This is a genomic window from Burkholderia sp. AU33803, assembly GCF_002223095.1.
Taxonomy (GTDB): Bacteria; Pseudomonadota; Gammaproteobacteria; order Burkholderiales; family Burkholderiaceae; genus Burkholderia.
The window spans coordinates 225,761-451,007 of sequence record NZ_NKFJ01000005.1 but is presented as its reverse complement, the minus strand read 5'-3'; the positions used below and the strand labels follow the sequence as shown (position 1 = coordinate 451,007).

The window sequence follows — 225,247 nt, the reverse complement described above, 5'->3', positions numbered from 1 at the left end:
GATGTCGTAATGAAGCACGGCGCCCAGGCGCCGCGTTCGGGTTGCCAGAATGGAGAACGGCGGCGCGCCGGCAATCCGGCTGCGCCGCCTGGGCGATCGGCGGGCCTGCATCAGCCTGCAGGCCCGGCCGCCGGGGCTCAGTGGCCCTTGACGACCTCGCCGTCACGCAGCTTGTAGCGCGTGCCGCAGTACGGGCAGCGTGCCTCGCCGTGCGAGACGTCGATGAAGACGCGCGGGTGGGCGCTCCAGCGCGCCATGGCCGGGTTCGGGCAGTACGCGGGAAGATCCTTGGCCGTCAGCTCGACCAGCGGCATTTCCTTGATTTCACTCATGAGACTTTCTCTTATCACTCTTTTGTGGGGCGGTCGGTGGCGCAGCGCGCTCAGACCTTCGTCAGCCAGTTCGCGTACTTCGCGTTCTTGCCCGACACGATATCGAAAAACGCCGACTGGAGCTTTTCCGTGACGGGGCCGCGCGCGCCGCTGCCGATCGTGCGGTTGTCGAGCTCGCGGATCGGCGTGACTTCAGCGGCCGTGCCGGTGAAGAACGCCTCGTCGGCCGTGTAGACCTCGTCGCGCGTGATGCGCTTCTCGATCACCTCGATGCCGGCGTCCTTCGCGAGCGTGATGACGGTATCGCGCGTGATGCCGTCGAGGCACGACGACAGGTCGGGCGTGTACAGCTTGCCGTTGTTCACCAGGAAGAAGTTCTCGCCGGAGCCTTCCGACACGTAGCCGTCGACGTCGAGCAGCAGCGCTTCGTCGTAGCCGTCGGCGGTGGCTTCCTGGTTCGCGAGGATCGAGTTCACGTACCAGCCCGACGCCTTCGCGCGCACCATCGACACGTTCACGTGGTGGCGCGTGAACGACGACGTCTTCACGCGGATGCCCTTCGCGAGGCCTTCCTCGCCGAGGTAGGCGCCCCACGGCCATGCCGCGATCGCGACGTGGATCGTGTTGCCCTTCGCGGCCACGCCGAGCTTTTCCGAGCCGACCCAGATGATCGGGCGCAGGTAGCACGACTCGAGCTTGTTCTCGCGCACGACTTCGAGCTGCGCGGCTTCGAGCGTTTCCCGGTCGAACGGCACGTCCATCTGGAAGATCTTCGCCGAATTCAGCAGACGTTTCGTGTGCTCGTACAGGCGGAAGATCGCGGTGCTGCCGTCGGCCGACTTGTACGCGCGCACGCCCTCGAAGACGCCCATGCCGTAGTGCAGCGTGTGGGTCAGGACGTGGATCTTGGCGTCGCGCCAGTCGATCAGCTTGCCGTCCATCCAGATCTTGCCGTCGCGGTCGGCCATTGACATAGATTTCTCCTGGGATGCGGTTGTATGCAGCGTTGAGCCGGAAAGACGCTTATTTTAGCGTCATTTGAAGGCGATCCGGTCGGTCGGCGCGGGGCCGGCGCTATAATCGCCCGGTACCGATTCCAATAACGACGGGTCGACCCGGCAGGAGGCGCCGGCGCCCCGACGAACCGCCCGCTGCGGCCCGCTTCCCATGCTCGCTCGATTGTCCGCCACCGACCGCTTCGCGCTGATCCAGGGCGCGCGCGACTATTCCCCGACGCTGATGGCGATTTTCTCGTGGGGGCTCGTCACCGGCATCGCGATGAGCAAGTCGGTCATGACGCTCTGGCAGGCGAGCGCGATGTCGCTGCTGGTCTACGCGGGCTCGTCGCAGCTCGCGGTACTGCCGCTCCTCGCGGCGAAGCTGCCGATCTGGACCATCCTGCTCACGGCCGCGATGGTCAATACGCGCTTCGTGATCTTCAGCGCCGGGCTTGCGCCCCATTTTTCCTACCTGCCGCTGTGGCGGCGCCTCGCGATCGGCTATTTCAACGGTGACGTGATCTACCTGCTGTTCCAGAAACAGGGCTTCGCGTACGGCCACGTGCCCGGCAAGGAAGCGTATTTCTGGGGGATGGCGCTCGCGAGCTGGCTGTCGTGGCAGGTGTCGTCGCTCGCCGGCATCCTGCTCGCGAGCTTCTTTCCCGCGAGCTGGGGGCTGGAACTGGCCGGCACGCTCGCGCTGATCCCCATCATGGTGTCGGCGGTCGCGAACCGCTCGACGCTCGCGGCCGTCGCGGTCGCAGGCATCGTGTCGCTCATCGCGTTCGACCTGCCGTACCGGCTCGCGCTGCCGCTCGCGGTGCTCGCCGCGCTCGCGGCCGGCTGCACGGCCGATTTCTTCGTCGAGCGGGCCGACTGGCGGCGCATCCGCACCGAAACCGTGCACGAAAAGGAAATCGATTGACGTCCTCCGCCGCCTAAAGGGGGCGGATTCCCACAGCTGGCGATGCACGTCCGCATCGGAGAATGTTCAAAGCAGCGTTGGTATCTCGATCATGCACGACACCACAGCCATCGCAGGCCCACTCTCTTACTCGCAATCCCGCGATACCTTTCGGCCGCGTCGTGCTGTCTTTCGACCCGCACGCCGAACAGGACTGGGTGGAACCGCTTTCGTCGACTTCCTCGAACGTGGCCCCGTGCGCGATCGCCTTGTAACGGAGCTTGTTTCGGAAGGACGACCAGAATGCGTCGTAGGCGCTCTTCGCCATCCTGGTTCTGGGGAGCTTCGCGGCCGACACGTCGCCGACCGCGATGTAATCGAAGCGCCGCACCAAATCGAGCGCCAACCTGTGCTGGAAATCAGCACGCGCATTCGCCACCTTGGCGTGCAATTTCGCGATATGTCGCTTGTGCTTTCGCGCTCGCTGGGCCTTTGCCAGCTTATCGGCCGCTCGCTGGCCGAACCGGTCGTTCGGCAGCTTCTCGCCCGTCGAAAGTGTGGCGAAGTCTTTCAGGCCGAGATCGATGCCGACGCCGGAACGGATCGGGCGGGCCTGAACATCTGGCATCTCGATCACGATGTTCAAGAACCAATTGCCGCGCGCATCCTGCGCAAAGTTGGTTCCGTCCTTGATCTTGCCTTCGGGAAGCGGTCGGCTGTTGAACACGCGAAAGGTGCTGCCGGCAAAGCGAAATGCGTCGCCTTCGCGCTTCAGGTCACGCCCCTTCAACGGCACCCAGCCAAGAGATTTCTTGCCGCGATAGCGCAAGTAAGGCCGACGGCGCTGATTGCGCGACTTCGCGTATTGCTCGCACGTTGCGTCGACCGTGCCGGAGTGGATGCCGAGTATCTTGCTGCAGCCCGTCGTCAGTACGTTCAGATCGAAACCCGTCGGCCACCTCTTGTTCCACTTGAGGACGTGTTTCTGCGTGTCGTTGCAGAAGTTCCAGACATAGTTCATCGCACGGCTCTGCTGGTTCAGGAGGCCGTTGAGCGACTTCACCCGGTAGCGATAGACAAGAATCATGCCGGTGATCCTAGTCGATGGAAGAAGCTGCCTGTCAAGGGTATGTATTTCTTGCCCGCCATCGATGGCAACATTTCAAGGAGTAGTTGATGAGCGCGACGGAAATCTGGATCGTCATCATCGGGATGACGATCGTCACGGCCGTCACGCGCGCGCTGTTCCTGATCGGCGGCGAACGCACCGTGCTGCCCGAACGCGCGCAGCGCGCCATGCGCTATGCACCGGCGGCGGCACTGGTCGCCGTCGTGCTGCCCGACGTGCTCGAAACGCCGGCCGGGCTGTCGTTCGCGCTGTCCAACCACCCGTTCTACGCGGCGCTCGCCGGCCTCGGCTGGTTTTTGTGGCGGCGCAGCATGCTTGGCACGATCGTCGTCGGGATGCTCGTCTTCACCGCGCTGCGCCTGGTCTTCTGATGGGCCGTCGTTCAGGCCCGCCGGGTACCGGCCGCTTGTGCGGGTGCATTGCTGCGTTGCGGCAATGGGTCCGTTCCCGCGCGCGATCCCAAATAGGCGGAATTCGCCGCCCGCGGGTCAGTCTGCCGGGTGGATCGGCTAGAATGCCCGTTCGAGATTTTTTACCCGTGCGCGTCATGCGAACCGCCAGCCACGGCCGCATCCGGCGCCCTTTCGCGGCAGCCCGCGCACGTCGAGCGTGAACCCCCTTTCCCCATCCACTACTTCAATTTGTTCAACATGAGCCAAGTCAAGCGTCTTACCGACCTGATCGCCGCCGGCCAGCTCGCCGGCAAGCGGGTATTCATCCGTGCCGACCTGAACGTCCCGCAGGACGACCAGGGCAACATCACCGAAGACACGCGCGTGCGCGCGTCCGTGCCGGCCATCCAGGCCGCGCTCGACGCCGGCGCGGCCGTGATGGTCACGTCGCACCTCGGCCGTCCGACCGAAGGCGAGTTCAAGCCGGAAGATTCGCTCGCGCCGGTCGCGAAGCGCCTCGCCGAGCTGCTCGGCCGTGACGTGCCGCTCGTATCGAACTGGGTCGAGAACGGCGTGAACGTCGCGCCGGGCCAGGTCGTGCTGCTCGAGAACTGCCGCGTGAACAAGGGCGAGAAGAAGAATTCGGACGAGCTCGCGCAGAAGATGGCGAAGCTCTGCGACGTGTACGTAAACGACGCATTCGGCACCGCGCACCGCGCGGAAGCGACCACCCACGGGATCGCGAAGTACGCGCCGGTCGCGTGCGCGGGCCCGCTGCTGGCCGCGGAACTCGACGCGCTCGGCAAGGCGCTCGGCAACCCGGCCCGCCCGCTGGTGGCGATCGTCGCCGGCTCGAAGGTGTCGACCAAGCTCACGATCCTGAAGTCGCTCGCCGGCAAGGTCGACCAGCTGATCGTCGGCGGCGGCATCGCGAACACGTTCATGCTCGCGGCCGGCCTGTCGATCGGCAAGTCGCTCGCGGAAGCCGACCTCGTCAACGAGGCGAAGGCGATCATCGACGAAGCGCGCGAGCGCGGCGCGTCGGTGCCGATCCCGACCGACGTCGTGACGGCCAAGGAATTCTCGCCGACGGCCGCGGCCACGGTAAAGCAGGTCGCCGACATCGAAGCGGACGACATGATCCTCGACATCGGCCCGGATACCGCCAAGGCGCTCGCGAGCCAGCTCGAGAAGGCCGGCACGATCGTGTGGAACGGCCCGGTCGGCGTGTTCGAGTTCGACCAGTTCGGCAACGGCACCAAGACGCTCGCGGAAGCGATCGCCAAATCGTCCGCGTTCTCGATCGCGGGCGGCGGCGACACGCTCGCGGCCATCGCGAAGTACGGCATCCATGACCAGGTCAGCTACATCTCGACGGGCGGCGGCGCCTTCCTCGAGTTCCTCGAGGGGAAGAAGCTGCCGGCGGTGGAAGTGCTGGAAACGCGGGCGGCCTGAGCGTGGCGGCGCGCGCAGGGGTGACGAAGGCCGCGCGCTCCGCGAAAGCGGAGCCGACGGCCGGCGCGGGCAAGCGCAAACGCGCGCCCGCGCGGGCGAACACCGCCCCGCGCGCACCGGCGGCCGCCGGCGACGCGGCCGAGCAGCACCACGAGATTCAGAACAAAGCGATGCCGGGCGCAAGCACCGGCACGCCCCCCGGAGCGGCGGCCGCTGGGCCTGCCGCTTCCGGCTCTCGCAGCGTTTCACCCAGCGCATCCACCTTGATCCAGATGAGGAGTTTCATGCAGCGCGCCACCAAGATAGTCGCCACGATCGGCCCGGCTTCCAGTTCGCCGGAGATTCTGCTGCAGATGATGCAGGCGGGCCTCGACGTCGTGCGGCTCAATTTTTCGCACGGCACGGCCGACGATCACCGCCAGCGCGCCGAGATGGTGCGCGAGGCCGCCCGCAAGGTCGGCCGCGAGATCGCGATCATGGCCGACCTCCAGGGCCCGAAGATTCGCGTCGGCAAGTTCGAGAACGGCAAGACGACGCTCGAGCCGGGCCAGGCCTTCATCCTCGACGCGGGCTGCGAGCTGGGCAACGACGAGCGCGTCGGGCTCGACTACAAGGAGCTGCCGCGTGACCTGCGCACGGGCGATTTGCTGCTGCTGAACGACGGCCTGATTGTGCTGACCGTCGAGCGCGTGCTCGGCGACGAGATCCACACGATCGTCAAGGTAGGCGGCGAGCTGTCGAACAACAAGGGCATCAACCGCCAGGGCGGCGGCCTGTCGGCGCCCGCGCTGACCGCGAAGGACATGGAAGACATCCGTACCGCGATGTCGCTCGGCGCGGACCTGGTGGCGGTGTCGTTCCCGAAGAACGCGACCGACATGGAAATGGCGCGCCAGCTCGCGAACATCGCGGGCGCGCCGTACGGCATCAAGCCGAAGATGATCGCGAAGATCGAGCGCGCGGAAGCGATTCCGGCGCTGCAAAGCATTCTCGACGCGTCCGACGGCATCATGGTCGCGCGCGGCGACCTCGCGGTGGAAGTGGGCAACGCGGCCGTGCCGGCGCTGCAGAAGCGGATGATCCGGATGGCGCGCGAGTCGAACAAGCTCGTGATCACCGCGACGCAGATGATGGAATCGATGATCCACGCGCCGGTGCCGACCCGCGCGGAAGTGTCGGACGTCGCGAACGCGGTGCTCGACGGCACCGACGCGGTGATGCTGTCGGCCGAGACGGCCGCCGGCAAGTACCCGGTCGTCACGATCGAGACGATGGCGGCCGTGTGCGTCGAGGCGGAGAAGTCGGAAGAAGTCGAGCTGGACAAGGATTTCCTCGACCGCACGTTCACGCGGATCGACCAGTCGATCGCGATGGGCGCGCTGTTCACCGCGTATCACCTGGGTGCGAAGGCGATCATCGCGCTGACCGAATCGGGCGCGACCGCGCTGTGGATGTCGCGTCACTACACGCACGTGCCGATCTTCGCGCTGACGCCGCGCGTCGGCAGCGAGCGCACGATGGCGCTGTACCGCAACGTGACGCCGCTGCACGTCGACTTCAACAGCGACCGCGACTCGGCGCTGCAGGCAGCGCTCGAGATCGTCGTCAAGCAGGGCTACGTGCAGCACGGCGACATGGTCGTCCTGACCGTCGGCGAGCCGATGGGGCAGGCGGGCGGCACCAACACGCTGAAGATCGTGCGGGTCGGCGAGCACTATTGAGCGCCCGCTGAATCTCGGGCCGGCCGCCCGGATCGGCTCAAGAATCGATCCGGCACCGTTTTTCGCGCAAAAGCCGCGTGGGGTCGAAGCCCCGCGCGGCTTTTTTTCTCATTTTTGCCCGCATTGTGCCGTGCGAACGTAACAAATTGCGAGTCGGCGCCACCGGGCGGTCGGAATCGGAGGCGCTTCGCGATAAAATGCGGCTATTCGACGCTCAGCCGCGCCGCGCCACCCCGGGTTCGACCGGGAGCGAGCGCCGCGCCGGCGTCAGGGCGCACCGGTTTTCATTCCATGGAGTTCCACAATGCCTCTCGTATCAATGCGTCAATTGCTGGACCACGCGGCAGAGCACGGTTACGGCCTGCCGGCCTTCAACGTGAACAACCTGGAGCAGGTCCAGGCGATCATGGCGGCGGCGGACCAGGTCGGCGCGCCCGTGATCATGCAGGCATCGGCCGGCGCGCGTAAGTACGCGGGCGAGCCGTTCCTGCGCCACCTGATCGAAGCAGCTGTCGAGTCGTACCCGCACATCCCGGTCGTGATGCACCAGGATCACGGCCAGTCGCCGGCAGTCTGCATGGCCGCGATCCGCAGCGGCTTCACCAGCGTGATGATGGACGGTTCGCTGGAAGCCGACGGCAAGACGGTCGCATCGTACGAGTACAACGTCGACGTGTCGCGCAAGGTCGTCGAGATGGCGCACTCGATCGGCGTGACGGTCGAAGCCGAACTCGGCGTGCTCGGCTCGCTCGAGACGATGAAGGGCGACAAGGAAGACGGCCACGGCGCTGAAGGCACGATGACCCGCGAGCAGCTGCTGACCGATCCGGAGCAGGCTGCCGACTTCGTGAAGCTCACGCAGTGCGATGCACTCGCGATCGCGATCGGCACGTCGCACGGCGCGTACAAGTTCTCGAAGAAGCCGACGGGCGACATCCTGTCGATCCAGCGCATCAAGGAAATCCACGCGCGCATCCCGAACACCCACCTGGTGATGCACGGTTCGTCGTCGGTGCCGCAGGAACTGCTGGCCGAGATCCGCGAATTCGGCGGCGACATGAAGGAAACCTACGGCGTGCCGGTCGAGGAAATCCAGGAAGGCATCAAGCACGGCGTGCGCAAGATCAACATCGACACCGACCTGCGTCTGGCGATCACCGGCGCGATCCGCCGCTACCTGTTCGAGAACCCGGGCAAGTTCGATCCGCGCGATTACCTGAAGCCCGCGCGCGAAGCGGCGAAGCAGGTCTGCGTTGACCGCTACCTCGCGTTCGGTTGCGAAGGCCAGGCCGGCAAGATCAAGCCGGTGGCGCTCGACAAGATCGCCGAGCAGTACAAGTCCGGCGCGCTCGCACAGGTCGTGCGCTGAGACTGTAGTACGATTGCCGCGCCCGATGTGGGCAACGGCAAGGCTGTCCGGCCGGATCTGATCCGGCCCCGCAGCCGCTCCGTCCGGCCGAACGAGGGCCGGCCGGCAACCGCCCGGGCGCCGTCGTCCGGCCGGTTCGCCGACGTATTGCAAGACCGCCGTTCCCGCCTGCCGCGGGGAACGGCGTTTCCCTTTTTGTTTGGCTCCTTATCTGCGAAAAGACGATGTCTACCCTCTACGAATCCACGCTCCGCTCGCTGCCGCTCCTCGGTCGCGGCAAGGTCCGCGATAACTACGCGGTCGGCAACGACAAGCTCCTGATCGTCACGACCGATCGTCTGTCGGCATTCGACGTGGTGATGGGCGAGCCGATTCCGAACAAGGGTCGCGTGCTGAACCAGATGGCGAACTTCTGGTTCGACAAGCTCGCGCACATCGTGCCGAACCACCTGACGGGCGACGCACCGGAAGCGGTTGTCGCGGCCGACGAGGTCGAGCAGGTGAAGGGCCGCGGCGTGGTCGTCAAGCGCCTCGAGCCGATCATGATCGAAGCAGTCGTGCGCGGCTACCTGGCCGGCAGCGGCTGGAAGGAATACCAGGCGTCGGGCGCCGTGTGCGGCGTGCAGTTGCCGGAAGGCCTGCAGAACGCGCAGAAGCTGCCCGAGCCGATCTTCACGCCGGCCGCGAAGGCCGAGATGGGCGAGCACGACGAGAACATCACGTTCGAGGAAACCGAGCGCCGCATCGGCACCGAGCTGGCCGCGACGATCCGCGACATCTCGATCAAGCTGTACAAGGAAGCGGCCGACTACGCGGCCACGCGCGGCATCATCATCGCCGACACGAAGTTCGAATTCGGCCTCGACAACCACGGCAAGCTGTACCTGATGGACGAAGTGCTGACCGCCGATTCGTCGCGCTTCTGGCCGGCCGACCAGTACGAAGTCGGCACGAACCCGCCGTCGTTCGACAAGCAGTTCGTGCGCGACTGGCTCGAGGCGCAGCCGTGGGGCAAGACGGCGCCGGCGCCGGCGCTGCCGGCCGACGTCGTCGAGAAGACGGCCGCGAAGTACCAGGAAGCGCTCGAGCGCATCACGGGCCAGTCGCTCGCCTGACCAGAGGGAACGCACGAAATGAGTGAAGTCCAGACCGCCCACACGCACAGCGCACCGCTCGTCGGCGTGCTGATGGGTTCGAGTTCCGACTGGGACGTGATGAAGCACGCGGTCGCCATCCTGCAGGAATTCGGCGTGCCGTACGAAGCGAAGGTCGTATCCGCGCACCGGATGCCCGACGAGATGTTCGACTATGCGGAGAAGGCGCGCGAGCGCGGGCTGCGCGCGATCATCGCGGGCGCCGGCGGCGCCGCGCACCTGCCCGGCATGCTGGCCGCGAAAACCACGGTGCCGGTGCTCGGCGTGCCGGTCGCGAGCAAGTACCTGAAGGGTGTCGATTCGCTGCACTCGATCGTGCAGATGCCGAAGGGCGTGCCCGTCGCGACGTTCGCGATCGGCGAGGCCGGCGCGGCGAACGCCGCGCTGTTCGCGGTGTCGATCCTGTCCGGTAACTCGGTCGACTATGCGAACCGGCTCGCCGCGTTCCGCGTGCGCCAGAACGAAGCCGCGCACGCAATGGTGCTGCCGCCGCTGGAATGACGGCGCACCGGCGGCCGCCCTGCCATTCGAGCGGCTGCCTGACCTCCCCACTTGCGGCGGGCAGCGCCCGCCGCGACCGACCACTGACATGACCGCAACTCCTGATTCCGTTTCCCCGATCCTGCCCGGCGCGTGGCTTGGCATGGTTGGCGGTGGCCAGCTCGGCCGCATGTTCTGCTTTGCCGCCCAGTCGATGGGCTATCGCGTCGCCGTGCTCGATCCCGATCCGACGAGCCCCGCCGGCGCGGTCGCCGACCGCCACCTGCGCGCGGCCTATGACGACGAAGCCGCGCTCGCCGAACTGGCCGACCTGTGCGACGCGGTGTCGACGGAGTTCGAGAACGTGCCGGCCGCGAGCCTCGATTTCCTCGCGCGCACGACGTTCGTCGCACCGGCCGGCCGCTGCGTCGCGGTCGCGCAGGACCGGATCGCGGAGAAGCGCTTCATCGAAGCGTCGGGCGTGCCCGTCGCGCCGCACGTCGTGATCGAATCGTCGGCGGCGCTCGCCGCGCTCGACGATGCCGCGCTCGACGCGGTGCTGCCGGGCATCCTGAAGACGGCGCGCCTCGGCTACGACGGCAAGGGCCAGGTGCGGGTGAGCACCGCGCAGGAAGTGCGCGACGCGCATGCGGCGCTGAACGGCGTGCCGTGCGTGCTCGAAAAGCGCCTGCCGCTGAAATACGAAGTGTCGGCGCTGATCGCGCGCGGCGCGGACGGCCGCTCGGCCGCGTTCCCGCTCGCGCAGAATGTGCACCACAACGGCATCCTCGCGCTGACCGTCGTGCCCGCGCCGGCCGCCGATGCCGCGCGTGTCGAAGAGGCGCAGCAGGCGGCCGTGCGGATTGCCGATACGCTCGGCTACGTCGGCGTGCTGTGCGTCGAATTCTTCGTGCTGGAAGACGGTTCGTTCGTCGCGAACGAGATGGCGCCGCGCCCGCACAACTCCGGCCATTACACGGTCGATGCGTGCGCTACGAGCCAGTTCGAGCAGCAGGTGCGTGCGATGACGCGAATGCCGCTCGGCAACCCGCGCCAGCATTCGCCGGCCGCGATGCTGAACATCCTCGGCGACGTGTGGTTCCCGAACGGTGCGGCCGGCGTAGGTGCGGCGGCCGATGCCGTCACGCCGCCGTGGGACACGGTCGCGGCGATGCCGACCGCGCACCTGCACCTGTACGGCAAGGAAGAGGCGCGCATCGGCCGCAAGATGGGCCACGTGAACTTCACGGCCGAAACGCGCGACGAAGCCGTCGCCGCGGCCACCGCGTGCGCGCAGCTGCTGCGCGTGCCGCTCGACTGAGACGCCAGCCGATGTCCATCGATCTCCCGAACGCCGTGACGGCTGCTCAGATCGACGCGGCCGCCGCGTTGCTCGACGCGGGCCAGCTCGTCGCCTTTCCGACCGAAACCGTCTACGGGCTCGGCGGCGATGCGGCGAATCCCGAGGCCGTCGCGCGCATCTACGCGGCGAAGGGGCGGCCCGCGAATCATCCGGTGATCGTGCACCTGCCGCCGGGCGGCGATCCCGGCTACTGGGCCGACGATCTGCCGGCCGACGCGCAGGCGTTGATCGATGCGTTCTGGCCGGGCCCGCTGACGCTGATCCTGAAGCGCCACGGGCGCATCCCGGACGCCGTGAGCGGCGGCCAGGATTCGGTCGGGCTGCGCTGCCCGTCGCATCCGGTCGCACAGGCGCTGCTGGCCGCGTTCAGCGCGCGGCGCGGCGGGCATGGCGGCGTGGCTGCGCCGTCCGCGAACCGGTTCGGCCATGTAAGCCCGACCACCGCGCAGCATGTGCGCGACGAATTCGGCGACACCGTGCACGTGCTCGACGGCGGCGCATCGGAAGTCGGTATCGAATCGACGATTCTCGACCTGTCGCGCGGCTTCCCGGCGCTGCTGCGCCCGGGGCACGTGACGCCGCAGCAGATCGCCGCCGTGCTCGGTCGCGCGCCGCAACTGCCGGACGGCAGCGACGCGACCGCGCCGCGCGCGTCGGGCACGCTGAAGGCGCATTACGCGCCGCGCACGCCGCTCGCGCTGCTGCCGTTCGACGCGCTCGAGCCGTTGCTCGCGGCCGCGCAAACCGATGGCGAACGCGTCGCGCTGGTCGCCCGCGCGTCGCGCGCGGGGCAGTGGGCACAGGCCGACGGCGTGCATTTCGTCGCGGCGCCGGAAGATCCGTCCGCGTATGCGCGCGAGCTGTACGGAATGCTGCGTGCGCTCGACCGCGCGCAGGTCGCGCGCATCCTCGTCGAAAAGTTGCCGGAGACGGTCGAATGGATCGCGGTCAACGATCGGCTCGGCCGCGCCGCCGCAGCGTTCGAAGCGGCCGAATGACGAAGGCGCGCGGCTGACGCGACCGTCGCCGCGCCGGTTTCCCGCACATGAAAAAACGCCCGACCGGCAAACCGGTCGGGCGTTTTCGTTTGGGCGCGTGGCCGGCGGCTTACTTGCCGACGCCGGACTTCGCGATCTGCTGTTCGACGAACTGCGCGAACAGCGCATGCAGGCGCGTCGTCGGGTGGACCGTGTCGGCGAACATGTAGGTTTGATCCGCGTTCGCGACCGTGTAGGTCTGCGGCGAGCAGAACAGCGACGAGCCGAATGCGGTTGCGTTCGCGACGCCGTACTGCGTGGCGGCCTGGACCATCGCCTTCAGGTTGCAGGCGGTGTCGGTGTTCGACACGGCGAAGCCGTTCGCCTTGTAGTTCGCGAGGATGCCGTCCTGCCACGTGAACGTGTCGAGCAGCACGTACTTGGTCGTGTCGACCTTGAGTGCCTGCAGCGTCGCGGCGAGCGTGCCGTTGAACAGCATCGACAGTTGCGTGAGGGTCGTCTGCGAGCCGCCCTGGAGCGCGAGCGGCGTGCCGCCGATATCCGGCACGTTCGACACGAACACGTGCGTCGCGCCGGCGGCGACGATCTGCTGCACGATGCCCGCGAGCTGTTGCGCGGCGGCGCCGATGTTCTGCTGCAGCTGCGTCGGCGTGATCGCGCCGGCCTGCAGTGCCGCGACCTGGTAGAAGATGTCGTTCGCGCCGCCGTTCAGCAGCACGATCTGGCCGGCGTTGAAGCTGCCGTGCTGCGACACGTACTGCTTGACCTGGTCGGCGATCGGCGTCGTGGTCGCTTGCGCGTAATCGGGGTTCGGCACGCTGGCGTCCGCGTGGCCGATGCCCGGCTGCTGCGTCACGCGCGAGCCGCCCTGAGCGTAGCCGAGGCCGCCGGTGGCCTGCAGCGGAATGCCGAAGCCGCCCTGGTTCGCGGGCTGCAGCGTGTCGCCGTAGTACTGCGCGACGTTCTGCGTCCACACCTGGCCCGGGTTGGTCGTGAAGCGGCCGCCGCCGAAGCCGAGCTTGATCTGCGAGTAGGTGCCCGCGTCGGACAGGCTGTCGCCGAACGACACGACCTGCATTTTCACGCCCGACGGCGGCGTGTTCGATGCGCTGTTGTTGTTGTCGTCACCGCCGCCGCCGCACGCGGCGAGCAGCGCGAGCGCGGCGCCGGCGATCGCGAGCTGCGCGGTGCGCAGCATGCGCTGACGGGTGCGGGCGGGTGCGTGTTGTTGTGTCTGCATCGTTCGATCTCCTCGTAGATATGGCCTGATGTGTTTCTCATCTGCCGCGTGCCTGCTCGGTTCCGGGCTGCGCGGCGGCCGTTGGCTGAAACGGTTCATTGGTCTCGCGCGGCCACGAGCGGCACGGTGCGCGGATCGGGGTTCGCGGCCTCGGCAATCTGCGCATGATAAGCGCTCGCCCATTCGGGCGGGCCGAAAATCGCGCGCAGCTTGTTGCGCCAGCCGTCGACGCGCAACGCGTCGCCGGCCATCGACACCCACTCGTGGAACGTCGCGACGAGCGGGTTGTTCGAGCCGAGCCGCTCGACGATTCCGTACTGCGGCGGATCGTCGGGCGTTTCCTCGACATAGCTGCCGAACAGGCGATCCCAGATCACCAGGACGCCTGCGTAATTGCGGTCGATGTAGCGCGGGTTGCGCGCATGGTGCGCGCGGTGGATCGACGGCGTGTTCAGCACGTATTCGAGCCAGCCGAGCTTGCCGATCGCCTGCGTATGCACGAAGAACTGGAACGCGAGGTTGATCAGCACGATGCCGACGACCTGTTGCGGCGGAAAACCGGCGAACGCGAGCGGCAGCCAGAACACCCACATCCCCGCGACCGGGTACATCAGGCTCTGGCGGAACGCGGTCGAGAAATTCATCCGCTCGGACGAGTGGTGCACGACGTGCGCGGCCCACAGCCAGCGCACGCGATGGCTCGCGCGATGAAACACGTAGTAGAGGAAATCCTGCGCGACGAACAGCACCGCGAACGACAGCCAGCCGTCCTGCCACGTGAACACGCGATAGTGCTGGTAGCAGTACGCATAGACGGGGATCACGAACAGCCACGCGAGCTTGTCGGCGCCCTGGTGCATCAGCGCGAGCGCCGCGTTGCACAGTGTGTCGCGCCACGCATAGACAGCGTCCTGCGCACGGGTGCGGGCGAGGTGCCAGGCCTCCCACGCGATGCAGAGCAGGAAGACGGGCGCCAGCGCGAGCAGAAGCAATTCGACGTCGAATCGCATGGGCGTGTCTCCTTCTTTCCCCTGCAAGCCTTGAGGCCGGGCGTATGGCCCGTTGTAGATATCGGTCAGGCCAACAGCCTACGCAATCGCCAAGCGCTAGGCGAGGGGGCAGCGTAGAGGGTTCCCTCTGAGGACAGGGTTTTTACGGAAGCCGCGCGGCACGGGGGCGGGCGGTGCGGCCCTGTTTTGCGGGCGTGGGTGGCGCGCGGTGTGTCGCGCGCCGGTGGCGGCCGGCGTTTCAAACCGGGGAGGGCGGGATTCGGTGTGCGCAGGGGCCGGCAGGCGGCCCCTGCGGCGCGTCAGGGCGACACGTTGCGCGGCGGCGCCCGATGCCGAGGCGGGCCGACGCGCGCCGGCAGCAGGCCGCCGGCGTGCCTTATGTCACGGCGCGCGGCAACGTCAGTGCGCGCCGGCGTAGATCCACTCGAGCAGCGAGTCGTGCGCGGCGCGCGCGGCTTCCGCGTGATCGTTGTTGATGAAGCTCACGACGATGTAGCTCTGGCCGTCCGCACCGGCGACGTAGCCGGCGATCGCGCGCACGTCGCGCAGCGTGCCGGTCTTGATGTGCGCGTTGCCGAGCACGCCGGCGTTGGTGAGGCGGTTCTTCATCGTGCCGTCGATGCCGGCGATCGGCAGCGAATCGACGAACGCCTGCGCGACCGGGCTCGCGTTCGCGGCCTGCAGCAGCGCGGCGAGCGACAGCGCGCTCACATGTTCTTCGCGCGACAGGCCCGAGCCGTTCTCGAGCACGAGGTCGGGCATCGCGATGCCGTTCTTCTGCAGGAACGCCTGGATCACGCGGCTCGACTGCTCCGGCGTCGCGGGCGGCTTGCCGCTGACCGCCCCGATCGTCAGGAACAGGTTGCGCGCCATCACGTTGTTGCTGAACTTGTTGATGTCGTAGACGATGCTGCCGAGCACCGGGCTGTGATGCACGGCGAGGGGCCGCGCGGCGGTCGGCACCTTGCCCTCGCTCACCGGCCCGGCGATCGTGCCGCCGTCCTGCTGCCACAGCGCGAGGAAGCCGCGCGCGAAGAACGTCGTGTGATCGAGGATCGCGAGGTTGGTCGTGTGCGCGCCGCAGCGCAGCGGGTAGTCGCCCGCGAACGAGGCGGTCATGATCCCGCCGCCGGCCGTCAGCGTCGGGCGCGCGGCCGCGGCGGCCGCGCTGCACGAGCCCGAGCCTTCGACCAGCTGGTTGTCGATCGACAGGTCCGCGAGCGGCGGCAGCACGTCGACGGCCACCTTGCCGTCGTCGCCCGGCGTGACCGTGAACGACACGGCCTTGAATGCGTACAGCAGCGGATCGGGGCCGACGTTGTACGGCGCGCTCGCGTCGTCGTCGAACGACGGGAGATCGCGCGTCGAGGTCGCGAAGTAGCTCTTGTCGAGCACGAGGCCGCCGGCCACGCGCTTGACGCCGGCCTTGCGGAGCTTGTCGACGAGATCGATCAGCTCTTCCGGCACGAGCTTCGGATCGCCGGTGCCCTTGATGTACAGGTTGCCCTGCAGCGTGCCGTCCGGGTCGACGGTGCCGTCCGTGTAGGCGGTGGTGCGCCAGCGGTAGTCGGGGCCGAGGATCGACAGGCCCGAGAAGGTCGTCACGAGCTTCATCGTCGAGGCGGGCATCATCGGCCGGCTCGCATTCCACGCGATCAGCGGTTCGGGATCGCCGACGCGCTCGACGACGACGCTCATCGCCGACGCCGGCACCTTCGCGCGCTGCAGCGCGACGAGCACCGACGCCGGCAGGCCGGCCGCGCGTGCGGCCGGCGACACGACGGCCGTCTTGCGTGCTTCCTTGTGGGATTTCTTGCGGGCCTGCGCGGGCGGCGCGAAGGCGAGGGCCGTGCAGGTGGCGACGATGGCGGCCGCCTTCAGGCAGACGCGGGCACGGGGGGCGAACCGGGTGGAAAGATCGGAAATCGGCATGAGCGAATACGGGGGAAGCACGACGTTCGGGCAGGGCGCGCGCGGCGCCAAAGCGCACATTGTAGAGACAAGTCCGGACAGCCCCCTTGCAATCCGCCTTTCTGTTGCATTGCACGGTGCCGCGCGCCCGGTTCGCGGCGCTACAATGGTCGGCGTGTTTGACTCGCCCCATGGATGCCTGTCCCGATGCGGATTCTGCTTGTCGAAGATGATCGAATGATTGCCGAAGGCGTGCGCAAGGCGCTGCGCTCGGACGGCTTCGCAGTCGACTGGGTGCAGGACGGCGACGCCGCGCTGACGGCGCTCGGCGGCGAGACGTACGACCTGCTGCTGCTTGATCTCGGCCTGCCGAAGCGCGACGGCATCGACGTGCTGCGCACGCTGCGCGCACGCGGGCTGGCGCTGCCGGTGCTGATCGTCACCGCGCGCGACGCGGTGGCCGACCGCGTGAAGGGGCTCGACGCGGGCGCCGACGACTACCTCGTCAAGCCGTTCGACCTCGACGAACTGGGCGCGCGGATGCGCGCGCTGATCCGCCGCCAGGCCGGGCGCAGCGAATCGCTGATCCGCCACGGCGCGCTGACGCTCGATCCCGCTTCGCACCAGGTGACGCTCGACGGCGCGCCCGTCGCGCTGTCCGCGCGCGAATTCGCGCTGCTCGAGGCGCTGCTCGCGCGGCCCGGCGCGGTGCTGTCGAAGAGCCAGCTCGAGGAGAAGATGTACGGCTGGGGCGAGGAGATCGGCAGCAACACGGTCGAGGTCTACATCCACGCGTTGCGCAAGAAGCTCGGCTCGGACCTGATCCGCAACGTGCGCGGGCTCGGCTACATGGTCGTCAAGGAAAGCTGACGCGTGAGGTCGATTCGTCATCAATTGCTGATCTGGCTGCTCGCGATCGTCGTCGCGGGCGTGGGCCTCGCGGGCTGGCTCATCTACCGGCAGGCGCTCGCCGAAGCGAACGAACTGTTCGACTACCAGTTGCAGGAAATCGCCGCGGCGTTGCCGTCCGAGCCGTTCTCGCAGGTGTTCGGCTCGCGCACCAACGGCGACGAAGGCATCGTGATCCAGATCTGGAACCGCAACGGCGTGCTGATGTACTTCTCGCATCCGCGTGCGCCGATCGCGCCGCGCGCGGAGCTCGGGTTCTCGACCGAACGCACCGATCGCGGCGAATGGCGCGTGTACGGCGCGATCGTCGGCGACAACGTCGTGCAGCTCGCGCAGCCGCTGTCGGTGCGCAACCGGCTCGCGGCGAACGTCGCGCTGCGCACGCTGTGGCCGCTGATCGTGCTGTTGCCGTTCCTCGGCGCGGCCGTGTGGGTGATCGTCGGTCGCGGGCTCGCGCCGCTCGGCCGCGTGACGCGCGCGGTCGAGGCGCGCCGGCCGGAAGCGCTCGATGCGCTGCCCGATGGGCGCCTGCCGCTCGAGGTGCAGCCGCTCGTGCGCGCGCTGAACGGGCTGCTCGCGCGGCTGGCGGCCGCCCTCGACACGCAGAAGGCCTTCGTGGCCGATGCCGCGCACGAACTGCGTACACCGCTCGCGGCCGTGCAGATCCAGGCGCAGCTCGTCGCCCGGGCGAAGGACGACGCGTCGCGCCGCGAGGCGATCGCCGATCTCCAGGATGGCGTGTCGCGTGCGACGCGCCTCACCGAGCAACTGCTCGCGCTCGCCCGCGCCGAACCGGATGGCGCGACGATGCGCGAGCCGGTCGACCTGCAGGCGCTGCTCGCCGAATGCGTGGCCGCGCTTGCGCCGCTCGCGCAACGGCGCGACATCGATCTCGGCTTCGAGGAGACGCGCGCGGCGAGCGTCGTCGCGGACGTCGGCGCGCTGCGCGTGATGTTCGGCAACCTGCTCGACAACGCGGTGAAGTACACGCCGGACGGCGGCCGCATCGACGTATCGCTGACCCGCGACGCGGCCGGCCGCGCGTGCGTGCAGATCGGCGACAGCGGGCCCGGCATTCCGGCCGACGAGCGCGAACGCGTGTTCGACCGCTTCTACCGCGACAGCTCCGCGCGGGCGCGCACCGACGTGTCGGGCAGCGGGCTCGGTCTCGCGATCGTCAAGCGCGTGGCCGCGCAGCAGGGCGCGACGGTGTCGCTCGGCGACGCGGCCGCGGGTGGCCTGCTCGTCAGCGTCGTGTTTCGCGATGCCGAGATGCCGGCCGAGGCGCCGCAGCCGTCCGAATCCGTGTGAAGCACGACCCTGCGCGGGCGCCGGTAGCCGCTTAAGCCCCGCTTAAGGCTGATTAAGCCTCCTTTAAGTCAGGGTCGTTACGCTGCGTCCTAACAAAGAGGAGGTCCTACGATGAACACCCGATTCCTTGCGCGCGGCGCCGTCGCGGTCGCCGTGGCGGCCGCCCTGTCCGCCGGTTATGTCGCCGGCACCCACCGCGCCGATCCGCAGATCATCACGCCCGCGCAGGCCGCCGCATTGATGCCGGCCGAAGCGGCCGCGAAGACCGGCATCCCCGATTTCTCCGGGCTCGTCGAGACCTACGGCCCGGCGGTCGTGAACATCAGCGCGAAGCACGTCGTGAAGCAGGTGTCGCGGCGCGTGCCGCAGCCGCAACTGCCGATCGATCCGAGCGACCCGTTCTACCAGTTCTTCAAGCACTTCTACGGCCAGGTGCCGGGCATGGGCGGCGACGCGCAGCCGGACGACCAGCCGAGCGCGAGCCTCGGTTCCGGGTTCGTCATCAGCTCCGACGGGTACATCCTCACCAATGCGCACGTGATCGACGGCGCAAACGTCGTCACGGTCAAGCTGACCGACAAGCGCGAATACAAGGCGAAGGTCGTCGGCTCCGACAAGCAGTCCGATGTCGCGGTGCTGAAGATCGACGCGAGCGGCCTGCCGACCGTGAAGATCGGCGATCCGGCGCAGAGCAAGGTCGGCCAGTGGGTCGTCGCGATCGGTTCGCCGTACGGCTTCGACAACACGGTCACGTCGGGCATCATCAGCGCGAAGTCGCGCGCGCTGCCGGACGAGAACTACACGCCGTTCATCCAGACCGACGTGCCGGTGAACCCCGGCAACTCGGGCGGCCCGCTGTTCAACCTGCAGGGCGAGGTGATCGGCATCAACTCGATGATCTACTCGCAGACGGGCGGCTTCCAGGGCCTGTCGTTCGCGATCCCGATCAACGAGGCGATCAAGGTGAAGGACGAACTCGTGAAGACGGGCCACGTGAGCCGCGGCCGCCTCGGCGTCGCCGTGCAGGGGCTGAACCAGACGCTCGCGAGCTCGTTCGGGCTGCAGAAGCCGGACGGCGCGCTCGTCAGCTCGGTCGATGCCAACGGCCCGGCCGCGAAGGCCGGCCTGCAGCCGGGTGACGTGATCCTGTCGGTCAACGGCTCGCCGGTCGCCGATTCGACGTCGCTGCCCGCGCAGATCGCGAACCTGAAGCCGGGCTCGAAGGCCGACCTGCAGATCTGGCGCGACAAGTCGAAGAAGTCGATCAGCGTGACGCTCGGCGCGATGGCCGACGCGAAGCTCGCGTCGAACGATGGCGGGCCGGTCGAGCAGGGGCGCCTGGGCGTCGCGGTGCGTCCGCTGTCACCGCAGGAGCGCAGTGCCGCCAACCTGTCGCATGGCCTGATCGTGCAGCAGGCCGGCGGGCCGGCCGCCAACGCGGGTATCCAGCCCGGCGACGTGATCCTCGCGGTCAACGGCCGTCCGGTCACGAGCCCCGAGCAGTTGCGCGACGCGGTCAAGGGGGCGGGCAACAGTCTTGCTCTGCTGATCCAGCGCGATAATGCACAGATCTTCGTGCCGGTCGACCTGAGCTGACCGGCGACGGCCGACGGCCGGCCAGGCCGGCCGCGGCGGGCGCCGCCGCCGTACTGAAGGTGTGGCGCGGCGCCCTGTATGTGTTCCGACCCCAAGGAGAGAGCCATGCAATATCTACGCAACGTGTCCCGATTTGCCGTCGCCGCGGCGCTGGCCGCCGGCCTCGCAGCCGGAGCGACCGGCGCGTACGCGCAGTCGGACGGCTTGCCCGCCGCGCGCCAGCAGGGCGACGTCACCTTCGTGTCCGGCGGCGTCGGGCTGGACGAATCGACGGCGTTCCAGCGCAACGAGCCGAGTTGGCCGCTGGCGCTGCGGTTCACCGGCAAGGGCGGTGAGTTCCTGGCCGACGTCCACGTGCGGATCGTCGACAGCAAGGGTGCCGAAGTGCTGAAGACCGACGCGCGCGGGCCGTACATGCTCGTGAAGGTGCCGCCGGGCCGCTATACGGTGCAGGCGTCGTACCAGGGCAACGAGGAATCCCACGCCGTCACGGTCAGCGCGAAGGGCGGCGCGAAAACCGCCTTCCAGTGGAGCGCGCAGTAGCCCGCCGAGCGCGGCCCCGGCCGGGGTTGCGCATTCGGCTGCGGTTTCGCCCATAATGAAAGCCACGGCACTCGTGCCGTGGCTTTTTCGTTTCCTGAGTCCGGCCTGGCCGGGCCGCCCCAAGGAAAAACGATGTCCGACGCAGCCGACCCTCGTCTCGAAATCGTGCCGAACCGCCATCGCGTGCGCGTGATCCATCGCGGCATCACGTACGCCGATTCGCACGGCGCGTTGACCGTGCGCGAAACGGGCCTGCCGGACACCCACTACCTGCCGCGCAGCGACGTCAACATGCGCCGGCTCGTGAAGTCGGGCGTCACGTCGGCCTGCCCGTTCAGGGGCGAGGCCGTGCACTTCGACTTGCAGACCGAAGACGGCGTGATCGAGAACGCCGCATGGAGTTACGAGGCACCGAAGGCGGCCGCGTTGGCACTCGCGCACTACGTTGCCTTCGACGCCGCACGGATCGACAGTCTCGTCGAGACGTCCTGATGCGGCGCGTGTTCATCGGGGAGGCGTCATGGAACTGAACGACACGTTACGCATACCGCTCGCCCCGCCCGTCGTGCGGGAGGCATTCGAGGATCTCGCGTTGCTGCGCGCGAGCTTCGACCATTGCGAATCCTTCGTGAAGCTTGCGCATGGCGAGTTTGCGCTGACGATCACGGTGCCGCTCGGCCCGCTGCGCGCCCGCTACGACGTGCGCGCGCATGCGGCCGCGGAGCAGGGCGACGCGGAAGGGCAGCCGCGCCGCGTGCTCAACTTCAAGGCGCGGGCCGACGGGCTCGGCGCGCTGCGCGGCCAGGTCGAACTCGTGTTGATGCCGGATGACGATGCCAACGCCACGCGCATCGAGTATGTGGTCTGGGCGACGGCGAGCGGCCCGCTCACCGAGCTGCCGGGGCGGCAGATCGAAAATACGCTGCGCGAATGGACCGACGATTTCTTCCGTGAATTCTGCACGGTCGTGCAGGCGAAGCACGGTCTTGCACCGAATCGTGCACGCTCGGCCGTGCCACGGCGCCAGCACGTGTTCCTGCGGCCGGCGTCGCTGGTGGCCGCGACGAAGCGTGCGCTGCCGCCGCACCTTGGCGGTGCGCTGAGCGGGCGTGCCGCCAGCGCGCTCCCGCATCGCGGCGCCGGCACCGTGCCCGTGTGGGCGTGGGCCGCGATGATCGTCTTCGTCGCGCTGCTGCTGTACGCGGCGCGCTGGATCAACGGCGGCTGAGCGGCCGGACGGCTCCGCCGCGAGGCCTGCTCGCCGCGCGCGTTACCGCACGACCTCGGCGCCGGCTCCGGCGCCGCGAAATTCCCTTCGATACGCCGACGGCGACGTGCCGAGCGCGCCCGCGAAATGCTGGCGCAGCGACACGCTCGACCCGTAGCCGGCCGCCTGCGCGATCGCATCGATCGATTGCCCGGTGGTTTCCAGCAGATGCTGCGCGCGCGCGAGCCGCTCGGCCTGCAGCCATGCGGTGACGGTCGTGCCGGTCGCCTGACGGAAGTGGCGCGTGAACGTGCGCCGGCTCATCAGCACGCGTTCGGCGAGCGAATCGACGCTGTGTGCGGCGTCGAGGTGGGCGCGCACCCAGTCGAGCAGGTCCGCGAGCCGCGCATCGCGCGGGTGCGCGGCCACCGGCTGCGGCACGTACTGCGCCTGCCCGCCCTGCCGGTGCGGCGGGATCACGAGGCGGCGCGCGATCTGGTTCGCGGCGTCCGAGCCGAAGCGCAGCCGGACGACGTGCAGGCAGCAGTCGAGCCCGGCGGCCGTGCCGGCCGACGTCATCAGGTTGCCGTCGTCCACGTACAGCACGTCCGGATCGAGCTTCACGCGCGGAAAGCGTTGTGCGAAGTCGTCGGCCCACGCCCAGTGCGTGGTGGCCGGGCGGCCGTCGAGCAGGCCGGCCGCGGCGAGCACGTAGGCGCCGAGGCACAGCCCGACGAGCTGCGCGCCACGTGCGGCGGCCGTGCGGACGGCGTCGAGCAGCACGTCGGGCGGCGCTTCGTCCGGGTCGCGCCAAGCCGGCACGATGACGATGTCCGCGTCGTCGAGCCCATCGAGCCCGTACGGCGCGGTGATCGTGAAGCCGCCCGTCGTCGATAGCGGACCACGTTCGGCCGAGCAGACGCGGAACTCGAACGCGGGCGAGGCGGCCGCGTCGCGTTCCTTGCCGAATACGACCGACGGCACCGAGAGATGGAACGGGCTGATGCCGTCATACGCGATCACGGCAACGACGGTCGGAGCAGGCTGGGCGGTCCGGGTGGGCGAGGCGGCGGCGGTCATGGCGGGCTTCGGAGTGGCGATGGCCCGATTCTATCGAAGAATGGCTATCGGGCCACTGTCCCCGTGAGCGATGCGCGCCGACAATGCATCGCATCGCGCCGCTGGCCGTCCCGTTCCGGGGCGGGGCCGCGCCACCGCACCAGGAGCCCGTCATGTCGAACGCCGTCCCGCCTTCCGCTTCCCAAGCCGTTCCCCGTCGCGCACTGATCGTGATCGACGTCCAGAACGAATACGTGACGGGCAACCTGCCGATCGACTATCCGCCGCTCGACGTGTCGCTCGCGAACATCGGCCGCGCGATCGATGCCGCGCATGCGGCCGGCGTGCCGGTGATCGTGGTCCAGCACGTCGCACCGGCCGGCGCGCCGATCTTCGCGCCCGGCTCCGACGGCGTCGCGCTGCACGCGGTCGTTGCCGGCCGGCCGTATGCGCACCTGATCGAGAAGAAGCAAGCAAGCTCGTTCGCCGGAACCGACCTCGCCGCGTGGCTCGACGCGCACGGGATCGACACGCTCACGGTGGCCGGCTACATGACGCACAACTGCAACGCGTCGACGGTTTATCACGCGGCGCATGCGGGGCTGAATGTCGAGTACCTGAACGACGCGACGGGTGCGCTGCCGTACGAGAACGAAGCAGGCGCGGTAAGCGCCGAGGAGATTCACCGCACGTACGCGGTCGTGTTCCAGTCGAATTTCGCGGCCGTGATGTCGACCGACGCGTGGATCGCGGGACTGGCCGGTGCGCCGATGCCGACGCGCGATTCGGTCGTCGCGTCGAACCGGCGGGCCCGCGCGCAGCGCACGACGGCGGCCTGAAACGGAAGGGAGAGGGGGAGGGCGCGGGCAGCGCGTTGGCGCGGCCCGGCGCGCCGCCCGATGAAGCAAACCACCCCGCAAGCGCGCGCTCGTTGCGCGGTCAGTCGCCGTCCTTCAGCATCGCCGGGCTGAAGCGCAGCATGTCGAAGCAGCCGTCGACGAGCTTTTCCGCATGCTGCTCGGCGTCGATTTCGTCGGGCAGCATCAGCATGTCGCGCACGAAACCGCTGACGAGCGTGTGCAGCATCAGCGTCGCGCGCCACGTATCGAGCCGCTCGGGCAGCAGCTTGAGCCGCACGGCCCCCGCGAGATCGGCATCGATCGCGTGCAGCGCCTCGCTCATGCCCGCACGGTTGCGCTGGAGCAGCGGCTCCAGATCCGCGACGTACTCGCACTTCATGAACAGGATGCTGAACACGCGGCGCAACTGCGCGTCGCGCTGCACGCCGAGCAGGCACCAGATCAGGATCTGCCGGATCTTCTCGAGCGGATTGCCGCCCGGCGCGTCGAGCGGCATCCGCTTCAGCTCGTCGATCGGCAGAAACACGCGGTCGAACATCGCGTCGAACAGTTCGCTCTTGTTCGCGAAATGCCAGTAGATCGCACCGCGCGTCACGCCGGCGTGCTGGGCGATGTCCGCGAGCGACGTGTGCGACACGCCCTTCTCGAAGAACACGTGTTCGGCGGCGTCGAGAATGCGGTTACGCGTCTCGAGCGCCTCCTCCTTGGTACGTCTGACCATGTGCAGGCCTGATTGGAATGATCGTAGGTGAATATAGGGTCTGCAACCCTCTGCGCAGTCATATAGACTGGCTATGCTTGCGGCTGGTAACAATCTGTAAGACTGGACAGCGGGCGGGGCACAAACGGGCTTTTTACATACATTCATGAATGTATATACAATACCACCCTACGATCGAATGACCCAAGTGGCAATCAGTTAATATCCCACTCTGCTGATTCCCGCCCAAGTTCCAGTCCGCAGTGCGGGGCAACCTGTCGGCACGGAGGTTTCGTGCCGCTTGCTGTATCTGGCAGTCCAGTATTTCAGGTGTTCGATCTGCGCCGTGAGGCGCATCCGTGTCGCGCTCCCTCCGGTGGGGTGCGGCACTTATTCCATTGGTTATACACAGAGGTCGCTCCATGCGCGTCGAACGGGTTCCATACCGCTTAATCACTGTCGCGACGGCCGCCGTTTTCCTGGCCGCGTGCGGGAAAAAAGAATCGGCACCGCCGCCGCAAACGCCGGAAGTCGGCGTCGTCACCGTCCAACCGCAAGCCGTACCGGTCTTCAGCGAACTGCCGGGCCGCACCAGCGCATTCCTCGTCGCGCAGGTGCGCGCACGAGTCGACGGCATCGTGCTGCGTCGTGAATTCACCGAAGGCACCGACGTCAAGGCCGGCCAGCGCCTGTACAAGATCGATCCGGCGCCGTACATCGCCGCACTGAACAGCGCGAAGGCAACGCTCGCGAAGGCGCAGGCGAACCTCGTCACGCAGAACGCACTGGTCGCGCGCTACAAGGTGCTGGTGGCCGCGAACGCGGTCAGCAAGCAGGACTACGACAACGCGGTGGCCACGCAGGGCCAGGCCGCGGCGGACGTCGCGGCCGGCAAGGCGGCGGTCGATACCGCGCAGATCAACCTGGGCTATACCGACGTCGTGTCGCCGATCACCGGCCGTGTCGGCATTTCGCAAGTGACGCCGGGCGCCTACGTGCAGGCGAGCCAGGCGACGCTGATGTCGACGGTGCAGCAGCTCGATCCGGTGTACGTCGACCTCACGCAGTCGAGCCTCGAAGGCCTGAAGCTGCGCCAGGACGTGCAGAGCGGCCGCCTGAAGACGAGCGGCCCGGGCGCCGCGAAGGTGTCGCTGATCCTGGAAGACGGCAAGACCTACTCGGAAGCCGGCAAGCTGCAGTTCTCGGACGTGACGGTCGACCAGGCCACCGGCTCGGTGACGATCCGCGCGGTGTTCCCGAACCCGGGCCGCGTGCTGCTGCCGGGCATGTTCGTGCGCGCACGGATCGAGGAAGGCGTGAACGAGAACGCGTTCCTGGTGCCGCAGATCGGCGTCACGCATGACCAGAAGGGCCAGGCGATCGCGATGGTGGTGAACGCCAGCAACAAGGTCGAGCCGCGTCCGCTGAAGACCACCGGCATGCAGGGTCCGAACTGGATCGTCGAAGGCGGTCTGCAAGCGGGCGACCACGTGATCGTGCAGGGCGGCGAGAAGGTGCGTCCGGGTGCGACCGTGAAGTCGGTACCGGCACAGCTCGCACCGGCGGCCGCAGCCGCATCGGGCGCCGCCGCCACCGCCGCGCCGGCTGCCGCCGGTTCCGGCGCCGCTGCCGCTTCCGGTGCTGCCGCATCGGGCGCCGCGCCGGCGAGTGCTGCCGCTGCTTCGAGCGCGCAATAACAGGGAGCCTGTTTCATGGCAAAGTTTTTTATCGATCGCCCGATCTTCGCGTGGGTGATCGCCATCATCCTGATGCTGGCCGGGGTTGCGGCGATCTTCACGCTGCCGATCTCGCAGTATCCGACGATCGCGCCGCCCTCGATCCAGATCACCGCGAACTACCCGGGCGCTTCCGCGAAGACGGTGGAAGACACGGTGACGCAGGTGATCGAGCAGCAGATGAGCGGTCTCGACAACTTCCTGTACATGTCGTCGACCAGTGACGACTCGGGCAACGCGACGATCACGCTGACCTTCGCGCCGGGTACGAACGCCGACATCGCACAGGTCCAGGTGCAGAACAAGCTGTCGCTCGCGACGCCGATTCTGCCGCAGGTCGTGCAGCAGCTCGGTCTCTCGGTGACGAAGTCGAGCAGCAGCTTCCTGCTGGTGCTCGCCTTCAACTCCGAAGACGGCAGCATGAACAAGTACGACCTCGCGAACTTCGTGGCGTCGCACGTGAAGGACCCGATCAGCCGGTTGAACGGCGTCGGTACCGTCACGCTGTTCGGCTCGCAGTACGCGATGCGGGTCTGGCTCGATGCGACGCGCCTGACGAACTACGGCCTCACGCCGGTCGACGTGTCGACCGCGATCTCCGCACAGAACGTGCAGATCGCTGGCGGCCAGATCGGCGGCACGCCGTCCACGCCGGGCACGATGCTGCAGGCGACGATCACCGAATCGACGCTGCTGCAGACGCCCGAGCAGTTCGGCAACATCCTGCTGAAGGTCAACCAGGACGGCTCGCAGGTTCGCCTGAAGGATGTCGCGAAGCTCGAGCTTGGCGGTGAAAACTACAACTTCGACACCAAGTACAACGGTCAGCCGACCGCGGCACTCGGTATCCAGCTCGCGACCAACGCGAACGCGCTGGCGACCGCGAAGGCCGTGCGCGCGAAGATCGACGAACTGGCGCCGTTCTTCCCGCACGGCCTCGTCGTGAAGTACCCGTACGACACGACGCCGTTCGTGAAGCTGTCGATCGAGGAAGTGGTCAAGACGCTGCTCGAAGGTATCGTGCTGGTGTTCCTCGTGATGTATCTGTTCCTGCAGAACCTGCGGGCGACGATCATCCCGACGATCGCGGTGCCGGTCGTGTTGCTCGGCACGTTCGCGATCATGTCGATGGTGGGCTTCTCGATCAACACGCTGTCGATGTTCGGCCTCGTGCTCGCGATCGGCCTGCTGGTGGACGATGCGATCGTGGTGGTCGAGAACGTCGAGCGGGTGATGGCGGAAGAGGGCCTGTCACCGAAGGAGGCGACCCGCAAGGCGATGGGCCAGATCACCGGCGCACTCGTCGGCGTGGCGCTCGTGCTGTCGGCGGTGTTCGTGCCGGTGGCGTTCTCGGGTGGCTCGGTCGGCGCGATCTATCGTCAGTTCTCGCTGACGATCGTGTCGGCGATGGTGCTGTCGGTGCTCGTCGCGTTGATTCTGACGCCGGCCCTGTGCGCGACGATCCTCAAGCCGATCCCGCAAGGGCATCACGAAGAGAAGAAGGGCTTCTTCGGCTGGTTCAACCGCACGTTCAACAACAGCCGCGACAAGTATCACGTCGGCGTGCACCACGTGATCAAGCGCTCGGGCCGCTGGCTCATCATCTACCTCGTCGTGATCGTCGCGGTCGGCCTGCTGTTCGTGCGCCTGCCGAAGTCGTTCCTGCCGGATGAAGACCAGGGCCTGATGTTCGTGATCGTGCAGACGCCGTCGGGCTCGACGCAGGAAACGACCGCGAAGACGCTCGCGAACATTTCCGACTACCTGCTGAAGGACGAGAAGGAAATCGTCGAATCGGCGTTCACGGTCAACGGCTTCAGCTTTGCCGGCCGCGGCCAGAACTCCGGTCTCGTGTTCGTTCGCCTGAAGGACTACTCGCAGCGTCAGCATGCGAACCAGAAGGTGCAGGCGCTGATCGGCCGGATGTTCGGGCGCTACGCGGGCTACAAGGACGCGATCGTGATCCCGTTCAACCCGCCGTCGATTCCTGAACTCGGCACCGCTGCCGGCTTCGACTTCGAGCTGACGGACAACGCGGGTCTCGGCCACGATGCGCTGATGGCCGCACGTAACCAGCTGCTCGGGATGGCCTCGAAGGATCCGACGCTGCAGGGTGTGCGTCCGAACGGCCTGAACGATACGCCGCAGTACAAGGTCGACATCGATCGCGAGAAGGCGAACGCGCTCGGCGTGACGGCGGATGCGATCGACCAGACGTTCTCGATCGCCTGGGCGTCGAAGTACGTGAACAACTTCCTGGATACCGACGGCCGGATCAAGAAGGTCTACGTGCAGGCAGACGCACCGTTCCGGATGACGCCGGAAGACCTGAACATCTGGTACGTGCGCAACGGGTCGGGCGGGATGGTGCCGTTCAGTTCGTTCGCGACCGGTCACTGGACGTACGGTTCGCCGAAGCTCGAGCGCTACAACGGTGTGTCGGCGATGGAAATCCAGGGTCAGGCCGCACCGGGCAAGTCGACCGGTCAGGCGATGGCTGCGATGGAACAGATCGCGAAGAAGCTGCCGGTCGGTATCGGCTACTCGTGGACGGGCCTGTCGTTCCAGGAAATCCAGTCCGGTTCGCAGGCGCCGATCCTGTACGCGATCTCGATCCTCGTCGTGTTCCTGTGTCTCGCGGCGCTGTATGAAAGCTGGTCGATCCCGTTCTCGGTGATCATGGTGGTGCCGCTCGGCGTGATCGGTGCACTGCTTGCGGCAACGATGCGCGGCCTCGAGAACGACGTGTTCTTCCAGGTCGGCCTGCTGACGACCGTGGGCTTGTCCGCGAAGAACGCGATTCTGATCGTGGAGTTCGCGCGCGAACTGCAGATGACGGAGAAGATGGGGCCGATCGAGGCCGCGCTGGAAGCGGCGCGCCTGCGGTTGCGTCCGATCCTGATGACGTCGCTCGCGTTCATTCTCGGCGTGATGCCGCTCGCGATCAGCAACGGCGCGGGTTCGGCCAGCCAGCACGCAATCGGTACGGGCGTGATCGGCGGGATGATCACGGCGACGTTCCTCGCGATCTTCATGATCCCGATGTTCTTCGTGAAGATCCGCGCGATCTTCAGCGGCGAGAAGGAAGACGTCGACGAGGCGCTGCGCCTGGCTCAGGAGCACTCGCACCACGAAGAGAAGCCGGGCAACGGCGACGAAGGCAACAAGGGACAGTGATGATGCAAAAACACGCTTTGACTGCAATCGCGGTCGCGCTCTTTGCCACGGGCTGCACGATGGCGCCGCATTACAAGCGGCCCGACGCGCCCGTCGCGCAGGCGTACCCGGCCGGCGGCGTCTACGCGACGCAGCCGGGTGCGGCCGGCGCGCGCAGCGCGAACGGGCAAGCCGCAACCGCCATCGGCTGGCGCGAGTTCTTCGTCGATCCGCGCCTGCAGCGGCTGATCGAGATCGCGCTGAAAAACAACCGCGACCTGCGCGTGTCGGTGCTGAACATCGAGGCGGCGCGTGCGCAGTACCAGATCACGCGCGCCGGGTTGTTCCCGACGCTCGACGGTACGGGCACGGGCAATATCCAGCGCGTGCCGCAGGGTCTTTCGCAGACCGGCGCGCCGTACATCTCGCGCGCCTACAACGTCGGGCTGTCGGCGTCGTGGGAGCTCGACCTGTTCGGCCGCGTGCAGAGCCTGAAGGATCAGGCGCTCGCGCAGTACCTGTCGACGTCGTACGCGCGGCAGGCGTCGGAGATCTCGCTGGTGTCGCAGGTGGCGGATCAATACCTGACGCTGCTGTCGACCGACGATCTGTTGAAGGTCACGGAGAACACGCTGAAGACGGCGCAGGACTCGTACAACCTGACGAAGCTGCAGTTCGACAACGGCACGGGCTCCGAGCTCGAGCTGCGTCAGGCGCAGACGGTGGTCGAGCAGGCGCTGTCGAACCAGCAGGCGCAAGCACGGGCACGCGCGCAGGCGTTGAACGCGCTGGTGCTGCTGATCGGCGAGCCGCTGCCGGACGATCTGCCGGCGGGCATGCCGCTCGACGCGCAGAACCTGCTGACGGACGTGCCGGCCGGGTTGCCGTCGGATCTGCTCACGCGTCGTCCTGACGTGATGCAGGCCGAGCAGACGCTGCTGGCCGCGAACGCGAACATCGGCGCGGCGCGCGCGGCGTTCTTCCCGAAGATCTCGCTGACGGGCGCGTTCGGCACCGGCAGCCCGACGCTCGGCGGCCTGTTCAAGGCCGGCACGGCGGCATGGTCGTTCGCGCCGCAGATCGCGTTGCCGATCTTCGAAGGCGGCTCGAACATCGCGAACCTCGATCTTGCGCACGTGCAGAAGCGCATCGAGATCGCGAACTACGAGAAGGCGATCCAGACGGCGTTCCGCGAAGTGTCGGATGGCCTCGCCGCACGCGGCACGTACGACCAGCAGATCGCGGCGCTCGAGCGCAACGAGCACGCGCAGCAGCGACGCTTCGACCTGTCGGACCTGCGTTACAAGAACGGTGTCGACAGCTACCTGTCGGTGCTGACCGCGCAGACGGATCTGTATTCGGCGCAGCAGACGCTGATCAGCGCACGTCTGGCACGCTGGACGAACCTGGTGACCCTCTATCGAGCACTGGGCGGCGGCTGGATTCAGCGCGCCGGCGAAACGCCGCGCGCGCCGGATGCACCGGTCGACTACGACAAGGCGGCCGCTCCGGCGCCTGCGTCGGCAACGGCGACGAACGGGTAAGCGCAAGGAGGGGCCGGCGTGGTTTCGATCGCGCTTGTCCTTCGAACCGGCTGGTTGCAGAATCGAAAACGCCACGGACGAAAGTCCGTGGCGTTTTCTTTTGCGTAGTCGATTCGTGCGGCGCGAAGACGGTTGGGGTGACGATGCGCGTATCGGATTCCGGTGCCGCTTATTGCGCCGGACCAGCCATCCTGCTTGGCCAACCGGCATCATCGCGCCGCGCCCGCGGGCGACCCGCTTTCACGCGCCATAACCGGCTGTTCCGCCGTTCTACCATCCAGTTGTCCGCCTGTCCGAACGCCCGGCTGTCCGACCGATCATCGCGCAGCTTCCCGCTCCCGCAAAACAAAACGCCACGGCATGCCGTGGCGTTTTTCGTTACCGCTTACCGCTTCTCCGCGCCGTCGTCCGGCGCGAGGCGATCAGTGATGCACGTCGGCGGGGCGGCCATCGAAGTCGTGTCCGGCGCGGCGGATGTCGCAGCGCGCGTCCTTCTCGCCTTTCACGCCGTTGAACACGATGTTCAGGATCACGGCCGTCGCCGATGCCAGCAGGATGCCGCTGTGCAGGATCGGCGCGAGCGCGGGCGGCAGCTTCGAGAAGAAGTGCGGCGACACGACCGGCACGAGCCCCATGCCGACGCTCACGGCGACGATGAACAGGTTGTGCGTGTTGTTCACGAAGTCGACCTTCGACAGCACCTTGATGCCGTTCGCCGCCACCATCCCGAACATCACGATGCCCGCACCGCCGAGCACGAACGGCGGCACCGAGGCGACGACCTGCGCCATCTTCGGGAACAGGCCGAGCAGCACGAGGATCACGCCGCCGGTGGCGCACACGAAACGGCTCTTCACGCCCGTCACGCCGATCAGGCCGACGTTCTGCGAGAACGACGTATGCGGGAACGAGTTGAAGATGCCGCCGATCAGCGTGCCGAGGCCGTCGACGCGCAGGCCGCGCACGAGGCGCTCCTGGTTGACCGGACGATCGACCATGTCGCCGACCGCGAGGAACATGCCGGTCGATTCGATGAACGTGACGAACATCACCGTGACCATCGTCACGATCGACAGCGGGTCGAAGTGCGGCAGGCCGAAGTGGAACGGCATCACGAAGCCGACCCACGGTGCGTGCGCGACGCCGTCGGTATTCACGCGGCCGATCGCGAAGGCGATCGCGAAGCCGGCGACGATGCCGAGCAGCACCGAGATGTTCGCGATGAAGCCGCGGCCGTACTTGTTGATCAGCAGGATCAGCGTGAGCACGAGCAGCGACAGGCCGAGATAGACGGGGCTGCCGTATTCGGGGTTGCCGACGCCGCCGGCCGCCCAGTTGATGCCCACTTCCATCAGCGACAGCCCGATCACCGCGATCACGGTGCCGACGACGACGGGCGGGAAGAACCGCAACAGCTTGCCGATCGTCGGCGCGAGCACGATGCCGATGATGCCGGCCGCGATGGTCGAGCCGAAGATGTCGAGGATGCCGAGGCCGGGGTTGGTGCCGATCGCGATCATCGGGCCGACTGCCGCGAACGTGCAGCCCATGATGACGGGCAGGCGGATCCCGAAGATCCACAGGCCGAGCGTCTGGATCAGCGTGGCGATGCCGCACGAAAACAGATCGGCGCTGATCAGGAACGCGATCTGGTCTTTCGGCAGCTTGAGCGCGGCGCCGACGATAAGCGGCACGGCGACAGCGCCGGCGTACATGACGAGGACGTGCTGCAGGCCAAGCGTTACCAGCTTGCCGGTCGGCAGCACCTCATCGCACGGATGGACCGTGTTCGATTGCATCTGTCTCACTCCATGATCTTGTTTTCGGGGTGATACGAAATTATTCGGAATGAATCCATGCAACAAGAGTGCTGGGTTCTATTCCGTTCTTTGCTGGTTCGATATGCCATTTCGGCATGGAACAGGGTGTCGATCATCGGGAAACAGCCGCAGGAGTGAGGTTCCCCGGTTTTATAGCCCTTCAAAATAGCGCTGGCCCCCGTGTCAAATATAGGCCGCTTTATGGTGTGTATCGGGCGGCCGGCATAGTGGCAAAAAGTGCCTGGGAAAAATCGTGCCGGGTTAACCCGCGAACGGCTGCTTTTGCCCGCAAGGTGCAGCCGGGTGGAACCCGGCCGGCGGCCGCGTTTTCGGCCTGCCGCGGTAGCGGCAAAAAACGGGGCGCGCATCACGATCCCGTTATCATCGACATCCGTTCATTCGAATTCGCCCTCACGTCATGCGCCTGCTCGGAATCGACCTCGGCACCGGCTCCGTCAAACTCGTCACGCTCGATGCCGACGGCGTCGAGCGGGCGGTCGCGAGCGAACCTTATGCGCTGTCGTCGCCGCAGCCCGGCTGGGCGGAGATCGCGCCCGATACGTGGTGGCAGGCGCTCGTGCGCGCGGCCGCGCGGCTGCCGGCCGACGAGCGCGCGCAGGTGGCGGCGATCGGATTCTCGGGGCAGATGCACGGTGTCGTGCTGATCGACGCGGCCGGGCAGCCGGTGCTGCCCGCGCTGCTGTGGCCCGACACACGCGCGGTGCGCGAAGCGGAGGCGGGCGATTGGCACACGGACGGCTTGGCCGTCGCACCCAACCCCGTTGCACCGGGCATGGCCGGCCCGCTGTTGCGCTGGCTGGCCACGCATGAGCCCGAAGCGCTCCGCACCGCGCGCTGGGCCGTGCAGCCGAAGGACTGGTTGCGCATCGCGCTGGGCGGCGACGTCGCCGCCGACCCGAGCGATGCGTGCGCGACCGCGCTCGCGACGCCCGACGGTGAGTGGGATCTCGCGATGATCGACGCGCTCGGCTTGCCGGCCGACCGGTTCGCACCGGTGCTTCCATCGACGGCGCGCTGCGGCGCGCTCGGCGCGCAGGCGGCCGCAGCGCTTGGCCTGCCGGCCGGCGTGCCGCTGGCGACGGGCGCGGCCGACACCGCATGCGCGGCGCTCGGCAGCGGGCTCGCCGCCGCCGGCGACGCGCTGCTGACGACCGGCAGCGGCGGCCAGATCGTCGTGCTCGCGGATGCGCTGCCGCCCGCGCGACGCGGGCTGCATCGCTATCGTGCGGCGGCCGGAGGCGGCTATTACACGATGGCCGCGATGCAGAACGTCGGGCTCGCGCTCGAAGCCGTGCGCGGCTGGCTCGGCTACGCGCAGTGGGCCGATGCGTATGACGACGCGTTCGCCCATGCGGCATCGGAACGCCTGTGCTTCCTGCCGTACCTGACGGGCGAGCGTTCGCCGTGGATGAACCCCGACGCGCGCGGCGGCTGGCTCGGCCTCGGGCTCGGCGACACGCGCGGCGCGATGATGCGCGCCGCGTTCGAAGGTGTCGCGTTCGCGTTGCGCGCCGGGCTCGATGCGATCCGAGATGCCGAGCGCGGCGATCCGGTCGCGGTGCTGCGTCTCGCGGGCGGCGGCTCGGTCGATCCGCGCTGGCGCCAGCTGCTGGCCGATGCGCTCGGCGCGTCGCTCCACGCGATCGACTGCCCGAACGCCGCGACGCGCGGCGCCGCGCTGCTCGCGGGCGTCGCGATCGGGCACTGGCGGGAGGATGCGCTGCACGCGCTGGCGCCGGCCGCGTCGCCGGTTGCCGCGCCGCGCGACGATCGCGCGCTGGCCGCGCGCCACGCACGCTTCGTCGATCTGTATGCGCGAACGGATGCATGGTTCACGACGGGCGTTTAAACTCGAACACTTGTTCTTTTGCGCCAGCGATGACGCATCGTGGCAAGCCGGCGACCGTTTCCCGCACGCGATGCGCGGCGGGACCGGCCATCATGGCGAGCACGAGATTCTTTCGCCGTGCCGTGCGCGATGCCGCGCGGCACGGCTTCGACCGCTTTGCCTGGAACCCGGTGAAGCATGGAACCGGCGTCGGTGCTCGTGCACCCGCGCCGGCCGACATGAGCGCTGACGCGCCGACCCGGGCCGACCTCACACACAGACAGGAGTCACACGATGAAGACGAAAGCAGCGATTGCATGGAAGGCGGGCGCGCCGCTGACGATCGAGGAAGTCGATCTGGAAGGGCCGCGCGCCGGCGAAGTGCTGATCGAGGTGAAGGCGACGGGCATCTGTCACACCGACTACTACACCCTGTCGGGCGCCGATCCGGAAGGGATCTTCCCGGCGATCCTCGGCCATGAAGGTGCGGGCGTCGTGGTCGACGTCGGCCCCGGCGTCGGCACCCTGCGCAAGGGCGACCACGTGATTCCGCTCTACACGCCGGAATGCCGCGAGTGCAAGTTCTGCCTGTCGCGCAAGACCAACCTGTGCCAGAAGATCCGCGCGACGCAGGGCAAGGGGCTGATGCCCGACGCGACGTCGCGCTTCTCGCTCGACGGCAAGCCGCTGTTCCACTACATGGGCACGTCCACGTTCTCGAACTACATCGTCGTGCCGGAAATCGCGGTGGCGAAGGTGCGCGAGGACGCGCCGTTCGACAAGATCTGCTACATCGGCTGCGGCGTGACGACGGGCGTCGGCGCGGTCGTGTACTCGGCGAAGGTCGAGGCGGGCGCGAACGTCGTCGTGTTCGGCCTCGGCGGCATCGGCCTGAACGTGATCCAGGGCGCGAAGATGGTCGGCGCGGACAAGATCATCGGCGTCGACATCAACCCGAAGCGCGTCGAGCTCGCGAAGAAGTTCGGGATGACGCACTTCATCAACCCGAACGAAGTCGAGAACGTGGTCGACCACATCGTGCAGCTGACCGATGGCGGCGCCGACTACTCGTTCGAGTGCGTGGGCAACGTGAAGCTGATGCGCCAGGCGCTGGAGTGCACGCACAAGGGCTGGGGCCAGTCGTTCATCATCGGCGTGGCGGCAGCGGGCGAGGAAATCAGCACGCGTCCGTTCCAGCTCGTGACGGGCCGCGAGTGGAAGGGTTCGGCGTTCGGCGGCGCGCGCGGCCGCACCGACGTGCCGAAGATCGTCGACTGGTACATGGAAGGCAAGATCAACATCGACGACCTGATCACGCACACGCTGCCGCTCGAGCGGATCAACGAGGGCTTCGACCTGATGAAGGCCGGCGAGTCGATCCGCTCGGTCGTGCTGTACTGACCGGGAGCGCACCGCGATGCTCGAACTCGTTTCCTCGCATGCGTGCCACGGCGGCGAGCAGCGTTTCTACCGTCACGATTCGGCGGCCATCGGCCTGCCGATGAAGTTCTCGGTGTACCTGCCGCCGCAGGCCGCGCACGGCCGCGTGCCGGCGCTGTTCTATCTCGCGGGGCTCACGTGCACCGACGAGACGTTCGCGATCAAGGCCGGCGCGCAGCAATACGCGGCGCAGCACGGCCTCGCGCTCGTGATGCCCGATACGAGCCCGCGCGGCGCGGGCGTGCCGGGCGAGACCGATGCGTGGGACTTCGGCGTCGGCGCGGGCTTCTACGTCGATGCGACCGAGGCGCCGTGGTCCGCGCACTACCGGATGGAGTCGTACGTGACCGGCGAGCTGCGCGAGCTCGTCGCGGCCGAGCTGCCGATCGACGGCGCGCGGTTGGGGATCTTCGGCCACTCGATGGGCGGGCACGGTGCGCTGACGCTCGCGTTGCGCCATCCGGGCCTGTTCCGGTCGGTGTCGGCATTCGCGCCGATCGCCGCGCCGACGCGCTGCCCGTGGGGCGAGAAGGCGTTCTCGGGTTATCTGGGCGCCGATCGTGAAGCGTGGAAGGCGCACGACGCGAGCGAACTCGTCGCGCGCGCCGATGCGCCGAAGTTCGCGGACGGCATCCTCGTCGATCAGGGCCTTGCCGACCAGTTCCTCGCGAACCAGCTGAACCCCGACGTGTTCGAAGCCGCGTGCGCGAAGGCCGGCCAGCCGCTGACGCTGCGCCGCCATCCGGGCTACGACCACGGGTACTACTTCATCTCGACGTTCATCGCCGATCACATCGCGCATCACGCGCGCGTGCTCGCGCGATGAGCGGGAGCGGAAGCCGCTAGCGCACACGGCGGCACACGCCGCACCGCGCGATCGCGGGCGCATAAAAAAACGCCGGCGCTGCCCTCGGGCACGCCGGCGTTTTTTATTACCTACCTCGAGATGGTGATCTGCCGCGGGCCGCTCAGTGGCGCCGCAACAGGCTCGCGCCGTACACGAGCGCCGACAGCGCGGTGATCCAGAAGCTCGTCGGCCAGTCGGTGTGATACGCGAGCACGATGCCGAGCCACGCTTCGAACAACGCGAACAGCGCGGCGAGCAGCACGCCGGTCGACAGCCGCGTCGTCACGTTCTGCGCGGCGGCGGCCGGCCCGACCAGCAGCGTGAACACCAGCAGCACGCCGACGATCTGCGTCGCCGCGGCCACCGCGAGCGCGCACACCGCGAGGAACAGCATCGACACCGTGCGCAGCGACACGCCCTTGGCTTCGGCCAGTTCAGGCTGCAGCGACGCGAACAGCAGCGGCCGTGCGATCAGCGCGAGCGCGAGCAGGCTCACCGCGCCGATGCCGGCGAGCACCGCGAGCGTGTCGTGGCTCACCGCGAGCACGTTGCCGAACAGCAGTGCGGTGACCTGCGTCGCGAACGACGTATAGAAATGCAGGAACAGCAGGCCGAAGCCGAGCGCACCGGACAGGATCACGCCGATCGCGACGTCGCGGCCCGCGAGCTTCTCGCCGAGCGCGCCCATCCCGATGCCGGCCGCGAGCGTGAAGCCGACCATCCCCCAGATCGGCGAGATGCCGAGCAGCACCGCGCCCGTCGCGCCGGTGAAGCCGACGTGCGACAGCGCATGGCCGGCGAAGGTCTGCCCGCGCAGCACCAGGAAGTAGCCGACGATGCCCGCGAGCACCGCGACGATCCCCGACGCCGCGAAGGCGTTGATCATGAAGTCGTATTCAAACATCGTGCGAATGCCCGGGATGAGCGTGTCCGTGGTGGTGATGGCCGTGGCCGCCGCCACCGCCGTGCGAGTGACCGTCGTCGTCCTCGTGTTCGTGATCGTGCTTCTCGATCTCGACGTCGCCCGACATCACGAAGATCTTGCCGTTCACGCGCATCACGTCGATCGGCGAACCGTAGAGCCGCGACAGCACCGGCTTCGTGATCACCTCGTCGACGGTGCCGAGCGCGGCAACGCCGTTGCCGAGATACAGCACGCGGTCGAGCGCGTTCAGCAGCGGATTCAGTTCGTGCGCGGAGAACAGCACGGTGATGCCGAGCTCGCGCTGCACGTTACGCACGAGTTCGACCACGCCGCGCTGGTGGTTCGGGTCGAGGCTGATCAGCGGCTCGTCGAGCAGCAGCAGCTTCGGGTTGCCGAGCAGGCATTGCGCAAGCAGCAGGCGCTGCCGCTCGCCGCCGGACAGTTCCGACAGCGGCCGGCGCGCGAGCGTCGGGCCGCCGACGAGGTCGAGCACGCGGTCGACGTCGCGGCGCGTCGCCGCGTTCGTGTGCGGCAGCCCCCAGCGGTGGCCGTCGGCGGCCATCGCGACGAAGTCGTAGCCGCGCATCCGGCGGTTCGCGAGGCCGCTCCTGATCTGCGGCATGTAGCCGATCGACGCGTTGCCGCGCACGACCGGCACACCGCCGACGGACAGCGTGCCGGCCGACACGGGCACGAGGCCGAGCACCGCGCGCATCAGCGTCGTCTTGCCCGCGCCGTTCGGCCCGAGCACGCCGACGAATTCGCCGGGTTCGATCGAGAAGCTGACGTCGCGCAGGATCGTGCGTCCGCCCAGTTCGAGCGTGACGCGATCGACGGCGAGTGCGTGAGGAGTGGCGGTCATTTCGTTACGGAGTGTTTATTTCTTGCCGGCGGCCAGCGCCGCCGAGAGCGCATCGAGCTGGCCGGCCATCCATTGCTGGAAGGTCTTGCCGGCCGGTTGCGTCTCGGTGACGCTGACGGTCGGCACGCCGCCGTCGCGCGCGATCTTCAGCATGCGCTTGGTCATCGGTTCTTCGGCCTGGCTGTTGTAGATCAGCACGCGCACCTGCTTCTTGCGCAGGTCGTTCTCGAATGCGGCGACGTCCTGTGCGCTCGCCTCGGTGTCGTTCATCGTCGCGAGCTGGAAGCGCTGGTTGCGCATGTCGAGGCCGATCGCGTCGGACATGTAGCCGAACACGGGCTCGGTGGCCGTGACCGGTACGCCCTTGTACTGCGCGCGTAGCGCGGCGACCTTGTCGTCGACGGGCTTCAGCGACGCGACGAATTTCTGCAGGTTCGCGTCGTATTCGGCCTTGTTCGCGGGGTCGGCGCGGCCGAGCTCGGCCGCGATCGCGCGCGCGGCGGCCGGCATCGTCGCCGGGTCGTACCACAGGTGCGGGTTGTCACCGGCCTTCTTGCCGACCAGGTCGGCAACGACGATCGTCGCGCGCTTCGCCTGCTTCGACGCGCCGAGCAGCTTGCTCATCCACGGATCGTAGTTGGCGCCGTTGTAGATCACGACCTGCGCGTGCTGGAGCGCGCGGGCGGTCTTCGGGCTCGCTTCGAACAGGTGCGGATCCTGGTCCGGATTGCTGAGGATGCTGGTCACCGCGACATGGCTGCCGCCGATTTGCGACGCGACGTCGCCGTAGAAATTCTCGGCGGCCACGACGTTGACGGTCGCGGCCTGCGCGAACACGGGCGCCGCGAGCGACAGGGCCGCGACAGCGGCGGCGAGCCAGCGGACAGGCGACAAGGCACGCCGCGGCGCGCGCTTCAGGGCATTGGACATGGGACTCCTCGTTGGAAGGGGCGGCGCGTGCGCCGCACGAAACGCGTCAGCGTTGCACGGGCTTGTGCTTGCAGTGCCCGCACAGGCCGCTCAGCTCGACGACCTGGTGGTGGACTTCGAAACCGTGCGCGGGCTCGCTCGCGGACAACTGCTTCGCGAGGTCGCCGCCGGGGATCTCGACGGTATCGCCGCACGAGTCGCAGATCAGGAACTGGCCTTCGTGCGGCACGCCGATCTCGCAGCACGCGAAGAACGCGTTCTTCGATTCGATCCGGTGGATGAAGCCGTGCTCGACGAGGAAATCCAGTGCGCGGTAGACGGTCGTGGGCGGCACGCGGCCGCGCTGCGGCTCGAGCTCGGCGAGCAGGTCGTACGCGCCGATCGGGCGCTGCGCGGCCAGCACGCGTTCGTAGACCTGGCGGCGCAGCGGCGTCCACGCGAGCCCGTGCTCGGCGGCGAATGCGTCGGCCCGGGACAGCCGGGCGTCAATGGACGATGAGGTAGCCATGGCGTGAAGCAGCGCGATGAAACAAAGTACGGCGATGATATAACGTATCGCCGCGCCGTGCAGCGCGAAATCCCGCTTCCGTCCTCGCTCCGTCCCCTTCATCACCGATTCGACCGCGCCGCACCGTGGGCGCTACGCCTTGCCGGGCGTGCGCGGCGGGCCGCCACGCTGCGCCGTTGTGCCGCAGCGCGTCATAGAAAGCCGTCACGTTGCCTTGACAGCGCGAATCGCGTATCCGATCATTCGATCACCAACAGAGCAATTGATCGGTTGGCGAGCGTTCGCTCACCTCGCAACCGTCGACAAGCAGAACGAACCGGAGACAGCCAGTGAGACTGGAAGACAAGGTCGCGATCCTGACGGGCGCCGCAAGCGGCATCGGCGAGGCGGTCGCGCAACGCTATCTGGACGAGGGCGCACGCTGCGTGCTCGTCGACCTGAAGCCGGCAGGCGGCTCGCTCGCGCGGCTCATCGAGGCGAACCCCGGCCGTGCGGTGGCCGTCACCGCGGACGTCACGCGCCGCGACGACATCGAGCGGATCGTCACCACGACGGTCGAGCGCTTCGGCGGCGTCGACATCCTGTTCAACAACGCCGCGCTGTTCGACATGCGGCCGATCCTCGACGAATCGTGGGACGTGTTCGACCGGCTGTTCTCGGTCAACGTGAAAGGGCTCTTCTTCCTGATGCAGGCCGTCGCGCAGCGGATGGTGGAGCAGGGCCGTGGCGGCAAGATCATCAACATGTCGTCGCAGGCCGGGCGTCGTGGCGAGGCGCTCGTTTCGCACTACTGCGCGACCAAGGCCGCGGTGATCAGCTACACGCAGTCGGCCGCGCTCGCGCTCGCGCCGCACCGGATCAACGTGAACGGCATCGCGCCGGGCGTGGTCGACACGCCGATGTGGGAGCAGGTCGATGCGCTGTTCGCGCGCTACGAGAACCGGCCGCTCGGCGAAAAGAAGCGGCTGGTCGGTGAAGCCGTGCCGCTCGGCCGCATGGGCGTGCCGGGCGACCTGACGGGCGCCGCGCTGTTCCTCGCGTCGTCCGACGCCGATTACATCACCGCCCAGACGCTGAACGTCGACGGCGGCAACTGGATGAGCTGACGTGATGCCGCTCGCACGCGCCACCCGCCGGCCGGCCTGCGATGAGGCGGCCGCCCCGAACGTCGCGGCCGCCGTCGAACGAGGAGGGTTAGCCTGATGGCCGAGATCGTCGTGGCCGGCGAACTGCTCGCCGAATTCGTCGCCGCCGAGCGCGGCCAGGGTTTCGATACGCCGGGCCTGTTCGAGGGGCCGTTCCCGAGCGGCGCGCCGGCGATCTTCGCCGACCAGGCCGCGCGGCTCGGCGCGAGCGTCGCGTATGCGGGCTGCGTCGGTCGCGACGCATTCGGCGACGCGATCGTCGCGCGGCTCGAACGCGACGGTGTCGACGTCGCGCGCATCCGCCGCGTCGCGCGCCCGACCGGCACCGCGTTCGTCGCGTATCGCGACGATGGTTCGCGCAGCTTCGTGTTCACGCTGTCCACCAGTGCGGCCGCGTGCGTCGATGCGTCCGATGTCGATACCGCGATGTTCGACGGCTGCCGCTACTTCCACGTGATGGGTTCGTCGCTGACGAGCGAATCGGCGATCGCGGCCGTGCAGCGCGGCGTGATCGAGGCCGCGCGCGCCGGCGCCAAGGTGTCGTTCGATCCGAACGTGCGGCCCGAGATGCTGAGCTTTCGCCCGATGCGCGCGGCGCTCGACGAGATGCTCGCCGCGTGCCACCTGTTCCTGCCGAGCGAAGCCGACCTGCCGTTCTTCTGCGGGCCGCAGCCGGCCGAGCGCGCGATCGCGGGCCTGCTCGCGACCCATCCGCTGCTCGAGCGCGTCGTGCTGAAACGCGGCGCGCAAGGCAGCGTCGCGTTCGATCGCGCGCACCGTGCGCAAGCGCCGGCGTTCCAGGTCGACGAAGTCGATCCGACCGGCGCCGGCGACTGCTTCGGCGGCACGCTGGTCGCGAGCCTCGTCGCCGGCGTGCCGATCGACGTTGCGCTGCGTCGCGCGAACGCGGCCGGGGCGATCGCGGTCACGCGGCGCGGCCCGATGGACGGCAACAGCAGCGCGGCCGAAATCGACCGTTTCCTGACCGAACGAGGTATCGCATGTCCGGCCTGACGACCTTCGCCGAACGGTCGCGCACCGCGCACGCGGACGCCGTGCTGCGGATGATCTTCGACGCGAACCGCGCGGATGCGCAGCGCGGCATCTATGCGATCTGCAGCGCGCACCGGCTCGTGCTGGAGGCCGCGTGCGAAGCGGCGCGCGCGGACGGTTCGCCGCTGCTGATCGAGGCGACCTGCAATCAGGTCAACCATCTCGGCGGCTATACGGGCATGACGCCCGCCGATTTCCGCCGCGACGTCGACGCGATCGCACAGCGTTGCGGGCTGCCGCCGTCGGCGCTCGTGCTCGGCGGCGACCATCTCGGCCCGAACCCGTGGCGGCATCGCCGCGCGGCCGACGCGATGCGCGAAGCGTGTGCGATGGTCGCCGCGTACGTCGAAGCCGGCTTCGAAAAGATCCACCTCGATGCGAGCATGGCGTGCGCGGACGATCCGGCGCGGCTCGACGATCGCACGATTGCCGCGCGCGCGGCCGAGCTGTGCCGCGCGGCGGAAGACGCGGCGGCGCGCGCCGGCATCGCGCCCGTCTACGTGATCGGCACCGAGGTGCCGACGCCGGGCGGCGAAGTCAGCGGCAGCGGCGACGATGGCGACGCCGCGATCGCGCAGATCGCGGTCACGCGCAGCGACAGCATCGCGGCGACGCTCGACGCGCACCGCCACGCGTTCGCGGCAGCCGGGCTCGACGATGCGTGGACGCGCGTCGTCGCGATCGTCGCGCAGCCAGGGGTCGACTTCGACGATCGCCACGTGCTCGACTACGACAGCGCCAAGGCCGCGTCGCTCGGCGCGAGTATCCTGCAGACACCGGGCCTCGTGTTCGAGGCGCATTCGACCGACTACCAGACCGAGGGTGCGCTCGCCGCGCTCGTGCGCGACCACTTCGCGGTGCTGAAGGTCGGCCCCGCGCTGACGTTCGCGCTGCGCGAGGCGCTGTTCGCGCTGACCTTCATCGAGGACGCATTGATCGACGACGTCGCGCAGCGCTCGCGGTTGCGCGACGTGGTCGATGCCGCGATGCGCGCGCAGCCGGAGCACTGGGCACCGTACTACCGCGGCGACGAAACCGCGCAGCGGCTCGCGCGCCAGTTCAGCTACAGCGACCGGATCCGCTACTACTGGCTGCAGCCGGCCGTCGCGGCCGCGGTCGAGCAACTGTTCGACAACCTCGCGCGGCAGCCGGTGCCGGAAACGCTCGTCGCGCAGTGGTTGCCGGACGTGTACGCGGCCTGCCGCGCGGGCGGCCTCGCGAAAGAGCCGCGTGCGTGGGTGCGCCACCGGATACGCGACGTGATCGCGCACTATGCGCGCGCGTGCGGAATGCAGCGGCCGGCGTGACGGGCCGCGAAGGAAACGCAGTACCGACGACACTTCGAACAAACACAGGAGACATGCCATGCAACGAAAGATGCTCGACGCCGCCGCACGCTGCTTCGCCGGAGCCGCGCTCGCGACGGCGGCCTGCGCCGCGTCCGCCGGCACGCTGACGATCGCGACGCTGAACAATCCCGACATGATCGAGCTGAAGAAGCTGTCGCCGGCCTTCGAGAAGGCGAACCCGGACATCAAGCTGAACTGGGTGATCCTCGAGGAGAACGTGCTGCGCCAGCGCGCGACGACCGACATCACGACCGGCAGCGGCCAGTTCGACGTGATGGCGATCGGTACCTACGAGACGCCGCAGTGGGGCAAGCGCGGCTGGCTCGCGCCGATGACGGGCCTGCCCGCCGACTACGACCTGAACGACATCGTGAAGACCGCGCGCGACAGCCTGTCGTACAACGGTCAGCTGTACGCGCTGCCGTTCTACGTCGAGAGCTCGATGACGTTCTACCGCAAGGACCTGTTCGCGGCGAAGGGGCTGAAGATGCCCGACCAGCCGACCTACGACCAGATCGCCGAATTCGCGGACAAGCTCACCGACAAGGCGAAGGGCACCTACGGGATCTGCCTGCGCGGCAAGGCGGGGTGGGGCGAGAACATGGCGTACGTGTCGACGGTCGTGAACACGTACGGGGGGCGCTGGTTCGACGAGAACTGGAACGCGCAGCTGACGTCGCCGGAATGGAAGAAGGCGATCAATTTCTACGTGAACCTGCTGAAGAAGAACGGCCCGCCGGGCGCGAGCTCGAACGGCTTCAACGAGAACCTGACGCTGACCGCATCGGGCAAGTGCGCGATGTGGATCGACGCGACGGTCGCGGCCGGCATGCTCTATAACAAACAGCAATCGCAGGTGGCCGACAAGATCGGCTTCGCGGCCGCGCCGGTCGCCGCCACGCCGAAGGGTTCGCACTGGCTGTGGGCCTGGGCGCTGGCCGTGCCGAAGACGTCGAAGCAGCAGGACGCCGCGCGCAAGTTCATCGCGTGGGCGACGTCGAAGCAGTACATCGAGATGGTCGGCAAGGACGAAGGCTGGGCGTCGGTGCCGCCGGGCACGCGCACGTCGACCTATCAGCGCGCCGAGTACAAGGCCGCCGCGCCGTTCTCGGACTTCGTGCTGAAGGCGATCGAGACGGCCGACCCGAACGATCCGTCGCTGAAGAAGGTGCCGTACACGGGCGTGCAGTACGTCGGGATTCCTGAATTCCAGTCGTTCGGCACGGTGGTCGGCCAGTCGATCGCGGGTGCGGTGGCCGGCCAGATGACGGTCGACCAGGCGCTGGCTGCCGGGCAGGCCGCCGCCGACCGCGCGGTGCGGCAGGCTGGCTACAAGAAGTAACGCGGCCCGCACCGTGCGCGGTGGCGCACGGTGCGCGTCGTCGAAGCTGACAGGCGGGCAGGCTTTCGCGCCCGCGCATCAACCGGAGGGACTCCGATCATGCGTCACCTGCGTCTTCCCCTGAGCCACGCCCACGCGCCGTCGGTCGGCGACGCGTCGTCGCCGCCCGGCGCGCCGCGCCGCGCGCGCGGCGGTGCGAGCTGGCTCGTCTCGCCGTCCGTCGCGGTGCTGCTGCTGTGGATGTCGATTCCGCTCGCGATGACGATCTGGTATTCGTTCTCGCGCTACAACCTGCTGAACCCGGACGTGAAGGGCTTCGCCGGGTTCGACAACTACCGCTTCCTCGCGACCGATCCGTCGTTCCTGCCCGCGATCTGGCACACGCTCGTGCTGATCGGCGCGGTGCTCGCGATCACGGTGATCGGCGGCGTGCTGATGTCGGTGCTGTTCGACCGCAAGTTCTACGGGCAGGGCGTCGCACGCCTGCTCGCGATCGCGCCGTTCTTCGTGATGCCGACGGTGTCCGCGCTGATCTGGAAGAACATGATCCTGCACCCGGTGTACGGGCTCGTCGCGAACGCGATGCGCGCGCTCGGGATGACGCCGATCGACTGGTTCGCCGATTACCCGCTTACCGCCGTGATCATCATCGTCGCGTGGCAGTGGCTGCCGTTCGCGTTCCTGATCCTGTTCACCGCGATCCAGTCGCTCGACCAGGAGCAGAAGGAAGCGGCACGGATCGACGGCGCCGGCCCGATCGCGATGTTCTTTTACATCACGCTGCCGCACCTGAAGCGCGCGATCGCCGTGGTCGTGATGATGGAGACGATCTTCCTGCTGTCGATCTTCGCGGAGATCTACACGACGACGGGCGGCGGCCCCGGCAACGCGACGACCAACCTGTCGTACCTGATCTACGCGCTCGGCCTGCAGCAGTTCGACGTCGGCCTCGCGTCCGCGGGCGGCATCATCGCCGTGGTGGTCGCGAACGTCGTGTCGTTCTTCCTCGTGCGGATGCTCGCGCGCAACCTGAAGGGAGAGTACGAGAAATGAGCGACCTGACCTTCGAAGGCCGGCGCGTGCCGGCCGTGTTCGACCTCGTGCGGCGCGCGCTGCCCGGCACGCTCGCGTGGCTGATCGCGCTGCTGCTGTTCTTCCCGATCTTCTGGATGGCGATCACGGCGTTCAAGACCGAGCAGCAGGCGTATGCGTCGTCGCTGTTCTTCATCCCGACGCTCGACAGCTTCCGCGAGGTGTTCGCGCGCAGCAACTACTTCGCGTTCGCGTGGAACTCGGTGCTGATCTCGGCGGGCGTCACGGTGATCTCGCTGCTGTTCGCGGTGCCGGCCGCGTACGCGATGGCGTTCTTCCCGAACCATCGCACGCAGAAGGTGCTGCTGTGGATGCTGTCGACGAAGATGATGCCGTCGGTCGGCGTGCTCGTGCCGATCTACCTGCTGTGGAAGAACGCGGGGCTGCTCGATACCGTGTCGGGCCTCGTGATCGTCTACACGCTGATCAACCTGCCGATCGCGGTGTGGATGACCTTCACGTACTTCAACGAGATCCCGAAGGACATCCTCGAAGCGGGGCGGATCGACGGCGCGTCGACGTGGCAGGAGATCGTCTACCTGCTGATGCCGATGGCGCTGCCGGGGCTCGCGTCCACTGCGCTGCTGCTCGTGATCCTGTCGTGGAACGAGGCGTTCTGGAGCATCAACCTGTCGAGCTCGAACGCGGCGCCGCTGACCGTGTTCATCGCGTCGTACTCGAGCCCCGAGGGGCTGTTCTGGGCGAAGCTGTCCGCGGCGTCGCTGCTCGCGGTCGCGCCGATCCTGATCGTCGGCTGGCTGTCGCAGAAGCAGCTCGTGCGCGGGCTCACGTTCGGAGCCGTCAAATGACCGCGACGAACGTCCTGATCTGCGATTGCGACGGCGTGCTGATCGACAGCGAGGCGGTGGCGGCCGACGTGCTCGTGCGCGAACTCGATGCCCGCTGGCCGGGTGTCGATGCGCGGCCGGCCGTGATGCCGCTGCTCGGGCTGCGCATCGAGCGCGTGCTGGCCGGCGCGAGCGACGCGCTCGGCCGCACGCTGTCGAACGACGACGTCGCCGAGATCCGCGCGGCGGTCGAGGCGGCGGCCGTCAAGGCGCCGATGGTCGACGGCATCGATGCGGCGCTGGCCGCGATCGAGCTGACGACGGCCTGCGCGAGCAACAGCTACCGCGCGTACGTCGAGGCGGCGCTCGCCCGCACGGGCCTCGCGCGCTTCTTCGGCGACCGGCTGTTCTGCGCGGACGCCGTCGCGCGGCCGAAGCCGGCGCCCGACGTGTATCTCGCGGCGGCGCGCACGCTCGGCGTCACGCCGGCCCAGTGCCTCGTGGTCGAGGACAGCGTGACCGGCATCACCGCGGCCGCCGCGGCCGGCATGACGGTGCTCGGCTTCGTCGGCGGCGGGCATGCGTCGGCCGCGCAGATCGACGCGCTGCGCGGCATCGGCGCGCGGCATGTGTTCGACGACATGCACGAGCTGCCCGGCTACGTCGCGCGCTGGCAGGCGACCGGCGCGGTGCTGCCGAACTAGCCACCCCGAATGATTGCGCGCCGCGTTCGACGCGGCGCATCACGAACGAACGGAGACAGATCATGGCAAGCGTGCTCCTGCGCAACATCGCGAAGCGCTACGACGACACCGAAGTGCTGCGCAACGTGAACCTCGACATCGCCGACGGCGAATTCGTCGTGTTCGTCGGCCCGAGCGGCTGCGGCAAATCCACGCTGATGCGGATGATCGCCGGCCTCGAGGATATTTCGAGCGGCGACCTGGTGATCGACGGCGCGAAGGTCAACGACGTGCCGAGCGCGAAGCGCGGCATCGCGATGGTGTTCCAGTCGTATGCGCTCTACCCGCACATGACGCTGTACGACAACATGGCGTTCGGCCTGAAGCTCGCGGGCGCGAAGAAGCCGGAGATCGACCAGGCCGTGAAGCAGGCCGCGAAGATCCTGCACATCGACCACCTGCTCGACCGCAAGCCGAAGCAGCTGTCGGGCGGCCAGCGGCAGCGCGTCGCGATCGGCCGCGCGATCACGCGCAAGCCGAAGGTGTTCCTGTTCGACGAGCCGCTGTCGAACCTCGACGCGGCGCTGCGCGTGAAGATGCGGCTGGAGTTCGCGCGGCTGCACGACGAGCTGAAGACGACGATGATCTACGTGACGCACGACCAGGTCGAGGCGATGACGCTCGCCGACAAGATCGTCGTGCTGTCGGGCGGCGCGGTGCAGCAGGTCGGGACGCCGAACGAGCTGTACCACGCGCCGGCGAACCAGTTCGTCGCGGGCTTCATCGGCTCGCCGAAGATGAACTTCCTGAAGGGCACCGTCGAAGCGGTCGACGCGGGCGGCGTGCTCGTGCGTTTCGACAGCGGCGAGACGCAGCGCGTCGCGGTCGACGCGGCGGGCTTGCAGCGCGGTGCGGCGGTGACGGTCGGCGTGCGGCCCGAGCATCTGCTGGTCGATGCGGCGGCGGCGGGCGTCGCTGCGCGGACGATGGCTGTCGAGTCGCTCGGCGATGCTGCGTATCTGTACGCGGAGTCGGCCGTCGCGCCGGACGGGCTGATCGCGCGGATTCCACCGCTCGACACGTACCGCACCGGCGAGGCGCTGCATGTGCACGCGCAAGCTGAGCACTGCCACCTGTTCGACGAGCACGGGCAGGCGTTCCGGCGGTTGAGCGTGCACGCGAAGGCGGCGTGACGCGTCGGCACGTGCGCCTGCGGTGCTCAGAGGCGCAGGTGCTCGGCCACGTAGTCGACGAACGCGCGCAGCTTCGGCGTCGGGTGGCGGCCTGACGGCCACAGCACGTAGAACGGCGTGCGGCTCTCGACGTGTTCGTCGAGCACCGTGCGCAGCGTGCCGTGGGCCAGCGCGTCGTGGACGAAAAACTCCGGCAGGCAGGCGATGCCGAGCCCGCGCAGCGCGAAGCACAGCCGTGTTTCCGCGTTGTTGCTGACCATCGATATCGGCACTTCCGGCGGCGTGCCGGCGCGCGATGCGCGCAACGGCCAGATCTCGAGCCGGCCGCTGCTGGGAAAGCGGTAGTGCAGGCAGCGGTGCCGCGCGAGATCGGCCGGTGTGCGTGGCGCGCCGTGCCGTTCGAGATAGTCGGGCGACGCGACGAGGTGCTGGCGGAAATGGCCGAGCAGCCGCGACGACAGCCGCGAATCCGACGGCTGGCCGGTGCGCAGCACCGCGTCGAACCCTTCGTCGACCACGTCGACGAGCCGGTCGCTGAAATCGATGTCGAGCTCGATCTCCGGATACGCGGCCATGAAATCGGCGAGCACCGGCAGCAGCAGTGTGCCGATCGCCGGCAGGCTCACGCGCAAGCGCCCGCGCGGCGCTTCGGCGCTGTGCGTCAGTTCCTGCTCGGCCGCGTCGATCTCCGCGATCACGCGCCGGCACCGTTCGAGAAAGCGCGCGCCTTCGGCCGTCAGCGTAATGCTGCGCGTGCTGCGGTGAAAGAGTCGCACGTTCAGGCGCGCCTCGAGCCGCGCGATGCGCTTGCCGATCGCCGACGCCGATAACCCGAGCGCGCGGCCGGCCGCGACGAAGCTGCGCGTTTCCGCGACCTGGACGAACACGACAAAGCCGCCGAGATTTTCCATGCGAGTTCCCGATTGCGGACGCTGGCGTCCGGATTGTCCGGAACTCTACCCCGGTTTTTCTTCCTGCGCCGGCTCCCTACGATGGGCGTTCCTTCATCGTTCGAGGTCACGCCATGTCATTCCTGCCTGTCACCGCCCGTCGCATCGATGCCGGGAGCGCGTCATGAGCGACTGCCCGTCGATGGACGGCCGGGTTGCCGGCCAGCCGCTGCAGGCGGCGCAGCGCCTGCCGGTCGCGAACCTGCTGGCGCTCGCGACGGCCGGCTTCATCACGATCCTCACCGAAGCGCTGCCGGCCGGCCTGCTGCCGCTGATGAGCGCCGACCTGCGCGTGACCGAGGCGCTGATCGGCCAACTGGTGACCGTCTACGCGCTCGGCTCGATCGTCGCGGCGATTCCGCTCGTCGCCGCGACGCGGGCGGTGCGCCGGCGCCGGCTGCTGCTTGCTGCGCTCGCCGGCTTCGTCGTATCGAATGCGCTGACTGCCGCGTCGCCGTACTACGCGCTCACGCTGGCCGCGCGCTTCGTCGCCGGGATGTCGGCCGGGCTGCTGTGGGCGCTGCTGGCCGGCTACGCGAGCCGGCTGGTCGACCCGTCGCTGCGCGGCCGCGCGATCGCGGTTGCGATGCTCGGCATACCGACGGCGATGTCGATCGGCATTCCGGCCGGTACCGCGCTCGGTGCGATGTTCGGCTGGCGCATCGCGTTCGCGGGGATCACGGTCGCGGCGCTCGTGTTGATCGGCTGGATCCGCCTACGCGTGCCCGACTATCCGGGCCAGCAGGCCGGCGCACGCGAGCCGGTGCTCGGCGTGATGACGCTGCCCGGCGTGCGGCCGGTGCTGACCGTGATGTTCGCGTACGTGCTTGCGCACAACATGCTGTACACGTATGTCGCGCCGTTCCTCGCAGGCGTGCGGATGGGCGCGCAGGTCGACGTGGTGCTGTTCGTGTTCGGCATCGCGTCGCTGGTCGGCATCGCGCTGACGGGCGCGTGGATCGGCGCCGCGCAGCGCCGGCTGACGCTCGCCAGCATCGCGCTGTTCGCGATCGCCGCGGCGATGCTCGGCGCCGGCTCCGGCATGGCGATCGTCTATGCGGGCGTCGCGCTGTGGGGGCTCGCGTTCGGCGGTGCGCCCACGCTGTTCCAGACCGCCGCCGCGAACGCGGCGGGGGAGGCGGCCGACGTCGCGCAGTCGATGCTCGTGACGGTGTGGAACCTCGCGATCGCGGGCGGCGGCATCGCGGGCGGGATGCTGCTCGGTGCGACGGGCGCCGGTGCGATTCCGTGGGTGCTCGTCGTGCTGCTGGCGGCCGCGTGGGTCGGCGCGTGGCGTGCGCGCCGGCATGCATTTCCGGCGCCGCACGCGGCCTGAGCATTCGACGGCCGCGCGCGGTGCGCCGTGCGCGGCTTCCGCGTCAGGCCGCTTACGCGTCGAGCGCGGCGCGTGCGCAGGTTTCGTCGGTGACGAGCCCCGACAGCCAGCCGCCGCGCAAGGCGGCGATCACCGCGTCGCGTTTCTTCGGGCCGCCGGCGAATGCGATCGTCGGGCGCTTCGGCGGCGTGGCGAGCGCGACGCTCGTCACGCGCGCGCTCGTCGATACGGCGATCTGGGTGCCCTGCGCGTCGATCGGCACGCCGAGCAGCTCGGCGACCGCGCCGAGCGCGGTCATCTCGTCGCGCTCCTGTTCGGTGATGAAGCCGTCTTCGTAGAGCGGGCAGTGCGGGCCGATGTTGCCGATCCCGACGAACGCGACATCGGCCTTGCCCGACAGTGCCTCGACGATCCGGTACAGCCGGTGATTGCACCACTGCGCGCGCTCGGCGTCGCTGTCGGCGAACAGCGGCGCGGGCAGCAGGAAGTGCTTGCTGCCGGTTTTTTCGGAGATGTACTGCGCGACGTCGTAGCGGTTCGACGAGCCGTCGGCGGCGATCGCGCCGACCATCGACACGAGCCGGTGCTGCGGGCGGTCGATCTGCGCGATCTGCGCGACCGCGGCCTTCAGCGTCCGGCCGCTGCTGACCGCGATCACCATCGGCCGCGTTTCGTTCAGGTAGCGCTCCATCACCTGCGCACCGGCGACCGCGAGCTTGCGGTCGATCGCGTCCGGCGCATCGGCATCGACGGGCACGACTTCGCACATCGCGAGGCCGTAGCGTTTCGACAGCTGCGCGCCGAGATCGAGACAGTCGGCGAGCTGGTGGTCGACGCGCACGCGGATCAGGTTCTTCTCGACCGCGAACGCCACGAGACGCTGCGCGACCGGGCGCGACACCTGCAGCTTTTCCGCGATTTCGTTCTGCGTGTCGCCCGCGACGTAGTAGAGCCACGCGGCACGCGTGGCGAGATCGAGTTTTTCTGAGGACTTGGACACGATAGCGATTCGGTTCGGATCTGGGGGGGCCGCCCGGCGGGCCGCCCCGCGGGCCTGTGGGCCGCATGGCGGCATCCACTGTACCGCATGTCGCGCACGCGGCCGACGGCCGCCACGCGCGGCGTGCGGCGCTTATGCGAGCCGTGCGCGCGACGGTTCGTACAGCGGCTGCACGTGACGGTACAGCGCGCGGAACGCCTCGAGGCGTTCGCGCAGCAGCGCATGGCGGGCGGCATCGGGCGTGTATTCGGCGCGCACCGGCGGCTTGGTCAGCACCGCATGCGGATCGCCGCCGACGGCCAGCCAGCCGAGCCGTGCCGCGCCGAGCGCCGCGCCGGTTTCGCCGCCGCCGTGCTGGCGCGTGCGCACGTTCAGCGCGTCGGCGATCAGCTGCGCCCAGAACGCGCTGCGCGCGCCGCCGCCGATCAGCGACAGCTGGTCGGTTTCGACGCCGGCCGCATGCAGCGCGTCGAGACCGTCGGCGAGGCCGAGCGTCACGCCTTCGAGCACCGCATAGCCGAGGTGCGCGCGTTCGGTCGCATGCGTCATTCCGAAGAACACGCCTTGCGCGTACGGGTCGTTGTGCGGCGTGCGCTCGCCGGACAGGTAGGGCAGGAACAGCGGGGCCGTCGCGAGCGCGTCGGCGTCGAGCGTTTCGATTTCCGCGAGCAGTGCGGGCTCGTCGGTGCCGGTCAGCTTGCAGACCCAGCGCAGGCAACTCGCGGCTGACAGCACGACGCTCATCAATTGCCAGCGATCGGGAATCGCATGGCAGAACGCATGCACGGCCGACGCGGGGTTCGGCATGAAGCGATCGCCGACCACGCTCAGCACGCCGGACGTGCCGAGCGACACGAAGCCGTCGCCCGCGTGGATCGCGCCGATGCCGAGCGCGCTCGTCGCGTTGTCGCCGCCGCCGCCCGCCACCACGACGGCTTCCGACAGCCCGAGTTCGCGTGCGATATCGGCGCGCAGCGTGCCCGACGGCGCGTTGCCTTCGACGATGCGGGGCATCTGGTCACGCGTCATCCCGCATGCGGCGAGCAGCGCGTCGGACCAGTCGCGGCGCGCGACGTCGAGCCACAGCGTGCCGGCGGCGTCCGACGGATCGGACACCTTCGCGCCGGTCAGCCGGAACCGCAGGTAGTCCTTCGGCATCAGCACGCAGGCGGTCGCCGCGAACACGTCGGGTTCGTGCTTCGCGACCCACAGCAGTTTCGGCGCGGTGAAGCCCGGCATCGCGAGATTGCCGGCCAGTGCATGGAGATCGGGCGCGCGTTCGGTGAGCAGCGCGCATTCGTCGGCGCTGCGCATGTCGTTCCACAGGATCGCGGGGCGCAGCACGCGATCGTCGCGGCCGAGCAGCACGGCGCCGTGCATCTGGCCCGACAGACCGATGCCGCGCACGGCCGCGAACGCGTCGCGGTGCCGTTCGCGCAGCGCCGCGAGCGCGGCGAGCGTGCCTTGCCACCAGTCGTCCGGATGCTGTTCGGCCCAGCGCGGATGCGGCCGCGACACGGTGAACGGCGAGCCGGCGGTGCCGACGACCGTGCCGTCCGGGGCGAGCAGCAGCACCTTCACTTCCGAGGTGCCGAGGTCGATGCCGAGATACATGAGCGATCCGTTCCGTCAGTGGGGAGTCGCTACTTTAGCCGTGCGGCCGCGCCCGTGCCAAGGCAGGTTCGCCCGGATGCGCGTCAGCGTGCCGCGAGCCATGCGTCGACACGCCGGAGTCCGCCGCGCAGGGCCTCGAACAGCGCGGCGTTGCCGGCGAGCGAGCCCCACAGCTGCCGGTTCGCGCCCAGCGCGACGACGGGGTCGTCGGCCTGGACGATCGCGCGCGCGGCGCTTTCGTCCATCACGCCGTCCTGGTACGCGTACGGCAACGCGCCGCGCGCCCAGCGTTCGAGAAAGCGCAGGAACAGCGCCGGCAGCACGGCGGTGGCGACCGGCGCCGCGCCGCGTGCGAACGATTCGACGAGCGTCGGCGCGATGAAGCCGGGGATCTTCGAGAAGCCGTCGGCCGCGACGCGCTGGTTCGTGTCGAGCACGTACGGGTTGCCGAAGCGTTCGAGCACGACGTCGCGGTAGCGCGCGAGATCGAGCGGGCTCGGCGTGAGGCACGGGATCACGTCCTGCGTCACGTAGTCGTGCGCGAAGCGGCGGATCGCCGCGTCGTGCGTGCCTTCGTGGATATACGTATGGCCCGCGAGCGTGCCGGCCCACGCGATGCAGCTGTGTGTCGCGTTGAGGATGCGGATCTTCGCTTCCTCGTACGGGTGCACGTCGTCGACGAGTTCGGCGCCGGCCACTTCCCACTTCGGACGGCCGGCCGCGAAGCGGTCCTCGATCACCCACTGGATGAACGATTCGCCCATCACCGGGCATGCGTCGTCGAAGCCGGTGGCGGCCAGCACGCGCTCGCGCACGTCGGCGGTCGGGCGCGGCGTGATGCGGTCGACCATCGCGCTCGGTGTCGCGACGTTCGCATCGAACCATGCGAGCAGGTCGGCCTGGCCGCGCCGTTCGAGGAATTCGCGCATCCCCGCGCGAAAGCGCGCGCCGTTGTTGCGTAGGTTGTCGCAGCTCTGCAGCGTGAGCGGACCCGCGCCGCGCTTCACGCGTTCGGCGAGCAGCGCCGCGAGCGCGCCGTACAGCGTCGTGCGTGCGCCCTGCAGGTCGGCCGCGAGATCGGCGTTCGCGAGGTCGAGCCGGTTGTGTTCGTCGAGGTAGTAGCCGCCTTCGGTGACGGTGAACGACACGATCCGGCAGGCCGGATCCGCGCCGGCGTCGATCAGTGCGGCGAGGTCGATCGACCACGGCAGCACGCGCGTGATCGCGCGGATCGTCTCGTACGTGCGCTCGCCTTGCGGCGTGACGGTTTCGAGCGTGTAGGCGCCGTGCTGCGCGGCGAGTGCGTCCATCGTCGCGTGCATGTCGTCGCGGATGTTGCCGACGGTCAGCGACCAGCGCTCGTCGGCCGGGACGGCCGCGTTCACGCGATGCAGATACCACGCCTGGTGCGCGCGGTGAAACGAGCCCGCGCCGATGTGCAGCAGCACGGGCGTGCGGGCGGAGGGCGATGCGCTCATCCGGTGTCTCCTGTTCGTGCCTGACAGTCCTGTCGAATACGATCATTTGCTCTTTGTGTGGGCGAATGATCGTATTCGGGCGAGCGAAAGTCAAGGCGGGGAAACGGCATTTCGATGGTGCGCTGCGGCGGCGTGCGGGCAACGCGGGGAGGGCTCGAACGGGCGCCCGGTGCGGAAAGTGTTGTCAGCGACCTTCGCGCGTCAACGCGACGAGTTCCTCGAGCAGCTTGCCCGCTGGCCCCGGCAGGATGCCGTGGCGGCGCCGGAACGCGGTGAGCGTACGCACCGCGACGACCTCGCGCACGGGCAGCGTGTCGATCGTGCCGGCGCGCTGTTCGGCGCCGTACATCGGCTCGGCCATCCAGCTCAGGAAGCCGGCGTGCGCGACGAGGCTTTTCAGCGTCGTCACCGAGCGCGTCTCGACCGCGATGTCGGGCAGCGCGAGCCCGTGCGCGTCGAAGGTCGCGCGCATGTGGTCGAACGGCGCGGTGCCGCGCGGCGGAATCGCCCAGCGCGCGTGCAGCGTGTCGGCGAGCGTCGGCGCGCGGCCGAGCGTGCGCAGCGGATGGTGCGGCGCCGCAACGATGTGGCTGCGATCCTCCCAGCGGCACTCGGGAATCGCGACGATCTCGTCGGTGTCGGGCCCGTGCGCGGACAGCGCGAGATCGATCTCGTGCTTGTTCAGCCCTTCCGCGAGCCGGTCCCACACGCCTTCGATGATCTCGACGCGCAGGTTCGGCCAGCGGTCGAGCACACGGCCCACCGCAACCGGCAGCACGAGGCTCGCGATGCTGCCCACCGTGCCGACCTTGATCGTGCCCTTCGCAAACCCGCGCATCGCGTCAAGCTCCTCGCGCGCGTGCTCGGCCTCGTGCTGCAGCAGCGTCGCGTGCGGCAGCAGCGCCTCGCCGAACGCGGTGAGCTGCACGCCCTTCGAATGGCGCTCGAACAGAGGCGCGCCGACCTGGTCCTCGAGCCGCTTCAGGATCCGGCTCAGCGCCGGCTGCGTCACGTGCAGTGCGTCGGCCGCGCGGCCGAGGCTGCCGCACGCGACGATCGTCGTGAAGGCGCGCAATTGACGGAGATCGAAACTCATGTCGAAACGGTATGGCTTATCGCAAAAAATACAGTATCCGAGAATGACTCGCGCTTCGATACTGTGGAAACCGCCAAGCCATCGAGGAGACGCCCGAGCATGTCCGGCCCTACGCCCCCTTCCGCCGCACCGAGCACCGTTCGCGATGCGGTGATCGACCTGCTTCGCCAGTTCGGCATCGATCGCGTGTTCGGCAATCCCGGCTCGACCGAGCTGCCGATGTTCCGCGACTTCCCGGACGATTTCCGCTACGTGCTCGGCTTGCATGAAGCCGTCGTGGTCGGGATGGCCGACGGCCATGCGCAGGCCACCGGCAATGCGGCGGTCGTCAACCTGCATTCGGCGGCGGGCGTCGGCAACGCGATGGGCAATCTCTTCACCGCCTTCAAGAACCGCACGCCGCTGATCGTCACCGCGGGCCAGCAGGCACGCGCGATCCTGCCGTTCGACCCATTCCTCGGCGCGACGCAGGCCGCCGAGCTGCCGAAGCCGTACGTGAAATGGAGCATCGAGCCTGCGCGTGCGCAGGACGTGCCGGCCGCGATCGCGCGTGCGTACCGCATCGCGATGCAGGAACCGCGCGGGCCCGTGTTCGTGTCGATCCCGGTCGACGACTGGGACCGGCCGGCCGAGCTGCTGCCGCGCCGCGACGTCAGCAGCGTCGTGCGGCCCGACCCGGACGCGCTTGCGCGGCTCGGCGATGCGCTCGACGCGGCGCGGCGTCCCGCGTTCGCGGTCGGGGCGGCCGTCGATCGCGCCGGCGCGTGGGACGACGTCGTGCGGCTCGCCGAGCGGCACCGTGCGCGCGTGTACGTCGCGCCGATGTCGGGGCGCTGCAGTTTCCCCGAAGACCATCCGCTGTTCGCCGGCTTCCTGCCCGCGATTCGCGAGAAGATCGTCGCGCGGCTCGACGGGCACGATCTCGTGTTTGCGTTGGGCGCGCCCGCGTTCACCTATCACATCGAGGGCTTCGGCCCGCACGTGCCGCCGGGCGCGACGCTCGTGCAACTCGTCGACGATCCGGGCATTGCCGCATGGACGCCGTCGGGCGATGCGGTCGTCGGCAACCTGCGGCTCGCCGCGCGCGACCTGCTCGCGCGCCCGGCGCCGCCCGAGCGGCCGATGCCCGCGCCGCGCCCGCCGCGTGCGCGCGTCGAACCGCCGGCCGCCGGCGAGCGCATGTCGGTCGCGTTCGCGCTGCAGACGCTCGCGGACGTGCGCGACACGCACGACATCGTCGTCGAGGAAGCGCCGAGCGCGCGGCCCGTGATGCAGGAACACCTGCCGTTCACGCGCAGCGGCACGTTCTACACGATGGACAGCGGCGGGCTCGGCTACGGGATGCCGGCCGCCGTCGGCGTCGCGCTCGCGCAGCCGGGCCGGCGCGTGATCGGGCTGATCGGCGACGGGTCGAGCCTGTATTCGATCCAGGCCCTGTGGAGCGCCGCGCAGCTGAAGCTGCAGATCACGTTCGTGATCCTGAATAACCGGCGCTACGCGGCGCTGCAGGATTTCGCGCCGGTGTTCGGCTTCGGCCCGGACGATCCCGTGCAAGGCACCGATCTGCCGAACCTGGATTTCGTCGCGCTCGCGCAAGGGATGGGCTGCCGGGGCGTACGCGTGACCGATGCCACGCGCCTGCGCGACACGTTGACCGACGCGCTGCGTGCGGCGACGCCGGTCGTCGTCGAAGTCGAGATTGCCTGAATGACGTGATGCGCAATACGCGTCCTGCCGGAGACTCCATGCAAACCGTATCGATGCTGATCGGCGGCGAACGCCGTCACTCATCCAGCGGCGCGACCTTCGCGCGCCGCAACCCGCTTGACGGCGAAGTCGCGTCGGAAGCGCCCGCGTGCACCGTTGACGATGCGCGCGCGGCGGCCGACGCGGCCGCCCGCGCATTTCCCGGCTGGGCCGCGCTCGGCCCCGGCGCCCGCCGCGCATTGCTGCTGAAGGCGGCCGCCGCGCTCGAAGCGAAGCACGAGCAGTTCGTCGCCGCGATGGCGGCGGAGACGGGCGCGTCCGCGCTGTGGGCCGGCTTCAACGTGCAGCTTGCCGCGAGCGGGCTCGTCGAGGCCGCATCGCTCACCACGCAGGTCGGCGGCGAGCTGATCCCGTCGGACGTGCCCGGTTCGCTCGCGATGGGCGTGCGGCAGCCGGCCGGCGTCGTGCTCGGCATCGCACCGTGGAATGCGCCGGTGATCCTCGCGACGCGCGCGCTCGCGCTGCCGCTCGCGTGCGGCAACACCGTCGTGCTGAAGGGCTCGGAGCTGTGTCCCGTCACGCACGGGCTGATCGTCGAGGCGCTTCAGGAGGCCGGGTTGCCGCCTGGCGTCGTCAATTTCGTGACGAACGCGCCCGAGGATGCGGGCGCCATCGTCGATGCGCTGATCGCGCATCCGGCCGTGCGCCGCGTGAATTTCACGGGCTCGACGCGCGTCGGCCGGATCGTCGCCGAAGCCTGTGCGCGCCACCTGAAGCCGTCGGTGCTGGAGCTCGGCGGCAAGGCGCCGTTCGTCGTGCTCGACGATGCCGATCTCGATGCGGCAGTCGCGGCGGCCGCGTTCGGCGCGTTCGCGAATTCCGGGCAGATCTGCATGTCGACCGAACGCATCGTCGTCGACGCGTCGATTGCCGATGCGTTCGTCGCGAAGCTCGCCGACAAGGCCGCGTCGCTGCCGCTCGGCGATCCGCGCAACGGGCCCGTCGTGCTCGGTTCGCTGATCGACATGAAGGCCGTCGAGCGCTGCAACGCGCTGATCGACGATGCGCTCGCGCACGGCGCGACGCTCGTGTGCGGCGGCAAGGCTGACAGCACGCTGTTCCCGGCCACGCTGCTCGACCATGTGACGCCGGCGATGCGCATCTACGCGGAGGAGTCGTTCGGCCCGGTGAAGGGCATCGTGCGCGTCGATGGCGAGGACGCCACGATCCGCTGCGCGAACGACAACGCGTTCGGGCTGTCGTCGGCCGTGTTCAGCCGCGACGTCGCGCGTGCGATGCGCGTCGCGGCCCGCATCGAATCGGGCATCTGCCACGTGAACGGTCCGACCGTGCACGATGAGGCGCAGATGCCGTTCGGCGGCGTGAAGGACAGCGGCTTCGGCCACTTCGGCGGCAAGGCCGGCATCGCGGCGTTCACGGACCTGCGCTGGATCACGGTGCAGACCGCACCGCGCCACTATCCGTTCTGACGAGGCCGACGACGATGAGGATTGCGATTCTGGGCGCCGGCGCGATGGGCTCGCTGTTCGGCGGGCGGCTGGCCGAAAGCGGCGAGGCCGTCACGCTGATCGACGTCAACGATGCGCATCTCGATGCGATTCGCCGCGACGGATTGCGCATCGACGACGATCGGGGTGAACGACGCATCCGTACGCTACAGGCCGTGCGGCCGGAAGTGGCGAATGCGGCTGCGGCCGCATCGCCCGATGCATCGTTCGACCTGCTGATCGTTTTCACGAAATCGCTGCATACGCGTACCGCACTCGACGGCGTGCGCGCGCTGCTCGAGCGCGGCACGCACGTGCTGACGCTGCAGAACGGGCTCGGCAACGTCGAGACGCTGAATGCGTTCGTGCCGCTCGAACGCATCCTGGTGGGCGTGACGACGTGGCCGGCCGACGCCGCAGGGCCGGCGCACGTGCGCTCGCACGGCGCGGGCGCGATCCGCATGATGACGGCCGACGGCACGGCGCGCCCGTTCGCGGCGACGGTGGCCGATGCGCTGTCGCGCGCGGGGCTCGCGTGCACGCTCGACGCCGACGTGTGGGGCGCGATCTGGGAGAAGGTCGCGTTCAACGCGGCGCTCAACACGCTGTGCGCGGCGACGGGCTGCACGGTCGACCAGCTCGGCAATCATCACGACGGGCCGCGGCTGGCACTCGCGATTGCAGCCGAGGTGGCCGCCGTTGCCCGCGCGAAGGGCATCGCGGTCGACGGCGAACGCATCGCGCACAACGTCGAGCATGCGATCCGCGCGCATCGCGGCCATCGCCCGTCGATGCTGCAGGACGTGCTCGCGGGCCGCCGCACGGAAATCGAAGCGATCAGCGGCAAGGTGGTCGCGGCCGCGCACGAAGCGGGCGTCGCGGTGCCGCACGCGGAAACGCTGCTCGCGCTGGTCCGGCTGATCGACGCGCGGATGAACTGAGCATCAGGCGGGCGGCGCGGCTTGCGCCGCACGACGGGACGAGCGCGTCGCGCGCAGGCGACGGCGCCGGATCGGGACGGGTTGGACGAGACACCGGAGGCGGCGCCGATGCGTCGACACCGGCCGCCTGCGCAGCACGAGATCCGGGCACGCGCGCACCGCGCCAGCCCGGGCAACCGGAGACGCCATGAACGCCATCGAATGCCGTTGTCTTGCCGCGCGCCGCTTGCGCATGTTGCCGCCTGAGCGCGGCGCACGGGAGGTCGCATGAGCAGGCGCGACGGATTGTTGCCTCCGTCCGTCGACATCGGCGCGACGCTCGACGACGGGCCGTTCACGACGATGCAGCGCTGCGTGGTGCTGCTCGCCGCGCTCGCGATCGTGCTCGACGGCTTCGACGGCCAGCTGATCGGCTTCGCGATTCCGGTGCTGATTCGCGAATGGGGCATCACGCGTGGCGCGTTCGCGCCGGCGGTGGCGGCCGGGCTGATCGGGATGGGCATCGGCAGTGCGTGCGCGGGGATCGTCGCCGATCGCTTCGGCCGCCGCCAGGCCGTGATCGGCAGCGTGTTCCTGTTCGGCATCGCGACCTGCGCGATCGGCTTCGCGCCGGACGTCACGGCGATCGCGGTACTGCGCTTCGTCGCAGGCCTCGGGATCGGCGGCGCATTGCCGACGGCGACGACGATGACGGCCGAATACACGCCCGCGCGACGTCGCACGATGATGGTGACCGCGACGATCGTCTGCGTGCCGCTCGGCGGGATGCTGGCCGGCCTGTTCGCGCACGAGGTGCTGCCGCGCTACGGCTGGCGCGGGCTGTTCTTCGCGGGCGGCGCGTTGCCGCTCGTGCTCGGCTTCGTGCTCGTGCGTGCGCTGCCCGAATCGCCGCGCTATCTCGCGCGGCGCCCCGCGCGCTGGCCGGAACTCGGCGCGTTGCTCGCGCGGATGGCGCGGCCCGTCGCGCCGGGCACCGCCTTCACCGACCTGCGGGACGCACGCGCGGCAGGCAGCCGCGGCGGCTTCGGCGCGCTGTTCGCGAGCGGCCAGGCGCGCGACACGATCGCGTTGTGGTGCGCGTTCTTCATGTGCCTGCTTGCCGTGTATGCGGCGTTCAGCTGGCTGCCGACGATGCTGGCGGCGAGCGGGCTGAGCGTGTCGGTGGCGGGGACGGGGCTCACCGCGTACAACCTCGGCGGCGTGATCGGCGCACTGTTGTGCGCATGGACGATCGCGCATGCCGGGTCGCGCTGGCCGCTCGTGCTATGCAGTATCGGCGGCGCGGCGAGTGCGGTGTGGCTGATGGGTGTCGATGCGAGCCGCCACACGGGCTGGCTGATCGTCGGGCTCGGCCTGCACGGGTTGTTCGTCAACGCGGTGCAGTCGACGATGTATGCGCTCTGCGCGTACATCTACCCGACGGCCGTGCGCGCGACGGGCACCGCGAGCGCGCTCGCGTTCGGCCGGCTCGGCGCGATCCTCAGCGCCTTCGCGGGCGCGACCGTGATCACCACGGGCGGCGCCACGGCTTATCTGACGATGCTGGCGATCGCGATGGGGGTGGTCTGCGTCGCGCTGCTCGTCGTGCGACGGCACATTCCGCGACTGTCGCGCGCGGCCGTGCAGCCGCGCGAAGGGGAGGAGCTGGCCCGCACGTCGTCGTGACGGCGGCGGGCCCGGGGGCGCGTCGCGCGTTACAGCGTGGTGCGCACGTGCCAGAGCTCGGGGAACAGCACGACGTCGAGCATCTTGCGCAGGTACGGCGCGCCGCTGGTGCCGCCCGTGCCCTGCTTGAAGCCGATGATGCGCTCGACGGTCGTCACGTGACGGAAGCGCCACTGGCGGAACGCATCCTCGAGATCGACGAGTTCCTCGGCCATCTCGTAGAGTTCCCAGTGCTGCTGCGGATGACGGTACACCTCGAGCCACGCGGCTTCGACCGTCTCGTCGTGCCGGGTCGGCTGCGTCCAGTCGCGCTCGAGCCGCTCCGCCGCGATCGGGAAGCCGCGCCGCGCGAGCAGGCGCACGACTTCGTCGTAGAACGACGGCGCTTCGAGCGTCGCACGCACCTGTTCGAGGATGTCGGGCCGGTGCGCATGCGGTTGCAGCATCTGCACGTTCTTGTTGCCGAGCAGGAATTCGAGTTGCCGGTACTGGTACGACTGGAAACCCGATGATTGCCCGAGATACGGGCGCATCGCCGAATATTCGGACGGCGTCATCGTCGACAGCACGTTCCACGCCTGCACCAGTTGCTCGAGGATGCGCGACACGCGGGCGAGCATCTTGAACGCAGGCGGCAGCGCGTCGGTGCGCACCGCGTCGAGGGCGCCGCGCAGTTCGAACAGCGCGAGCTTCATCCACATCTCGCTCGTCTGATGCTGGATGATGAACAGCATCTCGTTGTGATCGGGCGACAGCGGATGCTGCGCGTCGAGGATCGAATTCAGCGACAGGTAGTCGCCGTAGCTCATCGACTTCGAGAAATCGAGCTGCGCGTTGTGCCAGCCGGCATCGCCGGGCACGTGCGACGCTTCGTGCGCGGCCGGGGCCGCTTGGGCCGACTGCGCGGCGCGTGCGCCCGAGAACGGGCAGCCCGCCGGCGCGGCGTCGCCGGGTGGCTGCATATGACCAGAATTCACGACTTTCTCCAGATTTGAATGACGGGGCGCGGCGCGCGGCTTGCGCGCACCGGGCAAGGCCGATCAGGTCACAGCGCCGCGTTCGGCGAACTCGGGCGCCTTCCACGCGTCGGTGGCGAGGATGTCGCGCAGCGTCTCGACGGCATCCCACACGTCGGCGAAGCGCGTATAGAGCGGCGTGAAGCCGAAGCGCAGCACGTACGGCTCGCGATAGTCGCCGATCACGCCGCGCGCGATCAGCGCCTGCATCACTTCGTAGCCGTGCGGATGCTCGAAGCTCGCCTGCGAGCCGCGCTGATGATGCGCGCGCGGCGTGACGAGCTTCAGCGACAGGCCCGCGCAGCGTGCTTCGACGAGCGCGATGAATGCATCGGTCAGCGCGAGCGACTTGCGGCGGATTGCGTGCATGTCGGTCTGCAGGAACACGTCGAGCCCGCATTCGACCATCGACATCGACACGATCGGCTGCGTGCCGCACAGGAAGCGCGCGATGCCCGGATCGGGCGCGAAGCCCGGCTGCATCGCGAACGGTGCGCGGTGGCCCCACCAGCCGGACAGCGGCTGCGAGAAGTGCGCGTGATGACGCTGCGGCACCCATACGAAGGCGGGCGAACCGGGGCCGCCGTTCAGGTACTTGTACGTGCAGCCGACCGCGCCGTCCGCGCGCGCACCGTTCAGGTCGACCGGCACCGCGCCGGCCGAGTGCGCGAGATCCCACAGCATCAGCCCGCCTGCGTCGTGCACGAGCTGCGTGACGGCCGGCATGTCGTGCATGTAGCCGGTGCGGTAGTTCACGTGCGTGATCATCGCGACGGCCGTGTCCGCGCCGAGCGCATCGGGCAGGTCGGCCGGGTCGTCGATCAGGCGCAGTTCGTAGTCGCCGCCGAGCTGTTCGATCAGCCCCTGCGCGATATACAGGTCGGTCGGGAAGTTCGAGCGCTCCGACACGATCACGCGGCGCTCGGGCGCGCGCCCGGCCTGGTGGCGCACCATCGCCGACAGCAGCTTGAACAGGTTGATCGAGATCGTGTCGGTCACGACCGTCTCGCCGGGCGCGCCGCCGATCAGCGTCGCGAGCTTGTCGCCGAGACGGCGCGGCAGTGCGAACCAGCCGGCCGTGTTCCAGCTGCGGATCAGGCCTTCGCCCCATTCGGCGCCGATCACCTGCTGCGCGCGGGCGGCCGACGCGCGCGGTTGCGCGCCGAGCGAATTGCCGTCGAGGTAGATCACGCCGTCGGGCAGGGAGAACTGGTCGCGCAGCGGGGCGAGCGGATCGTCGCGGTCGAGCGCGAGCGCGTCTTCACGGGTCTTGATCATGATGTGGGGTTGTCAGTCGGGGTAATCAGGAAGCATGCGCGGGCAGCGCGCGCAGCACCGCGCGCACCGGGCTCGCGTCGAGCGTCGCGAACTTCAGCGGCAGTGCGATCAGTTCATAGTCGCCGGGCGGCACGTCGTCGAGCACGATGCCTTCGAGGATCGCCATCCGGTGCGCGCGCACGCGGTGATGCGCATCCATCGTCTTCGATTCCTGCGGGTCGAGCGACGGCGTGTCGATGCCGATCAGCTTCACGCCGTGCGCGGCGAGCAGGTCGACGGTCTCGGGCGCGACCGCGCAGAAGTGGCTGTCCCACTCATCGACGCTGGCACGCGCACAGGTGCGCAGCAGCACGCGCGGCGGCACGCCGTCGAGCGCGGCCGCGACATCGGCCGGCTGCACGACGGGCAATGCGCCGATGCAATGGATCACGCGGCACGGGCCGAGGTAGGTGTCGAGCGGCACGGCGCCGATCGGCGCGCCGTCGGCGTCGTAGTGCAGCGGCGCGTCGCAGTGCGCGCCCGTGTGCGGCGACAGCGTCAGGCGCGCGACGTTGACCGGCGAGCCGGCCTCCATCCGCCACACGCGTTCGACGGAAACCGGCGTGTCGCCCGGCCACACGGGGGTGGCGGGGCTGACAGGCGGCGAGATGTCCCAGAGGGTGTCCATGGCATGACGATTCGGTGAGTCGATCCTTCGAATGATAGGTGGACGCTCGCAGAAAGTGCTTGCGAAATAAACATGGACAATCCGCCGGATTGGCAGATAATTCGACTCAGAGGGAAAACGGGGACCAAAAATGCACGCGATCACGCTCGATGCCACCGACTGCCGGATTCTGGCGGTACTGCAGGAAGAGGGCAGAATCAGCAATCTCGACCTGGCGGAACGGATTTCGCTTTCGCCGTCCGCCTGTCTGCGCCGCATGCGCCTGCTCGAGGAGCAGGGCGTGATCGAGCACTATCGCGCGTGCCTGAGCCGCGAGAAGCTCGGCTTCGAGCTCGAGGCGTTCGTGCAGGTGTCGATGCGCAACGAAGAGAATCAATGGCACGAGCGCTTCGCGGAAGCGCTGCGCGAATGGCCGGAGGTGGTCGGCGCGTTCGTCGTGACGGGCGAGAGCCACTATCTGCTGCGCGTGCTCGCGCACAACCTCAAGCACTATTCGGATTTCGTGCTGAACCGGCTCTACAAGGCGCCGGGCGTGATGGACATCCGTTCCAACATCGTGCTGCAGACGCTGAAGGATGAAGCCGGCGCGCCGGTGGGGCTGGCGCGCACGGGAGCGATCAAAGCGGTGTAAGGCCGTGGAAGCCGCCGCCGTGGAACACGAGCGGCGGGGCCGTGTCCGATTCCGCGCGCACGCCGCAGCGCTCCACTTCACCGACGAAGATCACGTGGTCGCCTTCATCGTAGCGGCTGCGGTTGTGGCATTCGAACCACGCGAGCGCGCCGTCGAGCACGGGCATCCCCGAGTTGCCGGCCGCATGCGCGATCCCTTCGAAGCGGTCGCCCTTGTAGGTCGAGAAGCGCTTGCACAGGTCGAGCTGCGAGGCCGCGAGCACGTTCACCACGTAATGGCTGTTGCCGCGGAACACGGCCGTCGACGCCGATTTGTGCGCGAGGCTCCACAGCACGAGCGGCGGATCGAGCGAGACCGAGTTGAACGAGCTGGCGGTGATGCCGATCAGCTGGCCGGACGGCGCGCGCGTCGTGATCACCGTCACGCCCGTGGCGAACTGCCCGAGGGCTTGCCGGAAGGCGGCCGAGTCGAAATCCGGAGGATTGGCGTGGCTCATCGCGCGGCCATCCGGAACGAGACGGGCAGGCGCGGCGCGACGCGGGTGGGGCGGGCACGGCGGACGAAAGGCGACAAGGCGGTCGAGAGGGAAGGGGTGCGCATGGCCCGATTTTAGCGGAATCGGGGCCGCCGGGCCCGGCCAGGCGGCGCATTGCGGGGGCAGGGTGACGTAGCGAACACTGCGGCGCGCGCCCGGATGCGCAATGGCCCGCTGCCGGCACGGCCGTACTGTTGCGTTTTTTGTGCGGGTCCGCCGCGCCGCCCGGCACCCGCGCTCGACATCGGCCGCAGCTTCCCCCGCACTATCGCGCCGCCGCCAGCCCGAGCGACAACGTGCCCGTCACGATCAGGCTCGACGCCCACACCGCGTCGAGATTGAACCAGCTTCGCGATACGAACTTCAGCCCGAGATAGCGGTACACGAGCCACGCGAGCCCGCCGCCGGCGCCGATCATCGCGATGGCATGCACGGCCGCGACGACGAGCGCCATCCCGAGATGCGCATCGACGAGCGTGGCCGCCGCACGATGGCCGGCGTCCCGGTCGAGCCCGCACAGCCCGAGGTAGATCGGTACCAGCATCAGCCCCGCGCCATGCGCGATCGCGACCGCGAACGACCACAGGCCGAGCCGCGCGGGCGGAATCCGCGCGAGCGCCCGCGGATGCCGGCGCCGGATCAGCAGCACGGCGCCGAAGCCGATCACGAGCGCGCTCGCGCCGATCCGGATCGCCGTTTGCCACGCGAGCAGCGCGGCGAGCAGCCCGAACGGCAGCATCACCGCGAACACGGCGAGCGCATGGCCGAGCGCGAGATAGCCGAGCGCCGCGACGAGCGCGCCGCCGCGGCGCGTCATCAGCGCGTTCGACACCGCGAGCGGCCAGCCCATCGCGGGGTTGAGCCCGTGATACACCCCGCTCGCGAGCACGGCCGCCCACAGTGCGAACGGGGCGTGAAAGCCGGCGTTCAACGCTTGACCGACGGATAGCAGAACGAGTCGGTCGAGCAGTCGCCGCCTTCGAGCCGGATCTGGTGCGCGCGATAGCCGTCGGGGAACTCGACCCAGTAATCGTCGGCGAGCGTCAGCCCGCCTTCCGGCCCCACGTGCGCGAGCACCTGCGCGCCCGGCACGCCGTCCGGATAGAACTGGTCGTCCCACGTCGAATAGAGCGAGTTGGTCCAGTACACGCGTTTTCCGTCGCGGCTGATCTCGACCATCTGCGGGCCGCCGGCGAACGCGCGGCCGTTCGAGTGCGGCGCACGGCGCGCGATGCCGCCGATCCGGACCGACCCCGCGAGCACCGGGTTGTGCGGGTCCGACACGTCGTACTGGCGCATTTCGCCGGTGCCCCAGCACGACACGTAGAGGAAGCGGTCGTCGAGCGACAGGTCGATGTCGGTCACGAGCGGCGGCACCGCGCCGAATCCCTTGAGCAGCGGCGGCAGTTCATCGGCCGCGGCCGGCTCGGCCGGGATCGTCGCGGTTTTCTTCACATTGAACTTGCCGCCTTCGCGCCACCAGGTCCAGATCGAGCCTTCGAGATTGGTCGTGTCGACCACGACGCCGACGAACCCGTATTCGCGCGCCGGGTCGTGCGCGGGCCGTACCTCGAGCGCCATCTGGTGCTGCGCGCCGAGATCGATCGTCTGCACGTTGCGCCGCGCGCGAAGGTCCCAGAAATGCAGCCGGTGCCCGTATTTGTTCGCGAGCAGGTCCTCGGGCACGATCCCGTTCTCGAATTGCGGCGGCAGCGCCCATTCGCTCGACACCATGTAGTCGCGCGGCAGGTTCCACCAGAAGTCGTAGTGCTTGTCCTGCGGGCCGCGATCGATCTCCCATCGGCCGAGCACGTCGAAGGTTTCGCAATCCATGATGAAGATGCCGGGCGCGCCGTCGGTGCCGTCCTTGCCCGCGCCGCCGAGCGTGCTCACGTAGATGCCCTCGGGCCCGCAATGAACGGTGTGCGGCCGCGAATAGCCGGTCTTCGAGAAGACCTCGTCGGGCTCGATGATCTTGTGGATGCGCGCCTGCGTCGGATGCGGCTTCGTGTCGATCACGTAGATGCGCGACGAGCGCAGGCCGGGGATGATCAGGAAACGGCGTTCGAGGAACGCATGGCCGGTCAGCGGCGACAGTGACGACGAACAGGCATTCCAGCCGAAGTGGTGAAACTCGTCGCCGGTGTTCGGCATCGTCACCGTGTGCACGATCTTTCCGTAGGTCGGCGAGCCAGGCTTCACGTCGATCACGGCGAGCGCGTCGGGTCTGGAAAAATCGGGGCTCAGCAACAACGTATAGGCAAACTCTTCTGCCGGTGCCTGCATCGCAAGCTCGGGGGAAGCGTGAAACGTCGGGTCAGGCCGCATGCTCATGGTGATGCCCTCTCGATGGTGTCGGATCGGGGTCGCACGGCCGTTCGAGGTGGGCGTGCGAGTCGGGGTTGCCGCACGGCGTGCATCATGCCGGCGGGAGCGATCGGCAGGCGGACGCACGCGTCGGCGCGCATGCGACGCCGTGCATCAGATCGTGAAAGCGGACAAAGGCGGTGTGCCGGATCGCCGCGCGCGGAGCGAGACGGATGCATGGCAAGGAGGTGAGGCAATCGAAGCCGCGGCCCGCGACGCGGTGACGTCCGGGCGAGTGACGCGGGTGATGTCTGTTAAGGCATGCATAGCGATGTTCCGGCAGATGATGTTTGCATCAGGGTCGGGCATGCATCGGGCGCGTTGCGCGAGTCAGCGGGTTTGCCGCCACGCTCGCGCGTGCCTAAGTGTAGTCGAGAAAACGGGCGGCCGGTCGCGCGCGGCACCTGTGCACTCTGTCAGGTTCGCGCGCGAGTGAGATACTTGCCGACGTGCCGTTGCGACCCGCGCGCGGGTGGGCAGCGGCGAGACGGAACGGTGGCGCCGGCGCATGCGTGCCGGCTGCCGACATCAATGAGGGACTGATTTCATGGTGAACGAGATGCTTGAAACCGCGACATTGGGAGGCGGGTGTTTCTGGTGCACGGAGGCGGTGTTTCTCGACGTCGACGGCGTGACGGCCGTCCAGTCGGGCTACGCGGGCGGCCATACGCGCAATCCCGGCTATCGCGACATCTGCGAAGGCGACACGGGCCACGCGGAAGTCGTCAACGTGACGTTCGATCCGGCACGCATCGGCTATCGCGAGATCCTCGAGATCTTCTTCGCGACGCACGATCCGACCCAGTTGAACCGGCAGGGCAATGACGTCGGCACGCAATACCGATCGGTCGTGTTCACCCATTCGGACGCGCAGCGCGACACGGCGCTCGACGTGATCCGCGAACTGGAGCGCGAGCAGGTGTTCGGGCAGCCGATCGTCACGCAGGTCGTGCCGCTCGACGGCAACTACTGGCCGGCCGAGGATTATCACCAGAACTATTACGCGCGCAATCCGGGGCAGGGCTACTGCTCGGTCGTGATCGGGCCGAAGCTCGCGAAATTCCGGCAGAAGTTCTCGCACCGGCTGAAGTCGCTGCGCGGCGCGTAAGCGTCGTGACCGCGGCCGGCGCAAGCCGGTATCAAGCGGGTATCAAGCCGCCTCGTTGCGCCACTGCGCGCACGCGGCGGCGATTTCGCGCGCAAGCGCGATGCACGACAGCGGCGCGGAGCCTTCCGCCTTGTTGTTGATCGTGATGATCACCGGCTGTCCGGCCAGCGCATAGCGCGCGGCCAGTTCGGCGAGCGCCGAGCGCGTGGCCGGATCCTCGTCGACGAGCTTGTCGAACGGCTCGTACTTCGCTTTCGCCTGTTCATACTTGAAGCCGCCGTGCAGGCTCCAGCGCACGATCAGCGGGCCCGGCGCGTCGCCGTCGAGCAGCGCGAGCGCGGCCGCCTGGCGCAGCGGGTCGGGCATCCGCGCGTGCAGGCCGACGCAGTAGCGCACGCCGAGTGCGGCGAGCGCACGGATGAAGCGCGGCGTGAGCAGGCTCGCGTCGCGAATCTCGATCGCGTAGCGGCTGCCGTCGGCTTCCGGCGGCAGCGGCGGCAGCGCCGCGAAGAACGCGGCCAGCCGGTCGATCAGTTCGGCCGGCCGGGCAAGCAGCGTGTCGGGCAACGGCGAGAACTGGAACACGAGCACGCCGGCTTTCCGGCCGAGCCCTTCGACGCACGGCTGCACGAATTCGCGGGTGGCGAGATCCGCGTCGAGGAAGGTCGGGTTCGGTCCCGACGGTTCGCCGCGCCGGCCGCGGATCACCGCATCGGTCACGGAGGCCGGCGCCTTCACGACGAAGCGGAAATCGTCGGGCACCTGCTGCGCATAGCGCAGGTAGTCGGCCACCGACAGCGGGCCGTAGAACGACCGGTCGAGGCTCACGCTCTTCAGCAGCGGATGCGCGCCATACGCTTCGAGCCCTTCGCGGGAGAGTTTCGTCTGAGCAAAATCGCCGTCGTAGACGATGCCGTCCCAGCCCGGGAAGGTCCACGACGACGTGCCGAGCCGGACGTTCGGCGGCAGGCCGGCCGCTGCATCGGCCACATCCGGTGCGATCGGTGCGGGCAGCACGCCGCGCCGGCGCCGGCCTTTCTTCGGCGGCTCAGCGGGCGGGGACGGCTCGTCCCACAGCAAGCCGGAAGCGGCGGGAGGTGTTTCGTCTGAAGAACGGGGGTGGGTGGGGGGGCGCGGTGCCGGCTGCGTGTCGTTATGCGCGTCCGGTTTCAGCAGTTCGTCGGAATCGGCAGGCGGGCCATCGTTCGCGGGCGACGCGCGTGCGGCGTCGGCCGGCACGCCGAACAGGTCGAATTGTCCGTCGGCGTGCGGCGCGTTCGCGTCGTCGTGCTGCTGTCGTTCCGGCGGCGTCTTGCGCCGCGTCCTGCCGTCACCCATGCATGCCCAGCGTGAAGCGCCGCCTAGCGTGGCAGCGCGTGTTCGTACATATAGCGCCGCGACCACGGCAGCGTCTTCGCGCTCTGCCCGGCCTTGCGGCACACGATCTGGAAGATCGACACGTCGTCGTGCTCGAACGCATACGCGCAGCCGGCGAGATACACGCGCCAGATGCGGAATTTTTCGTCGTCGACGAGTTGTCGCGCGGCGTCGGCCTTCGCCTCGAAGTTTTCCGTCCAGATATCGAGCGTGCGCGCATAGTGCCGGCGCAGGCTTTCGACGTCAATCGCTTCGAGCCCGCCGCGCTGCGCGGCTTCCAGCGCCAGGCTGATGTGCGGCAGCTCGCCGTCCGGGAACACGTAGCGATCGATGAACTCGCCGCCGCCGAGCGCCGTCTCGCCGCTTTCCGCGTCGGTCGACGTGATCCCGTGGTTCATCGCAATGCCGTCGTCGGTGAGCAGGTCGTGGATCCGCGAGAAATAGAGCGGCAGGTTCTTGCGCCCGACGTGCTCGAACATCCCGACGCTCGTGATGCGGTCGAATTGCCCGTCGATCTCGCGGTAGTCCTGCAGCCGGATCTCGATTTTGTCTTCCAGCCCGGCGGCTTTCACGCGCGCGGTCGCGAGGTCGAACTGGTTCTGCGACAGCGTGACGCCGAGGCACTGCGCGCCGAATTTCTGCGCGGCGCGCAGCACGAGCGCACCCCAGCCGCAGCCGATGTCGAGCAGGCGCTGGCCGGGCTGGAGCCGGATCTTCGTGAGGATGTGGTCGATCTTCTTGATCTGCGCGGTGGCGAGATCTTCGTCGCCATTCTCGAAGTACGCGCACGAGTACACCATGTTCTCGTCGAGCCACAGTTTGTAGAACTCGTTCGAGACGTCGTAGTGATACTGGATCGCCTTCTTGTCGGTGCTCTTCGAGTGATTGAAGTAGCGCTTCACGCGCGCCAGCTTGCTCGCGCTCGTCACCGTGCTGCGCGCGAGCGAGTAGCCGATGTTGATGATGTCCGACAGCTTGCCTTCGATGTCGATCTTGCCCTTCACGTACGCCTCGCCGAGATTGTCGAGGCTCGGTTCGAGCAGCAGCGGCAACGCCGACGCGCTGTTGACCTTCAGCGTGACCTGCGGCGCGCTGAAGGTGCCGAAATCGAGTTGATCGCCGTTCCACAGCACGAGGCGCGCCGGTATGTTCGCTTTCGCCCGTACTTCGTCCGCCCACTGTGCCAGCTTCTTTTCCCAGAACATTTGGATTCTCCGTTTGTTCGTTGAATCGAATACAGCCAAGTATCTTGACCGGCGCCCGCCGCTTGCGAGGCGGGCGCCCGAATGCAACACGAGACACGACCGGCGCGCGCCGGCGCCGCGCTTACGGCGACAGGCGCGAAATCGACCAGCCCGTCGACGTGCCGGCGTCGCGCGTATAGAGCAGGCGGTCGTGCAGCCGCGACGGGCGGCCCTGCCAGAACTCGATCGAGTCGGGCACGAGGCGGTAGCCGCCCCAGTGCGGCGGGCGCGGCGGGTTGTCGCCGTAGCGTTCGCTGGCGGCCTTTTCCTGCGCTTCGAGCGTCGCGCGGCTGTCGATCACCGCGCTCTGTTCCGACGCCCATGCGCCGATGCGCGAGCCGAGCGGGCGCGACGCGAAATAGCGGTCGCTTTCTTCCGCGCTGGTTTTCTCGATCCGGCCTTCGATGCGCACCTGGCGCTCGAGCTCGATCCAGTAGAACAGCAGCGCGGCCTGCGGGTGTGCGGCGAGATCGCGCCCCTTGCGGCTTTCGTAATTGGTAAAGAAGACGAACCCGCGTTCGTCGACGCCCTTGATGAGCACGATGCGTGCCGACGGCCGGCCGTCGGCGCCGACGGTCGCGAGCGTCATCGTGTTCGGCTCGGGCAGCTTGGCGGCGAGCGCCTCCTTGAACCAGCGGTCGAACTGGGCGAAGGGGTCGTGGGCGACATCGGCTTCGTCGAGCGAAGCACGTGAGTAATTGATGCGGAGATCGGCGAGAGTCGTCATGTTATGCAAACGCTTCAATCTGGAACCATTGTAGCCAACGCGCAGGAAACGTGCGTGCACAGTGGCGCGTGCGAGCGAGGAGTTCAGGCAAAATAGAGGGCTGCACGACTTACGTTTTCCTTGCTGCCATGTCCGTCGCCGATGCTGCCCCGCCCAGTTCCTCTGATCTTACCCCGACCCCGGAAATCCAGCTTGACGTGGATCGCGCGCGGCGTTTCGGCGGCGTGGCGCGCCTGTACGGCGCGCCGGCCGCCGCCGCGTTCGAGCGTGCGCACGTCGCGGTGATCGGGATCGGCGGCGTCGGCTCGTGGGTGGCCGAGGCGCTCGCGCGCAACGCGGTCGGCACGCTGACGCTGATCGATCTCGACAACGTCGCCGAAAGCAATACGAACCGGCAGATCCACGCGCTCGACGGCAATTACGGCAAGCCGAAGGTCGATGCGATGGCCGAGCGGATCGCGCTGATCGATCCTGCGTGCCGCGTGAACCGGATCGAGGATTTCGTCGAGCCCGACAACTTCGACGCGCTGCTCGGCGGCGGCTTCGACTACGTGATCGACGCGATCGACAGCGTGCGCACGAAGGTCGCGCTGATCGCGTGGTGCGTCGCGAAGCGCCAGCCGCTCGTCGTGGTCGGCGGCGCGGGCGGCCAGCTCGACCCGACGCGCATCCGGATCGACGATCTCGCGCTGACGATCCAGGATCCGCTGCTGTCGAAGGTGCGTGCACAGTTGCGCAAGCAGCACGGCTTTCCGCGCGGGCCGAAGGCGCGTTTCAAGGTCAGCGCCGTGTATTCGGACGAGCCGCTGATCTATCCGGAAGCCGCCGCGTGCGACCTCGAGGACGGCACCGAGCCGTCCGCGGCCGCGCACGTCGCGGGGCTCAACTGTGCGGGGTTCGGTTCGAGCGTGTGCGTGACGGCGAGCTTCGGCTTCGCGGCCGCCGCGCATGCGCTGCGCGCGATCGCGGCGCAGGCGGCGGGCTGAGCCGCTGCGAATCGCGGTCGTTGTGCAATGCGGCGGCGCGTGATACGCGCCGTGCTTGACGTGGTGATCCGGCAGCCGGGCCGTTGCAGCCCGGCCGGTCCCACGTCAGTTCAGTTGAGCGCCATGCTCAGCCTGCGCCGCCACCCGGCGACGAGGTCCGGGCGATCGCCGGCCAGCTCGAACACCGAGATCAGCGTGCGGCGGCCGAGATCGTCGCCGTACGCGCGGTCGCGCGTGACGATTTCCAGCAACTGCTCCACCGCGCCTTCGTACGCGCGCCGCGCGATCAGGCTCTGCGCGAGGTCGAAGCGCGCGTCGAGATCGGCCGGGTTCGCCGCGATGCGCGCTTCGAGCGCGTCGGTCGGCGGCAGGTCGGCCGTCGCGTCGAGTGCGTCGAAACGGGTCTTGATCGCCTGGTAGCGCGGATCGCCGTTCTGCACGGTCTGCGGCAACAGGCGCTTGGTCTCGGCGCGCGCGGCGTCGACCTGGTTGTTCGCGAGCAGCAGTTCGATCAGGTCGAGGCGGGCGTCGTCGAAGCCCGGGTTCAGCGCGAGCGCCGCTTCGAGGTGCGTGAGCGCGTCGTCGTAGCGCGACTCGGCCATCGCATCCTGCGCGGCACGCCGTTCGGCTTCCTCCGGCGCCGGCAGCAGCCGGTCGAGGAAGGCGCGCAGCTGGCCTTCGGGCAGCACGCCGACGAACTGGTCGACGGGGCGCCCGTCGGCGAACGCGATCACGTGCGGGATGCTGCGCGTCTGGAAGTGCGCGGCGAGTTCCTGGTTCTCGTCGACGTTGACCTTCACGAGCTTCCAGCGGCCTTCATAGTCGCCTTCGAGCTTTTCCAGCAGCGGGCCGAGCGTCTTGCAGGGGCCGCACCACGGCGCCCAGAAGTCGACCAGCACGGGTGCGTCCAGCGACGCCTCGATGACGTCTTTCTCGAATGTGGCAAGCGTGGTGTCCATGTCGTTCTCTTCCGTTCGAATGTCGTCAGGATGGGGGCGGCGCGCCCCTTTTTCAACGCGGCTTCGACTCGGGCAGCGGAATCCACTCCGTTTCGCCCGGCACCTTGCCCATTTCCTGGCGCGTCCAGGCTTGTTTCGCGCGCTCGATCGCCTCGCGGCTGCTCGCGACGAAATTCCATTCGATGAAGCGCTCGCCGTCGATCTTGTCGCCGCCGAGCAGCATCGCACGTGCGCCGCTGCCGCTCGTCAGCGTGACCGCGGCGCCGGGCGTGAGCACGGCCATCTGCTCGGCCGGCACCGGCGTGCCGTCGATCGCAAGCTCGCCGTCGACCACGTAGACCGCGCGCTCCTCGTGCGACGCGTCGAGTGCGAGGCGGCCGCCGGCCGCGAATTCGGCCGCGACGTACAGCGTGCGCGAGAACGTCGTGACCGGCGAGCGCAGCCCGAACGCATCGCCGGCGATCACCGTCAGCGCGACGCCGTCCTCGTTGCGCTTCGGCAGCGTGTCGGCCGCATGGTGCTCGAACGACGGCTCGGTCGTCTCGTGCGCGCGCGGCAGCGCGACCCAGGTCTGGATCCCGTGCACGGTGTGGCCGTTTTCGCGCTGCGCGTCGGGCGTGCGTTCGGAATGGACGATCCCGCGGCCGGCCGTCATCCAGTTCACGTCGCCCGGCACGATCTCCTGCAGCGAGCTGAGGCTGTCGCGGTGCAGGATTGCGCCGTCGAACAGGTAGGTGACGGTGGCGAGGCCGATATGCGGATGCGGGCGCACGTCGAGCCCCGTGCCGGGCGGCAGCGTGGCGGGCCCCATGTGATCGAAGAAGATGAACGGGCCGACGAGGCGGGCGGCGAGCGCGGGCAGCGTGCGGCGCACCTGCAGGTTGCCGATGTCGCGCACGTGCGGCTTCAGCAGGGCTTTGATCGGAGCGGTCATGGCGGATCCTGTGGGGCGGCGGGGGATGCCGGTCATTGTACTGGCCGTCCGCCGCCGATTCCATGCGCGCCACGCGGGTATCGGGCCGGGAGCTGAAACCCGGTAGACTGACCGGCTTCTCAGAGGAAAACACCGGGCCGCCCCGGGTTTTCCGCCTCGCAGCAAGTCTTCTCGGGGCGCCCGCCGCAAAGCGACAGGGAAAGCGACAGGGCCTGAGCGCACCGTGCACGACCATTCGACAATCGAGGAGACGCCGATGATGGCCCCGAAGGACTTGCTGCTTGCGCTGGTCGTGATCCTGGCGTGGGGCGTGAACTTCGTCGTGGTCAAGGTCGGCCTGCACGGCATGCCGCCGATGCTGCTCGGCGCGCTGCGCTTCACGCTCGCGGCCGTGCCCGCGGTGTTCTTCGTGCGCCGGCCGCAGATTCCATGGCGCCTGCTGGTGCTGTACGGCGCGACGATCCAGCTCGGCCAGTTCGTGTTCCTGTTCACCGGCATGTACGTCGGCATGCCGGCCGGCCTCGCATCGCTCGTGCTGCAGTCGCAGGCATTCTTCACGCTCGTGTTCGCGATGCTGTTCCTCGGCGAGCGGCTGCGCGTGCAGAACCTGCTCGGGCTCGCGATCGCCGCGGGCGGGCTCGTCGTGATCGCGGCGCAGGGCGGCCGCGCGATGACGCTCGCGGGCTTCCTGCTGACGATCTGCTCGGCCGCGATGTGGGCGTTCGGCAACATCGTCACGAAGAAGGTCGGCCGTGCGAACCTCGTGTCGCTCGTCGTGTGGGCCAGCCTCGTGCCGCCCGTGCCGTTCTTCCTGCTGTCGCTATGGTTCGAAGGGCCGCAGCGGATCGCGACCGCGCTCGCCGGGCTGAACGGCGCGTCGATCTTCGCGGTCGTCTATCTCGCGTTCGTCGCGACGCTGCTCGGCTACGGGCTGTGGAGCCGTCTGCTGTCGCGCTATCCGGCCGCGCAGGTCGCGCAGTTCTCGCTGCTGGTGCCGATCGTCGGGCTCGCGTCGTCGGCGCTGCTGCTCGACGAGCATCTGACGCGCCCGCAGCTGATCGGCGCGGCGCTCGTGATGGGCGGGCTCGCGGTGAACGTGTTCGGCGGGAAACTGATGCGCCGCTTCGCGGCGTCGTGACGCGCCGGCACGCACTGCGTGCCGGCGGCGGGGCGGGGCGGCCGCGTCCGGCCGTCAGGCCATCCGGCTCTTCGCGAGCGGCGGATTCGCGGCGAAATAACGCTTGATGCCGCGGAAGATCGCGTCGGCCATCTGGTCGCGATAGCCGTCGTCGTTCAGCCGGCTCTCTTCTTCCGGGTTGCTGATGAAGGCCGTTTCAACGAGGATCGACGGAATGTCGGGCGCCTTCAGCACCGCGAACCCGGCCTGCTCGACCGAGCCCTTGTGCAGCTTGTTGATGCCGCCCACTTCCTTCAGCACGTAGTTGCCGTAGCGCAGCGAATCGCGGATCTGCGCGGTCGTCGACATGTCGAACAGCGCGCGGTTCACGGCCGCGTCCGCCGTCTTGATGTTGATGCCGCCGATCAGGTCGGACGAGTTCTCCTTGTTCGCCATCCAGCGTGCCGCGGCGCTCGTCGCGCCGTGGTCGGACAGCGCGAACACCGACGAGCCGCGCGCGGACGGCGTCGTGAATGCATCGGCGTGGATCGACACGAACAGGTCGGCGCCCACGCGGCGCGCCTTCTGCACGCGCACGTTCAGCGGCACGAAGAAGTCGGCGTCGCGCGTCATCATCGCGCGCATGTTCGGCGCGCCGTCGATCTTCGCGCGCAGCTTCTTCGCGATGTCGAGCGCGATGTGCTTCTCGTACGTGCCGCCGCCGCCGATCGCGCCCGGATCCTCGCCGCCATGGCCCGGATCGATCGCCACCGTCAGCAGGCGGACGGTGCCGCCCTTGCCGGATTTCGGCGCGGTGAACTTGTAGGTGTCGCCATCGTCGTCGCTGTCGTCGCGGCGTGCGATGACCGGCGGCGGCTTGACGGCCGGCTTCGCGGGCGTCGAAGGGGTGGCGGGCGGCGTGTGCGGCGTGGCCGGCGTGTTCTGCGCGAAGCGCTGGAAGAACGCGTCGCTGTTGTCGCCCGCGGCGGGCGGCGGAGTACCGGGGCCGGCCAGCGTGGTCGGCGGCTGCATCTGCTGCGCACGTGCCGTGTCGTTGAGCGCCTGCTCCTTGCGTTCCGTCTGCGCGATCAGGTCGGACAGCGGATCGGGCGCGACAGCCGGATACAGGTCGAACACGAGCCGGTACTTGTAGGTGCCGACCGGCGGCAGCGTGAACACCTGCGGCTTCACCGAACCTTTCAGGTCGAACACCATCCGCACGACGTGCGGCTGATACTGGCCGACGCGCACCGACTGGATCTGCGGATCGTTCGGCGCGATCTTCGACACGAGGTCGCGCAGCGCCTGGTCGAGGTCGAGGCCGGTCAGGTCGACGACGAGACGGTCGGGACCCTGCAGTAGCTGTTGGCTATTCTGCAGCGGCTGGTCGGATTCGATCGTGACGCGCGTGTAATCGCGTGCGGGCCACACACGCACGCCGAGCACCGACGACGCGCGCGCGAGCCGCGGTGCGACGAGACCGAGCACCAGCGTCGACGCGCCCGCGCACAGGATCTGGCGGCGCCGCCAGTTGTGCGTCGCGGTGGCCGCCGATTCGATCGAGCGGAACGGTTTGATCAACATCTTTCGAGACATGCCTTTCCTGAAACGCTGTACGCCCGGACGGTGAGGGCGCGGCCGTCGCCGTCCACGTCGAGCGAGAAAACCAGATCGGGTACGCCGAGCAGCGTGCCTGCCTGTTGTGGCCATTCGACGAGGCAGATCGCGCTGGAATTGAAATATTCGCGAAAGCCTGCGTCGGACCATTCGGCCGGATCGTTGAAACGATACAGATCGAAGTGATAGACCTCGAGTTCCCCATCGTCGCGTTCGAGCGCGTACGGCTCGACGAGCGTATAGGTCGGGCTGCGCACGCGCCCCGTGTGGCCGAGGCCACGCAGGATCGCGCGCACGAGGGACGTCTTGCCCGCGCCGAGATCGCCGACCAGCTGGATCTGCAGCCCGTCGAACGCATGCGCGCGGGCAAGCTCGGTGCGCGCCGCGTCGAGCGCGTGCGCGAAGCGGGTGCCGAAGGCCTCGGTCGCCGCTTCGTCGGCGAGCGCGATCACGCGCTCCGCGAGCGGGGCGGGCAGCATGGCGTCGTGAGGCGGATGGCTGGGCGTGGCTGGCATTCTCGTAAAATAGTGCGATGAACCGATTACCGGAACTCGCCGCATCCGACAGACCTTCGACTCGTGCCGAAGGTGCGGCACCGTGCGCGCTCGACGATGCGGCGTTGACTGCGCTCGCCGCGCGCATCAGGGCGTGGGGGCGCGAATTGGGTTTCGGGGCGATCGGCATCAGCGATACCGATCTCTCGGATGCCGAAGCAGGCCTCGCCGCCTGGCTGGAAGCCGGATACCACGGCGAAATGGATTATATGGCGAAACATGGGATGAAACGCGCGCGTCCGGCCGAACTTGTGGCCGGTACGCGACGTGTGATCTCTGCCCGGCTCGCCTATCTGCCGGCCGAAACGCTGGCCGCCGACGCGCCTGAAAGCGAGCGGGGCGCGCTCGTGCCGCACGACTGGCGTGCGCGCGAACGGGCCCGGCTCGACGATCCGCAGGCGGCCGTCGTGTCGATCTACGCACGCGGCCGCGACTATCACAAGGTGTTGCGCAACCGCCTGCAGACGCTCGCCGAGCGCATCGAGCAGGAGATCGGTGCGTTCGGCTACCGCGTGTTCACCGATTCGGCGCCCGTGCTCGAGGTCGAGCTCGCGCAGAAGGCCGGCGTCGGCTGGCGCGGCAAGCACACGCTGCTGTTGCAGCGCGATGCGGGCTCGCTGTTCTTCCTCGGCGAGATCTACGTCGACGTTCCGCTGCCGACCGATGCGCACACGTCCCCCGACACCGCGCCCGAGACGCCCGGCGCGCACTGCGGCAGCTGCACGCGCTGCATCGACGCCTGCCCGACCGGCGCGATCGTCGAGCCGTACCGCGTCGACGCGCGCCGCTGCATCTCGTACCTGACGATCGAACTGAAAGGCAGCATCCCCGAGCCGCTGCGGCCGATGATCGGCAATCGCGTGTACGGCTGCGACGACTGCCAGCTCGTGTGCCCGTGGAACAAGTTCGCGCAGGCCGCGCCCGTCGCCGATTTCGACGTGCGGCACGGCCTCGATCGCGCGACGCTCGTCGAGCTGTTTGCGTGGGAGGCGGACGCGTTCGATACGCGGATGCAGGGCAGTGCGATCCGGCGCATCGGCTACGAAAGCTGGCTGCGCAATCTCGCGGTCGGGCTCGGCAATGCGCTGCGCGCGGACGCGGGCCGGCTCACGCCGCAGGCGCGCGACGCGATCGTCGCCGCGTTGCGCGCGCGGGCCGACGATCCGTCGCCCGTCGTGCGCGAGCATGTCGAATGGGCGCTGCGTGCTGCATGAAGGCGGCGTAAAGTGTCGTCGGCGCGCGGTGGTGCCGCGCGCATCCATCGGTCAGGAGAGGGCCATGTTCAATGCAGTCATCGACGCACCGTTCGGCAAGGTCGGCATCCGCACGGATGCCGCAGTGGTGCGCGAGATCGTCTATCTGCCCGAATCGGTGAAGTCGGTCGATCCGGATTCCCCGCTCGCGCAGCGCGCGGTCAAGCAGATCGAACGTTATTTCGAGCGTGCGTCGGCGCGCTTCGACCTGCCGCTCGCCGAAGTCGGCAGCGCGTTCCAGCACCGCGTGTGGGACGTGATCAGCGATATTCCGCCCGGCACGGTGCTGACCTACGGGCAGGTCGCGAAGCGGATCGGCAGCGCGCCGCGCGCGGTGGGCCAGGCGTGCGGCGCGAACTACTTCCCGCTCGTGATCCCGTGCCATCGCGTCGTCGCGGCGGGCGGACTCGGCGGCTTCGCGAACCACGACGACAACGGTTATTACCAGAAAGTGAAGCGCTGGCTGCTGGCGCACGAAGGCGTGCCGTACTGATGAGTGAATCGCTGATGTCCCCCGCAGTCGACGGCGATGCCGTCGAGGTGTCCCCCGCGCTGCTCGCGAGCCGCGCGTCGATCGACGTGTTTTGCGATGCGCTGTGGCTCGAGCACGGGCTGGCGCGCAACACGCTCGATGCGTACCGGCGCGATCTGGTGCTGTTTTCACAATGGCTGGCCGAGACGCACGACGCATCGCTCGATTCGGCCGACGAAGCGATGGTGACGGGCTACATCGCCGCGCGCAGCGACGGCAAGGCGACGTCGTCGAACCGGCGGCTGTCCGTGTTCCGGCGCTATTACGGCTGGGCCGTGCGCGAGCATCGCGCGAGCGCCGACCCGACGCTGCGGATCACGTCCGCGAAGCAGGCGGCCCGGTTTCCGTCGACGTTATCGGAGGCGCAGGTCGAGGCGCTGCTCGGTGCACCCGACATCGGTACGCCGCTCGGCCTGCGCGATCGTACGATGCTCGAGCTGATGTATGCGAGCGGGCTGCGCGTGAGCGAGCTCGTGATGCTGAAGACCGTCGAGGTCGGGCTCAACGAGGGCGTCGTGCGCGTGATGGGCAAGGGCTCGAAAGAGCGGCTCGTGCCGTTCGGCGAAGTCGCGCAAGGGTGGATCGAGCGCTACCTGCGTGAGGCGCGGCCGGCGCTGCTCGGGGCGCGCGCGGCCGACGCGCTGTTCGTGACCGCGCGCGGCGACGGGATGACGCGCCAGCAGTTCTGGAACATCATCAAGCGCCACGCGCAGCACGCGGACGTGCGCGCGCACCTGTCGCCGCACACACTGCGGCACGCGTTCGCGACGCACCTGCTGAACCATGGCGCCGACCTGCGTGTCGTGCAGCTGCTGCTCGGTCACAGCGATATCTCGACCACGCAGATCTACACGCACGTCGCACGCGAGCGGTTGAAGACGCTGCACGCGGAACACCATCCACGCGGTTAGCGCATCCGGCGCGGCGCGGGCCGAGTCGCACGCACCGGCCCGCGCGCGTCAGATCAGCTCGCGCAGCTTGTGCTTCAGCACCTTGCCCGTCGATGCGGCCGGCAGCGCGTCGAGTACGCGGATGTGTGCGGGGCGTTTGTAAGGCGCGAGCCGCTCCGCACACCACGCGTGCAACGCCGCTTCCTCGGCCGTCGCGCCGGGCACTAGCTCGACGAACGCAAGCACTTCCTCGTTGCCTTGGACCGCGCGGCCGATGACGGCCGCCTGCACGACGTCCGGATGCGCGTTCAGCACCTGCTCGACTTCGACCGGATAGACGTTGAAGCCCGACCGGATGATCAGCTCCTTGCTACGGCCCGCGATTGTCACTGCGCCGTCCGCCTCCTGCCGCGCGAGATCGCCGGTGCGCAGCCAGCCGTCCGGCGACACGGCCGCGTGCGTGGCGTCCGCGTTGCGGTAGTAGCCGAGCATCACGTTCGGCCCGCGCACGCGGATCTCGCCGACTTCACCCGGCGGCACGTCGGTGCCGTTCGGTGCGACGATCCGCATCTCCACGCCGGGAATCGGCACGCCGACCGAGCTGTCGGTGCGCGGCGCGTCGAGCGGCGTTTGCGTGATCGTCGGGCTGCTTTCGGTCATCCCGTAGCCGTTGTGCAGCGGCACGCCGTAAAGGCGCTCGACGCGCGCCTTCAGGTTTGCGTCGAGCGGCGAGCCGCCCGAATACGCGAAGCGCAGGCGCGGCGCGCGCCACACGTGGCCGTGCGTGTGCAGGTGTTCGAGCAGCTTCGCGTGCATCGCGGGCACGCCCTGGAAGATCGTGACGCCTTCGTCGGCGAGCGCGACGCGCACGGCTTCCGGCGAGAAGCGCGGCGCGAGCCGCAGCGTCGCGCCCGCGTACAGGCTGCCGAGGCAGACCGACGCGAGCCCGTACACGTGTGACACCGGCAGCACCGTGTAGACGACATCGTCGGGCGACACGCGGCGCAGCATGCTCGACGTCGCCGCGATGAACAGCAGGTTGCGATGCGACAGCATCACGCCCTTCGGCGTGCCGGTCGTGCCGGTCGTGTAGATCAGCGCCGCGCATTGCGCGGCGCCGTCGGCGGCGACCGGTTCGCCCGGCGCGCTCGCGTCGACGTGGTACGACCACGCGCCGATGTCGACCGGCAGTGCGCTGGCGGGTGTCGCACCGTGCCGTTCGGCATGCGTGCGCGCGTCGGGCGAGGCGTCGGTGGTGAACGCGATCAGCTTGGGCCGTGCGTGCGCGGCGATCGCGTCGAGCTCGCTGGCGGATAGCCGCGCGTTCGACACGAGCGCCCACGCGTCGAGGCGGGCGGCCGCAAACAGCAGCACGATCTGCGCGACGCAGTTTTCGGCGACGATCATCACGCGGTCGCCGCCTTGCACCCCGAGGTTGGCGAGCAGCGCGGCGGCTGCATCGACGGCCTGCGACAGCTCGCCGTACGACAGGCGGCGCGCGTCCTCGATCAGCGCCGGATGCGCGGGCGCCAGCGCGGCCCGGCGTGCGGGCACGTCGGCGATGCGGCGAGGCAGCGCGGCGAGCAGGGCGTCGACGTCGAGCGGCTCGGATGAACGGAGGGACGAGGGCATGGCGTCTCCAGAAGAAGGGCGGGCGGCGGCTGACGAGGTTGGCGAACGATCGTGCCATGGCAGCGCGCGCGCCACAATCGGCCATTCGGTCAATAGCGCTTCGCGATGTCCGCAATGATGATGGACGGAATCGTTGCGGCGACGCAGCAGGCCGCCCGGCGAAAAACGGGCCGCGAGTATACCGCCGGTGCGAGCGCGAGGGCGTGATCGCGCGCGCGCCGGTCGTTCACCCTTAAAATGCCGCCATGAGCAAATCCAGGCATGTGTCCGAAACCCCCGCGACCCAGTTGCTGCGCCGCCACGGCGTTGCATTCGGCGAGCATCCGTACGACTACGTCGAGCACGGCGGCACCGGCGAATCGGCGCGCCAGCTCGGTGTCGACGAGCACAGCGTCGTGAAGACGCTCGTGATGGAAGATGAACACGCGAAGCCGCTGATCGTGCTGATGCACGGCGACCGCACCGTATCGACGAAGAACCTCGCGCGGCAGATCGGCGCGAAGCGCGTCGAGCCGTGCAAGCCCGAGGTCGCGAACCGCCATTCGGGCTATCTCGTCGGCGGCACGTCGCCGTTCGGCACGCGCAAGACGATGCCCGTCTACGTCGAGGCGACGATCCTCGAGCTGCCGACGATTTACCTGAACGGCGGGCGTCGCGGCTACCTCGTCAGCCTCGCGCCGGCCGTGCTCACGTCGCTGCTCGGCGCGCAGCCCGTGCAGTGCGCCAGTGTCGACTGAGGGTTTCACCTTCGTGGCAGGCGGCGCGCGTTCGGTAGAATGGGCGCCGTTTCGGCGTGCCGCGCGCAGCCGTCCCTTTACCGATACGTTGAAAGAAGAGTCCTCCGCATGCAGATCCTGCTCGCCGCCCTCGTTGCCTACCTGATCGGTTCGGTGTCGTTCGCCGTCGTCGTCAGTGGCGCGATGGGCCTGGCCGACCCGCGTTCGTACGGGTCGAAGAATCCCGGCGCGACCAACGTGCTGCGCAGCGGCAACAAGAAGGCCGCGATCCTGACGCTCGTCGGCGATGCATTCAAGGGCTGGATTGCCGTCTGGCTCGCCCGGCGCTTCGGCCTGCCCGACGTCGCGGTCGCATGGGTCGCGATCGCCGTGTTCCTCGGCCACCTGTATCCGGTGTTCTTCCGCTTCCAGGGCGGCAAGGGCGTCGCGACCGCGGCCGGCGTGCTGCTCGCGGTGCACCCGGTGCTCGGGCTCGCGACCGCGCTGACCTGGCTGATCGTCGCGTTCTTCTTCCGCTATTCGTCGCTCGCGGCGCTGGTGGCGGCCGTGTTCGCGCCGGTGTTCGACGTGTTCCTGTTCGGCACGGGCCACAACCCGGTCGCGTGGGCCGTGCTCGCGATGAGCGTGCTGCTCGTGTGGCGTCACCGCGGCAACATTGCGAAGCTGCTGGCGGGGCAGGAAAGCCGGATCGGCGACAAGAAGAAGGCGGCCGCGGACGGCGGCGCGCAGGACGGCGGGAAAGCCTGAGAAAGTGCGGCGCCTGGCCGCAGCCGGGCGCGCCGCGTATGCGGGGCCCGGCGGGATGACGTGACGGATCGCCCGGCGATCAGTCGCGGAAGTTGTTGAAGTCGAGCGGCGTGTCGGTCACGTCCTTGCGCAGCATCGCGATCACGCTCTGCAGGTCGTCGCGCTTCGTGCCGTTCACGCGCACGGCGTCGCCCTGGATGCTCGCCTGCACCTTGATCTTGCTGTCCTTCACGAGGCGCACGATCTTCTTCGCGAGATCGCCGGTCACGCCTTTCTTCACGGTGACGATCTGCTTGACCTTGTCGCCGCCGATCTTCTCGACCTTGCCGTAGTCGAGGAAGCGCACGTCGACGTTGCGCTTGGCCAGCTTGCCGATCAGCACGTCCTTGACCTGGCCCAGCTTGAAATCGTCATCGGCGAACAGCGTCAGCTCGCGTTCCTTCTGCTCGACGCGCGCGTCGGAGCCCTTGAAGTCGAAGCGCGTCGAAATTTCCTTGTTCGACTGCTCGATGGCGTTCTTCACTTCGATCATGTTCGCTTCGGAAACGACGTCGAACGATGGCATGGCATTCCTCCCTTGAGATGCGGGCACCCGGCTCGCGCGCGGGCACTCGCTATAATTGCGGACTGTTTGCCATTTTACCGATGCCCCTCCGTTTGCCCAAGGCCGGCCATGCGCCGCCCGGGCGGACGTGACCGCGAATGCCGATGCCTCCTGACGATTCCGCCCTGTCGCTGCTTCCCGACCATCCGCTCGCCGCGCACAACACGTTCGGCATCGCCGCGACCGCGCGCTTTGCCGCGCGCATCACGCATGCGTCGCAGTTCGAGGCGCTCCATCGCGACCCGCGCGTCGCGAACCTGCCGCAACTCGTGCTCGGCGGCGGCAGCAACGTCGTGTTCACGCGCGACTTCGACGGCGTCGTGCTGCTCGACGAGATCGCGGGCCGCCGCGTCGTCCGCGAGGACGACGACGCGTGGTACGTCGAGGCCGGCGGCGGCGAGAACTGGCATGCATTCGTCGCATGGACGCTCGAGCACGGGATGGCGGGCCTCGAGAACCTCGCGCTGATTCCGGGCACGGTCGGCGCCGCGCCGATCCAGAACATCGGCGCATACGGCCTCGAGATGAAGGCGTATTTCGACTCGCTGGTCGCGGTGGAGCTGGCGACGGGGCGCAGCGAGCGTTTCGACGCCGCGCGCTGCGCGTTCGGCTATCGCGACAGCTTCTTCAAGCGGGAAGGGCGCGGCCGGTTCGCGATCGTGTCGGTGACGTTCCGGTTGCCGAAGCAGTGGGCGCCGCGGCTCGGCTACGCGGACGTCACGCGCGAACTCGACGCCCGCGGCATGGCACCCGATGCGGCCACGGCGCGCGACGTGTTCGACGCGGTCGCCGCGATCCGCCGCGCGAAGCTGCCCGATCCGCTCGTCCTCGGCAACGCGGGCAGCTTCTTCAAGAATCCGGTGATCGATGCCGCGCAGTTCGATGCGCTGCGCGCCCGCACGCCGGAAGTCGTGTCGTATCCGCAGCCGGACGGGCAGGTCAAGCTCGCGGCCGGCTGGCTGATCGACCGCTGCGGCTGGAAGGGGCGCGCGCTGGGCGCGGCGGCCGTGCACGACCGCCAGGCGCTCGTGCTCGTCAATCGCGGCGGCGCGACGGGGGCCGACGTGCTCGCGCTGGCACAGGCGATCCAGGCCGACGTGCGCGAACGTTTCGGCGTCGAACTCGAGCCCGAACCGGTCTGCCTGTAACGCGGGCTCGGCACCGCTTTTCCCGCGCCCAAACAAAAGCGCCGATCGTCGATCGGCGCTTTTTTCATGAGCTGGCGGGTTGCCGGCGCGTCAGTGCTTGAGGCGGCCGAGCAGCAGGAACTCCATCAGCGCCTTCTGCACGTGCAGGCGGTTTTCCGCTTCATCCCACACGACGCTCTGCGGGCCGTCGATCACGCCGGCCGTCACTTCCTCGCCGCGGTGTGCGGGCAGGCAGTGCATGAAGAGGGCGTCCGGGTTCGCGTGCCCCATCATTTCCTCGTCGACGCACCAGTCGGCGAACGCCTGCTTGCGGGCCTCGTTCTCGGCCTCGAAGCCCATGCTCGTCCACACGTCGGTGGTGACGAGGTCGGCGCCCTTGCATGCTTCGTTCGGATCGTCGAACACTTCGTAGAACGGCGCGCTGTCGGGCGACACGAGCTTCATGTCGAGCGCGTAGCCGGGCGGCGTGGACAGGCGCAGCTTGAAGCCGAGGATCTGCGCGGCTTCGATCCACGTGTAGAGCATGTTGTTCGCATCGCCGACCCAGGCAACGGTCTTGCCGGCGATCGGGCCGCGGTGCTCGTAGTACGTGAAGATATCGGCGAGCACCTGGCACGGGTGGTACTCGTTCGTCAGGCCGTTGATCACCGGCACGCGGGAATTCTGCGCGAAGCGCGTGATCACGTCCTGCTCGAACGTACGGATCATGATGATGTCGACCATGCGCGAGATGACCTGCGCGGAATCCTCGACGGGTTCGCCGCGGCCGAGCTGCGTGTCGCGCGTGCTCATGAAGACGGCGTGACCGCCGAGCTGGAAGATCCCGGCTTCGAACGACAGGCGCGTGCGCGTCGAGCTCTTCTCGAAGATCATCGCGAGCGTGCGGTCGTGCAGCGGGTGATAGGTCTCGTAGTTCTTGAACTTGCGCTTCAGGATACCCGTGCGCTCGAGCACGTACTCGTAGTCTTCCAGCGAGAAATCCTTGAACTGCAGGTAGTGACGAATGGTTTTGGCGGTCATGAAGCGAAATACGGCGGGTTGCACCCGGCAGCAAGGCCGGACGGCGCCGCCGTCGGGTGTGGATAACTCAAAGCAGCATAAAGGATTTTCTGTGCTTTGACGAGCCGCGGAGAGAAGCGGGGCAGGATCGCCGCGCGCGGCAAGCGACGCAGGAGGCGGGGTGTCGGGACGGCGCGCGATGGCGCGCTGCGGTATAATTCAAAAGTTTTCTCCAGCCCGGCAGGCAAGCCTCCTCGCGCTCTGCCGGACACAAGCCGTGCGCTGCACAAATCCGGTGCAGTCCGCCGGTGGCGCGCGCCGACGTCCTGTTTTCGGGATATCGGAATGCTTGTGCCGCCGTCCGTTTCAGCTTTGTGTTCGCGTATCCAGGCGCCGTTGCCTGGACATCGCCGGGCCGTCACTTGGGTAACCACATGGCTGAAACCCCTCCGACCGAATTCTTCATCCAGGGCATCACGAAAGACGGGAAAAAGTTTCGCCCGAGCGACTGGTCGGAACGTCTGGCCGGTGTGATGGCCTGCTTCGGGCCGGGGGCTAGCGGGCCGAACGCGCGCCTCAAGTATTCGCTCTACGTGCGTCCGACGATGCTCGGCGACCTGAAATGCGTGATCCTCGATTCCCGGCTGCGCGACGTCGAGCCGATGGCGTTCGATTTCGTGCTGAATTTCGCGAAGGACAACAATCTCGTCGTGACCGAGGCGTGCGAACTGCCGGACTACGACGCGAAGAAGTGATGCCGGCGCGGGCGAGGGCGCTTGCCGCGCCCGCCCTCGTGGCAACTGTCACCGCCCGCAGGATGCGTCGGCGACAGGCAACAAAAAAGCCCGCCTAGGCGGGCTTTTTTGCGATCGCAGGAAACAGGAACGCCCGCGTGAGCGGGCGCACCGGATTTACGCTGCTGCCTGCAGACCCTTGACGGCTGCGGCCAGGCGGCTCTTGCTGCGAGCGGCCTTGTTCTTGTGAACGATCTTCTTGTCGGCGATCGTGTCGATCGTCTTCACGGCAGCCTTGAACAGCTCGGCAGCCTTTGCCTGGTCGCCGGCTTCAACAGCCTTGCGAACCGACTTGATCGCGGTACGGAATTTCGAGCGCAGCGCCGAGTTGTGCGAGTTTGCCTTCGCGGCCTGACGGGCGCGCTTGCGTGCTTGTGCGGAGTTAGCCATGACGGTTCCTTATCCTGTCCTGTTTCCAGAGCTTGGAGCCTAGACGGCCAAGCGCTGCTTTTCGATCCGTCCCCTGAGAGCGATTGCCCAGGGGCGCATAAAAAACGGTGATTTTAACCGAGGCAGGGACATGAAAACGGCAGTTGCCGTGCATGTACGAGCCTAGAAACCGGCGATTATAGCAACGAAATCAAGCGCGTGGCAAGTTCAACATGACACCCGCCCAGGACGGCGCCGAACGCGTGCGCGCTTTTCGGCATCGGCCGCTGGCCGGGCCACGCAACGTCCGTATAATAAGCGCCCCATGAATCTATTCCGAGCCCTGCTGACGGTCAGCGGCTTCACGCTGCTGTCGCGCGTGACCGGACTGGCCCGCGAGACGCTGATCGCCCGTGCGTTCGGCGCCAGTCAATACACCGACGCGTTCTACGTCGCCTTCCGTATCCCGAACCTGCTGCGCCGCCTGTCTGCCGAAGGTGCGTTCTCGCAGGCGTTCGTGCCGATCCTCGCCGAGTTCAAGAACCAGCAGGGGCATGACGCGACGAAAGCGCTCGTCGACGCGATGTCCACCGTGCTGGCGTGGGCGCTTGCCGTGCTGTCCGTGATCGGGATCGCCGGCGCATCGTGGGTCGTGTTCGCGGTCGCGTCCGGCCTGCACACCGACGGGCAGGCGTTCCCGCTCGCGGTCACGATGACGCAGATCATGTTCCCGTACATCGTGTTCATCTCGCTGACGACGCTCGCCTCCGGCGTGCTGAACACGTACAAGAGCTTCTCGCTGCCCGCGTTCGCGCCGGTGCTGCTCAACGTCGCGTTCATCGCCGCGGCCGTGTTCGTCGCGCCGCACCTGAAGGTGCCGGTGTTTGCGTTGGCATGGGCCGTCATCGTCGGCGGCGTGCTGCAGTTCCTCGTGCAGCTGCCTGGCCTGAAGAAGATCGACATGGTGCCGCTGATCGGCCTCAACCCGCTGCGCGCGCTGCGCCACCCGGGCGTGAAGCGCGTGCTCGCGAAGATGGTGCCCGCGACGTTCGCGGTGTCGGTCGCGCAACTGTCGCTGATCATCAACACCAACATCGCGTCGCGGCTCGGGCAGGGCGCCGTGTCATGGATCAACTATGCCGACCGCCTGATGGAATTCCCGACGGCGCTGCTCGGCGTCGCGCTCGGCACGATCCTGCTGCCGAGCCTGTCGAAGGCGCACGTCGATGCCGATTCGCACGAGTATTCGGCGCTGCTCGACTGGGGCCTGCGCGTCACGTTCCTGCTCGCGGCGCCGAGTGCGCTCGCGCTGTTCTTCTTCGCGACGCCGCTCACCGCGACCCTGTTCAACTACGGCAAGTTCGACGCGCACACCGTCACGATGGTCGCGCGCGCGCTGGCGACCTACGGGATCGGCCTCGTCGGCATCATCCTGATCAAGATCCTCGCGCCGGGCTTCTATGCGAAGCAGGACATCAAGACGCCCGTGAAGATCGCGATCGGCGTGCTGATCGTCACGCAGATCTCGAACTACGTGTTCGTGCCGCTGATCGGCCACGCGGGCCTGACGCTGAGCATCGGCGTCGGCGCGTGCCTGAACTCGCTGCTGCTGTTCATCGGGCTGCGCAAGCGCGGCATCTACCAGCCGTCGCCGGGCTGGCTGCGCTTCTTCGTGCAGCTGATCGGCGCGGCGCTCGTGCTCGCCGGCCTGATGCACTGGCTGTCGATCAGCTTCGACTGGACCGGGATGCGTGCGCAGCCGCTCGACCGCATTGCGCTGATGGCCGCGTGCCTCGTGCTGTTCGCTGCACTATATTTCGGTATGTTGTGGGTGATGGGCTTCAAATACGCTTATTTCAAAAGGCGCGCCAAGTGACGACCGCAATGACCCGCGTCCTCGACTACTTCAGCACGCTCGTGGCAGACGACGACAGCCTGCCCGTCACGGAAGCGGCGCTGTCGCTGGCGCAGGACGCGTATCCCGACCTCGACCTGCAGGGCACGCTGGCCGAACTCGACATGCTGGCGGCGCGGTTGCGCCGGCGGCTCACGGACGATGCGGACCTGAAGGGCCGCGTCGCCGCGCTGAACGATTTCTTCTTCCGCGAGCTCGGCTTCGCGTGCAATCACAACGATTACTACGACCCCGATAACAGCCACCTGAACGCCGTGCTGAAGCGGCGGCGCGGGATCCCGATCTCGCTGTCGGTGCTGTACCTGGAGCTTGCCGAGCAGATCGGCGTGCCGGCGCGCGGCGTGTCGTTCCCCGGCCATTTCCTGCTGCGCGTCACGCTGCCGGACGGCGACCTGATCATCGATCCGGCCAACGGCCATTCGCTGTCCGAAGCCGAGATGGTCGAGATGCTCGAGCCGTACGTCGCGCGAGCGGCCGGCGCGGTCGACAGCGCATTGCGCGCGCTGCTGCAGCCGGCGACGAGCCGCGAGATCATCGCGCGGATGCTGCGTAACCTGAAGACGATCTATCTCCAGACGGAACGCTGGCAGCGCCTGCTCGCGGTGCAGCAGCGGCTCGTGATCCTGTTGCCCGAGCACCTCGACGAAGTCCGCGACCGCGGTTTCGCGTATGCGCGGCTCGATTACCTGCGGCCCGCGCTCGAGGATCTCGAACTGTATCTCGGCGAGCGGCCGGACGCGGACGACGCGACCGTCGTCGAGTCGCAGGTGACCGAATTGCGGCAGCGGATGCAGCGCGACGGCGAGGATTGAGCCGCCGTCACGCTGCCGGAACCCTGAATGAAACGACGCCCGCATCGCGGGCGTTTTTTCGTGCCTATTTCGGCTGCATCCGGATCGCGCCGTCGAGGCGGATCACTTCGCCGTTGAGCATCGGATTCTCGACGATCTGGCGCACCAGCAGCGCGTATTCGGCCGGTTTGCCGAGACGCGGCGGGAACGGCACCATCGCGCCGAGCGCGTCCTGCACGTCCTGCGGCATGCCGAGCAGCATCGGCGTCTCGAACAGGCCGGGCGCGATCGTCATCACGCGGATGCCGCTGCGCGACAAGTCGCGCGCGATCGGCAGCGTCATGCCCGCGACGCCGGCCTTCGACGCCGCATACGCGGCCTGGCCGATCTGCCCGTCGAACGCGGCAACCGACGCGGTGCTGACGATCACGCCGCGCTCGCCGTCCGCGGTCGGCGCGGTGGCCGCCATCGCGGCGGCCGCGAGCCGGATCATGTTGAATGTGCCCACGAGGTTCACGTTGATCGTCTTCGCGAACACGTCGAGCGGATGCGCGCCGTCCTTGCCGACGGTCTTCGCGGCGGGCGCGATGCCCGCGCAGTTCACGAGGCCGCGCAGCGTGCCGGCTTGCGTTGCCGCGCTGACGGCCGCCTGCGCGTCGGCTTCGCTCGACACGTCGCAGTGCACGAAAATGCCGCCCAGTTCGGTGGCGAGCGCGGTGCCCGCCGCGTCGTTCAGGTCGGCGAGCACGACCGTGCCGCCTGCCTGCGCGAGCATCCGCGCGGTGCCGGCGCCGAGGCCCGATGCGCCGCCCGTGATCAGAAACACGTTGCCGCGAATTTCCATGACTGTCTCCGTTGTTGAGCGCCCCCGGCGCTTCAGCGCTCAGGGCACGGCCGTCTCCAAGGTGGTCACCGCTATCGGCGCTTCGGCGCGGGTTGCGGTTCCGCGCAAAGCGGTTGCCTGGTTCAATGCCGCGCGATGGGTTGAAATGCCGGCGCCCGGGTAGCGCGCGCGCCCGCACCCGACCGATTGTACGGGGCACGCTCGCGCGACGGCGGGACCAGAACGGTCGTGCCAATTCCGGCCGGGCAAAAAAAAGCCGCCCGGAAAGGGCGGCTTGCGGTTGCGCGATGCGCTGCTTACTTCAGTGCGCCAAACGCGCGCTCGCGGATTTCCTCGACGCTGCCGAGGCCCGAGATCTTGCGATACTGCGGTGCCTTCAGGCCGTTTTCCTCGCCGCGCTGCGCCCAGTCGCCGTAGTACGTGATCAGCGGCTTGGTCTGCGCTTCGTACACTTCGAGACGCTTCTTGACGGTTTCTTCCTTGTCGTCGTCGCGCTGGATCAGCGGCTCGCCCGTCACGTCGTCATGGCCTTCGACCTTCGGCGGATTGAACTTGACGTGGTACGTGCGGCCCGATGCCGGGTGCGTGCGGCGGCCGCTCATGCGCTCGATGATTTCCGAGAACGGCACGTCGATCTCGAGCACGTAGTCGATCGCGACGCCGGCTTCCTTCATGGCGTCAGCCTGCGCGATCGTGCGCGGGAAACCGTCGAACAGATAGCCGTTCGCGCAGTCGGATTCCTTCAGGCGCTCCTTGACGAGGCCGATGATCAGCGCGTCCGGGACGAGCTTGCCGGCGTCCATGTAGCCCTTCGCCTCGACGCCGAGCGGCGTGCCGGCCTTCACGGCCGCGCGCAGCATGTCGCCCGTCGAGATTTGCGGGATGCCGAATTTTTCCTTGATGAAGTTTGCCTGGGTGCCCTTTCCCGCGCCGGGCGCGCCCAACAGGATCAAACGCATGGTGATATCTCCAGTATGTAGATTCGTGTGGCGAGACGAAAAAAGCGCCGGCGACGGTGTGCGCGGGGCTTGCCTGGCGCGTGGCGGGCCGGTCTGATGCGGCGCGTCGGGTTGGGCGACGCGCGGCTGCCGGCAGGGCCGCGGGCGGGGTCAAGCGAGGACGCGCTGGTCGCGGACGGCTCGCACAATCGCCTGATTATGCCACGGGTTATTTTGATGACGGCTGAAAAAGGGCCTGCACGCGTGCGAGATCGGCCGGCGTGTCGATGCCGGCTTCCGGCGCGGACTCGGTGATCAGCACTGCGATGCGCTCGCCGTGCCAGAGCGCGCGCAGCTGTTCGAGCTGCTCGGCCTGTTCGATCGGCGCCTGCGCCAACGTCGGATAGGTGCGCAGGAAACGCGCGCGATACGCATAGAGGCCGATGTGCCGATAGACCGGGAAGGCCGGTGCAGGCATGGCCGCGACGTCGGGCCAGTGCGGCTGGTACGCGTCCCGGCTCCACGGAATCGGCGCGCGCGAGAAGTACAGCGCGACGCTCTGCGCGTCGAGCGCGACCTTCACCACGTTCGGGTTGAACACGTCGGCCGCGTCGTGGATCGGGTGGGCGGCCGTCGCAATCGCGCAGGCCGGATGCGCGGCGAGGTGCGACGCTACGTCGCGCACGAGCACCGGGTCGATCAGCGGCTCGTCGCCCTGTACGTTGACGACGACGGTGTCGTCGCTCCACCCGAACGTCGCCGCGACTTCCGCGAGCCGGTCGGTGCCGGACGGATGGTCGGCGCGTGTCAGTACCGCTTCGAAGCCGTGATTGCGGGCCGCATCGAGCACGCTCTGCGCGTCGGACGCGACCAGCACCTGCTGCGCGCCCGCTTCGCGCGCGCGCTCGGCGACGCGCACGACCATCGGCTTGCCGCCGAGATCGGCGAGCGGCTTGTTCGGGAGCCGCGTCGACGCGAGCCGGGCGGGAATGACGGCGATGAAGGGTTGAGTCATCGGGGAGGACGGTGAGGAAAGCGGAGCGGGCGGCGCGTCGGGTGCGGGCCGCCCGGCGGGTTCTCGGCGCCCTTGCCGCGGACACGCCGCGGCAAGGGCCGGGTCGGGCGGCTTAGCGGCCGGCCGGGTCGACCGGCGTGCCTTCGACGGTCTGGCGCGCTTCGTCGACCAGCATCACGGGGATGCCGTCGCGGATCGGGTAGGCGAGCTTGTCCGCGTTGCAGATCAGCTCCTGCGCGGCACGGTCATAGTGGAGCGGGCCTTTGCAGATAGGGCACACAAGGATTTCAAGCAGGCGAGCGTCCACGGAGTTTCTCCACAACGAGGGCAATGAGGCGAGGGTCGAGCGCGGCTTCGACGGGGACCACCCACAGTCGGGCGTCGCGCCAGGAAGCGCCCAATTTTACTGCATCCTTCTCGGTGATCAGGATCGCATCGACGGCGTCGTCGACGAACGGATTGTCGGCGAACGCGTAGTGGTCGGGCAGCGCGCGCGTCGCGGGCGCGAGACCGGCCGCGCGCAGCGTCGCGAAGAAGCGTTCCGGCGCGCCGATGCCGGCCGCGGCGAGCACGCGCTCGTTCGCGAATTGCGACAGCGGGCGGCGCAGCGCGGGCTGGTCGAGGTGCCACGCGGCGCCCGGCGTGAGCGCGAGCGAATAGGTGTCGGGCCACGGCGGCAGCGCGCCGCTGTACGGATCGTTGACGAGCGTGGCGTCGCGGTGCCGCGACAGCGGCTCGCGCAACGGCCCGGCCGGCAGCAGGAAGCCGTTGCCGCCGAGCCGGTGGTCGAACACGACGAGTTCGACCGTGCGTGCGAGGCGGTAGTGCTGCAGGCCGTCGTCGCTGACGATCACGTCGACGTCCGGATGCGCGGCGCGCAGCGCCTGCGCGGCCGCGACGCGATCCGGGCAGACCCAGACGGGCGCACCGGTGCGGCGGGCGATCAGGAGCGGTTCGTCGCCGCCCACGCTGGCGCGCGACGCGGGCGTGACGGCGGTCGGCGCCTTCACGTTCGCGCCGTAGCCGCGCGACACGATGCCGGGCGTGAAGCCGGCCGCGCGCAACGCGTCGACGAGTGCGATCACGGTCGGCGTCTTGCCGGTGCCGCCGACGGTCACGTTGCCGACCACGACGACGGGCACGCCGACGTCGACCGGCTTCTTCCAGCCTTGCGCGTAGGCGGTGCGCCGCAATGCCGCGCACAGGCCGAACACGCACGCGAACGGCGTGAGCGCCCACGCGAGCGCGCCGCGGCGCTGCCATTCGCGCGTCAGGCGGGCTTCGAGCCGGGCGAGCGGGCCGTCCGGCGCGCTCATCGGGCCGGGCGCGGCAGGTCGTGCGCCGCGGCGTGGGACGGATTCGTCAAGGCGGATTCTCCGTTGGGCGGCGCATGCCGCGGGGTCTGCGGAAGGCGGCACTCTAGCGCGCCGCGGGCGGGCGCGGCAAGCGCGACCGGCCGCCGCGGCCTGCGGGGCCGGATCGCGGCGGCTTGTGGATAACTCTGTGAAGAACTCCCTGCTCGATGGCGTCAAACGCCCGCCGGGTGGGCTTCGAATCGGATGAGAATCATTCAGAAAGATTTAAAAATATATAAATATCAATGGGTTAGGGTGAATCGTCTGGATTTTTCAGCGGTTTTCGCGCGTTTTAGGCCGATGATTGCCAAAGTGTGGACACCTTCCGAACGTCACGGTACATGCGCCGGGCGCTGGACGTCGCGTGCGTGTCGGACTATCGTGTCGCCGCCAGCATTCATTCGACCGTCCATGCCTTCCGACTCCCCATTTGCCGCACCGGGCGCGACCCGCGGCGGCGACGAAGTGATTCCCGTTTCGGCGCTCAATCGCGCGATTTCGACGATGCTCGAGCGCTCGTTTCCGCTGCTGTGGATTTCGGGCGAAGTGTCGAATTTCACACGCGCCGCGAGCGGCCACTGGTATTTCTCGATCAAGGACCAGCAGGCGCAGATGCGCTGCGTGATGTTCCGCGGTCGCGCGCAGTACGCGGAGTTCACACCGCGCGAAGGTGACCGGATCGAGGTGCGCGCGGTCGTCACGATGTACGAGCCGCGCGGCGAAGTGCAGCTCAACGTCGAGGCGGTGCGGCGCACCGGGCAGGGGCGCCTGTACGAGGCGTTCCTGCGGCTGAAGGCGCAGCTCGAGAGCGAAGGACTGTTCGCGCCCGAGCGCAAGCGGCCGCTGCCGGCCCATCCGCGCGCGATCGGTATCGTCACGTCGCTACAGGCGGCGGCGCTGCGCGACGTGCTGACCACGCTCGCGCGCCGTGCACCGCACATTCCGGTGATCGTCTATCCGGCACCCGTGCAGGGCGCCGGGTCCGCCGAAAAGCTCGTCGCGGCCGTCGAGACCGCGAATGCGCGCCGCGAGGTCGACGTGCTGCTGGTCTGTCGCGGCGGCGGCTCGATCGAGGATCTGTGGTCGTTCAACGACGAGGCGCTGGCGCGTGCGATCGCGGCGAGCGAACTGCCGGTCGTCAGCGGCGTCGGGCACGAAACCGATTTCACGATCGCGGACTTCGCGGCCGACGTGCGCGCGCCGACGCCGACTGGCGCGGCCGAACTCGCGAGCCCGCAGCGCGCGCTGCTGCTGCGCGAGGTCGGCGAGCGCCAGCGTGCGCTCGCGCGCGGCATGGAACGCCGGCTGGAGCAGCGCGCGCAGCAGCTCGACTGGCTCGCGCGCCGGCTGGTGAGCCCGGCGGAGCGGCTGCAGCGGCAGCGCACGCACGTCGAGCAGCTCGCGGTGCGGCTCGCGTCGGCGGCGTCGCGGCCGGTGCGCGACGCGCGCGCGCGGTTCGCGCTCGCGCAGCTGCGCTGGCAGCGCGCACGTCCTGATCCGTCGCAGGCGCGCCAGGCGCTCGCGGGGCTGTCGCAGCGTCTTGCGCTGGCCTTGCAGCGCCGTCACGAACGCGACACGGCTCGCGTGTCAGCCTGTGCGGCACGGCTCGAGGTGCTGAGTCCGCAGCGCACGCTCGAGCGCGGCTATGCAGCGCTGATCGATGCGCAGACGGGCCGTGCGGTGCGCACGCCGAACGCGCTGAAGCCGCAGCGCCGCCTGACCGTGCATCTCGCGGAAGGCTCGGCCGACGTGTCGATCGCCGACGTGCAGCCGCGGCTGACCGATACGATCTGACGTAACGGGGGCAAGCGGCGCGAAGGTTGTTGCAACGGACGCATCGTGCACGGGAACGGATGCTGCTCATCGTCGGGTTCGTCCTGCCGGACGTTGCGCAAACATCGCTTTTCCGCATACCGCGGATAAATGGCCCGTGAGTTTGCGGGGTTATTCGTCCTCGCCTACAATCGGACGCTCGGCAGCATCCAACACAGCCTCCCTACATACTCAACGAAGGAATCGCCATGGCTCATACGCTCCCGCCGCTCCCGTACGCTGAAGACGCACTCGCGCCGACCATCTCGAAAGAGACGATCGAGTACCACTACGGCAAGCACCATCAGGCTTATGTGACGAACCTGAACAATCTGATCCCGGGCACGGAATTCGAAAACCTGTCGCTGGAAGAGATCGTGAAGAAGTCGTCGGGCGGCATCTTCAACAACGCCGCGCAAATCTGGAACCACACGTTCTTCTGGAACAGCCTGTCGCCGAACGGCGGCGGCGCACCGACGGGCGCGCTGGGCGACGCGATCAACGCCAAGTGGGGTTCGTACGACGCATTCAAGGAAGCGTTCACGAAGGCCGCAGTCGGCACGTTCGGCTCGGGCTGGGCATGGCTCGTGAAGAAGGCTGACGGTTCGCTCGACATCGTGTCGACGAGCAACGCAGCAACGCCGCTGACGACCGCCGACAAGGCACTGCTGACGATCGACGTGTGGGAACACGCGTACTACATCGACTACCGCAACGCACGTCCGAAGTTCGTCGAAGCGTTCTGGAACATCGTGAACTGGGACTTCGCAGCGAAGAACTTCGCGTAAGGTCCGGCGCCTGCGCGCCGCTACGGCGCGCGGTACCCAGCAAGAAAAGCCCTCGAAACGAGGGCTTTTTGTTTTTGACGCGGTGGAACGTGCCGCGCGTACCGGGTCAGGCCAGAAGGCCGAGCCCCCAGCCGAGCGCGGCGCTCGCGATCACGACGGCCCACGGCGGTACACGCCAGAACACCAGTGCGACGAATGCGACGAGCGCGGCGGCCAGATCGCGCGGCGCCACGATCGTGTCGGTCCAGACCGGGTGATAGAGCGCGGCGACCAGCAGCCCGACGACGGCCGCGTTCACGCCCGCGAGCGCGGCCTGCATGCGCGTGCTGCGGCGCAGGCGTTCCCAGAACGGCGCGGTGCCGGCCACCAGCAGGAACGACGGCGCGAAGATCGACACCAGCGCGATCGTGCCGCCGAGCCAGCCGTTCGGTGCGTTATGCAGCGACGCGCCGAGGAACGCCGAGAACGTGAACAGCGGCCCCGGCACGGCCTGCGCGACGCCATATCCGGCCAGGAACGCCGCATCGCCGACCCAGCCGGGCGCGACCACCGCCGCCTGCAGCAGCGGCAGCACCACGTGACCGCCGCCGAACACGAGCGCGCCCGTGCGGAAGAACGCATCGACGACGGCAAGCGTATCGGAGCGCAGCGTACGGGCCGCGAACGGCAGGATGGCGAGAAGCGCCGCGAACAGCGCGAGCCACAGCACGCCCGCGCGAGGCGACACGTGCAGCGGCAGTGGATCATGCGCACCACGCGGCGGCTGCGGCAGCAGCACGAGGCCGGCCAACCCGGCCGCGACGATCACCGCAACCTGGGTCCACGCGGCCGGTGCGAGCAACGCGACGCAGGCGGCCGCGGCCATCAGCGTGACGCGGCGGGCATCCGGGCACAGCGTGCGCGCCATGCCCCACACGGCTTGCGCGATCACGGCGACCGACACGATGCGCAGCCCGTGCAGCGCGCCGGCTTCGATCGGCGCGCCTGTTGCATGCACGCCGAGCGCGAACAGCATCATCAGCAGCGCCGACGGCAGCGTGAAGCCGAGCCACGCGGCGAACATGCCCGCGTAGCCGGCGCGCGCGAGGCCGATCGCCATCCCGACCTGGCTGCTCGCGGGCCCCGGCAGGAACTGGCACAGCCCGACGAGGTCGGCGTACGTGCGCTCGGTGAGCCAGCCGCGCCGCGTGACGAATTCGGTGCGGAAGTAGCCGAGATGCGCGACCGGGCCGCCGAACGACGTGAGGCCGAGCCGCAGGAACGCGATGAACACAGGCCACGGATGGCGGGAGGGAGCGGAGACGGTTGACGTGCTCAAGGCGGTGCGGGCGGATGAACGGACGAGCCGCCACGATAGCGCAACGCGGTGACGGCGGGGCGGTCGCGTGGCGGCGGTGCCGAACCTCAGCGCAGACCGTCGGGCAACCCGCTCGCGCGCCGCAGCGCATCGACGTCGACGAGCTCGATCTCGCCGACGTGCAGCCGCACGACGCCGTCGGCCTGCAGCGCCTTCAGCAACTGGTTGGTGGTCTGCCGCGTCAGCGACAGCATCGCTGCGAGCTTTTCCTGCGACAACCGGATGCGGGTGCGGCCGGCGCTGATCCCGCCGTAGCCGTCGGCGATCATCAGCAGCCGGGCGGCGAGCCGCTGCGCGGCCGGCATCACGCTCATCGATTCGACGGTCAGGAAGCTCAGACGCAGTTTCTGCGCCATCAGCAGCGCGAAGTGCCGCCAGTATTGCGGCGTCGCATCGAGGATCGCGAGCAGCGCGGCCTGCGGGACGTGCAGCAGCAGCGCGTCGTCGAGCGCGATCGCGTCGTGCGTGCGCGGCTGGCCGTCGAACAGCGCGATTTCGCCGAACCAGGTGACGGGCTCGGCCACCGTCAGCAGCGCTTCCTTGCCCTGCGGGTCGACCGCACCTATCGTGAGTGAACCGGCCAGTACCGCGTACAGCCCGCACGGCGGGTCGCCGCGCCGGAACAGCGCATGGCCGGCCGGCAGCCGGCGCAGCGCCGCGCGGGCGAGCAGGTCCGCGCGCAACGCGGGCGGCAGCGCGGCGAACCACGGGTTCGCTTCGATCTGCGGCAGGTACGGGGCGAGCGAAGAGGGCATGGGCACGCGATGTCGGGTAGCTGACAGAGGTTCTCGGGCGTGACGCGCATCATAGCGGTCAACCATGGACCAGGAGACGCGATGAAGACACTCGAAGACCATCTTGCCCAGTATGCGGCCTACCACCGCGACGCGCGCAACATCGCGACGCATCTGGTCGGCATTCCGATGATCGTGTTCGCGGTCGAGGTGCTGCTGTCGCGGCCGGCGCTCGGGATGCTGGCCGGCATCGCGCTGTCGCCGGCGCTGCTGCTGGCCGTCGCGTTCGCGGTGTTCTACCTGCGTCTCGACCTGCGGTTCGGGATCGTGATGACCGCGCTGTTCGCGCTCGGCCTGTGGGCCGCACAGGCGCTCGCGTTGCTGCCGACCGCGCAATGGCTCGCGATCGGCATCGGTGCGTTCGTCGTCGGGTGGATCGTGCAGTTCGTCGGACACTGGTTCGAGGGGCGCAAGCCCGCATTCGTCGACGATCTGGTCGGCCTGATGGTCGGGCCGCTGTTCGTCGTTGCCGAGGTCGCGTTCTTCGCGGGGCTGCGCGGCGACGTGCGCCGCGAAGTCGAGCGGCGGGCCGGCCCCGTGCACGGCGGCGCGCATTCGCATGTCTGACGCACCGGCGTGCGTGGTCGGCGCGGGCGCTGTCGGTTGCTATCTCGGGGGACGGCTGGCGGCGGCCGGCGCGAACGTGACGCTCGTCGGCCGCGCGCGGATCGGTGACGCGATTCATCGGCACGGGCTGACGCTGACCGACCGGCGTGGCTACCGCGCGACGCTCGCGCCGGCCGATGTCGTGTTCGAGACCGATCCGGCGGCTGCGGCCGCCGCGCGGCTCGTGCTCGTGGCGGTGAAATCGGCCGCGACGCGCGAGGCCGCGGCGCAGCTTGCCGGCGTGCTGCGGCCCGGCACGGTCGTGATCAGTTTCCAGAACGGCCTGCACAACGCCGACGTGCTGCGCGAAGCGCTACCGCAAGCCACCGTGCTGGCCGGCATGGTGCCGTTCAACGTGATCGAGCGCACACCCGGTGCGTTTCACCAGGGTTCGGCCGGCGCGCTGGCGGCCGAAGCCTCCCCCGCGCTGACGCCGTTCGCCGATGCATTCGCGCGCGCCGGGCTGCCGCTCGCGCTGCACCGCGACATGCGGGCCGTGCAATGGGCAAAGCTGCTGCTCAACCTGAACAACGCGGTCAACGCGCTCGCGAACCTGCCGCTGCGCGACGAACTCGCGCAACGCGCGTACCGGCGCTGTGTTGCGCTTGCGCAGCGCGAAGCGCTGCACTGGCTGGCGCGGGCCGCGATCCGGCCCGCGCGGCTGACACCGTTGCCCGCCGGGTGGCTCCCGGCCCTGCTCGACTTGCCCGATCCGGCGTTTCGCGTGCTTGGCGGCCGGATGCTCGCGATCGACCCGCTCGCGCGTTCGTCGATGTCCGACGATCTCGCGGCGGGGCGGGCGACGGAAGTCGAGTGGATCAACGGCGAGGTCGTGCGGCTGGCCGCTCACTTCGGCGGGCAGGCGCCCGTCAATGCGCGACTGTGCGCGCTCGTGCACGATGCGGAACGCGCGGCGGCGCGCCCGGCCTGGCGCGGCGATGCGCTGTGGGCCGAGCTGACCGCGCAAGCGCCGCGCGCGGGCGACGTGCGGACTGCGTAGGGGCCGCACGGCTCGCGGCATGGGCGTGCGTGACGCCGCACGGCGTGTGCAACGGCTAAGATGCGGAGTGCGTCATACGACGCCTATGCGGAGCCGTCACCATGGTGGATCGTCCGACTCTCGATGCCTACGACGCCCATGCCGCGCAATACGCGCAGGACTGGCTCGACCAGGCTGCGCCCGACGACATGTACGCGCTGCTGGAGCAGCATTTCTCGCCGGGGCCGACCGCGGACGTCGGCTGCGGGGCCGGGCGCGATACGGCCTGGCTCGCGTCGCGCGGCTTCGACGTGCGCGGCTACGACGCGAGCGCCGCGCTGCTCGACGAGGCGCGGCGTCGCCACCCGGATCTCACCTTCGAGCAGGCCGCGCTGCCGGCGCTGGCCGGCGTGCCGTCCGGCGCGTTTCGCAACGTACTGTGCGAAACGGTCGTCATGCATCTCGAACAGGCGGAGGCGGCCGCTGCCGCCGCGCGGCTGGCCGAGTTGCTGATGCCCGGCGGCACGTTGTACATGAGCTGGCGGGTGGCCGGAAACGGCGCGTTGCGCGACGAGCGCGGCCGCCTCTATACGCCGCTCGATTCGGCGCGGATGCGGGCGGCGCTCGGCGCCGGCACGCAAGTGATCGACGAGCACGAGGTCGTCAGCGCCTCGTCCGGCAAGCGCGTGCACCGGCTGATCGTACGCAAGGCTGCCGCGGCCGCCTGAGCGCGGCGCGGGGCACGCTCATTCGCGGTTGAGTGCCGCTTCCCAGTTGATGTCGACGCAGAGCACCTGCATGCCGGTCGCGACCGGCGCGGCGATCGACGCGGTCACGCACAGGTGCGCCTCGTTGATCGACAGGTAGGGCGCCGTCAGGTGCACGCGTCCCGGCGCGCGCATCGCGTCGATGAAGTACGGGCGGCGTTCCCAGCTTGCCCCTTCGGAATGCAGCAGCGGCCGGAAGCGCTTCGCGCGCTGCGAGACGCTGCCGCGCGCGAGCACGTTGTCGCCGATCTGGCGCCCCGATGCATCGAGCAGGAAGCAGCGTGCGGTCTCGGGCAGCCCGAGCACGGCCGCGGCTGCGTCGGTCAGCGTTTCTCCCGCGACGAGCTTCTGGCTTGCTTCCTCGAGCGCCGCGACGTACGGCGCGAGCCGTTCCGCCTGCGTGCGCTCGCGTTTCGCGACGCGCAGTCGCAACGCGGCCGACAGCGTATCCATGCAGCCCGCGGCGGCCTGCGGCTGCACCGGTTCGACGCTCGGCCCCGCGAAGTACTGACCCTGCACGAAATCGACGTCGCACTCCAGTGCGATCAGCGCGTCGCGTTCGGTCGCGAGCCCGCCCATCAGCACGAGCTGACCGGATTCATGCAGCAGCGACACGAGCCCCGGCAGCACGCGTTCGAGATGTGAGTGCTCGCTCGCCTGCGCGAGGATGCCGCGGTCGAGCGTGACGATGTCGGGATGCAGGTGCCACACGCGGTCGATATTCGAATGCTTCGCGCCGAACCCGACCAGCGCGATCAGGAAGCCGGCCTTGCGCAGCCCGTCGACGATCGCCGCGTAGCGCGGCGTCTCGCCGCCCGCCTGTTCGGGCACCTCGAGCACGACGCGATGCGGCGGCAGCCCGAGCGCCTTCAGGTTCGCGAGCATTGCGTCGCTGTAGACGGTGTCCATCAGCGCGGCCGGGTGCAGGCTCAGGAAGAGCCATTCGTCGTGGCTGTCGAAGGCGTGGAAGTTGCCGAGATGCAGCGATTCGGCGAGCCGGCCGAGCTCAAGCAGGTCACCGCGCCGCGCCGCCTGCGTGAACACCTCGTGCGACGCCACCTGGCGTTTTTCCTCGTCGTGCGCACGCAACGACGCGTGATAGCCGATCGCGCGGCGGTGCGACACCGAGAAAACGGGCTGGAACACGCTGAACACGGTGTAGCCGCCGTACAGCACGGTGCGCCGGTTCCCGTCGTCGCCCGCGACGGGGCGGGGCGGCTGAAAGCCGGGGGGATCGATTTCGATCATGCTCATGATGTCGGCCGAAGGAGGACTGCCAGTTTACCTAGAGAATAGGCGAGCAAGAAGCGTGCACGGCATCGTACCCCGTGCGGCGGCGCGTCGCGGCCAAGCTCCGCGGGGCATTACCGGTGTTTCAGATGCGCCTCGCAGGGCCGCGCTGCACCGTGATGGTGCGCGCCGACCCGGTTCGGCGCGCACCCCGCATCACGCGCGCTCGGACGGGTCGGTCTTGCGCGCGGTGCTGCGGATCTCGGGCGCGAGCTGCGCGAAGATCCACGCGGAAGCCGCCGTGATGATCCCGACGCAGATGAACGTCGCATGGAACGCCGGCAGCGTGTTGCTCGGCGTCACGGTGCGCAGCATGCCCGTGAACGTGGCGAGCAGCGCGCCTGCGACCGTGACGCCGAGGCTCATCGACAGCATCTGCACGAGCGAGAACAGGCTGTTGCCGCTGCTCGCGCCGCCCGTGCCGAGATCCTTCAGCGTCAGCGTGTTCATCGCGGTGAACTGCATCGAGTTGAAGCCGCCGAACAGCGCGAGATGCACGACCTTCACCCAGACGGGCACCGTGTCGCGCATCAGCGCGAAGCTCACCATCATCACGCCGACCATGATCGTGTTCGCGAGCAGCACCTTGCGGTAGCCGTGCCGCGTGATCAGGCCCGTGATGATCCGCTTCGAGAACATCCCGGCGGCGGCCACCGGCAGCATCATCAGCCCGGCCTCGAACGCCGAGTAGCCGAGACTCACCTGCAGCAGCAGCGGGATCAGGTACGGCATCGCGCCACTGCCGATTCGCGCGAACAGGTTGCCGAGCAGCCCGACGCTGAAGGTATGGATCCGGAACAGCTCCAATGAAAAGATCGGTTGCGGCGCGCGCACCGCATACAGCCCGTACGCGACGAAGCACGCGAGGCTCAGGATCAGCAGCACGAGCACGGCCGCGTGCTGCATCCCGAGATCGGCGAGCCCGTCGAGCGACAGCGAGATCGCGACCATGCCGATCGTCAGCAGCAGGTAGCCCTTCAGGTCGAAGCGGCCGACGGCCGGGTTGCGCGAATCGGGCATCGAATAGAAGGTCGCGATGCAGCCCGCGACGCCGACCGGCACGTTGATCAGGAAGATCCAGTGCCACGACGCGATCTTCACGAGCCAGCCGCCGAGCGTCGGCCCGATCAGCGGGCCGATCAGGCCGGGAATCGCGACGAACGACAGCGCGGCCAGGTAGCGCTCGGCCGGAAAGGTACGCAGCACCGCGAGCCGTCCGACCGGCAGCAGCATCGCGCCGCCGACCCCCTGCACGACGCGGAACGCGACGAGCTGAGTCAGCGTATGCGCATTCGCGCACAGCAGCGAGCCGAGCGAGAACACCAGGATCGCGCTGAAGAACACGCGCCGCGTGCCGAAGGTATCGGCGAGCCAGCCCGAGACCGGGATCATCACCGCCATCGTCAGCGAGTACGCGATCACGACCGACTGCATCCGCAGCGGCGATTCGCCGAGGCTCGCGGCCATCGACGGCAGCGCCGTGTTCACGATGGTCGCATCGAGCGTCTGCATGAAGAAGCCCGTTGCGACGAGCCAGAGCATCACGGTGAGGTTCTTTTCGCCGGGGGCGGCGGCAGGCGGACGCTGGAACATGGGGGCGGGAGGGTGGCGCGGGACAGCCGACATTGTAGGGAAAGCCGTCGCGTCGTGCCGGTTCGGCGCAAGGACGGCGCGACGTCCGCCGACAGGCGCCTCCCGTCCCTGTCGATCGGCCAGTACAGTTCGGCCAAAAGTGTCTGCATCCGTATCTGTCCGTGTGCTGCCACTGTCCGAAATACTGATGCCATCGGATCCGTGCGACCAGGAGGCTGCCATGCGCGAACTGCGACTTTATGTGATCGATGGCGACGAGCCGGCCGGTCGGTGGCGGATCGTCGATCGCACCTCGCTGGAGGTGGCCGACGGCGAGGTCTGGGTGACGATCGAGGGCTTGCCCGATGATCACTGGCTTGGCGCCGGGGCTGCGCTGATGCTGACGCCCGGCATGCGCGTATGGGTCAGCGCGGGGTCGCAGGGTGCGACGTTCGCGTTCGGTCCGCTCGAAGTGCCGGCAAGGCGAGCCGCGCAGGCGTGGTGGAGGCCGCTCGTCGCGTGGCGAGGCGGCCGGCGCCATGCGGCCGTATCGCTGCCGACTTAACGCGCCCGGCGCGGGATCAGCGTTCGGTCCGGGCAGTGTTCGAGCGCATGCGTGATCCAGCCGGCCGTGTGGTCATGCGACGATCTGCGATCTGCATGATCCGCGAGTCCGGCTCTGGTACGTCCCGGTCGAGCGAGCATTCGCCGCTCGCGCGGGAGCGTTTCGCGTCGGCACGGCAGCATGCGGGCAGCCGCACTCGATTCGCGTGAGGGTCGCGGTACCCGGTTGCGCGATCCGGTAGTGAGCGCAGCAGGTCGCGGTTCACACATGCAGGGGTTCACGCCGGTATCGAGGATACCGGCAGGTTTCCTGCGCAATGGAAGGTGTGAGGTCGGCCGTTTCCGCCGGAACGCGGGGAATACGACCGTGCGCGATGTGCGGATTCACGCAATCAGGATTGCTCGCGACTGCCGCCAATCCTAGACTCGATGTTGTCTTCTTCACCGCTCATTCCGCCATGACCCCCGAACTTGCTTTGGCGCATCTGTGGCGGCTCGCACACGGCGACCCCGGCGCGCTCGCCCGTGCGACCGTAACGGGGCAGGACCCGACGTTGCCTTCGACCTTCCGGGTCGGCACGCTGGCCGCGGCGACGATCGCGGCAGCCGGGCTCGCGGCGGCCGAATGCCACCGGCTTCGCACGGGCGTCGCGCAATCCGTCGACGTATCGGTGCGCGATGCACTCATCGCCTTCCGCAGCGAACGCTACCTGCGCGTGGACGAGGGTCCGCCGCCGGAGTTGCGTCATCCGGTGACGGGCTTCTTCGAGACGGGCGACGGACGCTGGATCCAGCTGCACGCTAACTTCCCGCATCACCTGAGCGGCATTCTCGACGTACTCGGCTGCGGCGCGCAGCGGGACGATGTCGCCGCGGCGATCCGCACGTGGGACGGTGCGGCACTCGATACCGCGCTGGCCGACGCCGGGCTGTGCGCCGCATTGATCAGAACACCTGACGAGTGGGCGTCGCTCGAGCAAGCGCGCGCGATCGCGTCGCTGCCGCTGTTCGAGATCGAGCGGATCGGCGATGCGCCGCTCGAGCGGATCGGTCGCGGCGAAGCCGGCCAGCCGCTCACGGGTGTGCGCGTGCTCGATCTCACGCGCATCATCGCGGGGCCGGTCGCGGGCCGCACGCTGGCGTCACATGGCGCGCAGACGCTGCTCGTCAACGGCCCGCACCTGCCGAACATCGCGCCGCTCGTGATCGACAACGGGCGCGGCAAGCGTTCGACGTGGATCGACCTGCGCGATGCGGCCGGTGTCGATACGCTGCACGCGCTCGTGCGCGATGCGGACGTGTTCCTGCAGTCGTACCGCCCCGGCGCGCTCGCGGCCCGCGGATTCGCGCCGCACGCGTTGGCGGAGCGGAGGCCCGGCATCGTGTACGTGTCGATCTCGGCGTACGGACATGCGGGGCCGTGGGCGCAGCGGCGCGGCTTCGATAGCCTCGTGCAGTCGGCGAGCGGGATCGCATCGCAGGAGCAGCAGGCCGCGCACGCGGACGCGCCGCGCCACCTGCCGTGCCAGGCGCTCGATCACGCAACGGGGTATCTCGCGGCGTTCGGTGCGATGATCGCGCTCGCGCGGCGGGCGAGCGAAGGCGGAAGCTGGCACGTGCGGCTGTCGCTCGCGCAGACGGGACGCTGGCTGCAGTCGTTCGGCAACGTGCCGGATGGCCTGGGTGCGCCCGATCTCGCGGCCGCCGACGTGCGCGACCGGCTCGACCGCGTCGCATCGCCGTTCGGCATGCTCGATACCGTGCGACCGGCCGAGTGCCTGTCGGCCACGCCGCCGGCGTTCGAGCGGCCGCCCGTGCCGCCCGGCACCGACGTCGCGCGCTGGCTGTAAGCGGTAAGCGGTGGCCGCGCGGTCGGCGTTACTTGCGCAGCTCGACGACGAAGTCGTAGTAATCGTTGCGGCAGTAGGTATCGGTCAGTTCGATCGCGCGCTGGTCCGACGTATAGCCGATCCGCGTGATCAGCAGCAGCGCGTCGTGCGGAGCGATGCCCATCTGTTCGGCGATTTCGTCGGTCGCGTTGACCGCGCGGAAATGCTGCAGCGCGCGCACGATCGGCGTGCCGCGCGCTTCGAGATAGCTGTACAGCGAACCGCCGATCGCCTGCGGATCGGGAATCAGCGTCGCGGGGAACGTCGAGTTCTCGACGGCCATCACGATGCCGTCGGCGAGGCGCAGGCGTTTCAGGCGTGTAACGGATGCAGCCGGCGACAGTCCGAGCTGGATCACTTCGTCGCGGTTCGCCGGCTGAATTTCGCGTGCGAGCCATTGCGAACTCGGCTTGAAGCCGCGGCGCTCGAGCATTTCGCTGAAGCTCGACAGTCGCGACAGCGGATCCTCGTAGCGCGGCTGGATGAAGTTGCCGGCGCCCTGCGTGCGGCGAATCAGGCCCTGCTCGACGAGCAGCGCGATCGCCTTGCGTGCGGTGATGCGCGACACGCCGAGCGCATCGGACAGCACGCGCTCGGAGGGCAATGCCTCGCCGGCTGTCCAGCGGTTGTCGTGGATCGCGTCGCCGAGCTTGCGGGCGAGCTGCAGGTACAGCGGCGTGTCGTTGTCCGGGTCGGGGCGCAGGTCCTGCCACCGGTCGTCCGTGGGTGCCTTCATGGAATGGGTATCGATCAGGTTGCGGCCATTCTAAGTCATCATGCGGTGCCGTTATAGCCGGTTTTTGCCGTGCAATAGGCCGTCGGCCTGCCGATTGACTACACTGACACGTCGTATTCCATGCTTCGGCCGCGCTGCGCGGCCACGAACCCGCAACGAGGAACGCATGACAGACACGATCGCCACGGTCGTCCTGCCGGACGGCGAGACGATTCCGAAGCTCGGTCAGGGCACCTGGGAAATGGGTGAGCGGCCGGCCCGCCGAGCGGACGAGATCGCCGCGCTGCGCGAAGGCATCGAACTCGGGATGACGCTGGTCGATACGGCCGAGATGTACGGCGACGGCGCGACCGAGGAGCTGGTCGGCGAAGCACTCGCGGGTTTGCGCGACGACGTGTTCCTCGTCAGCAAGGTCTATCCGCACCATGCGAGCCGGCGCGGCGTCGTTGCCGCGTGCGATGCGAGCCTCAAGCGCCTGCGCACCGATCATCTCGATCTGTACCTGCTGCACTGGCGCGGCTCGGTGCCGCTCGAGGAGACGGTCGAGGGCTTCGAGGCGCTGCAGCGCGCGGGCAAGATTCGTCGCTGGGGCGTGAGCAACTTCGATACGGCCGATATGGAGGAACTCGTCGACGACGCGGGCGGCGGTGCCTGCGCGACCAACCAGATCCTCTACAACATCGCGCGGCGCGGCCCGGAATTCGACCTGCTGCCCTGGCTCGCCGATCACCGGATGCCGGCGATGGCGTACAGCCCGGTCGACCATGGGCGGCTGCCGAAACGTTCGCCGCTCGACGAGATCGCGCGGCTGCGCGGCGTGTCGGTGATGCGCGTCGCGCTGGCATGGGTGCTCGCGCAGCCGGGCGTATTCGCGATCCCGAAGGCATCGAGGATCGAGCACGTGCGCGACAATCGCGCCGCGCTCGATTTCGTCTTCAGCGATGACGAGCGCGCGCAGCTTGACGCGTATTTCCGTCCGCCGCGCAGCAAGCGCGCGCTCGAGATGCTCTGACGGCATCCGGTCAGGCAACGTGCCCGGTCAGTGGTTGCCTCCGGACGAGCCGCCGTTGCCGTGACCGCCGCCATTGCCGTTGCCGGTACCGTGGCCATTGCCGACACCGTTGGGCCCGCCATTGCCGGCGCCACCGCTGCCGTTGCCATTGCCGTTGCCGCCGCCATCGCCGTGGCCACCGTTGCCTTCGCCGTTGCCCGAGCCGCCGTTGCCACCGCCATTGCCTTGACCACCGTTGCCATGGCCGCCACTGTCGCCGTGGCCACCGCCGTCGCCATGGCCACCACCGTTGCCGTGGCCACCACCGTCGCCGTGACCACCACCGTCGCCGTGACCACCGCCGTTGCCGTGACCACCGCCGTTGCCGTGGCTACCGCCGTCGCCATGGCCGCCACCGTCGCCGTGGCCACCACCGTCGCCGTGACCACCGCCGTCGCCATGACCGCCGCCGTCGCCGTGACCACCACCGTTGCCATGGCCACCACCGTCGCCGTGGCCACCGCCGTCGCCGTGGCCACCGCCGTCGCCGTGGCCACCGCCGTCGCCATGGCCACCACCGTTGCCGTGGCCGCCACCGTCGCCGTGACCACCGCCGTCGCCGTGACCGCCACCGTTGCCATGGCCGCCACCGTCGCCGTGACCTCCACCATCGCCATGGCCACCACCGTCGCCGTGACCACCACCGTTGCCATGGCCACCACCGTCGCCGTGACCACCACCGTCGCCGTGACCACCGCCGTTGCCGTGGCCACCGCCGTCGCCATGGCCGCCACCGTCGCCGTGGCCACCGCCGTCGCCGTGACCACCGCCGTCGCCATGGCCGCCACCATCGCCGTGACCTCCACCGTCGCCATGGCCACCGTCGTCGCCGTGGCCACCACCATCGCCGTGACCACCGCCGTCACCATCGCCACCGCCTCCGTGTCCGCCATGGCCTCCGCCGCCGGAAGTGCCGCCGCCCGAAGTGCCGCCACCCGAAGTACCGCCACCGGAAGTGCCGCCGCCGGAAGTGCCGCCACCGGAAGTACCGCCACCCGAAGTACCGCCACCCGAAGTACCGCCACCGGAAGTGCCGCCGCCGGAAGTACCACCACCCGAAGTGCCGCCCCCCGAAGTACCGCCACCGGAAGTACCGCCACCGGAAGTACCGCCACCGGAAGTACCGCCACCCGAAGTACCACCACCCGAAGTGCCGCCACCACCGGAACTACCGTTACCACCGTTGCCGGACGAGTTGCCTCCGCGACCCGTGCCGCTCGTCCCGCCGGACGTTCCGCCTGTCGTTCCACCGACACCTGCAGGTCCGACGGCACCGTTGCCGTTATTTCCCCCGCCACCGTTGCCGCTGCCACTACCGTTGGCCGGCCCAGGGCTGCCGCTACCATTGCTGCTCGGGCCGGCCCCGTTCCCGCCGATACCATGACCGGCATAGACCTGCACCGCACACCCAGCCGGATTGGCTGCGCATGACGTAGCGTCCGCGACCAGCGTCATGATGGTGTCCGCGCCGGCGTTCGCGCCGGGCGCGGAATCAGGCGTGGTGGTTTGTGCGACGGCATACGAGCAGCAGCACGCAAACGCGGCCGCGGCCAGCAAGGTCGCACGAGGGCACCGTCCCGCCGGACGGGACGGTTGTTTCGTCTTATGCATGATGGCCTCCCCTTGCGCGCGACGCCTCGTTGCCGCGCGGCTAGCTACGTGTAGTGCAGGGAGCCATAAAAGATTCGTTATCCTATCGGTGACCGATTGCCTTGGGGCCGGCGCTTGACGCCAGCCGCGAACGCGGATCGGCACGCGGGCCCGCCGTGCGAATCCCTATGTGCGAGATTCGTGCCATCGGCCGCTTGTGCCCGTCGCGCAAGGCGCGTGCGGACACGCGACGCACGCACGCAGCATCGTCGGGGGGATTTTGTTTCCGGAATGAAACGTCCGGGCATTCGCGCGTGGCTCAGCGGGCCGGCGCATCGGCCGCGCGCTGCCAGCGGTGGAACAGGATCGACGCGATCCAGCACACGAGGAACAGCGCGACGATGCCGTAGCCGATCGAGCCGAAGCGTTCGCCGAGCGCATCGAGCGTGTCGCGCACGGGGCCCGTCAGCGCCAGCTTGTCGGCCAGCAGGCCGGCTGCCTCGATCCCGCCGATCGCCAGTGCGACGGCCGCCGACACGAACGTGATGCTCGCGTTGTAGAGCAGCTTGCGCTGCGGATCGTCCATCGCCCAGCCGTACGCATGAATCATCAGCACGTTGTCGGTCGAGTCGATCAGCGTCATGCCGGCGGTGAAAAGCGCGGGAAACAGCATGACCGTATAGACCGGCAGCCCCTGGCTTGCCTGCGCGGCGGCGATCGCGAGCAGGCCGATTTCGGTTGCAGTATCGAAACCGAGCCCGAACAGCACGCCGACCGGATACATGTGCCAGCTCTTCGACACGAACCGGAACAGCGGACGCAGCAGCCGGGACACGAGCCCGGCAGGGCGGTGCACATGCGCGGCATCGTGTGCATGCCCGTGCGTGCCGCGATAACGTCGCCACACGTCGCGCAGGATCATCAGGTTCACGCACGCGAGCACGAGCAGGAAGGTGGCCGACACCGCCGTGCCGATCGTGCCGCCGATCTCGCGGAATGCGTCGAACCGGTCGCGCAGCGCGAACGCGGTCAGCGCGATGCCGAGCGTCGCGGCGATCACGATCGTCGAATGGCCGAGCGAGAAGAACAGGCCGACGCTCACCGGACGCTGGCCGTCCTGCATCAGCTTGCGCGTGGCAACGTCGATCGCGGCGATGTGATCGGCGTCGACTGCATGGCGCAGCCCGAGCCCGTACGCGATCGCCGCGGTGCCGAGTAGCAGCGGATGGTCGCGCAGCACCGCGAGCGCCCACAGCCACACGGCGACGTTCGCGGCGATCAGGCCGGCGTAGAGCATCAGCAGGCGGCGCAGGGCAGGGGTGGGCGGCATCGGGCGGGTTCCATCTGACGAATCGCGGTCCATTGTGGCATGTGAAAAAAATGCCGGCGATCAAAAAGCCGCAATCGCGGCAGCGAGCGCCGAATGAAAAAAGGCCCGTCCGGAACCGGACGGGCCTTGCCTGCAAGCAGCAGCGCTTGAGCGCGCCGCGCTTACTTCACTTTCGCGCTGATCACGCCTTCCGACACGTTCGCCGGCGTTTCCGCGTAGTGCTTGAACTCCATCGTGTACGTCGCGCGGCCCTGCGTGGCCGAACGCAGCGACGTCGAATAGCCGAACATCTCCGCGAGCGGCACTTCGGCGCGCACGAGCTTGCCGCCGCCGCCCGCGATGTCCTCCATCCCCTGCACGATGCCACGCCGGCTCGACAGGTCGCCCATCACGTTGCCCATGAAATCCTCGGGCGTCTCGACCTCGACGGCCATCATCGGCTCGAGCAGCACGGGCTTCGCGCGGCGCATCGCTTCCTTGAACGCCATCGAGCCGGCCATCCGGAACGCGTTTTCGTTCGAGTCGACGTCGTGGTACGAGCCGAACGTCAGGTGAACCTTCACGTCGACGACCGGGTAGCCCGCGAGCACGCCGCTCTTCAGCGTCTCGGTGATGCCCTTGTCGACGGCCGGGATGAATTCGCGCGGAATCACGCCGCCCTTGATCTCGTCGAGGAACTCGTAGCCCTTGCCGGGGTTCGGCTCGAGCGTGATCACCGCGTGGCCGTACTGGCCGCGACCACCCGACTGCTTGACGAACTTGCCCTCGACGTCGGACGCCGTCGTGCGCACCGTCTCGCGATACGCGACCTGCGGCTTGCCGACCGTCGCCTCGACGCCGAATTCGCGCTTCATCCGGTCGACCAGGATTTCGAGGTGAAGCTCGCCCATCCCCGAGATGATCGTCTGGCCGGATTCTTCGTCGGTCTGCACGCGGAACGACGGATCTTCCTGCGCGAGGCGGTTCAGCGCCAGGCCCATCTTTTCCTGGTCGGCCTTCGTCTTCGGCTCGACGGCCTGCGAGATCACCGGCTCCGGGAATTCCATCTTCTCGAGGATGATCGGCTTCGCCGGATCGCACAGCGTGTCGCCGGTGGTCGCTTCCTTCAGGCCGACGGCCGCCGCGATGTCGCCTGCGCGCACTTCCTTGATTTCCTTGCGCTCGTTCGCGTGCATCTGCAGGATCCGGCCGAGCCGTTCCTTCTTGTCCTTGGTCGCGTTGAGCACGGTGTCGCCCGATTCGACCACACCCGAATACACGCGGAAGAAGATCAGCTGGCCGACGAACGGGTCGGTCATGATCTTGAACGCGAGCGACGAGAACGGCTCGTCATCGCTCGGATGGCGTTCCGCCGGCTTTTCCGGATCGGCGAAGTCGTGGCCGAGAATGGCCGGCACGTCGACCGGCGACGGCAGGTAGTCGATCACCGCATCGAGCATCGCCTGCACGCCCTTGTTCTTGAACGCGCTGCCGCACAGCATCGGCACGATCTCGTTTGCGATCGTGCGCTTGCGCAGCGCGGCCTTGATCTCGTCCTCGGTCAGCGATTCATGGTCGTGCAGGTACTTCTCGAGCAGTTCCTCGCTCGCTTCCGCCGCGGCCTCGACCATCTTTTCGCGCCATTCGTGTGCGAGCTCGACGAGGTTCGCCGGGATGTCCTCGTACGAGAACTTCACGCCCTGGCTTTCGTCGTCCCACACGATCGCCTTCATCTTCACGAGATCGACGACGCCCTGGAAATGATCTTCCGCGCCGATCGGAATCTGGATCGGCACGGCGACGCCTTTCAGGCGCTCGCCGATCTGCTTCTGCACGCGGAAGAAATCGGCGCCGATGCGGTCCATCTTGTTGACGAACGCGATGCGCGGCACCTTGTACTTGTTGGCCTGGCGCCAGACGGTTTCGGACTGCGGCTGCACGCCGCCGACCGAGTCGTAGACCATGCACGCGCCGTCGAGCACGCGCATCGAGCGCTCGACTTCAATGGTGAAGTCGACGTGCCCGGGCGTGTCGATGATGTTGATCCGGTGCTCAGGATAGTTGCCGGCCATGCCCTTCCAGAAGGCCGTGGTCGCGGCCGACGTGATCGTGATGCCGCGTTCCTGCTCCTGCTCCATCCAGTCCATCGTGGCCGCGCCGTCGTGCACTTCACCGATCTTGTGGCTCACACCGGTGTAAAACAGGATGCGCTCGGTCGTCGTGGTTTTGCCGGCATCGATGTGAGCGCTGATCCCGATATTTCGATAGCGCTCGATGGGGGTTTTGCGGGGCACGTGAACCTCCTTAGGTTCGGATGTAAGCGGGCCGACAGTGGCGGCCCGGGCTGGACAAGCGAGACTTAAAGCATAGCGCTTGCGCGTGGCTTTTGCAGATGCGGCCGGCAGCGGCGGAATCAAGCCGGGCGCCACCGCCGGCGGGCGAAAAAAAAGCCGGCGCGCAACGGGCGGCCGGCTTCGGTCGTTGCGCGGCACGGCGCCGCGGCAACGGCCGTTACGGGGCCTTCGGCAGGCCTTCGAGCTTCATGCCGGGCTTGATGCCCTTCGCCGCGAACCAGCCCTTGCTCATTTCGAGCGCATAGACGCCGTTGTTGCGCGGGCAGTGGTTGTCGGTCGTCTCGGCCTTCATCTCGTCGATGTCGGTGATCGTGCCGTCCGCGCGGATGAACGCGATCGACAGCGGGATCAGCGTGTTCTTCATCCAGAAGCAATGCACTGCGTTCTCGTTGAACACGAACAGCATGCCTTCGTTCGGCGCGAGCTGCGAACGGTACATCAGCCCCTGTTCGCGGTCGGGGTCGTTCGCGGCGACGGCCGCGTCGATCACGTACATGCCGGCGCGCAGCTTCACGCGCGGGAATTCGCTCGGCTGCTTGGCGCCGGGCGGCACTTGCGCGCTGGCGGCCTGCATGCCGAACGCCATGACGGCGAGCGCGGCGGGAAACACGGCGGCGCGCGCAAGGCGGCCGAGCGACGAGCGCAGGGAGAATTGCACAGCAAGGCTCCTATCTGGAAAACGAGACCCGCATGGTACGCGATGCGTGTCGTCGGGCACAAAAAGAAAAAGGCAGATCGCCTTGCGGTGATCTGCCTTTCAACGCCGTAAGAACGGCAAGACTGCGTGTTCTTGACTGCGTTATTTATTACAGCAAGCTTACTTAGTTCGAAGCAGCTGCCGGTGCTGCTGCGTCGCTCGCTGCAGCCTTCTTCGATGCCTTGTGGTGCTTCTTGGCTGCGTGGTGCTTCTTGGCAGCGTGCTTAGCCGGTGCCGAAGCAGCTTCAGCAGCAGCCGGAGCAGCTTCCGGAGCCGATGCTTGTGCGAAAGCAGCCGTTGCGAAGAGACCAGCGACCAGAGCAGCGATCAGTTTGTTCATGTTGTGTTCCTCAGCTTTAGTTAATTAACCAAATGACCCGGCAATAGGAGTCATGTCGTCTAACGGTGCCATCCACCTTTCGGTTGACAGACGCTTCGAGAAATTTCTCATTGCGCTGCGGGCGCCGAATCGTATTCGATAAAAACGTCGCTTTCGTGACGCAAACACGGGTTCGGCTGCCAATGCCGGATAGCTAAGGTTGGCATCTGCGTGGTTTAACGCGCGATCTTCGCAGCCGGTTGACGAAAAAGATGACGAAAAATTCGCCCGTCCCGAATTCGTCATCCGGCAGGCGCGAAACCCTCCCACGGCGCGCGCGGCGGCAGGGCGATTGTTTCTCCCGGTGCAATGCCGAGCGCGAATATATCCAGTGTGCCGATGCCGACACGCACCAGGCGCAACGTCGGGAAGCCGACGGCCGCCGTCATCCGGCGTACCTGCCGGTTCTTGCCCTCGGTGATCGCAAGCTCGATCCACGTCGTCGGGATCGCGGCACGGTAGCGGATCGGCGGATTGCGCGGCCACAGCGTGTCGGGCGGTTCGATGAACTCGGCGCGGCACGGGCGCGTCACGTAGTCGCCGAGGTCGACGCCGCGCGCGAGCGCCTTCAGGTCGGCGGGGCCGGGCGCGCCCTCGACCTGCGCCCAGTAGCGCTTGACGAGCTTGTGGCGCGGCTCGGCGATGCGCGCCTGCAGCGCGCCGTCGTCGGTGAGCAGCAGCAGCCCCTCGCTGTCCGCGTCCAGCCGGCCGGCCGCGTAGACGCCGGGCGTTTTGACCCAGTCGCCGAGCGACGGGCGCGTCTCGTGCGCGGAAAACTGGCAAATCGTGCCGAACGGCTTGTTGAGGGCGATCAGGTTCATGGCGGGGCGTCCGCCCGGCGCGCCGCGGGAAGCGGCGGCGGGCGGTCTATGGCAAATGGCGGAATCTTAATGCATAATACGGAACGGCAAGTCCTCTGTCTTATATAAGACATAAGTGGGGTCTTGATACGCAGTGCCGCGCTTCATGCCGAAGTGCCCGGTTGGGGCGCTAGAATAGCGGCTCGCTGTTGCCGTCACGGGGTGGCCATGCCGCGCCCCCGCCGCGCGCGCAGCTTCGACCAGCATCACCTGCTCAGCCACGTCACTGGAGTCGATCATGCCGTATCAGCACATCAAGGTTCCGGAAGGCGGTGACAAGATCACCGTCAACAAGGACTTCTCGCTCAACGTTTCCGATCAGCCGATCATTCCCTATATCGAAGGCGACGGTACGGGCTTCGATATCACGCCGGTCATGATCAAGGTTGTCGACGCGGCGGTCGCGCATGCGTACAAGGGCAAGCGCAAGATCCACTGGATGGAGATTTTCGCGGGCGAGAAGGCGACGAAGGTGTACGGCCCGGACGTGTGGCTCCCGGACGAAACGCTGCAGGTGCTGAAGGAATACGTGGTATCGATCAAGGGGCCGCTCACGACCCCGGTCGGCGGCGGCATCCGTTCGCTGAACGTCGCGCTGCGCCAGGAACTCGACCTGTACGTGTGCCTGCGCCCGGTGCAGTACTTCAAGGGCGTGCCGTCGCCGGTGCGCGAGCCGCAAAAGATCGACATGGTGATCTTCCGCGAGAACTCGGAAGACATCTACGCGGGCATCGAATGGGCCGCGGGCTCCGAGCAGGCGAAGAAGGTGATCAAGTTCCTGCAGGACGAGATGGGCGTGAAGAAGATCCGCTTCCCGGAAACCTCGGGGATCGGCGTCAAGCCCGTGTCGACCGAGGGCACCGAGCGTCTCGTGCGCAAGGCGATCCAGTATGCGATCGACAACGATCGCAAGTCGGTCACGCTGGTGCACAAGGGCAACATCATGAAGTTCACGGAAGGCCTGTTCCGTGACGCCGGCTACGCGCTCGCGCAGAAGGAATTCGGCGGCGAGCTGATCGACGGCGGCCCGTGGATGCGCGTGAAGAACCCGAAGACGGGCAACGAGATCGTGATCAAGGATTCGATCGCCGATGCGTTCCTGCAGCAGATCCTGCTGCGTCCGGCCGAATACGACGTGATCGCCACGCTGAACCTGAACGGCGACTACATCTCCGACGCGCTGGCCGCGCAGGTCGGCGGCATCGGGATCGCGCCGGGCGCGAACCTGTCTGATTCGGTCGCGATGTTCGAAGCGACGCACGGCACCGCACCGAAGTACGCAGGCAAGGATTACGTGAACCCCGGCTCCGAGATCCTGTCGGCGGAAATGATGCTGCGCCACCTCGGCTGGACGGAAGCAGCCGACACGATCATCGCCGCGATGGAGAAGTCGATCCTGCAGAAGCGCGTCACGTACGACTTCGCGCGCCTGATGGAAGGTGCGACGCAGGTGTCGTGCTCGGGCTTCGGCGAAGTGCTGATCGAGAACATGTAAGACCCCTTCCGGGGTGGGCCGGCAGGTTGCCGGCCGCCCCGGCGCCTACTGCCGGCGCCGGAGCGTTTCGTGGATGGCAGGTTTGTTGGCAGGGCGGTCCGGCATGCGGGCCGCGGCGCCGCGATGCGGCCCGGAGCCCCTGCAAGGTAGAACATGACGGCCCTCGCAACACCACCGCCCGGCTGAGCCGGCGCGCCCCTTTCGCGACCGACCCGGTCGCTCCCCGCCGGTTACCCGCCGGCGCTCCCTGTTCAACAATCACGTAGCAATGCTTTGACCACCATGTCCACTTCGCCCAAGATCATCTACACCCTCACCGACGAAGCGCCCGCGCTCGCGACCTATTCGCTGCTGCCGATCGTCAAGGCCTTCACGCGCTCGTCCGGCGTCGCCGTCGAAACGCGCGACATCTCGCTCGCCGGCCGCATCATCGCCGCATTCGCGGACGTCCTGCCGCCCGAGCAGAAGGGTTCCGACGATCTGGCCGAACTGGGCCAGCTCACGCTGAAGCCGGAAGCGAACATCATCAAGCTGCCGAACATCAGCGCATCGGTGCCGCAGCTGAAGGCCGCGATCGCCGAACTGCAGGCGCAGGGCTACAAGCTGCCGGCCTACCCGGAAGATCCGTCGACGGACGAAGAGAAGGCGGTCAAGGCCCGCTACGACAAGATCAAGGGCAGCGCGGTGAACCCGGTGCTGCGCGAAGGCAACTCCGACCGTCGCGCGCCGCTGTCGGTCAAGAACTACGCACGCAAGCATCCGCACAAGATGGGTGCGTGGAAGGCCACGTCGAAGGCCCACGTCGCGCACATGACCGAAGGCGACTTCTACGGCAGCGAGAAGTCGGCGCTGATCGCCGATGCCGGCAGCGTGAAGATCGAACTCACGACGACCGACGGCGCGAAGAAGGTGCTGAAGGAAAAGACGGCCGTGAAGGCCGGTGAAGTCATCGACGCTTCGGTGATGAGCCGCAATGCGCTGCGCAGCTTCATCGAAGCGCAGATCGCCGACGCCAAGGCGCAGGACGTGCTGTTCTCGGTGCACCTGAAAGCGACCATGATGAAGGTCTCGGACCCGATCCTGTTCGGTCACTTCGTGTCGGTGTTCTACCGCGACGCGCTCGCGAAGCACGCGGACGTGCTGGCGAAGGTCGGCTTCAACCCGAACAACGGCATCGGCGACCTGTACGCGCGCCTGAAGGACCTGCCGGCCGACACGCGCGAAGCGATCGAAGCCGACGTCAAGGCCGAATACGCAGTGCGTCCGCGCCTGGCGATGGTCAACTCGGACAAGGGCATCACGAACCTGCACGTGCCGAGCGACGTGATCGTCGACGCATCGATGCCGGCGATGATCCGCGATTCGGGCGGCATGTGGGGCCCGGACGGCCAGCTGTACGACGCGAAGGCCGTGATTCCGGACCGCTGCTACGCCGGTGTCTACCAGGCCGTGATCGAGGACTGCAAGCAGCATGGCGCGTTCGATCCGGTCACGATGGGTAGCGTGCCGAACGTCGGCCTGATGGCGCAGGCGGCTGAAGAATACGGTTCGCACGACAAGACGTTCCAGATCCCGGCGGACGGCGTCGTGCGCGTCACCGACGAAGCGGGCAACGTGCTGCTCGAGCATGCCGTGGAAGCGGGCGACATCTGGCGCATGTGCCAGACGAAGGACGCACCGGTGCAGGACTGGGTCAAGCTCGCGGTCAACCGCGCGCGCGCGACCGGCGCACCGGCCGTGTTCTGGCTCGATCCGGCGCGTGCACACGACGCGCAGATCATCGCGAAGGTCGAGCGTTACCTGAAGGATCACGACACGAATGGCCTCGACATCCGCGTGATGACGCCGGTCGAGGCGACGCGTTTCTCGCTCGAGCGCATCCGTGCGGGCAAGGACACGATCTCGGTCACCGGCAACGTGCTGCGCGACTACCTGACCGACCTGTTCCCGATCATGGAACTCGGCACCAGCGCGAAGATGCTGTCGATCGTGCCGCTGATGGCCGGCGGCGGGATGTTCGAAACGGGTGCGGGCGGTTCCGCGCCGAAGCACGTACAGCAGTTCGTCGAGGAAGGCTTCCTGCGCTGGGATTCGCTCGGCGAATTCCTCGCGCTGGCCGCGTCGCTCGAACACCTCGGCAACGCGCACCAGAACCCGAAGGCGCTCGTGCTCGCGAAGACGCTCGACCAGGCGACCGGCAAGTTCCTGGACGAGAACAAGTCGCCGGCGCGCAAGGTCGGCGGCCTCGACAACCGCGGCAGCCACTTCTACCTGTGCCTGTACTGGGCGCAGGCGCTGGCCGAGCAGACCGAGGACGCGGCGCTGAAGGCACAGTTCGAAGGCGTGGCGAAGGCGCTGTCCGACAGCGAAGCGCGCATCCTGGAAGAACTGGCGGCCGCGCAGGGCAAGGCGCAGGCCATCGGCGGCTACTACCGTCCGAACGTCGACCTGACGAGCCGGGCCATGCGCCCGAGCGCGACGCTGAACGGCATCGTCGACGCGGTCGCCTGACGCAGGCCGCGCGATCGCGCGGGCCGATGCGCATGCCGGCGTGGCGGGCATTGCTGCCTGCCACCGGCTACAAAAGAAAAACGCCCCGGACGCCCGGGGCGTTTTTCGTTGCTGGCGTGTCATTCAGACGTGAACGATTTCCCATTCGGCGATTTCGTGCGGCACTTCGAGCGTTGCCGTGTCCAGTTCGGACAGTTGTTCGCAGTCGCCACGGGAGATGTGGTCGGCTGCCACTTCGGGGCACGAGAATGCGCCGAGCAGGGCGTTGCCGAACGTCGCTTCCCAGCCGCCGTTACCCGGCAGGATGTAGAACGACCCGAGCGCTGAACCAAAGCGAAATCCCTTCATTTCCGTTCTCCCTTTCTGATCACAAGCGATTCTGGTGTGCCGCCTGCCGGCTTGGCCGGCTGTGGCCCGACTGGCTGCTTGCGCCCGGTTCCGTATCGAACGTCGTGGCGAAGCGTCAGTGCATGGAACAAAGTCTACGTCCGCGGCCCGCTCGGATGGTGCATGTAGAACGGCTTCACTAAACAAAATTTCTCTTTTAAAAACAAATAATTATTTCCATCATTTTGTATTGCGGAACGTTTTTCGGCATCGCGAAACGGGGATTTTGTGCCCTGCACCACGAATTTTTATAACGCAGAGACTTGTTCCGCATCGTGAAATATTGGCGGGTTTGCGGATCGGTGAAGTGGCCGGCGCCGTGGTGGGGCCGATCGGCAGGCGCGAGGCGACCGTCTGGGAACTGCCAGGGGCAGGGTTGAAGGGCGCTTCGGCCATGAGCGAAGCGCCGTGCATCGCCGATCGACGATGCGGGCCGATGCGTGCCATTCGGGTGCGGCGTGGTCGAACCCTGCGGCGTATCGCCGCCCGGCCGGCTGCGGCGCGTCTCGATTTGGCCCTGCGGTTATGATGACGCGGGTATCAGGATTTGCGTCGCGCATCGGCGCTTCGGCCGGCCGGCGCGGGCGTCGCGGCGGCCGCGCGACCCAGCATGGATAACGAGGAACAATTGATGATACGGAGAACCTTCCTGTCGCGCGCCGTCGGTGTCGCAGCCGCGTCGCTGTTCGCGCGCGCCGCGTGGGCGCAGCATGCAGGTCACGCCGGCATGGACTCGATGGACGACATGTCGGGCATGTCGGGCATGTCAGGGATGGCGGAGCACGGGCAGCACGGCAAGTCCGCACCGGCTGCGCTCGCGGCCGCCGACGCGCTGCCGGCCGGCGCGCCGCTCGCGGCGCTGCGCACGCTCGCGAACGAAAGCCGCGAGCCCGGCACGTTCCGGGCCACGCTGGTGGCGCAGCCCGTGGCGCGCCCGATGCTGCACGGTGCACGGCCGACCACGTTCTGGCAGTTCGGGGCGGGCACGCAGGGCCCCGTCGTCGGTCCGCTGATCGACGTGCGCGAGGGCGACACGGTCGAGATCAAGTTCGTGAACAAGCTGCCGCAGCCGTCGACCATCCACTGGCACGGCCTGCCGGTGCCGCCCGACCAGGACGGCAATCCTTCCGATCCGGTCGCGCCCGGCGCGTCGCGCGTGTACCGCTTCACGTTGCCGAAGGGGAGTGCCGGCACCTACTGGTACCACCCGCATCCGCACATGATGACGGCCGAACAGGTCTTCCGCGGGCTCGCCGGTCCGTTCGTCGTGCGCGCCGTGGACGATCCGCTGGCGGGCTGGCCCGAGCGCAACCTGTTCGTGTCGGACCTGAAGCTTGCGCGCGACGGCACGATTGCACCGAACGACATGATGGACTGGATGAACGGTCGCGAGGGCCAGTTCGTGCTGGTCAATGGCGCGCGCCGGCCGCGGATCGATGTCGCGGGCGACGAGCGCTGGCGCGTGTGGAACGCGTGCAGCGCGCGCTATTTGCGCGTCGCGTTCGACGACGGCCGCGCGTTCGAGCATGCAGGCACCGACGGCGGCCTGTTCGACGCGCCGCGCCGCGTCACGTCGCTGTTGATCGCGCCGGGCGAACGGGCGGAGCTGCTGGTCCGCGCCGGCGACCGGGCGTCGCGCGCCGTGCTGCAGGCGGCCGAATACGACCGCCGCAAGATGTCGATGTCGCACGATGACGGGCACGGCAGCCTGCCGCCCGATCCGGCGCTGGCGCTGGCCGATGTCGCATTCGCGCCGGCCGCCGCACGCGCGCTGCCGGCGACCCTGCGCGCGGTGCCGCCGCTCGGCGAACCGGTCGCGCACAAGACGGTCGCGTTCGGCGAGGAGATGGACATGGACGCGATGATGAAGGGGGCGGCGCACGGCCGTCCGGCGGGCATGCGCTTCACGATCAACGGCGACACCTACGCGCCGCATCGCGCGACGCTGACCAGCCGCCGTGGCGACGTCGAGCGCTGGACGATCCGCAACGGCACCGACATGGATCACCCGTTCCACCTGCATGGCACGCAGTTCCAGGTGATCGAGCGCGAGTCGGGCGGTTCGCGCACGAGCGAACCGTTCCGTGCATGGCGCGATACGGTGAACGTACGCAGCGGCGAAACCGTGACGATTCTCGTCACGCAAGACATGCCCGGTGAGCGCATGTTTCATTGCCACATTCTCGAACACGAGGATCTCGGCATGATGGGCACGCTGAAGGTCGTGTAACGAGGTGGTGATTATGTTTCACGCGCCGGATGAGTATCGGATCTGCGCGCGTGACAAGACAATGTGCGTTCAATTATCGGGATTGAACGAAAAGGCCGGCCAATCGATTATCGATTGGCCGGCCTCAAATAAAGAAACCCGGCGCAAACCATGCGCCGGGTTTCTTCGTCTGATATCCGGTGCCTTATGCGGCCTGGATGTTCGACGCTTGCTTGCCCTTCGGTCCTTGAACGACGTCAAAGCTCACCTTCTGGCCTTCCTTCAGCGTCTTGAAGCCATTCATGGTGATAGCCGAGAAGTGCGCAAACAGATCCTCACCGCCCTCGTCGGGAGTGATGAAACCGAAGCCCTTCGCGTCGTTGAACCACTTAACGATACCAGTTGCCATTTCCTACTTCCCCTGTCACACAGTCGCTGCTACTTACCACGAGCACGCTCGAAAAGCTAAACGACCGGAAAACACAGCCGTTCCCCCCTCACAAGCTCACCTTCGGCCTCTTTCATTTTGCCAACCGGCAAATTGAAAAAAGTGCCAGCTTGATTGTTGGCGCTCTTTATTGGAGTGTCAAGTGGAATTTTTAGACGTTTAGAGGGACGTTGTAAAGAACCCATTTTCAGGGTTTTTCCGGCTTTGCTTAGCAGCACGCGGCCAAGCGCGCGGTCTTGAAAAGCCGCATAATCGGCTCATATACCAGGCTCGAGTGACACGCGTTCGAGTCGTCCCGGCTTGTGGGATACTGGATGCGGACACGACGTTCCGGTGCGGTTCCCCTGACGGTTCGTGTTCCGCGCCACGCGTGAAAGCCGGCACCGCAGCCGGCTTTCGTATGGCACGAAGAAGATCGCGTGTTCCGGGATTCCGGGGAGGGCGCCGGCCGGTCGGTCGGGTAATGGCAGGATTGCGGGCCTGTCCGAGTTGTTTAGAATGGGTGTATGGCGATTATCCCGGACAAGCAGGACAGCACCGTCCTGGAACGCAAGCAGCAGAAGCTCAAGCCGCCTTCGATGTACAAGGTGGTGCTGCTGAACGACGACTTCACGCCGATGGAATTCGTCGTGATGGTGGTCCAGGAGTATTTCAAGAAGGATCGCGAGACGGCCACTCAGATCATGCTGAAGGTCCATCGTGAAGGGCGAGGGGTTTGTGGGGTCTATACGCGGGACATCGCGTCGACCAAGGTTGAGCAAGTCGTTACCCATGCGCGGCAGGCCGGGCATCCGCTGCAGTGCGTGATGGAGGAAGCATGATTGCCCAGGAATTGGAAGTCAGCCTGCACATGGCGTTCATGGAAGCACGCCAGGCGCGCCATGAGTTCATCACGGTCGAGCATTTGCTGCTGGCCCTGCTGGATAATCCGACGGCAGCCGAGGTGTTGCGCGCGTGCGCGGCAAACATTGAGGACTTGCGTCAGAACCTGCGCAATTTCATCCACGACAACACACCTACCGTCCCGGGTACCGACGATGTCGATACCCAGCCGACGCTCGGTTTCCAGCGCGTGATCCAGCGCGCGATCATGCACGTCCAGTCGACGTCGAACGGCAAGAAGGAAGTAACCGGCGCGAACGTGCTGGTCGCGATCTTCGGCGAGAAGGATTCGCATGCCGTGTACTACCTGCAGCAGCAGGGCGTCACGCGCCTCGACGTCGTGAACTTCATTTCGCACGGCATCGCGAAGACGAACAGCGGCGAAGCCGCGAAGTCGTCCGACGCGAATGCGGAAAGCGAAGACGCGAACGCGCAGAAGGAAACGCCGCTCGCGCAATTCACGCAGAACCTGAACCAGATGGCGAAGGACGGCCGCATCGATCCGCTGATCGGTCGCGAGCCCGAGGTCGAGCGCGTGGTCCAGGTGCTGTGCCGCCGCCGCAAGAACAATCCGCTGCTCGTCGGCGAGGCCGGCGTCGGCAAGACCGCGATCGCGGAAGGGCTCGCCTATCGCATCACGCGCGGCGAAGTGCCGGACATCCTCGCGAACGCGCAGGTCTACTCGCTCGACATGGGCGCGTTGCTCGCGGGCACCAAGTACCGCGGCGACTTCGAGCAACGGCTGAAGACGGTGCTGAAGGAGCTGAAGGAGCGTCCGCACGCGATCCTCTTCATCGACGAGATCCACACGCTGATCGGCGCGGGCGCCGCGTCGGGCGGCACGCTCGATGCGTCGAACCTGCTGAAGCCGGCGCTGTCGTCGGGCGTGCTCAAGTGCATCGGCGCGACCACGTTCACCGAATATCGCGGCATCTTCGAGAAGGATGCGGCGCTGTCACGGCGCTTCCAGAAGGTCGACGTGACGGAGCCGAGCGTCGAACAGACGGTCGCGATCCTGCGCGGGCTGAAGTCGCGCTTCGAGGAGCATCACGGCGTCAAGTATTCGTCGGGTGCGCTGTCGGCCGCGGCCGAACTGTCGGCGCGCTTCATCACCGACCGTCACCTGCCGGACAAGGCGATCGACGTGATCGACGAAGCGGGCGCGGCCCAGCGCATCCTGCCGAAGTCGAAGCAGAAAAAGACGATCGGCAAGAGCGAGATCGAGGAAATCATCTCGAAGATCGCGCGCGTGCCGCCGCAGAGCGTGTCGCAGGACGATCGCAGCAAGCTGCAGACGCTCGACCGCGACCTGAAGAGCGTCGTGTTCGGCCAGGATCCGGCGATCGACGCACTGGCTGCCTCGATCAAGATGGCGCGCGCGGGCCTCGGCAAGATGGACAAACCGATCGGCGCGTTCCTGTTCTCCGGCCCGACGGGCGTCGGCAAGACCGAAGTGGCGCGCCAGCTCGCGTTCACGCTCGGTATCGAGCTGATCCGCTTCGACATGTCGGAATACATGGAGCGTCACGCGGTGAGCCGCCTGATCGGCGCGCCGCCGGGCTACGTCGGGTTCGACCAGGGCGGCCTGCTGACCGAAGCCGTCACGAAGAAGCCGCACTGCGTGCTGCTGCTCGACGAAATCGAGAAGGCGCATCCGGACATCTTCAACGTGCTGCTGCAGGTGATGGACCACGGCACGCTGACGGACAACAACGGCCGCAAGGCGGATTTCCGCAACGTCATCATCATCATGACGACCAACGCGGGCGCCGAGTCGATGCAGAAGGCGACCATCGGCTTCACGACGCGCCGTGAAACGGGCGACGAGATGACCGACATCAAGCGTCTGTTCACGCCGGAGTTCCGCAACCGCCTGGATGCGATCATCAGCTTCCGCTCGCTCGATGAGGAAATCATCATGCGCGTGGTCGACAAGTTCCTGATCCAGCTCGAGGAACAGCTGCACGAGAAGAAGGTCGACGCGCTCTTCACCGACGCGTTGCGCAAGCATCTCGCGAAGCACGGCTTCGACCCGCTGATGGGCGCGCGGCCGATGCAGCGGCTGATCCAGGACACGATCCGCCGTGCGCTGGCCGACGAACTGCTGTTCGGCAAGCTGCTGAACGGCGGTCACGTGACGGTCGACGTCGACGAAGGCGACAAGGTGCAGTTGTCGTTCGACAAGCTCGGGAACCCGCCGCACAAGCCGAACGAAGAGGCGGTCGAAGTCGAGTAAGCGATAATCGGGTAGTTCATGCGAACGGCGCGGGATGTTTTCCGCGCCGTTTCGTTTTATCTGGCGCCGGCGGCGCGATGGTGGTGCAGGGGAGTGGCAACGCAGTGACACAACAACAACGGACGTTCGACGACATCGTCGCGCGCGAACAGGGTTTGCGCCATGCGCTGACGTCTGGGCAGATGGCGATGATCGCGATCGGCGGCGCGATCGGCACGGGGCTGTTCCTCGGCAGCGGGTTCGCGATCGGGCTCGCCGGCCCGAGCGTGCTGGTCTCGTATGCGATCGGCGCGCTGATCGCGCTGCTGCTGATGGGCGCGCTCGCGGAAATGACGGTCGCCCATCCGACGGCCGGCTCGTTCGGCGCGTATGCCGAGCACTATGTCGGCCCGCTGGCGGGTCTCCTGGTGCGCTATGCGTACTGGTTCGCGGTCGTGTTCGCGATCGGCACCGAGATCAGCGCGATCGCCGTGTTCATGAAGTACTGGTTCCCGGCCGTGCCCGGCTGGTACTGGGTGATCGGCTTCTCCGCGCTGCTGATCGCCGTGAACCTCGCGAGCGTCACGCTGTACGGCACGGTCGAATACGCGTTCTCGCTGCTGAAGATCGCGGCGATCGTCGTGTTCATCGTGCTCGGCGCCTATCTCGTGTGGTCGGCGCCGGCCGCATCGGGCGTCGGTTTCGCGAACTACACCGCGCACGGCGGCTTCATGCCGAAGGGGCCGTGGGGCACCTGGGTCGCGGTGATCGTCGCGATCTTCAGCTACATGAGCATCGAAGCCGTCGCCATCGCGGCCGGCGAGGCGCGCGATCCGCAGCACGCAGTCACGCGCGCGTTCCGCTCGACCGTGTTCCGGCTCGTGCTGTTCTACCTGCTGACGCTGTCGCTGATGCTCGCGATCGTCCCATGGACGCAGGCCGGCACCGACGAAAGCCCGTTCGTGAAGGTGATGGCCGCGACTCATGTGCCGTACGCGGCAGGCGTGATCAACTTCGTGTTGTTGATCGCGGCGCTGTCGGCGATGAATAGCCAGCTTTACGTGACGACGCGGATGATGTTCAGCCTGTCGCGCGCGCGGCTCGCGCCCGTGGTGTTCGGCCGGCTCGGTACGAACGGCGTGCCGCGCGCGGCGTTGTGGATCTCGACGAGCGGCGTCGCGGTAGCGGCCGTGCTGGTCGCGCTGGCGCCCGACACCGCGTTCACCGTGATGATGGCGATCGCGATGTTCGGCGCCCTGTTCACGTGGCTGATGATCTTCGTCACGCACCTGCGCTTCCGTTCGCAGTATCGCGGTCCCGCGCTCGCGTTCCGGATGTGGGGGCACCCGTTCGGCAGCCTGCTCGGCGCGGGGCTCGTCGCGGCAATCCTGTTCACGACCGCGTTCACGCGCGAATTCCGGATGACGATGGTGGTCGGTGTCGTGTTCGTCGTGCTGCTCACGCTCGCGTACGCGCTGCATTACCGCCACCAGCACGCGCGTTGAGGGGCGCGGCGCGGCCCGCACGCGCCGATTTCCTGTTCGCTAAGGTTGCGTTAAGCCCGCGGCGATTAAATTCGATCCTGTCTGCAAGGCCGGCCGGCATGCGCCGGCTTGCCGCTTTCCTGCAAAAAGGGGTTCGAATGAACAAACTTCCCGAAATCACGCTCGCGTTCTGGATCATGAAGATCTGCGCGACGACGCTCGGCGAAACCGGCGGCGACCTGCTGTCGATGACGCTGAACGTCGGCTACGCGGTGAGCTCCATCCTGCTGTTCGGCTTCTTTCTCGTGACGCTGGGCGCGCAGCTCAGGACGACCCGCTATCGCCCGGCGATCTACTGGGCCGTGATCGTCGCGACGAGCACGGCCGGCACGACGATGTCCGACTTCATGGACCGCACGCTCGGCCTCGGCTATGCGGCCGGCTCGTCGATCCTGGTCGCGATCCTGCTGGCGATCTTCGCCGTGTGGCGCCTGAGCGGCGAATCGCTGTCGGTCGACCTGATCCGCACGCGCAAGGTCGAGCTGCTGTACTGGATCGCGATTTTGTTCTCGAACACGCTCGGCACGGCGCTCGGCGACTTTCTCGCGGACAGCTCGGGGCTCGGTTTCGGTGGCGGCGCGCTGCTGATCGGCGGGCTGCTCGCGGTGATCGTGCTGGCGCACTATTTCACGCGGATCTCCGGTGTGCTGCTGTTCTGGGCCGCGTTCGTGCTCACGCGCCCGTTCGGCGCGACGGTCGGCGACCTGTTGACGAAGCCGGTGGCGAAGGGCGGCCTTGCGCTGGGCACGATCGGCTCGTCGGCCGTGCTGCTCGGCGTGCTGGTCGCGATGGTGATCTATGCGATCGTGGCTCAATCGCGGCAGCGCGACCTGGCGCCCGCGCGGATCGCGCAAGCCGTCGAGGAATGACGGCGAAGGAATGGAAAAAGGGGCCGCGAGGCCCCTTTTTTCGCTGCGTCGTTCAGTGACGGCCGGTGCTGCCGAAGCCGCCCTCGCCACGATCGCTTTGCGCGAAGTCGTCGACGATGTTGAACTGCGCCTGCACGACCGGCACGATCACGAGCTGGGCGAGCCGCTCGAACGGATTCAGCACGAACTCGGTCTGGCCGCGGTTCCACGTCGAGACCATCAGCTGGCCCTGGTAGTCGGAATCGATCAGGCCCACGAGGTTGCCGAGCACGATGCCGTGCTTGTGGCCGAGGCCCGAGCGCGGCAGGATCAGCGCCGCGTAGCCGGGATCGGCGAGATGGATCGCGAGGCCGGTCGGCACGAGCGTCGTCTCGCCCGGCTGCAGCGTGACCGGTGCATCGAGGCACGCACGCAGGTCGAGGCCCGCGCTGCCGGTGGTTGCGTAGGCGGGCAGGTAGTCGCGCATGCGCGCGTCGAGGATCTTCAGGTCGAGTTTCATGCGGTCGTCGGATGAGTCGGGAAGGGCGCGGCGGTAATGGCCGCCGCGCGGGAGATCAGATCAGGCGGTTGTCGGGCAGGCGCTTCGCGATTTCCGCGACGAGCGTGTGCGCGAGTTCGTCCTTCGGTGCGCGCGGCAGGCGCGTGAGACCGGCGGCCTCGAACAGCACGACTTCGTTGTCGTCGCGACCGAACGTGAGCGGGCCGAGGTTGCCGACCAGCAGCGGCACGTTCTTGCGCTTGCGCTTCTCGTCGCCGTGCACGTCGAGGTCGCCGCTTTCGGCCGCGAAGCCGACGCAGAACGGCGGATCGGGCAGCGCCGCGACCGACGCGAGGATGTCCGGGTTCTCGACGAACGCGAGCGCGGGCACCTTGTGGTCGGCCGTCTTCTTCATCTTGTGCTCGGCCGGCTGGGCAACGCGCCAGTCGGCGACTGCAGCCACCGCGATGAAGATGTCGGCATCCGCAACGGCATGCATGACCGCGTCGTACATCTGCTGCGCCGTCTGCACGTCCTGGCGATAGACGCCCCACGGCGTGTCGAGCGCCACCGGCCCCGCGACGAGATGCACGTCGGCGCCGGCCTGCTGCGCGGCGCGCGCGAGCGCGAAGCCCATCTTGCCGCTCGAGCGGTTCGTGAGGCCGCGCACCGGGTCGAGCGGTTCGAACGTCGGGCCGGCCGTGATCAGCACGCGCCGGTGCGCGAGCACCTTCGCCGCGAAGTGCGCGACGATCGCTTCATAGATCGCTTCGGGCTCGAGCATGCGGCCGTCGCCGACTTCGCCGCACGCCTGCGCGCCCGAATCCGGGCCGAGTACCGACACGCCGTCTGCGCGCAGCTGCGCGGCGTTGCGCTGCGTGGCCGGGTTTTGCCACATCTGGCGGTTCATCGCGGGAACGACGAGCAGCGGGCAATCGCGCGCGACGCACAGCGTCGACAGCAGATCGTCCGCGAATCCGTGCGCGAGCTTCGCGAGGAAGTCCGTCGACGCGGGCGCGATCACGATCGCATCGGCTTCGCGCGACAGGTCGATGTGCGCCATGTTGTTGTCGACGCGCGCGTCCCACTGGCTCGTGTAGACGGGCCGGCCCGACAGCGCCTGCATCGTGACGGGCGTGATGAACTGGGTGGCGGCTTCGGTCATCGCGACCTGCACGGTCGCGCCGGCCTTCACGAGCAGCCGCGTAAGCTCGGCGATCTTGTAGCAGGCGATGCCGCCGGTCAGGCCGAGAACGAGGTGTTTTCCTGCGAGTTCTGCGTGTGCCAACTCAGGCCTCCAAGGGTCAAACGGAACGGCCGGCGCGAAGCCGGCCGTCGACGCCGAGTATGCGCGCTTAGCGCGAGCCGCGCACGCGACGCAGTTCGTCGTAGATCAGCAGCACCGCGCCGACCGTGATCGCGGAATCGGCGAGGTTGAACGCAGGGAAGTGCCAGGCGCCGAGATGGAAATCGAGGAAGTCGATCACGTGGCCGTAGACGAGCCGGTCGATCACGTTGCCGAGTGCACCGCCGAGGATCATCGCGAGCGACAGGCTGAACAGCCGCTGCTGGCCGTGACGCTTCAGCAGGAAGCAGATCACGAGCGTCGCGCCGATGCCGAGCGCGGTGAACGCCCAGCGCTGCCAGCCGCCCGCGGTCGACAGGAAGCCGAACGCGGCGCCGCGGTTGTACACCAGCACGAGGTTGAAGAACGACGTCAGCTCGTGCTGCGCGCCGTACGCGAACGTCTTCAGGATCGCGATCTTCGACAGCTGGTCGAACAGGATCACGATCAGCGAAATGCCGAGCCAGGGCGCAAGCGCGCCGCTGGCCGGTTTCGACAGGGTCTTCGCCATGGTTAAGCAGCGCTCCGGATTTCGCCGTTTTCGAACAGGTTGGAGAAGCAGCGGCCGCACAGCGTCGGATGATCGGCATGCGCGCCGACATCTTCACGGTAGTGCCAGCAGCGCTCGCACTTCTGGTACGTCGACGCAGCCACGTCGACGCTTTCCAGTGCTTCGTCGTCGACCTTGACGACCGTCGCCGCCGACGTGATCAGCACGAACTTCAGATCGTCACCGAGGCTCGTGAGCGCGTCGTAGCGTGCGCCGCTCGCGTGCACCGCGACTTCGGCCTGCAGCGACGAACCGATGCGGTTCGCGGTGCGTGCCTCCTCGAGCGCCTTCGTCACGTTGCCGCGCACCTCGCGCAGCAGCGCCCACTTCTCGATCAGCGCGGCCGAGCCGTCGACTTCCGGATACGCGTAGTAGGTTTCCGTGAAGATCGTGTCGCTGGCCGGCTGGAACACCTTCCACGCTTCTTCCGCCGTGAACGACAGGAACGGTGCGAGCACGCGCAGCAGGCCGTGCGTCAGGTGGTACAGCGCCGTCTGCGCCGAGCGGCGAGCACGCGAGTCGGCCGCGCTCGTGTACAGGCGGTCCTTCAGCACGTCGAGGTAGAAGCCGCCGAGATCTTCCGAGCAGTACGTCTGCAGCTTCGCGACGACCGGGTGGAATTCGTACTTCTCGTAGTGGCCGAGCAGCTCAGTCTGAAGCTGCTGCGAGAACGCGACCGCATAGCGGTCGATCTCGAGCCATTCGTCGACCGGCACGGCATGCTGCGCGAAGTCGAAGTCCGACAGGTTCGCGAGCAGGAAGCGCAGCGTGTTGCGGATGCGGCGATAGCCTTCGGTCACGCGCTTCAGGATTTCCTCGGAGATCGCGAGCTCGCCCGAGTAGTCGGTCGACGCGATCCACAGGCGGATGATTTCCGCGCCGAGACGGTTCGCGACTTCGTGCGGGTCGATGCCGTTGCCGAGCGACTTGCTCATCTTGCGGCCTTCGCCGTCGACCGTGAAGCCGTGCGTGAGCAGGCCCTTGTACGGCGCGCGGCCGTCGATCATCGACGCCGTGAGCAGCGACGAGTGGAACCAGCCGCGGTGCTGGTCCGAGCCTTCGAGGTAGAGGTCGGCCGGGAACTGCAGCTGATCCTTGTGCGAGCCGCGCAGCACGTGCCAGTGCGTCGTGCCCGAATCGAACCACACGTCGAGCGTGTCGCGGTTCTTTTCGTACAGGTTGGCGTCGTCGCCGATCAGCTCGCGCGGGTCGAGCGTCTGCCACGCCTCGATACCCGACTGCTCGACGCGCTTCGCGACTTCCTCGAGCAGTTCGAGCGTGCGCGGATGCAGCTCGCCGGTTTCCTTGTGCACGAAGAACGCCATCGGCACGCCCCACTGGCGCTGGCGCGACAGCGTCCAGTCAGGACGGTTCGCGATCATGCTGAACAGGCGCTGCTTGCCCCACGACGGGTAGAACGCGGTCGCGTCGATGCCTTCGAGCGCGGTTTCGCGCAGCGTCTTGCCGCCGTCGCGCGGCGTCACGTCCATCCCGGCGAACCACTGCGACGTCGCGCGGTAGATGATCGCGGTCTTGTGGCGCCAGCAGTGCATGTAGCTGTGCTTGTAGTGTTCGCTGCGCAGCAGCGAGCCGGCCGCGTTCAGCGCGTCGACGACCTTCGGGTTTGCGTCCCAGATCGACAGGCCGCCGAACAGGGGCAGCGATTCGATGTAGCGGCCGTCGCCCATCACCGGGTTGATGATGTCCGAGTCGGTCATCCCGTGCGCCTTGCAGGACACGAAGTCCTCGATACCGTACGCGGGCGACGAGTGCACGACGCCGGTACCCGTGTCGGTCGTCACGTAGTCGCCGAGGTACACGGGTGCGGTGCGCTTGTAGCCGGGGTGAGCCGACGCGAGCGGGTGGTGGAAGCGCAGGCCCGCGAGCTTCACGCCCGGCGCGGTCGCCACGACGCGGCCCGTCAGCTTGAAGTCGGTCATGCAGGCTTCGACGCGCTCTTGCGCGATGATCAGCAGCCCTCGCTCGGTGTCGACCAGTGCGTAGACGATTTCCGGATGGAGGTTCAGCGCCTGGTTCGCGGGGATCGTCCACGGCGTGGTGGTCCAGATCACGATGCCGCCTTCGGCGCGCGGCAGCGCCGGCAGGCCGAACGCCTGCGCGGTCTTTTCCGGTTCCGCGAACGCGAACATCACGTCGATCGTCGGATCGGTGCGGTCCTTGTACTCGACTTCCGCTTCCGCGAGCGCCGAGCCGCAGTCGAAGCACCAGTTCACCGGCTTCAGCCCGCGATACACGTAGCCCTTCTCGATGATCTTGCCGAGCGCGCGGAGCTCTTCCGCCTCGTTCACGAAGTTCATCGTCTTGTACGGGTTGGCCCAATCACCGAGCACGCCCAGACGCTTGAAGCCGACCTTCTGCTTCTCGATCTGCTCGGTCGCGTACGTGCGCGCCTTGCTCATCACTTCGGCCGCCGGCAGCGACTTGCCGAACTGCTTCTCGATCTGGATTTCGATCGGCATCCCGTGGCAATCCCAGCCCGGCACGTACGGCGCGTCGAAGCCGGCCATGTTGCGCGACTTGACGACGATGTCCTTCAGGATCTTGTTGACGGCGTGGCCGAGGTGGATGTCGCCGTTCGCATACGGCGGGCCGTCGTGCAGGATGAACTTCGGCCGGCCGGCGCTGGCCGCGCGGATCTTCTCGTAGATGCCGCGCTCTTCCCATTCCTTGACCCACTGCGGCTCGCGCTTGGGCAGGTCGCCGCGCATCGGGAACGGCGTGTCGAGCAGGTTGACCGGATACTTGGCCTGCGGTTTCGAATCGGCTTTCTTGTTGCTCATGATGGAATCGCTATCTCAATCTCGGGGGACGCGCGAGCGTCGTGAATCGGGGATGCGCGCGACTGGGCGGCGCGAGGGTGCGGCGCGGGGCGCCGCCGTCCGGATCAGCTAATTCGGTCGGTGGCCGACGTCGCGAAGCCCGTGGCGCGGCTGCCCGGCGCACGGTCGCGCTCGATGAAGTACGCACGCGCATTCGCGACGTCGAGTGCGATCGCGCGCGACAGCGTCTCGAGATCGTCGAATTTCGCCTCGTCGCGCAGCTTCTTCAGGAATTCGACGCGGATGAGCTTGCCATAGGCATCGCCGTGCCAGTCGAGCAGGTGGACTTCGAGCAGCACGCGGCCCGAATCGTCGACGGTCGGGCGCAGGCCGAGGCTCGCGACGCCCGGCAGCGGGGCGGGGCCGAGGCCGTGCACCTGCACGACGAAGATGCCCGCGAGCGCCGGCCGCTTGTGTGCGATCGGCAGGTTCAGCGTCGGAAAGCCGAGGTCGCGGCCGAGCTTCAGCCCGTGCGCGACGTGGCCGCTGATCGCATAGCCATGGCCGAGCGCCTGCGCGGCCGCATCGAGATCGCCGGCCGTGAGCGCGGCCCGCACGCCCGAGCTCGAGATGCGCGTGCCGTCGCTGCCGGCCACCGTACCCATCTGCTCGACCTCGAAGCCGTACTGCGCGCCGGCTGCCTGCAGCGTGTCGAAGGTGCCCGCGCGTTTCGCGCCGTAGCAGAAATCGTCGCCGACCATCATCCAGCGCGTGTGCAGCCCGTTCACCAGCGTGCGTTCGACGAACGCCTGCGGCGACTGGCTCGCGAACGTGTGGTTGAAATGCTCGACGACCACGCGGTCGACGCCGTGATCGCGCAGCGCCTCGAGCTTGTCGCGCAGCATCGCGATGCGCGGCGGCGCGCCGGCCGGGTTGAAGAATTCGCGCGGGTGCGGTTCGAACGTCATCACGCACACGGGCAGGCCGCGCGCGTCCGCTGCCGCGCGCACGCGCGCGAGCAGGGCCTGGTGGCCGCGATGGACACCGTCGAAGTTGCCGATCGTCAGCGCGCACGGGGCGCGGCTCTCGGCGTTGGGCAGGCCGCGGAAGACTTTCACGATAGCGGATGCAGCGTCGGGGAATGGGCGGTGGGATGCCGCAAAGCAAAAGATTATAAACGTTCGGGCGCGCGGGCGGCCGAGAAGGGGGGAAACGCGGGGGCGAATGGTAAAATTCGCGGATGAAAAAACTCGTGATCCTGATTTCCGGTCGCGGCAGCAACATGGAGGCCATCGTCCGCGCGTGCGCGCAGGAACGCTGGCCGGCCGAGATTGCGGCCGTGATCGCCAACCGGCCCGACGCGGCCGGCCTGGCATTTGCCGCGTCGCACGGGGTGGCGACGGCGGTGGTCGACCACCGGTCGTTCGACGGCCGCGACAGCTTCGATGCGGCGCTCGCCGCCGAGATCGACCGATTCGCGCCCGATCTCGTGGTCCTCGCCGGCTTCATGCGCATTCTCACGCCCACATTCGTCAGACGATACGAAGGCCGGCTGCTGAACATCCATCCGTCACTGCTGCCGAGCTTCAAGGGCATCCACACGCACCAGCAGGCGCTCGACGCGGGGGTCGCGCTGCATGGCGCGAGCGTGCATTTCGTGATTCCCGAGCTCGACAGCGGTGCGATCGTCGCGCAGGGCGCGGTGCCCGTGCGCGCGGGCGACGACGCGGCCGCGCTCGCGCAGCGTGTGCTGACGGTCGAGCATGTGCTGTATCCGCGCGCGGTGCGCTGGTTCATCGAGGGGCGTCTGCGCCTCGAGAACGGCCGTGCAGTGGTGGCGCCGGAAGAGGCGCGCTGGATTTTCGCGGATCAACCGCATACCGAAACGAGTGAGGGCGTATGAAACTGCACGGATTCCTGATCGGCCAGACCGAGACTTTGTTGGCCGAGGTGCTGAAGTTCGCCGGCCCCGCCGACGCGACGACGAGCCGGTTCTTCCGCGCGCATCCGAAGCTCGGGCATGCCGAGCGCGGCGTGATCGCCGAGGCCGTGTTCGCGGTGCTGCGCCGCAAGATGGAGTTTTCGCATCTCGCCGAGAGCGGCACGGGCACGCCCGCGCGGCGCCTCACGCTGCTCGGCCTGATGCAGACGGCTGGCCGCAATGCGCTGAAGCCGTTCCTGTCCGACACCGAGGCCGCATGGCTCGAGCACGTGTCGAAGATCGATCCGGCGAGCCTGCCGGTGCGCATCCGCACGAACCTGCCCGACTGGATCCACCAGGCCTTGTCGGCCCGGTTCGACGCCGACGAGCTCGCGCAGCTCGCGGCCGCGCTGAACTACCCGGCGCCGCTCGACCTGCGCGCCAACGTGCAGAAGGCCAGCCGTGACCAGGTCATCGACGGGCTGCGCGCGGAAGGCATCGATGCGGGCGCGACGCCGTTTTCCCCGTTCGGCGTGCGCGTGGTCGGCAAGCCGGCGCTGACGCGCCTGAGGCTGTTCGAGGAAGGCGCGATCGAGGTGCAGGACGAAGGCAGCCAACTGCTGTGTTCGCTGGTCGCGCCGCGCCGCGGCGAGATGGTCGTCGATTTCTGCGCGGGGGCGGGCGGCAAGACGCTCGCGCTGGGCGCGATGATGCGCTCGACCGGGCGCCTCTACGCGTTCGACGTGTCGGAGAAGCGCCTGGCGAAGCTGAAGCCGCGCCTCGCGCGCAGCGGCCTGTCGAACGTGAACCCCGTGCTGATCGACAGCGAACACGACGCGAAGATCAAGCGGCTCGCCGGCAAGATCGACCGTGTGCTGGTCGATGCGCCGTGCAGCGGCCTCGGCACGCTGCGCCGCAACCCGGACCTGAAGTGGCGCCAGACGCGCACCGCGATCGACGAGCTGACGCCGAAGCAGGCGTCGATCCTCGCGAGCGCCGCGCGCCTGGTGAAGAAGGGCGGCCGGCTCGTCTACGCGACCTGCAGCGTGCTCGACGCCGAGAACGAACGCATCGTCGAACAGTTCCTGGCCGACCATCCCGACTTCGTGCTGGTACCGGCGCAGAAGGTGCTGGACGACCAGCGCATCGAGCTCGAGACGGGCGACTACCTGTCGCTGTGGCCGCATCGCCACGCGACCGACGGCTTCTTCGCCGCGGTGCTCGAACGGCGCGCGGCGCAGTAACGGCGGGCTGGACGGACGATGGAGAATCTGCAGAGCCGCCTGCTGTCGCACCGGCTGGCATTGGTCATCCGCGATTTCCACCAGCCGGTGATGATCTGGCAGGCGGCGATCCTCATCGGCGCGCTGTGCTTCGCATGGGTGGCTGCGCGCTTCGTGCACGGCCGGATCGACGCGCGCCGCCGGGCGGCCGGACGTGCGCCCGGCGCGGGTGCGCAAAGCCTGAAGCGCGCGTTGTTCCCGCTGTTCGGCAGCGTGTTCGTGGGCGGCGCGCAGCTCGCGTTCGACCCGTTCATGTCGACGTCGCTGCTGTCGCTCGCGCTCGTGCCGTTGTTCGGCATCGGGCTGATCTACGTGCTGTTCTTCTTTGCGCGGCGCGTGTTCGCGCGCGACGGCCACACGCATGCATGGCTGTCGATCGTCGAGAAGATCGTGTCGACCGTCGTGTGGGCCGCGATGGTGTTGACCGTGCTCGGCATCCAGCGTGACGTGCTCGGCTGGCTCGACAGCGTGCAGTTCCGGGTCGCCAATGCGCATCTCACGCTGCTGTCGGTGATCTCCGGCGCGCTGTGGGTGTGCGTGACGCTGATGGTCGCGATGTGGCTCGGCTCGGTGCTCGAGGATCGCCTCACGCGCGCGAGCACGCTCGACGCGAACCTGAAGGTCGTGCTGTCGCGGGTCGGCCGCGCGCTGCTCGTGTTCGCGGCGATCCTGATCGGGCTGTCGCTGGTCGGCATCGACGTGACCGTGCTCGGCGTGTTCGGAGGCGCGGTGGGTGTCGGCCTCGGTTTCGGGCTGCAGAAGATCGCCAGCAACTACGTGTCGGGCTTCATCATCCTGCTCGACCGCTCGCTGCGGCTCGGCGACGCGATCAGCGTCGGCGGCTTGCAGGGCGTCGTCACGCAGATCCGCACGCGCTACACGGTCGTGCGCGGCCTCGACGGCAACGAGACGCTGATCCCGAACGAAAAGCTGATCACCGACGTCGTGCAGAACCAGTCGTCGTACCTGACGCGCGGCTACGCGAAGGTCGCCGTGCAGGTCGCGTACACGAGCGACGTCGAGCACGCGCTCACGCTGCTCGCCGAGGCGGCCAAGGGTGTGCCGCGCGTGCTGGCGGAGCCTGCTCCGACCCCGTATCTGGTGAGCTTCGGGGCGGACGGAATCGACCTGGAGCTCGGTTTCTGGATCGAGGATTCGGCGAAAGGCACGTCCGGCGTGCGTTCGAGCGTGAACCGGAACATCTGGCGCCTGTTCAGCGAGCACGGGATTTCGATTCCGTTCCCGCAGCGCGAAGTGCGCGTCGTCGGGATGCCCGACGCCTTTCCCGCCACGGGTGTGACGGCCGGCAACGGCGCCGTGGACGGGCACGCACCGGCGGCATGACGCGCACCGGTCTGCAATCGTATCGACCCCGCGGCCGGAACCGGATCGCGCGCCTTTCCCAGTCCGCCCATGGACTGGGTTTGTTGCGTCATGGCAAGAAAATGTTCATTTTTTACAAAGACTTGGAACGGTTGAAGTAAAATTCTGGTCTACACGCGGTATGCTTTCATTTTTCTGACGCTCGGCGCGTGCCGACGTCGCTCTCATCACAGGTAACTGCCTTGTTGAATTCCCTGCTCGATTTTCTTTCCCACGGGCTCCTGCATTTTTCGTGGTGGCAGGTCGCGCTGTTCGCGCTCGCCGTCACGCACGTCACGATCATCGGCGTGACGGTCTACCTGCACCGCTGCCAGGCGCACCGCGCGCTTGAGCTGCATCCGATCGCGAGCCACTTCTTCCGCCTCTGGCTGTGGATGACGACCGGCATGCTGACCGGCCAGTGGGCCGCGATTCACCGCAAGCACCACGCGAAGTGCGAGACCGAGGAAGATCCGCACAGCCCGCAGACGCGCGGCATCTGGAAGGTGTTCCTCGAAGGCGCCGAGCTGTATCGCGCGGAAGCGAAGAACGAAGAGACGATGCGCAAGTTCGGTCACGGCACGCCGAGCGACTGGGTCGAGCGCAATGTCTATTCGAAGTACCCGATTCTCGGCATCAGCCTGATGATGGTGATCGACGTCGCGCTGTTCGGCGTGATCGGCCTGACCGTGTGGGCCGTGCAGATGGTCTGGATTCCGTTCTGGGCGGCTGGCGTCGTCAACGGCTTCGGTCACTTCTGGGGCTATCGCAACTTCAACTCGGCCGACGCGAGCACGAACCTGTTCCCGTGGGGCATCGTGATCGGCGGCGAAGAACTGCACAACAACCACCACACGTTCGCGACGTCGGCGAAGCTGTCGAACAAGTGGTACGAGTTCGACATCGGCTGGATGTACATCCGCATCATGTCGGCGTTCGGTCTCGCGAAGGTGAAGAAGGTCGCGCCCACGCCGCGCCTGAACAAGCCGAAGACGGTGCTCGACCAGGAGACGCTGCAGGCCGTGCTGTCGAACCGCTACGAAGTGATGGCGCGCTACGGCAAGGCCGTGAAGCGTGCGTACCGCCAGGAGCTTGCGCACCTGAAGGAAATCGGCGGCGAGAAGTACCAGATGATGCGCGGCGCGCGCAAGTGGTTCCACAAGGACGCCGACGGCCTCGACGAGCCGCAGAAGAAGCTGCTGCCGGAAATCTTCGCGAACAGCCAGAAGCTGCAAACGTACTTCCAGCTGCGCCAGGATCTTGCCGCGATCTGGGATCGTTCGACGGCATCGCGCGAACAGCTTCTCGCGCAATTGCAGGATTGGTGCCATCGCGCAGAACAAAGCGGCATCAAGGCGCTGCAGGAATTTGCGACACGCCTGCGCCGCTACGCCTGATTCGAAATCGATTAGAATCTAAGGACGTCAAAAACCCCGCGTTGGCGGGGTTTTTTATTTGGTCCGCCGGTTTTTGAATGGTGATTGGCAGGGCCGGATTGGTATGAGGCTTGGGGCAACGTGGACGTTGCTCCGGGGCGAACGCAGGGGATGGGATCGGAGTGGGCGCTAAGGCACTAACTCTGATCGACCGCGAAGCATGGGACCCGAGTAAGCGCTAAAGCGCTAACTCGGGTCGACCGCGAAGCATGGGACCAGCGTAAGCGCTAAAGCGCTAACGCTGGTCGACAGGAGATATGGAGATGCAATCGACGATCAAACCCGTCGAGTACGACCGGCCCGTTGCAGCAGGGACCGTATGCGGCGTGGGGCAGGCCTGGGCCAAGGTGCCCGATGCACCGTCCGCCGAAGAGCGGGCCGCGCTGAAAGCGCGCATCAAGGCATTGCTCGTGCGCGAAAAGGCCGTGCTGGTCGCGCACTACTACGTCGACGCCGAGTTGCAGGAACTCGCCGACGAAACCGGCGGCTGTGTCGCCGATTCGCTCGAAATGGCCCGCTTCGGCCGTGACCACGACGCGCAGACGCTGGTCGTCGCCGGCGTGCGCTTCATGGGCGAAACCGCGAAGATCCTGAGCCCGAACAAACGCATCCTGATGCCCGATCTCGACGCGACTTGCTCGCTCGACCTCGGCTGCCCCGTCGACGAATTCTCGGCGTTCTGCGATGCGCATCCCGACCGCACCGTCGTCGTCTACGCGAATACCAGCGCCGCCGTGAAGGCGCGCGCGGACTGGATGGTCACGTCGTCGATCGGCCTCGAGATCGTGGCTGACCTGCACGCACGTGGCGAGAAGATCATCTGGGCGCCGGATCGCCATCTCGGCAGCTACATCCAGAAGAAAACCGGCGCGGACATGCTGCTGTGGCAAGGCTCGTGCCTCGTTCACGACGAATTCAAGGGCATCGAGCTCGATCTGCTGCGCGCCGAGTATCCGGACGCGAAGGTGCTCGTCCACCCGGAATCGCCGGAAAACGTCGTCGCGCAGGCCGATGTGGTCGGCTCGACCACGCAACTGATCGACGCGGCGGTCAAGCTCGACGCGACGCACTTCATCGTCGCGACCGATCTCGGCATCCTGCACAAGATGCAGCTTGCGGCGCCCGGCAAGACCTTCATCGCCGCACCGACGGCCGGCAACAGCGCCACCTGCAAGAGCTGCGCGCACTGCCCGTGGATGGCGATGAACGGCCTCGCGAACCTCGCCGACGTGCTCGAACGCGGCCACAACGAGATCTTCGTCGATCCCGCGATCGGCGAGCGCGCACGCCTGCCGATCGACCGGATGCTCGATTTCGCAGCCGCGCACAAGAAGCGCGTGCAGGCGAGCGGCGATCTGCAGCGCGATCAGCAATTGTTTGCGAACGTGGGGGCTGCGTAATGAATAGCCCCCACGCTCACATTCGTTCGCTGGCCCCCGAGGGGGCGGCCACCTTCCTTGGGGGCGGCCCGGCGGAAGGCGGCGCGAACTCCGCAGTATCCCCGCTGTTCAACATCGTCCGCGAGCAATACGGCGCGGCATTCGACGATGCGATCGCGCGCAACGTGGCCGATGCGATCGCGGAAGACGTCGGCAGCGGCGACCAGACCGGGCGGCTCGTACCGGCCGGCGGACGTCGCCGTGCACGCATCATCGTGCGCGAGGAAGCCGTGCTGTGCGGCGTGCCGTGGTTCGAGGCCGTGATTGCCCAGATCGATCCGGCGATCGTCGTGCAGTGGCGTTATCGCGAAGGCGATCGTATGTCGCCCGATTCGACCGTCTGCGAACTCGAAGGGCCGGCGCGCGCGCTGCTGACGGCTGAGCGCAACGGGCTGAACTTCCTGCAATTGCTGTCGGGCGTCGCGACCGCGACGCGTCGTTACGTCGATCGCGTCGAAGGCACGCGCGCGAAGATCCTCGATACGCGCAAGACGCTGCCGGGCCTGCGGCTCGCGCAAAAGTATGCGGTGCGCGTCGGCGGCGGCGAGAACCAGCGTCTCGCGCTGTATGACGGCATCCTGATCAAGGAAAACCACATCGCGGCGGCAGGCGGTGTCGGCGAGGCGCTCGACGCGGCGTTCGCGCTGGACTCGGGCGTGCCCGTGCAGGTCGAAGTCGAGACGCTTGCACAACTCGATACGGCGCTCGCACATCGCGCGCAGTCGGTGCTGCTCGACAACTTCACGCTCGACATGATGCGTGAAGCGGTGCGCGTGGCGAACGGCAAGGCCGTGCTCGAAGTGTCGGGCGGCGTCAATTTCGATACGGTGCGCGCGTTCGCGGAAACGGGGGTCGATCGCATCTCGATCGGCGCGCTGACGAAGGACGTGCGCGCGACGGACTATTCGATGCGGATCGTCGACTGACCGAACGCGTTCGATCAGACAAAAAAGCCGTTGGCGCGCAAACGCCAACGGCTTTTTTCCTGTGCGGCCGCAGCCGGGAAGGTCGTGCCGCTCAGCGACGCGCGCGCGGGGTGAGCACGCTCGGCAGCGCCTTCGGCAGCGAGTTCGGCCAGTCGCGGCTGTAGTGCAGCCCGCGGCTTTCGCGGCGCGAGTGCGCGCTCTTCACGATCAGCGTCGCCACGTCGACGAGGTTGCGCAGTTCGAGCAGGTCGCGCGTCACGCGGAAGTTCGCGTAGTACTCCTGGATCTCGTCGCGCAGCAGCGACAGCCGGTGCTTCGCGCGTTCGAGGCGCTTGTCGGTGCGCACGATGCCGACGTAGTTCCACATCAGGCGGCGCAGCTCGTCCCAGTTGTGCGCAACGACGACTTCCTCGTCCGCATCCGACACGCGGCTTTCGTCCCACGCGGGCAGCGAAGCCGGCGTTTCGGCATCGAAGCCCGCAGCTTCGATCGCCTCGGCCGCCGCGCGGCCGATCACGAGGCATTCGAGCAGCGAGTTGCTCGCGAGCCGGTTCGCGCCGTGAAGCCCCGTGTACGACGTTTCGCCGACCGCATACAGGCCCGCGAGATCGGTGCGCCCGGCGAGGTCGGTGACGACGCCGCCGCACGTGTAGTGCGCGGCCGGCACGACCGGAATCGGCTCTTTCGCGATGTCGATGCCGAATTCGAGGCAGCGCGCGTGGATCGTCGGGAAGTGTTCGCGCAGGAACGCTTCCGGCTGGTGGCTGATGTCGAGATACACGCAGTCGATCCCGCGCTTCTTGATCTCGAAGTCGATCGCGCGCGCGACGATGTCGCGTGGCGCGAGTTCCGCGCGCGGATCGTGCGCGGGCATGAAGCGCGTGCCGTCGGGCAGCTTCAGCAGGCCGCCTTCGCCGCGTACGGCTTCGGAAATCAGGAACGATTTCGCATACGGATGGAACAGGCAGGTCGGGTGGAACTGGATGAATTCCATGTTCGACACGCGGCAACCTGCGCGCCACGCCATCGCGATGCCGTCGCCGGTCGCGGTGTCGGGGTTCGTCGTGTACAGGTAGACCTTGCCGGCGCCGCCCGTGGCGAGCACCGTATGCGGCGCCTCGATCGTGATCGTGCGGTCGTTGTCGACGTCGAGCGCGTACAGGCCGTGACAGCGGCGGCCGGGCAGGCCGAGCCGATCCGACGTGATCAGGTCGATCGCGTGGTGGTTTTCGAAGAACGTGATGTTCGGATGCTGACGTGCACGCGCCGACAGCGTGGCGAGCACCGCATGGCCGGTCGCGTCGGCCGCGTGGATGATCCGGCGGTGGCTATGGCCGCCTTCACGCGTGAGGTGGAAGCCGAGCTCGGCCGCGTCGTCCTTCGTGAACGGCACGCCCTGCGAGATCAGCCATTCGATCGCTTCGCGGCCGTGTTCGACGATATAGCGCGTCGCGCCTTCGTCGCACAAGCCGCCACCGGCGACCAGCGTGTCGTCGACGTGGTTCTCGATGCTGTCCGCCGAATCGAGGACTGCGGCGATGCCGCCTTGCGCGTTATCGCTCGCGCCCTCCATCATCGACCGTTTCGCGATCAGCGCGACACGTCGCGTGCTGGCCAGGTTGAGTGCGACCGACAGCCCTGCCAGGCCGCTGCCGACGATCGCCACGTCGAATTTCATGCTGCATCTCCATCGTTACGCTTTTGATCTTGTGCGTTCCGGCAGCCGTGGCCGCGGAAAGGGGAGAGCATACCGCGTCGCGCCGGAGCGTGCGCGCAAAACAAAAAGCCCCGCATGTGCGGGGCTTTTCGGTCGCCGTCAGGCTAGCAGAAACCGGAGATTACTTGATCTTGGTTTCTTTGTATTCCACATGCTTGCGGACGACGGGATCGAACTTCTTGATCGCCATCTTTTCCGGCATGTTGCGCTTGTTCTTCGTGGTCGTGTAGAAGTGACCCGTACCAGCGGTCGACTCAAGCTTGATCTTGTCGCGTGCGCCTTTTGCCATGATTGTGCTCCTTGGGCTTAGGCTTCGCCGCGTGCGCGCAGGTCAGCGAGCACGGAATCGATGCCGTTCTTGTCGATCAGGCGCAGGCCGGCGTTCGAGACGCGCAGGCGCACCCAGCGGTTTTCGCTCTCTACCCAGAACCGGCGGTTTTGCAGGTTCGGCAGGAAGCGGCGCTTCGTCTTGTTGTTGGCGTGGGAAACGTTGTTGCCGCTCATCGGCGCTTTCCCAGTTACTTGGCATACGCGTGCCATGAGAGCACTCCTAATACGCTAAATTCGGGGTTCGATCGCCGATGAAGGTTCCATCGTACCGCCACGTGATCCATGGCTGCACTCAGAACGCCGAAGCCCTTACAGACAAGGCCCTTCGATGGCTAGAACTGGTTGGAAAAAAGACAGACGGCGATTCTAGCAGAAAAAGTTCAGAAAAATCAAACCTAATTTCGCATCGCCGTTGCGGCGCCGTTGGGCGGGCCGCAACCGCACAGTCTACATCCAACCGGCCCGTGCGAACGAAAAAGTATCACTGGTGCCGATCACGACGTGATCGAGCAGCCTGACATCGACGAGCGCGAGCGCGTCGTGCAGCACGCGGGTCAGGCGGCGATCTTCCGCGCTCGGCTGCACGGCGCCCGACGGATGGTTGTGGGCGACGATCAGTGCCGCGGCGTTGTATGCCATCGCGCGGCGCACGATCTCGCGCGGGTAGACCGCCATGCGCGTCAGCGAGCCGCGCGTGATTTCCTCCATGTCGATCAGGCCGTGGCGCGCGTCGAGGTAGACCGCGGCGAACACTTCGTACGGACGCGCGCCGATCTTCAGCCGCAGATAGTCCTCGACCGCGCGGGGTGAGTCGATCGGCATCTTCTCGTGCGCTTTCTCCTTGAGCATGCGACGCGCGATCTCGATGACGGCAACCAGCCGCGCGGCGCGCGCGGGGCCGATGCCGGGGTGCGCCTCGAAATCGCCGGTGGTTGCCTCGAGCAGTCCGTGCAACGACTTGAACTGCTTGACCAGTGCGCGGGCGGTGGTGAACACATCGTGCCCGGGCTTGCCCGTGCCGAGCAGCAGGGCGACCAGTTCGTCGTCGGTCAGCGCCGCCGGCCCGCGCTCCAGCAATCGCTCGCGTGGCCGCTCGGGCCGCCAGCCGCGCAGGCGGTGCTTGCGCCGGTGGATCGGGATGACACGGCCGGGCGGATCGGCCGGCAGATCGGTGCTGTCGCGGCATTCGGCGGGCGGCAAGGCTGGGCAGGGTGACAGCATGCTTGAAACTCCATTGGCGGCGGGGCAGTGTGCGCGACGTCGTCGCACTTTCCGCCTTGCGCGCTCAGGTGACTTACAATATTGGTTTTGCGCCGGGCCTTTCGGCCGTATCGGGCGCCGACTGAACGAGTAATTCATGAGCCTCATCGATCTATCCGAAGTGAAGCCCGGTTCCCACGTCACACTGCATTACCGGCTGGCACTCGCCGACGGCGCCGATATCGTCAACACCTTCACCGACAAGCCGGCCACGCTGCTGCTCGGCGCGGGGCAACTGGCGCCGTCGCTGGAACAGATTCTGATCGGCCTCAGGGTCGGCGACCATTCGACTTTTCAGCTAGCCCCCGAACAGGGGTTCGGTCCCCGGAATCCCGACATGCTCCAGCGCGTGACGCTGTCGACGCTGCGCGAGAACGGGATGGTCGGCGACGATTTCACGCCGGGCGAACTGATCGAGTTCAACGCGCCGGACGGCGGCCGATACGCGGGGGTGCTGAAGGAAGTCAGCGAAACCTCGGCACTGTTCGACTTCAATCATCCGCTCGCGGGCCAAGCGCTCACGTTCGAAGTGAAAATCATCGGAATCCTGTAATCATGAGCACCACCGATACGCTGTCCGGGCAGACCGTCGCCGCCGATGCCGAAATCCTGCTGGCCCAGCCGCGCGGTTTCTGCGCGGGCGTCGATCGCGCGATCGAGATCGTCGAGCGCGCCATCGCGATGCACGGTGCGCCGATCTATGTTCGTCACGAGATCGTCCACAACAAGTACGTGGTCGAGGATCTGAAGAAGAAAGGCGCGATCTTCGTCGAGGAGCTCGAGGAAGTGCCGGCCGGCAATACCGTGATCTTCAGCGCGCACGGCGTGTCGAAGGCCGTGCGCGACGAGGCCGACGTGCGCGGGTTGCGCATTTACGACGCAACCTGCCCGCTCGTCACGAAGGTGCACGTCGAAGTGGCGAAGATGCGCCAGGACGGCGTCGACATCGTCATGATCGGGCACAAGGGCCATCCGGAAGTCGAAGGCACGATGGGGCAGGTCGAGCGCGGCATGCATCTCGTCGAGAGCGTCGAGGACGTGCAGAAGCTCGAGCTCGCCGATCCCGAACGCATCGCGCTCGTCACGCAGACGACGCTGTCCGTCGACGACGCGGCCGAGATCATCGGCGCGTTGAAGGCGAAGTATCCGAAGATCCGCGAGCCGAAGAAGCAGGACATCTGCTACGCGACGCAGAACCGCCAGGATGCCGTGAAGTTCATGGCGCCGCAGTGCGATGTCGTGATCGTCGTCGGCAGCCCGAACAGCTCGAATTCGAGCCGCCTGCGTGAAGTGGCCGAGAAGCGCGGCGTGGCCGCCTACATGGTCGATGCACCCGACCAGATCGATCCGGCATGGGTCGCGGGCAAGCGCCGCATCGGCGTGACGGCCGGCGCGTCGGCTCCCGAAGTGCTCGCCCAGGCCGTGATCGCGCGGCTGCGCGAACTCGGTGTGCGCAATGTGCGCGCGCTCGACGGCATCGAGGAAAACGTGTCGTTTCCGCTGCCGCGCGGGTTGAACCTGCCGCCCGCCGCCTGATTGCCGCATTGCACCCGCGGAACACCGAAGCGCGCCTGACGGCGCGCTTTTTTTTGCCTGTCGAATTCGCAATCGCAACCAATATTCGGATGAATGGTGCAACCGGGTTGCTCTGCGTGCTTTCAAGCGTCTCTCAAAATTGGTTGCAATGCAGGAAAACCCCATCGAATCAGGATTATTGGCGTCCTATAAATGGAGTTACAATGCGCCCGTTTTCAGGCCTGAATGGCTTTGAAATCGGATTTTGGCAAGGCGCGGGAGACCACTCAATGCATGTGAAGTTGGCTTACGCCATGTCCGTCGCCGCACCGGTTGCAATGCTTGCCGGCTGCAGCAAAAAGAGCGACGACGAGGCGGGGAGGGAGGCTGCGGTGTTCGCGGCACCGCCGGCCAGCGGCGTGCGCGTCGCCGGAACCGGTCGTGCGGCACCCTTTGCGGGCCGCATCGCGCAATTGGGCAAGGACAAGGAAAACGGGGCACGTTTGGCGATCGAGGAAATCAACGCGCTTGGCCTGGCGAACGGCCAGGCAGCGGGCACGCAGGGTGCAGCACAGCAGGCCGCCGGTCATGGCGTGACAGCGACCGTGCGCGCCGATCGACGCAGGCCGGCCCGGGTGCCCGGCGATGCGGGCAGCGTGCCGATGTCGCCGGTCCCCTTTCATTTCGATTCGACGAAACAGCGCGTTGCCGCGAGCAATGATGTCGCGGCGCGTGGCCTGGTTCGTACGATGGATTCCGACGTAGTCCTGACGAATGTCGGGCGCGGCGTTCGCGGTGCCTTGCGAGGCAGCGCGGCACGGAATCCGATCCGCCCGGGTGCGGGGCTCGCCTCGCACCGGACGGGAAAAGGCACGGATGCCGGGCAACCGGACGATGGCCGTCTCGGCATGCTGCCCTACGACTTCAAGGAGGCCACGAACACCGTCCTCGATGTCGTGACGATTTAGCGACGGGACTCATGACGGCACCGGAACAGTGCGGTGCCGTTTTTGTATCCGCTCCGGCGGCAGGTCCGGCCGTACAGGCCGGGCGGCGCGCGCCGGGACGATCCACCCTTACCGGTATCGACTAGTACCCGCAGTGTCGCCGAGAAGGCGCGATTCCTCGCTTACCCGCGGGGCGCAACGTCCTCCGGCAGCACGGGCCAAGGAGCTTTAAATGGATATTTTCGTCCAGCAGGTTCTCAACGGGCTGGTGCTCGGCAGTGTCTACGCCATCATCGCGTTGGGCTACACGATGGTGTACGGCATTCTCGGCATCATCAACTTCGCGCACGGCGACGTGCTGATGATCGGCGCGATGGTCGCCCTGTCGGCCATCACCGTGCTGCAGAACCATTTCCCCGGACTCGGCAACGTCGCGACGCTGACGATCGGCCTGGGCATCGCCGCAGTCGTCTGTGCATTCGTCGGCTTCACGATCGAACGGGTCGCCTACCGGCCGCTGCGTCGCGCACCGCGCCTCGCCCCGCTGATCACCGCGATCGGCGTGTCGATCCTGCTGCAGACCGCCGCGATGATCATCTGGTCGCGCAACCCGCTGCCGTTCCCGCAATTGCTGCCGACCGATCCGATCAACGTGATCAAGGCCACCGACACGACGCCGGGCGCCGTGATCTCGGTGACTGAAATCGTGATCATCGCGGTCGCGTTCATCGTGATGGGCGGCCTGCTGCTGCTCGTGCACAAGACCAAGCTCGGCCGCGCGATGCGCGCGATCGCCGAAAGCCCGAACACCGCGAGCCTGATGGGCGTGAACCCGAACTTCGTGATCTCCGCGACGTTCATGATCGGCTCCGCGCTCGCCGCGCTGGCCGGCGTGATGATCGCATCCGAATACGGCAACGTGCACTTCTACATGGGCTTCATCCCCGGCATGAAGGCGTTCACGGCCGCGGTGCTGGGCGGGATCGGCAACCTCGGCGGTGCGATGGTCGGCGGCGTGCTGCTCGGCCTGATCGAGCAGCTCGGGGCCGGCTACATCGGCAACCTCACGGGCGGCGTATTCGGCAGTAACTACCAGGACGTGTTCGCCTTCATCGTGCTGATCATCGTGCTGGTGTTCCGTCCGTCCGGCCTGCTGGGCGAACGTGTCGCGGATCGCGCGTAACGGAAGGGAGCAAACAACATGACATCCATTCAACCGATCGAATCCTCGACGTCGCTCGTCGAAGAGCGCAACACCACCAAGACGGTCATCATCGGCCTCCTGACCGCGGTCTTCGTGATCGCCGCGCCGATCATCATCGGCTCGGCCGGCGGCAACTACTGGGTCCGCGTGCTCGACTTCGCGATGCTGTACGTGATGCTCGCGCTGGGCCTGAACGTGGTGGTCGGCTTTGCCGGCCTGCTCGACCTGGGTTACATCGCGTTCTACGCGGTAGGTGCATACACGGCGGCATTGTTGAGCTCGCCGCACCTGAGCTCGCAATTCGAGTGGATCGCGGCGCTCGCGCCGAACGGGCTGCACATCCCGTTCCTGATCATCGTGCCGATCGCGATGGCGCTGGCGGCGACCTTCGGGATCCTGCTCGGCGCGCCGACGCTGCGCCTGCGCGGCGACTACCTGGCGATCGTGACGCTCGGCTTCGGTGAAATCGTCCGGATCTTCATGAACAACCTCGACCGTCCGGTGAACATCACCAACGGCCCGAAGGGGATCACGGGCATCGATCCGGTGCACATCGGCGACTTCAGCCTCGCGCAGACGCACTCGCTGTTCGGGATCCAGCTGCCGTCGGTCTACATGTACTACTACCTGTTCGTGCTGTGCTCGCTGCTGGTGATCTGGGTGTGTACGCGCCTGCAGCACTCGCGTATCGGCCGCGCATGGGCGGCGATCCGCGAAGACGAGATCGCGGCGAAGGCGATGGGCATCAACACCCGCAACGTGAAGCTGCTCGCGTTCGCGATGGGTGCGTCGTTCGGCGGCCTGTCGGGTGCGATGTTCGGTTCGTTCCAGGGCTTCGTGTCGCCGGAATCGTTCACGTTCTGGGAATCGATCGTCGTGCTGGCCTGCGTGGTGCTCGGCGGCATGGGCCACATCCCGGGCGTGATCCTGGGCGCGGTGCTGCTCGCGATCTTCCCGGAATTCCTGCGCTCGACGATGAGCCCGCTGCAGCACGCGCTGTTCGGCCACGACGTCGTCGATACGGAAGTGATCCGTCAGGCGCTGTACGGCCTCGCGATGGTGGTCATCATGCTGTACCGCTCGGAAGGCCTGTGGCCCGCACCGAAGCATGAGGACAAGATCGCGAAACTGGCGAAGCGCAACAGCAAGAAGCCGGTTCGTGCTTAATCGACGGACACTGGGGATATACACATGAGCGACAAACAAATCCGACTGTCCGTCAAAGGCGTGAACAAGCGCTTCGGTGGCCTGCAGGCGCTGTCCGACGTCGGCCTCGAAATCAAGGAAGGCGAGATCTACGGCCTGATCGGCCCGAACGGCGCCGGCAAGACGACGTTCTTCAACGTGATCACGGGCCTCTACACGCCGGACTCCGGCGAGTTCAAGCTCGACGGCTCGGAATACAAGCCGACCGCGGTGCATCAGGTCGCGAAGACGGGCATTGCGCGCACGTTCCAGAACATCCGCCTGTTCGGCGGGATGACGGCGCTCGAGAACGTGATGGTGGGCCGCCACGTGCGCACCAAGCACGGGCTGCTCGGCGCGGTGTTCCAGACGCCGGCCGAACGCCAGGAAGAGCGCGAGATCAAGGAGCGCGCGATCGAGCTGCTCGAATACGTCGGCGTGCTGCAGTACGCGGACTACACGTCGCGCAACCTGTCGTACGGCCACCAGCGCCGTCTCGAGATCGCGCGCGCACTGGCCACCGACCCGAAGCTGCTCGCGCTCGACGAGCCGGCGGCCGGGATGAACGCGACCGAGAAGGTCGAACTCACGCGCCTGCTCGACAAGATCCGCTCGGACGGCCGCACGATTCTCCTGATCGAGCACGACGTGAAGCTCGTGATGGGGCTGTGCAACCGGATGACGGTGCTCGATTACGGCAAGGTGATCGCCGAGGGTCTGCCGCAGGACGTGCAGAAGAATCCGAAGGTGATTGAGGCATATCTCGGCGCAGGGGTGCACTGATGGCAGCGGCAATGTTGAAAATCAAGGGCTTGCAGGTCAACTACGGCGGCATCCAGGCCGTCAAGGGCGTTGACATGGAAGTCCGTCAGGGCGAGCTCGTGACGCTGATCGGCGCGAACGGCGCGGGCAAGACCACGACGATGAAGGCGATCACCGGTCTGAAGGCGTATTCGGCCGGCGACATCGAGTACGAGGGCAAGTCGATCAAGGGCATCCCGACGCACGAGCTGCTCAAGCGCGGCCTCGCGATGGTGCCGGAAGGCCGCGGGATCTTCGCGCGGATGTCGATCGTCGAGAACATGCAGATGGGCGCGTACCTGCGCAACGACAGCGAGCAGATCAAGAAGGACGTCGACCGCATGTTCGGCTTCTTCCCGCGCCTGAAGGAGCGGGCGACGCAGCTCGCGGGCACGCTGTCGGGCGGGGAGCAGCAGATGCTGGCGATGTCGCGCGCGATCCTGTCGAAGCCGAAGCTGCTGCTGCTCGACGAGCCGTCGATGGGCCTGTCGCCGATCATGGTCGAGAAGATCTTCGAAGTGGTGCGTGAAATCTCGAAGGAGGGCATCACGGTGCTGCTCGTCGAGCAGAACGCGCGCCTCGCGCTGCAGGCGGCCGACCGTGGTTACGTGATGGATTCGGGCACGGTCACGATGGAAGGCGATGCGAAGCAGATGCTCGACGATCCGAAGGTGCGGGCTGCGTACCTGGGTGAATGAGTGAGTGAATGAGCGGGCCCGGTGGCGCGCGACGGCAGATGCCGGCCGCGTCGCACACGGGCTTTCGAAAAGCTGTCACGGGAAACCGTGACAGCTTTTTTTTCGTGTCATGCGATTCCGGTCGAACTTGTGTGGGCGGGCGCGACTCCATTCGACTGTTGCGCCGCGCACGCGGCGCGGGAACGATGGGGGCGGCCGCTCGTTGCCGGTCGCCTGCAAACCGACACATGGGCCGTGTAGCATCGGCGGCCCATCGGCACACGGAGAGCGCGCATGAGTCTGGACTACGGTTTCGTGAAGGCGAAGGTGACATCGGTGGCGAAGCTGAAGGGCTCGCCGCATGGCAGCGAGATCCAGTACCACATCCACCTGACGCTGGCGTTGCCCGGCGGCGACTGGGACGTCGCGATCAACGTCGGCACCAACGACGCGGACGACTTGCTGAACTACAAGCTCGTCTACGATTTCCACCACCCGATCACGCAGACGCTCGCGGCCGCGGCCGAAGGCTATACGGACCTGACGGGGCAGGCAGCGTTGCCCGCGCTCGACTACCTGCGCAGCGACATCCTGAACGAAACGGGCGCATGGCGCCCGAGCGCCGTGATGGACGGCACGGAGAATCAGGAGCCGATCCCGTCGCTGCTGCGGCTGGTGAACGCCGCGCAGTCGCAGGGGCTCGACGTCGTCGTGTTCGGCCGCACGTATTCGGAAGGCAACGGCATCCACGACACGCACATGAACCAGGGGTCGACCGGCTCGAACTACCTGCATCGCGCGGGCGACGACCACAACGATCACAACGACATCTGGCAGGACGGCGCGCTGATCGTGCGCGTGAGCGAGTCGCAGTGGGCCGCGTATTTCGCCGCGTTCGAGCAGCAGGCCGTGCCGACCGACGCGCTCGGCAATCCGCTGCCGGGCGCGGGGCCGATCACGCGCTGACGTAGGGGGCTGCCGGCCTCTGCTTCACGCGGCCGGCAGTGTCTTGCCGAACGAGATGCGTTCCTCGACACGATAGCCGAGCGCCGCGTAGAAGCGGCATGCATCGTCGTTGCCGGGCAGCACCTGCAGGTTGATCTTCAGGCAGCCGCGCGCGGCGAGCGCGCGTTCCGCGTGCGCGATCAGTGCGCGGCCGATGCCGAGCCGGCGTGCGTCGTTCGATACGCCGAACGAGTAGAGCCAGCCGCGATGCCCGTCGAAACCCGCCATCAGCGTGCCGACCACGCGTGCGCGGCTGGTCGCGACGAAGAACAGCTCCGGCTGCGTCGCGAGCTTCAGCTCGATCGATCGCAGCGGATCGCGGTGCGGCGGCGCATCCGCGTCTTCGTACTGCGGGAACGCGTCGCGCCATACCGCGAGCACGGCATCGGTGTCGGCGCGTTCGAACGGGCGGACTGCGACAGCATCGGCGGCGGCATCCATCGCGGTGGTCTCCTTAGAGCGTGTCGAGGACCGACCGCAGCATCGCCATCATCTGGTCGATTTCCTCGGTCGTCACGTTCAGTGCGGGCATGAAGCGCAGCAGGTTCGGCCGCGCGGCGTTCAGCAGCAGGCCGTCGGGCTGCATGTCGCGCGCCTTCTCGACGATCTGCGGGCCGATGTCCTTGCCGAGCAGCAGCGCGCGCAGCAGGCCTTCGCCGCGTTCGCCTTCGAAGCCGCGCTCTTCCGACAACTCGAGCAGCTTGCGCTTCAGGTATTCGCTGCGTGCACGCACACCTTCGAGGAAGCCCGGTGCGACGAGCTGCGAGATCACCGAATAGCCGACCGCCGTCATCAGCGGGTTGCCGTTGTACGTGCCGCCCTGGTCGCCGGCCTCGAACACCGCGAACTCGGCCTTCGACAGCAGCGCGCCGAGCGGGGCGCCGCCGCCGATGCCTTTCGCGAGCGTCATGACGTCCGGCTCGATGCCGGACAGCTCGTACGCGAACAGCGTGCCTGCGCGGCCGCAGCCGCTTTGCACTTCGTCGACGATCAGCAGCAGGTCGTGCTGCTTCGTCAGCGCGCGCAGCGCCTGCATGAATTCACGCGTGGCCGGAATCACGCCGCCTTCGCCCTGGATCGGCTCGAGCATCACGGCGACGGTCTTCTCGGTGATCAGCTTCTCGACCGAGTTGATGTCGTTCAGCTCGGCCTTCGGGAAGCCCGGCACCTGCGGCGCGTAGATCGTGTCCCAGCCCGGCTTGCCGCTGGCCGACATCGTCGCGAGCGTGCGGCCGTGGAAGCTGTGGTCGAACGTGATGATCTCGTACGCGCCGTTCTTGAACTTGCGGCCCCACTTGCGCGCGAGCTTGATCGCGCCTTCGTTCGCTTCCGCGCCGCTGTTCGTGAAGAACACCTTGTCGAACACGCTGTGCTGCGTGAGCAGGCCCGCGAGCTTCGCCATCGGTTCGTTGTAGAACGCGGGCGACGGGTTCAGCAGCTTTTCCGCCTGCGTCTTCAGCGCGTCGACGATGCCTTCGTTGCAATGGCCGAGGCTGTTGACGGCCCAGCCCTGGATGAAGTCGAGATAGCGCTTGCCCGTGTGATCGTAGAGCCACGAACCCTTGCCGTGCGTAAACACGATGTCGGGGCGGTTCGTGATGTACATCAGCGAGTCGATCGGATAATCGTTCAGGGGCATGGCAGCAGACTCCAGCGGACGTTGAAAGGGAAACAGGCAATAAAAAAGCCACGGAAGGCCGTGGCTGGTGGGTCGAACAGCTTGTGCGTAACCGGTGAAGCAGTGTGCGGGTTACGCGCGAGTCCGTGACGAGCCTGCGGCATCCGGGCGGAGCGGCGAGCGGCGACGTCGAAGGGCGGACAGGAAGCAGTTCATGTGCGCAAGCATAAGGCATCCCGCGCGTCACTGTAAACCGCCGCGATGCCACGGATGTGACATCGCGGCGCGCAGTGCCGCACGTGGGTGCGCGGGCCTCAGACCGGATGCGCGAGATCGGCGGCGCTCGTGAACGAGTCCGCGTAGAACTCCTCGGCCGGCAGCGCGTGGTGCTGCGTGAAGTCGCGCTGCGCGGATTCGACCATCACCGGCGCGCCGCATGCATACACCTGGTAGCCCGACAGGTCGGGCAGATCCTCGATCACCGCGCGATGGACGAAGCCGGTGCGGCCCGTCCACTGATCGCCGGCGTCCGGCTCGGAGAGCACCGGCACGTACTTGAAGTTCGGGATCTCGCGTGCCCACTGCTCGGCCAGTTCGCCGAGGTAGATGTCCTTCTTGCGGCGTGCGCCCCAGTAGAGCGTCATCGGGCGCGTGATGCCCGTGTGCTTCACGTGCTCGATGATCGCCTTGATCGGCGCGAAGCCGGTGCCCGATGCGAGCAGCACGATCGGCTTGTCGGAATCCTCGCGCAGGAAGAACGTGCCGAGCGGGCCTTCGAAGCGCAGGATGTCGCGCTCCTTCATCGCGCCGAACACGTGGTCGGTGAACTTGCCGCCCGGCATGTGGCGGATGTGCAGCTCGACCGGGCCTTCCTCGTGCGGCGCGCTCGCCATCGAGTAGCTGCGGCGCGAGCCGTCCTTCAGGATGAACTCGACGTACTGGCCCGCGAGATACTGCAGGCGTTCGTTGGCGGGGAGCTGCAGCTTCACGACCATCACGTCGTCGGCCTTGCGCTCGAGCGCGGCGATCCGGCACGGCAGCTTCTTGACCTGCACGCCGTCGACGCCGGCGATTTCACGCACGTCGATTTCGAGATCGCACTGCGCCTTCGAGCAGCACAGCAGCGCGAGGCCGCGGGTGCGTTCGTCGTTGGACAGCGCCGACGCGGCATGCGGGCCCTGTTCGATCTGGCCCGACACGATCTGGCCCTTGCAGGAGCCGCACGCGCCGTTCTTGCAGCCGTACGGCAGATGGACGTTCTGGCGCAGCGCGGCCGCCAGCACGGTTTCATCCGACTCGACCTGGAATTGCCGGCCGCTTTGCTTGAGAGTGACGTTGAATGCCATAGAACCAAACTAGAACAAAATGGGGGGACCGTGCATGTCGGGCACGGCAGCTACAATGCAAACCCGTTGCGCGTCGCGCAACGGTGGCTACTGATTTCGCAACCAACATGATCGCGACTCGAATCCTGCGCCGGCCGCGCGCACTGATCGTCGGCTGCGGCGACGTCGGCATGCGCTGCGTCGCGCAATGGCGCGACACGCGCCGCAACCTGCGGATCTTCGCGCTGACGAGCCATCCGGCCCGTCGCGACGAACTGCGCGCCGCGGGCGCAACACCGATCGTCGGCGACCTCGATCGCCGGGCGACGCTTGGCCGCCTCGCGGGTCTTGCCCGCACGATCCTGCATCTCGCACCGCCGCAGTCCGATGGCCGCGACGACCGGCGCACGCGTGCGCTGATCGCCGCAACGACCGTGCCTGCGCGGCGGCCGCCGGTGCCGCCGGCCTCGGCGGTCGGCCGGCTCCGAACGCTGCGCACCGCGGCCCGACAGGCCGGCGCGCCCGTTCGGGCAGCGCGTATTGTACCCGACGGCCTTCGTGCGCCGAGGCTCGTCTACGCCAGTACGACGGGCGTTTACGGCGATTGCGGCGGCGCACGTATCGACGAGACGCAGCCGCTGCGCCCCGCGAATCCGCGCGCATTTCGCCGCGTGTCGGCCGAGCGGCAGTTGCGTGCGGCGACGGTGCGCGGCGTGCTGTCCGCGCGCGTCGTGCGGATTCCCGGGATCTATGCGGCCAACCGTCTGCCGGTCGCGCGGCTCGAGCGCGGTACGCCGGCGCTCGAAGCGGCCGACGACGTCTACACGAACCACATCCACGCGGACGATCTCGCGGCGATCCTGCGCCGTGCGGCCGAACGCGGCAAGCCGGCGCGCGCCGTACACGCGTCGGACGACAGCGAACTGCGGATGGGGGAGTATTTCGACCGGGTCGCGCAGGTGCTCGGCCTGCCGAGGCCGCCGCGCGTGAGCCGCGCGGACGCCGAGCGTCAGCTCGAACCGACACTGCTGTCGTTCATGCGCGAGTCGCGGCGCCTGTCCAACGCACGGCTCAAGGCCGAATTGTGCGTGACGTTGCGCTATCCGACCGTAGACGATTTCCTTCAAACGCTCGCGCCGGGCAGCGCGTCAGGTGAGCGCCGGTAACGCCTCGATCAGCAGGAAGCACAGCAACGCGCCGATCAGTGCGCCAATCAGGTTCGGATGATATTTGTGCTTCATGTGCATCGCGGCCAGCAGCCCGCCGATCACGATGACACCGATGACCGCGAACGCGATCATCACGTACGACAGTTCGAAAGTATGGTTGTTCATGACGTCTCCCCTGCATCGCTGCTCGTACAGCTTGTGATTTCAGTATAGCGGGGGAACACGCGGCAGAGATGCGGCCGGACGTCGAACGGTCGTGCGGATTTTCCCTTACAGGGTTTTGACGGTATTGCGCAGCGCCGCAAGGTCGGCGTCATCGAGCCAGCGCCACGCGCCGGGCGCGAGGTCGCCCGGCAGCGTGAAGCCGCCGATGCTTTCGCGATGCAGCGCTTCGACGCGATTGCTCGCCGCCGCGACCATCCGTTTGACCTGATGATACTTGCCTTCCAGGACGGTCAGCGCGAGTGCGTGCGGGGCGCGCGCGTCGGCGGCGACCGCCGCGATCGGCTTCGGCTCGCCGTGCAACTGCACGCCGGTGCGCAGCGTGTCGAGCTGCGTGTCGTCGAGCGGGTGGCGCACGGTCGCCACGTAGGTCTTCGGTACCTTGCGTTTCGGCGACGTGTACGCGTGCACGAACTGGCCGTCGTCGGACAGCAGCAGCAGGCCCGTCGTGTCCTGGTCGAGACGCCCGACGCACTGCACGCCGCGCGCGACGAGCGGCGCAGGCAGCAGGCTGAACACGCTCGCGTGGTGTTGCGGGTCGCGCGAACACTCGTAGCCGGCCGGCTTGTTGAGTGCGAGATAGGCGCGTGCGTGGAACGGCCACGCCGTATCGTCGACCGAGAACACGAGGCCGTCGGTATCGAACGCGGCGTCGGGGTCGGTCGCGCGGGCGCCCGCCACGGTGACGCGGCCCGCTTCGATCAGGCCGCGGCACTGGCGGCGCGAGCCGAAGCCCTGGGTGTAGAGAATGCTTTCGAGATCCATAGCGCGCGCATTCTATCAAGCGACGGCGCGCGACCGGCATGAACGCGCATGCGCTGGTAAGCTGCCGGTACGCCGCGCGGGGCGCGGCGCCCGTTCATTCTTCACGGAAAGCACATGCCTTTTGCTTCGTTCCCGTTCGGCCGCCACGCCGCGGCCGTCATCGTTGCCGCGACCTGCTCGTCGGCCGCGTTCGCGCACGCGCACCTCGCGAAGAGCGATCCCGCGGCGGGCGCGTCGGTGGCTGCCGCACCGGCCGCCGTCACGATCGACTTCACCGAGCCGCTGGAGCCGGCGTTCAGTTCGATCGTCGTCGTCGACGGCGACGGCAAGACGGTGTCGGACGGCCGTGCGCGCATCGACGCGTCGAATCGCAAGCGGATGTCGGTGCCGCTCACGGCGGTCGGCACCGGCGCCTATACGGTGAAATGGGTGGCCGTCGCGACCGACGGGCACCGCACGCAGGGCGCGTACGGCTTCAGTGTGAAGTGACGCAACGGCGACGGCAGGCCCGTGCCAGGGTTGCCGTCGCGCCTATCCGACAGGGAGTCCCGCATGAATCCGACGACGCTCGACGCACTCGCCGATTTCCCCCGTCAGCTCGAAGCGCATTTCGCGGCCGTGCCCGACGGCTACGCGCGCTGGACGCCCGATGACTGGGCCGGGATCCCGAGCGAGCATTTCTCGCCGCTCGGGCAGCTCTGCCACGTGCGCGACATCGAGATCGACGGCTATCACGTGCGGCTGCGGCGGATGCTCGACGAAGACCGGCCGCTGCTCGTGTCGATCGACGGCGACGCGCTCGCGATCGAACGCCGCTACAACGACGCGTACGCGTCCGACGTGCTCGCGGCGATCCGCGAAGCGCGGCGCGAGACGCTGGACCTCGTGTCGCGTCTCACGCCCGAACAGCTCGCGCGCACCGGGGAATTCGAAGGCTACGGGTCGCTGACCGTGCGCGGACTCGTCCACTACCTGTGCAGCCACGACCAGCAGCACCTGGCCGGCATGCAGTGGCTGCTCGGCAAGATCGACGCGGCGTTGTACGCGCGCTGAGCGGGCGCCGGGACGGGCGCCACTCGATCGAGGGCAGATTCCGGGGCGGTTGTCGGTGCGGCAGGCTGCACTGCCGCGCTTCGATTGGGCCGTTTTTCTGGATAATCCATCCAGCCGTGCCCGGCTGACCGGTGCGTCGCGCATGCCTACACTCCTAGCTTCGTTCAACGAAAAAAGGAGTCAGCCGTGGCAACTCATACGCTCGCAGACAAGGTCGTCCTGATCGCAGGTGGCGCAAAGAATCTCGGCGGCCTGATCGCGCGGGATCTGGCGAGCCACGGCGCGAAGGCCGTGGCGATTCACTACAACAGCGCCGCGTCGCAGGCGCAGGCCGAGGAGACGGCCGCCGCGGTGCGTGCGGCCGGCGCGGAAGCGGCCACGTTCCAGGGCGACCTGACGACGGCCGCCGCGGTCGAGAAGCTGTTCGACGACGCGAAGCAGCGCTTCGGCAAGATCGACATCGCGATCAACACGGTCGGCAAGGTGCTGAAGAAGCCGTTCACCGAGATCAGCGAGGCCGAGTACGACGAGATGTTCGCGGTCAACAGCAAGTCGGCGTTCTTCTTCATCAAGGAGGCGGGGCGGCACCTCGAGGATCACGGCAAGCTCGTCACGCTCGTGACGTCGCTGCTCGGCGCGTTCACGCCGTTCTATGCGGCGTACGAAGGATCGAAGGCGCCGGTCGAGCATTTCACGCGCGCGGCATCGAAGGAGTACGGTGCGCGCGGGATCTCGGTGACGGCCGTCGGGCCGGGCCCGATGGACACGCCGTTCTTCTACCCGGCCGAGGGCGCCGATGCGGTCGCGTATCACAAGACGGCGGCCGCGCTGTCGCCGTTCAGCAAGACGGGCCTGACCGACATCGAGGACGTCGTGCCGTTCATCCGCCATCTCGTCACCGACGGCTGGTGGATCACGGGCCAGACGATCCTGATCAACGGCGGCTACACGACCAAGTAACCGGCCCGGCAACGGGCCGCGCGGCGCACCGCAATGGCGCGTTTGCGTGGACAATGGACGGGCGCGCAGCCTCGTGGCTGCGTGCCCGTTTTCTCTGTGCCGCCGGACCCGGCCGCGATGCGCGACGGCTGGCGGCGGCGTTCGTCCGAACCTACGTTCCCTGCCGATGGACAAGCTGGATCAGGTCAGAATCTTCCTGCAGGTTGCCGAGATGGGCAGCTTCATCAAGGCCGCGCATGCGCTCGACGTGCCGCGCGCGACCGTGTCGGCGGCCGTCCAGCAACTGGAGACGGCGCTCGGCACGCGTCTCTTGCACCGCACGACACGCCAGGTGCAGCTGACCGCCGACGGCGCGCTGCTGCTCGAACGCGGCCGGCGCCTGCTCGCGGAGGCCGACGAACTCGACCGCCTGTTCCGCCGCCGCGACCGCGACGTGATCGGCCGGCTGAACGTCGACGTGCCGAGCCGGATCGCGCGCCGCATGGTGGCGCCCGCGCTGCCGTCGCTGTTTCACCGTCATCCGAAGCTGCAACTGTCGCTCGGCTCGACCGATCGTTCGATCGACCTGGTGCAGGAGGGCGTCGACTGCGCGATCCGCGTCGGGCGGCTCGCCGACAGCAGCCTCGTTGTGCGGCCGCTCGGGCAGTTCACGCTGATCAACTGCGCGAGCCCCGACTACCTGCGCGAATGCGGCGTGCCCGAGCATCCGGATGCGCTCGCGCACGGACACTGGGCGATCGGCTATGCGTCGCCGACGACCGGGCGCGAACTCGACTGGGAATACTGCACGGACGGCCAGCGATACACACGCATGCTGCCGAGCCGGGTGATCGTCAACAATGCCGAAACCTATATCGCCAGCTGCATCGCCGGGATGGGGCTGATCCAGATTCCGCGCTTCGACGTCCAGCATCTGCTCGACAGCGGCGCACTCGTCGACGTGATGCCCGGCCACCGCGCCGCACCGATGGACGTGTCGGCCGTGTACCCGCACCGGCGCCATCGTTCGCGCCGGCTCAATGCGTTCATCGAATGGTTCGGGGAACTGATGGCGAGCGCGCTGACGAACGGCGGTAAGGGCGCGGAGGGCGACTGACCGTCACAGCCGGTTGTGCTGCGTGCCGTCGTGCCTGTTTCAGCCGGGCAGCGCCGCGAACTGCCGGTTGCGCCCGGTTTCCCGCACAGCGTCGATCAACGCCGCACCGGCGCCGTCCGGTTTCGCCGCGAACGCGTAGAAACGCGCGGCCGGGAGCGCCGGCAGGCCGTCCTGCGGGCCGCATTCGCGCAGGCCGTCGCGCAACTGGCTGCGCGCCAGCGCGGTGACCGCGAAGCCCGCGAGCGCGGCCGACACGCAGCCGGCCATGCTGCTGCTCTCGAACAGCACGCGGAACGGCCGCAGCGCAGCGGCGAGTGCCGCGACGGCGGCTTCGCGATAGACGCACGGCTGCGGAAACAGCGCGAGCGGCACGTCGCCGCCGGCGTCGAGCGTGCGATCCGACGCGAACGCCCACACGAGCGGTTCTTCCCACAGCAGTTCGCCCGGCGTGTCGACCTGCCGGCATTGCTTGCCGAACACGACGTCGAGCCGGCCGAGTGTTTGCTCGCGCAGCAGCGACGCGGTGATCCCGACTTTCAGCTCGATCGACGTGCGCGGGTGGCGGTCGCGAAACGTGCGCAGCACGTGCGGCAGCCACGCACCAGCAAAATCCTCCGATGCGCCGACCCGCAGCGGCCCGTGCGCCGGCGCGCCGCGCAGCCTCGCGCGCACTTCGCGCTCCATGTCGACGATGTTGCGTGCATAGGCGTACAGCGTGTCGCCGGCCGGCGTGAGCGCGATGCGACGGGTGGTGCGCGCGAGCAGCACCGTGCCGGCTGCCTGTTCGAGCCGCTTGATGTGGCCGCTGACGGCGGACGGCGTCAGCGCGAGCCGTTCCGCGGCCGGCGCGAACCCGCGGCTGTCGACGACTTCGAGGAAGGTGCGCAGCAGCGTGATGTCGAGCGAGGTCGACGCGGGATCGGTCAGCGGTTCCATGGATCAATTCAACGTGATACTCGAAGAATGAATCATGATACTCCGTGAATCGTGATGAAATGCCGGCCTACCATCGTGCACTCGGATCGACCCAACGGAGTGCACGATGACGACCTATGCGCATGCGACGACCGCGTCGCTCGACGTTGCCTACCTCGAATGGAATCCGCGCGGCGAGCGCGTGGTCGTGCTGCTGCACGGCTGGCCGGACAGCCCGGTCGGCTGGGAGGCGGTTGCGGCGAGGCTCGCCGCGCACGGCTGCCGCGTGCTCGCGCCCGCGCTGCGCGGTTTTGCCCCGACCCGCTTTCGCGATGCATCCGTGCCGCGCAGCGGCCAGCTCGCGGCGCTCGGGCGCGACCTGCTCGACTTCGTCGATGCGCTCGGCCTCGAGCGGCCCGTGCTGGTCGGGCACGACTGGGGTGCGCGGGCGGCCGCGAACGCGTGCGGGCTGCGTGAAGGTGCCGCATCGCATCTCGTGATGCTGTCGGTCGGGTACGGCACCAACGATCCCGGGCAGCCGCTGTCGCTGCAGCAGGCGCGCAACTACTGGTATCACTGGTTCATGGCGACGCCGCGTGGCGAGCAGGCGTTGCGCGATGATCGCCGCGCGTTTGCCCGCCTGATGTGGGACACGTGGTCGCCGCCGGGCTGGTATCGCGACAGCGATTTCGACGCGGCCGCCGCCGCGTTCGACGGGCCCGACTGGATCGACGTCGTCCTGCATTCGTACCGGCATCGATGGGGATTCGCACCGGGCACGCCGGCCTATGCCGACGACGATGCGCGGCTGAATCCCGCACCGGTGCTGGCGCTGCCGACGCTCGTACTGCACGGCGGCGCGGACACCTGCAATCATCCGGACAGCTCGGCCGGCCGCGAGCGGTTCTTTGCAGGGCGCTACGCGCGCCAGGTGCTGGACGGTGTCGGCCACTTTCCGCAGCGCGAGGCGCCGGCGGCGGTCGCCGACGCGATCCTCGGCTTCTGCGAGCCAGGCTGAGGCGCGCCGGCGTGACCTGCGCACGGTGGATCAGCCGCCGACGCGGGCCGCGAGCAGGTCGGCGAGGCCGATGTTCCTGAACATCTCGCGGCGAATGCGATCGCCGACGCGGAACCCTTCCTCCGCACCGTCCTGCGACGGATCGACGAACACGCGGTACGGGCGCTTGCCGGCCGGGGCGGCGACGCGTAGACGGTATGGCCGGCGCGGGCGAGCGCCTGGGCCGTCAGCAGGCCGAAGCCGCTGGACGCGCCCGTGACGAGAATGACTTCCTTCATGATCGCTCTCCGCTAAGCGGCGGGCGTGGCAGGCGGCCGGTCAGCACATGCCGCCGTTGGCGCGCAGGACCTGGCCGTTGACCCACGCGCCGTCCGGGCCGGCGAGGAAGGCGACCACGCGCGCGATGTCGTCGGGCTGGCCGAGCCGCTCGAGCGGATTCAGCTTCGCGAGCCGATCGACGAGTTCGGGGCTCTTGCCCTGCAGGAACAACTCGGTCGCGACCGGTCCCGGCGCGACGGCGTTCACGCTGATGCCGCGGCCGCGCATCTCCTGCGCGAGCACCTGCGTCAGGCTTTCGACCGCCGCCTTGCTGGCGACGTACACACCGTAAGTCGGCATGCGCATGCCGATCACGCTGGTCGACAGGTTGATGATGCGTCCGCCGTCGCGCACCCGCCTGGCCGCTTCGCGGCAGACGTTGAACGTGCCTTTCACGTTGATGGTGATCGTTTCGTCGAAGAGCGCATCGTCGCAGTCGGCGATGGTCGCCAGCTTCATCACGCCCGCGGAGTTGACCACCACATCCAGACCGCCGAATGCTTGTTGTGCGGCGTCGAACAGCGCGGCCACGGCCGCCGGATCGGCGACGTTCGCCTGCACCGCGATAGCATGGCCGCCGCCGGCGACGATCGCGTCGACCACTTCCTGCGCGGGGCCGGCGCCGCCCGCATAGTTCACGACGACCCTGAAACCGTCGCGGGCGAGACGGCGGGCGATTTCCGCACCGATGCCGCGCGACGAGCCCGTGACGAGGGCGACCTGTTCCGATGTGCTCATGTCCTGCTCCTTGGTTCGTGAGTGCCGTGCGATCCGGCGACAGGACTAATGTAGGCTTCCTCGATTAATAAGAATAATGAATACTGATCAGATCAAGAATGACTAAAAGTATGTCTCATGACATTCGACAGCAGGCTGTTGAGCGGGATCGGCGTGCTCTCGGCGGTGATCGAGGCCGGCACCTTTGCGCGCGCCGGCGAGGCGATGGGGTTGACGCAGCCGGCGGTGAGCCGTGCCGTCGCCCGGCTGGAGGAGCGCGTCGGCATCCGGATCTTCAACCGCACGGCCCGTGCGATCACGCTGACCGACGAAGGGCGGCGCTTCTATGAAGCGGTCGCGCCGCTGCTGGCCGGCATCGAGGACGCGGCGATCAACGCCGGCCAGTCGAAGGCGCGTGTCAGGGGGCGGCTGCGCGTCAACGTCGACGCGACGTTCGGCCACTACGTGCTGGCGCCGAAGATGGTCGAGTTTCTCGACCGCTTTCCCGACCTGTCCGTCGAAATCAGCGTGCGTGACCGGATGGGCGACCTCGTCGCCGACGGTTTCGACGTGGCGGTGCGGTTCGGCATTCCCGAGCCTTCGTCATACCGTGCGCGGCTGCTGCTGGAAACGCGCGTGCTGACCTGCGCGTCGGCGGCCTATGTCGCGCGTCACGGCGAACCGCGGCACCCGCGGGATCTCGCGAACGGGCATCGCTGCGTGCTGATCCGCGATCCGGTGACGGGGCGGCCGTTCGAATGGGCGTTTCATCGCGGCAAGGAGGTGGTGCCGTTCGATGCCGCCGGCCGGCTGATGGTCAACGATACGGGCATGCTGCTCGGCGCGTGCCTGGGCGGCGCGGGAATTGCCCAGCTGCTGGAACTCTATGCGCGCGACATCCTTGCCGACGGGCGGCTGGTGCTGCTGCTGCCGGAATGGGCGGACGAGACGTTTCCGCTCTACGCATATCACCACGCGTCCAATCTCGTTTCCGCGAAGGTGCGCGTGTTTCTCGACTTCGTGCGGGCGTTGATGGCCTGAGCCTGAACTCGGCTCGACGTGCCGACGATGGCCTTCCCGTCGATTCATTCGGTGCGATGCGGAATGCTGTCCGGGAACGGATAGGGCGCGTGCGGGCCCGGCCAGTCGGGCACCGGCGGCGCGGTCAGGATGTCGCAGCCGGCCAGCATGATCGACAGCACCAGGGCGAGCGCGCGGCGGCAGAGCGGAGATGAAATCGGGCGCATGGACATGGCGAGCCTCCGTGCCGCGCATCCTCATGACGCTTGGACTGTTGCACGGGGGCACGCGTTGCGGTGCGCGACAAAAACAAAAAACCCGCGAAGCGGCGAGCTTGCGCGGGTTTCGGAAGGCGCAGCGCTTCACGCTGCGAGAATGCTGGTGCCCAGGGCCGGAATCGAACCGGCACGCCTTGCGGCGGGGGATTTTGAGTCCCCTGCGTCTACCAATTTCACCACCTGGGCTTGATCCTGGCCGCGCATGCGATGGTGCGCGGCGAAACGCGGATTATGTCCGAAATCCTGCCGCCGGGCAAGCTGCCCGGTTGCGGGCCGCCCAAGTCACTGACTCAGGTAGACGAACCGGCCCTGCTTGACGATCCCCATCACGCTCGCACGCTGGTCGAGTCCCACATGGTCCTTGTCGCTCGTGTTGACGACCCCGTTCGGCACGACCAGCTCGTGCGCGTGTTCCAGCTCGCGCCGCAGCGCCGCGCGGAACGCCGGCGTGCCGGGCTGCGCGGCCTTCAGCGCGCGGCCGACCGCGTCGGCGAGGCGCGGGTAGACGCCCGCCGCGTCGCCCGCGAACTGTGTGACCGTGCCGGCGCCGTACTTCGCTTCGTACGCGTCGACGAACGCGAGCGCGGCCTTGCGGGCCGGATGATCGGCCGGCAGCGTGCGCGCGACGACCACCGGCTGGGTCGGGAACAGCGTCCCGTCGACGTCCTTGCCGCCCAGCTTGATGAATTCCGGTGTCGCGATCCCGTGCGTTTGGTAGACCGGGCCCTTGTAGCCGCGCTCGATCAGCGTGCGCTGCGGCAGCACGGCCGGCGTGCCCGAGCCCGCGATCAGGATCGCGTCGGGTTTCGCCGCGATCAGCTTCAGCGCCTGGCCCGTGACGCTCGCGTCGGTGCGGTTGAAGCGCTCGGTCGCGACCACGCGGATCTTGCGCAGGTCCGCGAAGCGTGTGAACTCGTTCAGCCAGCTGTCGCCGTAGCTGTCCGCGAAGCCGATGAAGCCGACCGTCTTCACGCCGTGGTTCGCCATATAGCGCGTCATCACGTCCGCCATCGCGCGGTCGCTCTGCGCCATCTTGAACGCCCAGGTCCGCGCGCCTTCCTGCGGCTCGACGATCGCGCCGGAGCCGACCAGCGTGATCATCGGCGTCTGCCCGGCGGCCACCGCATCGAGCGCCGCGAGCGCGGCCGGCGTGATGTTCGGCCCGACCACGACGTCGACATGATCCTCGTCGACCAGCTTGCGGATGTTGCGCACCGCGGTGCCCGGGTCGGACGCATCGTCGAGCACCGTCACCTGCACCGGCTGCCCTGCGATCGTCTTCGGCCACATCAGGATCGCGTTCTTGCTCGTGATGCCGATCGCGGCGGCCGGGCCGGTCGACGACAGGTCGACGCCGACCTTCAGATCTGCATGCGCGGCGGCGCAGGCCAGTACGAGGGCGCCGGCAGTGGCGCGGCGCAACAGGGCGGGAAGCGTCATGCGGAATTCTCCGTCGGACAGCAAAAAGGGGCGCGATGTGCGCCCCCGTGTTTATACACGCCGCTCAGAGTTCGTACGATTCGGATTCGCCCTTGAGCGCCTGCTCGATCAGCTTGCGGTTCAGCGTCGGCGACAGCAGTTCGACCAGCGTATACACATAGCTGCGCAGGTAGGCGCCCTGCTTGAGCGCGACGCGCGTCACGTTGCTGCCGAACAGGTGGCCGACCGGGATCAGCCGCAGGCCGCGGTCGCGCTCGGGATTGAACGCGATGTCGGCCATGATGCCGACGCCGAGGCCGAGCTCGACGTAGGTCTTGATCACGTCGGCGTCGATCGCCTCGAGCACGATGTCCGGCGACAGCCCGCGCAGCGCGAACGCATGGTTGATCTTCTTGCGGCCCGCGAACGCGTCGTCGTACGTGATCAGCGGGTACTGCGCGAGGTCGTCGAGCGTGACCGGCTTGCGCTCGAGCAGCGGATGGTCGGCCGGCACGACGGCCGCGTGGTGCCACTGGAAGCAGGGCAGCGACACGAGTTCCTTGTAGTCGGAGATCGCCTCGGTCGCGATCGCGAGATCGGCCTGGTCGTGGATCACCATCTCGGCCACCTGCGTCGGGCTGCCCTGCAGGATCGACAGGTGGACCTTCGGGAAGCGCTTCTTGAACTCGGCGATCGCGGCCGGCAACGAGTAGCGGGCCTGCGTGTGGGTCGCGGCGATGGTCAGGTTGCCCTGATCCTGCGCGGCATAATCCTTCCCGACCCTTTTGAGGCTTTCAACCTCCTGGAGAATCCGCTCGACCGACGCGAGGATGATCCGGCCCGGCTCGGTGAGCGAGCGCACGCGCTTGCCGTGCCGCGTGAAGATCTCGACGCCCAGCTCGTCCTCGAGCTCGATGATCGCCTTCGATACCCCCGGTTGCGACGTGTAGAGCGCCTTGGCGGCCTCGGTGAGGTTGAAATTCTGCCGGACGGCCTCGCGCACGAAGCGAAATTGGTGCAGGTTCATTTATAACCCTTCCGCATATCAACAGAATTTTTTAGTCGTTTGAAATATAAGGCGAGTTTATTACGATTCACCGGAGTTTTTCAAATATGGATATCTGTTTTCGTCATTAGCAATCCAGCCGGGCAGCGGAAGGCCGGCGATAGCGGCGGAACGGAGATTCGGGCGCGACGTGGCTAGGACGTCGCGCGGTCACCACGAAAACCCTGGGGTCCCCGAATGTATCAGTACGACCAATACGACCAGACGATCGTCGACGAGCGTGTCGCGCAGTACCGCGATCAGGTGCGCCGCCGGCTGTCGGGCGAGTTGAGCGAAGACGAGTTCCGTCCGCTGCGCCTGCAGAACGGCCTGTACATGCAGCGCCACGCGTACATGCACCGCATCGCGATTCCGTACGGCAACCTGCGCAGCGACCAGCTCCGGATGCTGGCGCGCATTGCCCGCGAACACGACCGCGGCTACGGTCACTTCTCGACCCGCTCGAACATCCAGTTCAACTGGATCAAGCTGGAAGAAACGCCCGAGATCCTCGCGAAGCTCGCGTCGGTGCAGATGCACGGCATCCAGACGTCGGGCAACTGCATCCGCAACATCACCGCCGACCAGTTCGCCGGCGTCGCGCAGGACGAAGAGATCGATCCGCGTCCGTGGTCGGAAATCCTGCGTCAGTGGTCGACGTTCCATCCCGAATTCGCCTGGCTGCCGCGCAAGTTCAAGATCGCGGTGTCGGGCTCGAAGGACGACCGTGCGGCCGTGCAGATCCACGACCTCGGCGTGTACCTGAAGAAGAACGCGCAGGGCGAAGTGGTCGCGAGCATCCTCGCGGGCGGCGGCCTCGGCCGTACGCCGATCATCGGCGCGGTGATCAAGGAAGACCTGCCGTGGCAGCACCTGCTCACCTATTGCGAAGCCGTGCTGCGCGTGTACAACCGTTACGGCCGCCGCGACAACCTGTACAAGGCGCGCATCAAGATCCTCGTGAAGGCGTTGTCGCCCGCGAAGTTCGCGCAGCAGGTCGAGGAAGAGTGGCAGCACCTGAAGGACGGCCCGTCGACGCTCACGCAGGCGGAAGTCGACCGCGTGTCGCAGTACTTCCAGCCGCCCGTCTACGAGAAGCTGCCCGATACCGACGCATCGTTCGAACAGCACCTGCTCGAGAACAAGGCGTTCGCGCGCTGGGTCGAGCGTAACGTCGCCCCGCACAAGGTGGCCGGGTATGCCGCCGTCACGCTGTCGCTGAAGGATCACCGTGTCGCGCCGGGTGACGCGACCGACCAGCAGATGGAGCTGGTGGCCGACTGGGCCGACGCGTACTCGTTCGGCGAGCTGCGCGTGTCGCACGAGCAGAACCTGATTCTCGCGAACGTGAAGAAGCGCGACCTGTTCGCCCTGTGGGAAAAGGCGAAGGCAGCCGGTTTCGCGACGCCGAACATCGGCCTGCTGACCGACATCATCGCGTGCCCGGGCGGCGACTTCTGCTCGCTCGCGAACGCGAAGTCGATCCCGATCGCGCTGGCGATCCAGCAGCGCTTCGACGATCTCGACTATGTGTACGACCTCGGCGACCTGTCGCTGAACATTTCCGGTTGCATGAACTCGTGCGGTCACCACCACGTCGGCAACATCGGCATCCTCGGCGTCGACAAGGACGGCGCCGAGTGGTACCAGGTGTCGCTCGGCGGCGAGCAGGGCACGGGCCGGAACGGCGCGCGCCTCGGCCGCGTGATCGGGCCGTCGTTCTCGGCGGAAGAAGTGCCCGACGTGATCGCGAAGCTGATCGACACGTTCGTCGAATCGCGCGTCGACGGCGAGCGCTTCGTCGACACGTACGATCGCATCGGCATCGCGCCGTTCAAGGAGCGCGTGTATGCGGCGCGCCAGGCAGTGAACGCGTAACCAACCGGGTAGAAGGAATTAGCAGATGGCTTCGATTATCAAGAACCGCGCAGTGATCGACGATGCATGGCAGGTCGTGCGCGCGGCGGAAGACGGTGCACTGCCCGCGGTCGACGCGTTGCCGGCCGGCAAGGTGCTGGTGCCGTTCGCGTTGTGGCAGGCCGAGCGCGCGGCGCTCGTCGCCGCGAAGACGAAGGACGAGCTCGGCGTGTGGCTCGCACCGGACAGCGAGCCGGCCGATCTCGTGGCCGATTTCGGCGCGATTTCGCTGATCGCGGTCGATTTCCCGCGCTTCGCGGACGGTCGCGGCTACAGCATCGCGCGCCTGCTTCGCGAGCGCCACGGCTGGACGGGTGAACTGCGCGCGATCGGCGACGTGCTGCGCGACCAGTTGCTGTACATGTCGCGTTGCGGCTTCGACGCCTACGCGGTGCGTGCCGACAAGGACATCCACGACGCGCTGAATGCGTTCACGGAATTCACGCAGCGTTACCAGGGCGCGTTCGACCAGCCCGAACCGCTGTTCCGCCGCCGCGCCGCAGCGGCACAAGCGAAGGTGAACGCATGAGCACCGCGACCGCCACCGCGCTGACGCCGGAACTCGCGGCGAAGGTCGAGCGCCTCGATGCGCTGCTCGCGCAGATCGGTGCCCGTCACGAGAAGGTGAAGTTCGCGAGCAGCCTCGCGGCGGAAGACATGCTGCTGACGCATGCGATCCTGTCGAAGGGCGTGCGGATCGGCATCTTCTCGCTGAACACGGGCCGCCTGCACGCGGAAACGCTCGGCATGATCGACCGTGTGCGCGAGCGCTACGGCTACGAGATCGAGCAGTTCCATCCGCAGCAGGACGCGGTCGACCAGTATGTCGCGGAGCACGGCCTGAATGCGTTCTACGAGAGCGTCGAGCTGCGCAAGTCGTGCTGCCACATCCGCAAGGTCGAGCCGTTGAATCGCGCGCTCGCCGACGTCGACGCATGGGTCACCGGCCAGCGTCGCGAGCAGTCGGTCACGCGTGCCGAGCTGCACGAGGAAGAACAGGACGAAGCGCGCGGGATCGCGAAGTACAACCCGCTCGCCGACTGGACGGAAAGCGACGTGTGGGCGTACCTTAACGCGTTTGACGTGCCGGTGAATCCGCTGCATGCACGCGGCTACCCGAGCATCGGCTGCGAGCCGTGTACGCGGGCGATCCGTCCCGGCGAGGACAGCCGCGCGGGCCGCTGGTGGTGGGAGTCGCGCGATACGAAGGAATGCGGCTTGCACATCACGACGATCACGCCGATTCCCGCGGACGCCGCTGCCGGCGCCACGCACTGAAAGCCTGACAAGAAACTGAATATTGCGCCGCCTGCGACAGCGGGCGGCACGAACCCAGAAGAGAAGGACTGAAATCATGAGCACGACGCTCGAGCAATCCGCCTTTGCCCCGCCCGCCGGTGCCGACAACCGCATGGGCCACCTCGACTGGCTCGAAGCCGAGTCGATCCACATCCTGCGCGAACTGGTCGCCGAATGCAGCAAGCCGGCGCTGTTGTTCTCGGGCGGCAAGGATTCGGTCGTCGTGCTGCATCTGGCGCTGAAGGCATTCGGCCTCGGCGCGAACCGCAAGACGACGCTGCCGTTCCCGCTCGTGCACATCGATACGGGCCACAACTACGAAGAAGTGATCGACTTCCGCGATCGCCGCGCGCAAGAGCTCGGCGCCGAGCTGGTCGTCGGCCACGTCGAGGATTCGATCAAGCGCGGCACGGTCGTGCTGCGCCGCGAAACCGATTCGCGCAATGCCGCGCAGGCCGTCACGCTGCTCGAGACGATCGAGCAGCATGGCTATACGGCGCTGATCGGCGGCGCGCGCCGCGACGAAGAGAAGGCGCGTGCGAAGGAGCGCATCTTCTCGTTCCGCGACGAATTCGGCCAATGGGATCCGAAGGCGCAGCGCCCGGAACTGTGGAGCCTGTACAACGCCCGCCTGCACAAGGGCGAGCACCTGCGCGTGTTCCCGATCTCGAACTGGACCGAGCTCGACGTGTGGCAGTACATCGCGCGCGAGAACCTCGAACTGCCGTCGATCTATTACGCGCACCAGCGCGAGATCGTGCGCCGCAACGGGCTGCTCGTGCCCGTCACGCCGCTCACGCCGATGCGTGACGGCGAGACGAGCGAGCTCGCGCAGGTGCGCTTCCGCACCGTCGGCGACATCTCCTGCACGTGCCCGGTCGAGAGCGACGCGGACGACGTCGAGAAGATCATCGCCGAGACGGCGGTGACCGAGATCACCGAGCGCGGCGCGACCCGGATGGACGACCAGGCCTCCGAAGCCGCGATGGAACAGCGCAAGAAGCAAGGTTATTTCTGAAGCACACGAGGACATTCACATCATGAGCATCATCGAGAACACCGAAGACCTCGGCGTGCTGCGCTTCATTACCGCAGGCAGCGTCGACGACGGCAAGAGCACGCTGATCGGTCGCCTGCTGTACGACAGCAAGGCCGTGCTGTCCGACCAGCTGTCCGCGCTGTCGCGTGCGAAGAACAAGCGCACGGTCGGCGACGAGCTCGACCTCGCGCTGCTGACCGACGGCCTCGAAGCCGAGCGCGAGCAGGGCATTACGATCGACGTCGCGTACCGCTACTTCGCGACCGCGAAGCGCAAGTTCATCATCGCCGATACGCCGGGCCACGAGCAGTACACGCGCAACATGGTGACGGGCGCATCGACCGCGCACGCGGCGATCGTGTTGATCGACGCGACGCGCATCACGGTCGAGAACGGTGTCGTGCAACTCCTGCCGCAGACCAAGCGCCACAGCGCGATCGTCAAGCTGCTCGGGCTGCAGCACGTGATCGTCGCGATCAACAAGATGGACCTGGTCGACTACAGCGAAGCGCGCTTCAACGAGATCCGCGACGCATACGTCACGCTCGCGAAGCAGCTCGGCCTGAACGACGTGCGCTTCGTGCCGGTGTCGGCGCTGAAGGGCGACAACATCGTCGGCGCGAGCGAGCGCATGCCGTGGTACGCGGGCGAACCGCTGCTCGACGTGCTCGAATCGCTGCCGGTCGAGACGCAGGCGCATGACGCGCTGCGCTTCCCGGTGCAGTGGGTCGCGCGCCAGGACGGCAGCTCGGCGGACGATTTCCGCGGCTACATGGGCCGGATCGAGTCGGGCGAAGTGAAGGTCGGCGACGAGATCGTCGTGCTGCCGTCGAACCGCACGGCGACGGTCGCCGAGATCGTCGCGCCGGTGCCGGGCGGCACCGCGTCCGTGCCGCACGCATTCGCGGGCCAGACCGTGACGATCCGCCTCGCGGAAGACGTCGACGTGTCGCGCGGCGACATGTTCGTCACGTCCGGCGAGCCGGTCGAGCCGGCGAAGAAGCTCGAAGCCGATCTGTGCTGGTTCGACGAGACGCCGCTGTCGCCGCAGCGCAAATACCTGCTGAAGCAGACCACCAGCACGGTGTTCGCGAAGATCGGCGGCGTCAAGCAGGTGCTCGACGTGCACACGTTGTCGCACGCGACCGACCGTCACGATCTGAAGATGAACGACATCGGCCGCGTCGCAGCTGACGCTGCAGAAGCCGATCGTATGCGACACGTACGACGCGCATCCGGGTACCGGTGCGTTCGTGCTGATCGACGAGGCGACGCATCACACGGTCGCCGCAGGGATGATCCGGGCGTTCTCGGCATGACCGGGCAACCGCGCCGCTTCGCGGCGGCGCGGGCCGGAGCCGACGCCCGCTGGAAGGCGAAGCGACAAACATGGGCAAGGTGTATCTGATCGGAGCAGGGCCGGGCGCGGCCGACCTCATCACGGTGCGCGGCGCGCGGCTGCTCGAGCAGGCGGACGTCGTGCTGCACGACGCGCTCGTCGAGCCCGCGATGCTCGACTACGCGCCGAATGCGCGCCGGATCGCCGTCGGCAAGCGCTGCGGGCAGCGCTCGACCGCGCAGCACTTCATCAACAAGCAGATCGTCGATGCGGCACGCGAGCACGCGTGCGTCGTGCGGCTGAAGGGCGGCGACCCGATGCTGTTCGGTCGCGCCGAAGAGGAGATGCGCGCGCTGGAAGCGGCCGGCATCGACTACGAGGTCGTGCCGGGCATCACCGCGGCGCTGGCCGGCGCGGCGACGCTGAAGCGTTCGCTGACGTTGCGCGGCGTGTCGCGCAGCGTCGCGTTCGCGACGCACAGCCGCGCGCCGGGCAGCGACGAGATTCGCGAAGCCGCGCGCGCCGATTCGATCGTCTATTACATGGGCCGCGACAGCGCGCCCGGCATCGCGCAGGAACTGATCGACGCGGGCCGTGCGCCGGCGACGCCGGTGGCGATCGTCGAGGCGTGCAGCACCGCGCGCGAACGCACGCTGACGCTGACGCTCGGGCAGATGGCGGCGGGCGACGCGCAGGCGTGGCTCGATCCCGCCGAACCGAGCCTGCTGATGATCGGCGATGCGTTCGCCGAGCGCGCCGGGCAGGCGAAAGCGGGCGATGCGCTGCGAAATGCGGCCTGAGCGGAATCCGGCTGGAGTCCCAAATGAAAAAAGCGCTGGCGGAAGCCGGCGCTTTTTCTTTGTGGGCCGTGACGGCGTGATTTACGCGTCGTCGCCGATCTGGTCGATGCAGTAGCGCGCGATCGCGTCGAGCACGCCGTCGTCTTCGCCGACGGCCGTCGCGCAGCGGATCTCGACACCCGGATGCACGGCGCGGCACGCGTCGACGAGTTGCGGCAGGTCGCGGCGGACATGGCCGCCCTGGCCGAAGAACACGGGCACCACGGTGATGTGCGTGCAGCCGGCCGCGACCTGCTCGGCGACCGCGTCACCGAGCGACGGCGTCATCAGTTCGAGGAACGCGAGCGACACATGTGCGGCGGGGGAGGGGGCGCCGCGCAGCCGCGCGGCGAGCCGTTCGAACGGCTCGGCCCAGCGCGGATCACGCGCGCCGTGGCCGAACAGGATGATGCCGTGCGAACTCATGTCGAACCCTCCGTCGTGACGCGGCGCTCAGTGCCGGTCGACCCACTTGAGCGCGAACAGGCCGAGCGCGAGATAGATCAGGCCCGGCGTCGCCGCGGTGAGCGGCGCGGGCCACGTGTTCAGCGTGCCGATGTGCGAGAACAGCGTGTTGAGGAGCTGGAAGCTCATGCCGAGCATGATGCCGCCGAACACCTTCACGCCGACCACGCCCGCACGCGTGTGCAGGTACGCGAACGGCAGCGACAGCACGAGCATCACGAACACCGCGAATGGATACAGCAGCTTGCGCCACAGGGCGATGTCGTAGCGCTGCGTGTCCTGCTGGTTCTCGCGCAAATGCTGGATGTAGCGGAACAGGTTGATGATCGACATGCGATCCGGCGACACGAGCAGCACCGACAGGATCTGCGGCGTCAGGTCCGAGCGCAGCCGGTATTCGGGCAGCGATACCTGCTGCGACCGGTACACAGGGTTCAGCGCGTCGGCCGGCTGGCCCGCGATCGGCTTGATCGGCGTCAGCTCGGTTTCGTTGACGCCCTTCAGCAGCCAGTGGCCGGGCGGCTCGTAGCGGCCCGTCTGCGCGATCCGCACGTTGCGCAGCTGGAATTTCGAATCGAATTCGTAGATGCGCACGTTGCTGATCGTCGAGTCGGGCGACAGGCTGCCGACGTTGACGAAACGCGTGACCTGCTCGCCGTTTTCACGGGCCGCGAGCGTGTCCTTCACCCACACGCCCGACTGGAAGTTCGACGACACCGATGCACCGAGCGCCTGCAGCCGCACGCGTTCGGACAGCTGGTCGGCGTACGGGCCGACGAATTCGCCGATCAGGTAGGTGACGATCACGAGCGGCACGCCGATCTTCAGCAGCGAGCGCAGCGCCTGGTTGGTCGCGAGGCCCGACACGCGGAAGATCGTGAATTCCGAGTTCGCGGCCATCTGCGCGAACACGTAGATCGCGCTGATCAGCGCGGCGACCGGGATGATTTCGTAGAAGCGCGACGGGGTCTGCAGCGCGACGCGCAGCACCGCGTAGCCGAACTTGTAGTTGCCGTGCCCGACCGAGTTCAGTTCGCTGATCAGGTCGAAGAAGAAGAACAGGCCCGAGAACGCGAACAGGATGAAGACGAACGTGACGTAGATCTGTCGCGCGAAGTACTTTTCATAGAGCCGCATCGATCATGCTCCCGAGCGGCCGAACAGCGCGCGTGTAAACAGCGGACGATTGCGCACGCGCAACCAGAAGATGAACGCGACGATCGCCGCGACGACCAGATGCAGGCCGACGAGACCGACGCCGAACGACATCTTCCCCTGCTCGATCTGCGACTGCACCACGTTCAGCAGGTTCGAGTACGTGAGGTAGATCAGCACGGCCATCACGAGGTTGATCGTGCGGCTGCGGCGCGGGTTCTGGTACGACAGCGGAATGCCGAGCACCATCAGGTTGATCGCGATCAGCGGCAGCCCGGCGCGCCACGCGAATTCCGCGAGGTTGTCGTTCGTCGGGTTGCGCAGCAGGTCCGGGGTCGGCGTGCTGTTGGTGGTCTGCACGTTGGTGACCGGGGTGCTCGTGATCTTCACGCCGTAGCGCTCGAACTCCATGATCTTGAAGTTCGGCTGGCCGGGCGTGCCGTCGTAGCGGCGGCCGTCCTCCAGGACGACGAAGCGGCTGCCGTCTCGCGTTTCCGTGTGCCCGGTCTGCGACACGACCACGTTGACCTTGCCGTTCTCGGTCGAGGTCACGAACACGTTCTGCACCTTGCTCTGGTCGGGCGTCATCTTCTCGATGAAGAACACGCGGTGGTTCGACGCCGATTCGCGGAACTGGCCCGGCGCGAGCAGCGAGATCTCGTCGCGCTGCTGGAAGCGCGCCTTGATCATCTTGCTTTGCTGGTTCGACCACGGCCAGCCGACGAACGCGAAGAAGGCGATCAGCAGGATGATCGGCGTGGCGAACACGCCGATCGGCTTGATGAGGCGCGTAAGGCTCACGCCGGACGCGAGCCACACGACCATTTCGGAGTCCCGGTACCACCGGGTCAGCACGAACAGGATCGACACGAACAGCGTGACGACGAGCATCACGGCGAGGTAGCCGATCACGGTGAGGCCGATCAGCACGAGGACGTCCCGCGGATCGATTTCACCGGACGCGGCGTAGCCGACGATGCGGATCATCATCGTCGTGAGCATGATCGTGAGCAGCACCATGAACACGGCGCCAGCCGTATACGCAAGCTCGCGCTGGAGGGAGCGTTCGAAGATCATTCTTGATGAGAAGAGGGCGGGAGGCTGCGCACGCGTGGTGGAGCGCTCGCGCCGCCACGGGAAAAATAGCGGATAATTGCGGCTTTCATCCTTAGCCCAGATTTTATCCGAGGACAAGCGCGATGGACTTTAGCATAAAAGGCTGTGATTGGAGCAAAGGCGAGGCGAAGGGGTTCCTGACCGGGAAGTCTGACTGCATCGTGCTCGGCATCTTCGAGGCGCAGACCCTGTCGGGCGCGGCGCTCGATATCGACACGGCCACCAAGGGGCTGATTTCGCGCGTGATCAAGGCCGGCGACATGGACGGCAAGCGCGGCAAGACGCTGTTCCTGCACGAAGTGTCGGGCATCGGCGCGTCGCGCGTGCTGCTCGTCGGCCTCGGCAAGCAGGATGCTTTCAATCAGAAAGCCTATAACGATGCCGTGACGGCCGCATGGCGCGCGCTGCTGGCGACCAAGGTCGTCCAGGTCACGTTCACGCTCGCGCAACTGCCGGTCGACGAGCGCAGCTCCGACTGGGGCGTGCGCGCGGCAATCCTCGCGCTGCGCAACGAGACCTACCGCTTCACGCAGATGAAGAGCAAGCCGGAGCCGGCGTCGCACACGCTCAAGCGTGTCGTGTTCAGCGTCGATCCGTCCGACGAAAAGGCCGCGAAGGTCGCGGTCAAGCAGGCCGTCGCGCTCGCGAACGGGATGGATCTCACCCGCGACCTCGGCAACCTGCCGGGCAACGTCTGCACGCCGACCTACCTCGGCAACACCGCGAAGAAGATCGCGAAGGATTGGGGCCTGAAGGCGGAAGTGCTCGGCCTCAAGCAGATCCAGGCGCTGAAGATGGGCTCGTTCCTGTCGGTCGCGCGCGCGTCGGTCGAGCCGCCGCAGTTCATCGTGCTGCACTACCAGGGCGCCGCCGCGAAGGCCGCGCCGGTCGTGCTGGTCGGCAAGGGCATCACGTTCGACACGGGCGGCATCTCGCTGAAGCCGGGCGAGGGCATGGACGAGATGAAGTACGACATGTGCGGCGCGGGTTCCGTGCTGGGCACGATGCGTGCGGTCGCCGAGATGGGCCTGAAGATCAACGTCGTCGCGATCGTGCCGACCTGCGAGAACATGCCGGGCGGCAACGCGACGAAGCCGGGCGACATCGTCACCAGCATGAAGGGCCTGACGATCGAGGTGCTGAACACGGACGCCGAAGGCCGTCTGATCCTGTGCGACGCGCTCACGTATGCCGAGCGCTTCAAGCCGGCTGCGGTGATCGACGTTGCCACGCTGACGGGCGCGTGCGTGATCGCGCTGGGCGGCCACAACAGCGGCCTGTTCTCGACGAACGACGCGCTCGCGGGCGAGCTGCTCGACGCATCGCGCGAAGCGAACGACCCGGCATGGCGCATGCCGCTCGACGACGAGTACCAGGATCAGCTGAAGTCGAACTTCGCGGATCTCGCGAACATCGGCGGGCGCCCGGCCGGCGCCGTGACGGCCGCGTGCTTCCTGTCGCGCTTCACCGAGAGCTATCCGTGGGCCCACCTCGACATCGCGGGCACCGCATGGAAGGGGGGTGCGGCGAAGGGTGCGACGGGCCGTCCGGTGCCGCTGCTCGCGCAGTTCCTGATCGACCGCGCCGGCCAGTGATGGCGGTGTTGACGACGCTGCGGGTACGCGGGCAATGACGCGGATCGATTTCCACTCGAACGTCGGCGATTCGCTCGCGTACGCGTGCCGGCTGCTGCGCAAGGCCTACCTGGCCGGGCAGCCGGTCGTCGTGCTCGCCGAGCCCGCGCGCCTGCGCGCGCTCGACGAGCGGCTCTGGACGTTCTCGCCGCTCGATTTCATCCCGCATTGCGGCGTCGACAGCGAGCACGCAGCCGGCACGCCGATCGTGCTGGCCGCGGATCTCGACCGTGCGCCGCATCATCACGTGCTGCTGAACCTCGGCGCGGCCGTGCCCGCGCAGTTCGCCCGCTTCGAGCGCCTGCTCGAAGTGGTCGGCAATGCGCCGGACGAGCTGGCCGCAGGCCGCGACCGCTACCGGTTCTACCGCGACCGCGGCTACGCGCTGAACAACTACAAGCAGGGCAGCTAGCCGCAACCGTCAACGGAGTGTTCCCGTGACCGAAGCCGATTCATCCTCGATCCCGACGCTGACCGACGTGCTGGTGCCGGGCAAGCCGGTGCCGGCGCGCTCGGCCGCGCCCGACGCGCCGCAGCCGCCCGCCCGCGCGGCGATTCCGGTGCTCACCGACGTGGTCGCGCCGCCCGCCGCAGATGCGGCGCCGGCCGATTCCATCCAAAGTGAACGTGACCCCGATTCCGTCGTGGTCGAACGCGTGCCGACGCCGCACGTGCCGGCGGTCGAACTGCCGGGCGACGTGGCGACGGCTGCCGCGGCAGCGATGGGCGAGACCGATGCGCCGGCCGAACCCGGCGCCGCGGAGCACGTGGTCGCCGAAGATTCGGCGGCCATGCGTGCGCCGCTGCAATCGTCGCTGGCCGATAGCGATGCGCCGCAACATGCGTTCGCTGCGGTGGCGCATGAGTCAGTGGGGCACGCCCGTGAAGCCCACATGCCGGAGGCCGTCGTACCAGTCGCTGCGCTGCAGCCTGAAGTGCCGGCTGCCGCAGCCGGGCTGACGCCGGAAGATGCGCAGCACATCGCCGAGCGCCTGCGCAATCGCCTGACGAACTATCTGACCGGGGAAGGGCGCGACGCGATCGAAGCCCGCTGTCGCGATGCGCTGCATGAGCACTCGGCCTGGCTGGTCGGCCAGATCACGCGCGAAGTGGCGCTGGCGCTGGAAACCGAGGTGATGGGCTGGGTCCGCGACGCGGTCGACGAAGAGATCGCACGGCGCCGCGCCGGTCATTCCGGCTAAGCAACGGGCGTTTCGCTGCAAAGCGGGGTGCGATCTCAGTAAAGGCCGGTGAGGCTACCGGCGGGGTACTGCGCGGGTGAGCCGGGCATGCCCGCCAGTCGGCCGAATCCGGCGGGTTGGCTATCGGCCCCGGGCGTCCGGGTCAGCGCACCGACAGCACCCATTGCGCGAGCGTGTGGGCTTCGCTGTTCGTCAGTTGCGTATTGGCGGGCATCGGCACGCCGCCCCATACGCCGACGCTGCCTTTCACGATCGACTGGGCAAGGTAATCGACCGCGTCGCCGCGCGGCGCATACTTGCCGGCGATGTCGTGGAACGACGGGCCCATCAGCGGCTTTCCGATCGCGTGGCAGGCCATGCAGTTCTTGCGCTGAGCGAGCGCGAGCCCGTCGGCCTGGTCGGCGCGCGCCGCTGCCCCGCTGCCGATCAGCAGTGTGGCGAGCAGGACGCGCAATATCGAGTGTTTCATGCGGTTCTCCGCCGGCGGGGACGGCCGGCTACATGGTCCGCGCATTATAGAAGCAAAGGGAAAGCGCGTTTTGCGCGTTCCCCCGGCGGCCATGTTTATCGGGGTCGCATGTCTCGACGTGCCCGGATCAACCCGTGACGGCGCCCTGGTTCGCCGGGCGGGCGAGCGCCGCGAATTTCGCGAGCACGCCGCGCGTGTAGCGGGGCGCCGGCTGTTGCCATGCGGCGCGACGGCGCGCGAGTTCCGCGTCGTCGACGTTCAGTTGCAGCAGCAGTTGGTGCGCGTCGATCGTGATCGAGTCGCCTTCCTGCACGAGCGCGATCGTGCCGCCGACGAACGCCTCGGGCGCGACGTGGCCGACCACCATCCCCCAGGTGCCGCCCGAGAAGCGGCCGTCGGTGATGAAGCCGACCGATTCGCCGAGCCCCTTGCCGATGATCGCCGACGTCGGCGCGAGCATTTCCGGCATGCCGGGGCCGCCCTTCGGGCCGAGGTAGCGCAGCACGAGGATGTCGCCGGCGCGGATCCGGTCGCCGAGAATCGCATCCATCGCGCTCTGCTCGTCGTCGAACACGCGTGCCGGGCCCGTGATCACCGGGTTCTTCAGGCCGGTGATCTTCGCGACCGCGCCGTCTTCCGCGAGATTGCCCTTCAGGATGGCGAGATGGCCTTCCTTGTACAGCGCGCGGTTGATCGGGAAGATCACGTCCTGGTCCGCGCGCGGCACGCTCGGCACGTCCTTCAGTTCGTCGGCGAGCGTGCGGCCGGTGATCGTCATGCAGTCGCCGTGCAGCAGCCCCGCGTCGAGCAGGATCTTCAGCACCTGCGGAATCCCGCCGGCCCGGTGCAGGTCGGTCGCGACGTACTTCCCCGACGGCTTCAGGTCGCAGATCACGGGCACGCGCTTGCGGATGCGCTCGAAGTCCTCGATCGTCCAGTCGACCTCGGCCGCATGCGCGATCGCGAGGTAGTGCAGCACCGCATTGGTCGAGCCGCCCGTCGCCATGATCACCGACACCGCGTTCTCGATCGACTTCTTCGTGATGATGTCGCGCGGCTTCAGGTCGCGCTTCACGGCTTCGACGAGCACACGCGCCGATTCGGCAGCCGAATCGACCTTCTCCTGGTCGGGGTTCGCCATCGTCGACGAGTACAGCAGCGACATCCCGAGCGCCTCGAACGACGAGCTCATCGTGTTCGCGGTGTACATTCCGCCGCACGACCCCGACGTCGGGCAGGCGTTCTGCTCGACGCCTTCGAAATCCTCCTGCGACATCCGGCCCGCGGTGAACTCGCCGACCGCCTCGAACGACGACACGATCGTCAGGTCCCGGCCTTTCCAGTTGCCGGGGCGGATCGTGCCGCCATACACGTAGATGCCCGGCACGTTCAGGCGCGCGAGCGCGATCATCCCGCCCGGCATGTTCTTGTCGCACCCGCCGACGACCACCACGCCGTCCATCCATTGCCCCTGCACGCAGGTCTCGATGCAGTCGGCGATCACCTCGCGCGACACGAGCGAGTACTTCATGCCTTCGGTGCCCATCGACATGCCGTCCGAAATCGTCGGCGTGCCGAAGATCTGCGGGTTCGCATCGGCCGCCTTCACGGCCGCGACGGCCGCGTCCGACAGGCGCTGCAGGCCGGAATTGCACGGCGTGATCGTCGAATGGCCGTTCGCGATGCCGATCATTGGCTTGTCGAAATCGTCCTTCTGGTAGCCGAGTGCGTAATACATCGAGCGGTTCGGCGAGCGGGCCACGCCTTGCGTGATGTGCTTCGAGCGACGGTTGTAAGCCATGGGGGACTCCATCGTTGTCGGGGCAACGCCGTCGAGCGGCGCGCCGGTTCGGATCAATCAAGCATGGAGTGTCCGGATTGGGATGTCCAATATATTATTTGTCGCTTATTAAGTCGTTCTTCGAATGAGAAAGCCATGGCCGATCCGACTCCCGACCTGCGCCAGTGGCGCTATTTCGTGACCGTCGCCGACGAGCGCCATTTCGGCCGCGCGGCCGAACGCCTGTCGATGACGCAGCCGCCGCTGTCGCAGGCGATCCGTGCGCTCGAGGATGCGCTCGGCGTCGCGCTGTTCGCGCGCACCAAGCGCTCGGTGGCGCTGACGGCGGTCGGGGCGGCGCTGCTCCCGGACGTGCGCCGGCTGCTTGCAGCGGCCGATGCGTTGCCGCCGCTGGCGCGACGGCTCGCGCGCGGCGAGGCCGGCTCGCTGTCGCTCGCGTTCGTGTCGACCGCCGATTACGGGCTGCTGCCCGCGCTGCTGCGGGCGTTCGGCGCGCGCTATCCACAGGTGCGGCTGCAACTCACTGAGGCGACGAGCGACGTGCAGATCGACGAGCTCGTCGCGGGGCGCATCGACGCGGGGCTCGTCATTCCGCCCGTGCCGCCGCGCCACGCGGCCGGGCTGTCGTACCTGCCCGTCATGCGCGAGCCGCTGGTGGTGGCGATGCCGGCCGCGGCGAGCGAGGCGCCGGAAGACGTACCCGTTCGTCTCGCCGAGGTTGCCGCGTTGCCGCTCGTGATCTTTCCGCGTCGTCTGGCGCCCGGCTTTTATGACATCATTACGGGCTGCTACGGCGCGGCGGGGGCAACGCCGCACATCGGCCAGGAGGCGATCCAGATGCAGACGATCGTCAGCCTCGTGTCGGCCGGCATGGGCGTCGCACTGGTGCCGCAATCGCTGCGTAACCTGCGGCGCACCGGCGTGGTCTACCGGCCGCTTGCCGATCACGCGCCGGTCGTCGAGACCGGCCTCGTGTGGCGCACCGGTGACGTGAGCCCCGTGCTGGCCGGCTTCATCGACGTCGTGCGTGCGCAGGGCCTCGCCACGTGACGTGAACGATGACGCGCCGGTGCCGTCCAACGCGCGGTGCGGCGCGTTTGCGACGGCCGTACCGCATTCGAAAACTTCTTCGCTAACCCATGATCATTCACCCGAATTTCGACCCCGTTGCGATCCATCTCGGGCCGCTGGCCGTGCGCTGGTACGGGCTCATGTATCTCGTCGGCTTCATCGCGGCGATCGTCGTCGGCCGGATCCGGCTGAAGCTGCCGCACGTCGCGGCGCAGGGCTGGACCGCGAAGGACATCGACGACATGATGTTCTACGGCGTGCTCGGCACCGTGCTCGGCGGCCGGCTCGGCTATGTGCTGTTCTACAAGGCCGATTTCTACTTCTCGCATCCGCTCGACGTATTCAAGGTGTGGGAAGGCGGCATGTCGTTTCACGGCGGCTTCCTCGGCGTGACGCTCGCGATGATGCTGTTCGCGTGGCAGCGCAAGCGCCACTGGCTGCAGGTCACCGACTTCGTCGCGCCGATGGTGCCGACGGGGCTTGCGGCCGGCCGGCTCGGCAACTTCATCAACGGTGAGCTGTGGGGCCGCGTGACCGATCCTTCGGCACCGTGGGCGATGCTGTTCCCGGGCGCGATGCGCGACGATGCGGCATGGTTGCCGAAGCATCCGGAGCTCGTCGAGAAGTGGCATCTTGCCGACGTGTTCATGCAATACCAGATGCTGCCGCGCCATCCTTCGCAGCTCTATGAAATCGCGCTCGAAGGCATCGCGCTGTTCTTCGCGCTGTTCTTCTTCGCGCGCAAGTCGCGGCCGATGGGCGCCGTGTCCGCGCTGTTCCTGATCGGCTACGGCCTCGCACGCTTCACGGTCGAGTTCGCGCGCGAGCCCGACGACTTCCTCGGCCTGCTCGCGCTCGGCCTGTCGATGGGGCAGTGGCTGTCGTTGCCGATGATCCTCGCGGGCGTCGCGCTGATGGTCTGGGCGTATCGCCGCCGCGCGGCGCATGCCGCTGCGTGATGCGATATCGATGCACGTGCGATCGGCGCGTGCATCGGCACCCTGCAGGTCAACGCAAAACGCCGGCCCTCGGGCCGGCGTTTTTCATTTCGGACTGCCGTGCGCTGCGCGTTACTTCATCTGCACGGAGCCGTTGACGGTGACCGACACGGTGGCCTTGCCGCCTTCGACTGCGATCGGTGCGCTCATCTTCGCGCTGTCCATCGGCGCCGCGGCCATCGCCATCATGCGCGGGTACGGCTGTACGTTGCGGCCGCCGCCGACGTTCACGTCGCGGATCGTGTAGCTGCCGTAACCGAATGCCTTCGCGGCTTCGTCGGCGCGGGCGCGGAACGACTTGATCGCTTCGGTCGTCAGCTTCTGCTCAGCCGCGCGCTGCGCTTCGGGCGACAGCGAGAACTCGACGTTCGCGACCTGCATCAGGTTCGACAACTGGCCTGCAAGCTTCGACGCGGCAGCGAAATCGCGCGATTCGAGCGCGACTTCAGTACGACCGCGCCATGCGGAGATCTTGCCGTCACGATCGGTGCTCGGGTACACGGAGAAGGCGCCCGTGTGGGCGGTGACGCCCGATACGCCCTTCGCCTGCGACAGCGCCGCATCGGCGCGCTGGTTCAATTGCGCGGTGAGGCTGCCCGGGTCCTTCGCTTGCTGCTCGTAGAACAGCGTGATGTGGATGATGTCCTGCGGCACGTCCGCGCTGGCCTGCGACGACAGCGACAGCACGCCTGCCGGCTCCGGAAAGTGCGGGTTCGCGGTTTGCGCGTGCGCGGCGGTCGACGCGAGCGTCAGCGCGGCGGGAACGGCGGCGGCAAGGGCGAGCGACAGCGCGAGTGCGGATTTCTTGGTCATTATTGGACTCCTGGTGCGAGGGCGTGCACGCGGATTGCGCGTGCACGACGCGGGCGTACCGCGCGACGAAAAAAACGACAGCCGGCCGGATCGGCCGACAGCGGTTGCTTAGGCCGCGCGAAAGTGCCGCGAGTTCCTTTGCGGCAGTGCATCCTGACCAGATTTGACCTTTGGCGTGCGCCTACTTCATCAGCTTTTCGGTGATGAAGCGCCATTCGGCGCGCGTGACCGGCGTAATCGACAGCCGGTTGCCGCGCGCGAGCACGCGCATGTCGGCGAGTTCGTCGTGTTCGCGCAGCGCCGCGAGCGGCACGAGCGGCGATTTTTTCACGAAGCGCACGTCGACGAGCAGCCAGCGCGGTGCTTCCTGAGTCGACTTCGGGTCGTAATAGGGGCTTGTCGGATCGAACTGCGTGGGGTCGGGGTAGGGCGTCGACGATACTTCGGCGAGGCCCGCGATGCCCGGCTCGGGGCAGCTCGAGTGATAGAACAGCACGCCGTCGCCGATCTTCATCGTGTCGCGCATGAAATTGCGCGCCTGATAATTGCGCACGCCGGTCCACGGCAGCGAGCGCTGCGGTGCGTTGGCGAGATCGTCGATGCTTGCTTCGTCCGGTTCGGACTTCATCAGCCAGTATTGCATGGATCGTGATCGACGCAGAAAGAGGCTGCTACAAAAGAAAACGGCACCGGGCTTCGCCCGATGCCGTTGGATAGGCCCCCGCCTTGGCCGCTAGGCCGGCATCCTGAACCTGAGGTTCAGAATTGGTCGCAGTTAGCAGCACTTCGGGTACATCAGACAGAGTGACGCGCGCGCCCGTGCTACAAATTTCCGCAACCGTGCACATGGCATTGGTTCAAGGAATATATGACCTTGGCGAACCAGGCAGGGAAGCTGACTGAACTGTGATTCGATGCGCCAATTTGACCACCGTTGATCGCCGAGATCAAGGGGAATCGACGCATCGATTGAAACGTTACTGCGTCTCGTGCTGTGCGAGCACCGCGCCGAGCTGTTCGTTCATCTGGTGCATTGTACGACGGATTTCCTCCGCGGGAAATGCTTCACCGTGCCGCACGCTCGTTTGCAGCCGCAGCAATTCGGATGCGAGCGACAGCGCCGCCATCACGGCGATGCGATCGGTGCCGCGTACCGAGCTGTTCGAGCGGATTTTCGACATTTCGGCGTCGACGCGCGCGACCGCTTCGAGCAGCGCCGCTTCGGTCTCGGCCGAGCAGGCGAGCCGATAGGCCTGACCGAGAATCGAGACTTCGATCTGCTTGGTGCTCATGCATGTTCTCCATGGCTGGCCGCGTCATCGCCATCCGTACGCGCCTGCGCATCCAGCAGGTCGAGCTGGTTGTCGGCTTGCTCCGCATTTTTCGAGCGCGGCAGCTTTTCGAGAATCGCGTTCAGTTTCACCTGGGCGTCGTCGATCTTTGCCGACAGCGTGTCACGCTCGGCCGCAAGTGCATTGCGTTCATCGCGCAGTTGCGCGAGTTCCGCGCGGACAGCGTCCGCATCCGCGCGCAATTGCGCGACCTGCTCCTCGAGCGCGAGCCGTTCCGAGTGATAGCGCTTGTTCAGCGAAATCAGACGGCCAATATTTTGAGATAAGGTTTCGAGTTCGTTGAGCATTTGCTGCGTCCTCTAAAGACCCAGCATTTTAGCGCGGAATAACGCGCAATCCGACATCTGTAACGTTTCCAGTCGTAACACCCCTGCTTCTTGCCTCGAATCAGCGCGTCCCGTGTGTGTCCGGACGCTTCCTTGACGCTCGCGCGACCCGCTCCTAAACTGGCGCCGCCTCGGTGCTCGCGCGTGGAACGCGCGGTTAAACGGGAAGCAGGGCGCGGGCGCCGCAAGCCCGCCAACCTGCGCTGCCCCCGCAACGGTAAGCGGCCGCGTCTCGTGACGCAGGCCGGCTCGGGCGCGTTTCGCGTGCAGCTCCTGCATGCGGACGCGGGCCACTGCGCGTCATCGCGCGGGAAGGCGAGCCGGACCGCCGCCAGCCCGGATACCGGCCGAGACGGGGAGCCCGCACGGGCTTCGTGACGCGCGGCCTGCGGGGAAGCGGGGCGCGCAATGCTTCACGGAATCTTCTTCGATGCTGACCCCAATCGTCCGCGCGGCGCTCACGTCACGACCGGCCCGCTGCCGCCAGCGGATGCGCCGCACGTCGTGTGCGGCGCCGTGCGCGGCATGAGCGCCGCGCGCGCCAGCGCGATCTGGGCCGCGCTGGCCGCGGCGGTCGCGCTGCTGTTCGTCGCATCGCTGTCGATCGGCAGCGTGCCGATGTCGCCATGGCAGGCGCTCGCGTCGCTCGTGCCGCATGGCGGCGACGCGCTGTTCGCCGATATCGTCCGCACGCTGCGCCTGCCGCGCGCGCTCGCCGGCTTCGCATGCGGCGCGCTGCTCGCGCTGGCCGGTGCACTGCTGCAGGTGCTGTTGCGCAATCCGCTCGCGGAGCCGTACGTGCTCGGCGTGTCGGGTGGCGCGGCCGGCTTCGCGCTCGTCGCGATGATCGCGGGCGGCGCGTGGTGGCTCGTCGATGCGTCGGCGTTCGCCGGCTCGCTCGTGTCGGTCGCACTCGTGCTCGGTCTCGCGCGCCGCGAGCTGGGGCGCGGCGATTCGCGCGACGCGTCGCCGCGTTTGCTGCTCACGGGCGTCGTGATCGCGGCCGGGTGGGGCGCGCTCGTCACGCTGCTGCTGTCGCTCGCGCCCGATGCCCGGCTGCGCGGGATCATCTTCTGGCTGACCGGCGACCTGAACGGCGTGACCGCGCCGTGGTTCGCATGGGGGGCGCTGTTGCTGGCCGCCTGCGTCGCGCTGCCGGCCGCGCCGCAACTGAACGTGCTGCTGCGCGGCGACGCGACCGCGCTCGCGCTCGGCGTGCCCGTTGCGCGCCTGCGCGTGCGGATCTATCTCGTCGCGTCGCTGGCCGCCGCGGCTGCCGTGACGACGGCCGGCACGATCGGCTTCGTCGGCCTCGTCGTGCCGCATGCGCTGCGGCTCGCCTTCGGCAACGACCAGCGCATGCTGCTGCCCGCCGCGATGCTCGCGGGCGGCGGCGGCGTGATGGCGGCCGACCTGCTCGCCCGCACCGTGATCGCGCCTGCGCAACTGCCGGTCGGCGTGATGACCGCGCTGATCGGCGTGCCGGTGTTCCTGTGGATGTTGTTGAGGAGACCGATGCGATGACGGGAGCCGCACTGCACGCCACGGCCGGCGACATGCACTACGCGGCCGTCGGCCTGACGCTGAAGGCCGGCGCGCGTACGCTGCTCGACGGCTTCACCCAGGTGTTTCGTCCCGGCGAGATCTGGTGCGTCGCCGGACCGAACGGCGCGGGCAAGACGACGCTGCTCGCGACCCTCGCGGGGCTGCAGCTGCCGGCCGGCGGACACGTCGAGATCGACGGCCGGCCGCTCGTCGCATGGCGACCCGAGCAGCTCGCGCAGCGCCGCGCGCTGATGCCGCAGCAACTGCACGACGCATTCAGCGCGACCGTGTTCGACACGGTGCTGCTCAACCGCTTTCCGTATCTCGGCGGCTGGGGCTGGGAGCGCGATGGCGACCACGCGGCTGCGCGCGACGCGCTGGCGACGTTCGATCTCACGGCGCTCGCGTCGCGTGACGTGCTGTCGCTGTCGGGGGGCGAGCGGCAGCGCGTCGCGCTGGCCGCGACGTTGTGCCAGGATGCGCCGTCGATGCTGCTCGACGAGCCGCTCGCGCATCTCGACCTGCATCACCAGATCGATTGCCTGACCGCGCTGGCCGCATGGCTCGACGCGGGCCCGCGCACGGTGCTGTTCTCGTGCCATGATCTGAATCTCGCGCGGCGTTTCGCGACACATGCGCTGTTGCTCGACGGCCGCGGCCACGCGTGGGCCGGCCCCGTACAGGACGTGCTGACGCCCGAGCGCGCGAGCGACGCGTTCGGTTATCCGCTCGTGCTGATCCGCGAGAACGGCCGCGATGCGCTGCTGCCGGCGTGGCCCGAGCGACAATGACCTTTTCTTTTCCGATGCGCGGCGCACACCGCGCCAACGACACGGCTTTTCGATGACGACCCCGACCTCCTTCCCGCCTGCGATCGCGCCGCTCGACGAGGTGCTGCGCAAGCGCCTGCAGCACGTGATCGACCACAAGACCAAGCCGCCCGGCAGCCTCGGCCAGCTCGAGGCGATCGCGCTGCAGATCGGCCTGATCCAGCACACCGAGCGGCCGGTCGTGCAGCGCCCCGTGATGATCGTATTTGCCGGCGATCACGGGATTGCCGCCGAGGGCGTGAGTCCTTATCCGCAAGCGGTGACCGCGCAGATGGTCGCGAACTTCCTCGCCGGCGGCGCGGCGATCAACGCGTTCTCGGGCGTGGCGCAAAGCACGCTCGAGATCGTCGATGCGGGGGTTGCGTCGCCGCTGCCGCTGTCCGACCGGCTCGTGTCGCTGCCGGTCGCGCGCGGGACGCGCAACTTCGCGGCAGAGCCGGCGATGACGCGCGACGAGGCGATGACGGCGCTCGCGGCCGGCGCGGCGCGCGTGCGCCTGCATGCGTCGCTCGGCACGAACGTGATCGGCTTCGGCGAGATGGGGATCGCGAACACGTCGTCGGCCGCGTGCCTGATGAGCCGCCTGCTCGGCGTGCCGATCGACGCGTGCGTCGGGCGCGGCACGGGCCTCGACGACCAGGGCCTCGCGCACAAGCGCGCGGTGCTCGGCCGTGCGCTCGTCAAGCACTCGCACGCGATCGCGCCGCTCGATGTGCTCGCAACGTTCGGCGGCTTCGAGATCGCGATGATGACGGGCGCGTATCTCGCGGCCGCGAGCGCGCGGATGACGATCCTCGTCGACGGCTTCATCGCGACGGCCGCGCTGCTCGTCGCCGAGCGCATCGCACCCGGCGTGCGCGACTACTGCGTGTTCTCGCATACGTCGCACGAGGCCGGGCACCGGCGCATGCTCGAGCATTTCGGCGCGAAGCCGCTGCTCGCACTGGACCTGCGGCTCGGCGAAGGCACGGGCGCGGCGCTCGCACTGCCGCTCGTGCGGGCGGCGGCCGCCTTCCTCACGGAGATGGCGAGCTTCGAGTCCGCCGGCGTCGACAATCGTGACGCCTGATCGCGCGCGCGGCGTGCGGGCCGAACTGCGCTACTTCTTCGTCGCGCTCGGCTATTTCACGCGCGTGCCCGTGCCGCGCGCGATCGGCTACGCGGCCGGCGATCTCGACCAGGCCGCGCGCTATTTCCCGCTCGTCGGCGCATGCGTGGGCGCGTGGGGCGCGCTCGTGTATCTCGCAGCGTTGCGCGCGCTGCCGCCGTCGATCGCGGTCGGGTTGTCGATGGCCGCAACGCTGCTCGCCACGGGTGCGTTTCACGAGGACGGCCTGGCCGACAGCTGCGATGCGTTCGGCGGCGGCTACACGCGCGACGACGTGCTGCGCATCATGCACGATTCGCGGATCGGCACGTTCGGCGCGGTCGCGCTCGTGATCTCGCTCGGCGTGAAATGGCAGGCGCTTGCGGCCATGCTGCCGTTGCGTGCCGCGTGGACGATGATCGCCGCGCACGCGGCGAGCCGCGCGGCGGCGGTGAGCCTGCTGATGACGCTCGACTACGTGCGGCCCGAAGGCAAGGCGAAGCCGGTCGCGCAACGGATGGGTGCACGCGCGGCATGCGTCGCGGCGCTGTTCGGATTGCCCTGGCTGTTCTGGCCGGACTGGCGCATGGGTGTCGCCGCATGCGTCGCGCTCGTGCTCGTGCGCGCGTGGGCCGCCCGCTATTTCGTGAAGCGGATCGGCGGCTATACGGGCGACTGTCTCGGCTTCACGCAGCAACTGTGCGAACTGGCGATCTATCTCGTGGTGCTCGGATGGACGTCGTCCTGATCCGTCATCCGGCCGTCGGCATCGAGCCGGGCATCTGCTACGGACGCAGCGACGTGCCGCTCGCCACGCCGGCCGAGGCCGGGGCGACGGCGGTGCGTACGCATCTGTCTGCTATCGGCGCGCCGCTTCCCGAACAGGTCTGGACGAGCCCGCTGATGCGCTGCGCGTCGGTTGCCGAACGGCTCGCGCAGGCATGCGACGTGCCGCTGCGGCGCGACGCGGACTGGCAGGAAATGGATTTCGGCGCGTGGGAAATGCGGCGCTGGGACGATATCGATCGCGCGGCGCTCGATGCGTGGGCGGCCGACCTGATGCATGCGTGCGCGCATGGCGGCGAAAGCGTTGCACGGTTTGCCGCGCGGGTCGCGCGACGCGCCGACGCGGTGGCGCAGTTCGACCGGCCGCAGTGGGTCGTCACGCATGCGGGCGTGATCCGTGCGTTTGCATCGCATGTATTGCGCGTGCCGCTCGACACATTGCTGTCGCGACCCGTACCGACAGGGGGTGTCGTCTGGCTGCGCACGGATGCTGCCGCGCGAACGTGGGACGTGATGCACTGGGACGAATAGCCACGCTGGCCACTGCGTGTGAACGACGCAGCGCGCGGTCAATTCGTCTCAGGCATCTGGCACGCGATGAACGCGCAAGTCACCGGAAATCAGCGTGCCGCCCGCCGCGCACGCGCGGCATCGAGATCCTCGCACAGCGCGGCCGCGCCCTGCGCGATCCGCGGCGACGGCCGTGTCAGCAGATCGCCGTCGATCGCGAACAGGTTGTTGCGTGCCACGGCCGTCAGTGCGGGCCACGTGCGCCAGCGCGCCAGGCTCGGCAGCGGTTCGTCGGAGCGCGTCGTACCCGTGCTGGTCGTCACGATCGCCTCCGGATTCGCCGCGAGCACGGCCTCGTCGGTGACGGTCGGCACGAGCGGCTTGAGCGACGCGAACACGTTGCGGCCGCCGCACAGCTCGACCACGTCGTTGATCAGGTGCGCACCATTGAGCGTCATCAGCGGCCGATCCCAGACCTGGAAGAACATCGTGACGGGCGCTCGTGCCGAGTAACGCGTGCGCAGTGCCGCGATGTCGCGCGTATAGGCGGCCGCGGCCGCATCGGCAGCCGGTTGCGTACCGAGCAGCGTGCCGAGCCGGCGCAGCGACGACGCTACGTCGTCGAGATGCTTCGGTTCGCTGAAGAACAGCGGGATGTGCAGCGCGCGCAGCGCGTCGGTCTGCCGCTCGGCATTGCCGTGTCGCCAGACGACGATCAGGTCGGGCTTCAGCGCGGCGATCCGCTCGAGATCGAGCGCCTTGTTGTCGCCGACGCGCGGTATCGCTTGCGCGGCGGGCGGAAAGTCGCTGTACGTGACGGTGCCGACGAGCTTCGCGCCGCCGCCGGCCGCGTAGACGAGTTCGGTCGCATGCGGCGCGAGACTGATCACGCGTTGCGCGGGCGCCGGCAGCGTGACGGCATTGCCGGCGTCGTCGCGTGTCGTGACATCGGCGTGGACGCGTGGCGCGTAAGCGAATGCAGCCAATAGCGCGATTGGCGCGAGCCGCTGAAACATGCGTGAATTCATGCGGATTCCCGTTGCAGCGTCGGCACGCAGTGCGCGAGCGCGTCGCCGAGGCGCTGCCATTCCGTTTCGCTGCCCGGCAAGCCGACGCGTACGCTCGACGGGGACGGGAAGTGCCGCGTCCAGACCCCGCGTGTCGCGAGTGCCGCATGCAGTGCCGCGGCGCGCGGGTCGTCGGTCCAGCTGAAGAGCGGCGTCGCCCGAACCGCGAAGCCATGCGCGCGCAGCAACGCGGCCAGCCGCTCGCCGTCGGCCGCGAGCCGTTCGCGTGCGGCGGCCTGCCATGCGCGGTCGGCGAACGCCGCGGCGACCGCGTGGCGGGCGGGGCCGCTGACCGTCCATGCGCCGAGCAGGTCGCGCAGCGCGATGATCCGGTCAGGACAGGCGAGCACGAAGCCTGCGCGGATGCCGGCGAGCCCGAAGAACTTGCCGACCGAACGCAGCACGATGAGCCCGGGACGATCGACGTGCGGCGCGAGCGAGCGCGTCGCGCCCGTATCGGCGAATGCCTCGTCGACGATCAGCGTGCCGCCGCGCGCGGCCAGTTGCGCGTGCCAATCGAGCAGGCGCTCGGCCGGCACGAACTCGGCGGTCGGATTGTTCGGATTCCCGACGATGACGTGACGCAACGTCGCAGGCAGCGTATCCGTGTCGATGTCGAGCGCGACGACGCGATGGCCGTGGCGCGCGAAGGCGGGCGCGTATTCGCCGTACGCGAGCGCCGCGACGCCGGCGTCGCCGGCCGGCAGCAACGCGGGCAATGCGCGGATCGCGGCCTGGCTGCCGGCAACCGGCAGCACGTGGGCGGGATCGGGCGCGTGGTAGTACTGCGCGGCGCAGGCCGCGAGGCCGTCGCCGTCGTCGGGCAGCCGGCGCCACGCGTCGGCCGGGACGGGCGGCACCGGATAGCCGACCGGATTGATGCCGGTCGACAGGTCGAGCCACGCGTCGTACGGAATGCCATGGCGGCGCGCGGCTTCGTGCAGGTTGCCGCCGTGTGCGATGCGGGTGTCAGACATGATGGGTGGCCATGGCGAGTGCGCCGCTCGCGACCAGCAGCGCGAGCCACAGGGCGAGCGTGCGCGTGACGAGCGACAGCGCGGCGACGATGTGGGCGGCGGTCGCCGTGGCGCCGGTGCCGAGCGCGGGACGGTCTTCGATCTCGCCGTGATAGACGGCCGGGCCGCCGAGCTGCACGTTCAGGCTGCCGGCGCCGGCAGCCATCACCGGTCCCGCGTTCGGGCTGTCCCAGTGGCGCGCCTGCGTGCGCCAGCAGCGCCATGCGGCGGCCGTGTCGCCGAGCAGTGCGTAGCTCGCGGCCGTGAGGCGAGCGGGAATCCAGTTCAGCGCGTCGTCGAGGCGCGCGGCGGCCCAGCCGAAGGTCAGGAAGCGCGGCGTGCGGTAGCCCCACATCGCGTCGAGCGTGTTCGCGAGCCGGAACAGCAGCGCGCCGGGGCCGCCTGCGACGACGAACCAGAACAGCGCGCCGAAGATCGCGTCGTTGCCGTTCTCGAGCGCGGATTCGACGGCCGCGCGCGACAGCGCGCCTTCGTCCGCGTCGCTCGTGTCGCGCGACACGATGCGCGCGGCCAGCATGCGGGCGGCGCCGAGGTCATGCCGCAGCAACGCGGCAGCGATCGGCGCGACGTGGTCGGCGAGGCTTTTCGCGCCGAGCGCGAACCACAGCAGCGCGATATGCAGCGCGGCCGCGAGCGGCCACGGCAGCACGGTCGTGAGCCATGCGGCGATGGCGACCGGCGGCACGACCGCCGCGGCCCACGCGGCGACGCCGACCACGCGGCCGCGCCGGCCCGTATTCAGCGCGCCTTCGATGCGCGCGGCGAGGCGGCCGAACGCGACGAGCGGGTGCCAGCCGGCCGGTTCGCCGATCGCGCGGTCGACGATCGCGGCCGCGACCGCGAACATCGCGACGACGGGCAGCGACAGCATCAGCATGACGGCGCTCCCGTCTTGAGGTCGAGCGGCAGCCCGGCGACGAGTAGCGTCACGCGTGTCGCGAGCGCGGCGACGCGCTGGTTCAGGCGCCCGAGTTCGTCGACGTAGCGGCGCGTGACCGATCCGAGCGGCACGACGCCGAGCCCGATTTCGTTACTGACGACGATCACCTTCGCGCGCGCGCCGCGCAACGCGTGCTCGAGCCGCTCGACCTGCGCCGCGTACTGCGCATCGTCGAGCGGTTCACCTTCGGCGGGACACAGCAGGTTCGTGAGCCACAGCGTCAGGCAGTCGACGAGCAGGCACGCGCGCGGATCGTCGAGCCGTGCGAGCGTGCCGGCGAGATCGACGGGCGCGTCGGCGAAACCCCAGTCGGCCGGCCGGCGCGCGCGATGGTGCGCGATGCGCTCCGCGAACTCGGCATCGGCGGCGATCGCGGTCGCGATGTAGGTGACGGGGAGGCCGCTGTCGGCGGCGAGCCGCTCGGCATGCGCGCTCTTGCCCGAGCGCGCGCCGCCGAGGACGAAGGTGAGGTCGTGCGGAATCATCGCGTGATTGTAACGGCGCGGGCAGGGCGGCGCGGGGGATAATGCGGCCTTTGCTTCGCGACGACCTTTACACGATGAATGCACCCGAGCCGCGGCCGCGCGGCACGCTGATGATCCAGGGCACGACGTCCGACGCGGGCAAGAGCACGCTGGTTGCCGGCCTGTGCCGGCTCGCACGCCGCGCCGGCGCGCGCGTGGCGCCCTTCAAGCCGCAGAACATGGCGCTCAACAGCGCGGTGACGGCCGACGGTGGCGAGATCGGCCGCGCGCAGGCGCTACAGGCGCTGGCCGCGGGTGTCGCGCCGCATACGGATTTCAACCCCGTGCTGCTGAAGCCGACGAGCGATCGCGGCGCCCAGGTGATCATTCATGGCAAGGCACGCACGAACCTCAATGCGCGTGCGTATCACGACTACAAGCCGGTCGCGTTCGACGCGGTGCTCGAGTCGTACGCGCGCCTGCGCGCCGGCTACGACACGGTGATCGTCGAAGGCGCGGGCAGCCCCGCCGAGATCAACCTGCGCGACGGCGACATCGCGAACATGGGTTTCGCCGAACGTGTCGACTGCCCGGTCGTGCTGGTCGCCGACATCGACCGCGGCGGCGTGTTCGCGCATCTGGTCGGCACGCTTGCGTGCCTGTCGGACAGCGAGCGTGCGCGCGTGCGCGGCTTCGTGATCAACCGCTTCCGCGGCGATTTCAAGCTGCTCGAACCGGGGCTCGACTGGCTGCGCGCGCAGACGGGCAAGCCCGTGTTCGGCGTGCTGCCGTACCTGCACGGGCTGCTGCTCGACGCCGAGGACATGCTGCCCGCCCAGGCGCGCAGCGCCGCCGCACGGGGCGGCGCCGGCGTGCTGCGCGTCGTCGTGCCGGCGCTGCCGCGGATCAGCAACCATACCGATTTCGATCCGCTCCGCGCGCATCCTCAGGTCGAATTCACGTACTGGAAGAGCGGCCCCGTACCGGACGCCGACCTGTTGATCCTGCCCGGTTCGAAGAGCGTGCAGCGCGATCTCGCGTGGCTGCGCGACGCGGGCTGGGACGCGCTGATCCGTCGCCACCTGCGCTACGGCGGCAAGGTGATCGGCATCTGCGGCGGGATGCAGATGCTCGGCCGCACGCTCGACGATCCGCTCGGCCTCGAAGGCGTGCCGGGCAGCGTGCCGGGGCTCGGGCTGCTCGATTTCGACACGACGCTGCAGCCCGACAAGACACTGAAGAACGTGACGGGACATCTCGCGCTGCCGGGCGCAGCCGCGGTGCGCGGCTACGAGATCCACATGGGCGATACGCACGGGCCCGCGCTCGCGTCGCCCGCGCTGGCGCTGGCCGCCGACGCCGCGCGGGACGGCACGCGTCCCGACGGCGCGGTGTCCGACGACGGCCAGATCCTCGCGACCTACGTGCACGGGCTGTTCGACTCGCCCGACGCCTGCACGGCGCTGCTCGCGTGGGCCGGGCTCGACGGCGCGGAGCGCATCGACTATCCGGCGCTGCGCGAGGCATCGCTCGAACGGCTGGCCGACACGTTCGCGAACCATCTCGACCTCGACGCGCTGTACGCCGAGTTTCGTTGACGCGAGGCCGGCCCGTACTCGCTTTTTCCGCCGGATCGCGTACAACACAGAAGGGCGGAGGTCCGCCTGGAGGAGTGCGACGATGAAGGCTCGATGGTGGTGGAGCGCGCTGCTCGCGGCGCTGCTGGGCGCGTCGGCGGTGGCGCACGCGTGCGATTCGTCCGCACCGGGCGGCAGCCAGTCCGGTTCCGGCGACGCCACGCAAGGCAAGAGCGGTTACTGAAGCAGGGTTGCGGGGCATGATCGGTCATACCCCTTTTTATGTCCCGATTAACTCCACATGGGAATCAATTAAAGCGAATTAGCGTGTTTATCGGTCGAATTGATTCGAATAGAGTGCAGTCCATTCACACCACTCACGAAGGAATTCGCCATGAACCCCAATCGCCTCAACGATTTCGCCGCGACCCTGCTGCGCGTCGCGCTCGGTGTGCTGTACCTCGCGCACGTCGCGCAGAAGGTATTCGTCTTCACGCTGCCCGGCACCGCGCAGTTCTTTGCGTCGATCGGCCTGCCGGGCTGGCTCGCGTACCTGACGACGTTCGTCGAACTGGCCGGCGGCCTGGCGCTGCTCGCGGGTTTCCGTGTGCGCGTCGCCGCACTCGTGCTGCTGCCGTTCATGCTCGGCGCAACCGCTACACATCTGCCGAACGGCTGGAGCTTCGCGTCACCGCACGGCGGCTGGGAATATCCGGCGTTCTGGGCCGTCACGCTCGCCGTACAGGCGCTGCTGGGCGGCGGCGCGTTCGCGCTCGGCGCACGGGAGGCCGCGGTTCAGCGTGGGTAACGGGTAAGTAATCCTGCCCGGGGCGGCGCAACCCGTTCCGGTGACACCCCGTTTGCCGATATCATCGCTCCCTGTATCCGCAATCGAGCGGCGCCTGCCAGGCGGCGGGCGCCGCGCGGCTTTTTCGGGGGAATTCATGACGGTGATCGTGGTGGCGAATCCGAAGGGCGGCGTGGGGAAGAGCACGCTGTCCACCAATCTTGCCGGCTATTTCGCGGCGCAGGGCGCGTGGGTCGCGCTCGCCGACCTGGACCGGCAGCAGTCCGCGCATGCGTGGCTCGACCTGCGGCCGGCCGGATTGCCGCCGATCGAGGCATGGGAACTCGACCCGGACGCGCCGACGAAGCCGCCGCGCGGCCTCGAATATGCGGTGATCGATACGCCGGCCGGCCTGCACGGCAACCGGCTCAACGTCGCGCTGCAACTGGCCGACAAGGTGATCGTGCCGCTGCAGCCGTCGATGTTCGATATCCTGGCCACGCAGCAGTTTCTGGAGCGCCTCGCCGGCGAGAAGGCCGTGCGCAAGGGCAGCGTCGAGGTCGGGATCGTCGGGATGCGGGTCGATGCGCGCACGCGCTCGTCCGACCAGCTTCATCGCTTCGTCGAAGGGCTCGGCCTGCCGGTGCTCGGCTACGTGCGCGACACGCAGAACTACGTGCAGATCGCCGCGCACGGCCTGACGCTGTGGGACGTCGCGAAGAGCCGCGTCGAGAAGGATCTCGAACAGTGGCGGCCGATCGTCGAATGGGCCGAACGCCGGGCGCCGAAGGCAGAGAAGCCGGAGAAGGCCGCCAAGGCGTCCTGATCGCGCGGCCGCCGGGGCGGCGCACGATGAAATGAGAAAGGGCCGGATGCCGTCGAGTACGGCATCCGGCCCTTTGGTCACAAGCGGCACCGCCGCGCCCGCGCGCCACGGCACGCGGGCAGGTGGTCAGCTCAGGTCCAGTTCTGCGTCGGCACGTGATCGCGGTGGCCCTTGATCTTGTTGCCGTCGTCCATGAACACGAGCTTCGGCTTCCAGCCGGCCTGCAGCTCGGCTTCGTCGACCATCGCGAAGGCCGCGATGATCACGAGGTCGCCGAGTTGCGCGCGACGCGCGGCCGAGCCGTTCAGCGAGATCATCCCGCTGCCGCGCTCACCCTTGATCGCGTACGTCGAGAAGCGCTCGCCGTTGTTGATGTTCCAGATGTCGATCCGTTCGTTCTCGATGATGCCCGATGCGTCGAGCAGGTCTTCATCGATCGCGCACGAGCCTTCGTAGTGCAGCTCGCAGTGCGTGACGGCCGCACGGTGGATCTTCGATTTGAGCATGTGGCGCTGCATGGTGTCTCCGTGATGCGTGAGAGGCGCGGGCGGGGCGGCCCGTCAGATTTCCAGGTTGTCGATGAGGCGCGTCGCGCCGAGCTTCGCGGCGGCGACGACGACGAGCGGTTCGCCGGCCTCGAGCTGGGCCGCGTCCGGCGCGATCAGGTTCGCGCGGCGGCGGATCGAGATGTAGTCGGGCGCCCAGCCGCGGCCGGCCAGATGCGTGCGGGCCAGGTCCTCGAGCTTGCCGAGGTCGCGCTCGCCGCCGAGCACGCTTTCGCGGATGCGCTGCAGCGTCTTCGCGAGTTCGGGCGCTTCGCTGCGCTCGTCGGCCGACAGGTAGCGATTGCGCGACGACAGCGCGAGGCCGTCCTCGTCGCGCACGGTTTCGGCGGCGATGATGTCGACCGGCAGCGCGAGCTGCTGGCACATGCGGCGCACGATCATCAACTGCTGGTAGTCCTTCTTGCCGAACACGGCGACGCGCGGCTGCACGCAGGCCATCAGCTTCGCCACGACCGTGCACACGCCGGTGAAGAAGCCGGGCCGGAATTCCCCTTCGAGGATCCCGCCGAGATCGTCCGGCGGCAGCACGCGATATTCCTGCGGTTCCGGGTACATGTCGCGCTCGGTCGGCGCGAACAGCACGTAGACGTTTTCCTTCTGCAGCTTCTCGATATCGTCCTGCAGCGTGCGCGGATACTTGTCGAAATCCTCGTTCGGGCCGAATTGCAGCCGGTTGACGAAGATGCTCGCCACGACCGGGTCGCCGTGCTGGCGCGCGAGGCGCATCAGCGACAGGTGCCCTTCGTGCAGGTTGCCCATCGTCGGCACGAACGCCGTGCGGTTCTGGCCGCGCAGCTGGTCGCGCAGTTCATGGATCGAGCTGATGACTTTCATGATCGGGTAGCGGGTTCCTCGCGCTGGCGCGCGTTGGCGCCGCAGCAGCGGCGTCGGGGTCGAAGCGGAGAACGCCGGCGCGCGGGCGGCGCATCGGGCGTCGGCGGATTGTAGAGGATTTGGCCGCCAAACGCATCGAAAAAAGAACGATCGTTCACTTTTTAATCGGGCGTGCCGGCAACCGCTCGCGCGGCCGAGCCGGACTGCGGCGTAGCAGCGAGCGTGCGGGGATGAACCGGGAGAACGGGAGAGGCGGGCGCGGGGGTTACGCGGGCAGGTACGCGAGACGCACGTAGATCGGCGCGAACGGCTCGGCCTGCGTGATTTCGAGGAGCGATTCGCGCGCGAGTTCGAGCATCGCGATGAAATTCACGACGACGACCGGTACGCCGCGCGACGTGTCGAACAGCTCGGCGAACTCCATGAAGCGTGCGTTCTGCAGGCGGCGCAGGATCAGGCTCATGTGCTCGCGCACCGACAGCTCCTCGCGCGAGATCTTGTGGTGCTGGACGAGCTTCGCGCGCTTGAGCACGTCGGCCCACGCGGCGCGCAGGTCGTCCGAATTCACGTCGGGGAAGCGCGGCGTGACGCTCTGCTCGATGTAGACCTCGGCGCGCAGGAAGTCGCGGCCGAGCTGCGGCAACTGGTCGAGCCGCTGCGCGGCGAGCTTCATCTGCTCGTATTCGAGCAGGCGGCGCACGAGTTCGGCGCGCGGATCCTCGGCTTCCTCGCCGGTGTCGGCCTTCTTGACCGGCAGCAGCATCCGCGACTTGATCTCGATCAGCATCGCGGCCATCAGCAGGTACTCGGCCGCCAGCTCCAGGTTCGACGTGCGGATCTGATCGACGTAGCCCAGGTATTGCGCGGTGACCTGCGCCATCGGGATGTCGAGCACGTTGAAGTTCTGCTTGCGGATCAGGTAGAGCAGCAGGTCGAGCGGGCCTTCGAAGGTCTCGAGGAAGACCTCGAGCGCATCGGGCGGGATGTAGAGATCCTGCGGCAGCTTGAAGAGCGGCTCGCCGTACAGGCGAGCGAATGCCGCGACACCGTCGACCGTGTCGGGCGTCGAATCGGCGCCCGCGGGCGCGGCGATCGCGTCGTCCTGGCGGGCGGCGCTGGCCTCGTCGGCGGCGCTCACGTCGTCAGAAGTTCTGGTAGTAGACGTACGGCGTTTGCTTCACGCGCGATTCCTGCTGCTCGGCACGCTCTTCGAGGTCGATCGGCTGCTTGTCCCACAGCAGGGAGCGGCCCTTGCGCTGCTCGTCCTCGAGCGTCGGCTTCTGCTGCTTGAGCTGGTTCAGGAACTGCGTGACATCGGACTGGTACGGCATGGCTGGGTTTTCCGTTTCGGGCGGCGCACGATGCGCCGGATTCACGATGGCGGGATTTTACCGCATCGCGGGAACGGCCGGCGTCAATCGCGCGTCGAATCCGCTGGCCGGTACCAGTGGACTTCGTGCGACGGCCCTTGCGGTGCCTTGGCACTCTTTCACAATCGTTTGGCGGCGACGTCGGCGCCCTGTGGTCAAATACAGGGTTTTCCACGAAACCGTAACACTCCGAGACGGCGAGGTCATATTTGGCGGGGCAGTCGAACCAGCAAGCACATACGGCACATGACGCGTTCCCGCGCGGGGAGCGCAATCGCGCCGGCGTCGCGGCCCGCGCCGCGCGGGCGGCCCTCGCGGGTTGCCTGGCCGCGTGCTTCGCGCTGCCGGCCCACGCGAAGTACGACGTCGACATCGACGCGCCGCGTTCGATCCGCAAGCTCCTGAAGACGCATCTCGATATCGCGCGCTTCGCGAAGCGCGACGACATCAGCGACGACCAGTTCGACTTCCTCGTGACCGCCACGCCGCAGCAGGTGCGCGACCTCACCGCGACGGCCGGCTATTTCTCGCCGGTCGTGCGCACCGACGTGCGCACGCGCGACGGCAAGCGCGACGTGCGCATCGCGGTCGATCCCGGCAAGCAGACGATCGTGTCGAGCGTCGACCTGACGTTCAAGGGGCCCATCGACACCGAGGATCCGAAGCAGGAAGCCGCGACCCGTTTCGCGTTCTCGCTGAAGCCGGGCGATCCGTTCACGCAGTCCGACTGGGACGGCGCGAAGGGCGCGGCGCTCAGGCAACTGCAGTCGCGCCGCTATCTCGGCGGGAAGATCGCGTCGTCCGAAGCGCGCATCGACCCGCGCACGCAGCGCGCGATGCTCGCGGTCACGTTCGACAGCGGCCCGACGTTCACGATCGGCAAGGTCGACGTCGACGGCGTGCGGCGCTATCCGGAAAGGATCGTCACGAACGTCAACCCGCTGTCGGAAGGCGAGATCTACGACGTGCAGCGGATCACCGAACTGCAGCGTCAGTTGCAGAACACGCCGTATTACGCGAGCGTCGCGATCGACGTCGGCGACGATACGGCGAAGCCCGAGCGCACGCCCGTGCATGTGAAGGTCAGCGAGTTTCCGTACAACAACATCCGCGGCGGCGTCGGCTTTGCCACCGATACCGGGCCGCACGTGCAGGGCTCCTATACGTATCTCGACACGTTCGGCGCCGCGTGGCCGCTGACCGTGTCGGGCCGGCTCGACCAGATCCAGCAATACGGGCAGGTCCAGCTGTCGATGCCGCCGGGCGAGAAGGGCTGGACCAACAGCGTGCTCGCGTCGTACACGAACACCAACGTGTCGGACACGCGCATCTACAGCGCGCGGGTCGGCGCGCAGCGCACGCGCACCGGCCAGTTCATCGACTATTCGTATTCACTGATGTTCTACCAGGACCGGCTCGACCAGAACGGCGCGGGGCCGACCACGAGCCGCGCGCTCGTGCCGCAATGGGCGTGGACGCGCCGCAACGTCGACGATCCGCTGTTTCCGCGCTCGGGCAACCTGATCCACGCGGAGGCCGGCTTCGCGGTCAAGGGCGTGCTGACCGACCAGTCCTTCATTCGCGGCTACGCGCGCGGCCAGCAGTACCTGCCGATCGGCAAGCGCGACCTGTTCGTGTTCCGCGCGGAACTCGGCGGCGTGTTCACGAGCGGCAGCTCGACCGGTGTGCCGGCGTCGCTGCTGTTCCGCGCGGGCGGTTCGAACTCGGTGCGCGGCTACGGCTACCAGAGCATCGGTAACAGCGTCGACGGTTCCGTGCTGCCGACCAAGTACCTGATGACGGGCACGGCCGAATACCAGCACTGGTTCAACCGCGACTGGGGCGCGGCGACGTTCTTCGACATCGGCACCGCCACCGATGCGTGGGGCGAGCGCGTGTTCTATCCGGGTGTCGGCATCGGCGCGCGCTGGCGCAGCCCCGTCGGCCCGATCAACGTCGACGTCGCGTACGGGTTGCGCAACCATAGCGTGCGCCCGTACCTGACGCTCGGCATCGCTTTCTGACCGTACCGCTTCACCGACGACGAACCGCATGACGAAGGACCCGAACGACACGCCGCCGCCTCACGATCCGGACTCGCCCGACGGCGCGCCCGACACGCCGCCGCGCGCGCCGCGCCGCGGCCGGGCGGTGCGCGTCGTGGCATGGACGCTCGCGACGGTCGTGCTGCTCGTCGTGCTGGCGGTGGGGCTCGTGGTGGGCGCGATGACGACCGAACGCGGCACGCGGCTTGCGTGGCAATTGGCCGGTCACGTGCTCGGCACGCGGCTCGCGGGCACGCTCGACGGTGGCTCGCTCGCGACCGGCGTGCGGTTGCGCGACTTCGCGTGGACCAGCCCCGACGGTTCGGGCACCGAGGTCCGCATCGACCGGCTCGACGGCCGCTGGGCCCTGACCCGCGCGCCGTGGCGGCTGTCCATCGCGTACCTTCGCGCCGGCACGATCGACGTGCGGATCGCGCCGGGGCCGTCGACGCCGAGTACGACGCCGCAGGACCTGAGCCTGCCGCTGCAGTTGCGGATCGACGACCTGCGCGTCGATCACCTCGCGATCCACGACGGCGGCTCGACGACGCAGCTCGACCATATCGCGCTGAACGGCCGCAGCGACGGCCGTCACCATGAACTCGTGCTCGACGGCATCGATACGCCGTACGGCGCGCTAACCGCGCGCGCAAAGCTCGACGGCGTGAAGCCGTTCGCGCTGACGGGTGACGCCACGTATGCCGGCAAGCTGTCCGACGAGCCGGTCGATGCGCGTGCGCGCGTGTCGGGCTCGCTCGAGGCGCTCGTCGCCGAAGTCGACGCAAGCGGGATGAAGCTGAACGGGCGCGCGCACGTCGAGGCCGCACCGTTCGGCGCGGTGCCGCTCACGCGCGCATCGCTCGCGTTCGATCACGTGAACCCGCAGGCGCTCGCGCCCGGCGCGCCGGCCGCCGATCTCGCGGTGCGCGCGGAACTCGCGCCGGTGACCGCGCCGGCCGGGGCGGAGCCCGCGAAGGGTTTCGCGGTGACGGGCCCGGTGTCGATCGTCAACGCGAAGCCCGGCACGCTCGGCGACCACCTGCTGCCGCTGATCGACGCGCACGCGAACGTGCATCTCGACGCGCACGCGCAGCGGATCGACGATCTCGCACTGAAGCTGATCCGCGACGGCAGCGTGACGGGCAACGGCACGCTGACGGGCGGCAAGGGCCGTTTCGACCTGAAGGTCGCGAATCTCGACCTGAACGCATTCGTCGCCGAGCTGCGGCCGATGCGCCTCGCCGGCCCGCTCGGCGTGACGCTCGCGGGCGATGTCACGACCGTCGACTTCAACCTGAACGACCCGAAGCTCGCGCTCGGCGCACGCGCGAAGGTCGCGTTGACGCCGCAGCAAACCGTGCTGACCGACGCGCGCGTGACGGCGGGCAAGGGCCGGGTCGACCTGACCGGTGTGTTCCGCCACGATGCGCATTCGAGCTACGACGCGAAGGCGACGCTGACCGCATTCGATCCGCTGCTGCTCGCCGCGATGAGCGCGCCGAAGGCAGGTGGCGGCAAGGCGCCCGCCAAGGCGGCGAAGGCGCCGGCCCAGCGCGGCGAGACGCGCGTGTCGGGCACGCTCACGGCGTCCGGCGCATTCGCGCCGCAGGTATCGACGAAGGCGACCTTCAAGCTCGGCGACAGCCTGTACGACGGCGTGCCGCTGACCGGCGCCGGCGTCGTGCAGCTGGCCGGCTCGCGCATCTTGCCGAGCAACGCAAACCTGTCGATCGCGGGCAACCACGTCGACCTGCGCGGCAGCTTCGGCGCGCCCGGCGACCGGCTGCGCTTCGTCGTCGACGCGCCGCAGCTCGACCGGCTCGGCTTCGGCGTGGAAGGGCTCGTGCAGGCGCAGGGCGACCTGACCGGCAGCTTCGCGCATCCGAACGTGACGGCCACCTACAAGGCCGAGCACGTCGTCGTCGGCTCGAACCGGATCGGTGCCGCACAGGGCCGGGCGGACATCCGCGACGGCGCGCACGGCGCGCTCGTGTTCACGGCCGACGCGTCCGACCTCGCGCTCGGCTCGCTGAAGCTGAAATCGCTGCGCGCGAACCTCGACGGCACGCGCGCGAAGCACACGCTCGACGCATCGGCGCTCGGGATTGCCGATGGTCGCGTGATCGACGTGACGCTCGCGGCGAATGGCGGCGTGGTCGAGAACCGCGACGGGATGCGCTGGGACGGCACCGTCACGCGTCTTGCGAACCGCGGCACGCCGGCCATCGCGCTGCAGTCGCCGCTGACCGTGTCGGCCGGCGCCGGCCGCGTGACGCTCGGCGCAACGCGGCTCACGCTCGAAGGCGCGGCGATCGACCTGAAGTCGTTCGTGTTCGATCACGGCCAGATGCGCTCGGCGGGCTCGGTGACCGGTGCGTCGGTCGCGCGTTTCCTCGAGGTCCGCCAGGCGCTGACGGGCCAGCGGCCGCCGGTGCGCACCGACGTCGTGCTCGATGCCGACTGGGATTTCTCGCTCGGCGCGAACGCGACGGGCTACGTGCAGGTGAAGCGCCGCGGCGGCGACGTGACGATCGAGAGCGGGCGCGGCATCGCCTCGCTGGGGCTGACCGACCTGTCCGCGCGCGCGAGCTTCACGCCCGGCAACCGGCTCAACGTGACGGCGCTCGCGAAGGCGAACCGGATCGGCACGCTCGACGCGAACGTCACCGTGCCGTTCGCGCTGCACGACGGCATGTTCGGCGTGGTCAACGACGGCCCGCTGTCGGGCCGCATCGACGCCGACATCCCGGCGCTGAAGACGACCGGCAACCTGTTCGGGCCGAGCTACCTGCTCGGCGGCCGCGCGGCGCTGAAGCTGACCGTCGCGGGCACGCCGGCGAAGCCGAACCTGTCGGGGACGCTGACGGGTGACGACCTGTCCGCGACGCTCATCGACCAGGGCGTGCAGCTGAAGGACGGCATCGTGCGCGTGAAGCTGTCGGAAAACCTCGTCGAATTCCAGCAGGTCGAATTCCACGGCGGCGACGGTACGCTGCGCATGCTCGGCCGCGTGCGCCTCGACGGCGAGGCGCCCGACCTGACCGCGAGCATCGTCGCGGACAAGCTCGAGCTGTTCGCGGCGCCGGACCGCAAGCTGTCGCTGTCGGGCAAGGCGACGGTCGCGAACGACGGGCCGCGCGGCGCGCTGTCGATCGACGGCAAGTTCGTCGTCGACCGCGCATTGTTCGACCTGCCCGAGGAATCGGCGCCGCACCTGTCGGACGATGTGGTGATCATGCAGCCGGGCGGCACGGTGCGCGGCGAGACGCCGACCGGTTCCGCGGTCGCGAAGCCGAAGCCGGTCGAGGACAAGCCGGCGCCGTCGCTCGCGCCGCGCGCGAATGTCGACATCGGCCTCGGCAACAACTTCCGCTTCAAGGGCCATGGCGCGGATCTCGGATTGCGCGGCACGATCACCGTGATGAGCGCGCCGGGCGTGCCGCTGCGCGCGGTCGGCAACGTGCGCGTGACCGAAGGATCGACGTACACGTCGTTCGGCCGCAAGCTCGCGATCGAGAATGGCTTCTTCACGTTCAACGGCCCCGTGTCGAACCCGGGCGTCAACATCCTCGCGATGCGGCGCAACCAGGAAGTCGAGGCCGGCGTGCAGGTGACGGGCACGATCCAGTCGCTGACGGTCAAGCTCGTGTCGGAGCCGAACGTCACGGACAACGAAAAGCTGTCGTGGCTGCTGTTCGGGCACGGCACGGACCAGGGCAACAACGTCGGCCAGCAGGGTGCGATGACGGCGGCGCTCGGGCTGCTCGGCAGCGTGACCGGCAAGCGCGTCGCGCAGACCTTCGGTCTCGACGAGGTTTCGGTCGGCCGCAGTGAAGTCGGCCTGACCGATCCGCAGGTCGTGCTGGTGTCGAAGGCGATCAACGAGCGCTTCGTGCTCGGCTTCGAGCAAGGGCTGCAATCGGCGGCCAACGCGTTCAAGGCGACGATCAACCTGACGCGTTTCTGGTCGGTATCCGCGTACGGCGGCACGTTCCAGGGCGTCGACCTGAACTACACGCGGCGCTTTGATCGCTGGTTCAGCAGCGACGGCGGGCGCGGGCGGCGCGCCGAGCAGCCATGAAAAAAGCCCCGCACATCGTGCGGGGCTTCTTTTTTGCGCAAGCGGCAGCGCGTTCGGCTTACTTCACGCGCATGCCGGGCTTCGCGCCGCTGTGCGGCTCGAGGATGTAGAGGCCCGGCTCGGCCTTCTCGTCGGTGGCCGACGCGGCGAGCACCATCCCTTCGGACAGGCCGAACTTCATCTTGCGCGGCGCGAGGTTCGCGACCATCACGGTCAGCTTGCCGACGAGCTGCTCGGGCTGGTACGCGGACTTGATGCCCGAGAACACGTTGCGGGTCTTTTCCTCGCCGACGTCGAGCGTGAGCTGCAGCAGCTTGTCCGAGCCTTCGACGGCCTGGCACGCGACGATCTTCGCGATGCGCAGGTCGATCTTCGCGAAATCGTCGATCGAGATCGGTGCGTCGTCCGCGCCGTTCACGACAGCCTGCTTCGCGTTCGCCTTCGCGTTGTTCTTCGCATCCTTCGCGTTCGCGCTCGCGGCAGCCGCGCCGGTGGCTTCGGCCTGCAGCGAGTCGCGGTTCGCGGCGAGCAGCGCTTCGATCTGCTTCGGATCGACGCGCGTCATCAGGTGCTGGTACGCCTTGATCGGCTGCTCCGACGACAGCGGCTTTGCGGCATCGGCCCAGGCGAGCGGCGCGATCCCGAAGAACGACTCGACGGCTTCGGCCACGCGCGGCATCACCGGCTTCAGCGCGAGCGACAGCAGGCGGAACGACTCGAGGCTCACGCTGCAGGTTTCGTGCAGCGCGACCGCGTTGGCCGGATCCTTCGCGAGATCCCACGGCTTCGCGCCGTCGACGTACGCGTTCACTTCGTCCGCGAGCTCCATCGTGTGGCGCAGCGCGCGGCCGTATTCACGTGCTTCGTAGTGCGCGGCGATCTGCGGGATCGCCTCGCGCAGCTTCGCGACGAGCGGATGGTTCATCGCGCTGTCCTGCACGCGGCCGTCGAAGCGCTTGATCAGGAAGCCTGCCGCGCGGCTCGCGATGTTCACGTACTTGCCGACGAGGTCGCTGTTCACGCGCGCTTGGAAGTCGTCGAGGTTCAGGTCGATGTCTTCCATCGTCGCGTTCAGCTTCGCGGCGAAGTAGTAGCGCAGCCATTCGGGGTTCAGGCCCGTGTCGATGTAGCTCTGCGCGGTGATGAACGTGCCGCGCGACTTCGACATCTTCGCGCCGTCGACCGTCAGGAACCCGTGCGCGAACACGTTGGTCGGCGTGCGGTGGCCCGAGAACTCGAGCATCGCGGGCCAGAACAGCGTGTGGAAGTACAGGATGTCCTTGCCGATGAAGTGGTACTGCTCGGTGGTCGAGCCCGGGCGGACCCACGCATCGAAGTCGATGCCGTTGCGCTCGCACAGGTTCTTGAAGCTCGCGTAGTAGCCGACCGGCGCGTCGAGCCACACGTAGAAATACTTGCCGGGCGCGCCCGGGATTTCGAAGCCGAAGTACGGTGCGTCGCGCGAGATGTCCCAGTCGGCGAGCTTTGCCTCGCCGGCGTCGCCGAGCCATTCGCGCATCTTGTTGGTCGCCTCGGGCTGCGCGAGGCCGCTCACCCATTCGCGCAGGAACGTTTCGCAGCGCGGATCGGACAGGCGGAAGAAGTAGTGCTTCGAGGTCTTGCGCACCGGCGTCGCGCCCGACACGACCGAATACGGGTTCAGCAGTTCGGTCGGCAGGTAGGTCGAGCCGCACACTTCGCAGTTGTCGCCGTACTGGTCCTTCGCGTGGCATTTCGGGCACTCGCCCTTGATGAAGCGATCCGGCAGGAACATTTCCTTGACGGGGTCGTACGCCTGCTCGATCTCGCGCTCGGCGATGAAGCCGGCGTCCTGCAGCGCGACGTAGATCTTCTCGCTCAGCACGCGGTTCTCGTCCGAATCGGTCGAGTAGAAGTTGTCGAACGACACGCCGAAGCTGTCGAAGTCGCGCTTGTGTTCGGTCCACACGCGATCGATCAACTGCTTCGGGGTCAGGCCTTCCTTCTCCGCGCGCAGCATGATCGGCGTGCCGTGCGTGTCGTCGGCGCCGATGTAGTAGACCTCATGGCCATGCATTCGCAGCGTCCGCACCCAGATGTCGGTCTGGATGTACTCGACCAGGTGGCCGATGTGGATCTGCCCGTTGGCATAGGGCAGTGCGGACGTAACGAGGATCTGGCGGCCACCTTGCGGCGCCGCAGCCTGCACGGAAGTGAGGTCGGATGCGGACATAGGGTCTGTAGAGGAACAGCGGAAAAACGACGGGAAACTGCGATTCTAGCAGGGGTGCGCAACGGCGACGCGGGCGGGCGCCCCAGGACCGGGCGCCGAAACGGGCGGGGCCGCGCATGCGGCGTGCCCGACGGTGCGGTGCTGCGATGCAGCACGAATTCTGCGGGCAAAAAAAAACCGGGGCGGATACGGCCCCGGAGCAACAACGACAAGAGGAGAATGGTGACGCGCCGGCAACACCAGCCGCGTACCGTAAATACTGACCACGGCCTGCGACAGAAGTTCGAAAATTTTTTCGATTTGTTACCGGCGCCGCCGGAAGCCTTGTCCGGCGGGGCCGCGCGGGCGGCGGGCCCGCGCTTTCTCCTCGTCGCGCGCTTACTGCGCCTGCGCTGCGCGCAGGTAGATTTCGACGCGGCGGTTCTGTGCGCGGCCGGCTTCGGTCGCGTTGTCCGCGATCGGGTTCGATGCGCCCATGCCCTGCGCCGACAGGCGGCCGGCGTTCACGCCGCGCTGCGCCAGTGCGTTCACGACGCTTTGCGCGCGGTTCTGCGACAGCGTCTGGTTCAGCTGGGCCGAGCCCGTGCTGTCCGTGTAGCCGACGATCGATGCCGTCACTTGCGGGTTCTGGTTCAGCGTCGTCGCCAGGTCGTTCAGCAGCGGCGTGAAGGCCGGCGTGATCGCGTACTGGTTCGTCGCGAACGTCACCGAGCTCGGCACGTTCAGCTTCAGCGAGCCGTCCGGCTGCTCGGTCACTTGCGTACCCGTTTGCGCCGCCGACGGCGCGAGCTTGTTCTTGATCGCCTGCCAGTTGTAACCCGTCACGCCGCCGACCAGTGCGCCGACGCCTGCGCCGATCGCCGCGCCCTTGCCGCCGCCCGCCAGTGCGCCGATGCCTGCGCCCAGCGCCGCACCCGTGCCGGTACCGACGGCCGTATTGTTGCCTTGCTGCGTGGCGCAGCCTGCCAGCAGGGCGCCGGCCAATGCGAAGACGGACAAGCGGGTCGCGATTTTCATGTTCATCTTGGATTCCTCTCTTGGTTGAACGAGTCGACAACGACGACAACAACAGTTACGGCTCCCTGCGCGGGCCGCCCGAAAAAGGAGGGCAGCCCGTGCCCGCGGCAGCCGCCGAGGTGGCTGCATGCCCTGTCCGTCAGCGTGGCTGTTGGGACAGTGCGACGCGTCAGCCTCTACAATATAGGCGGTAAGTGGCCGATTTGGCCCCATAGCATGCCGCACGCGAAGAGTGCGCCGGGTCGCGCGTTCGCGCAATGGCGTGCAACAGATTCTTTCACTTTTCCCGATTTTCGCGCCGTAATTTGATATTTTTTGACGTTTGCGCGCGAGAAAAACGTTTTCACGGAGTTTCGATGAGCATTGACCGGGCACAAGTCGACGCCGCTTTGGCGGTTGTCGTCGACCCCAATACCGGCCGTCCGTATGCGGCGAACAAGGGCGTGCGCAACGTCGCGATCGACGGCGACGTCGTGGCGCTCGACGTGGTGCTCGGTTATCCCGGGCGCAGCCAGCACGACGACGTGCGCGCCCGCATCACCGCGGCGCTCCAGGCCGTGGCCGGCGTGCGCGACGCGCGCGTCGCGGTCTCGCAGGAGATCGTCGCGCACACGGTGCAGCGTGGCGTGAAACTGCTGCCGAACGTGAAGAACATCGTCGCGGTCGCGTCGGGCAAGGGCGGTGTCGGCAAGAGCACGACGGCCGTCAACCTCGCGCTCGCGCTTGCCGCGGAAGGCGCGTCGGTCGGTATCCTCGACGCCGACATCTACGGTCCGTCGCTGCCGACGATGCTGGGCATCCATGGCCAACGCCCCGAGTCGCCCGACAACCAGTCGATGAACCCGCTCGTCGGCCACGGGCTGCAGGCAAACTCGATCGGCTTCCTGATCGAGGAAGACAACCCGATGGTGTGGCGCGGCCCGATGGCGACTTCCGCGCTCGAGCAGCTGCTGCGCCAGACCAACTGGCGCGAGCTCGACTACCTGATCGTCGACATGCCGCCCGGCACGGGCGACATCCAGCTGACGCTCGCGCAGCGCGTGCCCGTCACGGGCGCGGTGATCGTCACGACGCCGCAGGACATCGCGCTGCTCGACGCGAAGAAGGGCCTGAAGATGTTCGAGAAGGTCGGGATTCCGATCCTCGGCATCGTCGAGAACATGAGCATCCACACCTGCTCGAACTGCGGCCACGAGGAGCACATCTTCGGCGCCGGCGGGGCCGAGCGGATGGCGAAGGAGTACGGCGTGAACGTGCTCGGCAGCCTGCCGCTCGACATCGCGATCCGTGAGCGCGCCGACAGCGGCACGCCGACGGTCGTGGCCGATGCCGACGGCGCGCTGGCGCGTCGCTATCGCGAAATCGCGCGCGGGGTGGCGCTGGCGATTGCCGAGCGATCGCGCGACATGACGTCGAAGTTCCCGTCGATCGTTGTTCAAAATACGTAAAACCCTTGCGGGGCGGGGCCTCACGCTGTTTACGGCGCCGCGAGGCGCGGTATCATGGCGACTTTTCCCGGGTCCCTTTACCCGCCCGGCGCGGCCGTCGTGTCAAACGGCCGTCAGCCGGCATGAGGATCGAATGAAACAACGACATCACGGCGTGTACGCCGGCCGCGTGCGGTGCGCGCTGCTGGCCGCCGCCGCGCTGGGCCTGCTGGCCGGCTGCACCTCCTTTTCCTCGTCGCACGAAAAACGGGCCGACGCACAGCTGCAGCCGACGGTCGGCTCGCAGGCGCGCGGCGCGGTGACGTTCGTCGAGCGTCCGGACGGCGTGCAGGTTACCTACAACCTGGCCGGGCTGCCGCCGAACAGCGATCACGCCCTACAGGTACACGAACGCGGCGACTGCAACGCGGGCGATGGCTCGAGCGCCGGCCAGGTGTTCGCGCCGGCGGCCGACCGGCTGCGCGCGGGTGCCCGCGTCGCCGGCGATCTCGGCAACATCCATGCGGACGCGAACGGCGTCGCGGCCGGCTTCATCGTCGCGCCCGATCTGGCCCTCGATGGCGTGCGCTCGGCGATGAACCGCGCGGCGCTGGTGCACCGCGACTCGAGCGATCCCGCGTTTCCGCAGCATGGCGCGGGGCCCGCGCTCGCCTGTGGCGTGATCCGTTGATGGCCGCCGCGTGCGCGGGCCGATGATCGCGTAAAATGTCGGCCTTTCCCTGGCCGCCGTCCGGAATGGCGGCCTTCGTTTCCCGTCACGCAGCGTTTCCAGGCGCCCCGATATGAGCATCAAGTCCGACAAATGGATTCGGCGCATGGCCGAAGAGCACAAGATGATCGAGCCGTTCGTGCCCGATCAGGTCCGCGCGTCCGAGGACGGCCGCCGGATCGTCAGCTACGGCACGTCGAGCTACGGCTACGACATCCGCTGCGCGGACGAATTCAAGATCTTCACGAACATCAACTCGACGATCGTCGATCCGAAGAACTTCGACGAGGGTTCGTTTGTCGATTTCAAGGGCGACGTGTGCATCATCCCGCCGAACTCGTTCGCGCTGGCCCGCACCGTCGAATATTTCCGCATCCCGCGCACCGTGCTGACGGTCTGCCTCGGCAAGTCGACCTATGCGCGCTGCGGGATCATCGTCAACGTGACGCCGTTCGAACCCGAGTGGGAAGGCTACGTCACGCTGGAATTCTCGAACACCACGCCGCTGCCCGCGAAGATCTACGCGAACGAAGGCGTCGCCCAGGTGCTCTTCTTCGAGAGCGACGAAGTGTGCGACGTGTCGTACGCGGATCGCGGCGGCAAGTATCAGGGGCAGCGTGGTGTCACGCTGCCGAAAACCTGATCTGGTTGCATAACGTCTCACCAGTTTCCGGGTGACCGCTGCGCGTGACGCGCCGCGGTCGTTCTTTTTGGAGAATCGCCCATGAAGTTTCGTTTCCCCGTCGTCATCATCGACGAAGATTTCCGCTCCGAGAACATCTCGGGCTCCGGCATCCGGGCGTTGGCCGAAGCGATCGAGAAGGAGGGCGTCGAAGTCCTCGGCCTCACGAGCTACGGTGATCTGACGTCGTTCGCGCAGCAGTCGAGCCGCGCGTCGTGCTTCATCCTGTCGATCGACGACGACGAACTCATGCTCGGCGAGACCGGCCAGGACGGCGAGCTGCCCGAACTCGCGACCGCGATCATCGAGCTGCGCGCGTTCGTCACCGAAGTGCGCCGCCGCAACGCGGACATCCCGATCTTCCTGTACGGCGAGACGCGCACGTCGCGCCACCTGCCGAACGACATCCTGCGCGAGCTGCACGGCTTCATCCACATGTTCGAGGACACGCCGGAGTTCGTCGCACGCCACATCATCCGCGAGGCGAAGGTCTATCTCGACTCGCTCGCGCCGCCGTTCTTCAAGGAACTCGTCAAGTACGCGGACGAAGGCTCGTACTCGTGGCACTGCCCGGGCCACTCGGGCGGCGTCGCATTCCTGAAGAACCCGCTCGGCCAGATGTTCCACCAGTTCTTCGGCGAGAACATGCTGCGCGCGGACGTCTGCAACGCCGTGGACGAACTCGGCCAGCTGCTCGACCACACGGGCCCCGTCGCGGCGTCCGAGCGCAACGCGGCGCGCATCTTCAGCGCGGACCACCTGTTCTTCGTGACCAACGGCACGTCGACGTCGAACAAGATCGTCTGGCACGCGACGGTCGCCCCGGGCGACATCGTGCTGGTCGACCGCAACTGCCACAAGTCGATCCTGCACGCGATCACGATGACGGGCGCGATTCCCGTGTTCCTCACGCCGACGCGCAACCATTTCGGCATCATCGGGCCGATCCCGCGCGACGAATTCAAGCCGGAGAACATCCGCAAGAAGATCGAGGCGAACCCGTTCGCGCGCGAAGCGATGCGCGAGAACCCGGACATGAAGCCGCGCATCCTGACGATCACGCAGAGCACGTACGACGGCGTCGTCTACAACGTCGAGATGATCAAGGACCTGCTCGGCGACCTGCTCGACACGCTGCACTTCGACGAAGCGTGGCTGCCGCACGCAACCTTCCACGATTTCTACCGCGACATGCACGCGATCGGCGACGGCCGTCCGCGCACCGGCGCCCTCGTGTTCGCGACGCACTCGACGCACAAGCTGCTCGCGGGCATCTCGCAGGCCTCGCAGATCGTCGTGCAGGATTCGGAGAACCGCACGTTCGACAAGCACCGCTTCAACGAGGCGTACCTGATGCACACGTCGACGAGCCCGCAGTACGCGATCATCGCGTCGTGCGACGTCGCGGCCGCGATGATGGAGCCGCCGGGCGGCACCGCGCTCGTCGAGGAATCGATCGCCGAGGCGATCGACTTCCGCCGTGCGATGCGCAAGGTCGACGCCGAATACGGCGACGACTGGTTCTTCAGCGTGTGGGGCCCGGACAACCTGTCGGAAGAAGGCATCGGTTCGCGCGAGGACTGGATGCTGAAGCCGAACGACCACTGGCACGGCTTCGGCCCGCTGGCGGAAGGCTTCAACATGCTCGACCCGATCAAGGCGACGATCATCACGCCGGGGCTCGACGTCGACGGCGAGTTCGGCGAGACCGGCATTCCGGCCGCGATCGTCACGAAGTACCTGGCCGAGCACGGGATCATCGTCGAGAAGACCGGCCTGTACTCGTTCTTCATCATGTTCACGATCGGCATCACGAAGGGCCGCTGGAACTCGATGGTGACCGAGCTGCAGCAGTTCAAGGACGACTACGACAACAACCAGCCGCTGTGGCGCGTGCTGCCGGAATTCGTCGCGCAGCATCCGCGCTACGAGCGTGTCGGCCTGCGCGACCTGTGCACGCAGATCCACGACGTGTACCGCGCGAACGACATCGCCCGCCTGACGACGGAGATGTACCTGTCGGACATGGAACCGGCGATGAAGCCGTCGGACGCGTTCGCGAAGCTCGCGCACCGCAAGATCGACCGCGTGCCGCTCGACGAGCTCGAAGGCCGCGTGACGAGCATCCTGCTCACGCCGTACCCGCCGGGCATTCCGCTGCTGATCCCGGGCGAGCGCTTCAACAAGACGATCGTGAACTACCTGCGGTTCGCGCGCGACTTCAACGAACGCTTCCCGGGCTTCCACACCGACATCCACGGCCTCGTCGCGGAAGAGGTGAACGGCCGCGTCGAGTACTTCGTCGACTGCGTGCGCGACTGATGGCGGCGCACGGACGAATCCGGGCGATGCGTGCGGCGCTGGCCGCGCTCGTCGTCTGGGCGGCAGGGTCGGCAGGGCTGGCGGGCGTCGGGGTCGTGCACGCGGAAGTCGCGGCGGCCGACCCGATCGACGTCGCGATGCGGCAGTGTCTCGCGCGGCGCGACCGGTCTTCGCCGGCCGGCCAGATCCAGTGCATGGGCGAAGCGCAGCAGCAGTGGCAGGCCGTGATGGACGGCGCGTACCAGCGCCTGTTGAAGGATGCGCCGGCCGATGCGAAGCGCGGCTGGCAGGACAGCCAGCGCCATTGGCTCACGTGGCGCAAGGACGAAGTGCTTCTGCTGAAGGCCGTGTACGACACCACGCGCGGGACGTCGTACGCGATGTCGAGTGCCGACCTGCAACTGCAGCCGGTGCGCGATCGCGCGCTGGCGCTGCGCGCAGCGGCCGATCGTTATGCACCGCCGCCCGCCGCCGTGCCGGTCGCGGCTACGAGCGCTGCGCAGGGTAGCGCGGGTGATGCGCCGAGCGCGGCCAAGCCGAACGCCAAACCGAACGCCAAGCCGGCGAACGCGCCGCGCGATCCGGCCGTGCGCCGCGTGCGGCCGTGCGAACAGGACGCCGCGTGCGAGCATGCGCTGTTCGACCTGAACCGCTATTACCAGAAGCTGCGCCGCAAGATGCCCGCGCATTCGGCCGCGACGCTCGTCCGCGCGCAGCGCGCGTGGGTCGGGTTCCGCGATGCGACGGCACCGCTCGTCGGCGAGGACGGCCGCGTCGACCTGATCGGCGCGCGCATCGCGACGATGAAGCGGCTGTCGGAGACGGCCGGCAACAAGTAAGTGCAATGGCGACGCCGGTGATTCGGCGAGACAGCCAAAAGCAAAACGGGCACCCGAAAAGGTGCCCGTTTTTCATTTGGCGGCCGTGAGTCAGGCGGGCCGTTGCGTCTCGAGCCCGCCGAACCACGACGGCACGAGCGCGACCGCATCGTCGAGCGACGCGAGCACGTGCAGGCTCAGCGCGACGATTTCGGGCGTCGGCGCCTTCAGGTCGGGCACGGTGATGACCGATGCACCCGCGCCGGCGGCCGATTGCGCGCCGAAGTCGCTGTCCTCGAACGCGACGCAGGCGTGGGCAGGCACGCCGAGGCGTTCGGCCGCGAGCCGGTAGACGGCCGGATCCGGCTTGCCGCGCGCGACTTCGTCGCCGCCCGCGATCGCGCGGAAGAACGGCAGCACGCCGACCGCGTCGAGTCGCGAGCGGATGACCTCGCACGCGGACGACGACGCGACCGCGCACGGAATGCCGGCTTGCGCGAGCGCGTCGAGCAGCGCGAACGCGCCGGGCTTCAGCGGAAACTTCGGATGCGGTTCGGGCGCCGCGAGCTGTTCGCGCACGCGGATGCGCACCGCGTCGAACGTATCGGGGTTACCGATCAGCCGTGCCAGGATGACCTGGCCTTCGGCGAACGAGCGGCCGACGATCTGCAGGTAGTCGGTTGTGGTCAGCGTGACGCCGTGCGCATTCGACACGTCGATCCACGTATTCATGATGGTCCGCTCGGAATCGACGAGCAGGCCGTCCATGTCGAAGAGCGCGGCGGAAAAGGTCATCGGCGGCATTCGGGAAGCAGGGAAGGCGATGGGCGGCGCGACGGCCGCCCGAATGAAAAACGGACGCCGAGGGCGTCCGTCCGGAACAGCACGCTTACTGGCCGAGCGCGGCGCGCGCGGCCTTGACCGCCGCACGCACCTGGTCGGGCGCGGTGCCGCCGGGGTGGTTGCGGCTCGCGACCGAGCCCTCGAGCGTCAGGTAGCCGAATACGTCTTCGCCGATCAGGTGCGCGACGTTCGGCAGCTCCTGCTTCATCTCGTCGAGCGTCAGGTCGGCCAGGTCGATCCCGCGGTCGTCGCAGATCTTCACGGCATGCGCGACGGCTTCGTGCGCATCGCGGAACGGCAGGCCGCGCTTGACCAGGTAGTCGGCGAGGTCGGTGGCGGTCGAGAAGCCTTGCAGCGCGGCCGCGCGCATCGCGTCCGGCTTCACGGTGATGCCGGCCACCATCTCGGCGAAGATCCGCAGCGTGTCGGCGACGGTGTCGACCGTGTCGAACAGCGGTTCCTTGTCTTCCTGGTTGTCCTTGTTGTACGCGAGCGGCTGGCCCTTCATCAGCGTCAGCAGCGCCATCAGGTGGCCGTTCACGCGGCCCGTCTTGCCGCGGGCGAGCTCGGGCACGTCGGGGTTCTTCTTCTGCGGCATGATCGAGCTGCCGGTGCAGAAGCGGTCGGCGATGTCGATGAAGCCGACGCGCGGGCTCATCCACAGCACGAGTTCCTCGGAGAAGCGCGACACGTGCGTCATCACGAGCGCGGAAGCCGCCGTGAATTCGATCGCGAAGTCGCGATCCGACACCGCGTCGAGCGAGTTCGCGCAGATGCCGTCGAAGCCGAGCGTCTTCGCCACCGCGTGACGATCGATCGGGTAGCTCGTACCGGCGAGCGCGGCCGCGCCGAGCGGCAGGCGGTTCACGCGGGTGCGGCAGTCGCGCATGCGCTCCGCGTCGCGCGAGAACATCTCGACGTATGCGAGCAGGTGGTGGCCGAACGTGACGGGCTGGGCAACCTGCAGGTGCGTGAAGCCCGGCATGATCGTGTCGGCGTTCTGTTCCGCGAGGTCGAGCAACGCGCCACGCAGGTCGTTCAGCAGGCCGCCGATGCGGTCGATCTCGCCGCGCAGCCACAGGCGGATGTCGGTCGCGACCTGGTCGTTACGCGAGCGGCCCGTGTGCAGGCGCTTGCCGGCGTCGCCGATCAGCGCGGTCAGGCGCGCCTCGATGTTCAGGTGGACGTCTTCCAGGTCGAGCTGCCATTCGAATTCGCCGCGCTCGATTTCGCCCTTGATCTGTGCCATCCCGCGTTCGATCGCGGCCAGGTCGTCGGCGCTGATGATCTTCTGCGCGGCGAGCATGTTCGCGTGCGCGAGCGAGCCGGCGATGTCGACGAGCGCGAGGCGCTTGTCGAAAAATACCGACGACGTGTAGCGCTTGACCAGCTCGGACATCGGTTCCGAGAAGCGGGCCGACCAGGCCTCGCCCTTTTTGTGCAGTTGGGACGTCATGGCGATTCTTCGAAGGGAGATTGAGCGGCGTGCGCCGCCGAGGAATCCCGCGATTCTAACATTCGCGGGCCTGCCCGCCGCGGCGCGCGGCCGTTCGCGGCGGCCTGCCGACCGTGCCCGGCGCGGGCCGGCCCGTTCAGTCGCGCACCAGCACGACCAGCTTCAGGTCCTCGCGGTGCGCGGGCTTCAGCGTGATCTGCTGGTACACGAGGCGGCCGTCGGCCGGATGGTCGAATTCGCGCAGGCCGCCTTCGCGTTCGAACACGTCCTGCGATGCCCAGTACTGCGCGAACGCGTCGCTGCCGGCGGTCAACGCGTCGATCAGTGCGCGCGTCGGCGCATCGGTCAGGTGACGGATCGAATCGGCGCGGAATTCGGCCGCGAGCCGCCGCGCGCGGGTTTCCCAGTCGACGATCAGCGTGCGCGCGGCCGGCGACATGAACGTGAAGCGCAGCAGGTTGCGGTCGTGCTCGCCGTCGAGCCAGCCGGAAAAGAGCGCGGCGGCCGGCGCGTTCCATGCGAGGGCGTTCCATTGCCGGTCGAGCACGTACGCGGGCGTCGCGATGGCCGTGACGGTCGCGGCGAGCGTCGGCGGCAGGTCGCCGGCCGCGACGTCGGGCTCCGCCGGGTCGCGCTGCGCGGCCAGCTCGAACAGGTAGGCGCGCTCGGCTTTCGACAGTTGCAGCGCGACGGCGATCCGCGCGAGCGCGTCGGCGGACGCCGACACCGGGCGGCCCTGTTCGATCCACGTGTACCAGGTCGGGCTGACGCCGCACAGTTGCGCGACTTCCTCGCGCCGCAGCCCCGGCGTGCGGCGGCGCGGGCCGGGCGGCAGGCCGACGGCCTGCGGCGACAGCCGCTCGCGGTGGGCGCGGATGAATTCGCCGAGTGCGCGGGCGGGCGAGGCGTCGAGCGGCGGGACGGGAGCGGAGGACGGGTGGTTCATACGGAAACGGCGAAATGGAAACGGAGGCGCGGCAACGGTCAGACAGGTGTATCGAATACCAGAATAATTGCTTAACTTGTACTGGTACAAGCGCAGGCCTATTGTAGCGGCTCGCACGCTGGCAGGGCAGCGAGCGTCCCACAAAACGCGTTGCATGGGGCCGGAGCAGGTGCTGAGGCGCCTGTCGCACCGGCAACGGTACAAAGGAGCGAACGATGAAACACCACGACCAGGTCGCCGACGCATTCGGCACGACGGCCGCCGCCTATCTGACGAGCACGGTCCACGCGACGGGCGCCGATCTGCAGACGCTCGCCGATGCGGTGCGCGCCACGCCCGACGCCGCGGTGCTCGATCTCGGCTGCGGCGCCGGCCATGCCAGCTTCGCCGTCGCGCCGCACGTGCGCGACGTGGTCGCCTACGATCTCGCCGCGCAGATGCTCGCGACCGTCGACGCCGCCGCGCGCGAACGCGGGCTCGCGAACATCCGTACGCAGCAGGGGCCGGCCGAGCGACTGCCGTTCGACACGGCGACGTTCGACTGGGTCGTGAGCCGGATGAGCGCGCACCACTGGCACGACATGCGCGCGGCGCTTGCCGAGGTGCGCCGCGTGCTGAAACCGGGCGGCCGCGTGTTGATGATCGATATCGCCGGCAACGACCATCCGCTTCTCGATACGTACCTGCAGGCCGCGGAAGTGCTGCGCGACGCGTCGCACGTGCGCGACTACCGGGCGGACGAATGGCTCGCGATGTTCCGCGAAGCCGGCTTCGACGCGCACGTGCACAGCCGCTGGCGGCTGCCGATCGATTTCGATACGTGGGTCGCGCGCATCCGCACGCCGGCCGACAGCGTCACCGGCATTCGCGCGCTGTGGGCGCATGCGCCGGACGAAGTGCGCGGCTACTACGCGGTGCAGCCCGACGGTTCGTTCGAACACGACGCGTTGCTGATCGACGCGCACTGAGCGCGAGGTGTGCCGGCACGGCTTCGCCGGCGCATGAAAAAAGCCGCGATACGCATCATCGCGTATCGCGGCTTTCAAGACGTCAGTCGGCGCGGGAATCACACCGCGCCGCACGCGGATCAGCCCGTGTTGCGCAGGCCGGCCGCGATCCCGTTGATCGTCAGGTGAATCCCGCGGCGCAGCCGCGCGTTCGTGTCGCCGGCACGGTGGCGCTTGATCAGCTCGACCTGCAGGTGGTTCAGCGGATCGAGATACGGGAAGCGGTTCTTGATCGAGCGCGCGAGCAGCGGGTTGGTCGCGAGGCGGCCTTCGTGCCCCGTGATTTCCGCCAGCGCCTGCGACGTGCGCTCCCATTCCGCGACGATCCGCTCGAACACGTGCTTGCGCAGCTTGCGGTCGGAAACGAGCTGCGCGTAGCGCGACGCGACCGCGAGGTCGGTCTTCGCGAGCACCATGTCCATGTTCGACAGCAGGTTCGAGAAGAACGGCCAGGTCTTGTTCATCTTCTTCAGCAGCGCGACGCGCTTCGTGCGCTCGGCGTCGTCCGGCGCGCCGTCGAGATACGCGCTCACCGCGCTGCCGAAACCGTACCAGCCGGTCAGCAGCAGCCGGCACTGGCCCCACGAGAAGCCCCACGGAATCGCGCGCAGGTCCTCGATCTTGCGCTGCTTCGGATCCTGCAGCTTGCGCGACGCCGGGCGGCTGCCGATGTTCAGCTCGGCGATCTCGGTGATCGGCGTCGACGAGAAGAAGTAGTCGGTGAAGCCCGGGGTTTCGTAGACGAGCGCGCGGTACGCGGCCATCGCCGCATCGGACAGCGTCTGCATCGCGGCCTCGAACGCCGGCAACTGCGCGGGCGCGTTGTTCTGCGGCAGGAGCGTCGCTTCGAGCGTCGCGGCGACGACCGTCTCGAGGTTGCGGCGGCCGATCTCCGGGTTCGCGAACTTGCTCGCGATCACCTCGCCCTGCTCGGTCAGGCGGATCTGGCCGTTCACGGTGCCCGGCGGTTGCGACAGGATCGCCTGGTAGGTCGGGCCGCCGCCGCGGCCGACCGTGCCGCCGCGGCCGTGGAACAGCCGCAGCGTGATCTTGCGGTCGCGGAACAGGTCGACGAGCGCGAGCTCCGCACGATACAGCTCCCAGTTCGACGTCAGGAAGCCGCCGTCCTTGTTGCTGTCCGAATAGCCGAGCATCACTTCCTGCTCGGCGCCCTGGTGGGCGATCAGCGCGTCGATGCCCGGCAGTGCGAAGTACTCGCGCATGATGCGCGCGGCGTCGCGCAGGTCGGGAATCGTCTCGAACAGCGGGATCACCATCAGGCTGTTCTTCGCATCGCCGCCCGGGACGCCGAGCGCGCCTTCGAGCAGGCCCGTCTCTTTCTGCAGCAGCAGCACTTCGACGAGGTCGCTGACGGTTTCCGTATGCGAAATGATGTAGTTGCGTACCGCACGTGCGCCGAATTGCGCGCGGACTTCGCGCGCCTTCTCGAACACGCCGAGCTCGCTCTGCGCGAGCGCCGAGTATTCGAAATACGGCGAGCGCAGCGGACGCGGATCGGCGAGGGCGGCGAGCAGCACGCGCAGCTTGTCTTCCTCGGCGAGCGCCGCATAGTCGGCCTCGACGCCCGCGCGGGCGAACAGTTCGGCGACCACGGCTTCGTGGATGTCGGAGCTCTGGCGCAGGTCGATGCTCGCGAGATGGAAGCCGAACACTTCGGCCGCGCGCACGAGCGGCGCGAGGCGCGGCGCGGCGAGCGACGTGCCGTGATGTTCGTCGAGCGACGCGGTCAGCACCTTCAGGTCGGCGACGAACGCTTCGGAATCCGCGTACGGGACCGCGCGCACGGGCGGCGCGCCGCGGCCCGCGCTGCGCACCGGCACCGTGCCTTCGCCGAGACGCACGCGCGCGCTGGCGGCAAGGCGCGTGTAGATGCCGATCAGCGCGCGGCGATACGGTTCGTCGACGCGGTGCGGCGACTGGTCGGGGGAGGCTGCCGCGAGCGCCTTCACCGCGTCGTTCGCACCGACGAGCAGGTTCGACACCGACAGCTCGGCGCCAAGCTTGTGCACTTGTTCGAGATAGTGCTCGAGGATCACCGCGGCCTGGCGGTTGATCGCTTCGTCGAGCGTCGGCGCGGTCACGTTCGGGTTGCCGTCGCGGTCGCCGCCGATCCAGCTGCCCATCTGGAAGAACGCGGGTACGCGCGCGGACAGGCCGTGCTCGGCGAGCGCGGCCTCGATGTCGCCGTACAGCGCGGGCAGTTCGTCGAGGAACGTCGCGCGGTAGTACGACAGCGCGTTCTCGATCTCGTCGCCGACCGTCAGGCGCGAGTCGCGCAGCATGCGGGTCTGCCACAGCGCGGTGACGCGCGCGCGCAGCATCGCTTCGTTGTGCTGGCGCTCGCGGCTCGTCAGTTCCTGGTCGCGTTCGGCGAGCAGGCGCGCGATGTCGTGCTGCGCGTCGAGGATGCTCTTGCGCTGCACCTCGGTCGGGTGCGCGGTCAGCACCGGCACGATCAGCGCATCGTCGAAGAAGCGCTGCAGCAGGCGCTTCGACGCGTTGCCGGTCGTCTTCAGTTGTTCGAGCGCGTACGCGACCGTGCCGGGCTGCGACGCGGAGCCGGCCAGCGCATGGATGCGGCGGCGGCGGTTGTGGTGGCGGTCTTCCGCGATGTTCGCGAGGTGCGAGAAATAGCTGAACGCGCGCACGACGCTCACCGTCTGCTCCGGCGTCAGCTTGCGCAGCTTCTTCTCGAGCGTCTGCGCGGCTTCGCTGTCGTCCTCGCGGCGGAACTTGACCGCGGTCTGGCGGATCGTCTCGACGACGTCGAACACGGTGTCGCCTTCCTGCTCGCGCACGACGTCGCCGAGCAGGCGGCCGAGGAAGCGGATGTCTTCGAACAGCGGGCCGTCCTTGTCGTCGCGCGTGCGCGTGCCGGACTTCGGTGCACCGGCCGTGCGGGCCGCGGTGCGGGCAGCCGGGCCGGCGGCTTTCGTCGCGCGTTTTGTCTGACGTATCGGGTCTTTCGGTTTCGTTGCCGTTTTCGCACGGCCGTTCGCGGCGGTGGCGACGGTGTCCGTCGAGGCGTCGGAGGAGGACAGGGCAGCATTGCGGCGCGCCGTACGCGCCGATCCGGAAGACTTCACGATGGGTTTCCTTGGGAAAGCTCGAGTCAAAAGGAACTGCGGAAACTGCGAAACTGCGGTCAAGCAACCAGCTACGTGCGGCACATCCGCGCATCGGCGCCGCGACCCGCTCGGCGGCAGGCCGGGCGCAGGCTCCAGGCCCGGGCGGGCAGGGGCGTGCGTGCTACCATTGTTCGATCTTCAATCCCGTCCTTCGATGTTCCAGCAATGAATTCCGAGACCCCCGCGGCCGGGCCGCAACAGGCACAGTCGCCCGCGACGTTGACGATTGCTTCGCGCGAAAGCCGCCTGGCGATGTGGCAAGCCGAACATGTGCGTGATGCGCTGCGCAAATTATATCCAGCTTGTGACGTGAAAATCCTCGGGATGACGACGCGCGGCGACCAGATTCTCGATCGCACGCTGTCGAAAGTCGGCGGCAAGGGCCTGTTCGTGAAGGAACTGGAGGCCGCGCTGGCCGACGGCCGCGCCGATCTCGCCGTGCATTCGCTGAAGGACGTGCCGATGGCGCTGCCCGACGGCTTCTCGCTCGCCGCGATCATGGAACGCGAAGATCCGCGCG

The 225,247-nt window shown here is 67.9% G+C and carries 209 protein-coding genes, 1 tRNA gene, 1 other RNA gene, 2 pseudogenes and 1 riboswitch (1 of these 214 only partly in view); of the genes and pseudogenes, 114 read left to right on the top strand and 99 right to left on the bottom strand.

Annotation, left to right across the window (positions count from 1 at the left end; translation table 11 throughout):
* Nucleotides 1–137: 137 nt before the first annotated feature.
* Together CFB41_RS13955 and CFB41_RS13950 are read right to left on the bottom strand one after the other, a co-directional pair.
* Nucleotides 138–332, bottom strand: a complete 195-nt coding sequence (locus tag CFB41_RS13955; protein ID WP_006749970.1) for a zinc-finger domain-containing protein — start codon at nt 330–332, stop codon at nt 138–140.
* A 50-nt stretch (nt 333–382) separates the two neighbouring features.
* Nucleotides 383–1,306 carry a branched-chain amino acid transaminase gene (locus tag CFB41_RS13950; protein WP_083265912.1) on the bottom strand — a complete coding sequence of 308 codons (924 nt, stop codon included), beginning with the start codon at nt 1,304–1,306 and terminating at the stop codon, nt 383–385.
* A gap of 193 nt (nt 1,307–1,499) precedes the next feature.
* On the opposite strand from CFB41_RS13950, the gene CFB41_RS13945 reads away from it, so the two are divergent.
* Nucleotides 1,500–2,255 carry an AzlC family ABC transporter permease gene (locus CFB41_RS13945; RefSeq protein WP_089440927.1) on the top strand — a complete coding sequence of 252 codons (756 nt, stop codon included), beginning with the start codon at nt 1,500–1,502 and terminating at the stop codon, nt 2,253–2,255.
* Between the two features lie 13 nt (nt 2,256–2,268).
* Here the strand turns inward: CFB41_RS13945 and CFB41_RS13940 are convergent, their stop codons facing one another.
* Nucleotides 2,269–3,321, bottom strand: coding sequence for an RNA-guided endonuclease TnpB family protein (locus tag CFB41_RS13940; RefSeq protein ID WP_089456852.1), 1,053 nt, complete (start codon nt 3,319–3,321; stop codon nt 2,269–2,271).
* Between the two features lie 89 nt (nt 3,322–3,410).
* Here CFB41_RS13940 and CFB41_RS13935 point away from each other — a divergent pair, with 89 nt between their 5' ends.
* Complete coding sequence (locus CFB41_RS13935; RefSeq protein WP_069248754.1) at nt 3,411–3,734, top strand: AzlD domain-containing protein; 324 nt, start codon at nt 3,411–3,413, stop codon at nt 3,732–3,734.
* A gap of 279 nt (nt 3,735–4,013) precedes the next feature.
* Nucleotides 4,014–5,210 (top strand): phosphoglycerate kinase, encoded by a 1,197-nt coding sequence (locus tag CFB41_RS13930; protein WP_069257480.1) that lies wholly within the window; start codon nt 4,014–4,016, stop codon nt 5,208–5,210.
* A gap of 157 nt (nt 5,211–5,367) precedes the next feature.
* Here CFB41_RS13930 and CFB41_RS38595 read toward each other — a convergent pair whose 3' ends face one another.
* Nucleotides 5,368–5,496 (bottom strand): hypothetical protein, encoded by a 129-nt coding sequence (locus CFB41_RS38595; RefSeq protein WP_256093618.1) that lies wholly within the window; start codon nt 5,494–5,496, stop codon nt 5,368–5,370.
* On the opposite strand from CFB41_RS38595, the gene pyk reads away from it, so the two are divergent.
* The 6 genes from pyk (at nt 5,495) to CFB41_RS13900 (ending at nt 12,295) form a co-directional block, all read left to right on the top strand.
* The gene (gene pyk, locus CFB41_RS13925) at nt 5,495–6,931 is read left to right on the top strand and encodes a pyruvate kinase (RefSeq protein ID WP_039360687.1); all 1,437 of its coding nucleotides are present in this window, start codon (nt 5,495–5,497) and stop codon (nt 6,929–6,931) included. The two genes, CFB41_RS38595 and pyk, sit on opposite strands and share 2 nt — an antisense overlap.
* A gap of 304 nt (nt 6,932–7,235) precedes the next feature.
* On the top strand, nt 7,236–8,300 hold the full coding sequence (fba, locus tag CFB41_RS13920; protein WP_034189083.1) for a class II fructose-bisphosphate aldolase: 1,065 nt from the start codon (nt 7,236–7,238) through the stop codon (nt 8,298–8,300).
* A 224-nt stretch (nt 8,301–8,524) separates the two neighbouring features.
* Nucleotides 8,525–9,415: a phosphoribosylaminoimidazolesuccinocarboxamide synthase gene (locus tag CFB41_RS13915; RefSeq protein WP_039360621.1), complete on the top strand. Its 891-nt coding sequence runs from the start codon at nt 8,525–8,527 to the stop codon at nt 9,413–9,415.
* 18 nt (nt 9,416–9,433) lie between these two features.
* The gene (purE, locus tag CFB41_RS13910) at nt 9,434–9,955 is read left to right on the top strand and encodes a 5-(carboxyamino)imidazole ribonucleotide mutase (protein WP_039360624.1); all 522 of its coding nucleotides are present in this window, start codon (nt 9,434–9,436) and stop codon (nt 9,953–9,955) included.
* Between the two features lie 88 nt (nt 9,956–10,043).
* Nucleotides 10,044–11,255: a 5-(carboxyamino)imidazole ribonucleotide synthase gene (locus CFB41_RS13905; protein ID WP_089456851.1), complete on the top strand. Its 1,212-nt coding sequence runs from the start codon at nt 10,044–10,046 to the stop codon at nt 11,253–11,255.
* Between the two features lie 11 nt (nt 11,256–11,266).
* Complete coding sequence (locus tag CFB41_RS13900; RefSeq protein ID WP_089456850.1) at nt 11,267–12,295, top strand: L-threonylcarbamoyladenylate synthase; 1,029 nt, start codon at nt 11,267–11,269, stop codon at nt 12,293–12,295.
* Nucleotides 12,296–12,404: 109 nt separating this feature from the next.
* Here CFB41_RS13900 and CFB41_RS13895 read toward each other — a convergent pair whose 3' ends face one another.
* The 3 genes from CFB41_RS13895 to dacB form a co-directional block, all read right to left on the bottom strand.
* Complete coding sequence (locus tag CFB41_RS13895) at nt 12,405–13,535, bottom strand: SGNH/GDSL hydrolase family protein (RefSeq protein ID WP_089456849.1); 1,131 nt, start codon at nt 13,533–13,535, stop codon at nt 12,405–12,407.
* Nucleotides 13,536–13,630: 95 nt separating this feature from the next.
* Nucleotides 13,631–14,545 (bottom strand): sterol desaturase family protein, encoded by a 915-nt coding sequence (locus CFB41_RS13890; RefSeq protein WP_089456848.1) that lies wholly within the window; start codon nt 14,543–14,545, stop codon nt 13,631–13,633.
* Nucleotides 14,546–14,944: 399 nt separating this feature from the next.
* On the bottom strand, nt 14,945–16,477 hold the full coding sequence (gene dacB / locus CFB41_RS13885; protein WP_089456847.1) for a D-alanyl-D-alanine carboxypeptidase/D-alanyl-D-alanine-endopeptidase: 1,533 nt from the start codon (nt 16,475–16,477) through the stop codon (nt 14,945–14,947).
* Nucleotides 16,478–16,663: 186 nt separating this feature from the next.
* Here dacB and CFB41_RS13880 point away from each other — a divergent pair, with 186 nt between their 5' ends.
* The 6 genes from CFB41_RS13880 (at nt 16,664) to CFB41_RS13855 (ending at nt 22,043) form a co-directional block, all read left to right on the top strand.
* A complete protein-coding gene (locus CFB41_RS13880; protein WP_021164091.1) occupies nt 16,664–17,326 on the top strand; it encodes a response regulator in 663 nt (220 codons plus the stop codon).
* 3 nt (nt 17,327–17,329) lie between these two features.
* Nucleotides 17,330–18,676, top strand: coding sequence for an ATP-binding protein (locus CFB41_RS13875; protein WP_089456846.1), 1,347 nt, complete (start codon nt 17,330–17,332; stop codon nt 18,674–18,676).
* A gap of 111 nt (nt 18,677–18,787) precedes the next feature.
* Nucleotides 18,788–20,272 (top strand): DegQ family serine endoprotease, encoded by a 1,485-nt coding sequence (locus CFB41_RS13870; RefSeq protein ID WP_089440919.1) that lies wholly within the window; start codon nt 18,788–18,790, stop codon nt 20,270–20,272.
* Between the two features lie 105 nt (nt 20,273–20,377).
* Nucleotides 20,378–20,815, top strand: a complete 438-nt coding sequence (locus CFB41_RS13865) for a carboxypeptidase regulatory-like domain-containing protein (RefSeq protein WP_089456845.1) — start codon at nt 20,378–20,380, stop codon at nt 20,813–20,815.
* 132 nt (nt 20,816–20,947) lie between these two features.
* Nucleotides 20,948–21,307 carry a DUF427 domain-containing protein gene (locus tag CFB41_RS13860; protein WP_089456844.1) on the top strand — a complete coding sequence of 120 codons (360 nt, stop codon included), beginning with the start codon at nt 20,948–20,950 and terminating at the stop codon, nt 21,305–21,307.
* 28 nt (nt 21,308–21,335) lie between these two features.
* A complete protein-coding gene (locus tag CFB41_RS13855) occupies nt 21,336–22,043 on the top strand; it encodes a CoxG family protein (protein ID WP_089456843.1) in 708 nt (235 codons plus the stop codon).
* A gap of 42 nt (nt 22,044–22,085) precedes the next feature.
* On the opposite strand, the gene CFB41_RS13850 is transcribed toward CFB41_RS13855, so the two are convergent.
* Complete coding sequence (locus tag CFB41_RS13850) at nt 22,086–23,102, bottom strand: helix-turn-helix domain-containing protein (protein ID WP_089456842.1); 1,017 nt, start codon at nt 23,100–23,102, stop codon at nt 22,086–22,088.
* 152 nt (nt 23,103–23,254) lie between these two features.
* On the opposite strand from CFB41_RS13850, the gene CFB41_RS13845 reads away from it, so the two are divergent.
* Complete coding sequence (locus tag CFB41_RS13845; protein ID WP_089457195.1) at nt 23,255–23,920, top strand: cysteine hydrolase family protein; 666 nt, start codon at nt 23,255–23,257, stop codon at nt 23,918–23,920.
* A 100-nt stretch (nt 23,921–24,020) separates the two neighbouring features.
* Here CFB41_RS13845 and CFB41_RS13840 read toward each other — a convergent pair whose 3' ends face one another.
* Nucleotides 24,021–24,662, bottom strand: a complete 642-nt coding sequence (locus tag CFB41_RS13840; protein ID WP_089426224.1) for a TetR family transcriptional regulator — start codon at nt 24,660–24,662, stop codon at nt 24,021–24,023.
* A 401-nt stretch (nt 24,663–25,063) separates the two neighbouring features.
* On the opposite strand from CFB41_RS13840, the gene CFB41_RS13835 reads away from it, so the two are divergent.
* The 3 genes from CFB41_RS13835 to CFB41_RS13825 are packed head-to-tail and all read left to right on the top strand — an operon-like array spanning nt 25,064 to nt 31,077.
* Entirely contained in the window at nt 25,064–26,338 is a 1,275-nt protein-coding gene (locus CFB41_RS13835) for an efflux RND transporter periplasmic adaptor subunit (RefSeq protein WP_089456841.1), read from the top strand.
* A 15-nt stretch (nt 26,339–26,353) separates the two neighbouring features.
* Nucleotides 26,354–29,554, top strand: coding sequence for an efflux RND transporter permease BpeB (gene bpeB, locus CFB41_RS13830; protein ID WP_039368427.1), 3,201 nt, complete (start codon nt 26,354–26,356; stop codon nt 29,552–29,554).
* Complete coding sequence (locus CFB41_RS13825) at nt 29,554–31,077, top strand: efflux transporter outer membrane subunit (protein ID WP_089456840.1); 1,524 nt, start codon at nt 29,554–29,556, stop codon at nt 31,075–31,077. The genes bpeB and CFB41_RS13825 overlap by 1 nt, the downstream gene beginning before the upstream one ends.
* A gap of 422 nt (nt 31,078–31,499) precedes the next feature.
* Here the strand turns inward: CFB41_RS13825 and CFB41_RS13820 are convergent, their stop codons facing one another.
* Entirely contained in the window at nt 31,500–32,876 is a 1,377-nt protein-coding gene (locus CFB41_RS13820; protein WP_179250042.1) for a nucleobase:cation symporter-2 family protein, read from the bottom strand.
* A 439-nt stretch (nt 32,877–33,315) separates the two neighbouring features.
* Here CFB41_RS13820 and CFB41_RS13815 point away from each other — a divergent pair, with 439 nt between their 5' ends.
* The 3 genes from CFB41_RS13815 to fghA all read left to right on the top strand — a co-directional run bounded on the left by CFB41_RS13815 (nt 33,316) and on the right by fghA (nt 37,012).
* Nucleotides 33,316–34,767, top strand: coding sequence for a xylulokinase (locus CFB41_RS13815; RefSeq protein ID WP_089456838.1), 1,452 nt, complete (start codon nt 33,316–33,318; stop codon nt 34,765–34,767).
* Between the two features lie 273 nt (nt 34,768–35,040).
* The gene (locus tag CFB41_RS13810; RefSeq protein WP_011353045.1) at nt 35,041–36,147 is read left to right on the top strand and encodes an S-(hydroxymethyl)glutathione dehydrogenase/class III alcohol dehydrogenase; all 1,107 of its coding nucleotides are present in this window, start codon (nt 35,041–35,043) and stop codon (nt 36,145–36,147) included.
* Nucleotides 36,148–36,163: 16 nt separating this feature from the next.
* Entirely contained in the window at nt 36,164–37,012 is an 849-nt protein-coding gene (gene fghA / locus CFB41_RS13805; RefSeq protein ID WP_089456837.1) for an S-formylglutathione hydrolase, read from the top strand.
* Nucleotides 37,013–37,154: 142 nt separating this feature from the next.
* Here the strand turns inward: fghA and CFB41_RS13800 are convergent, their stop codons facing one another.
* The 4 genes from CFB41_RS13800 to CFB41_RS13785 are packed head-to-tail and all read right to left on the bottom strand — an operon-like array spanning nt 37,155 to nt 40,258.
* Nucleotides 37,155–37,937 carry a metal ABC transporter permease gene (locus CFB41_RS13800; protein ID WP_027789245.1) on the bottom strand — a complete coding sequence of 261 codons (783 nt, stop codon included), beginning with the start codon at nt 37,935–37,937 and terminating at the stop codon, nt 37,155–37,157.
* On the bottom strand, nt 37,930–38,820 hold the full coding sequence (locus CFB41_RS13795; protein WP_089456836.1) for an ABC transporter ATP-binding protein: 891 nt from the start codon (nt 38,818–38,820) through the stop codon (nt 37,930–37,932). Before CFB41_RS13795 ends, CFB41_RS13800 begins: the two co-directional genes overlap by 8 nt.
* A 15-nt stretch (nt 38,821–38,835) precedes the next feature.
* Nucleotides 38,836–39,750, bottom strand: a complete 915-nt coding sequence (locus CFB41_RS13790; RefSeq protein ID WP_089456835.1) for a metal ABC transporter solute-binding protein, Zn/Mn family — start codon at nt 39,748–39,750, stop codon at nt 38,836–38,838.
* Nucleotides 39,751–39,796: 46 nt separating this feature from the next.
* Nucleotides 39,797–40,258: a Fur family transcriptional regulator gene (locus CFB41_RS13785; protein ID WP_011353040.1), complete on the bottom strand. Its 462-nt coding sequence runs from the start codon at nt 40,256–40,258 to the stop codon at nt 39,797–39,799.
* A 329-nt stretch (nt 40,259–40,587) separates the two neighbouring features.
* On the opposite strand from CFB41_RS13785, the gene CFB41_RS13780 reads away from it, so the two are divergent.
* The 8 genes from CFB41_RS13780 (at nt 40,588) to CFB41_RS13745 (ending at nt 48,903) form a co-directional block, all read left to right on the top strand.
* Nucleotides 40,588–41,364: an L-iditol 2-dehydrogenase gene (locus tag CFB41_RS13780; RefSeq protein ID WP_089440904.1), complete on the top strand. Its 777-nt coding sequence runs from the start codon at nt 40,588–40,590 to the stop codon at nt 41,362–41,364.
* Nucleotides 41,365–41,460: 96 nt separating this feature from the next.
* A complete protein-coding gene (locus CFB41_RS13775; protein WP_089456834.1) occupies nt 41,461–42,417 on the top strand; it encodes a sugar kinase in 957 nt (318 codons plus the stop codon).
* A complete protein-coding gene (locus CFB41_RS13770) occupies nt 42,405–43,763 on the top strand; it encodes a D-tagatose-bisphosphate aldolase, class II, non-catalytic subunit (protein ID WP_089456833.1) in 1,359 nt (452 codons plus the stop codon). Before CFB41_RS13775 ends, CFB41_RS13770 begins: the two co-directional genes overlap by 13 nt.
* 58 nt (nt 43,764–43,821) lie before the next feature.
* Nucleotides 43,822–45,147: a sugar ABC transporter substrate-binding protein gene (locus CFB41_RS13765; RefSeq protein WP_089456832.1), complete on the top strand. Its 1,326-nt coding sequence runs from the start codon at nt 43,822–43,824 to the stop codon at nt 45,145–45,147.
* A 99-nt stretch (nt 45,148–45,246) separates the two neighbouring features.
* Entirely contained in the window at nt 45,247–46,200 is a 954-nt protein-coding gene (locus CFB41_RS13760) for a carbohydrate ABC transporter permease (RefSeq protein WP_089456831.1), read from the top strand.
* On the top strand, nt 46,197–47,048 hold the full coding sequence (locus CFB41_RS13755) for a carbohydrate ABC transporter permease (RefSeq protein ID WP_089440899.1): 852 nt from the start codon (nt 46,197–46,199) through the stop codon (nt 47,046–47,048). The genes CFB41_RS13760 and CFB41_RS13755 overlap by 4 nt, the downstream gene beginning before the upstream one ends.
* On the top strand, nt 47,045–47,731 hold the full coding sequence (locus CFB41_RS13750; RefSeq protein WP_089456830.1) for an HAD family phosphatase: 687 nt from the start codon (nt 47,045–47,047) through the stop codon (nt 47,729–47,731). Before CFB41_RS13755 ends, CFB41_RS13750 begins: the two co-directional genes overlap by 4 nt.
* A 62-nt stretch (nt 47,732–47,793) precedes the next feature.
* Nucleotides 47,794–48,903 carry an ABC transporter ATP-binding protein gene (locus tag CFB41_RS13745; protein ID WP_089456829.1) on the top strand — a complete coding sequence of 370 codons (1,110 nt, stop codon included), beginning with the start codon at nt 47,794–47,796 and terminating at the stop codon, nt 48,901–48,903.
* Nucleotides 48,904–48,929: 26 nt separating this feature from the next.
* On the opposite strand, the gene CFB41_RS13740 is transcribed toward CFB41_RS13745, so the two are convergent.
* Entirely contained in the window at nt 48,930–49,814 is an 885-nt protein-coding gene (locus CFB41_RS13740) for a LysR family transcriptional regulator (protein WP_089456828.1), read from the bottom strand.
* A 163-nt stretch (nt 49,815–49,977) separates the two neighbouring features.
* On the opposite strand from CFB41_RS13740, the gene CFB41_RS13735 reads away from it, so the two are divergent.
* A complete protein-coding gene (locus tag CFB41_RS13735; RefSeq protein ID WP_089456827.1) occupies nt 49,978–51,189 on the top strand; it encodes an MFS transporter in 1,212 nt (403 codons plus the stop codon).
* 52 nt (nt 51,190–51,241) lie between these two features.
* Here CFB41_RS13735 and CFB41_RS13730 read toward each other — a convergent pair whose 3' ends face one another.
* The 4 genes from CFB41_RS13730 to CFB41_RS13715 form a co-directional block, all read right to left on the bottom strand.
* The gene (locus CFB41_RS13730) at nt 51,242–52,189 is read right to left on the bottom strand and encodes a sugar-binding transcriptional regulator (protein ID WP_089440894.1); all 948 of its coding nucleotides are present in this window, start codon (nt 52,187–52,189) and stop codon (nt 51,242–51,244) included.
* Between the two features lie 132 nt (nt 52,190–52,321).
* Nucleotides 52,322–53,803, bottom strand: coding sequence for a xylulokinase (gene xylB, locus CFB41_RS13725; protein ID WP_089456826.1), 1,482 nt, complete (start codon nt 53,801–53,803; stop codon nt 52,322–52,324).
* A gap of 83 nt (nt 53,804–53,886) precedes the next feature.
* Entirely contained in the window at nt 53,887–55,281 is a 1,395-nt protein-coding gene (gene dalD / locus CFB41_RS13720; RefSeq protein WP_089456825.1) for a D-arabinitol 4-dehydrogenase, read from the bottom strand.
* A 184-nt stretch (nt 55,282–55,465) separates the two neighbouring features.
* On the bottom strand, nt 55,466–56,377 hold the full coding sequence (locus tag CFB41_RS13715) for a LysR family transcriptional regulator (RefSeq protein ID WP_179250040.1): 912 nt from the start codon (nt 56,375–56,377) through the stop codon (nt 55,466–55,468).
* 99 nt (nt 56,378–56,476) lie between these two features.
* Here CFB41_RS13715 and mdlC point away from each other — a divergent pair, with 99 nt between their 5' ends.
* From mdlC to CFB41_RS13695, 4 genes are all read left to right on the top strand, one after another.
* Entirely contained in the window at nt 56,477–58,084 is a 1,608-nt protein-coding gene (gene mdlC, locus CFB41_RS13710; RefSeq protein ID WP_089456824.1) for a benzoylformate decarboxylase, read from the top strand.
* 38 nt (nt 58,085–58,122) lie between these two features.
* Nucleotides 58,123–59,574 (top strand): aldehyde dehydrogenase, encoded by a 1,452-nt coding sequence (locus CFB41_RS13705; protein ID WP_089456823.1) that lies wholly within the window; start codon nt 58,123–58,125, stop codon nt 59,572–59,574.
* A 14-nt stretch (nt 59,575–59,588) separates the two neighbouring features.
* Nucleotides 59,589–60,533, top strand: a complete 945-nt coding sequence (locus tag CFB41_RS13700) for a ketopantoate reductase family protein (RefSeq protein WP_089456822.1) — start codon at nt 59,589–59,591, stop codon at nt 60,531–60,533.
* Nucleotides 60,534–60,800: 267 nt separating this feature from the next.
* A complete protein-coding gene (locus CFB41_RS13695; protein WP_089456821.1) occupies nt 60,801–62,198 on the top strand; it encodes an MFS transporter in 1,398 nt (465 codons plus the stop codon).
* A gap of 29 nt (nt 62,199–62,227) precedes the next feature.
* Here the strand turns inward: CFB41_RS13695 and kynA are convergent, their stop codons facing one another.
* The 3 genes from kynA to kynB all read right to left on the bottom strand — a co-directional run bounded on the left by kynA (nt 62,228) and on the right by kynB (nt 65,159).
* A complete protein-coding gene (kynA, locus tag CFB41_RS13690) occupies nt 62,228–63,160 on the bottom strand; it encodes a tryptophan 2,3-dioxygenase (protein ID WP_089456820.1) in 933 nt (310 codons plus the stop codon).
* 78 nt (nt 63,161–63,238) lie between these two features.
* On the bottom strand, nt 63,239–64,492 hold the full coding sequence (gene kynU, locus CFB41_RS13685) for a kynureninase (protein ID WP_205191042.1): 1,254 nt from the start codon (nt 64,490–64,492) through the stop codon (nt 63,239–63,241).
* 25 nt (nt 64,493–64,517) lie between these two features.
* On the bottom strand, nt 64,518–65,159 hold the full coding sequence (gene kynB / locus CFB41_RS13680; RefSeq protein ID WP_089456819.1) for an arylformamidase: 642 nt from the start codon (nt 65,157–65,159) through the stop codon (nt 64,518–64,520).
* Nucleotides 65,160–65,289: 130 nt separating this feature from the next.
* Here kynB and CFB41_RS13675 point away from each other — a divergent pair, with 130 nt between their 5' ends.
* Nucleotides 65,290–65,790 carry an Lrp/AsnC family transcriptional regulator gene (locus CFB41_RS13675; RefSeq protein WP_006477992.1) on the top strand — a complete coding sequence of 167 codons (501 nt, stop codon included), beginning with the start codon at nt 65,290–65,292 and terminating at the stop codon, nt 65,788–65,790.
* Here the strand turns inward: CFB41_RS13675 and CFB41_RS13670 are convergent.
* From CFB41_RS13670 to CFB41_RS13660, 3 genes are all read right to left on the bottom strand, one after another.
* Nucleotides 65,777–66,286, bottom strand: coding sequence for a flavin reductase family protein (locus CFB41_RS13670; protein WP_089440886.1), 510 nt, complete (start codon nt 66,284–66,286; stop codon nt 65,777–65,779). The two genes, CFB41_RS13675 and CFB41_RS13670, sit on opposite strands and share 14 nt — an antisense overlap.
* Nucleotides 66,287–66,590: 304 nt before the next feature.
* Entirely contained in the window at nt 66,591–67,256 is a 666-nt protein-coding gene (locus CFB41_RS13665; RefSeq protein ID WP_089440885.1) for a hypothetical protein, read from the bottom strand.
* A complete protein-coding gene (locus CFB41_RS13660) occupies nt 67,253–68,659 on the bottom strand; it encodes a selenium-binding protein SBP56-related protein (RefSeq protein ID WP_089456818.1) in 1,407 nt (468 codons plus the stop codon). Before CFB41_RS13660 ends, CFB41_RS13665 begins: the two co-directional genes overlap by 4 nt.
* 580 nt (nt 68,660–69,239) lie before the next feature.
* On the opposite strand from CFB41_RS13660, the gene msrA reads away from it, so the two are divergent.
* A complete protein-coding gene (gene msrA, locus CFB41_RS13655; protein ID WP_041492935.1) occupies nt 69,240–69,800 on the top strand; it encodes a peptide-methionine (S)-S-oxide reductase MsrA in 561 nt (186 codons plus the stop codon).
* 42 nt (nt 69,801–69,842) lie between these two features.
* Here msrA and CFB41_RS13650 read toward each other — a convergent pair whose 3' ends face one another.
* The 3 genes from CFB41_RS13650 to pdxH form a co-directional block, all read right to left on the bottom strand.
* The gene (locus CFB41_RS13650; RefSeq protein ID WP_089456817.1) at nt 69,843–71,138 is read right to left on the bottom strand and encodes a DUF72 domain-containing protein; all 1,296 of its coding nucleotides are present in this window, start codon (nt 71,136–71,138) and stop codon (nt 69,843–69,845) included.
* Nucleotides 71,139–71,161: 23 nt separating this feature from the next.
* Nucleotides 71,162–72,382, bottom strand: coding sequence for a cyclopropane-fatty-acyl-phospholipid synthase family protein (locus CFB41_RS13645; protein ID WP_089440881.1), 1,221 nt, complete (start codon nt 72,380–72,382; stop codon nt 71,162–71,164).
* Nucleotides 72,383–72,503: 121 nt separating this feature from the next.
* Complete coding sequence (gene pdxH / locus CFB41_RS13640; RefSeq protein ID WP_089456816.1) at nt 72,504–73,148, bottom strand: pyridoxamine 5'-phosphate oxidase; 645 nt, start codon at nt 73,146–73,148, stop codon at nt 72,504–72,506.
* Nucleotides 73,149–73,276: 128 nt separating this feature from the next.
* On the opposite strand from pdxH, the gene CFB41_RS13635 reads away from it, so the two are divergent.
* Nucleotides 73,277–74,134 carry a ThiF family adenylyltransferase gene (locus CFB41_RS13635; protein ID WP_069248702.1) on the top strand — a complete coding sequence of 286 codons (858 nt, stop codon included), beginning with the start codon at nt 73,277–73,279 and terminating at the stop codon, nt 74,132–74,134.
* A 110-nt stretch (nt 74,135–74,244) separates the two neighbouring features.
* Here CFB41_RS13635 and trxA read toward each other — a convergent pair whose 3' ends face one another.
* A complete protein-coding gene (gene trxA / locus CFB41_RS13630) occupies nt 74,245–75,093 on the bottom strand; it encodes a thioredoxin (RefSeq protein WP_089456815.1) in 849 nt (282 codons plus the stop codon).
* Between the two features lie 52 nt (nt 75,094–75,145).
* Nucleotides 75,146–76,027 (bottom strand): pirin family protein, encoded by an 882-nt coding sequence (locus CFB41_RS13625; RefSeq protein ID WP_089456814.1) that lies wholly within the window; start codon nt 76,025–76,027, stop codon nt 75,146–75,148.
* A gap of 259 nt (nt 76,028–76,286) precedes the next feature.
* Here CFB41_RS13625 and CFB41_RS13620 point away from each other — a divergent pair, with 259 nt between their 5' ends.
* A complete protein-coding gene (locus tag CFB41_RS13620; RefSeq protein WP_179250065.1) occupies nt 76,287–77,165 on the top strand; it encodes an EamA family transporter in 879 nt (292 codons plus the stop codon).
* 54 nt (nt 77,166–77,219) lie between these two features.
* Here CFB41_RS13620 and CFB41_RS13615 read toward each other — a convergent pair whose 3' ends face one another.
* Nucleotides 77,220–78,740, bottom strand: coding sequence for an N-acetylmuramoyl-L-alanine amidase (locus CFB41_RS13615; RefSeq protein ID WP_089440877.1), 1,521 nt, complete (start codon nt 78,738–78,740; stop codon nt 77,220–77,222).
* Nucleotides 78,722–79,276 (bottom strand): tRNA (adenosine(37)-N6)-threonylcarbamoyltransferase complex ATPase subunit type 1 TsaE, encoded by a 555-nt coding sequence (tsaE, locus tag CFB41_RS13610; protein WP_089456812.1) that lies wholly within the window; start codon nt 79,274–79,276, stop codon nt 78,722–78,724. The genes CFB41_RS13615 and tsaE overlap by 19 nt, the downstream gene beginning before the upstream one ends.
* A 17-nt stretch (nt 79,277–79,293) precedes the next feature.
* Here tsaE and queG point away from each other — a divergent pair, with 17 nt between their 5' ends.
* The 3 genes from queG to xerD all read left to right on the top strand — a co-directional run bounded on the left by queG (nt 79,294) and on the right by xerD (nt 82,011).
* The gene (queG, locus tag CFB41_RS13605) at nt 79,294–80,529 is read left to right on the top strand and encodes a tRNA epoxyqueuosine(34) reductase QueG (protein WP_089456811.1); all 1,236 of its coding nucleotides are present in this window, start codon (nt 79,294–79,296) and stop codon (nt 80,527–80,529) included.
* 64 nt (nt 80,530–80,593) lie between these two features.
* Entirely contained in the window at nt 80,594–81,061 is a 468-nt protein-coding gene (locus tag CFB41_RS13600) for a methylated-DNA--[protein]-cysteine S-methyltransferase (protein ID WP_089426179.1), read from the top strand.
* The gene (gene xerD, locus CFB41_RS13595) at nt 81,061–82,011 is read left to right on the top strand and encodes a site-specific tyrosine recombinase XerD (RefSeq protein WP_089456810.1); all 951 of its coding nucleotides are present in this window, start codon (nt 81,061–81,063) and stop codon (nt 82,009–82,011) included. The genes CFB41_RS13600 and xerD overlap by 1 nt, the downstream gene beginning before the upstream one ends.
* A gap of 48 nt (nt 82,012–82,059) precedes the next feature.
* Here the strand turns inward: xerD and CFB41_RS13590 are convergent, their stop codons facing one another.
* Nucleotides 82,060–83,622: a class I adenylate-forming enzyme family protein gene (locus CFB41_RS13590; RefSeq protein WP_089456809.1), complete on the bottom strand. Its 1,563-nt coding sequence runs from the start codon at nt 83,620–83,622 to the stop codon at nt 82,060–82,062.
* Between the two features lie 245 nt (nt 83,623–83,867).
* Between CFB41_RS13590 and ybaK the strand changes: the two genes are divergently transcribed.
* Nucleotides 83,868–84,359 carry a Cys-tRNA(Pro) deacylase gene (gene ybaK / locus CFB41_RS13585; protein WP_027789278.1) on the top strand — a complete coding sequence of 164 codons (492 nt, stop codon included), beginning with the start codon at nt 83,868–83,870 and terminating at the stop codon, nt 84,357–84,359.
* A gap of 108 nt (nt 84,360–84,467) precedes the next feature.
* The gene (plsY, locus tag CFB41_RS13580) at nt 84,468–85,106 is read left to right on the top strand and encodes a glycerol-3-phosphate 1-O-acyltransferase PlsY (RefSeq protein WP_089440873.1); all 639 of its coding nucleotides are present in this window, start codon (nt 84,468–84,470) and stop codon (nt 85,104–85,106) included.
* Nucleotides 85,107–85,185: 79 nt separating this feature from the next.
* Here plsY and CFB41_RS13575 read toward each other — a convergent pair whose 3' ends face one another.
* A complete protein-coding gene (locus CFB41_RS13575; RefSeq protein WP_039368282.1) occupies nt 85,186–85,671 on the bottom strand; it encodes a YajQ family cyclic di-GMP-binding protein in 486 nt (161 codons plus the stop codon).
* Between the two features lie 137 nt (nt 85,672–85,808).
* Here CFB41_RS13575 and murB point away from each other — a divergent pair, with 137 nt between their 5' ends.
* On the top strand, nt 85,809–86,858 hold the full coding sequence (gene murB / locus CFB41_RS13570; RefSeq protein WP_089456808.1) for a UDP-N-acetylmuramate dehydrogenase: 1,050 nt from the start codon (nt 85,809–85,811) through the stop codon (nt 86,856–86,858).
* 90 nt (nt 86,859–86,948) lie between these two features.
* On the opposite strand, the gene argF is transcribed toward murB, so the two are convergent.
* A complete protein-coding gene (gene argF / locus CFB41_RS13565) occupies nt 86,949–87,878 on the bottom strand; it encodes an ornithine carbamoyltransferase (protein WP_006482207.1) in 930 nt (309 codons plus the stop codon).
* Nucleotides 87,879–88,291: 413 nt separating this feature from the next.
* On the opposite strand from argF, the gene CFB41_RS13560 reads away from it, so the two are divergent.
* Nucleotides 88,292–88,612 carry a DUF3579 domain-containing protein gene (locus CFB41_RS13560; protein ID WP_021162567.1) on the top strand — a complete coding sequence of 107 codons (321 nt, stop codon included), beginning with the start codon at nt 88,292–88,294 and terminating at the stop codon, nt 88,610–88,612.
* A gap of 156 nt (nt 88,613–88,768) precedes the next feature.
* On the opposite strand, the gene rpsT is transcribed toward CFB41_RS13560, so the two are convergent.
* The gene (gene rpsT, locus CFB41_RS13555) at nt 88,769–89,041 is read right to left on the bottom strand and encodes a 30S ribosomal protein S20 (RefSeq protein WP_006482211.1); all 273 of its coding nucleotides are present in this window, start codon (nt 89,039–89,041) and stop codon (nt 88,769–88,771) included.
* A 304-nt stretch (nt 89,042–89,345) separates the two neighbouring features.
* Here rpsT and murJ point away from each other — a divergent pair, with 304 nt between their 5' ends.
* Nucleotides 89,346–90,896: a murein biosynthesis integral membrane protein MurJ gene (murJ, locus tag CFB41_RS13550; protein WP_089456807.1), complete on the top strand. Its 1,551-nt coding sequence runs from the start codon at nt 89,346–89,348 to the stop codon at nt 90,894–90,896.
* Between the two features lie 8 nt (nt 90,897–90,904).
* A complete protein-coding gene (locus tag CFB41_RS13545; protein WP_089426643.1) occupies nt 90,905–91,747 on the top strand; it encodes a SirB1 family protein in 843 nt (280 codons plus the stop codon).
* A gap of 64 nt (nt 91,748–91,811) precedes the next feature.
* Here the strand turns inward: CFB41_RS13545 and CFB41_RS13540 are convergent, their stop codons facing one another.
* The 5 genes from CFB41_RS13540 to lpxK all read right to left on the bottom strand — a co-directional run bounded on the left by CFB41_RS13540 (nt 91,812) and on the right by lpxK (nt 95,839).
* Nucleotides 91,812–92,570, bottom strand: coding sequence for an SDR family NAD(P)-dependent oxidoreductase (locus CFB41_RS13540; protein ID WP_089456806.1), 759 nt, complete (start codon nt 92,568–92,570; stop codon nt 91,812–91,814).
* A 296-nt stretch (nt 92,571–92,866) separates the two neighbouring features.
* A complete protein-coding gene (adk, locus tag CFB41_RS13535; RefSeq protein ID WP_011352990.1) occupies nt 92,867–93,529 on the bottom strand; it encodes an adenylate kinase in 663 nt (220 codons plus the stop codon).
* A gap of 208 nt (nt 93,530–93,737) precedes the next feature.
* Entirely contained in the window at nt 93,738–94,523 is a 786-nt protein-coding gene (gene kdsB / locus CFB41_RS13530; protein WP_089456805.1) for a 3-deoxy-manno-octulosonate cytidylyltransferase, read from the bottom strand.
* A gap of 112 nt (nt 94,524–94,635) precedes the next feature.
* The gene (locus CFB41_RS13525) at nt 94,636–94,830 is read right to left on the bottom strand and encodes a Trm112 family protein (RefSeq protein ID WP_010090898.1); all 195 of its coding nucleotides are present in this window, start codon (nt 94,828–94,830) and stop codon (nt 94,636–94,638) included.
* Nucleotides 94,811–95,839: a tetraacyldisaccharide 4'-kinase gene (gene lpxK, locus CFB41_RS13520; protein WP_089456804.1), complete on the bottom strand. Its 1,029-nt coding sequence runs from the start codon at nt 95,837–95,839 to the stop codon at nt 94,811–94,813. Before lpxK ends, CFB41_RS13525 begins: the two co-directional genes overlap by 20 nt.
* A 450-nt stretch (nt 95,840–96,289) precedes the next feature.
* Here lpxK and xseA point away from each other — a divergent pair, with 450 nt between their 5' ends.
* Together xseA and sodB are read left to right on the top strand one after the other, a co-directional pair.
* Nucleotides 96,290–97,672, top strand: coding sequence for an exodeoxyribonuclease VII large subunit (gene xseA, locus CFB41_RS13515; protein ID WP_046544571.1), 1,383 nt, complete (start codon nt 96,290–96,292; stop codon nt 97,670–97,672).
* A 227-nt stretch (nt 97,673–97,899) separates the two neighbouring features.
* The gene (gene sodB, locus CFB41_RS13510) at nt 97,900–98,478 is read left to right on the top strand and encodes a superoxide dismutase [Fe] (protein ID WP_089440866.1); all 579 of its coding nucleotides are present in this window, start codon (nt 97,900–97,902) and stop codon (nt 98,476–98,478) included.
* A gap of 106 nt (nt 98,479–98,584) precedes the next feature.
* Here the strand turns inward: sodB and chrA are convergent, their stop codons facing one another.
* Both chrA and CFB41_RS13500 read right to left on the bottom strand, forming a co-directional pair.
* Nucleotides 98,585–99,796, bottom strand: a complete 1,212-nt coding sequence (chrA, locus tag CFB41_RS13505; RefSeq protein WP_089456803.1) for a chromate efflux transporter — start codon at nt 99,794–99,796, stop codon at nt 98,585–98,587.
* A gap of 86 nt (nt 99,797–99,882) precedes the next feature.
* Nucleotides 99,883–100,590, bottom strand: a complete 708-nt coding sequence (locus tag CFB41_RS13500) for a Crp/Fnr family transcriptional regulator (protein WP_089456802.1) — start codon at nt 100,588–100,590, stop codon at nt 99,883–99,885.
* Nucleotides 100,591–100,671: 81 nt separating this feature from the next.
* On the opposite strand from CFB41_RS13500, the gene CFB41_RS13495 reads away from it, so the two are divergent.
* The 3 genes from CFB41_RS13495 (at nt 100,672) to CFB41_RS13485 (ending at nt 102,942) form a co-directional block, all read left to right on the top strand.
* Nucleotides 100,672–101,196 (top strand): DUF962 domain-containing protein, encoded by a 525-nt coding sequence (locus CFB41_RS13495; RefSeq protein ID WP_089456801.1) that lies wholly within the window; start codon nt 100,672–100,674, stop codon nt 101,194–101,196.
* Nucleotides 101,189–102,235 (top strand): 2-dehydropantoate 2-reductase, encoded by a 1,047-nt coding sequence (locus CFB41_RS13490; protein ID WP_089456800.1) that lies wholly within the window; start codon nt 101,189–101,191, stop codon nt 102,233–102,235. Before CFB41_RS13495 ends, CFB41_RS13490 begins: the two co-directional genes overlap by 8 nt.
* Before the next feature lie 101 nt (nt 102,236–102,336).
* Nucleotides 102,337–102,942, top strand: a complete 606-nt coding sequence (locus CFB41_RS13485; RefSeq protein WP_089456799.1) for a class I SAM-dependent methyltransferase — start codon at nt 102,337–102,339, stop codon at nt 102,940–102,942.
* 18 nt (nt 102,943–102,960) lie between these two features.
* On the opposite strand, the gene CFB41_RS13480 is transcribed toward CFB41_RS13485, so the two are convergent.
* Nucleotides 102,961–104,235 (bottom strand): EAL domain-containing protein, encoded by a 1,275-nt coding sequence (locus CFB41_RS13480; RefSeq protein ID WP_089456798.1) that lies wholly within the window; start codon nt 104,233–104,235, stop codon nt 102,961–102,963.
* Between the two features lie 192 nt (nt 104,236–104,427).
* Nucleotides 104,428–105,864: a multidrug transporter subunit MdtD gene (mdtD, locus tag CFB41_RS13475; RefSeq protein WP_089456797.1), complete on the bottom strand. Its 1,437-nt coding sequence runs from the start codon at nt 105,862–105,864 to the stop codon at nt 104,428–104,430.
* 220 nt (nt 105,865–106,084) lie between these two features.
* Here mdtD and CFB41_RS13470 point away from each other — a divergent pair, with 220 nt between their 5' ends.
* Nucleotides 106,085–106,408, top strand: coding sequence for a DUF2917 domain-containing protein (locus CFB41_RS13470; RefSeq protein WP_089456796.1), 324 nt, complete (start codon nt 106,085–106,087; stop codon nt 106,406–106,408).
* Nucleotides 106,409–106,865: 457 nt separating this feature from the next.
* Entirely contained in the window at nt 106,866–108,257 is a 1,392-nt protein-coding gene (locus CFB41_RS13465) for a CoA transferase (RefSeq protein WP_089456795.1), read from the top strand.
* 28 nt (nt 108,258–108,285) lie between these two features.
* Here the strand turns inward: CFB41_RS13465 and CFB41_RS13460 are convergent, their stop codons facing one another.
* Nucleotides 108,286–109,032 carry a GntR family transcriptional regulator gene (locus CFB41_RS13460; protein ID WP_089440857.1) on the bottom strand — a complete coding sequence of 249 codons (747 nt, stop codon included), beginning with the start codon at nt 109,030–109,032 and terminating at the stop codon, nt 108,286–108,288.
* 166 nt (nt 109,033–109,198) lie between these two features.
* Here CFB41_RS13460 and CFB41_RS13455 point away from each other — a divergent pair, with 166 nt between their 5' ends.
* Together CFB41_RS13455 and CFB41_RS38935 are read left to right on the top strand one after the other, a co-directional pair.
* On the top strand, nt 109,199–110,044 hold the full coding sequence (locus CFB41_RS13455; protein WP_089456794.1) for an aldo/keto reductase: 846 nt from the start codon (nt 109,199–109,201) through the stop codon (nt 110,042–110,044).
* 60 nt (nt 110,045–110,104) lie between these two features.
* A complete protein-coding gene (locus tag CFB41_RS38935; RefSeq protein WP_179250037.1) occupies nt 110,105–111,514 on the top strand; it encodes a hypothetical protein in 1,410 nt (469 codons plus the stop codon).
* Nucleotides 111,515–111,992: 478 nt separating this feature from the next.
* Here CFB41_RS38935 and CFB41_RS13445 read toward each other — a convergent pair whose 3' ends face one another.
* The 5 genes from CFB41_RS13445 to CFB41_RS13425 form a co-directional block, all read right to left on the bottom strand.
* Nucleotides 111,993–113,003, bottom strand: coding sequence for a HoxN/HupN/NixA family nickel/cobalt transporter (locus tag CFB41_RS13445; RefSeq protein WP_179250035.1), 1,011 nt, complete (start codon nt 113,001–113,003; stop codon nt 111,993–111,995).
* A gap of 161 nt (nt 113,004–113,164) precedes the next feature.
* Nucleotides 113,165–115,276, bottom strand: a complete 2,112-nt coding sequence (fusA, locus tag CFB41_RS13440) for an elongation factor G (protein WP_089440853.1) — start codon at nt 115,274–115,276, stop codon at nt 113,165–113,167.
* A 217-nt stretch (nt 115,277–115,493) separates the two neighbouring features.
* A complete protein-coding gene (locus tag CFB41_RS13435; RefSeq protein ID WP_089456792.1) occupies nt 115,494–115,994 on the bottom strand; it encodes a DUF192 domain-containing protein in 501 nt (166 codons plus the stop codon).
* Nucleotides 115,995–116,157: 163 nt separating this feature from the next.
* The gene (locus CFB41_RS13430) at nt 116,158–116,373 is read right to left on the bottom strand and encodes a hypothetical protein (protein ID WP_011352970.1); all 216 of its coding nucleotides are present in this window, start codon (nt 116,371–116,373) and stop codon (nt 116,158–116,160) included.
* Nucleotides 116,374–116,654: 281 nt separating this feature from the next.
* Complete coding sequence (locus CFB41_RS13425; protein ID WP_089456791.1) at nt 116,655–117,233, bottom strand: pseudouridine synthase; 579 nt, start codon at nt 117,231–117,233, stop codon at nt 116,655–116,657.
* Nucleotides 117,234–117,510: 277 nt separating this feature from the next.
* Here CFB41_RS13425 and icd point away from each other — a divergent pair, with 277 nt between their 5' ends.
* Nucleotides 117,511–118,767, top strand: coding sequence for an NADP-dependent isocitrate dehydrogenase (gene icd, locus CFB41_RS13415; RefSeq protein WP_006478026.1), 1,257 nt, complete (start codon nt 117,511–117,513; stop codon nt 118,765–118,767).
* A 282-nt stretch (nt 118,768–119,049) separates the two neighbouring features.
* Nucleotides 119,050–121,278, top strand: coding sequence for an NADP-dependent isocitrate dehydrogenase (locus CFB41_RS13410; RefSeq protein ID WP_089456790.1), 2,229 nt, complete (start codon nt 119,050–119,052; stop codon nt 121,276–121,278).
* Nucleotides 121,279–121,401: 123 nt separating this feature from the next.
* On the opposite strand, the gene CFB41_RS13405 is transcribed toward CFB41_RS13410, so the two are convergent.
* The gene (locus tag CFB41_RS13405; RefSeq protein ID WP_006490888.1) at nt 121,402–121,626 is read right to left on the bottom strand and encodes a hypothetical protein; all 225 of its coding nucleotides are present in this window, start codon (nt 121,624–121,626) and stop codon (nt 121,402–121,404) included.
* A 670-nt stretch (nt 121,627–122,296) separates the two neighbouring features.
* Here CFB41_RS13405 and CFB41_RS13400 point away from each other — a divergent pair.
* Nucleotides 122,297–123,895 (top strand): multicopper oxidase family protein, encoded by a 1,599-nt coding sequence (locus CFB41_RS13400; protein ID WP_089457192.1) that lies wholly within the window; start codon nt 122,297–122,299, stop codon nt 123,893–123,895.
* Nucleotides 123,896–124,079: 184 nt separating this feature from the next.
* Here the strand turns inward: CFB41_RS13400 and CFB41_RS13395 are convergent, their stop codons facing one another.
* Nucleotides 124,080–124,283, bottom strand: coding sequence for a cold-shock protein (locus CFB41_RS13395; protein ID WP_006478030.1), 204 nt, complete (start codon nt 124,281–124,283; stop codon nt 124,080–124,082).
* A 545-nt stretch (nt 124,284–124,828) separates the two neighbouring features.
* Here CFB41_RS13395 and clpS point away from each other — a divergent pair.
* From clpS to CFB41_RS13370, 4 genes are all read left to right on the top strand, one after another.
* Nucleotides 124,829–125,143: an ATP-dependent Clp protease adapter ClpS gene (clpS, locus tag CFB41_RS13385; protein WP_006398529.1), complete on the top strand. Its 315-nt coding sequence runs from the start codon at nt 124,829–124,831 to the stop codon at nt 125,141–125,143.
* Nucleotides 125,140–127,440: an ATP-dependent Clp protease ATP-binding subunit ClpA gene (clpA, locus tag CFB41_RS13380; protein ID WP_089440849.1), complete on the top strand. Its 2,301-nt coding sequence runs from the start codon at nt 125,140–125,142 to the stop codon at nt 127,438–127,440. Before clpS ends, clpA begins: the two co-directional genes overlap by 4 nt.
* A 104-nt stretch (nt 127,441–127,544) precedes the next feature.
* Complete coding sequence (locus CFB41_RS13375) at nt 127,545–128,924, top strand: amino acid permease (protein ID WP_089457191.1); 1,380 nt, start codon at nt 127,545–127,547, stop codon at nt 128,922–128,924.
* Nucleotides 128,925–129,061: 137 nt separating this feature from the next.
* A complete protein-coding gene (locus tag CFB41_RS13370; protein ID WP_089440848.1) occupies nt 129,062–129,832 on the top strand; it encodes a hypothetical protein in 771 nt (256 codons plus the stop codon).
* 52 nt (nt 129,833–129,884) lie between these two features.
* Here the strand turns inward: CFB41_RS13370 and dut are convergent, their stop codons facing one another.
* The 5 genes from dut to CFB41_RS13345 all read right to left on the bottom strand — a co-directional run bounded on the left by dut (nt 129,885) and on the right by CFB41_RS13345 (nt 136,103).
* The gene (gene dut / locus CFB41_RS13365; protein WP_057926079.1) at nt 129,885–130,331 is read right to left on the bottom strand and encodes a dUTP diphosphatase; all 447 of its coding nucleotides are present in this window, start codon (nt 130,329–130,331) and stop codon (nt 129,885–129,887) included.
* A 55-nt stretch (nt 130,332–130,386) separates the two neighbouring features.
* Nucleotides 130,387–131,598 carry a bifunctional phosphopantothenoylcysteine decarboxylase/phosphopantothenate--cysteine ligase CoaBC gene (coaBC, locus tag CFB41_RS13360; RefSeq protein WP_089456789.1) on the bottom strand — a complete coding sequence of 404 codons (1,212 nt, stop codon included), beginning with the start codon at nt 131,596–131,598 and terminating at the stop codon, nt 130,387–130,389.
* Nucleotides 131,599–131,665: 67 nt separating this feature from the next.
* On the bottom strand, nt 131,666–132,166 hold the full coding sequence (gene lspA, locus CFB41_RS13355) for a signal peptidase II (protein ID WP_039368190.1): 501 nt from the start codon (nt 132,164–132,166) through the stop codon (nt 131,666–131,668).
* 2 nt (nt 132,167–132,168) lie between these two features.
* Nucleotides 132,169–135,006 (bottom strand): isoleucine--tRNA ligase, encoded by a 2,838-nt coding sequence (gene ileS / locus CFB41_RS13350; protein ID WP_089456788.1) that lies wholly within the window; start codon nt 135,004–135,006, stop codon nt 132,169–132,171.
* 104 nt (nt 135,007–135,110) lie between these two features.
* A complete protein-coding gene (locus tag CFB41_RS13345; RefSeq protein WP_089440845.1) occupies nt 135,111–136,103 on the bottom strand; it encodes a bifunctional riboflavin kinase/FAD synthetase in 993 nt (330 codons plus the stop codon).
* 122 nt (nt 136,104–136,225) lie between these two features.
* On the opposite strand from CFB41_RS13345, the gene purN reads away from it, so the two are divergent.
* The 6 genes from purN (at nt 136,226) to nadC (ending at nt 143,352) form a co-directional block, all read left to right on the top strand.
* Entirely contained in the window at nt 136,226–136,888 is a 663-nt protein-coding gene (gene purN / locus CFB41_RS13340; RefSeq protein WP_089456787.1) for a phosphoribosylglycinamide formyltransferase, read from the top strand.
* Nucleotides 136,885–138,150 (top strand): RsmB/NOP family class I SAM-dependent RNA methyltransferase, encoded by a 1,266-nt coding sequence (locus CFB41_RS13335; RefSeq protein WP_089440843.1) that lies wholly within the window; start codon nt 136,885–136,887, stop codon nt 138,148–138,150. Before purN ends, CFB41_RS13335 begins: the two co-directional genes overlap by 4 nt.
* Nucleotides 138,151–138,168: 18 nt before the next feature.
* The gene (locus CFB41_RS13330; RefSeq protein WP_089456786.1) at nt 138,169–139,533 is read left to right on the top strand and encodes a mechanosensitive ion channel family protein; all 1,365 of its coding nucleotides are present in this window, start codon (nt 138,169–138,171) and stop codon (nt 139,531–139,533) included.
* A 221-nt stretch (nt 139,534–139,754) separates the two neighbouring features.
* Nucleotides 139,755–140,948, top strand: coding sequence for an acyl-CoA desaturase (locus tag CFB41_RS13325; RefSeq protein ID WP_089426146.1), 1,194 nt, complete (start codon nt 139,755–139,757; stop codon nt 140,946–140,948).
* 302 nt (nt 140,949–141,250) lie between these two features.
* Nucleotides 141,251–142,387, top strand: coding sequence for a quinolinate synthase NadA (nadA, locus tag CFB41_RS13320; protein WP_071334971.1), 1,137 nt, complete (start codon nt 141,251–141,253; stop codon nt 142,385–142,387).
* On the top strand, nt 142,387–143,352 hold the full coding sequence (gene nadC, locus CFB41_RS13315; RefSeq protein ID WP_256941019.1) for a carboxylating nicotinate-nucleotide diphosphorylase: 966 nt from the start codon (nt 142,387–142,389) through the stop codon (nt 143,350–143,352). The genes nadA and nadC overlap by 1 nt, the downstream gene beginning before the upstream one ends.
* 91 nt (nt 143,353–143,443) lie before the next feature.
* Here nadC and nadB read toward each other — a convergent pair whose 3' ends face one another.
* The 4 genes from nadB to radC form a co-directional block, all read right to left on the bottom strand.
* Nucleotides 143,444–145,030 (bottom strand): L-aspartate oxidase, encoded by a 1,587-nt coding sequence (gene nadB, locus CFB41_RS13310; protein WP_089440841.1) that lies wholly within the window; start codon nt 145,028–145,030, stop codon nt 143,444–143,446.
* 160 nt (nt 145,031–145,190) lie between these two features.
* Nucleotides 145,191–145,358 (bottom strand): 50S ribosomal protein L33, encoded by a 168-nt coding sequence (gene rpmG, locus CFB41_RS13305; protein WP_006478046.1) that lies wholly within the window; start codon nt 145,356–145,358, stop codon nt 145,191–145,193.
* 17 nt (nt 145,359–145,375) lie between these two features.
* Nucleotides 145,376–145,609 carry a 50S ribosomal protein L28 gene (gene rpmB / locus CFB41_RS13300; RefSeq protein WP_004186391.1) on the bottom strand — a complete coding sequence of 78 codons (234 nt, stop codon included), beginning with the start codon at nt 145,607–145,609 and terminating at the stop codon, nt 145,376–145,378.
* A gap of 237 nt (nt 145,610–145,846) precedes the next feature.
* Nucleotides 145,847–146,620 (bottom strand): DNA repair protein RadC, encoded by a 774-nt coding sequence (gene radC / locus CFB41_RS13295; RefSeq protein ID WP_089456785.1) that lies wholly within the window; start codon nt 146,618–146,620, stop codon nt 145,847–145,849.
* 136 nt (nt 146,621–146,756) lie between these two features.
* Between radC and CFB41_RS13290 the strand changes: the two genes are divergently transcribed.
* The 8 genes from CFB41_RS13290 to CFB41_RS13255 all read left to right on the top strand — a co-directional run bounded on the left by CFB41_RS13290 (nt 146,757) and on the right by CFB41_RS13255 (nt 153,954).
* Nucleotides 146,757–147,212, top strand: coding sequence for a peptidylprolyl isomerase (locus CFB41_RS13290; RefSeq protein ID WP_046544593.1), 456 nt, complete (start codon nt 146,757–146,759; stop codon nt 147,210–147,212).
* Nucleotides 147,213–147,214: 2 nt separating this feature from the next.
* Nucleotides 147,215–148,195 carry a 4-hydroxy-3-methylbut-2-enyl diphosphate reductase gene (ispH, locus tag CFB41_RS13285; RefSeq protein WP_006488968.1) on the top strand — a complete coding sequence of 327 codons (981 nt, stop codon included), beginning with the start codon at nt 147,215–147,217 and terminating at the stop codon, nt 148,193–148,195.
* Between the two features lie 203 nt (nt 148,196–148,398).
* Nucleotides 148,399–149,142, top strand: a complete 744-nt coding sequence (locus CFB41_RS13280) for an amino acid-binding protein (protein WP_179250033.1) — start codon at nt 148,399–148,401, stop codon at nt 149,140–149,142.
* Between the two features lie 211 nt (nt 149,143–149,353).
* On the top strand, nt 149,354–150,304 hold the full coding sequence (locus tag CFB41_RS13275; protein ID WP_006488946.1) for a branched-chain amino acid ABC transporter permease: 951 nt from the start codon (nt 149,354–149,356) through the stop codon (nt 150,302–150,304).
* Nucleotides 150,305–150,322: 18 nt separating this feature from the next.
* Nucleotides 150,323–151,492 (top strand): ABC transporter ATP-binding protein, encoded by a 1,170-nt coding sequence (locus CFB41_RS13270; protein ID WP_089440838.1) that lies wholly within the window; start codon nt 150,323–150,325, stop codon nt 151,490–151,492.
* Between the two features lie 24 nt (nt 151,493–151,516).
* Nucleotides 151,517–152,293 (top strand): ABC transporter ATP-binding protein, encoded by a 777-nt coding sequence (locus CFB41_RS13265; RefSeq protein ID WP_021160760.1) that lies wholly within the window; start codon nt 151,517–151,519, stop codon nt 152,291–152,293.
* A complete protein-coding gene (locus CFB41_RS13260; protein ID WP_039368157.1) occupies nt 152,293–153,009 on the top strand; it encodes an ABC transporter ATP-binding protein in 717 nt (238 codons plus the stop codon). The genes CFB41_RS13265 and CFB41_RS13260 overlap by 1 nt, the downstream gene beginning before the upstream one ends.
* Nucleotides 153,010–153,282: 273 nt before the next feature.
* Nucleotides 153,283–153,954: a DUF2278 family protein gene (locus tag CFB41_RS13255; protein ID WP_089456783.1), complete on the top strand. Its 672-nt coding sequence runs from the start codon at nt 153,283–153,285 to the stop codon at nt 153,952–153,954.
* 24 nt (nt 153,955–153,978) lie between these two features.
* Here the strand turns inward: CFB41_RS13255 and CFB41_RS13250 are convergent, their stop codons facing one another.
* From CFB41_RS13250 to CFB41_RS13240, 3 genes are all read right to left on the bottom strand, one after another.
* Nucleotides 153,979–154,434, bottom strand: a complete 456-nt coding sequence (locus tag CFB41_RS13250) for a GNAT family acetyltransferase (protein WP_089456782.1) — start codon at nt 154,432–154,434, stop codon at nt 153,979–153,981.
* Nucleotides 154,435–154,447: 13 nt separating this feature from the next.
* Nucleotides 154,448–155,632, bottom strand: a complete 1,185-nt coding sequence (locus tag CFB41_RS13245; protein ID WP_089456781.1) for an acetylornithine transaminase — start codon at nt 155,630–155,632, stop codon at nt 154,448–154,450.
* 293 nt (nt 155,633–155,925) lie between these two features.
* Complete coding sequence (locus CFB41_RS13240) at nt 155,926–156,957, bottom strand: CDP-6-deoxy-delta-3,4-glucoseen reductase (RefSeq protein WP_089456780.1); 1,032 nt, start codon at nt 156,955–156,957, stop codon at nt 155,926–155,928.
* 107 nt (nt 156,958–157,064) lie between these two features.
* Between CFB41_RS13240 and CFB41_RS13235 the strand changes: the two genes are divergently transcribed.
* Entirely contained in the window at nt 157,065–158,102 is a 1,038-nt protein-coding gene (locus CFB41_RS13235) for an NAD-dependent epimerase/dehydratase family protein (RefSeq protein WP_089456779.1), read from the top strand.
* Here CFB41_RS13235 and CFB41_RS13230 read toward each other — a convergent pair.
* Both CFB41_RS13230 and CFB41_RS13225 read right to left on the bottom strand, forming a co-directional pair.
* Nucleotides 158,085–158,270: a hypothetical protein gene (locus tag CFB41_RS13230; protein ID WP_011352938.1), complete on the bottom strand. Its 186-nt coding sequence runs from the start codon at nt 158,268–158,270 to the stop codon at nt 158,085–158,087. The genes CFB41_RS13235 and CFB41_RS13230 overlap by 18 nt on opposite strands.
* 105 nt (nt 158,271–158,375) lie before the next feature.
* On the bottom strand, nt 158,376–159,092 hold the full coding sequence (locus CFB41_RS13225) for a pseudouridine synthase (protein ID WP_089456778.1): 717 nt from the start codon (nt 159,090–159,092) through the stop codon (nt 158,376–158,378).
* Between the two features lie 114 nt (nt 159,093–159,206).
* Here CFB41_RS13225 and copC point away from each other — a divergent pair, with 114 nt between their 5' ends.
* The 4 genes from copC to CFB41_RS13205 all read left to right on the top strand — a co-directional run bounded on the left by copC (nt 159,207) and on the right by CFB41_RS13205 (nt 162,201).
* Nucleotides 159,207–159,581, top strand: coding sequence for a copper homeostasis periplasmic binding protein CopC (gene copC, locus CFB41_RS13220; RefSeq protein ID WP_089456777.1), 375 nt, complete (start codon nt 159,207–159,209; stop codon nt 159,579–159,581).
* 63 nt (nt 159,582–159,644) lie between these two features.
* Nucleotides 159,645–160,145 carry a DinB family protein gene (locus CFB41_RS13215; protein WP_089440832.1) on the top strand — a complete coding sequence of 167 codons (501 nt, stop codon included), beginning with the start codon at nt 159,645–159,647 and terminating at the stop codon, nt 160,143–160,145.
* 186 nt (nt 160,146–160,331) lie between these two features.
* Nucleotides 160,332–161,105 carry an SDR family oxidoreductase gene (locus CFB41_RS13210; protein ID WP_039368119.1) on the top strand — a complete coding sequence of 258 codons (774 nt, stop codon included), beginning with the start codon at nt 160,332–160,334 and terminating at the stop codon, nt 161,103–161,105.
* A gap of 166 nt (nt 161,106–161,271) precedes the next feature.
* Nucleotides 161,272–162,201, top strand: a complete 930-nt coding sequence (locus CFB41_RS13205; RefSeq protein ID WP_089456776.1) for a LysR family transcriptional regulator — start codon at nt 161,272–161,274, stop codon at nt 162,199–162,201.
* Nucleotides 162,202–162,240: 39 nt separating this feature from the next.
* Here the strand turns inward: CFB41_RS13205 and CFB41_RS13200 are convergent, their stop codons facing one another.
* Nucleotides 162,241–163,137 carry a LysR family transcriptional regulator gene (locus CFB41_RS13200; protein ID WP_089456775.1) on the bottom strand — a complete coding sequence of 299 codons (897 nt, stop codon included), beginning with the start codon at nt 163,135–163,137 and terminating at the stop codon, nt 162,241–162,243.
* Between the two features lie 106 nt (nt 163,138–163,243).
* Here CFB41_RS13200 and CFB41_RS13195 point away from each other — a divergent pair, with 106 nt between their 5' ends.
* Complete coding sequence (locus CFB41_RS13195; RefSeq protein ID WP_089456774.1) at nt 163,244–164,134, top strand: alpha/beta fold hydrolase; 891 nt, start codon at nt 163,244–163,246, stop codon at nt 164,132–164,134.
* Nucleotides 164,135–164,164: 30 nt separating this feature from the next.
* Here the strand turns inward: CFB41_RS13195 and CFB41_RS38585 are convergent, their stop codons facing one another.
* From CFB41_RS38585 to CFB41_RS13185, 3 genes and pseudogenes are all read right to left on the bottom strand, one after another.
* Nucleotides 164,165–164,287 carry a hypothetical protein gene (locus tag CFB41_RS38585; protein ID WP_373558623.1) on the bottom strand — a complete coding sequence of 41 codons (123 nt, stop codon included), beginning with the start codon at nt 164,285–164,287 and terminating at the stop codon, nt 164,165–164,167.
* A 19-nt stretch (nt 164,288–164,306) separates the two neighbouring features.
* Nucleotides 164,307–164,412, bottom strand: a pseudogene (locus CFB41_RS38930) (SDR family NAD(P)-dependent oxidoreductase); the annotation flags it as partial.
* A gap of 40 nt (nt 164,413–164,452) precedes the next feature.
* Nucleotides 164,453–165,190, bottom strand: a complete 738-nt coding sequence (locus CFB41_RS13185) for an SDR family oxidoreductase (RefSeq protein ID WP_089440828.1) — start codon at nt 165,188–165,190, stop codon at nt 164,453–164,455.
* Between the two features lie 117 nt (nt 165,191–165,307).
* Between CFB41_RS13185 and CFB41_RS13180 the strand changes: the two genes are divergently transcribed.
* On the top strand, nt 165,308–166,210 hold the full coding sequence (locus CFB41_RS13180) for a LysR family transcriptional regulator (protein ID WP_089456773.1): 903 nt from the start codon (nt 165,308–165,310) through the stop codon (nt 166,208–166,210).
* Nucleotides 166,211–166,254: 44 nt separating this feature from the next.
* Here the strand turns inward: CFB41_RS13180 and CFB41_RS38105 are convergent, their stop codons facing one another.
* The 4 genes from CFB41_RS38105 to CFB41_RS13165 form a co-directional block, all read right to left on the bottom strand.
* A complete protein-coding gene (locus tag CFB41_RS38105; protein WP_179243653.1) occupies nt 166,255–166,422 on the bottom strand; it encodes a hypothetical protein in 168 nt (55 codons plus the stop codon).
* 146 nt (nt 166,423–166,568) lie between these two features.
* Nucleotides 166,569–166,653 (bottom strand) — tRNA-Leu (locus tag CFB41_RS13175).
* Between the two features lie 96 nt (nt 166,654–166,749).
* Nucleotides 166,750–167,907 (bottom strand): ABC transporter substrate-binding protein, encoded by a 1,158-nt coding sequence (locus CFB41_RS13170; protein ID WP_089456772.1) that lies wholly within the window; start codon nt 167,905–167,907, stop codon nt 166,750–166,752.
* 64 nt (nt 167,908–167,971) lie between these two features.
* A complete protein-coding gene (locus CFB41_RS13165) occupies nt 167,972–168,913 on the bottom strand; it encodes a CysB family HTH-type transcriptional regulator (RefSeq protein ID WP_027785173.1) in 942 nt (313 codons plus the stop codon).
* A 216-nt stretch (nt 168,914–169,129) separates the two neighbouring features.
* On the opposite strand from CFB41_RS13165, the gene CFB41_RS13160 reads away from it, so the two are divergent.
* The 6 genes and pseudogenes from CFB41_RS13160 to cobA all read left to right on the top strand — a co-directional run bounded on the left by CFB41_RS13160 (nt 169,130) and on the right by cobA (nt 175,325).
* Nucleotides 169,130–170,809 (top strand): nitrite/sulfite reductase, encoded by a 1,680-nt coding sequence (locus CFB41_RS13160; RefSeq protein ID WP_089456771.1) that lies wholly within the window; start codon nt 169,130–169,132, stop codon nt 170,807–170,809.
* Nucleotides 170,810–170,834: 25 nt separating this feature from the next.
* On the top strand, nt 170,835–171,377 hold the full coding sequence (locus CFB41_RS13155; protein WP_089456770.1) for a DUF934 domain-containing protein: 543 nt from the start codon (nt 170,835–170,837) through the stop codon (nt 171,375–171,377).
* Entirely contained in the window at nt 171,374–172,126 is a 753-nt protein-coding gene (locus tag CFB41_RS13150) for a phosphoadenylyl-sulfate reductase (RefSeq protein WP_089456769.1), read from the top strand. The genes CFB41_RS13155 and CFB41_RS13150 overlap by 4 nt, the downstream gene beginning before the upstream one ends.
* A gap of 76 nt (nt 172,127–172,202) precedes the next feature.
* Nucleotides 172,203–173,165: a sulfate adenylyltransferase subunit CysD gene (gene cysD, locus CFB41_RS13145; protein ID WP_034192618.1), complete on the top strand. Its 963-nt coding sequence runs from the start codon at nt 172,203–172,205 to the stop codon at nt 173,163–173,165.
* Between the two features lie 22 nt (nt 173,166–173,187).
* Nucleotides 173,188–174,505, top strand: a pseudogene (locus CFB41_RS13140) (sulfate adenylyltransferase subunit 1).
* A 70-nt stretch (nt 174,506–174,575) separates the two neighbouring features.
* Nucleotides 174,576–175,325 (top strand): uroporphyrinogen-III C-methyltransferase, encoded by a 750-nt coding sequence (gene cobA, locus CFB41_RS13135; RefSeq protein WP_089440821.1) that lies wholly within the window; start codon nt 174,576–174,578, stop codon nt 175,323–175,325.
* Nucleotides 175,326–175,406: 81 nt separating this feature from the next.
* On the opposite strand, the gene CFB41_RS13130 is transcribed toward cobA, so the two are convergent.
* Genes CFB41_RS13130 through lptF form a run of 3 tightly spaced genes read right to left on the bottom strand, consistent with a single transcriptional unit; the run spans nt 175,407 to nt 178,061 of the window.
* On the bottom strand, nt 175,407–175,790 hold the full coding sequence (locus CFB41_RS13130) for a sirohydrochlorin chelatase (RefSeq protein ID WP_089456768.1): 384 nt from the start codon (nt 175,788–175,790) through the stop codon (nt 175,407–175,409).
* Between the two features lie 27 nt (nt 175,791–175,817).
* The gene (gene lptG, locus CFB41_RS13125; RefSeq protein ID WP_089440819.1) at nt 175,818–176,966 is read right to left on the bottom strand and encodes an LPS export ABC transporter permease LptG; all 1,149 of its coding nucleotides are present in this window, start codon (nt 176,964–176,966) and stop codon (nt 175,818–175,820) included.
* Nucleotides 176,967–176,969: 3 nt separating this feature from the next.
* Nucleotides 176,970–178,061, bottom strand: coding sequence for an LPS export ABC transporter permease LptF (lptF, locus tag CFB41_RS13120; protein WP_089426121.1), 1,092 nt, complete (start codon nt 178,059–178,061; stop codon nt 176,970–176,972).
* 122 nt (nt 178,062–178,183) lie between these two features.
* Here lptF and CFB41_RS13115 point away from each other — a divergent pair, with 122 nt between their 5' ends.
* From CFB41_RS13115 to CFB41_RS13105, 3 genes are read left to right on the top strand one after another with little or no spacing between them, the layout of a single operon-like run.
* On the top strand, nt 178,184–179,695 hold the full coding sequence (locus tag CFB41_RS13115) for a leucyl aminopeptidase (RefSeq protein WP_089440818.1): 1,512 nt from the start codon (nt 178,184–178,186) through the stop codon (nt 179,693–179,695).
* 34 nt (nt 179,696–179,729) lie between these two features.
* A complete protein-coding gene (locus tag CFB41_RS13110; RefSeq protein WP_039368072.1) occupies nt 179,730–180,146 on the top strand; it encodes a DNA polymerase III subunit chi in 417 nt (138 codons plus the stop codon).
* Between the two features lie 25 nt (nt 180,147–180,171).
* Nucleotides 180,172–180,936, top strand: coding sequence for a DUF2486 family protein (locus CFB41_RS13105; RefSeq protein ID WP_089456767.1), 765 nt, complete (start codon nt 180,172–180,174; stop codon nt 180,934–180,936).
* A 142-nt stretch (nt 180,937–181,078) separates the two neighbouring features.
* Here the strand turns inward: CFB41_RS13105 and CFB41_RS13100 are convergent, their stop codons facing one another.
* Together CFB41_RS13100 and ilvD are read right to left on the bottom strand one after the other, a co-directional pair.
* Nucleotides 181,079–181,405, bottom strand: a complete 327-nt coding sequence (locus CFB41_RS13100) for a c-type cytochrome (protein WP_089426118.1) — start codon at nt 181,403–181,405, stop codon at nt 181,079–181,081.
* A 127-nt stretch (nt 181,406–181,532) separates the two neighbouring features.
* Nucleotides 181,533–183,206: a dihydroxy-acid dehydratase gene (gene ilvD, locus CFB41_RS13095; RefSeq protein WP_089456766.1), complete on the bottom strand. Its 1,674-nt coding sequence runs from the start codon at nt 183,204–183,206 to the stop codon at nt 181,533–181,535.
* 135 nt (nt 183,207–183,341) lie between these two features.
* Between ilvD and CFB41_RS13090 the strand changes: the two genes are divergently transcribed.
* Both CFB41_RS13090 and lgt read left to right on the top strand, forming a co-directional pair.
* Nucleotides 183,342–184,256, top strand: a complete 915-nt coding sequence (locus CFB41_RS13090) for a LysR substrate-binding domain-containing protein (RefSeq protein WP_089456765.1) — start codon at nt 183,342–183,344, stop codon at nt 184,254–184,256.
* 89 nt (nt 184,257–184,345) lie between these two features.
* A complete protein-coding gene (gene lgt / locus CFB41_RS13085) occupies nt 184,346–185,236 on the top strand; it encodes a prolipoprotein diacylglyceryl transferase (RefSeq protein ID WP_069248621.1) in 891 nt (296 codons plus the stop codon).
* Nucleotides 185,237–185,347: 111 nt separating this feature from the next.
* Here the strand turns inward: lgt and CFB41_RS13080 are convergent, their stop codons facing one another.
* The 5 genes from CFB41_RS13080 to CFB41_RS13060 form a co-directional block, all read right to left on the bottom strand.
* Nucleotides 185,348–186,088 (bottom strand): SIMPL domain-containing protein, encoded by a 741-nt coding sequence (locus tag CFB41_RS13080; protein WP_089426114.1) that lies wholly within the window; start codon nt 186,086–186,088, stop codon nt 185,348–185,350.
* A 181-nt stretch (nt 186,089–186,269) separates the two neighbouring features.
* Nucleotides 186,270–186,731, bottom strand: a complete 462-nt coding sequence (locus CFB41_RS13075) for an EVE domain-containing protein (protein ID WP_089456764.1) — start codon at nt 186,729–186,731, stop codon at nt 186,270–186,272.
* A 71-nt stretch (nt 186,732–186,802) separates the two neighbouring features.
* A non-coding RNA gene (gene ssrS / locus CFB41_RS13070) (6S RNA) lies at nt 186,803–186,984 on the bottom strand.
* A gap of 81 nt (nt 186,985–187,065) precedes the next feature.
* Nucleotides 187,066–187,380: a cell division protein ZapA gene (locus tag CFB41_RS13065; RefSeq protein WP_011352906.1), complete on the bottom strand. Its 315-nt coding sequence runs from the start codon at nt 187,378–187,380 to the stop codon at nt 187,066–187,068.
* Entirely contained in the window at nt 187,377–187,727 is a 351-nt protein-coding gene (locus CFB41_RS13060) for an ATPase (protein ID WP_089440812.1), read from the bottom strand. The genes CFB41_RS13065 and CFB41_RS13060 overlap by 4 nt, the downstream gene beginning before the upstream one ends.
* Nucleotides 187,728–187,881: 154 nt before the next feature.
* Nucleotides 187,882–188,133: riboswitch (cobalamin riboswitch) on the top strand.
* A gap of 41 nt (nt 188,134–188,174) precedes the next feature.
* On the opposite strand from CFB41_RS13060, the gene CFB41_RS13055 reads away from it, so the two are divergent.
* The 5 genes from CFB41_RS13055 to cobC are packed head-to-tail and all read left to right on the top strand — an operon-like array spanning nt 188,175 to nt 192,545.
* Nucleotides 188,175–189,290, top strand: a complete 1,116-nt coding sequence (locus tag CFB41_RS13055) for an iron ABC transporter permease (RefSeq protein ID WP_089456763.1) — start codon at nt 188,175–188,177, stop codon at nt 189,288–189,290.
* The gene (locus tag CFB41_RS13050) at nt 189,287–190,102 is read left to right on the top strand and encodes an ABC transporter ATP-binding protein (RefSeq protein ID WP_089456762.1); all 816 of its coding nucleotides are present in this window, start codon (nt 189,287–189,289) and stop codon (nt 190,100–190,102) included. The genes CFB41_RS13055 and CFB41_RS13050 overlap by 4 nt, the downstream gene beginning before the upstream one ends.
* Nucleotides 190,103–190,154: 52 nt before the next feature.
* A complete protein-coding gene (gene cobT / locus CFB41_RS13045) occupies nt 190,155–191,210 on the top strand; it encodes a nicotinate-nucleotide--dimethylbenzimidazole phosphoribosyltransferase (RefSeq protein WP_089456761.1) in 1,056 nt (351 codons plus the stop codon).
* The gene (locus CFB41_RS13040; protein ID WP_089456760.1) at nt 191,200–191,976 is read left to right on the top strand and encodes an adenosylcobinamide-GDP ribazoletransferase; all 777 of its coding nucleotides are present in this window, start codon (nt 191,200–191,202) and stop codon (nt 191,974–191,976) included. Before cobT ends, CFB41_RS13040 begins: the two co-directional genes overlap by 11 nt.
* Nucleotides 191,961–192,545 carry an alpha-ribazole phosphatase gene (cobC, locus tag CFB41_RS13035; protein ID WP_089456759.1) on the top strand — a complete coding sequence of 195 codons (585 nt, stop codon included), beginning with the start codon at nt 191,961–191,963 and terminating at the stop codon, nt 192,543–192,545. Before CFB41_RS13040 ends, cobC begins: the two co-directional genes overlap by 16 nt.
* Nucleotides 192,546–192,634: 89 nt before the next feature.
* Here the strand turns inward: cobC and CFB41_RS13030 are convergent, their stop codons facing one another.
* From CFB41_RS13030 to cobU, 4 genes are read right to left on the bottom strand one after another with little or no spacing between them, the layout of a single operon-like run.
* Nucleotides 192,635–193,552 (bottom strand): cobalamin-binding protein, encoded by a 918-nt coding sequence (locus tag CFB41_RS13030; protein ID WP_089456758.1) that lies wholly within the window; start codon nt 193,550–193,552, stop codon nt 192,635–192,637.
* Complete coding sequence (gene cobD / locus CFB41_RS13025) at nt 193,549–194,568, bottom strand: threonine-phosphate decarboxylase CobD (RefSeq protein WP_089456757.1); 1,020 nt, start codon at nt 194,566–194,568, stop codon at nt 193,549–193,551. Before cobD ends, CFB41_RS13030 begins: the two co-directional genes overlap by 4 nt.
* Nucleotides 194,561–195,505, bottom strand: coding sequence for an adenosylcobinamide-phosphate synthase CbiB (cbiB, locus tag CFB41_RS13020; protein ID WP_089456756.1), 945 nt, complete (start codon nt 195,503–195,505; stop codon nt 194,561–194,563). The genes cobD and cbiB overlap by 8 nt, the downstream gene beginning before the upstream one ends.
* Nucleotides 195,499–196,053 (bottom strand): bifunctional adenosylcobinamide kinase/adenosylcobinamide-phosphate guanylyltransferase, encoded by a 555-nt coding sequence (gene cobU / locus CFB41_RS13015; protein WP_089456755.1) that lies wholly within the window; start codon nt 196,051–196,053, stop codon nt 195,499–195,501. Before cobU ends, cbiB begins: the two co-directional genes overlap by 7 nt.
* Nucleotides 196,054–196,127: 74 nt before the next feature.
* Between cobU and CFB41_RS13010 the strand changes: the two genes are divergently transcribed.
* The 4 genes from CFB41_RS13010 (at nt 196,128) to CFB41_RS13000 (ending at nt 199,222) form a co-directional block, all read left to right on the top strand.
* Nucleotides 196,128–197,630 carry a cobyric acid synthase gene (locus CFB41_RS13010; RefSeq protein ID WP_089456754.1) on the top strand — a complete coding sequence of 501 codons (1,503 nt, stop codon included), beginning with the start codon at nt 196,128–196,130 and terminating at the stop codon, nt 197,628–197,630.
* Nucleotides 197,631–197,712: 82 nt separating this feature from the next.
* Nucleotides 197,713–197,853 carry a hypothetical protein gene (locus CFB41_RS38100; RefSeq protein WP_179250032.1) on the top strand — a complete coding sequence of 47 codons (141 nt, stop codon included), beginning with the start codon at nt 197,713–197,715 and terminating at the stop codon, nt 197,851–197,853.
* Nucleotides 197,854–198,003: 150 nt separating this feature from the next.
* Nucleotides 198,004–198,417 (top strand): DoxX family protein, encoded by a 414-nt coding sequence (locus tag CFB41_RS13005; RefSeq protein ID WP_089440801.1) that lies wholly within the window; start codon nt 198,004–198,006, stop codon nt 198,415–198,417.
* A gap of 136 nt (nt 198,418–198,553) precedes the next feature.
* Entirely contained in the window at nt 198,554–199,222 is a 669-nt protein-coding gene (locus CFB41_RS13000) for a ParA family protein (RefSeq protein WP_089440800.1), read from the top strand.
* A gap of 131 nt (nt 199,223–199,353) precedes the next feature.
* On the opposite strand, the gene panD is transcribed toward CFB41_RS13000, so the two are convergent.
* The 4 genes from panD to CFB41_RS12980 all read right to left on the bottom strand — a co-directional run bounded on the left by panD (nt 199,354) and on the right by CFB41_RS12980 (nt 201,953).
* Nucleotides 199,354–199,740, bottom strand: a complete 387-nt coding sequence (gene panD, locus CFB41_RS12995; RefSeq protein WP_089426100.1) for an aspartate 1-decarboxylase — start codon at nt 199,738–199,740, stop codon at nt 199,354–199,356.
* Between the two features lie 42 nt (nt 199,741–199,782).
* Nucleotides 199,783–200,622, bottom strand: a complete 840-nt coding sequence (gene panC / locus CFB41_RS12990; RefSeq protein ID WP_089456753.1) for a pantoate--beta-alanine ligase — start codon at nt 200,620–200,622, stop codon at nt 199,783–199,785.
* A 265-nt stretch (nt 200,623–200,887) separates the two neighbouring features.
* Nucleotides 200,888–201,760 (bottom strand): ScpA family protein, encoded by an 873-nt coding sequence (locus CFB41_RS12985; protein WP_021164248.1) that lies wholly within the window; start codon nt 201,758–201,760, stop codon nt 200,888–200,890.
* Nucleotides 201,761–201,764: 4 nt separating this feature from the next.
* A complete protein-coding gene (locus CFB41_RS12980; RefSeq protein WP_089426099.1) occupies nt 201,765–201,953 on the bottom strand; it encodes a DUF3460 family protein in 189 nt (62 codons plus the stop codon).
* A 248-nt stretch (nt 201,954–202,201) separates the two neighbouring features.
* On the opposite strand from CFB41_RS12980, the gene CFB41_RS12975 reads away from it, so the two are divergent.
* Together CFB41_RS12975 and CFB41_RS12970 are read left to right on the top strand one after the other, a co-directional pair.
* A complete protein-coding gene (locus CFB41_RS12975) occupies nt 202,202–204,016 on the top strand; it encodes an autotransporter assembly complex family protein (protein ID WP_089456752.1) in 1,815 nt (604 codons plus the stop codon).
* A 28-nt stretch (nt 204,017–204,044) separates the two neighbouring features.
* A complete protein-coding gene (locus CFB41_RS12970) occupies nt 204,045–208,118 on the top strand; it encodes a translocation/assembly module TamB domain-containing protein (protein ID WP_089456751.1) in 4,074 nt (1,357 codons plus the stop codon).
* A 58-nt stretch (nt 208,119–208,176) separates the two neighbouring features.
* Here CFB41_RS12970 and metG read toward each other — a convergent pair whose 3' ends face one another.
* Nucleotides 208,177–210,330 (bottom strand): methionine--tRNA ligase, encoded by a 2,154-nt coding sequence (gene metG / locus CFB41_RS12965; protein WP_089456750.1) that lies wholly within the window; start codon nt 210,328–210,330, stop codon nt 208,177–208,179.
* A 378-nt stretch (nt 210,331–210,708) separates the two neighbouring features.
* On the bottom strand, nt 210,709–211,353 hold the full coding sequence (locus tag CFB41_RS12955; RefSeq protein WP_089440795.1) for an OmpA family protein: 645 nt from the start codon (nt 211,351–211,353) through the stop codon (nt 210,709–210,711).
* A gap of 350 nt (nt 211,354–211,703) precedes the next feature.
* Between CFB41_RS12955 and apbC the strand changes: the two genes are divergently transcribed.
* The 5 genes from apbC (at nt 211,704) to CFB41_RS12930 (ending at nt 217,347) form a co-directional block, all read left to right on the top strand.
* Entirely contained in the window at nt 211,704–212,795 is a 1,092-nt protein-coding gene (apbC, locus tag CFB41_RS12950) for an iron-sulfur cluster carrier protein ApbC (protein ID WP_089456749.1), read from the top strand.
* Nucleotides 212,796–212,928: 133 nt separating this feature from the next.
* Nucleotides 212,929–213,465 (top strand): superoxide dismutase [Cu-Zn], encoded by a 537-nt coding sequence (gene sodC / locus CFB41_RS12945; RefSeq protein ID WP_089440793.1) that lies wholly within the window; start codon nt 212,929–212,931, stop codon nt 213,463–213,465.
* Between the two features lie 112 nt (nt 213,466–213,577).
* Nucleotides 213,578–214,147, top strand: a complete 570-nt coding sequence (dcd, locus tag CFB41_RS12940; protein ID WP_006398615.1) for a dCTP deaminase — start codon at nt 213,578–213,580, stop codon at nt 214,145–214,147.
* Nucleotides 214,148–214,228: 81 nt separating this feature from the next.
* A complete protein-coding gene (locus tag CFB41_RS12935) occupies nt 214,229–216,508 on the top strand; it encodes an arginine/lysine/ornithine decarboxylase (RefSeq protein ID WP_089440792.1) in 2,280 nt (759 codons plus the stop codon).
* Nucleotides 216,508–217,347: a lysozyme inhibitor LprI family protein gene (locus tag CFB41_RS12930; protein ID WP_089456748.1), complete on the top strand. Its 840-nt coding sequence runs from the start codon at nt 216,508–216,510 to the stop codon at nt 217,345–217,347. The genes CFB41_RS12935 and CFB41_RS12930 overlap by 1 nt, the downstream gene beginning before the upstream one ends.
* 90 nt (nt 217,348–217,437) lie before the next feature.
* On the opposite strand, the gene CFB41_RS12925 is transcribed toward CFB41_RS12930, so the two are convergent.
* From CFB41_RS12925 to CFB41_RS12915, 3 genes are all read right to left on the bottom strand, one after another.
* A complete protein-coding gene (locus CFB41_RS12925; RefSeq protein ID WP_089457189.1) occupies nt 217,438–218,121 on the bottom strand; it encodes an HAD family phosphatase in 684 nt (227 codons plus the stop codon).
* A gap of 94 nt (nt 218,122–218,215) precedes the next feature.
* The gene (gene argH / locus CFB41_RS12920) at nt 218,216–219,625 is read right to left on the bottom strand and encodes an argininosuccinate lyase (protein WP_046544646.1); all 1,410 of its coding nucleotides are present in this window, start codon (nt 219,623–219,625) and stop codon (nt 218,216–218,218) included.
* A gap of 136 nt (nt 219,626–219,761) precedes the next feature.
* Entirely contained in the window at nt 219,762–220,571 is an 810-nt protein-coding gene (locus tag CFB41_RS12915) for a helix-turn-helix transcriptional regulator (RefSeq protein ID WP_089440788.1), read from the bottom strand.
* A gap of 215 nt (nt 220,572–220,786) precedes the next feature.
* Here CFB41_RS12915 and CFB41_RS12910 point away from each other — a divergent pair, with 215 nt between their 5' ends.
* On the top strand, nt 220,787–221,539 hold the full coding sequence (locus tag CFB41_RS12910) for a class I SAM-dependent methyltransferase (protein WP_089456747.1): 753 nt from the start codon (nt 220,787–220,789) through the stop codon (nt 221,537–221,539).
* Between the two features lie 119 nt (nt 221,540–221,658).
* On the opposite strand, the gene ppc is transcribed toward CFB41_RS12910, so the two are convergent.
* Entirely contained in the window at nt 221,659–224,685 is a 3,027-nt protein-coding gene (gene ppc, locus CFB41_RS12905) for a phosphoenolpyruvate carboxylase (protein WP_089440786.1), read from the bottom strand.
* A gap of 207 nt (nt 224,686–224,892) precedes the next feature.
* Between ppc and hemC the strand changes: the two genes are divergently transcribed.
* Nucleotides 224,893–225,247 carry the beginning of a hydroxymethylbilane synthase gene (gene hemC / locus CFB41_RS12900; protein WP_089456746.1) on the top strand. It continues 650 nt past the right edge of the window, so only the first 355 of its 1,005 coding nucleotides appear in the window; it begins with the start codon at nt 224,893–224,895; its stop codon lies beyond the right edge, outside the window.

Coding starts and splice junctions, on each gene's coding strand:
- CFB41_RS13410 (WP_089456790.1), top strand. CDS start 119,050: ATGTCCACTTCGCCCAAGATCATCTACACCCTCACCGACGAAGCGCCC.
- CFB41_RS13400 (WP_089457192.1), top strand. CDS start 122,297: ATGATACGGAGAACCTTCCTGTCGCGCGCCGTCGGTGTCGCAGCCGCG.
- CFB41_RS13540 (WP_089456806.1), bottom strand. CDS start 92,570: ATGGAAATTCGCGGCAACGTGTTTCTGATCACGGGCGGCGCATCGGGC.
- CFB41_RS13820 (WP_179250042.1), bottom strand. CDS start 32,876: ATGCAATCGAACACGGTCCATCCGTGCGATGAGGTGCTGCCGACCGGC.
- CFB41_RS13080 (WP_089426114.1), bottom strand. CDS start 186,088: ATGACCAAGAAATCCGCACTCGCGCTGTCGCTCGCCCTTGCCGCCGCC.
- murJ (WP_089456807.1), top strand. CDS start 89,346: ATGAATCTATTCCGAGCCCTGCTGACGGTCAGCGGCTTCACGCTGCTG.
- xerD (WP_089456810.1), top strand. CDS start 81,061: ATGAGTGAATCGCTGATGTCCCCCGCAGTCGACGGCGATGCCGTCGAG.
- CFB41_RS13370 (WP_089440848.1), top strand. CDS start 129,062: ATGAACAAACTTCCCGAAATCACGCTCGCGTTCTGGATCATGAAGATC.
- CFB41_RS13785 (WP_011353040.1), bottom strand. CDS start 40,258: ATGGCTACCTCATCGTCCATTGACGCCCGGCTGTCCCGGGCCGACGCA.
- adk (WP_011352990.1), bottom strand. CDS start 93,529: ATGCGTTTGATCCTGTTGGGCGCGCCCGGCGCGGGAAAGGGCACCCAG.
- cobT (WP_089456761.1), top strand. CDS start 190,155: ATGACGACCCCGACCTCCTTCCCGCCTGCGATCGCGCCGCTCGACGAG.
- CFB41_RS13115 (WP_089440818.1), top strand. CDS start 178,184: ATGGACTTTAGCATAAAAGGCTGTGATTGGAGCAAAGGCGAGGCGAAG.
- CFB41_RS13275 (WP_006488946.1), top strand. CDS start 149,354: ATGGATATTTTCGTCCAGCAGGTTCTCAACGGGCTGGTGCTCGGCAGT.
- CFB41_RS12970 (WP_089456751.1), top strand. CDS start 204,045: ATGACGAAGGACCCGAACGACACGCCGCCGCCTCACGATCCGGACTCG.
- CFB41_RS13835 (WP_089456841.1), top strand. CDS start 25,064: ATGCGCGTCGAACGGGTTCCATACCGCTTAATCACTGTCGCGACGGCC.
- CFB41_RS13205 (WP_089456776.1), top strand. CDS start 161,272: ATGGACAAGCTGGATCAGGTCAGAATCTTCCTGCAGGTTGCCGAGATG.
- CFB41_RS13155 (WP_089456770.1), top strand. CDS start 170,835: ATGGCTTCGATTATCAAGAACCGCGCAGTGATCGACGATGCATGGCAG.
- CFB41_RS13935 (WP_069248754.1), top strand. CDS start 3,411: ATGAGCGCGACGGAAATCTGGATCGTCATCATCGGGATGACGATCGTC.
- pdxH (WP_089456816.1), bottom strand. CDS start 73,148: ATGACGACTCTCGCCGATCTCCGCATCAATTACTCACGTGCTTCGCTC.
- CFB41_RS13270 (WP_089440838.1), top strand. CDS start 150,323: ATGACATCCATTCAACCGATCGAATCCTCGACGTCGCTCGTCGAAGAG.
- CFB41_RS13800 (WP_027789245.1), bottom strand. CDS start 37,937: ATGTTTGAATACGACTTCATGATCAACGCCTTCGCGGCGTCGGGGATC.
- CFB41_RS13330 (WP_089456786.1), top strand. CDS start 138,169: ATGGAGAATCTGCAGAGCCGCCTGCTGTCGCACCGGCTGGCATTGGTC.
- clpA (WP_089440849.1), top strand. CDS start 125,140: ATGATTGCCCAGGAATTGGAAGTCAGCCTGCACATGGCGTTCATGGAA.
- CFB41_RS13405 (WP_006490888.1), bottom strand. CDS start 121,626: ATGAAGGGATTTCGCTTTGGTTCAGCGCTCGGGTCGTTCTACATCCTG.
- CFB41_RS13150 (WP_089456769.1), top strand. CDS start 171,374: ATGAGCACCGCGACCGCCACCGCGCTGACGCCGGAACTCGCGGCGAAG.
- CFB41_RS13185 (WP_089440828.1), bottom strand. CDS start 165,190: ATGAGCACATCGGAACAGGTCGCCCTCGTCACGGGCTCGTCGCGCGGC.
- CFB41_RS13545 (WP_089426643.1), top strand. CDS start 90,905: ATGACCCGCGTCCTCGACTACTTCAGCACGCTCGTGGCAGACGACGAC.
- CFB41_RS13335 (WP_089440843.1), top strand. CDS start 136,885: ATGAAACTGCACGGATTCCTGATCGGCCAGACCGAGACTTTGTTGGCC.
- cobA (WP_089440821.1), top strand. CDS start 174,576: ATGGGCAAGGTGTATCTGATCGGAGCAGGGCCGGGCGCGGCCGACCTC.
- CFB41_RS12925 (WP_089457189.1), bottom strand. CDS start 218,121: ATGACCTTTTCCGCCGCGCTCTTCGACATGGACGGCCTGCTCGTCGAT.
- CFB41_RS13790 (WP_089456835.1), bottom strand. CDS start 39,750: ATGTCCAATGCCCTGAAGCGCGCGCCGCGGCGTGCCTTGTCGCCTGTC.
- CFB41_RS12935 (WP_089440792.1), top strand. CDS start 214,229: ATGAAGTTTCGTTTCCCCGTCGTCATCATCGACGAAGATTTCCGCTCC.
- CFB41_RS13850 (WP_089456842.1), bottom strand. CDS start 23,102: ATGACCGCCGCCGCCTCGCCCACCCGGACCGCCCAGCCTGCTCCGACC.
- radC (WP_089456785.1), bottom strand. CDS start 146,620: ATGCTGTCACCCTGCCCAGCCTTGCCGCCCGCCGAATGCCGCGACAGC.
- CFB41_RS13180 (WP_089456773.1), top strand. CDS start 165,308: ATGACATTCGACAGCAGGCTGTTGAGCGGGATCGGCGTGCTCTCGGCG.
- CFB41_RS13235 (WP_089456779.1), top strand. CDS start 157,065: ATGATCGCGACTCGAATCCTGCGCCGGCCGCGCGCACTGATCGTCGGC.
- CFB41_RS38100 (WP_179250032.1), top strand. CDS start 197,713: ATGAAGGCTCGATGGTGGTGGAGCGCGCTGCTCGCGGCGCTGCTGGGC.
- cobU (WP_089456755.1), bottom strand. CDS start 196,053: ATGATTCCGCACGACCTCACCTTCGTCCTCGGCGGCGCGCGCTCGGGC.
- CFB41_RS13660 (WP_089456818.1), bottom strand. CDS start 68,659: ATGAGCATGCGGCCTGACCCGACGTTTCACGCTTCCCCCGAGCTTGCG.
- CFB41_RS13865 (WP_089456845.1), top strand. CDS start 20,378: ATGCAATATCTACGCAACGTGTCCCGATTTGCCGTCGCCGCGGCGCTG.
- CFB41_RS13880 (WP_021164091.1), top strand. CDS start 16,664: ATGCGGATTCTGCTTGTCGAAGATGATCGAATGATTGCCGAAGGCGTG.
- CFB41_RS13280 (WP_179250033.1), top strand. CDS start 148,399: ATGCGCCCGTTTTCAGGCCTGAATGGCTTTGAAATCGGATTTTGGCAA.
- CFB41_RS13060 (WP_089440812.1), bottom strand. CDS start 187,727: ATGCTCAACGAACTCGAAACCTTATCTCAAAATATTGGCCGTCTGATT.
- purE (WP_039360624.1), top strand. CDS start 9,434: ATGAGTGAAGTCCAGACCGCCCACACGCACAGCGCACCGCTCGTCGGC.
- rpsT (WP_006482211.1), bottom strand. CDS start 89,041: ATGGCTAACTCCGCACAAGCACGCAAGCGCGCCCGTCAGGCCGCGAAG.
- CFB41_RS13260 (WP_039368157.1), top strand. CDS start 152,293: ATGGCAGCGGCAATGTTGAAAATCAAGGGCTTGCAGGTCAACTACGGC.
- CFB41_RS13265 (WP_021160760.1), top strand. CDS start 151,517: ATGAGCGACAAACAAATCCGACTGTCCGTCAAAGGCGTGAACAAGCGC.
- ispH (WP_006488968.1), top strand. CDS start 147,215: ATGAGCACCACCGATACGCTGTCCGGGCAGACCGTCGCCGCCGATGCC.
- cobD (WP_089456757.1), bottom strand. CDS start 194,568: ATGTCTGACACCCGCATCGCACACGGCGGCAACCTGCACGAAGCCGCG.
- CFB41_RS13670 (WP_089440886.1), bottom strand. CDS start 66,286: ATGAGCCACGCCAATCCTCCGGATTTCGACTCGGCCGCCTTCCGGCAA.
- CFB41_RS13445 (WP_179250035.1), bottom strand. CDS start 113,003: ATGCCGCCCACCCCTGCCCTGCGCCGCCTGCTGATGCTCTACGCCGGC.
- CFB41_RS13065 (WP_011352906.1), bottom strand. CDS start 187,380: ATGAGCACCAAGCAGATCGAAGTCTCGATTCTCGGTCAGGCCTATCGG.
- ilvD (WP_089456766.1), bottom strand. CDS start 183,206: ATGGCTTACAACCGTCGCTCGAAGCACATCACGCAAGGCGTGGCCCGC.
- CFB41_RS13775 (WP_089456834.1), top strand. CDS start 41,461: ATGGCCGAGATCGTCGTGGCCGGCGAACTGCTCGCCGAATTCGTCGCC.
- CFB41_RS13825 (WP_089456840.1), top strand. CDS start 29,554: ATGATGCAAAAACACGCTTTGACTGCAATCGCGGTCGCGCTCTTTGCC.
- lgt (WP_069248621.1), top strand. CDS start 184,346: ATGATCATTCACCCGAATTTCGACCCCGTTGCGATCCATCTCGGGCCG.
- CFB41_RS13230 (WP_011352938.1), bottom strand. CDS start 158,270: ATGAACAACCATACTTTCGAACTGTCGTACGTGATGATCGCGTTCGCG.
- CFB41_RS13615 (WP_089440877.1), bottom strand. CDS start 78,740: ATGTCTCGAAAGATGTTGATCAAACCGTTCCGCTCGATCGAATCGGCG.
- ileS (WP_089456788.1), bottom strand. CDS start 135,006: ATGAGCAACAAGAAAGCCGATTCGAAACCGCAGGCCAAGTATCCGGTC.
- CFB41_RS13845 (WP_089457195.1), top strand. CDS start 23,255: ATGTCGAACGCCGTCCCGCCTTCCGCTTCCCAAGCCGTTCCCCGTCGC.
- CFB41_RS13650 (WP_089456817.1), bottom strand. CDS start 71,138: ATGGGTGACGGCAGGACGCGGCGCAAGACGCCGCCGGAACGACAGCAG.
- CFB41_RS13740 (WP_089456828.1), bottom strand. CDS start 49,814: ATGGAAAATCTCGGCGGCTTTGTCGTGTTCGTCCAGGTCGCGGAAACG.
- CFB41_RS13490 (WP_089456800.1), top strand. CDS start 101,189: ATGTCTGACGCACCGGCGTGCGTGGTCGGCGCGGGCGCTGTCGGTTGC.
- CFB41_RS13480 (WP_089456798.1), bottom strand. CDS start 104,235: ATGAGCATGATCGAAATCGATCCCCCCGGCTTTCAGCCGCCCCGCCCC.
- apbC (WP_089456749.1), top strand. CDS start 211,704: ATGAGCATTGACCGGGCACAAGTCGACGCCGCTTTGGCGGTTGTCGTC.
- cysD (WP_034192618.1), top strand. CDS start 172,203: ATGAGCACGACGCTCGAGCAATCCGCCTTTGCCCCGCCCGCCGGTGCC.
- CFB41_RS13940 (WP_089456852.1), bottom strand. CDS start 3,321: ATGATTCTTGTCTATCGCTACCGGGTGAAGTCGCTCAACGGCCTCCTG.
- kynB (WP_089456819.1), bottom strand. CDS start 65,159: ATGGACACCCTCTGGGACATCTCGCCGCCTGTCAGCCCCGCCACCCCC.
- purN (WP_089456787.1), top strand. CDS start 136,226: ATGAAAAAACTCGTGATCCTGATTTCCGGTCGCGGCAGCAACATGGAG.
- CFB41_RS13255 (WP_089456783.1), top strand. CDS start 153,283: ATGAGTCTGGACTACGGTTTCGTGAAGGCGAAGGTGACATCGGTGGCG.
- CFB41_RS13160 (WP_089456771.1), top strand. CDS start 169,130: ATGTATCAGTACGACCAATACGACCAGACGATCGTCGACGAGCGTGTC.
- CFB41_RS13005 (WP_089440801.1), top strand. CDS start 198,004: ATGAACCCCAATCGCCTCAACGATTTCGCCGCGACCCTGCTGCGCGTC.
- dacB (WP_089456847.1), bottom strand. CDS start 16,477: ATGCCGATTTCCGATCTTTCCACCCGGTTCGCCCCCCGTGCCCGCGTC.
- CFB41_RS13625 (WP_089456814.1), bottom strand. CDS start 76,027: ATGACCGCTCCGATCAAAGCCCTGCTGAAGCCGCACGTGCGCGACATC.
- CFB41_RS13010 (WP_089456754.1), top strand. CDS start 196,128: ATGAATGCACCCGAGCCGCGGCCGCGCGGCACGCTGATGATCCAGGGC.
- lpxK (WP_089456804.1), bottom strand. CDS start 95,839: ATGAGCGCGCCGGACGGCCCGCTCGCCCGGCTCGAAGCCCGCCTGACG.
- CFB41_RS13170 (WP_089456772.1), bottom strand. CDS start 167,907: ATGACGCTTCCCGCCCTGTTGCGCCGCGCCACTGCCGGCGCCCTCGTA.
- CFB41_RS13495 (WP_089456801.1), top strand. CDS start 100,672: ATGAAGACACTCGAAGACCATCTTGCCCAGTATGCGGCCTACCACCGC.
- CFB41_RS13745 (WP_089456829.1), top strand. CDS start 47,794: ATGGCAAGCGTGCTCCTGCGCAACATCGCGAAGCGCTACGACGACACC.
- argH (WP_046544646.1), bottom strand. CDS start 219,625: ATGACGTCCCAACTGCACAAAAAGGGCGAGGCCTGGTCGGCCCGCTTC.
- CFB41_RS13620 (WP_179250065.1), top strand. CDS start 76,287: ATGGCCCCGAAGGACTTGCTGCTTGCGCTGGTCGTGATCCTGGCGTGG.
- fghA (WP_089456837.1), top strand. CDS start 36,164: ATGCTCGAACTCGTTTCCTCGCATGCGTGCCACGGCGGCGAGCAGCGT.
- CFB41_RS13675 (WP_006477992.1), top strand. CDS start 65,290: ATGCACGCGATCACGCTCGATGCCACCGACTGCCGGATTCTGGCGGTA.
- dalD (WP_089456825.1), bottom strand. CDS start 55,281: ATGAGCGCATCGCCCTCCGCCCGCACGCCCGTGCTGCTGCACATCGGC.
- tsaE (WP_089456812.1), bottom strand. CDS start 79,276: ATGCCAGCCACGCCCAGCCATCCGCCTCACGACGCCATGCTGCCCGCC.
- CFB41_RS13215 (WP_089440832.1), top strand. CDS start 159,645: ATGAATCCGACGACGCTCGACGCACTCGCCGATTTCCCCCGTCAGCTC.
- CFB41_RS13855 (WP_089456843.1), top strand. CDS start 21,336: ATGGAACTGAACGACACGTTACGCATACCGCTCGCCCCGCCCGTCGTG.
- CFB41_RS13890 (WP_089456848.1), bottom strand. CDS start 14,545: ATGCGATTCGACGTCGAATTGCTTCTGCTCGCGCTGGCGCCCGTCTTC.
- panD (WP_089426100.1), bottom strand. CDS start 199,740: ATGCAGCGCCACATGCTCAAATCGAAGATCCACCGTGCGGCCGTCACG.
- CFB41_RS38595 (WP_256093618.1), bottom strand. CDS start 5,496: ATGAAACTCCTCATCTGGATCAAGGTGGATGCGCTGGGTGAAACGCTG.
- CFB41_RS13840 (WP_089426224.1), bottom strand. CDS start 24,662: ATGGTCAGACGTACCAAGGAGGAGGCGCTCGAGACGCGTAACCGCATT.
- CFB41_RS13195 (WP_089456774.1), top strand. CDS start 163,244: ATGACGACCTATGCGCATGCGACGACCGCGTCGCTCGACGTTGCCTAC.
- CFB41_RS13165 (WP_027785173.1), bottom strand. CDS start 168,913: ATGAACCTGCACCAATTTCGCTTCGTGCGCGAGGCCGTCCGGCAGAAT.
- lptF (WP_089426121.1), bottom strand. CDS start 178,061: ATGATCTTCGAACGCTCCCTCCAGCGCGAGCTTGCGTATACGGCTGGC.
- metG (WP_089456750.1), bottom strand. CDS start 210,330: ATGTCCGCATCCGACCTCACTTCCGTGCAGGCTGCGGCGCCGCAAGGT.
- panC (WP_089456753.1), bottom strand. CDS start 200,622: ATGAAAGTCATCAGCTCGATCCATGAACTGCGCGACCAGCTGCGCGGC.
- murB (WP_089456808.1), top strand. CDS start 85,809: ATGCCGATGCCTCCTGACGATTCCGCCCTGTCGCTGCTTCCCGACCAT.
- sodB (WP_089440866.1), top strand. CDS start 97,900: ATGGCTCATACGCTCCCGCCGCTCCCGTACGCTGAAGACGCACTCGCG.
- CFB41_RS13100 (WP_089426118.1), bottom strand. CDS start 181,405: ATGAAACACTCGATATTGCGCGTCCTGCTCGCCACACTGCTGATCGGC.
- mdtD (WP_089456797.1), bottom strand. CDS start 105,864: ATGTTCCAGCGTCCGCCTGCCGCCGCCCCCGGCGAAAAGAACCTCACC.
- CFB41_RS13395 (WP_006478030.1), bottom strand. CDS start 124,283: ATGGCAACTGGTATCGTTAAGTGGTTCAACGACGCGAAGGGCTTCGGT.
- CFB41_RS13810 (WP_011353045.1), top strand. CDS start 35,041: ATGAAGACGAAAGCAGCGATTGCATGGAAGGCGGGCGCGCCGCTGACG.
- CFB41_RS13645 (WP_089440881.1), bottom strand. CDS start 72,382: ATGTTCTGGGAAAAGAAGCTGGCACAGTGGGCGGACGAAGTACGGGCG.
- CFB41_RS13290 (WP_046544593.1), top strand. CDS start 146,757: ATGAGCCTCATCGATCTATCCGAAGTGAAGCCCGGTTCCCACGTCACA.
- cbiB (WP_089456756.1), bottom strand. CDS start 195,505: ATGCTGATGCTGTCGCTGCCCGTCGTCGCGATGTTCGCGGTCGCGGCC.
- icd (WP_006478026.1), top strand. CDS start 117,511: ATGCCGTATCAGCACATCAAGGTTCCGGAAGGCGGTGACAAGATCACC.
- copC (WP_089456777.1), top strand. CDS start 159,207: ATGCCTTTTGCTTCGTTCCCGTTCGGCCGCCACGCCGCGGCCGTCATC.
- CFB41_RS13635 (WP_069248702.1), top strand. CDS start 73,277: ATGTCCGTCGCCGATGCTGCCCCGCCCAGTTCCTCTGATCTTACCCCG.
- rpmG (WP_006478046.1), bottom strand. CDS start 145,358: ATGGCAAAAGGCGCACGCGACAAGATCAAGCTTGAGTCGACCGCTGGT.
- CFB41_RS13955 (WP_006749970.1), bottom strand. CDS start 332: ATGAGTGAAATCAAGGAAATGCCGCTGGTCGAGCTGACGGCCAAGGAT.
- CFB41_RS13575 (WP_039368282.1), bottom strand. CDS start 85,671: ATGCCATCGTTCGACGTCGTTTCCGAAGCGAACATGATCGAAGTGAAG.
- plsY (WP_089440873.1), top strand. CDS start 84,468: ATGCAGATCCTGCTCGCCGCCCTCGTTGCCTACCTGATCGGTTCGGTG.
- pyk (WP_039360687.1), top strand. CDS start 5,495: ATGCAGCGCGCCACCAAGATAGTCGCCACGATCGGCCCGGCTTCCAGT.
- CFB41_RS12955 (WP_089440795.1), bottom strand. CDS start 211,353: ATGAACATGAAAATCGCGACCCGCTTGTCCGTCTTCGCATTGGCCGGC.
- CFB41_RS13860 (WP_089456844.1), top strand. CDS start 20,948: ATGTCCGACGCAGCCGACCCTCGTCTCGAAATCGTGCCGAACCGCCAT.
- CFB41_RS13485 (WP_089456799.1), top strand. CDS start 102,337: ATGGTGGATCGTCCGACTCTCGATGCCTACGACGCCCATGCCGCGCAA.
- CFB41_RS13465 (WP_089456795.1), top strand. CDS start 106,866: ATGACCCCCGAACTTGCTTTGGCGCATCTGTGGCGGCTCGCACACGGC.
- kdsB (WP_089456805.1), bottom strand. CDS start 94,523: ATGACTCAACCCTTCATCGCCGTCATTCCCGCCCGGCTCGCGTCGACG.
- CFB41_RS13425 (WP_089456791.1), bottom strand. CDS start 117,233: ATGAACCTGATCGCCCTCAACAAGCCGTTCGGCACGATTTGCCAGTTT.
- CFB41_RS13470 (WP_089456796.1), top strand. CDS start 106,085: ATGCGCGAACTGCGACTTTATGTGATCGATGGCGACGAGCCGGCCGGT.
- CFB41_RS13000 (WP_089440800.1), top strand. CDS start 198,554: ATGACGGTGATCGTGGTGGCGAATCCGAAGGGCGGCGTGGGGAAGAGC.
- nadC (WP_256941019.1), top strand. CDS start 142,387: ATGAATAGCCCCCACGCTCACATTCGTTCGCTGGCCCCCGAGGGGGCG.
- CFB41_RS13705 (WP_089456823.1), top strand. CDS start 58,123: ATGCAAACCGTATCGATGCTGATCGGCGGCGAACGCCGTCACTCATCC.
- rpmB (WP_004186391.1), bottom strand. CDS start 145,609: ATGGCACGCGTATGCCAAGTAACTGGGAAAGCGCCGATGAGCGGCAAC.
- CFB41_RS13905 (WP_089456851.1), top strand. CDS start 10,044: ATGACCGCAACTCCTGATTCCGTTTCCCCGATCCTGCCCGGCGCGTGG.
- CFB41_RS13055 (WP_089456763.1), top strand. CDS start 188,175: ATGCTTCACGGAATCTTCTTCGATGCTGACCCCAATCGTCCGCGCGGC.
- CFB41_RS13815 (WP_089456838.1), top strand. CDS start 33,316: ATGCGCCTGCTCGGAATCGACCTCGGCACCGGCTCCGTCAAACTCGTC.
- CFB41_RS12915 (WP_089440788.1), bottom strand. CDS start 220,571: ATGAACCACCCGTCCTCCGCTCCCGTCCCGCCGCTCGACGCCTCGCCC.
- CFB41_RS13130 (WP_089456768.1), bottom strand. CDS start 175,790: ATGAGTTCGCACGGCATCATCCTGTTCGGCCACGGCGCGCGTGATCCG.
- CFB41_RS13895 (WP_089456849.1), bottom strand. CDS start 13,535: ATGCAGACACAACAACACGCACCCGCCCGCACCCGTCAGCGCATGCTG.
- cobC (WP_089456759.1), top strand. CDS start 191,961: ATGGACGTCGTCCTGATCCGTCATCCGGCCGTCGGCATCGAGCCGGGC.
- kynU (WP_205191042.1), bottom strand. CDS start 64,492: ATGATCAAGACCCGTGAAGACGCGCTCGCGCTCGACCGCGACGATCCG.
- CFB41_RS13770 (WP_089456833.1), top strand. CDS start 42,405: ATGTCCGGCCTGACGACCTTCGCCGAACGGTCGCGCACCGCGCACGCG.
- CFB41_RS13695 (WP_089456821.1), top strand. CDS start 60,801: ATGAGCAGGCGCGACGGATTGTTGCCTCCGTCCGTCGACATCGGCGCG.
- CFB41_RS13110 (WP_039368072.1), top strand. CDS start 179,730: ATGACGCGGATCGATTTCCACTCGAACGTCGGCGATTCGCTCGCGTAC.
- CFB41_RS13250 (WP_089456782.1), bottom strand. CDS start 154,434: ATGGATGCCGCCGCCGATGCTGTCGCAGTCCGCCCGTTCGAACGCGCC.
- CFB41_RS13950 (WP_083265912.1), bottom strand. CDS start 1,306: ATGTCAATGGCCGACCGCGACGGCAAGATCTGGATGGACGGCAAGCTG.
- sodC (WP_089440793.1), top strand. CDS start 212,929: ATGAAACAACGACATCACGGCGTGTACGCCGGCCGCGTGCGGTGCGCG.
- CFB41_RS13455 (WP_089456794.1), top strand. CDS start 109,199: ATGACAGACACGATCGCCACGGTCGTCCTGCCGGACGGCGAGACGATT.
- CFB41_RS13700 (WP_089456822.1), top strand. CDS start 59,589: ATGAGGATTGCGATTCTGGGCGCCGGCGCGATGGGCTCGCTGTTCGGC.
- kynA (WP_089456820.1), bottom strand. CDS start 63,160: ATGCAGCCACCCGGCGACGCCGCGCCGGCGGGCTGCCCGTTCTCGGGC.
- dcd (WP_006398615.1), top strand. CDS start 213,578: ATGAGCATCAAGTCCGACAAATGGATTCGGCGCATGGCCGAAGAGCAC.
- CFB41_RS13600 (WP_089426179.1), top strand. CDS start 80,594: ATGTTCAATGCAGTCATCGACGCACCGTTCGGCAAGGTCGGCATCCGC.
- xseA (WP_046544571.1), top strand. CDS start 96,290: ATGCCTTCCGACTCCCCATTTGCCGCACCGGGCGCGACCCGCGGCGGC.
- fba (WP_034189083.1), top strand. CDS start 7,236: ATGCCTCTCGTATCAATGCGTCAATTGCTGGACCACGCGGCAGAGCAC.
- CFB41_RS13765 (WP_089456832.1), top strand. CDS start 43,822: ATGCAACGAAAGATGCTCGACGCCGCCGCACGCTGCTTCGCCGGAGCC.
- ybaK (WP_027789278.1), top strand. CDS start 83,868: ATGAGCAAATCCAGGCATGTGTCCGAAACCCCCGCGACCCAGTTGCTG.
- CFB41_RS13560 (WP_021162567.1), top strand. CDS start 88,292: ATGGCTGAAACCCCTCCGACCGAATTCTTCATCCAGGGCATCACGAAA.
- dut (WP_057926079.1), bottom strand. CDS start 130,331: ATGAAACTCGACCTGAAGATCCTCGACGCGCGCATGCGCGACTACCTG.
- CFB41_RS13715 (WP_179250040.1), bottom strand. CDS start 56,377: ATGAGTTTCGATCTCCGTCAATTGCGCGCCTTCACGACGATCGTCGCG.
- CFB41_RS13430 (WP_011352970.1), bottom strand. CDS start 116,373: ATGAACAAACTGATCGCTGCTCTGGTCGCTGGTCTCTTCGCAACGGCT.
- CFB41_RS13245 (WP_089456781.1), bottom strand. CDS start 155,632: ATGCCCCTGAACGATTATCCGATCGACTCGCTGATGTACATCACGAAC.
- CFB41_RS13750 (WP_089456830.1), top strand. CDS start 47,045: ATGACCGCGACGAACGTCCTGATCTGCGATTGCGACGGCGTGCTGATC.
- CFB41_RS13075 (WP_089456764.1), bottom strand. CDS start 186,731: ATGCAATACTGGCTGATGAAGTCCGAACCGGACGAAGCAAGCATCGAC.
- argF (WP_006482207.1), bottom strand. CDS start 87,878: ATGACCGCCAAAACCATTCGTCACTACCTGCAGTTCAAGGATTTCTCG.
- CFB41_RS13900 (WP_089456850.1), top strand. CDS start 11,267: ATGTCCATCGATCTCCCGAACGCCGTGACGGCTGCTCAGATCGACGCG.
- CFB41_RS13930 (WP_069257480.1), top strand. CDS start 4,014: ATGAGCCAAGTCAAGCGTCTTACCGACCTGATCGCCGCCGGCCAGCTC.
- queG (WP_089456811.1), top strand. CDS start 79,294: ATGAACCGATTACCGGAACTCGCCGCATCCGACAGACCTTCGACTCGT.
- lspA (WP_039368190.1), bottom strand. CDS start 132,166: ATGGCGAAGACCCTGTCGAAACCGGCCAGCGGCGCGCTTGCGCCCTGG.
- CFB41_RS13090 (WP_089456765.1), top strand. CDS start 183,342: ATGGCCGATCCGACTCCCGACCTGCGCCAGTGGCGCTATTTCGTGACC.
- CFB41_RS13225 (WP_089456778.1), bottom strand. CDS start 159,092: ATGGATCTCGAAAGCATTCTCTACACCCAGGGCTTCGGCTCGCGCCGC.
- bpeB (WP_039368427.1), top strand. CDS start 26,354: ATGGCAAAGTTTTTTATCGATCGCCCGATCTTCGCGTGGGTGATCGCC.
- CFB41_RS13735 (WP_089456827.1), top strand. CDS start 49,978: ATGAGCGACTGCCCGTCGATGGACGGCCGGGTTGCCGGCCAGCCGCTG.
- CFB41_RS13500 (WP_089456802.1), bottom strand. CDS start 100,590: ATGCCCTCTTCGCTCGCCCCGTACCTGCCGCAGATCGAAGCGAACCCG.
- clpS (WP_006398529.1), top strand. CDS start 124,829: ATGGCGATTATCCCGGACAAGCAGGACAGCACCGTCCTGGAACGCAAG.
- nadA (WP_071334971.1), top strand. CDS start 141,251: ATGCAATCGACGATCAAACCCGTCGAGTACGACCGGCCCGTTGCAGCA.
- CFB41_RS13030 (WP_089456758.1), bottom strand. CDS start 193,552: ATGAATTCACGCATGTTTCAGCGGCTCGCGCCAATCGCGCTATTGGCT.
- CFB41_RS13795 (WP_089456836.1), bottom strand. CDS start 38,820: ATGACCGCCACTCCTCACGCACTCGCCGTCGATCGCGTCACGCTCGAA.
- lptG (WP_089440819.1), bottom strand. CDS start 176,966: ATGCGGCTCTATGAAAAGTACTTCGCGCGACAGATCTACGTCACGTTC.
- CFB41_RS13915 (WP_039360621.1), top strand. CDS start 8,525: ATGTCTACCCTCTACGAATCCACGCTCCGCTCGCTGCCGCTCCTCGGT.
- CFB41_RS13945 (WP_089440927.1), top strand. CDS start 1,500: ATGCTCGCTCGATTGTCCGCCACCGACCGCTTCGCGCTGATCCAGGGC.
- CFB41_RS13050 (WP_089456762.1), top strand. CDS start 189,287: ATGACGGGAGCCGCACTGCACGCCACGGCCGGCGACATGCACTACGCG.
- xylB (WP_089456826.1), bottom strand. CDS start 53,803: ATGTATCTCGGCATCGACCTCGGCACCTCGGAAGTGAAGGTGCTGCTG.
- CFB41_RS13870 (WP_089440919.1), top strand. CDS start 18,788: ATGAACACCCGATTCCTTGCGCGCGGCGCCGTCGCGGTCGCCGTGGCG.
- CFB41_RS13590 (WP_089456809.1), bottom strand. CDS start 83,622: ATGCCCTCGTCCCTCCGTTCATCCGAGCCGCTCGACGTCGACGCCCTG.
- CFB41_RS13760 (WP_089456831.1), top strand. CDS start 45,247: ATGCGTCACCTGCGTCTTCCCCTGAGCCACGCCCACGCGCCGTCGGTC.
- msrA (WP_041492935.1), top strand. CDS start 69,240: ATGGTGAACGAGATGCTTGAAACCGCGACATTGGGAGGCGGGTGTTTC.
- trxA (WP_089456815.1), bottom strand. CDS start 75,093: ATGGACACCACGCTTGCCACATTCGAGAAAGACGTCATCGAGGCGTCG.
- CFB41_RS12930 (WP_089456748.1), top strand. CDS start 216,508: ATGGCGGCGCACGGACGAATCCGGGCGATGCGTGCGGCGCTGGCCGCG.
- CFB41_RS13755 (WP_089440899.1), top strand. CDS start 46,197: ATGAGCGACCTGACCTTCGAAGGCCGGCGCGTGCCGGCCGTGTTCGAC.
- CFB41_RS12980 (WP_089426099.1), bottom strand. CDS start 201,953: ATGCCGTACCAGTCCGATGTCACGCAGTTCCTGAACCAGCTCAAGCAG.
- mdlC (WP_089456824.1), top strand. CDS start 56,477: ATGTCCGGCCCTACGCCCCCTTCCGCCGCACCGAGCACCGTTCGCGAT.
- CFB41_RS13460 (WP_089440857.1), bottom strand. CDS start 109,032: ATGAAGGCACCCACGGACGACCGGTGGCAGGACCTGCGCCCCGACCCG.
- nadB (WP_089440841.1), bottom strand. CDS start 145,030: ATGAAATTCGACGTGGCGATCGTCGGCAGCGGCCTGGCAGGGCTGTCG.
- CFB41_RS38105 (WP_179243653.1), bottom strand. CDS start 166,422: ATGTCCATGCGCCCGATTTCATCTCCGCTCTGCCGCCGCGCGCTCGCC.
- CFB41_RS13240 (WP_089456780.1), bottom strand. CDS start 156,957: ATGGCATTCAACGTCACTCTCAAGCAAAGCGGCCGGCAATTCCAGGTC.
- CFB41_RS12910 (WP_089456747.1), top strand. CDS start 220,787: ATGAAACACCACGACCAGGTCGCCGACGCATTCGGCACGACGGCCGCC.
- CFB41_RS13200 (WP_089456775.1), bottom strand. CDS start 163,137: ATGGAACCGCTGACCGATCCCGCGTCGACCTCGCTCGACATCACGCTG.